General features: G+C 45.1%; 152 protein-coding genes and 1 other RNA gene. 71 read left to right on the top strand and 82 right to left on the bottom strand.

The genetic code is table 11. The features are described 5' to 3' along the window. Positions 1–203 precede the first annotated feature (203 nt). Together gloA and MHM99_RS03865 are read right to left on the bottom strand one after the other, a co-directional pair. The gene (gloA, locus tag MHM99_RS03870) at positions 204–752 is read right to left on the bottom strand and encodes a lactoylglutathione lyase (protein ID WP_239218232.1); all 549 of its coding nucleotides are present in this window, start codon (positions 750–752) and stop codon (positions 204–206) included. 169 nt (positions 753–921) lie between these two features. Further along, positions 922–1,755 (bottom strand): DUF1456 family protein, encoded by an 834-nt coding sequence (locus tag MHM99_RS03865; RefSeq protein ID WP_239218230.1) that lies wholly within the window; start codon positions 1,753–1,755, stop codon positions 922–924. Positions 1,756–1,815: 60 nt separating this feature from the next. Here MHM99_RS03865 and MHM99_RS03860 point away from each other — a divergent pair, with 60 nt between their 5' ends. The 7 genes from MHM99_RS03860 to MHM99_RS21355 all read left to right on the top strand — a co-directional run bounded on the left by MHM99_RS03860 (position 1,816) and on the right by MHM99_RS21355 (position 10,858). After that, positions 1,816–2,325 carry a 2Fe-2S iron-sulfur cluster-binding protein gene (locus tag MHM99_RS03860; RefSeq protein ID WP_239218228.1) on the top strand — a complete coding sequence of 170 codons (510 nt, stop codon included), beginning with the start codon at positions 1,816–1,818 and terminating at the stop codon, positions 2,323–2,325. Beyond that, positions 2,325–3,350, top strand: a complete 1,026-nt coding sequence (locus MHM99_RS03855) for a xanthine dehydrogenase family protein subunit M (RefSeq protein ID WP_275445356.1) — start codon at positions 2,325–2,327, stop codon at positions 3,348–3,350. Before MHM99_RS03860 ends, MHM99_RS03855 begins: the two co-directional genes overlap by 1 nt. Further along, positions 3,337–5,550 (top strand): xanthine dehydrogenase family protein molybdopterin-binding subunit, encoded by a 2,214-nt coding sequence (locus MHM99_RS03850; protein ID WP_049587886.1) that lies wholly within the window; start codon positions 3,337–3,339, stop codon positions 5,548–5,550. Before MHM99_RS03855 ends, MHM99_RS03850 begins: the two co-directional genes overlap by 14 nt. 574 nt (positions 5,551–6,124) lie before the next feature. Next, positions 6,125–7,594, top strand: a complete 1,470-nt coding sequence (locus MHM99_RS03845) for an ABC transporter substrate-binding protein (protein WP_239218224.1) — start codon at positions 6,125–6,127, stop codon at positions 7,592–7,594. 2 nt (positions 7,595–7,596) lie between these two features. Beyond that, the gene (locus MHM99_RS03840) at positions 7,597–8,580 is read left to right on the top strand and encodes an ABC transporter permease (protein ID WP_239218222.1); all 984 of its coding nucleotides are present in this window, start codon (positions 7,597–7,599) and stop codon (positions 8,578–8,580) included. Then, entirely contained in the window at positions 8,577–9,446 is an 870-nt protein-coding gene (locus MHM99_RS03835) for an ABC transporter permease (protein WP_168463269.1), read from the top strand. The genes MHM99_RS03840 and MHM99_RS03835 overlap by 4 nt, the downstream gene beginning before the upstream one ends. Then, positions 9,443–10,858: an ATP-binding cassette domain-containing protein gene (locus tag MHM99_RS21355; protein WP_239218220.1), complete on the top strand. Its 1,416-nt coding sequence runs from the start codon at positions 9,443–9,445 to the stop codon at positions 10,856–10,858. The genes MHM99_RS03835 and MHM99_RS21355 overlap by 4 nt, the downstream gene beginning before the upstream one ends. Before the next feature lie 67 nt (positions 10,859–10,925). On the opposite strand, the gene MHM99_RS03825 is transcribed toward MHM99_RS21355, so the two are convergent. From MHM99_RS03825 to MHM99_RS03815, 3 genes are all read right to left on the bottom strand, one after another. Continuing rightward, positions 10,926–11,813, bottom strand: coding sequence for an SDR family NAD(P)-dependent oxidoreductase (locus MHM99_RS03825; protein ID WP_049587896.1), 888 nt, complete (start codon positions 11,811–11,813; stop codon positions 10,926–10,928). 272 nt (positions 11,814–12,085) lie between these two features. Beyond that, positions 12,086–12,778, bottom strand: a complete 693-nt coding sequence (locus tag MHM99_RS03820) for an SDR family oxidoreductase (RefSeq protein ID WP_239218218.1) — start codon at positions 12,776–12,778, stop codon at positions 12,086–12,088. Between the two features lie 14 nt (positions 12,779–12,792). Beyond that, positions 12,793–13,347, bottom strand: coding sequence for a type 1 glutamine amidotransferase domain-containing protein (locus MHM99_RS03815; RefSeq protein WP_014999172.1), 555 nt, complete (start codon positions 13,345–13,347; stop codon positions 12,793–12,795). Between the two features lie 401 nt (positions 13,348–13,748). Between MHM99_RS03815 and MHM99_RS03810 the strand changes: the two genes are divergently transcribed. The 4 genes from MHM99_RS03810 (at position 13,749) to MHM99_RS03795 (ending at position 18,926) form a co-directional block, all read left to right on the top strand. Beyond that, positions 13,749–14,702 carry a YihY/virulence factor BrkB family protein gene (locus MHM99_RS03810; protein ID WP_049587901.1) on the top strand — a complete coding sequence of 318 codons (954 nt, stop codon included), beginning with the start codon at positions 13,749–13,751 and terminating at the stop codon, positions 14,700–14,702. A gap of 162 nt (positions 14,703–14,864) precedes the next feature. Beyond that, positions 14,865–16,025 carry an MFS transporter gene (locus MHM99_RS03805; protein ID WP_239218216.1) on the top strand — a complete coding sequence of 387 codons (1,161 nt, stop codon included), beginning with the start codon at positions 14,865–14,867 and terminating at the stop codon, positions 16,023–16,025. Between the two features lie 140 nt (positions 16,026–16,165). Beyond that, a complete protein-coding gene (locus MHM99_RS03800; RefSeq protein WP_239218214.1) occupies positions 16,166–18,313 on the top strand; it encodes a marine proteobacterial sortase target protein in 2,148 nt (715 codons plus the stop codon). A 43-nt stretch (positions 18,314–18,356) separates the two neighbouring features. Beyond that, complete coding sequence (locus MHM99_RS03795) at positions 18,357–18,926, top strand: class GN sortase (RefSeq protein ID WP_239218212.1); 570 nt, start codon at positions 18,357–18,359, stop codon at positions 18,924–18,926. Between the two features lie 16 nt (positions 18,927–18,942). Here MHM99_RS03795 and MHM99_RS03790 read toward each other — a convergent pair whose 3' ends face one another. The 4 genes from MHM99_RS03790 to add form a co-directional block, all read right to left on the bottom strand. Then, complete coding sequence (locus MHM99_RS03790) at positions 18,943–22,080, bottom strand: CusA/CzcA family heavy metal efflux RND transporter (RefSeq protein WP_239218210.1); 3,138 nt, start codon at positions 22,078–22,080, stop codon at positions 18,943–18,945. A 10-nt stretch (positions 22,081–22,090) separates the two neighbouring features. Further along, on the bottom strand, positions 22,091–23,341 hold the full coding sequence (locus MHM99_RS03785) for an efflux RND transporter periplasmic adaptor subunit (protein ID WP_239218208.1): 1,251 nt from the start codon (positions 23,339–23,341) through the stop codon (positions 22,091–22,093). Between the two features lie 176 nt (positions 23,342–23,517). After that, positions 23,518–23,766 (bottom strand): hypothetical protein, encoded by a 249-nt coding sequence (locus MHM99_RS03780; protein WP_239218206.1) that lies wholly within the window; start codon positions 23,764–23,766, stop codon positions 23,518–23,520. Between the two features lie 303 nt (positions 23,767–24,069). Beyond that, positions 24,070–25,065, bottom strand: coding sequence for an adenosine deaminase (add, locus tag MHM99_RS03775; protein ID WP_239218204.1), 996 nt, complete (start codon positions 25,063–25,065; stop codon positions 24,070–24,072). A gap of 305 nt (positions 25,066–25,370) precedes the next feature. On the opposite strand from add, the gene MHM99_RS03770 reads away from it, so the two are divergent. After that, complete coding sequence (locus MHM99_RS03770; protein WP_239218202.1) at positions 25,371–26,279, top strand: hypothetical protein; 909 nt, start codon at positions 25,371–25,373, stop codon at positions 26,277–26,279. Positions 26,280–26,463: 184 nt separating this feature from the next. Here MHM99_RS03770 and MHM99_RS03765 read toward each other — a convergent pair whose 3' ends face one another. Continuing rightward, positions 26,464–27,105, bottom strand: coding sequence for a peroxiredoxin-like family protein (locus tag MHM99_RS03765; RefSeq protein ID WP_168534212.1), 642 nt, complete (start codon positions 27,103–27,105; stop codon positions 26,464–26,466). Between the two features lie 256 nt (positions 27,106–27,361). Between MHM99_RS03765 and MHM99_RS03760 the strand changes: the two genes are divergently transcribed. The 3 genes from MHM99_RS03760 to MHM99_RS03750 all read left to right on the top strand — a co-directional run bounded on the left by MHM99_RS03760 (position 27,362) and on the right by MHM99_RS03750 (position 28,896). Continuing rightward, positions 27,362–27,910, top strand: coding sequence for a YaeQ family protein (locus tag MHM99_RS03760; RefSeq protein ID WP_039232321.1), 549 nt, complete (start codon positions 27,362–27,364; stop codon positions 27,908–27,910). Further along, a complete protein-coding gene (locus tag MHM99_RS03755; protein WP_168534214.1) occupies positions 27,910–28,218 on the top strand; it encodes a hypothetical protein in 309 nt (102 codons plus the stop codon). Before MHM99_RS03760 ends, MHM99_RS03755 begins: the two co-directional genes overlap by 1 nt. Positions 28,219–28,485: 267 nt before the next feature. Further along, entirely contained in the window at positions 28,486–28,896 is a 411-nt protein-coding gene (locus MHM99_RS03750; RefSeq protein WP_039228102.1) for a late embryogenesis abundant protein, read from the top strand. 90 nt (positions 28,897–28,986) lie between these two features. Here MHM99_RS03750 and MHM99_RS03745 read toward each other — a convergent pair whose 3' ends face one another. Continuing rightward, positions 28,987–29,445 carry a retropepsin-like aspartic protease gene (locus MHM99_RS03745; protein WP_168534216.1) on the bottom strand — a complete coding sequence of 153 codons (459 nt, stop codon included), beginning with the start codon at positions 29,443–29,445 and terminating at the stop codon, positions 28,987–28,989. 332 nt (positions 29,446–29,777) lie between these two features. Here MHM99_RS03745 and MHM99_RS03740 point away from each other — a divergent pair, with 332 nt between their 5' ends. The 5 genes from MHM99_RS03740 to MHM99_RS03720 all read left to right on the top strand — a co-directional run bounded on the left by MHM99_RS03740 (position 29,778) and on the right by MHM99_RS03720 (position 35,120). After that, on the top strand, positions 29,778–30,146 hold the full coding sequence (locus MHM99_RS03740; protein WP_168534218.1) for a hypothetical protein: 369 nt from the start codon (positions 29,778–29,780) through the stop codon (positions 30,144–30,146). 195 nt (positions 30,147–30,341) lie between these two features. Continuing rightward, positions 30,342–31,016, top strand: coding sequence for a nitroreductase family protein (locus MHM99_RS03735; protein WP_239218200.1), 675 nt, complete (start codon positions 30,342–30,344; stop codon positions 31,014–31,016). A 190-nt stretch (positions 31,017–31,206) separates the two neighbouring features. Then, positions 31,207–32,376: a sugar efflux transporter gene (locus tag MHM99_RS03730; RefSeq protein WP_239218198.1), complete on the top strand. Its 1,170-nt coding sequence runs from the start codon at positions 31,207–31,209 to the stop codon at positions 32,374–32,376. Between the two features lie 160 nt (positions 32,377–32,536). Then, entirely contained in the window at positions 32,537–34,702 is a 2,166-nt protein-coding gene (locus MHM99_RS03725) for a M3 family metallopeptidase (RefSeq protein WP_168534224.1), read from the top strand. Positions 34,703–34,928: 226 nt separating this feature from the next. Beyond that, complete coding sequence (locus MHM99_RS03720; RefSeq protein ID WP_239218196.1) at positions 34,929–35,120, top strand: hypothetical protein; 192 nt, start codon at positions 34,929–34,931, stop codon at positions 35,118–35,120. A 236-nt stretch (positions 35,121–35,356) separates the two neighbouring features. Here MHM99_RS03720 and MHM99_RS03715 read toward each other — a convergent pair whose 3' ends face one another. Beyond that, positions 35,357–36,262 (bottom strand): LysR family transcriptional regulator, encoded by a 906-nt coding sequence (locus MHM99_RS03715; RefSeq protein WP_061095656.1) that lies wholly within the window; start codon positions 36,260–36,262, stop codon positions 35,357–35,359. Positions 36,263–36,407: 145 nt separating this feature from the next. On the opposite strand from MHM99_RS03715, the gene MHM99_RS03710 reads away from it, so the two are divergent. Then, positions 36,408–37,274 (top strand): DMT family transporter, encoded by an 867-nt coding sequence (locus tag MHM99_RS03710; RefSeq protein ID WP_061095657.1) that lies wholly within the window; start codon positions 36,408–36,410, stop codon positions 37,272–37,274. A gap of 277 nt (positions 37,275–37,551) precedes the next feature. Here the strand turns inward: MHM99_RS03710 and MHM99_RS03705 are convergent, their stop codons facing one another. The 3 genes from MHM99_RS03705 to MHM99_RS03695 form a co-directional block, all read right to left on the bottom strand. Next, positions 37,552–38,487, bottom strand: a complete 936-nt coding sequence (locus MHM99_RS03705) for a helix-turn-helix domain-containing GNAT family N-acetyltransferase (RefSeq protein WP_061095659.1) — start codon at positions 38,485–38,487, stop codon at positions 37,552–37,554. Between the two features lie 94 nt (positions 38,488–38,581). Next, on the bottom strand, positions 38,582–39,403 hold the full coding sequence (nei, locus tag MHM99_RS03700) for an endonuclease VIII (protein WP_049587924.1): 822 nt from the start codon (positions 39,401–39,403) through the stop codon (positions 38,582–38,584). A gap of 199 nt (positions 39,404–39,602) precedes the next feature. Continuing rightward, positions 39,603–40,724 (bottom strand): zinc-binding dehydrogenase, encoded by a 1,122-nt coding sequence (locus MHM99_RS03695; RefSeq protein ID WP_239218194.1) that lies wholly within the window; start codon positions 40,722–40,724, stop codon positions 39,603–39,605. Positions 40,725–40,897: 173 nt separating this feature from the next. On the opposite strand from MHM99_RS03695, the gene MHM99_RS03690 reads away from it, so the two are divergent. The 5 genes from MHM99_RS03690 to MHM99_RS03670 all read left to right on the top strand — a co-directional run bounded on the left by MHM99_RS03690 (position 40,898) and on the right by MHM99_RS03670 (position 48,013). Then, positions 40,898–41,494, top strand: coding sequence for a hypothetical protein (locus MHM99_RS03690; protein WP_049587929.1), 597 nt, complete (start codon positions 40,898–40,900; stop codon positions 41,492–41,494). A gap of 146 nt (positions 41,495–41,640) precedes the next feature. Continuing rightward, the gene (locus tag MHM99_RS03685) at positions 41,641–43,632 is read left to right on the top strand and encodes an ATP-dependent DNA helicase RecQ (protein ID WP_049587934.1); all 1,992 of its coding nucleotides are present in this window, start codon (positions 41,641–41,643) and stop codon (positions 43,630–43,632) included. Between the two features lie 70 nt (positions 43,633–43,702). Further along, complete coding sequence (locus tag MHM99_RS03680) at positions 43,703–44,548, top strand: SAM-dependent methyltransferase (protein ID WP_049587937.1); 846 nt, start codon at positions 43,703–43,705, stop codon at positions 44,546–44,548. 13 nt (positions 44,549–44,561) lie between these two features. Further along, complete coding sequence (locus MHM99_RS03675) at positions 44,562–44,768, top strand: hypothetical protein (protein WP_049587939.1); 207 nt, start codon at positions 44,562–44,564, stop codon at positions 44,766–44,768. A 77-nt stretch (positions 44,769–44,845) separates the two neighbouring features. After that, positions 44,846–48,013, top strand: coding sequence for a response regulator (locus tag MHM99_RS03670; RefSeq protein WP_049587941.1), 3,168 nt, complete (start codon positions 44,846–44,848; stop codon positions 48,011–48,013). Between the two features lie 109 nt (positions 48,014–48,122). Here MHM99_RS03670 and MHM99_RS03665 read toward each other — a convergent pair whose 3' ends face one another. The 3 genes from MHM99_RS03665 to MHM99_RS03655 all read right to left on the bottom strand — a co-directional run bounded on the left by MHM99_RS03665 (position 48,123) and on the right by MHM99_RS03655 (position 52,704). Further along, positions 48,123–48,572, bottom strand: coding sequence for a DUF3010 family protein (locus MHM99_RS03665; protein WP_014950351.1), 450 nt, complete (start codon positions 48,570–48,572; stop codon positions 48,123–48,125). 92 nt (positions 48,573–48,664) lie between these two features. After that, positions 48,665–51,319, bottom strand: a complete 2,655-nt coding sequence (locus MHM99_RS03660) for an ATP-binding protein (protein WP_014977185.1) — start codon at positions 51,317–51,319, stop codon at positions 48,665–48,667. Positions 51,320–51,507: 188 nt separating this feature from the next. Further along, the gene (locus tag MHM99_RS03655; RefSeq protein ID WP_014977186.1) at positions 51,508–52,704 is read right to left on the bottom strand and encodes a PQQ-dependent sugar dehydrogenase; all 1,197 of its coding nucleotides are present in this window, start codon (positions 52,702–52,704) and stop codon (positions 51,508–51,510) included. 655 nt (positions 52,705–53,359) lie between these two features. On the opposite strand from MHM99_RS03655, the gene MHM99_RS03650 reads away from it, so the two are divergent. After that, positions 53,360–54,244, top strand: coding sequence for a hypothetical protein (locus MHM99_RS03650; RefSeq protein ID WP_239218192.1), 885 nt, complete (start codon positions 53,360–53,362; stop codon positions 54,242–54,244). An 85-nt stretch (positions 54,245–54,329) separates the two neighbouring features. Here the strand turns inward: MHM99_RS03650 and MHM99_RS03645 are convergent, their stop codons facing one another. Both MHM99_RS03645 and MHM99_RS03640 read right to left on the bottom strand, forming a co-directional pair. Then, entirely contained in the window at positions 54,330–55,262 is a 933-nt protein-coding gene (locus MHM99_RS03645) for a hypothetical protein (protein ID WP_239218190.1), read from the bottom strand. A 14-nt stretch (positions 55,263–55,276) separates the two neighbouring features. Then, a complete protein-coding gene (locus tag MHM99_RS03640; protein WP_239218189.1) occupies positions 55,277–57,133 on the bottom strand; it encodes a hypothetical protein in 1,857 nt (618 codons plus the stop codon). A gap of 319 nt (positions 57,134–57,452) precedes the next feature. On the opposite strand from MHM99_RS03640, the gene MHM99_RS03635 reads away from it, so the two are divergent. The 5 genes from MHM99_RS03635 to MHM99_RS03615 all read left to right on the top strand — a co-directional run bounded on the left by MHM99_RS03635 (position 57,453) and on the right by MHM99_RS03615 (position 61,471). Further along, on the top strand, positions 57,453–58,631 hold the full coding sequence (locus tag MHM99_RS03635) for an alpha/beta hydrolase-fold protein (protein ID WP_239218187.1): 1,179 nt from the start codon (positions 57,453–57,455) through the stop codon (positions 58,629–58,631). Between the two features lie 92 nt (positions 58,632–58,723). Continuing rightward, the gene (locus tag MHM99_RS03630; RefSeq protein ID WP_187446486.1) at positions 58,724–60,235 is read left to right on the top strand and encodes a serine hydrolase domain-containing protein; all 1,512 of its coding nucleotides are present in this window, start codon (positions 58,724–58,726) and stop codon (positions 60,233–60,235) included. Between the two features lie 206 nt (positions 60,236–60,441). After that, a complete protein-coding gene (locus MHM99_RS03625) occupies positions 60,442–60,819 on the top strand; it encodes a MerR family transcriptional regulator (protein ID WP_044557005.1) in 378 nt (125 codons plus the stop codon). Positions 60,820–60,875: 56 nt separating this feature from the next. Further along, complete coding sequence (gene merC, locus MHM99_RS03620; protein WP_044556817.1) at positions 60,876–61,265, top strand: organomercurial transporter MerC; 390 nt, start codon at positions 60,876–60,878, stop codon at positions 61,263–61,265. Further along, the gene (locus MHM99_RS03615; protein WP_080590288.1) at positions 61,253–61,471 is read left to right on the top strand and encodes a GDCCVxC domain-containing (seleno)protein; all 219 of its coding nucleotides are present in this window, start codon (positions 61,253–61,255) and stop codon (positions 61,469–61,471) included. Before merC ends, MHM99_RS03615 begins: the two co-directional genes overlap by 13 nt. A gap of 163 nt (positions 61,472–61,634) precedes the next feature. Here the strand turns inward: MHM99_RS03615 and gcvP are convergent, their stop codons facing one another. From gcvP to gcvT, 3 genes are all read right to left on the bottom strand, one after another. Then, positions 61,635–64,532 carry an aminomethyl-transferring glycine dehydrogenase gene (gcvP, locus tag MHM99_RS03610; RefSeq protein ID WP_239218185.1) on the bottom strand — a complete coding sequence of 966 codons (2,898 nt, stop codon included), beginning with the start codon at positions 64,530–64,532 and terminating at the stop codon, positions 61,635–61,637. A 121-nt stretch (positions 64,533–64,653) separates the two neighbouring features. Continuing rightward, entirely contained in the window at positions 64,654–65,043 is a 390-nt protein-coding gene (gene gcvH / locus MHM99_RS03605) for a glycine cleavage system protein GcvH (RefSeq protein ID WP_014950360.1), read from the bottom strand. 51 nt (positions 65,044–65,094) lie between these two features. Further along, positions 65,095–66,174 (bottom strand): glycine cleavage system aminomethyltransferase GcvT, encoded by a 1,080-nt coding sequence (gene gcvT / locus MHM99_RS03600; RefSeq protein ID WP_239218183.1) that lies wholly within the window; start codon positions 66,172–66,174, stop codon positions 65,095–65,097. A gap of 142 nt (positions 66,175–66,316) precedes the next feature. Here gcvT and MHM99_RS03595 point away from each other — a divergent pair, with 142 nt between their 5' ends. Further along, on the top strand, positions 66,317–67,165 hold the full coding sequence (locus MHM99_RS03595) for a LysR family transcriptional regulator (RefSeq protein ID WP_014950370.1): 849 nt from the start codon (positions 66,317–66,319) through the stop codon (positions 67,163–67,165). Positions 67,166–67,217: 52 nt separating this feature from the next. Here the strand turns inward: MHM99_RS03595 and MHM99_RS03590 are convergent, their stop codons facing one another. From MHM99_RS03590 to MHM99_RS03555, 8 genes are all read right to left on the bottom strand, one after another. Continuing rightward, positions 67,218–68,150, bottom strand: coding sequence for an exopolyphosphatase (locus MHM99_RS03590; RefSeq protein WP_168463706.1), 933 nt, complete (start codon positions 68,148–68,150; stop codon positions 67,218–67,220). Positions 68,151–68,234: 84 nt separating this feature from the next. After that, positions 68,235–69,524, bottom strand: a complete 1,290-nt coding sequence (locus MHM99_RS03585) for a Xaa-Pro peptidase family protein (RefSeq protein WP_239218181.1) — start codon at positions 69,522–69,524, stop codon at positions 68,235–68,237. A 110-nt stretch (positions 69,525–69,634) separates the two neighbouring features. Then, positions 69,635–70,510 carry an EamA family transporter gene (locus MHM99_RS03580; protein WP_049586109.1) on the bottom strand — a complete coding sequence of 292 codons (876 nt, stop codon included), beginning with the start codon at positions 70,508–70,510 and terminating at the stop codon, positions 69,635–69,637. A 47-nt stretch (positions 70,511–70,557) separates the two neighbouring features. Beyond that, on the bottom strand, positions 70,558–72,102 hold the full coding sequence (locus tag MHM99_RS03575) for a M28 family metallopeptidase (protein WP_239218240.1): 1,545 nt from the start codon (positions 72,100–72,102) through the stop codon (positions 70,558–70,560). 248 nt (positions 72,103–72,350) lie between these two features. Then, a complete protein-coding gene (locus tag MHM99_RS03570; RefSeq protein WP_239218179.1) occupies positions 72,351–73,523 on the bottom strand; it encodes an FAD-dependent monooxygenase in 1,173 nt (390 codons plus the stop codon). After that, entirely contained in the window at positions 73,510–74,856 is a 1,347-nt protein-coding gene (locus MHM99_RS03565; protein ID WP_239218177.1) for an FAD-dependent monooxygenase, read from the bottom strand. Before MHM99_RS03565 ends, MHM99_RS03570 begins: the two co-directional genes overlap by 14 nt. Before the next feature lie 219 nt (positions 74,857–75,075). Continuing rightward, positions 75,076–76,395 carry a Xaa-Pro aminopeptidase gene (pepP, locus tag MHM99_RS03560; protein ID WP_168462682.1) on the bottom strand — a complete coding sequence of 440 codons (1,320 nt, stop codon included), beginning with the start codon at positions 76,393–76,395 and terminating at the stop codon, positions 75,076–75,078. A 76-nt stretch (positions 76,396–76,471) separates the two neighbouring features. Then, the gene (locus MHM99_RS03555) at positions 76,472–77,038 is read right to left on the bottom strand and encodes a UPF0149 family protein (RefSeq protein ID WP_039228193.1); all 567 of its coding nucleotides are present in this window, start codon (positions 77,036–77,038) and stop codon (positions 76,472–76,474) included. Between the two features lie 594 nt (positions 77,039–77,632). Here MHM99_RS03555 and ssrS point away from each other — a divergent pair. From ssrS to serA, 7 genes are all read left to right on the top strand, one after another. Continuing rightward, a non-coding RNA gene (gene ssrS, locus MHM99_RS03550) (6S RNA) lies at positions 77,633–77,815 on the top strand. A 21-nt stretch (positions 77,816–77,836) separates the two neighbouring features. Further along, complete coding sequence (locus tag MHM99_RS03545) at positions 77,837–78,733, top strand: ribokinase (protein WP_239218175.1); 897 nt, start codon at positions 77,837–77,839, stop codon at positions 78,731–78,733. Between the two features lie 22 nt (positions 78,734–78,755). Continuing rightward, the gene (locus MHM99_RS03540) at positions 78,756–79,697 is read left to right on the top strand and encodes a nucleoside hydrolase (RefSeq protein WP_014980008.1); all 942 of its coding nucleotides are present in this window, start codon (positions 78,756–78,758) and stop codon (positions 79,695–79,697) included. A 60-nt stretch (positions 79,698–79,757) separates the two neighbouring features. Next, positions 79,758–81,386: an ATP-binding protein gene (locus tag MHM99_RS03530; RefSeq protein ID WP_275445347.1), complete on the top strand. Its 1,629-nt coding sequence runs from the start codon at positions 79,758–79,760 to the stop codon at positions 81,384–81,386. Between the two features lie 148 nt (positions 81,387–81,534). Further along, complete coding sequence (locus MHM99_RS03525) at positions 81,535–82,308, top strand: 5-formyltetrahydrofolate cyclo-ligase (protein WP_239218173.1); 774 nt, start codon at positions 81,535–81,537, stop codon at positions 82,306–82,308. Between the two features lie 90 nt (positions 82,309–82,398). Beyond that, positions 82,399–83,055, top strand: coding sequence for a ribose-5-phosphate isomerase RpiA (rpiA, locus tag MHM99_RS03520; RefSeq protein ID WP_014950385.1), 657 nt, complete (start codon positions 82,399–82,401; stop codon positions 83,053–83,055). A 348-nt stretch (positions 83,056–83,403) separates the two neighbouring features. Next, positions 83,404–84,633, top strand: a complete 1,230-nt coding sequence (gene serA / locus MHM99_RS03515; RefSeq protein ID WP_239218171.1) for a phosphoglycerate dehydrogenase — start codon at positions 83,404–83,406, stop codon at positions 84,631–84,633. Positions 84,634–84,759: 126 nt separating this feature from the next. On the opposite strand, the gene MHM99_RS03510 is transcribed toward serA, so the two are convergent. The 7 genes from MHM99_RS03510 to MHM99_RS03480 all read right to left on the bottom strand — a co-directional run bounded on the left by MHM99_RS03510 (position 84,760) and on the right by MHM99_RS03480 (position 93,369). Then, positions 84,760–85,518 carry a DUF481 domain-containing protein gene (locus MHM99_RS03510; RefSeq protein WP_014950387.1) on the bottom strand — a complete coding sequence of 253 codons (759 nt, stop codon included), beginning with the start codon at positions 85,516–85,518 and terminating at the stop codon, positions 84,760–84,762. A 213-nt stretch (positions 85,519–85,731) separates the two neighbouring features. Beyond that, on the bottom strand, positions 85,732–86,535 hold the full coding sequence (locus MHM99_RS03505; RefSeq protein ID WP_239218169.1) for a DUF481 domain-containing protein: 804 nt from the start codon (positions 86,533–86,535) through the stop codon (positions 85,732–85,734). Between the two features lie 133 nt (positions 86,536–86,668). Continuing rightward, complete coding sequence (locus tag MHM99_RS03500; RefSeq protein ID WP_239218167.1) at positions 86,669–87,493, bottom strand: HDOD domain-containing protein; 825 nt, start codon at positions 87,491–87,493, stop codon at positions 86,669–86,671. A 40-nt stretch (positions 87,494–87,533) separates the two neighbouring features. Beyond that, positions 87,534–87,824 (bottom strand): DUF1289 domain-containing protein, encoded by a 291-nt coding sequence (locus MHM99_RS03495; RefSeq protein ID WP_039228189.1) that lies wholly within the window; start codon positions 87,822–87,824, stop codon positions 87,534–87,536. A 271-nt stretch (positions 87,825–88,095) separates the two neighbouring features. Next, positions 88,096–88,806: an SIMPL domain-containing protein gene (locus MHM99_RS03490; protein WP_014950391.1), complete on the bottom strand. Its 711-nt coding sequence runs from the start codon at positions 88,804–88,806 to the stop codon at positions 88,096–88,098. A gap of 163 nt (positions 88,807–88,969) precedes the next feature. Continuing rightward, entirely contained in the window at positions 88,970–92,092 is a 3,123-nt protein-coding gene (locus MHM99_RS03485; protein ID WP_239218165.1) for a multidrug efflux RND transporter permease subunit, read from the bottom strand. Next, positions 92,092–93,369 carry an efflux RND transporter periplasmic adaptor subunit gene (locus MHM99_RS03480; RefSeq protein WP_014950392.1) on the bottom strand — a complete coding sequence of 426 codons (1,278 nt, stop codon included), beginning with the start codon at positions 93,367–93,369 and terminating at the stop codon, positions 92,092–92,094. Before MHM99_RS03480 ends, MHM99_RS03485 begins: the two co-directional genes overlap by 1 nt. 404 nt (positions 93,370–93,773) lie before the next feature. Here MHM99_RS03480 and MHM99_RS03475 point away from each other — a divergent pair, with 404 nt between their 5' ends. The 6 genes from MHM99_RS03475 to MHM99_RS03450 all read left to right on the top strand — a co-directional run bounded on the left by MHM99_RS03475 (position 93,774) and on the right by MHM99_RS03450 (position 102,506). Beyond that, on the top strand, positions 93,774–94,856 hold the full coding sequence (locus MHM99_RS03475; RefSeq protein ID WP_156086793.1) for a LysR family transcriptional regulator: 1,083 nt from the start codon (positions 93,774–93,776) through the stop codon (positions 94,854–94,856). 247 nt (positions 94,857–95,103) lie between these two features. Then, positions 95,104–96,561 (top strand): gamma-mobile-trio recombinase GmtY, encoded by a 1,458-nt coding sequence (gene gmtY / locus MHM99_RS03470; RefSeq protein WP_239218163.1) that lies wholly within the window; start codon positions 95,104–95,106, stop codon positions 96,559–96,561. After that, the gene (locus MHM99_RS03465) at positions 96,561–99,224 is read left to right on the top strand and encodes an integrase family protein (RefSeq protein WP_239218161.1); all 2,664 of its coding nucleotides are present in this window, start codon (positions 96,561–96,563) and stop codon (positions 99,222–99,224) included. Before gmtY ends, MHM99_RS03465 begins: the two co-directional genes overlap by 1 nt. After that, a complete protein-coding gene (gene gmtX / locus MHM99_RS03460; protein ID WP_239218159.1) occupies positions 99,224–99,901 on the top strand; it encodes a gamma-mobile-trio protein GmtX in 678 nt (225 codons plus the stop codon). Before MHM99_RS03465 ends, gmtX begins: the two co-directional genes overlap by 1 nt. Further along, positions 99,901–100,338 carry a VPA1267 family protein gene (locus MHM99_RS03455; RefSeq protein WP_239218157.1) on the top strand — a complete coding sequence of 146 codons (438 nt, stop codon included), beginning with the start codon at positions 99,901–99,903 and terminating at the stop codon, positions 100,336–100,338. Before gmtX ends, MHM99_RS03455 begins: the two co-directional genes overlap by 1 nt. Further along, positions 100,335–102,506: an AAA family ATPase gene (locus tag MHM99_RS03450; protein ID WP_239218155.1), complete on the top strand. Its 2,172-nt coding sequence runs from the start codon at positions 100,335–100,337 to the stop codon at positions 102,504–102,506. The genes MHM99_RS03455 and MHM99_RS03450 overlap by 4 nt, the downstream gene beginning before the upstream one ends. A gap of 342 nt (positions 102,507–102,848) precedes the next feature. Here the strand turns inward: MHM99_RS03450 and lpdA are convergent, their stop codons facing one another. The 6 genes from lpdA to ampD form a co-directional block, all read right to left on the bottom strand. Then, entirely contained in the window at positions 102,849–104,270 is a 1,422-nt protein-coding gene (gene lpdA / locus MHM99_RS03445; protein WP_014950394.1) for a dihydrolipoyl dehydrogenase, read from the bottom strand. 132 nt (positions 104,271–104,402) lie between these two features. Continuing rightward, positions 104,403–106,454, bottom strand: a complete 2,052-nt coding sequence (gene aceF / locus MHM99_RS03440) for a pyruvate dehydrogenase complex dihydrolipoyllysine-residue acetyltransferase (RefSeq protein ID WP_168462673.1) — start codon at positions 106,452–106,454, stop codon at positions 104,403–104,405. 21 nt (positions 106,455–106,475) lie between these two features. After that, entirely contained in the window at positions 106,476–109,151 is a 2,676-nt protein-coding gene (gene aceE / locus MHM99_RS03435) for a pyruvate dehydrogenase (acetyl-transferring), homodimeric type (protein ID WP_239218153.1), read from the bottom strand. A gap of 211 nt (positions 109,152–109,362) precedes the next feature. Further along, positions 109,363–110,109: a pyruvate dehydrogenase complex transcriptional repressor PdhR gene (gene pdhR, locus MHM99_RS03430; RefSeq protein WP_239218150.1), complete on the bottom strand. Its 747-nt coding sequence runs from the start codon at positions 110,107–110,109 to the stop codon at positions 109,363–109,365. Between the two features lie 365 nt (positions 110,110–110,474). After that, on the bottom strand, positions 110,475–111,377 hold the full coding sequence (gene ampE / locus MHM99_RS03425) for a beta-lactamase regulator AmpE (RefSeq protein ID WP_110288249.1): 903 nt from the start codon (positions 111,375–111,377) through the stop codon (positions 110,475–110,477). A 42-nt stretch (positions 111,378–111,419) separates the two neighbouring features. Beyond that, the gene (ampD, locus tag MHM99_RS03420; protein WP_069944747.1) at positions 111,420–111,959 is read right to left on the bottom strand and encodes a 1,6-anhydro-N-acetylmuramyl-L-alanine amidase AmpD; all 540 of its coding nucleotides are present in this window, start codon (positions 111,957–111,959) and stop codon (positions 111,420–111,422) included. Positions 111,960–112,142: 183 nt separating this feature from the next. On the opposite strand from ampD, the gene MHM99_RS03415 reads away from it, so the two are divergent. The 9 genes from MHM99_RS03415 (at position 112,143) to MHM99_RS03375 (ending at position 119,859) form a co-directional block, all read left to right on the top strand. Beyond that, positions 112,143–112,661 (top strand): TIGR02281 family clan AA aspartic protease, encoded by a 519-nt coding sequence (locus MHM99_RS03415; RefSeq protein ID WP_239218148.1) that lies wholly within the window; start codon positions 112,143–112,145, stop codon positions 112,659–112,661. 32 nt (positions 112,662–112,693) lie between these two features. Then, on the top strand, positions 112,694–113,548 hold the full coding sequence (gene nadC / locus MHM99_RS03410) for a carboxylating nicotinate-nucleotide diphosphorylase (protein ID WP_239218146.1): 855 nt from the start codon (positions 112,694–112,696) through the stop codon (positions 113,546–113,548). A gap of 569 nt (positions 113,549–114,117) precedes the next feature. Continuing rightward, positions 114,118–114,540 (top strand): prepilin-type N-terminal cleavage/methylation domain-containing protein, encoded by a 423-nt coding sequence (locus MHM99_RS03405; protein WP_275445343.1) that lies wholly within the window; start codon positions 114,118–114,120, stop codon positions 114,538–114,540. 85 nt (positions 114,541–114,625) lie between these two features. Continuing rightward, complete coding sequence (locus tag MHM99_RS03400; protein ID WP_239218144.1) at positions 114,626–115,834, top strand: type II secretion system F family protein; 1,209 nt, start codon at positions 114,626–114,628, stop codon at positions 115,832–115,834. Between the two features lie 52 nt (positions 115,835–115,886). Beyond that, on the top strand, positions 115,887–116,780 hold the full coding sequence (locus tag MHM99_RS03395; protein WP_039227988.1) for an A24 family peptidase: 894 nt from the start codon (positions 115,887–115,889) through the stop codon (positions 116,778–116,780). 18 nt (positions 116,781–116,798) lie between these two features. After that, on the top strand, positions 116,799–117,410 hold the full coding sequence (coaE, locus tag MHM99_RS03390) for a dephospho-CoA kinase (protein WP_239218142.1): 612 nt from the start codon (positions 116,799–116,801) through the stop codon (positions 117,408–117,410). Between the two features lie 243 nt (positions 117,411–117,653). Then, positions 117,654–118,406, top strand: coding sequence for a cell division protein ZapD (gene zapD, locus MHM99_RS03385; RefSeq protein WP_039227984.1), 753 nt, complete (start codon positions 117,654–117,656; stop codon positions 118,404–118,406). 133 nt (positions 118,407–118,539) lie between these two features. Then, a complete protein-coding gene (gene yacG / locus MHM99_RS03380) occupies positions 118,540–118,767 on the top strand; it encodes a DNA gyrase inhibitor YacG (protein ID WP_014980027.1) in 228 nt (75 codons plus the stop codon). Between the two features lie 219 nt (positions 118,768–118,986). Beyond that, positions 118,987–119,859 (top strand): aspartoacylase, encoded by an 873-nt coding sequence (locus MHM99_RS03375; RefSeq protein WP_239218140.1) that lies wholly within the window; start codon positions 118,987–118,989, stop codon positions 119,857–119,859. A gap of 119 nt (positions 119,860–119,978) precedes the next feature. Here the strand turns inward: MHM99_RS03375 and mutT are convergent, their stop codons facing one another. The 21 genes from mutT to MHM99_RS03270 all read right to left on the bottom strand — a co-directional run bounded on the left by mutT (position 119,979) and on the right by MHM99_RS03270 (position 145,068). Continuing rightward, positions 119,979–120,362 (bottom strand): 8-oxo-dGTP diphosphatase MutT, encoded by a 384-nt coding sequence (gene mutT / locus MHM99_RS03370; protein WP_239218138.1) that lies wholly within the window; start codon positions 120,360–120,362, stop codon positions 119,979–119,981. Further along, a complete protein-coding gene (gene secA / locus MHM99_RS03365) occupies positions 120,362–123,070 on the bottom strand; it encodes a preprotein translocase subunit SecA (protein WP_239218136.1) in 2,709 nt (902 codons plus the stop codon). Before secA ends, mutT begins: the two co-directional genes overlap by 1 nt. Before the next feature lie 181 nt (positions 123,071–123,251). Beyond that, a complete protein-coding gene (locus MHM99_RS03360; protein ID WP_239218134.1) occupies positions 123,252–124,130 on the bottom strand; it encodes a M23 family metallopeptidase in 879 nt (292 codons plus the stop codon). 207 nt (positions 124,131–124,337) lie between these two features. Then, positions 124,338–125,249 carry a UDP-3-O-acyl-N-acetylglucosamine deacetylase gene (gene lpxC, locus MHM99_RS03355; RefSeq protein WP_239218132.1) on the bottom strand — a complete coding sequence of 304 codons (912 nt, stop codon included), beginning with the start codon at positions 125,247–125,249 and terminating at the stop codon, positions 124,338–124,340. 214 nt (positions 125,250–125,463) lie between these two features. Further along, on the bottom strand, positions 125,464–126,630 hold the full coding sequence (gene ftsZ / locus MHM99_RS03350; RefSeq protein ID WP_014980042.1) for a cell division protein FtsZ: 1,167 nt from the start codon (positions 126,628–126,630) through the stop codon (positions 125,464–125,466). A 108-nt stretch (positions 126,631–126,738) separates the two neighbouring features. After that, on the bottom strand, positions 126,739–127,968 hold the full coding sequence (gene ftsA / locus MHM99_RS03345; RefSeq protein ID WP_014980043.1) for a cell division protein FtsA: 1,230 nt from the start codon (positions 127,966–127,968) through the stop codon (positions 126,739–126,741). Between the two features lie 7 nt (positions 127,969–127,975). Next, complete coding sequence (locus MHM99_RS03340; protein WP_061095707.1) at positions 127,976–128,746, bottom strand: cell division protein FtsQ/DivIB; 771 nt, start codon at positions 128,744–128,746, stop codon at positions 127,976–127,978. A 2-nt stretch (positions 128,747–128,748) separates the two neighbouring features. Next, complete coding sequence (locus MHM99_RS03335; RefSeq protein WP_239218130.1) at positions 128,749–129,732, bottom strand: D-alanine--D-alanine ligase; 984 nt, start codon at positions 129,730–129,732, stop codon at positions 128,749–128,751. Position 129,733: 1 nt separating this feature from the next. After that, positions 129,734–131,179, bottom strand: coding sequence for a UDP-N-acetylmuramate--L-alanine ligase (gene murC / locus MHM99_RS03330; protein ID WP_239218128.1), 1,446 nt, complete (start codon positions 131,177–131,179; stop codon positions 129,734–129,736). Beyond that, positions 131,179–132,321 (bottom strand): undecaprenyldiphospho-muramoylpentapeptide beta-N-acetylglucosaminyltransferase, encoded by a 1,143-nt coding sequence (gene murG / locus MHM99_RS03325; protein ID WP_239218126.1) that lies wholly within the window; start codon positions 132,319–132,321, stop codon positions 131,179–131,181. The genes murC and murG overlap by 1 nt, the downstream gene beginning before the upstream one ends. After that, positions 132,314–133,738: a cell division protein FtsW gene (ftsW, locus tag MHM99_RS03320; protein ID WP_049586055.1), complete on the bottom strand. Its 1,425-nt coding sequence runs from the start codon at positions 133,736–133,738 to the stop codon at positions 132,314–132,316. The genes murG and ftsW overlap by 8 nt, the downstream gene beginning before the upstream one ends. Beyond that, on the bottom strand, positions 133,735–135,252 hold the full coding sequence (gene murD, locus MHM99_RS03315; RefSeq protein ID WP_239218124.1) for a UDP-N-acetylmuramoyl-L-alanine--D-glutamate ligase: 1,518 nt from the start codon (positions 135,250–135,252) through the stop codon (positions 133,735–133,737). The genes ftsW and murD overlap by 4 nt, the downstream gene beginning before the upstream one ends. 21 nt (positions 135,253–135,273) lie before the next feature. Beyond that, the gene (mraY, locus tag MHM99_RS03310) at positions 135,274–136,356 is read right to left on the bottom strand and encodes a phospho-N-acetylmuramoyl-pentapeptide-transferase (RefSeq protein WP_014950432.1); all 1,083 of its coding nucleotides are present in this window, start codon (positions 136,354–136,356) and stop codon (positions 135,274–135,276) included. After that, complete coding sequence (gene murF, locus MHM99_RS03305; protein ID WP_239218122.1) at positions 136,350–137,759, bottom strand: UDP-N-acetylmuramoyl-tripeptide--D-alanyl-D-alanine ligase; 1,410 nt, start codon at positions 137,757–137,759, stop codon at positions 136,350–136,352. Before murF ends, mraY begins: the two co-directional genes overlap by 7 nt. After that, positions 137,756–139,321, bottom strand: coding sequence for a UDP-N-acetylmuramoyl-L-alanyl-D-glutamate--2,6-diaminopimelate ligase (locus MHM99_RS03300; protein ID WP_239218120.1), 1,566 nt, complete (start codon positions 139,319–139,321; stop codon positions 137,756–137,758). Before MHM99_RS03300 ends, murF begins: the two co-directional genes overlap by 4 nt. Then, a complete protein-coding gene (locus MHM99_RS03295) occupies positions 139,311–141,086 on the bottom strand; it encodes a peptidoglycan glycosyltransferase FtsI (protein WP_014977227.1) in 1,776 nt (591 codons plus the stop codon). The genes MHM99_RS03300 and MHM99_RS03295 overlap by 11 nt, the downstream gene beginning before the upstream one ends. Then, positions 141,083–141,418, bottom strand: coding sequence for a cell division protein FtsL (gene ftsL, locus MHM99_RS03290; protein WP_014950436.1), 336 nt, complete (start codon positions 141,416–141,418; stop codon positions 141,083–141,085). The genes MHM99_RS03295 and ftsL overlap by 4 nt, the downstream gene beginning before the upstream one ends. After that, on the bottom strand, positions 141,415–142,356 hold the full coding sequence (gene rsmH, locus MHM99_RS03285; RefSeq protein WP_014950437.1) for a 16S rRNA (cytosine(1402)-N(4))-methyltransferase RsmH: 942 nt from the start codon (positions 142,354–142,356) through the stop codon (positions 141,415–141,417). Before rsmH ends, ftsL begins: the two co-directional genes overlap by 4 nt. Further along, positions 142,353–142,811 (bottom strand): division/cell wall cluster transcriptional repressor MraZ, encoded by a 459-nt coding sequence (gene mraZ / locus MHM99_RS03280; RefSeq protein ID WP_012519465.1) that lies wholly within the window; start codon positions 142,809–142,811, stop codon positions 142,353–142,355. Before mraZ ends, rsmH begins: the two co-directional genes overlap by 4 nt. 491 nt (positions 142,812–143,302) lie before the next feature. Further along, on the bottom strand, positions 143,303–144,127 hold the full coding sequence (locus MHM99_RS03275; RefSeq protein WP_239218118.1) for a hypothetical protein: 825 nt from the start codon (positions 144,125–144,127) through the stop codon (positions 143,303–143,305). Between the two features lie 170 nt (positions 144,128–144,297). Then, positions 144,298–145,068, bottom strand: a complete 771-nt coding sequence (locus MHM99_RS03270) for a SapC family protein (protein WP_239218116.1) — start codon at positions 145,066–145,068, stop codon at positions 144,298–144,300. 392 nt (positions 145,069–145,460) lie between these two features. Here MHM99_RS03270 and MHM99_RS03265 point away from each other — a divergent pair, with 392 nt between their 5' ends. Then, positions 145,461–146,675: a dipeptidase gene (locus MHM99_RS03265; protein ID WP_239218114.1), complete on the top strand. Its 1,215-nt coding sequence runs from the start codon at positions 145,461–145,463 to the stop codon at positions 146,673–146,675. A gap of 85 nt (positions 146,676–146,760) precedes the next feature. On the opposite strand, the gene MHM99_RS03260 is transcribed toward MHM99_RS03265, so the two are convergent. The 6 genes from MHM99_RS03260 to MHM99_RS03235 form a co-directional block, all read right to left on the bottom strand. Next, positions 146,761–150,018 (bottom strand): efflux RND transporter permease subunit, encoded by a 3,258-nt coding sequence (locus tag MHM99_RS03260; RefSeq protein WP_239218112.1) that lies wholly within the window; start codon positions 150,016–150,018, stop codon positions 146,761–146,763. Then, positions 150,011–151,750 carry an efflux RND transporter periplasmic adaptor subunit gene (locus tag MHM99_RS03255; RefSeq protein ID WP_239218110.1) on the bottom strand — a complete coding sequence of 580 codons (1,740 nt, stop codon included), beginning with the start codon at positions 151,748–151,750 and terminating at the stop codon, positions 150,011–150,013. Before MHM99_RS03255 ends, MHM99_RS03260 begins: the two co-directional genes overlap by 8 nt. A 5-nt stretch (positions 151,751–151,755) precedes the next feature. After that, complete coding sequence (locus tag MHM99_RS03250) at positions 151,756–153,156, bottom strand: TolC family protein (protein ID WP_239218108.1); 1,401 nt, start codon at positions 153,154–153,156, stop codon at positions 151,756–151,758. A gap of 188 nt (positions 153,157–153,344) precedes the next feature. Next, entirely contained in the window at positions 153,345–153,815 is a 471-nt protein-coding gene (locus MHM99_RS03245; RefSeq protein ID WP_239218236.1) for a hypothetical protein, read from the bottom strand. Positions 153,816–154,041: 226 nt separating this feature from the next. Continuing rightward, positions 154,042–155,130, bottom strand: a complete 1,089-nt coding sequence (locus tag MHM99_RS03240) for an alpha/beta fold hydrolase (RefSeq protein WP_239218234.1) — start codon at positions 155,128–155,130, stop codon at positions 154,042–154,044. Positions 155,131–155,214: 84 nt separating this feature from the next. Then, on the bottom strand, positions 155,215–155,955 hold the full coding sequence (locus MHM99_RS03235) for a glutathione peroxidase (protein WP_014950446.1): 741 nt from the start codon (positions 155,953–155,955) through the stop codon (positions 155,215–155,217). 225 nt (positions 155,956–156,180) lie between these two features. Between MHM99_RS03235 and MHM99_RS03230 the strand changes: the two genes are divergently transcribed. From MHM99_RS03230 to MHM99_RS03215, 4 genes are all read left to right on the top strand, one after another. Further along, positions 156,181–156,876 carry an AAA family ATPase gene (locus tag MHM99_RS03230; protein ID WP_014950447.1) on the top strand — a complete coding sequence of 232 codons (696 nt, stop codon included), beginning with the start codon at positions 156,181–156,183 and terminating at the stop codon, positions 156,874–156,876. After that, a complete protein-coding gene (locus tag MHM99_RS03225) occupies positions 156,836–157,159 on the top strand; it encodes a replication protein RepA (protein WP_168533939.1) in 324 nt (107 codons plus the stop codon). Before MHM99_RS03230 ends, MHM99_RS03225 begins: the two co-directional genes overlap by 41 nt. 128 nt (positions 157,160–157,287) lie before the next feature. After that, positions 157,288–159,420: a GGDEF domain-containing protein gene (locus MHM99_RS03220; RefSeq protein WP_239218106.1), complete on the top strand. Its 2,133-nt coding sequence runs from the start codon at positions 157,288–157,290 to the stop codon at positions 159,418–159,420. Between the two features lie 18 nt (positions 159,421–159,438). Then, complete coding sequence (locus MHM99_RS03215) at positions 159,439–159,756, top strand: hypothetical protein (protein ID WP_014977236.1); 318 nt, start codon at positions 159,439–159,441, stop codon at positions 159,754–159,756. 93 nt (positions 159,757–159,849) lie between these two features. On the opposite strand, the gene prsR is transcribed toward MHM99_RS03215, so the two are convergent. The 4 genes from prsR to MHM99_RS03195 form a co-directional block, all read right to left on the bottom strand. Next, entirely contained in the window at positions 159,850–161,211 is a 1,362-nt protein-coding gene (gene prsR / locus MHM99_RS03210) for a PEP-CTERM-box response regulator transcription factor (protein WP_014950451.1), read from the bottom strand. A 75-nt stretch (positions 161,212–161,286) separates the two neighbouring features. Next, a complete protein-coding gene (gene prsK, locus MHM99_RS03205) occupies positions 161,287–163,359 on the bottom strand; it encodes an XrtA/PEP-CTERM system histidine kinase PrsK (protein WP_239218104.1) in 2,073 nt (690 codons plus the stop codon). 146 nt (positions 163,360–163,505) lie between these two features. After that, positions 163,506–164,630, bottom strand: coding sequence for a beta-ketoacyl-ACP synthase III (locus MHM99_RS03200; protein ID WP_049586044.1), 1,125 nt, complete (start codon positions 164,628–164,630; stop codon positions 163,506–163,508). 406 nt (positions 164,631–165,036) lie between these two features. Then, positions 165,037–166,839, bottom strand: a complete 1,803-nt coding sequence (locus tag MHM99_RS03195) for a choice-of-anchor I family protein (protein ID WP_049586043.1) — start codon at positions 166,837–166,839, stop codon at positions 165,037–165,039. 501 nt (positions 166,840–167,340) lie between these two features. Here MHM99_RS03195 and MHM99_RS03190 point away from each other — a divergent pair. After that, the gene (locus MHM99_RS03190) at positions 167,341–168,138 is read left to right on the top strand and encodes a M48 family metallopeptidase (RefSeq protein WP_014950456.1); all 798 of its coding nucleotides are present in this window, start codon (positions 167,341–167,343) and stop codon (positions 168,136–168,138) included. 143 nt (positions 168,139–168,281) lie between these two features. On the opposite strand, the gene MHM99_RS03185 is transcribed toward MHM99_RS03190, so the two are convergent. After that, positions 168,282–169,124: a mechanosensitive ion channel domain-containing protein gene (locus MHM99_RS03185; RefSeq protein WP_101565615.1), complete on the bottom strand. Its 843-nt coding sequence runs from the start codon at positions 169,122–169,124 to the stop codon at positions 168,282–168,284. A gap of 908 nt (positions 169,125–170,032) precedes the next feature. On the opposite strand from MHM99_RS03185, the gene MHM99_RS03180 reads away from it, so the two are divergent. The 4 genes from MHM99_RS03180 (at position 170,033) to ruvX (ending at position 172,972) form a co-directional block, all read left to right on the top strand. Beyond that, a complete protein-coding gene (locus MHM99_RS03180) occupies positions 170,033–170,761 on the top strand; it encodes a 16S rRNA (uracil(1498)-N(3))-methyltransferase (RefSeq protein ID WP_014999297.1) in 729 nt (242 codons plus the stop codon). Positions 170,762–170,899: 138 nt separating this feature from the next. Continuing rightward, positions 170,900–171,853, top strand: coding sequence for a glutathione synthase (gene gshB, locus MHM99_RS03175; RefSeq protein WP_014950459.1), 954 nt, complete (start codon positions 170,900–170,902; stop codon positions 171,851–171,853). Between the two features lie 128 nt (positions 171,854–171,981). Further along, on the top strand, positions 171,982–172,548 hold the full coding sequence (locus MHM99_RS03170) for a YqgE/AlgH family protein (RefSeq protein ID WP_014950460.1): 567 nt from the start codon (positions 171,982–171,984) through the stop codon (positions 172,546–172,548). Further along, entirely contained in the window at positions 172,541–172,972 is a 432-nt protein-coding gene (gene ruvX / locus MHM99_RS03165; RefSeq protein ID WP_014980071.1) for a Holliday junction resolvase RuvX, read from the top strand. Before MHM99_RS03170 ends, ruvX begins: the two co-directional genes overlap by 8 nt. A 46-nt stretch (positions 172,973–173,018) precedes the next feature. On the opposite strand, the gene MHM99_RS03160 is transcribed toward ruvX, so the two are convergent. From MHM99_RS03160 to MHM99_RS03150, 3 genes are all read right to left on the bottom strand, one after another. Continuing rightward, complete coding sequence (locus tag MHM99_RS03160) at positions 173,019–173,336, bottom strand: DUF2007 domain-containing protein (protein WP_049586039.1); 318 nt, start codon at positions 173,334–173,336, stop codon at positions 173,019–173,021. A 140-nt stretch (positions 173,337–173,476) separates the two neighbouring features. Then, the gene (locus tag MHM99_RS03155) at positions 173,477–174,589 is read right to left on the bottom strand and encodes a PilT/PilU family type 4a pilus ATPase (protein ID WP_014977241.1); all 1,113 of its coding nucleotides are present in this window, start codon (positions 174,587–174,589) and stop codon (positions 173,477–173,479) included. Between the two features lie 8 nt (positions 174,590–174,597). After that, positions 174,598–175,641: a type IV pilus twitching motility protein PilT gene (locus MHM99_RS03150; protein ID WP_014950464.1), complete on the bottom strand. Its 1,044-nt coding sequence runs from the start codon at positions 175,639–175,641 to the stop codon at positions 174,598–174,600. A gap of 27 nt (positions 175,642–175,668) precedes the next feature. On the opposite strand from MHM99_RS03150, the gene MHM99_RS03145 reads away from it, so the two are divergent. The 5 genes from MHM99_RS03145 to MHM99_RS03125 all read left to right on the top strand — a co-directional run bounded on the left by MHM99_RS03145 (position 175,669) and on the right by MHM99_RS03125 (position 180,784). Continuing rightward, positions 175,669–176,355 carry a YggS family pyridoxal phosphate-dependent enzyme gene (locus tag MHM99_RS03145; protein ID WP_049586038.1) on the top strand — a complete coding sequence of 229 codons (687 nt, stop codon included), beginning with the start codon at positions 175,669–175,671 and terminating at the stop codon, positions 176,353–176,355. A gap of 70 nt (positions 176,356–176,425) precedes the next feature. Next, complete coding sequence (proC, locus tag MHM99_RS03140; RefSeq protein WP_049586037.1) at positions 176,426–177,247, top strand: pyrroline-5-carboxylate reductase; 822 nt, start codon at positions 176,426–176,428, stop codon at positions 177,245–177,247. Positions 177,248–177,267: 20 nt separating this feature from the next. Beyond that, complete coding sequence (locus MHM99_RS03135; protein WP_014950467.1) at positions 177,268–177,804, top strand: YggT family protein; 537 nt, start codon at positions 177,268–177,270, stop codon at positions 177,802–177,804. 96 nt (positions 177,805–177,900) lie between these two features. Continuing rightward, the gene (locus tag MHM99_RS03130; RefSeq protein ID WP_049586036.1) at positions 177,901–178,374 is read left to right on the top strand and encodes a DUF4426 domain-containing protein; all 474 of its coding nucleotides are present in this window, start codon (positions 177,901–177,903) and stop codon (positions 178,372–178,374) included. Positions 178,375–178,705: 331 nt separating this feature from the next. After that, a complete protein-coding gene (locus tag MHM99_RS03125) occupies positions 178,706–180,784 on the top strand; it encodes an NADPH-dependent 2,4-dienoyl-CoA reductase (RefSeq protein WP_239218102.1) in 2,079 nt (692 codons plus the stop codon). Here MHM99_RS03125 and MHM99_RS03120 read toward each other — a convergent pair. From MHM99_RS03120 to MHM99_RS03110, 3 genes are all read right to left on the bottom strand, one after another. Beyond that, positions 180,781–181,116: a VOC family protein gene (locus MHM99_RS03120; RefSeq protein ID WP_168462649.1), complete on the bottom strand. Its 336-nt coding sequence runs from the start codon at positions 181,114–181,116 to the stop codon at positions 180,781–180,783. The genes MHM99_RS03125 and MHM99_RS03120 overlap by 4 nt on opposite strands. A gap of 200 nt (positions 181,117–181,316) precedes the next feature. Further along, positions 181,317–183,161, bottom strand: coding sequence for a DUF885 domain-containing protein (locus tag MHM99_RS03115; RefSeq protein WP_239218101.1), 1,845 nt, complete (start codon positions 183,159–183,161; stop codon positions 181,317–181,319). 229 nt (positions 183,162–183,390) lie between these two features. After that, positions 183,391–184,032 (bottom strand): glutathione S-transferase family protein, encoded by a 642-nt coding sequence (locus MHM99_RS03110; protein WP_014950472.1) that lies wholly within the window; start codon positions 184,030–184,032, stop codon positions 183,391–183,393. Between the two features lie 419 nt (positions 184,033–184,451). Here MHM99_RS03110 and sodC point away from each other — a divergent pair, with 419 nt between their 5' ends. After that, the gene (gene sodC, locus MHM99_RS03105; RefSeq protein ID WP_014950473.1) at positions 184,452–184,997 is read left to right on the top strand and encodes a superoxide dismutase family protein; all 546 of its coding nucleotides are present in this window, start codon (positions 184,452–184,454) and stop codon (positions 184,995–184,997) included. Positions 184,998–185,171: the final 174 nt, after the last annotated feature.

Here is a 185,171-nt window from a genome sequence, read left to right as displayed (position 1 = left end):
CAACGCCCTTGCCATTCGGATTATCTTCCCCTCAGTCAGGGTGATTCAGGTTTCTTTCAACCTGACGGGTTTGCCAGCTTCGCTGGGCAAACAAAAAAGGGTAGCTTATTCAGTTAAGCTACCCTTTTTTGTAAACAGTGACTTCTGATACTACTTGCTACTTAAAACCCAGCTAGCAAATGGTACCGTAGTGCGTGCCTCGCCTACTTCTTCAAATGGGGCGCGCAAGTTGAGGATACGTTAGACGCGTTGAAAATTTCAATCCAATAGCCGTCTGGGTCTTTGATAAATGCGATCCCTTTCATAGAACCATCATTAAGCCCTTTCTGAAAAGGAACGTCTAGTGATGCAAATCGTGAACATGCAGCTTCAGCATCAGGCACATGAAAACCAATATGCCCAAAACCTTTTGGCTCTGTATTTCCGTTATGATAATCAACCGTTTCTGGTGTATCGCCCCAATTGTGGGTTAGCTCCAACATGGCCGGGCGACCAAAAGTTTGCTGAGTACGTTCGTCTACATCGTCAGAAATATCAGAGAAATCATCACCTGCCGCCAAAAAATAAAGGCTGAACTTCATTTCTTCAAAATCTAGACGCTTAATTAGCGTCATTCCCATAACTCGCGTATAGAAATCTAGCGAACGCTTGGGGTCGGCAATGCGCAGCATAGTTTGGTTGAACACAAAACCTTGTGTCGCGGCATCTTTCTCTTCATACAGGCCTTCGGCCTTATCGAAATGTCGGCTCATAATAGTCGTCCTTAGCGATATAGATAATTAAGGCAAGGCAATCTTGCTTTGCCTAAAAACGAGTGCATAGAAGTGAGGGGTAATTTTCTTTTCACAACAGCACTTAGTCTATCCTCTTACGCGCTTTACCTCAGATGCGTTTTATACAACGTCTATTTTTACGGCGCTTTTATTTTTTAGGGAGCTTTCCCCAAACCGAACCTGCATCACTTTTTTTCACTGGCGACACTTTAGAATTGGTGTTTTTGCCAGCCGCTTCTTTTTGTTTACTAGCGCCTTTATTAAATGAGCCTGACTTAGTACCAGAAGTGCTTGGGCTATCTGATTTTTTAGACGAAGTTTGTCGCGTGGACTCCGGTCGATATTTTTTCACCATACCTTGCAACAAATTGCGAACCACTTGATCGCCAGCGGGTTTAAAGTTGCGATGGTCTGGCTTTCTAAAAAACGCCGACAGCTCACCTTTACTCATTCTAAAGTCTGCTAGTTTAAGCACCGCTATCATATCGTCATCTTTATAACTCATTGCAATACGGATTTTGCGCAGTACTTCGTTATTACTTAGTCGCTCTTTTGGCCCCAGCTCTTGAGGCATTTGCCCTTCTTGACGACCACGATTTTTAATAATCAATCCATCTAGAAACAACGCAATAATCTTGTCGCGACACGGTAGATAGCCCTCTTCACCTTCCCGCTTCATCACAGCATGTAAATAATCAATTTCCATGTCGTAGTTAACTAATTTAAAAATACTTATGGCGGCGGTATCGTTGATAGCTAATGCATAACGAAGGCGACGTAAAACATCGTTGTGGATCATGAAAATGGGCCTGAAAAGTGGAGTAGCCAATAATTGGTATGGATTACAGTGTAGCGCTACGTGCGCTTTCGCATATTTTACACTACTTGGCCATTTGCATCTATCGCTGGCTGTCGGGTGCGTAATTTCTACCAACACATAGTGAAACCAAATTAACGTACTTGGCGTAACGACATTGTACATCTGGTTTCGCTCATTTCATCGGCGTACCGAAATTGAGCTCATTGGTAGAAGGATACTTCCATGGCAACATTAAATCTCAACGGGAGAGACGTCAGTCTTCCCTATGATCCACGAACGACTTTGTTAGATTTTCTCCACCAGCATTTATCACTTTTTGGCACCAAAAAAGGTTGTGACCACGGACAATGTGGTGCTTGTACCGTTATCGCTGACGGCAAGCGTATTAATGCATGCTTAGTGTTTGCATTCCAGTTAGAAGGCGCTGAAGTCACAACTATTGAAGGCATCGGTGAAGGTGAGAGTCTTCATCCGCTGCAAAAAGCTTTTATCGAGCGTGACGCGTTTCAGTGTGGCTATTGCACATCTGGTCAAATATGTTCAGGCGTATCCCTACTTAGGGAAATGAAAAATGAAGACCCTAGCGCAGTTACTTATAGTCAAACTCGTCACAGTAAAGCTTCATTGAAAGAAGATATCAGCGAACGCATGAGCGGTAACCTATGCCGCTGCGGCGCCTACCCTAATATTGTGGATGCTATAACCGATGTCATTGCTTTGGAGAGACAATAATGCAGCCATTCACTCTTCATCATTATAACGGCGAAAAGCCGTTGAGTAGCCTGCCCCTGGACACAAGATCACGTTTTTTGGCCGGAGGTACAAACCTAATAGATTTAATGAAACTACAGGTAGAAACGCCTAAAACATTAGTAAGTCTTGCGAAATGGGATAAAGCTAACACTATCAGCGAAGATGACAATTACTATTATATTGGCGCCATGGTGACTAATTCTGACTTAGCGAAGTTCGCTCACACGCAGCCCAATGTGTCTTTACTTGCGCAAGCTTTATTAAGCGGTGCAACAGTTCAACTTAGAAATAGGGCAACCACTGCAGGCAATTTGCTACAACGCACCCGCTGTTATTATTTTTACGACACCACAAAAGCCTGTAATAAACGAGAGCCAGGCACTGGCTGTAGCGCATATAACAGCATGAATAGAATTCATGCCATATTTGGCACTAGCGAGAGCTGTATCGCCACACACCCTTCCGACATGGCCATAGCCATGATTGCGCTTAACGCACAGGTACATACGCAACAACCTGATGGCAACACGCGTCAAATCGCGCTACGAGATTTCTACCGTGAACCTGGCGACACGCCGCACATAGAAACCCAATTAGACGAAGATGAACTCATTACCCATGTCAGCATAAAGAAAAAAGCAAACGGTACTCAGTACTATCACAAAGTACGCGACCGTTCTTCCTATGCGTTTGCACTCGTTTCTGTTGCGGCTGGTTTGAAAATTGAAGATGGTCGTTTTAAAGACCTTTCTCTCGCCTTTGGTGGTGTGGGCACAAAGCCTTGGTATCCGCAAAAAGCAATCAGTTTTCTTGAAGGCGCGGAACCAACCCAAGAAGTCATATTGCAAGCCGCGGAAGCTGAGTTATCCGAAGCAAAAACGTTTGGCAGTAATGACTTTAAACCAGAACTATTGCGCAGGACGTTAACAAAAGTGCTTTTAGAGTTAGCAGAACATCAGGTAAAGCACCCAGGACATGAAGGAGCTTTATATGACAACGCATAATGCCAAAACTGTAGGGACGCCAGTTAATCGAGTTGATGGTTCAGCAAAGGTGTCAGGTCAAGCAAGGTACGCTGCGGAGCATATGAGCGATCGCACTCCTTTGATAGGCTGGGTTGTATCAAGTGATACTGCCGTAGGTAAAATCACATCCCTTAATACAGAGCAAGCGGAACAGGCCGAAGGCGTACATGCAGTTATCACGTATAAAAATGCAGGTACTCTTAAGCCATTTAGCAAGCCTGCAGATGAAAGCAGGTTTACTCAAAGTCGCGCCGTACTTAACGAACCTAACATTCGTCATTTCGGTGCGCCGGTCGCTCTAGTTATTGCTGATACGTTGGAGCAAGCACGCTATGCCGCAAGTCTAGTAACCTTCACCATAGACGGTGAAATACCAGATTTGCTGACAGAATTCGATGATGCAACGCAAAAACCAGCGTCGCTAGATGGTGGGTTTGAGGCAGATGCGTCTAGCGGTGATAAACCGCAGCAAAGTGATATTCAAGCAAGCATTAACGAAACTTATACTACACCAAGCCAAATCTCTGCCGCTATGGAGCCTCATGCCACGGTTGCCGACTTTAAAGATGGAAAGCTTGAGGTCTATTGTAGCGTTCAGATTATAGCGACGGCTGTTGAGGCGCTTGCGATTACGCTTGAAATGGATGAAGCAGACATCGTAGTGCAGAGCCCCTTTGTAGGTGGCGGGTTTGGCTCTAAGCTAGGTCTTCATTACGATGCAACGCTCGCTTGTATAGGGGCCAGGTATTTAGAGCGGGCTGTAAAAGTGGTGTTAAGCAGGCGTCAGGTCTTTTATAACACCCCTCATCGAGGGCACAGCATACAGAAAATTAGCCTTGCTTCTGGTGATGATCATGCACTGTTAAGCGTACAACACAAAAGCGCTATGCCAAAAGCCAAGGGCTATGAGTTTGCCGAAGCAACAGGGGCTGGCGCACGGGTTACCTATAAATCTCAGTTCATTGAAAGTACGCATAGGGTCAAAGACGTAGACCTGCCGCTTATCGACTCTACCCGTTCTCCCGGAGATGCCATTGGTTCCCTTGCTTTTGAATCGGCCATTGATGAACTTGCCCACGAAGCCGGTATCGACCCGCTTACGTTTCGCATAAAAAACCTGCCCGTCGTTCACCCTATGAAAGGCACGCGGTTTACCACCCACAACTTAGGTGAGTGCCTTCGTCAAGGCGCGCAAAACTTCAAGTGGCAGCATAAAACACAGCCCACACCGGGTAAACAAATCGGCCATGGCGTAGCGAGTGCTATGCGTATGAATGTGCTGGTGGAAAGTTCAGCTGAAGTGGAATTGAGTGCTACCGGTGAGGTAACGGTTCGCACTGATATGACGGATATTGGTACAGGCACCTACACAATTCTCACACAAATTGCCGCCGATACTTTAAATACGTCGGTAGACAATGTCACAGTAAAACTCGGTGATAGCCGCTACCCTGCTTCATGTGGTTCAGGTGGCTCATTTGGCGCAGCAAGCTCTGGTTCTGCGGTTAAAAAAGCCTGTGAAGCTCTTATCGATAGCATAAAAAGTGCGTTGCCCCCAGCTCTTAGCCAAGCTGAAGTACAAATTTTAGATGGGCAAATAAAGTTAGTCTCGTTTGCACAAGGTGATGATGATGAAGTAAGTAGTCCGGTATTACTCGCCAACTTTATGTCCGACAGCGAATTCCCCATATCAGCAACCGGTAGCGTATCCGAAGATGACACCAGCGATGATGAGCAGTATTCATGTGGCGCTCATTTCGCGGAAGTAGAGGTAGATGAATACACGGGTGAAGTTAGGCTACTTCGCCAATACGGTATGTTCAGCGCGGGGCAAATCTTGAATATGAAAACAGCTGCATCTCAAATAAAAGGGGGAATGGTATGGGGCGCTGGCTACGCACTTACTGAAGGGCTCCATCACCATAGAGACACGGCAAGCTTTGTAAATCCAGATTTTGGTGAATATCATGTGGCAGTCAATCGGGACATTGCCGAAGTTAGTCTGGATTTCTTACAAGAGGCAGATTATGCCGCATCGCCAGTGGGCGCAAAAGGTATTGGTGAACTAGGCATTACTGGAGCAGGCGCCGCCATCGCTAACGCAATTTATGATGCATGCAAAGTGAGAGTACGAGACTTCCCCATTACCATGGATAAAATAATCGCTGGTAAGAACTAAGCAAAAAAAGCGGCCTGACAAGGCCGCTTCACATTAAGAAGCTTTTTCATTATTGTTATCCAGTGTGTTTGATAGGGCTCAAAACCCTTTTTTAATTTGTAGTACTATCACTCTATAGCATTACTAATAAATGCTTAAAGTTACAATGTAACATACGACTAATTGCTCATCACAAAAGTTGAAAATATTGTGCACCGACTTAACATTACTTAATATCTTGATGATCATTAGCCAGTGCATTTTTTCAAAAAGTAGTTTAGCCCTACCGACTCAATCTGTACATTTATTCAACAAATCGTATATTATCCAATCTGGAAGTTTGTTTTACTATTCAGGGTGGTCAGCCTAAGAATATTAAATACTGATACTGACTCACAGGATTCAAATAGACACGAAAAAGCTTAAAGGCTCGAAGGGAATACATAAAAATAATATGCGGATTAGACATCTAACAATTTTACTCGTCGTTGCCAGCGTTCTACTTAGTGCCTGCACACCTTCGCAACCTACAAACAAAATTCTGATCAGTGGTCCTTTTGAACCAGTCAATAACGATCCGGCAAGTACCGGCTACATGTTTACACGAATGCAAATTCTGGAAACTCTCATAGACGTGGATAACCAAGGTCAGCTTATCCCAGGACTTGCTAGCTCATGGTCAAATGATGAGGACTTTACTGTTTGGACATTTAATTTACGTCCTGATGTGTATTTTCATGACGGCACGTTAATGACCGCCGACGCCGTCTACAAAAGTCTTTCGGTCGCGTTTGGTAAACCAACGCCATTTTCAAAAGATATGATCGCCAACATGGAGGTGGTATCAGAATATTCTATCAAGTTCACCTTGAACCAAAGTTACCGTCCTTTCCCTTCCCTGTTAAGTAATTATGCAACTGCGATCGTGGCACCTGCTACCTTCGGCAAGTTCAATCGAATTAAAACCTTAATAGGTACAGGCCCCTATCAGATTACGCACTTTGAACCTCCCCACAATATTACAACCACGCGCTTTGACAATTATTGGGGCGAGCCCGCTGTTATTGAAAACGTTGAGTACGTAACGGGTCACCGCTCTGAAACGCGGGCGCTTATGGTACGAACGGGGCAAGCAGATATTGTGTACAACCTCGACCCTGCCGCGGTTAGCATGTTGCGCACTGACTCTGACGTAAACGTGTTTAGCGACAGGATCCCTCGCACCACTCTAGTTAAGTTAAATAGCGGCCATCCTATCCTCTCAGATGTAAAAGTAAGGCGAGCATTGAGTTTAGCGATTGACAGAAAAGGCATTGCATCTGGCGTAATGCGTATATCGAATATCTCTGCTGATCAGCTATTTGGCCCAAATATTCGAGACTGGCATATTCGTTCTACTGCCACAGATAATGCTACCAATACTATTTCAATGGGTGACGCTGACAATAATCCAACAATTAAAAATAGCGTTGAAAATGGTGACTTATTATTAAATAGGAAAAAAGCGGCACAGCTGCTAACCGACGCGGGATGGTTAGTAGGTGAGGATGGCGTGCGCTACAAAGATGGCTCGCCTTTAACGCTTGATATGATTACCTATGCCAATCGGCCAGAACTCATTACCATTGCCACAGCAATTCAAGATCAGTGGGCTAGCATTGGAGTGAAGCTCTCTGTCCATATGGAAAATGTAAGTGCCATTCCTTCAGGGCATGCTGATGGTACATTACAAACTGCACTTATGGCGCGTAACTTTGCTAACATCCCAGACCCTCTTGGTATAATGCTGGCTGACTTTTCTTCAAAAGAAGGCGGCGATTGGGGGCCAATGAACTGGCAAAATGAAAAAGTGTTTAGCGATTTAAAGACCTTGAGTCACACCACGGATGAACACGCTTACAAATCGTTGATATCATCAATTATGCAAGAAGTTCAGCAAGACGTTCCTCTTATCCCCGTTATGTACTATGTACAGCAAACGGCGACTTCTAGCCGACTAAGAAACTTCAGCTTCGACCCTTACGAGCGTTCTTTTCGCGTATCTCAAATGAGAATAGCCCCATAATAATGAGAAAAATTCTACTTCAACGGCTGCTTCAAGCTGTACTGATGGCGTGGAGTGTAGGCACACTCACATTTATTATAACCCGTTCACTACCTGGAGATATGGCTTACAAAATAGCGGCTGGCCGCTACGGTGACGATGCGGTAAGTACAAGTGCCGCTAACGCCGTAGCAGAAGAACTTGGTCTGCACAGAAGCGCTTTCGAACAGTACGTAAGCTGGATGACTGATTTAGCCTCTCTGGATTTAGGAACAAGCTTGGTCACGGGTGCCCCCATTGTTGTTGAGCTACAAAATCAGCTTTCTTACACCCTTGTTCTCGCTGGACTCGCTATTCTGGTATCCGCATTAATTGCGTTTCCTCTGGGAATTTATAGCGGCATCAGAAGCGCTCGAAAAAGTGAAAATACTCCTAAGAGCCATGCTTCTCTTTTTGATAAAACAGCATTAGTATTTTCCACGTTCGTGCGCTCTCAACCGGTCTTTTGCTTGGGGCTAATTCTCATCTTTATTTTTGCACTAGAGCTCAAATGGCTACCGGTTGCGGGCTCTTCAGGCTTTGTCTATACCATATTACCTGTAATGACCTTAGGGTTAAGCCTGGCGGCTATATCAAACCGCGTAATTCGCAATAGTACTGTTAATGCGGTTCAATCGGGTTACTTCCATTTCGCCAAGATAAAAGGGTTAAGCGCTCTAGAGGCGTTTAGGTGCCATGCGCTACCTAACATTGTAATACCTGCTCTAGCCTTCATGGGCATACAGCTTATCGGGTTAATTGAAGGCGTAATTATGATTGAAAGCCTTTTTGCTTGGCCCGGCATAGGACACGGACTTTCCCATGCTGTCTTTGCCCGCGACATCACTATGTTGCAAGGCACCGCTTTGCTGATGGGCGTTTTATTCGTATTGGTCAACACACTAGTCGATTTAAGTCAGTATGCACTCGACCCAAGGGTGAGAGAGAATCGAGGGTATAGCCAATGAAGACACCCGCCTTACCTGTTGAAAAAGTGATTGGCTTTTCACTTTTGATGCTGCTCTTATTACTTGCGTTGGGCGAGCCTGTTCTATTGGGAACAAACGGTAATCAACAAAATTTAAAGCAAGTACTCGAAGCCCCAAGTGCGCAACATTGGTTAGGTACAGATCAGTTCGGACGCGACATGTTAGCCAGAATCTCAGAGGGTCTGCGCATATCACTTTCTCTCGCTGCACTGTGTGTACTAAGTTCATCAATCATTGGCGTGCTAACGGGCGTAATTGCAGCGTGGTGTAGAGGTTGGGTAGATACGACGTTGAATTTCATTGCCAATACAATATTGGCGCTCCCCGGACTGGTACTTATTCTTCTTTTCGCGGCGCTAGTACCAGGCTCTTTCATTATGCTGTATTTAGCCATTTCCTTAGTACTGGCCGTCGAGTACTTCAGGCTGGTACGTGCTATCACTCTACCAGTAGTGACAGGCCCTGCACTGGAAAACTCTGCGCTAATGGGTTTTCCAAAACGCTATTTATTTAGTAAGCATATATGGCCCGCCATTCGACAAGACGTGTTATCACTTGCTGCTTTTGGTGCCTCCTCCTCAATTATCGCCATGGCATCGGTGGGCTTCGTTTATGTTGGTTTAAAACCACCCAGCCCTGAGCTCGGGCTGATGATAGTTGAGCTTTTTCCATACTATCACGAAGCACCTTGGCTGCTCGCACAACCTATTTCCACCCTATTCGTTCTCGTACTGGGCTTTCACTTACTTTCTGCGAAGAGTGACAAAACACCTCGTTTAAATAAGTTCATTTTTGACAGCAGCAGTAGACTATCAAAGAGTGATGCATTGGAGCGCAAACTGTGAGCCAGTACATTGCTATTGAACACTTATCAATTTACGCGCAAGACACCATTATTGTAGAGGATCTATCCCTTAACCTTGAACAAGGCGAGACACTGACTATATTGGGTGAAACCGGGGCAGGTAAAAGTCTGCTAGCGCAAGCAATTATGGGCGACTTACCACCTGCACTGAGGGTTACGGGAAATGTTCTGGTAAACGGTGTAGATATGCTTCGTGCGAACCGACGTGAATGTGAACAATTGTGGGGGCGAGACATTGTTATGCTGCCGCAAGAGCCATGGCATTCTCTAAGCCCAATGATGAAAATTCGCCAGCAAGTCGCCGAAGTTTTTCGGTTTACATTGGGTAACGGTGCTCGCGAAGCACAAAAGAGTGCGAAGACACAGCTAGACAACCTGGCTCTTAAAGACGACAGTGATAAGGTCCCTTCTCAACTTTCCGGTGGAATGGCACAGCGTGTCGCTTTTGCCTGTGCATCAGCGACTAATGCACCTTTATTTCTAGCCGACGAACCCACAAAAGGGCTAGATGCCGGACGCAAACATCATATTGTTGAGCAACTAAAGCAAAAAGCTAACGACGGTACGCTACTTACTATTACACACGATGTTTCAGTGGCAGAGGCACTGGGTGGTAAATGTATGGTGCTTAAAAACGGGAAACTGGTTGAAACAGGTGATACCCGCAAGATACTGTCCTCCCCGTCTTCAAACTATACCAAAACCCTTATTGCGTCGGCTCCGCAACACTGGACGGCTACAACAAAAAAAACGCATAGGATTGCATCGCTGGTATCGGTGAATGACCTCACAATTATGAGAGGTAACCGTACACTATTTACTGGCCTTAGTTTTTCTTTAGGGGAAGACGAAATTGTCGGGCTTTGTGGTGATAGCGGCAGTGGAAAAACGTCTCTAGGTGATGCTCTACTTGGGCTCCTACCCTATCAAGGCAATATTGCGTTTCATACGCTTTTACACCGTTATCAAACCCTAAAGCTATATCAAGATCCCCCCAGTTCATTTGCCGATCACACTACGCTTAAATCATTGATTGATGACGTAATAAAGCTTCACAAGGTGTCTAAAAAGCGTGCTGATTTACTTTCATCTCAACTAGGCCTTAACCAGCGATTGTTTGAGCGCAGCGCCTCTGAGGTAAGTGGAGGTGAGCTTCAACGCATTGCATTGCTGCGCGCGCTGCTACTAAGACCCAAGCTACTTATAGCTGACGAGCCAACATCTAGGCTCGACCCCATTACAAGTAAGGCAATTACTCACTTACTTGTCGATCAATGCAGAGAAGAAAATTGTACGGTGCTCTTTATCAGTCACGATAGAACACAGCTAGAAAAAGTCTGTGACCGCGTCATTGACCTTCAGACTCTCACAACACCAAAAGCCGTTATATAACGGCTTTTGGAAGACAAAATTCAGGGCACTTTCGTGTGTTTATACGTAAACCGTAGCCACGAATGAACTAAAAAGTCACGATTTCATCATCAATAAGATGACCAACAGCCTGACTCTGCTCAGCATCGACAAAGGCGCTATCAATCGCGCCAAAGCGCGCCGTAGTAACCTTTCTATAATTCGGGTGTGTATAAATATAAGTTTGCTCTGACTGAAGCGCCTCTATCACGCGCTCAGCTAGCACAGATGCATCGATTCCCGACTCTACTGCTTTAGTGGCCGCTTGAGCTCCTGCTTTAAGCTTTTCTTTATCAATGCGTTTCTCAGCGGCTACTGCGTATTTTTGCTGCCTATTTCTATACGACTCGTGAATGCGGGTTTTCACGAATGCTGGACACAATACAGAAGTATGGATTCCAAAAGGTTTCAGTTCTGGTACCCAGCTTTCCGTCATAGAGACAACCGCAGCCTTTGATGCGCAATAGGCCGCCGCATATGGCATGCCCATCATTCCTGCCATCGACGCCACGTTTAGCACCCAACCTCCTTCGCCGTGCTCTTTAATAGCTGGCACGCATGCTTGTGCGCCATAGAGTACGCCCATAACGTTGACGTCCATTACCCAGCGCCAGGTCTCATGCTCCGAATCTTCGACTTTCCCCGGCGTACCGCCAACACCAGCATTATTGATGACCATATGAACCTTGCCAAACTTCTCTTTGGCGTTAGCTACAATATCTTCCCACTGAGCGTAATCGGTAACATCAAGGGCGCAAGTCAATACATCGAAACCTTTCTCTCGTAAGTCGTTACCCGATTCGGTTAATGCAGCATTATCAATATCGCCCATGACGATATTCATACCCTGCCTTGCCAATGCCTCTGCCAGCGCTAACCCTATGCCGCCAGCGGCGCCAGAAATAATAGCGGTCTTACCCGTAAATTCGTTAGACATCTTACTCTCCTGTTATTGTTATTGCGCCGCGAGCCCTTTGTGAAAGCCATTTCAATGAGGAGTTTGCAATCGCCTATCTCACTCAACTAGCGCTTATCTACACACCTAGATTAGGGGTAACAGGAAGGGGAAAATACTTTATTTGGCTAATTTGAATAGCTTCATGAAATTAATAAGGCAGGTTAAAAGTAAGGGCGGGGCAAACAAAAAAGGGCAGTGACTAACCTTGCCCTTTGCTTGAATAAATTATCTCTTACCCGTGGTTAGTTCGTTTACTTCGCCGGCATAACATAAACCTCGCGAACGCAGGCTGACTCTTCTGCGCTTAGGGCAAACAATACCGATTTTGCGATATCCGCTGGCTGAAGCTTATCTTCCTTAAGTTCATCGAAAAATGGCGTATTCACCATACCAGGGCAGATAGTTGTACAGCGACCGCCCCACTCGCGCATTTCTTCGGCGAGGTTCTGACCGAAACCATAAGCAAACCACTTACTTGCCCCATATACAGAGCCTTTCAGGGCTATTCGACCGGCGACCGAAGACGTAATAATGAAGTGGCCTTGCGTATCACGCAGGTACGGCAATCCAGCTTTTGCAGTATAAAGCAGTCCATTTACGTTTGCGCCCAGCATGCCATCCCAGTCATCTACGTCCCCCTTTTCAATGCCGGCGGCTTTCGCGCCACGCCCGGCATTGGCGAAAATGCCGTCAATGCGACCGAAATGTTCGCTTACCTGTTTAAACGCCTTGTTTACTTCATTAAAGTCGCTTACGTCAGCTTTTACAGCAAATGCATTATCATTGCCAAGCTCTTCAACTAAGGCACGCAGTTTGTCCTCACTTCTCGCTAAGAGGGCAACGTTAAAACCGTTATTTACCAGTTGCTTCGCCGTTTCTTCACCAATGCCGCTGGAGGCACCCGTTATCGCGATAACCTTTTCATTTGTAGCTGAGGTGGACATACACTTCCTCCTTTTTACTGGGCAACCAATTCACTAATTTTGCTTACGAAAGCTGGAATATCATCTGGGTTTCTACTAGTGACTAGTTTTGAGTGGGTCACCACTTCTTCATCAACCCAGGTCGCACCAGCATTTTTGAGATCTGTTTGGATACTAGGAAACGAGGTGAGTGTTGCACCTTTCGCTAACCCAGACTCCACCAGCAACCATGGACCATGACAGATAGCACCTATAGCTTTAATACTTGCCGCGCTGTTTGCACTTTTGATGAAGGCAATAGCATCTTCATTGGTACGCAGCACATCGGGATTGATTTGACCGCCGGGTAGCACAAGGGCATCGTAATCTTCAGGGTTTACAGACGTAACTTGTTTATCAACGTTAATTTCTTTTCCCCAGTTGTCTTCGTCCCATGCTTTGATCGTGGACTGATCATCAATAGATAGCACATCAACTTCAGCACCTTGCTCAATAAACTTGTCTCTTGGTTGAATCAACTCGCTTTGCTCAAAACCATTGGTCGCCAAAATAGCGATTTTTTTGCCTTTAAGGTTTTGGGTGTTGCTCATAGTGTTCTCTCCTTCTGAAAGACGAAATGTAAAGCTAGTAAAAACAGGGGTCGCCACACGACAGGAATAACTGTCCGCCTACCACCATTAGCAAATCACATCAGGTGAACGCGTTAGTTTGTGCATGGCATAACCTAGCTCTTACTATCTAGCTAAGATGCTATTGAAGGTGCAAATTGCAAACCATTCCCAAAGAACAAAGCAAACCATTGATTTTATGAAAATAAATACAAAAAAAAGAAATCTCACCAACACCAATAGTCACGCACATATTCAGATTTTGTGAACGATTTACAGAGCTTCTTTCTCGCTCCTTTTTTTTAAGTTGATGTAAGCCGACAGCGAAGTTTTCATGTATCAAGCTTTAAGAGTTCTATCGATTAGGCAAAACATGAGGACACATGAGCAAGGAACGTTTCAACCACGCTAAATCTGCATTCGAGCTTTCTTTGAAAAGTTGGTGGAGTATTTCAAAGCGTATTTTCACTAGCCTGCAAAAAGATAACATTCCTCTTATCTCCGCTGGGGTTGCCTTTTACTGCTTGCTGGCTATCTTCCCCTTACTAGGGGCAACCATTGCCTTGTATGGGCTTGTTGTATCACCCGACGAACTGCAACGCCACATGGCATTGCTGGTAAATGTGGTGCCAAATGACAGTCGCTACATCATTGAAGAACAGCTTAAAAATTTAACCGAGAAGTCGAATACTGCATTAGGCTGGAGTTTTTTATTTACTCTGCTCTTGTCACTGTGGAGCAGTAGCAAAGGCGCCAACGCACTGATAAAAGCATGCAACATTACCTATAGCGAGGCGGAAGGAAGAGGCTTTTTCAAAGGTATTCTAGCGCGCATTACGTGCACCATATTTATGATCCTTACCGTAATTGTGTCCCTCGCCTGCATCACCATTTTACCCGAAGCAATAAACTGGATGACGTCAAATGCCCTTAGTACCGAGCAAGCCATGTGGGTGACTTGGCCAGTTATGCTGGCCCTATTTAATATTGCGCTTTCAGCCCTATATCGATATGCCCCTCATCGAAGAGAAGCCCAGTGGCGTTGGGTGACGCCGGGGTCAGTTTTTGCCACCTTATTATGGGTGGTAGCCTCGTATGGTTTTTCGATATACCTCAATGAATTTGGAAGCTACAACAAAACCTACGGCTCCGTTGGGGGCATTATTATTTTGCTTATGTGGTTGTATTTAACCGCCTATATCATTCTAATCGGTGCAGAGGTGAACTCGTCGATAGAGCTACAAACCTCCGCGGACAGTACGGTAGGAGAAGATAAACCTATGGGCGAAAGAAACGCATTTGTGGCAGATCATACACCGGATGATTTAAGGCGCTAATGCTTAAACTATCTGAGGCGCATGCACTATCTAGCAGCGCCTTCCTCACCATCAATTTTTAGCATCTTTACGAGCATTTCTTTTCATTTTACCTATATCAGAATTTGCCTCATATTCGCGCCGCGAAATTATCTTCTCTTTCCTTTAATGTAAGGCATTACCTTGGACAACACCCTTATCCCGCCAGCCAAAGCGCGGGTTTCTGTTCCCGTTATTGCGCTGGGTATTTACGCAGTTGCGTCTGGCTATTTGATGAGTCTGATCCCACTAATGCTCAGCCATTACAACCTAGACACGGCTATCGCCAGTTGGCTGGCTAGCAGCTTTTACGCAGGATTACTTGTAGGTGCCCTTAGCATTGAACCGCTGGTCACCCGCATTGGGTACAAGCACGGTTTTGCACTGTGTTTAGGCGTATTATTGCTAACTATTGTAGTAATGCCTTTGTTTGCTCACACCGCAGTTTGGCTTGTGGCTCGGTTAGTGGCTGGCGTTGCTGTAGCGGGTGTATTTGTTATCGTAGAGTCGTGGCTTTTACACGGCGACGAAGCCGATAGAGCCAAACGTTTAGGCTTATACATGGGCGCACTTTACGGGGGAAGTTCTTTAGGTCAGTTAGGTATTGGCGCTATTGGCGTAGGCGGCATGCTTCCTTTTGCTGCCATTTTCACCATGTTGATTTTAGCCATTGGCGTACTTTTGTTTGCAAAGAGCGAACAGCCTGAATCTTCCCACAGTACGCCACTGTCGCTAAAGCAAATATCGAAACTAAATCATGCCGCAATTATTGGTTGCATAGTGTCAGGCTTAACCCTAGGTGCCATCTACGGCTTAATGCCCCTTGAACTATTAAACCGCGGCATTGCTCATGACGATTTGGGTAGCTTAATGGCCTTAATTATTTTAGGCGCTATGGCAGTTCAACCTTTAATTCCTGCGTTATCCAAGTACTTAGGCCGCACGTTACTCATGGCACTATTTTGTTTACTGGGTGTCGCCGCCATAACATTAACCGCAGCGGTTAGTGGTATATACGCTTTGGGAGCGGGTCTGTTTCTATTAGGTATGGCAATATTTGCCCTATACCCAGTGGCAATAAATCTCGCCTGCGACAAACTCGATGCTAGCTTCATTGTATGCGCCACACAGGTCATGCTTTTCAGCTACAGCGTGGGTTCAGTAGTAGGCCCACTCATTGCCGATAACTTTTTAGTAGGCCCTCAAGGGTTGATGGGCTACTTATTTGCGTGCTTACTTGCTACCAGTATTTATATGCTGATAGCCAGTGTTAAAACCAAAGGGCGCGCCATGGCAGGCGAGTAACACACTCGCCACTATTGCCCATTAGATTGCCATAATCTCTGTTCACAATTCGCCCTATTCAGGGCGTTTAATGGTAAGTATCGATACTAAAGCGAGCTTACCTGATGCTATTTTCCAAAACACCCAAGCGGGATTATTTAATGCCTGCCAATACTCACAAACCTTTATTTAGGGAACGGCACCATGCAGCCAAGCCGCGTAATCACAGGTTGCTTATCCTTACTTCCTTCCTGTGCTTTTTGCTTGGTGTAGTAGTTAGCCCGCTAAGTCGCGCTGAGTCTGGCGAATTGACGCTGCAAAGCGCGGACGGTGAGTCTTCCCCCGCTCTATTGCATTCAACTGACGTGGATTTACAGGTGAATGGCATGATTGCGCACGTTACCTATTCTCAAAAATTCACTAACACTAGTAATGAATGGAAGCACGCCGTTTACACCTTTCCGCTTAATGAAAACGCGGCGATTAACAGTATGGAAATGCGTATAGGAGACAGAGTAATCCGGGGGCAAATTAAGCCGAAGGCAGAAGCGAAAGAAGCATTTGAAGCGGCCAAAAAAGCGGGAAAGAAAGCCAGTTTAACAGAGCAACAACGCCCAAATTTATTCACCCAGCAGGTCGCGAATATAGCGCCGAGTGAGGAAGTAACGGTGACACTTCAGTATGTACAACAAGTAGACTACCGCGATGGTAAATTTACTTTTCACTTACCTACTACGCTCACTCCTCGCTATTCGCCCGGCATTCCGCTAAATCAGCTTAACGAGAATATAGAGGCTGAAATATCAGGTACAGGTTGGGGAGAACCCACAGATCAGGTACCCGATGCCAGAGCTATCACGCCTTATATGAGAGAAGGCAATGAAGGCCCGCAACTTACGTTCAACGCAACTCTAAATACTGGTTTAACGCTTAATAGCGTCACTAGCAGAAATCACCGTGTGAATTGGTCAGAATCCACAGGTAATTATCTTGTCACCTTTAATCAAAGCAATATCAAAATGGACCGAGACATTTGGCTAGAGTGGCAGCCCTCGCCCTCTAGTGCACCACAAGCAGCTATTTTCACTGAATCGAAAGGTCAACATGACTACGCCCTTGTTATGCTAATGCCGCCACAAGTGAAGAGCCAAGATTTACAGGATTTTGATCGCGATATCACCTTCGTTATCGACACGTCAGGCTCTATGGGAGGTCGCCCGATTGTCGACGCAAAAGAGAGTTTACAATTAGCGATAGACCGCTTGAGTGAGAAAGACCGATTTAATGTTGTTGCATTCAACAATGACACCACGCGTTTGTTTGAAACCTCCGTAGAGGGAACAACACGAAACAAGCAATATGCGAGGGATTTTGTAAAGCACCTCAATGCAGGGGGCGGCACTGAAATGGCGCCAGCGCTTAATGCCGCACTTAAGCGCACGACAACTAAAGATTTTATAAAACAAGTTGTCTTTATTACCGATGGTGCGGTAGGCAATGAAGCTGCATTGTTCTCGCAAATAAAGAACGAACTGGGTGATGCGCGCCTTTTTACAGTAGGCATAGGCAGCGCGCCTAATAGCTATTTTATGACCCGAGCCGCTCAGTTTGGTCGCGGAAGCTATGTATTTGTTAGCAATACGGCAGATATTAAACAGCAAATGGATAGCTTGCTTTATAAATTAGAAAGCCCTGTGTTGAGTGATTTAAGCCTCACTCTACCAGCTGGCTATGCACAGTCAGCAGAGATTTACCCTTCTAAGATCCCTGATTTATACGCGGGAGTTCCTTTACTTTTGAATGTGAAACTGCCTCATAACGCCGGTACAAGCGGAAAAATAGCCCTTCAAGGCGCACTTGTAGACAAGCAGGGCACTACTCGCGAGTGGACCCGTTCGATAGCAATATCGCCAACGTCGACAGGTTCTACTCAACACCTTGGCGTAGCGACTGCTTGGGCAAGAAAGAAAGTGGCGGCGTTAATGGATGAAAAAGCGTTAGGGCGAAATGTAGATGAAGTAAAACAGGACATTCTTGCTGTAGCCCTGCCCCATAAACTTATAACAGAGTTCACCAGCTTCGTTGCTATTGAAGAAAAAATAGCAAATACACAGCGCATACCGTCTTCCACCGAAAACGTAAGAAACCTAATGCCACAGGGAACGCAATTCAGACAAATCAGTTACCCCCAAACCGCAGCGGGTGTATCTGAACATGTCGTATTAGGCATGATTTCCATACTTTTATTGTCGCTTTTTCACAGCATCGCCTTTTTGCGAAACAAGGGGGGGACGAGGTTAGCACCTTAAACTCATTTCTTTATTTTTTGACTTAATATGGCTTGGACAAACAATGATTAAATACGCTTTTACCATCATCTTAGTCTTGATCGCCACAGCCAGTTTTGGCAAAGCTGGCTGGATATTATTGAAAGCTGAACTGGCGCAATATTTAATTCAATCTTCGTGGGAAGAAACGCTAGCCACTGGCGCTAACCAGAAGCCTTGGCGTTGGTCTGATACCTGGCCAGTGGGCAAGCTGGTTCATGCCAAAAGCGAAACACAGTTGTATGTACTAGAAGGCGCACAGGGAAACGCCCTTGCATTTGGCCCTGGACACCACACCGACTCGCCCCCACTCGGACAGGGTGGTAGTGTGATTGGCGGGCATAGAGATACTCACTTCACGTTCTTAAAGAAGGTGAGAGCCAGAGATATTATGCAATTACAGTTGCCGAACTCACGGTGGGTAACCTATCGGGTTGTATCGAAGACGATAGTCGATGCTGCCTCGGCAATGAAAGTAGATGTAAATGGGCAGCAGCTCTATTTAGTTACCTGCTACCCATTTAATGCGGTATCAACACAAAGTAATTTACGCCTTGTTGTTGAGCTGGTCGAAACTGAAACCCAGCGAACCTAAATAGGTTCGCCCACAATTAATTAGCCGCTTGTTTCGGCGAAAATACGCTGTACAAGGCAGGTAACACAAAGAGCGTTAAAAGCGTTGCAGTAACCAGCCCACCCACGATAACACTTGCGAGCGGCCGCTGAATTTCGGCGCCGACACCGTTAGACATCAACATGGGTACCAACCCTAGTGCAGACGTTACCGCCGTCATCAGAACCGGCCTTAGCCTGGATGTAGCACCAGTGAAAACAGCGCTTTCAACAGTCATCCCCCTTTTCATCCGTTGGTTAATACTTTCCACCATCACTACGCCATTTAAAACGGCAACACCAAATAGTGTTATGAAGCCGACTGAACTTGGTACTGACAGATATTGGCCGGATAAGTACAAAGAGAACACGCCTCCGATGATGGCAAGTGGCACATTAATCAGTATGAGCATCGCTTGACCCAGAGAATTAAACGCGAGGTAAAGCAACACCGCAATCAATACCAAAGAAAGCGGCACGATGAGCGACAATTTTTTCTGAGCACGCTGTTGGCTCTCAAACTGCCCGCCTATTTGCACCGTATACCCTGCGGGCAAATCCACCCTTGAAGATATGGCGCTTTGTATCTCTTGAACCACGCTGCCCATATCTCTTCCTTGGACGTTCGATTGCACCACTACGCGACGCTGAACGTCATCTCGGCGTATTTGCGGAGGTCCGGATTCATAGGACACCGATGCCACATCGCCAATACGAAGCCAGGCACCACTGGGCGATTGAAGTCGAATATCTGCTATGGTGTCGCTGCTTTTTCGTGCGCTTTCTTTTAACCTAACGTAAATATCGTAGCGTTCATTTCCGTTAATGATTTGACCTGCGGCGACACCTCCTACCCCGTCTTGTACCACTTCCATTATGTCACTCACCGATAAGCCATAGCGTGATAATGCTTGTCTGTCAGGAGCAATAACCAACTGAGCTTCCCCCACAATTTGTTCCATCGCCACGTCTCTGGTTCCTTTTACGTTTTGAATAGCGCTCTCTATTTCTCGTCCCTTAGCACTTAGAACAGCCAAGTCTGGCCCAAATAATTTAACGGCTAGCTGTGCTTTCACACCGGAAAGCAGTTCGTCTACACGGGTGGCAATAGGCTGAGAAAAGTTAAGTAGAAGGCCGGGGAACTGCGACAATTCAGCCTGCATTTTTTGCTGTAGCTCATCGCGATTTCTCGCGTTTTCCCACGTTGAAACAGGTTTTAACCCGATGTAAATTTCGATGTTGTTGACCGGTTCTGGGTCGCCGCCTATTTCAGCGCGGCCTATACGACTTAGTGCATAAGTTACTTCGGGAAACGCCAACAGCTTTTCTTCTAACGTTGAGGCTACCGCTAATGAAGTCTCTAGGCTTGAAGACGGTGCCAAGGTAACACGCAAGTTTATTGTTCCTTCTTCTAGTTCAGGAACAAACTCGGTGCCAATTTTTGGCACTAGGGCAACAGCAGAAACCAGAAGCAGACCAACCACTAACACTACCCACTTGGTATGCAGTAACGTAAAAGAAAGTGCCCGTTGATAAGCGCGCTCAACAGGTATCAATATAGCGCTCGGCTTCACATTCCTAGTTCGCTTGAATAGAAATGTGGCTAAGGCAGGGACGAAGAACAGCGCAACGACAGTGGCACAAAGTACAGCAAGCATAATACTGATAGCCATAGGCTGAAAAAGCTTGGCTTCTACTCCCTCAAAACTAAACAAAGGAGCAAAGACCACTAGAATTATCGATGCAGCGAAAAAGATAGGTCTGGCGACTTCCTTCCCTGCTAGTTTTACAGATGATTTGAAAGATTGGGCATCTTCATGCGAGCTCGAAGTGTTGGTATTTAATCGCTTAAAGATATTTTCAATCATCACAACGGAACCGTCTACTAACATACCAATAGCCACCGCAATTCCGCCAAGCGACATCAAATTTGCAGACAGCCCCATGAAAGCCATGATGGCCAACGCCATTACTATGGCGATCGGAATGGTGATGAGCACAAGAAACGTTGCGCCCACGTTCATTAAAAATAGAGCGAGAACGATGGTGATAAAAACGAAGGCGATGGTCAATGCCTTAACTACGGTAGAAATTGCTTTTTCAATCAGGTTTGCCTGATCATAAAAAGGCGTGAAACGTACCCCTTCGGGTAACGCTTGATTAATAAGCGCAACTCTTGAATTTATACCATCAATGGTAGCTTTGGTGTTAGCCCCCATCCGTTTTAATACTATGCCTGTTACCACTTCACCAAACTGTTCTACCTTGCCATCAGATGCCCTTTGAGACAGAGTGACCGCGCCCTGTCGTATTTCAGGCCCTGTTTTAACATTAGCAAGATCAGACACAGTTACCACCACGCCATCTACCGTTTTTACCGGCACCTGCTCAATATCGTGAATTCCCTGCTCACCACTTGCGAACCACCCCGTTCCACGCACAACAAGTTGTTCTTGCCCCCGTTCAAGATACCACCCGCCAACATTAGTGTTATTGCGTTGCAACGCTGTAACAAGGTCCTGTTGAGATAACCCATAAGCAAGTAACTTTGACGGCTCTACGTTCACTTGGTACTGGCGAACTTCCCCACCAAACGACAACACATCCGTTACGCCATCTACGGGCATAAGTAGCAACTTTACTACCCAGTCGTTAAGGCTTCTCAGCGCCATTGCATCATATTTCGCACCGTCATCTGCAATGAGGGAGTATTGATAAATTTGACCTAACCCAGACGTATTTGGCCCCATTTCTGGCGTTCCTACGTTTTCAGGAATGAAGGCTTTTGCTGTTTGCAAGCGCTCGAAAACAAGCTGACGCGCAAAATAAATATCGGTCCCCTCTTTAAACACAACGGTAACCGCTGAAAGCCCGGTTTTAGAGATGGAGCGCACTTCTTCAACATCAGGCAACGCATACATTACAGCTTCAATTGGGTAGGTAATAAGTTGCTCAATTTCTTCTGCGGCAAGCCCCGGAGCTTCGGTATTCACGCTTACCTGAACATTGGTTACATCAGGGAAAGCGTCCAAATTCAGCGACGGCAAAAGCATCGCCGAACCCGCAATTATGCCTAACAGCAGCCCAACCACTAAAATACTATTGTCTACCGACCAATCTATTATTCGATTAAACATAATTAGCCTCCTAATGGTTGTGCGGATCAAATCCGCTTTTCGCTAGTTCAGAGGCGACAAAGAATGCACCGTGGGTAACGATCCGCGTTCCAGTTTCTACGCCCTCTATCCGTCGATATTCGCCTAGCGCTTCCCCTCGCTGTACCTCAACAGGGGTAAATGCCCCCGACGCTTCGTTTTCAACATAGATAACCCAGTCTCCGTCGGTACTTCTCACCATTGCAGTTTCAGGTACTGCCATTACAGGAGATGGAGTGGGCACACTAAACAGTACGTCGACGAACATACCGGCATGAAGGCTATGGGTGGTATTGCGTATAGCTAAGCGGACAGTGCGAGTGCGGGTAAGTGGATCGATAATGTGCGACTGTTGAATAACCTGCGCGGTAAAATGTTCACCGTTAAATATGACTTGCGCCGTATCGCCTACCTGAACAGGAAACGCGCTGGTGGCTGGCAAGCTGGCCTCTATCCAAATATCGCTCTCGTCTGCCAGCAACATGACTGTTTCGCCAGCTAACACCCTTTGCCCTTGCATGAAGTTGTCTTGCAACACCACGCCATCACGCACGGCGACAAGCTCATACTGACCGAAAGCGTCAACGTCTAAAGCAGTGATGCTTGAAATCGCGTTAGGAGTAAGTCCAAATGCAATTAGCTCTCCGTAGCTCGCTTTGTAACGATTCTCAGCTTCAACTAACGCGCTTTCGCTTATGGTGTTTTTGTCTAGCTTTTTTGCCCGACTGTAATTGGATGAAGCAATAAGAAATTCGGCTTGAGACTGGGCAATGGTTTCGCTGAACAAGGTGACAAGCACCTGCCCTTTTGCCACTTCATCCCCAAGCGCCGCGTGTCGACTAATCACTACCGAATCAGTCCGAGGAGACACCAATGAGCTTGAGTATCCATTTACTTTTACTTCACCAGGCGCGTAAACGCGTTGGTTATAAATACGAGGTTCTATTACGGAGGTTTGAACGCCTGCGAGTTGCCTTTGCTGCTCAGTAAGGACTACCTCCTCAGGCTGGTGATTTTCCTCAGGCTGCTGATTCACCTCAGATTGATGACTTACCTCAGGCTTATGATTTTCCTCAGGCTCGTGCGCTTTCTCATGCTGATGCGAGCCACTTTCTTGTTCAAGGAAATATTGAATAGGTGCATCAATGTTTTTGTCGTTTTCTATCGCTGTGGTTGCGCGGCTGACAGGCACGCACAACAATGTCGTCAGGACTGCGCCTACGACCGTTTTAGAGTTCTTCATAATGATCTCAACGTTTGTTTTAACTAAATTTTTTCCACGGCGCCAAAGGGCCAATTAGTTCAAACGTTAAGCAATGGGAGGGCGGTAAATGAAACTACTTATTCGAAAGGGAGAAGCCCCTTCTCTGAGAATTTTTCCCGAGTTAACAAAAGCCATGTTTGGAGAAAAGACCTTTACTAAAACCAAGAGAAATGACTGCCGCTGCAATGTCCACAGTGATGGCAATCGTTTATGTTGTGATCATCACCACCGGCGTCAGTAACTTGATTTTCAGCAACACTTTTCTTGTCAGAGGCATGATCGTGAACCGTCTCAAGATGCTGTGCATCGACTTGGTGAGCGTCTAACAAAGCTGACACTGCATTAAACGATTGCAACACAATCGCTAGTATTAGCAGTATTTTGACAGCAAAGTTTCGGTTCACAATCTATATCTCTTAAGGAAGTCGTCAGTAAATTATCAAAAATACACGATCAATGCGAACAACCTATCGTGTTTAACCTGCTTTTTTTAGAAATGTCACAATAAACGCCACCCATCCCAAAGCTCGGCGGTGTGTGAAACGGCTGGGGTAGCTACTCATAGAACGGTCAACATCAGATATAAAGCGCAGCATAAAAGCTCCATTATTTAAGCCGTAACTGATTACATTTAAGAAACAAAATATTCACATCACAACAATAATGTTACTGCCCGTTTAACCACGGCACGATTTTTATCTTTCGGATTAATTTACTTTGCGCTTAAGTGCGGCTTTTTCGCTTTCACTTAAAAAAGCAATTGCAAGCGCATTCTCTTGTGCTTGTTTAATATGAGAAGGCATAAGGCCAGCTTGCTTAGCTGCAACGGAGAATTCGTGATCTAGCTCTACACCTTGAACTGCCGGGTCGTCGGTATTCAGGCAGGCGAGTATGCCGTGATCCAAAAAGGTTGTTAACGGGTGCTCTGTCAATGATGTGACCGTGTTCGTCAATACGTTGCTGGTTAAACAGCTTTCAATACCAATACGGTTGTCGCGCAAATAGTCCATTAGCTTAGCATCATTAATAGCATTAACGCCGTGCCCTATTCGCACAGCACCTAAGTCGTTAATGGCTTGCCAAATACTCTGCGGGCCTACTGCTTCACCTGCATGAATTGTGATAGGCAGCCCTTCGCGGCGCACTTTTGTAAAGTGCTCTATGAACATGTTGCCAGGAAAGCCTTTTTCATCACCCGCCAAATCAATTGCAGTTATATGCGCTTTACAGGCCAAGATTGAATCTAGCTCATGCTGACATACTTTTGCGCCATAAGAACGCGACAAAATACCGATGAGATTAACTTTAACATCGTGATTTTTAGCTGCGCTTTTTACACCGTCTATCACGGCCTCAACCACACCTTGTGTTGGTAGTCCGTGACTTTCAGCCATAAAATAAGGACTAAAACGCAGCTCTGTGTAGTCAATACCCTGCTTAGCTGCATCTTCTACATTCTCTATCGCCACCCGTTTGCAGGCGTCGAGACTGCCTAACACCTTAACGCCCCAAGTAAGCTTATCTAAAAATGACACCAAATCGGGGGCGATCTCCATTACTTGAACATGCGGTCGCAAGCCCTCTAACGAATAAGCAGGCAAACAAATGTTAAATTGCTGACCAAGCTCCAGAATCGTCTGCAGACGCACATTGCCATCTAAATGACGGTGTAAATCAAGTAATGGAAAGTTTTTATTTATCATGGAAATACGATGAGTTAAGGCGTAAGCCCTACTATACCACTTGGCGCAGCAAACCTCGCACTCTTGCAGAAAATAACTTTTTTATAGCGGGACAAAACAGTGCTTTTTTTGAAACAAAATTTGTTTTAAGTTCGCTCTTGGCATCTAACTTCACTCTATCGATGCTTTTCTTGATTACTTTTCATAACTTTCAGTAGCAACGAGCCAGTTGCTCGTTGGCGTGCGCCTTGTCACACAGGCTAAATACCACCAAAGAGCAACAGGCCTCTTCGTTATCACCAAAAAACACTAATAGGAGCACAGTCATGTGCGGAAAATGTATAGAAGGCTGCTATTTAGCAGGCTGGCGTAATGGCGTGTATTCATTCGAACATATGCAAGAAGAACCCGATTTTATGGGGAATGATGTAAAGGCAGCCCATGGCTTGGTGGAAGCGGTATGCTCATTAGGTTCTTCGCTCAATGAGCTCCACGCACTTGGATTAGCGGACTCGCCAATGATAGCTTGGGCAGGATGGATTTATTCGAGAAACGAATTGCACACCCAAATCGATTTAACACGGCATGACGACGTTCTCAAATATCAGAGGGCCTTACGTCATTCAAAAGAAAGTAAATGGGCTGAGATTAATGCCCTCTACCCGAACATTGCGAAGTTTTTAGATAACCTAACGCTTCAAGACGTTGCTAATACCCTCGATGAAGCGCTTCTCGATGAAATTGAGACATGCCTTCTTGCTCTTCATGGTAACGGGTATTACACCTTTGAATTCGTAGAATCTATGTTCGCTGCTGAAGGGCTATTCCCCATTATTGAGCTAAGTGAAACTGCAAAGCCGTCACTGTTTGTTAACCATGCACTTGAAATATTCTTACTAACCGAACATCTTTTACACTTTCGCCCATTGTCTTGGGCGCTTCGTGTGGCGTTAACTGTTGACTTAACGTGCGATTTCGACAGCTTTCATATGGCGTGGCGTCGATACACCGCTAACCGCGTGTTAAACACGCTTCTAATAAATCGCAATTTGAAAGGTGTGTACGCGTTAGCAAGTACACTTGAACTCAATACCGTTCACGCCATATGTCAGCGGAACGTAGCGAATAAACACTTACTTACTCAGCTATTAAGCGTCGTAAACAACTGTAAAGGCGACACTTATATTGAACCTAAACGTCTAGCCGCGCACATCACTTCATTGATCTCAGTGTAAATGCTTACTCCTTACAGTTTGAGATAAGGTGACTTGGTGAATGGTTAAGTACAGCTCGTTATGACAGTCAAATACGTGCGAATCTAACTTAATCATTAAAAGACCGATGAAATGCAGTGCTCGATATCATAAAGTTCTTTTGGCATGCCTTACCAAAAACAACGCCTTGGTAAGGCTATTCGCATTACATTTCTTTTTTAAGAGTTTTCGCAACCGCTAAAACTAAGTCTGCCGACGGGCGAACTTTGAAGTCTGGGTTAACATAGCTAAACAAAACCTGCCCTTTTTTATTGAGCATGAAGATGCTGGGTGCTGGTAAAACACTATTACCGCTTTTATCTTTTGTTAAGTTAATGCCATAGGTTTTGTACTTTAACTCAGTCACAGTATCTAAATAGAATCCAACGCCGAACTCACGAATAGTGTCTAGTTTGTCGTCGGATAAAAGCGTAACCAAGAATTCTGTTTCAAGCTTTTGCTCTTGCAAGCGCTCTGGTGATTCAGGTGAAATGGCCAAAATCTGATAGCCCATATCCACCAAGTCTTTTTCAATATCTTTAAGCTGGGCGAGCTGCTCATTACAATACGGGCACCACCCGCCGCGATAAAAAAGTACAATGCTGGGCTTTTGCATGGTAAGCGCTTGTAAGCTTACCGGCGAGCCATCTGCCATTTTAAGCGTTGTTTTAGGCGCCACTTGACCATTAAGCAACGGCGTTACTGAATCTGCATCTTCTGCAATAGTGCCGCGCTCCAAAGCATACGCATTTGATGCGCCTGCTATACAGGCGAACATTAACATCGCCATAGCCACTAGTCTCTTCATTAACCCTCTCCGTTTTCATTTTTGTTTGTTTAGTTTTTGGTTATCCGCGCTTTGCGCGATGTCCAATATGACCGAGAAGCTTCACTAGAAATTTCGCGCACCAATAAATAAACCGACAAATACTTGTATTGGGCGCTACTCACCTACAGCGAAATTTGCTTTTTACTGCTACTATAGCGCCAAAACTTGCTATGCCACTTTTTTACATAGCACACGGGGTTAACTTCAAGCCTCCTAAGAACAAAGCAGGAACACCATGGCTCTTAAAGCGACCATTTTTAAAGCTGACATATCCATAACGGATATGGATCGCAATTACTATAACGACCACAACCTTACTATTGCCCGTCACCCTTCTGAAAATGACGAGCGAATGATGCTGCGCGTGGTTGCGTTTATTGTTAATGCTCATGAACGCCTACAGTTTACCAAAGGACTGTCTGACGATGACGTTCCAGATTTATGGCAAAAGAGTTTTAGCGATGAAATAGAGCTGTGGATTGAGTTAGGCCAACCCTCTGAACAGCGCATCAAAAAGGGCTGCAATCAAAGCCAACAAATGATGATTTATTCCTACGCCGACAACAGCTTCGACGCGTGGTGGAAGAAAGAACATAACAAGCTACAAACCAAAAAGAACTTATCAGTTTTCACTTTGCCAGAGTCGCTTGCCGCTACTTTGGCCAATGCTGTTCATCGCTCTATGCAAATACAGGTTACTATTCAAGATGGGCAAATGTGGCTAACCATTGAAGGTGCAGATGTCACCGAGAGCGTTGAAGTGTCTATAGAGAAGCAGTTGTAATGAAAAAACTCTCTGCCGTTCAACTCAAACAGCAAGCACTGGTTTTTAGTGTAGCCGATAGCCTTGAAGCACAAGCGCTTGAAGAGTTAAATGGTATGCAACAGTGTTGGTTTGACGTTCAGTATCACCAATTCCCCGGCTCGTTACTGCTTCGCTTTCAATTCGAAAATGAAGAAGCGGTGTCAAACGCTGAACCTGAGCTAAAGAAGTGGCAGCGAAAATTAAGCGCAGCGCTACTTAAAAAAGGCGTTGTGTTGAAAGATATGCGCAGGCATCTCGTATTTACCACACAAGGCCCAGAAGAGTAACCCACATCACGCTTTGCAGAACAGGATATCCAACTTCTTTGTTCAATCTTAGCTAGGTTTGTTTTTGGTTATAAACCTTTCATTTTTCCTCATAAAGTCTACTTACACTTTATCAGGTAAGTAGGCTAGACTGGTCTCGTCGAATATTCAGCTTGCCGAATATGACAATAAAACGGCAGGCATTTTGAACGTTTACAATGGATATTTGAACACACCATGTTGACCGGCTTTGAAACAAGCCACTATCCCAGCAAAAGGAGCTTCACAATGAAAACTAAAGCAATGGCGTTAGCACTGTTACTGTCTTTAATGGGCTGTACTGAGTCTAGCGAAGAGACGAAAAGCGAAGTAAAAAAAGAGATGGAAAAAGCGGGCGAAGCAACAGCAGACGCCTATGACAGCGCAAAAGAAAGTGCTGCAGATTCATGGGATAAAACCAAAGACGCGAGCTCTGAAGCTTACGAAGAAGGTAAAGAAATGGCTTCTGATGCCTTTGATGACGGCAAAGAGATGGCTTCAGACGCATACGAAGATGGCAAGAAAATGGCCTCTGACGCATACGACGCAACGGCTGAGAAAGCAGGCGAATTTAAAGACGCCGCAGCGAAAAAAGCTTATGAAGCTTGCGTAAAAATGAAAGAGCAAATGGGCGGTGACGTTAGCGAGTGCGACGATTAATTTAATCTTCCAGCGAAAAACAAATTTGAAAGCGAACCTTCGGGTTCGCTTTTTTATTGCCTTTAATTAAACAAAAGCGAGTCATTCACGCTATTCACACCCGGCTAAAATCACAGTGTCTGGTGTAATAGTTAAAGGCGCGACCCGCAGCAACGTATTAATACCTAAAATATTGTTCCCTTTGGGAAGCACGGCCACTTCCACTGGCCCCACTTCGCACGTATTTCCTATACGAACCGAGTTTAATTGATACTGAGATATTTTAACGATCTTTCCGTTTGCCATTCTGGCAGCAGAGGTTCTGGTGGCAAGAAGCTTTTGATTTCTTGTTAGCGCGTCGAACGTAGTTTGATTGAGGGTTAACAAGCTTGAACCCGTATCTAATAGAAACGAAGCCTTTATGTTCGATTCTAGGGTCGCTTCTAGATACAGTGTTCCGCCTTTGCTTTGTGAAAGAGGAATATTTTGCTCTATCGCTGACACGGCAGATGTGCACGCTAACCAAAAAGTTAGCAGAACAAATAAGGGGATTTTAAATTTTACACTCACCGCACATACACCCTTTGTCGACACTTTATATAGGTGTTGATTGACAGCAAGATAAAGACCAAAGGGTAAATGATTGATTTTACCGAAACTCTACAATATCAGACGGTGCCACAGCACCATAATAGTGCACAAAACCATCCATTCCGCACCATCGTTAAACACTCCGTTTTCAACGCAGTAGCTTCTCTTTCAGCTGCTCCCCATTCTCTTGATTACTTAAATTCTCTATATCCAGTTAGGTGATAGTAATTACCTATCACCAATCGTCATTGTTTAGAACTTTTTTGCTCATACAATGTAGAAAGGTATGTATGTCAACGAGAGGACACGACATGAAATTACGCTATGTATTGGGTTCATTAATTACGGCTGTTTCACTTGGTTTTTCTGCAAACGCAGCGCAAGCTATGACATCATCAACTGATGAAACGGTTGATGTACAAGTAGTTGACTATTCAGGAAAGCCGCCATTTAAACGCAAGATCGTAAGCTTATCGGTTAACGATGTAGCGCAATTGGAATCCGTAGGGCAAGAAGCGATTGAGTACGTAGAAGTGAAAGAAGTCATCATGCGCGGTAAGCCACCGTATCGCAGAGTGACAACCATGATGCCTGTGTATGACGTTGCTCAGCTTGAAGTATTGGAAGAACAAACTGAAACTCAGAAACGCGGCACTCGCCCGCCGTTCAAACGCCACTAACAGTATTTCTTACTATCAACATATTGCACCAAAGCGATTCACTTTTGCCTGAGTGAGTCGCTTTTTTATTGTGCATACTCGTTTACGCTATTTTTTATTTCGCGGTGTTCAACAGAGTCGATTTAGCGCGTTTTTATTTTTATTAACGTGCCACAAACGTTAGAGTAATTAAAAGCAATATAAAAGAGATAATAAATGCAACCTCATGACCATTCTCCGCTGACTGATTTTATTGAATACCCTGAAGAGCAAATGCTTACTCGCAGCGAGGAGTTTTTAAAAACCATGCAGCGTCGCCACAGCATTCGCCATTTTAGCGACAGACCCGTTGATAAAGCGGTAATTGAAAACTGTATTTTGACCGCTGGCACTGCACCTAGTGGAGCGAATCATCAGCCTTGGCATTTTGCCGCGATACAGTCGCCTGAAGTAAAACAACAAATACGCGAACAGGCTGAAGCGCATGAGCGCGGTTTTTATAATGGGCGTGCTGGGCAACAATGGCTAGATGATCTTAAGCCGTTAGGCACTGATGCAAGTAAGCCTTATCTGGAAACCGCGCCTTGGCTTATTGCCGTATTCAGTCAAAAATTTGGTGAAACAGAAACGGGCGAAAAAAGCCAAAACTACTATGTGCACGAATCGGTGGGTATCGCGGTGGGTATGCTTATTACTTCGCTTCACAACGCAGGTTTAGCAACCTTGACCCACACACCAAAACCAATGAACTTTTTAACCGAAGTCTGTCAGCGGCCTGATAACGAGCGCGCTTACATGCTTATTATTGCAGGTTATCCGGCGGATAACGCCACAATTCCTGCACACGCCGTGCAGAAAAAGTCGCTTAGCGAAATTGCGAGCTTTCTTTAAATTTAAAAAGCGCTATGGGCCTGGGCGCATGAAGTAAGCTAAGTATGTAAAACGGTATAACTAATAAAAGCTTTGTCATAGACATGAGATGCGCAGAACTTATAATGCGCCCTCGTCATTAAGGGCTGCGACCTTTTCTTTACGAATTTCGGTCAACCACGTCTAACAGTCCCTCGGAGCTCGTATCCTCATGTCATCGCGTCACGCATTCTCTCCACAACTTCCTTTTTTACTGTTAAGTCTATTAACAGGGCTAACATCGTCGTTTGTTACGCCGCTCATGAGCTACTTTCTCATCGACGAGATCAACGTTGAGCCCATTTATATAAGTATTTATATGGTTTCGGTTACGCTATCAGGGTTGGTGATCAGTCAGTATCTAGGGCACTTGGCAGATAAAGGTTTTAACGCAAATCGCCTTTATGGGCTGACCATGGTTTGCGTGGGCATCGCCATGATCGCCTTTATCTTTAGCAAGCAGTTTTGGCACGTATTCCTTGCTGGCGTATTGTTTATGTCAGTAGGCGCTGGGGCCGTGTCTCAAATGCTGACTGTTTCAGGATTATGGGCAAAAAACCAAGACATCGACTTAGCCGCATTTAACTCAAAAGTTCGCGCGGCCATCTCTCTCGCTTGGGTGGTAGGCCCGCCGCTGGCATTTACGCTGGTTGCCAATTTTGGCTTCGCAGCGTCCTTTTCTGTGGCTATAGCGTGCGTGGTTGTTGCGACGCTTTTTGTGGTTAAAGTTGTGCCTGGGCAAAAAGCCAATCAACACTCACTCAACACTACTCTAAAGGGCTCGCTATCACTGCCGTTTTGGCTTGTGGGGTTAGCCATACTTGCCGGAATGGCAGGCAATGTCATGTATTTATCATCCATGCCTTTGTACGTAATGAATGAACTGGGGTTACCTGAAAATTTGCCTGGGTTAATGATGGGGGTTGTGGCCGCCCTTGAAATACCAACCATGCTGCTAGCAGCCAAATTAGCCCGACGGTTCCCACCTGCGGGTATCATGGCTGTGGCATTTATTTTCGGCTGTTGCTTTTACGTTGGCGTATATTTCTCTCAAGCGAGTTGGGAACTGTTAACGCTTCAAATATTAAATGCCCTATTCTACGGTTTATATGCCGGTATTGGATTGACCTTGCTGCAACAACAAGCGCCTGATTTGACAGGTTTTACTTCAGCGTTTTATTCAAACGCCACTCGGGTGGGTATGATGCTAGGCACCATTGGCGCAGGCACCGTGGCTCAATTCTTTAGCTTCAGAGATGCCACTATTGGGTCGTTGTGCATTGCTATATTTGGCTTAAACGTGATGTTAGTGTTCATGTTTGTAAAACGAGAAGCACACTAAGCTTTATGCAAAGAAGACTAGTAGACCGCTAGTTAAGGCTTACCCCAGCAGCACTTCTATCGCTTCCTTTAATTTCTTCGCACTTTCTCACAATTGACAATTGTTACAACATAACATTACACTCACAGACAGTTAATTACCCTAAAAATTTAGGAACCCTATGAAAAAGCTCCTTATTTCAGCCACGATATCTTCTATACTTTTGGCAACAGGCTGCACCGAACAGGTGTCAACAATGAATAAGACTGCTACAACGCAGACTGACTCAGTAAAAGCAGAGCAGACGAACCCTTTATTTATGGCAAGTTCACTGACTTACGGCGCGCCGCAATTTGATTTGATAAAGGACGAGCATTTCATTCCTGCATTTGAAAAAGGAATGGAACAGCACTTACAAGAAGTAGAAAAAATAGCGTCTAACCCTGACGCTCCCACCTTCGACAATACGTTGCTAGCGCTTGAAAAAAGCGGAAGTTTACTCGCCAGAACTAGCCGAGTATTTTTCAACTTAGTAGGAACAGATAGCTCGCCTGAACGCAGAGAAATCCAAAAAATTCTAGCGCCAAAGCTGGCGGCTCACAGCGATACCATTAATTTAAATAGTGCGCTTTTTAAGCGTATTGAAACACTATACAACCAGCGCGACGAGTTGGAGTTAGATACTGAATCAACCCGACTACTCGAAGTGTATTACTCTGATTTTGTTCGCGCTGGCGCTAAACTCAATGAATCAGATAAACAGAAGATACGTGAAATAAACGAAGAACATTCAACCTTAACCACGCAGTTTTCTCAAAACCTACTGGCAGAGTCATCTGAAATTGCGGTGGTAGTGAATGACGTAGAGCAGCTGTCAGGGATGTCAGAGCGCCAAATAAAGGCCGCATCAGATGCTGCTAAAGCTGCTGATAAAGAAGGCAAGTATCTTCTAAGTATCACGAACACTACTCGTCAACCTGTCCTTACTTCACTAGAAAATAGAGCACTTCGCCAGCAAGTGTGGGAAGCATCAGCATACCGAAACCAATCTGGGGAATACGACAACACCAAAATTATTAGCCGATTGGCAGGACTGCGCGCACAAAAAGCAGCATTGCTTGGATTTGATAGCTGGGCGGCCTACAGCCTAGACAAACAAATGGCCGGTTCGCCAAGCGCTGTATACGACATGCTAGGCAGTATGGTGCCCGCTGTACTTAAAAACGTTGAAAAAGAAGCCGCTGACATTAAAGCAATGATTGAAGCGGAAGGTAATAACTTCGAACTAAAACCTTGGGATTGGGCTTTCTACGCAGAAAAGGTAAGACAAGCTAAATACGAGCTAGATGAAAACGAGGTGAAACAATACTTCGAATTTAATCGCGTGCTTGAAGATGGCGTATTTTTCACTATGAATAAATTGTACGGAGTGCGCTTCAAGCCCCGTCCAGATTTGCCGGTTTACCACCCTGATGTAAAGGCTTACGAGCTGTTTGATATAAATGGTGACAGTTTAGCGATTTTTTATGCCGACTACTTTTCTCGCAAAGGTAAACGCGGTGGAGCTTGGATGAGTTCGTTCGTAGGACAGTCGAAATTGCTCTCGCAAAAGCCTGTTGTGGTTAATGTAATGAACATAAACAAAGCGCCTGATGGCGAGCCTACATTAGTCAGTTACGATCATGTGACTACCATGTTCCATGAAATGGGTCACGGACTTCACGGCATGCTGTCAGACGTAAATTACCCAACGTTGGCCGGTACATCTGTCTCGCGAGACTATGTAGAGTTCCCTTCTACCTTCGAAGAAGACTGGGCAGCCCACCCTGAAGTTATTGCAAACTATGCCAAGCACTATGAAACTGGAGAGCCTATTCCAGACGCTCTGCTGGAAAAGGTGATTCGTTCACGTACATTCAATATGGGTTATGACACATTGGAATATATGTCTGCGGCACTGCTTGATATGGAGTGGCATTCTATCTCTGCCGAGCAGGCGCCTGAAGATGTCCAAGCCTTTGAAGCCCAAGCTCTCGATAAACATAATGTTGGCTTGTCTTATGTACCACCTCGTTATAAGTCAGCATTCTTTGCACATTCAATGGGTGGCGGCTATTCCGCTGGCTACTATGCCTATATGTGGAGTGAAATTTTAGCTGCTGATGCCTTTGCTTATATGCAAGAACTCGGCGGATTAAAGTTAGAAAACGGTATGAAATATAGAAAGGAAATCTTATCTACCGGCAATTCTCGTCCCCCGATGGAGTCTTATAAAGCATTCCGAGGAAAAGCGCCAACAACAGATGCTCTGCTTATTCGCAGAGGGCTTAAAACCAAAATTGACTAACAGGAGGCCTCATGAATTCACCGGTAATACCGTCTAACTTCGTTGAATGGCCAAACTGTATTGTCCGCGATTGTGGCATAACGTTAGACAAAGCGTTTTTAGAATAACGGATAGCGGCGCTTTCGAACATGAAGGATCAGCATACAAAACAATTCCTGCGTTTGTATGGCGAGACACACTATAATCAGGTTTTTGGCTGGTTTCATCGAGTCTTAGTGGAGCTGAAATGAGTAAAACGTTGACTAAAGAATCGCTTCTTGCCGCCAGTGAAGACGACTATATGAACGATGAGCAGCTTGAATTTTTTCAGGCATTGCTCAACGATTTAAAACAGCAAACCATGGTTCATATTGAAGAGATGAAGGCAGAGAGCAGCATTATTACTCACAAAGAAAGTAATGATACTTTCTGTGCCTGAGAGTTTTTGAGTGAATATTTAAGTGAAAATTTGAGTGTGCGGTTAACAAGGCGCACACTCGTCTTTTGGCAAGAATGGACTGAATGCGTCTCAGCTTTTTATTATTTTATTGAAAGCCGAGAGTTATCCGTTTTGGCAACAGTATCGAACCTCCAGTTAAACCAAAACAGTGACCGTGGTGTTGTGTGGCAACTTATCTGAATAAGTGTATTCACCTTCAACTCTGATTTAAATAGCTAAGCTGATTCCAGTTCATAACACTGCTGTTTAAGCCAACGACCTAATTTCATAATATCAGGTTGCCTAGCTCGTGTTTCCTTATAGACAAAATAGAAGTTATCTCCGGTAATAAGCTCGTGCATAGGTATGCGCACAAGACTTTGCTGGCGATCCTGATCATCCATCATGTAATTATTAATGAGGGTAATTCCCAAATTATATCGAGCCGCTTCAGCGGCAAGTAAGACATGACTAAATTGATTAATTTTGACATCTTTAGGTAATTCAAATTTACCACTCATACACCAACGTAACCAGTCGTCACCAAGACTTTCATTTGTATCTGAGTATTGTACTGATAATAACGGGTGTTGCCATAATGAATCAGGTAGAGGCTTATTTCTTAACTGCTGCCAAAGCTTTTTTCCACACACTGGATAAAGTTTTTCAGTAAACATGAATTGATTGACAAAGTTACGTTCCGGTGGATTCGTTGTAATAAAACAATCCGCAAATTGGTCATTATAATCCGGTTGATCCCCGACCATATTTAAAGTTATTTCTATTTCTGGGTGCTGATATCTAAAATCTTCTAACTTCGGTATCAACCAGTTCACCGCCACAGAGCTATATAAAGCCAAACGAAGATTGCCTGATTTCCCGTGACGTATCATTTGACTGGCATTTGATAGATTTCCTAATGAGTTAGTCACTTCTTCAAAGTAACGTTCCCCGACCTTAGTCAAGGAAAAAGAACGCCCCTGTCGGTTAAACAGAGTTTCACCCAAATAGTCTTCGAGTAATCGAACTTGGTGACTAACCGCACTTTGAGTCACATTGAGGTGCTCAGCAGCTTTGGAAAAGCTATTAAGTCGCGCAACAGCTTCAAAGCATTGCAGGGCACGTAAAGGAGGCAACTTCATTATAAATTTAGCTCATACTAAAAGCATTTTAAACATTATACATCATATAAGGTATGGAATACGCTAATCATATAACCGTTTTACAAACGTAACTCTATTAATTCAGTTCCATTGACATTTTCTAGAATGTAGCAGGAGTAATGAAATGCCCAAAATAACTGTCGGACTCGCGATGACATTACTTATCATCGGAAATATAATTGGGGTTTTTTCTGACGCTTTGATAAAAACTCTGCCAGCAGATACTGCCACATACCAATTTGTATTATTTCGTCAATTGACCGCAGTGCTGATTTTACTTCCATTTTGTCTACTCAGTAATAAACAAAGCCTCTTCGCTGGCCTCAAATGGCACTTTATACGTGGCCACATTTGGTTATTAGGGGCAATATTTATGGTATTCGCTCTGGGCGCTCTGCCGTTAGCTACCGTAAATGCTATTTTCTATACAGCGCCTTTGCTTATGCTGCCGTTAGCCATGATATTGTTTCAGGAAAAGCTGACTAGCCACTCAATTGCTGCTGCTGTTTTGGGTTTTATCGGCGTACTTATCGTGGTTAAACCAACACAAATTAATTGGGCAGCGATTGCCGCCCTTGTCGTCGCATTGACTATGGCTGTAAATAATTTATTGGTTCGTAAATTACCTCAGCATCATAATGTGTTCCAAACTTTAATGCTCACCAACCTAGTAGGTATCCCAGCCGCACTTGGGTTGGCGTTATGGGAAGGCAAACCTTGGGACTGGACTCCAATGTTAACGGCAACAGGCTCCAACACTTTTATCCTAATTTATGCTGGTATATGTGTATTGGTATATAGAGCAATCGAAGCCAGTAAAATTTCCAGTGCCGAATACACTGGCTTATTAGGTGCTGTAGTTGTAGGGGTGCTGTGGTTCGATGAAATACCGGACCTGAGCTTGGCTATAGGATCTTCTTTAATTATTATTCCGCTGATTTGGTTAGCCAAGGTAGAAGCAAAGATAAAGCAAACAAGTAAAATGATATAAGTGATAAAGTTAATCTAACTTTCCAACGTGACCGCGTTTGGGAACGAGCTTTTACTTGCACTCCCAAGTGGGATAAATAATAACTAGTTAATTTTTGGAATATTATGACTGAAAATAATTTGATATTTTGTGACTATAGTAACTCTTATTTAGAAGACTGTCTTAAGCTGTTCGATCAAAACTGTCCGAAATACTTCGCTACAAACGAACGTCAGGACTATATTGCGTTTTTGCAAAAACAGCTGTTACAACTTATCGCTGCACTTCACGGTAACAATTACTTATTTAAATAAAGCTCCATCTGCACATCACATCTCGCGTAAGGCGATGGCGCCCCCTTAATATGCTTAAACCCTATCTTTTCATACAAACGTATTGCGGGCTTAAGTACCGAATTGCTCTCTAAATAAAGCCGCTTTACTCCCATCAATTTCGCCCTTTCGACAATACTTTTACCTAACAGCAGCCCTACCCCTTTGCCTTGAGCTTTGGGAGACACCGCCATTTTAGCAAGCTCAAACGTATCGTCAGCTTGTTTAATAAGTGCACAGCAGCCTATGGGTTCGCCCTTATCTAACGCGATCAATATCAAACCCGACTGATTCAAAATGTAGCCTTCAGGGTCGTCGAGCGCTTTAAAATCGGGCTCTTCCAATTCCCAATATTTACTTATCCATTCAACATTGAGCGATTTAAATGCCTCGCGATACTTTGGCGCATAATCGACTACCTTAATATCAGACGAGTCAACGTCCACTCTCGCACTTATGGGGCGATATCGAAGATGCCTTTCAACTACGCTCACCGCTTCCCACAAATCTATACCCGTTTCATCTTTTAGCTCGCGCATGGCTGCGTCTATGGCATCGCACTGCTTTTTCATTTGGGGCACCATCGCTTTCGCTTTGCTGTTTAAAGCCACCAGCGTAACCCGTGAGTCGTCGCTCGACTTGTAACTTTCAATTAGGTCGCGTGCTTTCATTTCTTTTACGATTTTACTCACCGACACGTGAGAATGATTTATCTCTTTAGCGATATTCACAACGGAATCAGCACCTTTTGACGCGAGCACATAAAATACGGGGAACCACTTTGGCTCTATCGCAAACCCAAATTTCGCATAAGTATTTTCCGCATCCTTTGACACCTGCGCGGCTAACTGACGTAAGGCAGTACCTAATGCAATATGCCCCAATTCATTAAATGACTTCACTTCACAAAACTCCGTAACCAGTTACGGATACAATTAATCGTAATTGGAAATAAGTCAAACAGATTATTTATTGAACATAAAAAATTGGGGTAGATTACATCGCCTGGCACTGGCTACACCAATAAAGGCGTCGCCCGTTATACGTCTGGCGTTTTATTGGAGTGGCGCAGACTCTACAAGGCAGCTCTTCCCTGTCGAACACCATAAACCGCGTACCTTCAAAGTTAACGCCTTTTGCTTCAAGCACTTCGCGTAGTTCTGTGTACACGGTATAGCCACCGGTTTCATAGCTGCGTTTGCATATTGCTAAGGTGTGATGTGCCAAGCTGCGCAGCTGATCATCACCTATCTGAGAAGGTTTAAGTGATGGGTGAACACCTGCAGCAAATAGAATTTCGCTGCGAAGGTAATTCCCTAGTCCTGCCATAAAGCGCTGATCCAAATATAAGCCGCTTAGCGCGCGATTGTAGAACGCTTTTGAACGTAGTCGTTCTAATACCATTTCTTCTGACACCGAATTGTTGAGTACATCGGGTCCAACTCTTTGTAAAAAAGGGTGTTCATGAATAGTTTGTGTTGGCCAAATGCTAATGTCAGACGCACTATATAAAATAGCACTGTGTGTTTCGGTATGAAGCCCTACCCTTAGCTGGCGGGTAGTACCCGGTATTTCGTTGCGTTTACAGGTATGCCACACGCCATAGAGTTGATTGTGTGAATACATAGAGAGCCCATTGCTAAAATGGGTAATTAGCGCCTTGCCACGGGTTTCCATGCGCAAGACTTTCTCGCCTTCTAGCTGTTTAACATAGGGTTTTAGCTGAGCTAGTCCAAACTCTACTTTTTCTAAGGAAGTATCTTTAATTACTGCTTCGACTTTGTCTGCAGCACGACGAATTTCGGGACCTTCAGGCATGTTGTCTCAAATACCTTTTATCTCGGTTACTGGTTACTTCGCATCATTTTCAGCTTCTTTGCAGCTGAATAATAGCGAATAAAAAAAAGGGCTGTAGCCCTTTGATGTACTTTAAACCGAAGTTTGTACATCAAAGATCAACAGACCCTTTTATTAATCAAAGTTTAGCTGAAATTGCTGTATTTAAACGCTGCGCTGATTAGCCTTTGTTTGGCACAATCAGATATTTTTCACCGGTCTTTTTAGCGTTATAAAGCGCTACATTCTCAGGCTGTAATGCCTCCTCAAGACTCAGTTCTTTGGTGTAAGACGACGCAAAGGTAGTGTTAATTTCCATCGCCACTTTTTGATATAGCTCGCCTACGCGTTTCTTATCAAGCTTGCCTAAGAAGCGCATTAGTAACCAGCCACCAATGCTCCACGTCATACCGTAAGCGCGGTTTAGAATTGTCGGAGAGAAATCTAAGCCGCCGTAGATATACACTTGTTTATTGCTGTCAGAGCCGTAAGTGTTAAATCCTTTTGCATCTTTACTGCCCGACGCTTCCATCATGGTAAGGATATCGCTAACAAGCTCACCGCCGCCAATGGCGTCAAACGCTAGGGTTGCGCCCGTGCTGTCTATGGCTTGATAAAGTTCAGCTTTGAAATTCTCGCTACTTGAGTCAAGCACAACTTTCGCGCCGATCTCTTTAAGCATATCCACCTGTTTTTGGCTGCGAACAATATTTACAAGCTCTACGCCGTGCTCTAAACAAATCTTGTTCAGCATTTGCCCAAGGTTCGATGCCGCTGCGGTATGTACTAGCGCTTTGTGGCCTTCCATACGCATGGTTTCAACCATACCTAGCGCGGTCAGTGGGTTAACGAATGACGACGCTGCTTGTTGTGGCGTTGTGCTATCTATGTGAGGTAAACATGCCTGCACGGGCACGCATGCATACTCTGTATAAGCTGCGCCAGTAAGAATAGATACGGTTTTGCCCATTAAAGCTTGTGCCTCCGGGCTATCACCCGCTTTAACAACCGTACCTGCACCTTCGTTTCCGATAGGCAACGTCTGGTCTAAACGCGACTTAATACGATTTAACAAAGGCTTATGCACCGGCGCAACCAACGCACTTTTATCTGTATCGAAGGTCGCTTTATCTAGGCTTGCTGGACCAAACATAGGCCACATGTCTGACGGGTTAATAGGAGATGCTTCCATACGCACTATCACTTCGTGCGGCTTCGGCTCTGGAACATCTACCTCTTTTAGCGATACCTGAAGCTCACCTTCTGATGTAATTAGCGTAAATAGTTGTTTAGATTTATTCATATTGACTCTCGTGCCCTAAAAATTAAACGCTGTATGTATTGTCAAGCTAACACGCCGCCACTATCAGCAGTATTTATATTTCGAATACATATGCGTTTCGATGGTTGATACACCCGATAATTTAGATGAGTTACACTGCAAAGCGTGTATCGACCTGTAATAGCGAATAAAAAATGAAAAGACATTGTATCTACCTCTTACTAGGACTAATCGGAATAAGCGATGTGGGGTTTGGTAAAGCTGCACCTTTGGTCTCAATTCCTACCCACGACGCGTTTTTTAATTCTATAAAAGCGCTCTGCGGTAAAGCGTTTCAAGGGAAGGTGAGTAAAGATAATGTAGGTAATACCTTCGGTGATGCAGAACTTGTTATGCACGTACGAAAGTGCACAGACTCAGAAATTCAGATACCTTTTCATGTGGGTGACGACGCGTCCCGCACCTGGATATTAACAAAGACTGGCGCTGGCCTTTTGTTAAAACACGACCACAGAAATAAAGACGGCAGTTTCCATTCATCTACCATGTACGGCGGGCACACGGTAGATGAAGGGTACGCCCAAGTTCAGTCATTCCCCGCAGACGCCTACTCAAAAGCATTATTTATAGAATCTGGGATAGCAGCATCCACCGATAACGAGTGGCAAATAATGATTTACTCGAACCGCTTTAGCTATCGATTGATTCGCCCTGCGCGCGAAGTACAGGTTGATTTCGATATCGATAACACAGTCTCTGTTCCCAGTACGCCATGGGGCTACAAAGACTGACTGAGGCTGAAACTGGACTCAGGTATCGTTGCGTTTATTACCACAACGCCATATAACAAGTTTCAAATTGCCTACTATATTTTGTTTCAACGTACGACTAGATAGAAATAGTTAGACTTAAATCATCAACTACATGGATAAAAAGAATGTCTTCTACCCCAAATATTTTACAACAGCTTTTTGGTTTCTCAGCGTTTCGCGAGGGGCAAAAAGAGGCGGTGGATTCTCTACTTAGTGGGCATTCAACGTTAGCAATTTTTCCCACTGGTTCGGGCAAATCTTTGTGTTACCAGTTTGTCGCTACGCAGCTACCACATTTAACTCTGGTGGTTTCTCCATTACTAGCGCTAATGAAAGATCAACTGGAATTTTTGCATAGCAAAGGCATTGCAGCAGCCAGTATCGACTCCACGCTTACGCCCAAGCAGAACAAGCAAATGATGAACGACGTGCGGTCAGGCCAGTGTAAAATTCTGATGGTGTCGGTGGAGCGTTTTAAGAACGAACATTTTCGGCAGTTCATTGAGTCTATTCCGGTAAGTATGCTAGTTGTCGATGAAGCACACTGTATCTCTGAGTGGGGCCACAACTTTCGCCCTGACTACCTAAAACTCCCCGCGTATCAGAAAGAGCTTAATATTCCTTTAGTACTTCTGCTCACAGCTACTGCCACTAAAAAAGTAAAAGAAGATATGGCAGCGCACTTTGATATTGCGCCAGCTAATATTATTCAAACAGGGTTTTATCGACCTAACTTGAACTTGCATGTTCGCCCAGTACATGAACCATATAAAAACCAAGCCTTACTTGAAGAAATTCAAAAACAGCAAGGCGCGGGTATCGTTTATGTCACGCTGCAAAATAGTGCAGAAGAAGTAGCCCGGTTCCTACAGCAACAAGGGTTTGCTGCAAAGGCTTACCACGCTGGTCTCGACAGTGATGTAAGACAAGGTATTCAGCAAGATTTTATGCACAATAAGCTTCAAGTTGTTGTGGCTACCATTGCATTTGGTATGGGCATTGATAAGTCGGATATTCGCTTTGTTGTTCATTACGACTTACCAAAGTCTATTGAAAACTACAGCCAAGAAATTGGCCGGGGTGGACGAGACGGTAAAGCGGCAAACTGCACGGTATTAGCAAACCTTGACGGTTTAGTCACCATAGAGAACTTCGTTTACGGCGACACACCAGATAAGAGCGCCATTCAACGCGTAATTGATGATATTAGCTCACAGGTCCCTGCTCACATAAATTCAGCGGCGCACAATGATTCACCTATTTACGGCGAAAACAGTGTTTACCAGTGGGAAACGCAAATTAATAGCTTATCGAGTGCCAGCAACATACGACAGCTTCCGCTTAAAACCCTGCTGGTACAGCTTGAACTCGCCAACGTTATTCGCCCTTTGTATGCCTATTTTGCTGAATATAAATTTCGCTTTATTTCAGAGAAAACCTCCATACTTGGCCTTTTCTCAGAAGAACGGGCTCGCTTTTTAGAGGCCGTATTCACTCATTCAAATATGAAAAAGGTGTGGGGCATTGTAGATTTCGACAGTATTTATCAGCATTACGGCGCAGAGCGTGCCAGGGTGGTGGCCGCACTAGAGTATTTACATGAACACAATCATATTGAGCTTGCATCACGCTTAATAACTGACGTATACCGCGTGGACTACGAAAAACTACAAAGTGCCGACTTAGCCAATAATCTGGCTCACTATTTCGCTGAAAACGAGTGCAAAGAAATAGAACGAATCGCCGCGCTGGTAGGCTTCTTCGAACTCAATACTTGCTTAAGCTATAACTTATCGGCGTATTTTGACGATTCCCAAGCGCCCAATGAATGCGGGCACTGCAGTGTATGTCAGGGAAATGTGGCTAAGCTCAGCTATTCAAATCCAATTTCCACACCGAACCCAAACCAAATTTCAGAGGCCATAGCAGCACTAAAAGCGCATTTGAGCGGAAAATCTGATGGCCCAATCACATCATCTATTTGCTGTCGTTTTCTAACTGGCATGACCATGCCTTTGTTCACTCGATTTAAAGTGAGACAAGTAAAGGGCTTTGGTTCTTGTGAAAACTGCCGATACGCTGATGTGAAAGCAATGGTAGATGCTATAAATCAGTGAACGTAGCAAATACCCTAAATCTAATTTATAGTGTTGAGTGAATCACAATTAGCAAGTGGTAAAGGAAAATATGACGCTAATTCAGGGACAAGAACATACTCCTAAGGGATCGCTAGTTGTAGTTGGCACTGGAATCAGTGTTGCGGGTCAAATGACGATAGCGACCAAAAGCCACATCGAAAATGCTGACATTGTGTACATGGGGATTATGAACAAAATTGGTGAACACGTGGTCACCAATATAAACCCGAACAGTGTGTCTTTAGACGACCTTTATCAAGAAGGGAAATCTCGCGCTGTCACCTATGACCAAATGGCCGACCGCATCGTGCAGTCAGTTGTTGAAGGTAAAAAAGTGTGCGTGGCTTTTTATGGTCACCCAGGCGTATTTGTTACGCCTTCTCATGAGGCTATTCGCAGAGTGCGGGAACTTGGTCTAGATGCGCAAATGCTCCCCGGCGTGTCTGCAGAAGACTGCTTAATTGCGGATTTGGGAATAGATCCCTCTCGCTTTGGCTGTCAATCTTATGAAGCAACTCAATTTTTGTTTCGCGATTACCGCATTGACCCTCACATGACGCAAATCATCTGGCAAATAGGTTTAGCCGGAGAAGCAACGCTGAGCGTGTTAGATGCTAATCACAGTGAATCTGGGCTTGCCATGCTGGCTGACATTCTGGCCGAGCACTACCCAGAAGATCACGAGCTGATTATTTACGAGGCAGCCACCCTGCCCCTTTGCGAGCCAAAAATACAAAAAGTGTTGCTTCGCGAATTACAGTTCGCCAAGCCAACACTAATTTCGACCCTAGTTGTACCCTCACTTGGCATGCCAGCATACCGTCAGGATCGTTTGGCAAAGCTAGGTTTAACTGAGCAGCAAGTTATTGACTTTAGATCTCCAAAAGTAAACTAAAAGGAAAAACGACATGGCAAAGAAAACAATTGTAGATTTCTTGGTTGAGCTAGACAGCAACAGCAAACTTGTGGATGCGTATAAAAAGGACCCTGTGGGCACAGCAGAAAAGTACGGTTTATCTGGTGAAGATCTTCAGCTAATTAAAGACCAAGACTGGGACGAAGTAGCCAAACGCTTTGATGATACAAGCAAAGCTACCCGCGTAATTAGCTACTAGTCGTTATCTTTTTAAGCTAGCTGAAGTAGAAAGTGAAGCGCCGTTTGAAATGCATCTTCGCTATCGTTTGTTTTACGATGGCGCTTCCTACTTTTGCGCTTTTAAAAGAACCACTTAACACCACATCATCAGTCACTACGCTAGACGAACTGAAGCAGCGAATTCAAAATAATGATGAGTCTGTAGAAACCACATTCACCGAGCTAGGCTATTTCTTCGACGCCCACCCGAACGCTTTTCAGCAAGCCCGTTTATTCAATCTAAGAGCTTATAAGCACATTCTTGAGCAAGACCTTGTCGCCGGATACGAAACTCTGTTGGAAGCCCGCAAGCTTGCAAAAAAAGGCGGCAACACCATGGCGCTGGCAGAATCTTTTCGCTTAGAAGGGCTTATTTTGGACTTGTCTGGTGAGCATGCTCGTGCACTTGAAGCGCTCAACAAATCCCTTGCTGCTTTCATTGAAGTAAATAGCGATAACGCCTTGCTTGTATATAGCGCTATGGGCAATGTGTACATGTCGCTGCAAAACTACGAAATGATGTTGCAGCTAGGTCAAAACTTCCTCGCCGCAGCCCAGCGTTTAAATGATAAAGAAAACAAAGCCATTGCTTACTTTTTCCAAGGTTACGCGCAAACGGAACTGGGGGACTATCAAGACGCTAAAATAAGCCTTCTGCTGGCAGAAGAATTGTTCAAAGAGGTGCACTATCCCTTTATTGGCATTGTTCATACCAAAATGGCTGAGCTACATATCGCCCAAGGCAATTTAACTGAAGCGCTGACCATGTTGAACCGCGCTGCGGAATCAGACCGCAAAGTTGGTTTTAAGTACAACGAAGGGTCTAGACTACTGCGCTTAGTCGACATCTACATTAAACGCAATCAAATAGACTTGGCTATTAGCGAACTTGAAGGTGGATTAAAAAAAGACGCCATAAAGAACGACAAATCAGTGGTGCTAAGCATGTTGGAAAAGCTCATTTCACTCCTTGAATCAACCAACAATTTTGAAGCCGCGTTAGAATATTCAAAGCTATACACGAAAACATATGAAGAAAGTTTTAATGAACAGCAATCAAGATTGTTAGCCCTTAACCGCGTGCGACTTTCTATTTCCGAAAAAGAAGAAACCATCAAGCTTCTAGAGAAAGACAACCAGCTAAAAGAGCAGCGTAACCTTATACAGAAAAAGCAAAACACGTTTCAGCTGTATTTCATCGGTTTTGTGATCCTTTCATTAGGCTTAGTCGTTGGCCTATGGCTTAGAACTCGTCAACAACGTAAGGCGCTCGATGCACTTACTCAAGACCTTCAGAAAGCAACAAAAGCAAAATCTGACTTTCTTGCACGCATGAGTCACGAAATTCGCACGCCGCTTAATGCCATTATCGGCCTGACCAAGCTTTCGCAGCGGGCTGCAGAAGATAAAGATCAACAAACGAACCTTATTCAGATTGAAGGCGCGTCGCAAACCCTACTAAGCATAATTAACGACATACTCGACTTCTCGAAAATAGAAGCGGGCAAGCTTGATATTGAATCGACGCAATTCAATTTAGACGCGCTAGTAAACCAAACCATTAGATTGCATTTAGGGCGCGCTGAGGAAAAGCACATAGAGCTTATTCAGCATATATCACGTGACGTACCATTAAACCTCATCGGCGACCCGTTACGCATACAGCAAATTCTAAGCAATTTAGTCAGTAACGCTCTTAAGTTTACCGAGGACGGACTTATTTCGGTAAGCGTTAGATGCACGCATAATGTAGAAGATATTCAGCTTGAATTTGAAGTTAAAGACACAGGGATTGGGCTAAACAGCACGCAAAAGGCATTGCTATTTCAACCATTTAACCAAGGTGATGAGTCTATATCTCGTCGATACGGCGGCACCGGCCTAGGATTAGCAATATGTAAGCAGTTAGTCACATTAATGGGCGGAGAGATTTGGGTTGAGAGCCAGCTTGGAAAAGGCGCAAGCTTTCATTTTACCGTAACCGTTAAACAGGATGCTTCCCAACAAATTGTATCGCCGTCTAAGCAACTTTCGTTACTTAAGGTGCTTATTGCTGATGACATTGGCGTGTCGCGTGACGCTATTATCGAGTCGCTATCAGTGGCTAACATTAAAGCAGATGTTGCGACCGGCGGTAAAGAAGCCGTAGCCAAAATGCGTGCTGCTGTGGGAAACAGTGCGCCTTACGACGTACTTATTTTAGATTGGAATATGCCTGACATTGATGGATTGGAAGTTGCAGCCATCATGAAACAGGAGTTTTCAATTAAGCCACCGAAGGTGATAATGCTGTATGCATTCGAGTCGCCTCATATGCGAGAGCAGGCTAACCAACTAGGTATTCGAACCTTCATTAAAAAGCCTTTTAGCACCAGTGAGCTTGTAGATAAGCTACAAGAGCTTTGCTTAAACGTGAACACAAGAACCCTACCAGCAGATGCTGCGCCTGTGCCTAATCTGCGCGGAACGAAGATCCTTTTCGCAGAAGACAATACGCTGAATCAAAAAGTAACCCTTGGTCTGTTAAACGACACCCACGCGAATATTGAAGTGGTTAGCAACGGCTTTGAAGCCATAAAAGCCTTACGTGAAGATAACAGCTATGACGTGGTATTGATGGATATCCAAATGCCCGTTATGGACGGGTTAACAGCAGCTAAAAAAATCAGAGATGAGCTGAAGTTAACTTTGCCGATTATTGCCATGACGGCGCACGCCATGCAGCAAGACATCGACAAGAGCCTGGCAGCGGGCATGGACGGCCACATCAACAAACCGGTTGACCCAAACCGCTTCTTTGACGTGCTTGTTGAAGTGCTAAATAAAGGAAAGTCGACGGCGACCACTGAAGTAACCGGCGGGCCATCGGCAAACACAATACCGCTGAGCTTTATAGATAAATCTCAAGCCATGCAAGCAATGTTAAATGACGAGACTTTGTATAAAGAGTTACTTAACGACTTTGCAGCACTTAACAAAGAGCTAGATAACCTTCGAAAAGCCATTGATGAAAAAGACTATGCTTCTATTGTTCGTATAGCGCATATCTACATAACTGCCCTTCGGTACATTGGCGCTTACGCCTTAGCTGAGCTAGCTGCAACGATTGAGCTAACGGTAAAACGTAATGAGCATGGAAGCGTAGCTGGTTTTAGCGATCAGTTAGAAGCACTTTACACAGCATTGGTAGAGATGAATGCGAAAGTTGAGGGAATGGTGAAGTAAAACCTTTCAGGCTGGGATAAGAGAAATTAAGAAAAACAATGCCCGCACAATAAATGCAGGCACAATTAAATAAACTGAAAATAAACATTGAGCCAACCGCTCCCGATTATTACTCGTCTGACTCTTGCGAGGCATACTCATTTTTCATAAGCCACGCATACGCCGTTGTAAAAGCGGTTTCTTGAAACTGTTTTAAACCCGTGTCAGAAAATGGCACTGCAAGCGGATTTCTACGTAGTGATTCTTTAATATCCGTTGGGCTAAATACTACAACTTGAAGCCCTTCAATCAATTCAATGGCAGCCTCTAGCTTGAAGCCAATTGCACTACCTGCAAATTTACCTTTGCTTTGACGCTGACGAATTATCACTGCATCAATTTTGTAGTCTTCTACAAGTTTAGCGAAGGTGCTTTGGAAGCTCTTTAGGCCCTTCGCACTGGTATCGGCAAGCGTTAAACGGCGCGTACGGCAATCTGGCAAATGAAACAAGCCGTCAGCTAGCGACACCAAACTAACAATTGCTTCATTACCTTTTAAATCTACACCACAAACTTTCATATGTATTCCTAATTACGTTTGTCCGGCATTATAACGTGTTTCACAGCATTTGAGTCATTCAGTAGGTAAGCTTCAACCTCTTAACAGATGTTTTAGCTTAGTACCGACTGAATTGTGTCTTTTGACAAGGGCTTTACGAAATGCTGATCGAACCCTGCCGCTTGGGAGTCCTCTACATATTTCTCTGAGCCCCACCCGCTTTGAGAATAAAACTTAACATTTTCTGATTCCGGCAAGGCTTTAAGCATTTTTACTAACTGATAGCCGTCTATGTCTGGCATGCCGATATCAAGAAATACAGAGTGAGGTTTAAAGGTTTTAAATGCATCAACAGCTTCTTTCGGAGAAGTAATGCCTAAGGCAGTCACACCCATAGACTCTGCCAGCAGACAATAAGCGTCAATGAGATCAGCATTGTCGTCAACGAACATGACTTTACTTCTGCTTTGTATAACAGGGTCCAGTTTTTGATTTTCAGATTGCTCGTAGGCTGTTTTAGAAATAGGCAACCTGACTTCAAAGGTACTTCCTCGATCAACACCTTCGCTCATCACAGACACTTCACCATGATGTAACGCAACAAGCTTACTCACTAAAGTTAACCCTATACCAAGACCGCCTTTAGTGTGAGTAGAGTGCGCTTCGATTTGGGTAAACATATTGAAAACATCTTTTAGCCTATCCTCGGGTATTCCCATGCCATTATCTTTAACAGCAACAACAATCATGACCCCGTCTTTTCTGATCTCTACGACTATCTTTCCTGATTCTTTCGTATACTTAGTTGCATTGTGAATGATATTAGAAAAGATTTGGCTTAAACGTGCTTTATCTCCGTATACTGTCACATCTTCTTCAAGACAGTTAACCGTTATATCATGCTTCTTCGCTTTTACTTGTTGCTCAACAATTTCAAGAGAGTCTGAAAGCACGTCTTGAATTTTCAATCTTTCAAATTCAAGTTTAACTTTCCCTCGCGTGATGCGAGACACGTCCATCAAATCATTGATAAGTTTAGACATATATTCAGCTTGACGATTAATGATAGCTGTCACTCTTTTTCGCGTTTTTTCATCATCAACCGTTTCTAGAATACTTGCCCCAGACATAATAGGCCCTAACGGATTTCGAAGTTCATGGGCCAATGTAGCGAGAAATTCATTTCTGTAATTATCTTGTTTTTCAAGCTCTTGAATACTGATATGCATGCGCTCTTGCACATCAAGCGCGTAAACAAGAAACATTCTATTTAACCGGTTTGCGGTGTCGACGTCCGTCTTATCAAACGCTGTTGAGCGCCCTTTAATTGTACGGGTATGAATAGTGAAAGATGAACGGGGCTTAAGACGCTCTGCTTTTGGTGCATCTTCCGATTTCTCATCTTTAGCGCCTATCCACTTTTGATTTCGATGGGTTTCCTTCCTGAACCAAGCAGTAAAATACTGCTTCTTTTCAAACAGTGGGATGATCATAATACCCGCAATACCATGTTCTCTGGCTTCAGGGTAATCGTGATAAAGGGAATCGTTAGTGTAAGGAAAGCCGCCTTCACTACTTGCTTTAGAAAAAATGTCTTTGATGACTTCTACCGGTAAAGTAGAACCGAGGGTAATAGTCTCGTACTGTGAATAATAAACAAACCCTGAGCTATTAAGCGCGTCTAAAAAAGCGCGTTCACCGCTCTTGACTACACGGCTAATAGGATTTGCTGGACCGATTCTATCCAACATCGCATCAACCGCTTTATCAGTAACATGCTTTTTGCGTTTCGCAATTTCTTCTTCTTTCGCTAACAAATGCCAGCTGAACAGTTGACTTAAATTCTCACATTGCAGTCGTACATTTTGTGGAATATAACAAGCCTCGCGATGGTGGCAGGAAATAAGCCCATACAACTCTCCATCCGTTACTAACGAAATGGAAAATGAAGCACGTAAACCTTGATTTCTGATGTATTGAAGATGAATAGGTGAAAATGTGCGCAACAACGAACGAGTGAGGTCTAGTCGCTCTCTTTCCGATTCTTCGACAGACGGAATCAACCGAGATGCAGGTAACTCTGTGTCGGGAGTAAGCCTCACCCAATTCGTCTTATACAGCTCTCTGGCTTGTTTTGGTATATCCGACGCGGGAAAATACAAGTCTTGATAAGATTCCATGTCTTCAGACTTGGCTTCCGCTATTACCTTCCCTGAGTAGTCCTTATTAAATTTATAAAGCACTACCCTGTCCATGTTAGTCAGATACCTGATGGTTGATACCATCTCTTGAGCCATCTCTTTCAACGATGTCATCTCTTTGAAGCGTGGAGCGATAGACATTGAATAGAGCTTAACAAATTGCTCTGCACTGTAGGTGTCTCTAAATTCAGTTGCTGGCTCAAGCTCAACCACATAGTGACAACCTGAATCATAGACTACGGCTAAATAATCTATTGCCGCACCTTCCTTTAAAAGCGAAGCTTTAAGATGCAGTTTAATAGGCAGTCTTATCTTACTCTTAGAAACTCTATCAAACGTTTCCTCTAGGAAGGCGCGCTCGTCTGTATCAGAAGAGAGTATATCTAAAAAACCTTTACCTATGATCTCGTCGGCAAATATCGTGTTGCAGTTCTCACTAACAATCGAAACCTCTAAATCTTCGTAGTTGAACGCGATGAGAAAACCATAACTTTGGACACTTTCGGGAATATGTATAGGTTCATCTTCACAACGTTCAAAGTTAAAGTTCTGAGTCGATTGAGTCATAGAGTTCCTAAGGTTTCTATCAGTTAAGTAGCGCTGGCTATAATCCGCAACGTATCATATCGGCATATAGATTTGTAATGCTCTGTATGCGGTTTGGGTTAATTTAATGTTCGCTTACCGGCAATTTCAAAACACCAAAAAAACCGTGTTCAAGCAACCACTGTTCCTCTTTACGCAGTTTTAAAACTCTACTCATCATTCAAAAAATCGAGCTTTATCAGCCTTCCGCCTTCTTTATCTTCAAGCACATAGATATTGCCCTTATTGTCTTGCTCAACCTCGCGTACTCGCTTACCCCATTCGTAGCGCTCTGCTTCTTCAACCTTCCAGTTGCCTTCATCGTCTTTATTAAATGCAACACGGACCAGCGCTTTTGAAGACAAACCGCCTATAAAACCATTTCCCTTCCAGTCGCTAAACTTATCGCCTTTGTAAATGATAAAACCGGCAGGGCTTATTGCAGGCACCCACGCCAATTCAGGCGACTTAAAGATGGGGTAGTCTTCGTGGTTAGGAATTTTCACGCCTGAGTAATGGTCGCCCTGAGACACCGCTGGGTAACCATAGTTGCGACCTCGTTCAATAATATTAAGTTCGTCGCCATGGCGTGGCCCCATTTCATGAGCCCATAAATTACCTTTCTCATCAAAATCGATGCCTAGCGGATTGCGGTGCCCTAACGTCCAGATTTGTTCTGTTACATTGCCTTGACCATAAAACGGATTATCTTCAGGCACGCTACCGTCGTCGTTTAAGCGCAGCACCTTACCTAAGTTCATCGCCATATTTTGTGCTGGCGTGAATTTCTGGCGCTCGCCCGAGGTGATAAATAAATGGCCATCAGGTGAAAACGCCATGCGGTGAGAGTAATGCCCATTCCCCGTCACCTTCGGCGACTGACGCCAAATTAGCTCTCTATCAGACAGCTTCGCACCACTATCAGATAAGGTAAGCGTGGCTCGCTCTATCACCGCACCGCTGAACGCATCGTCTTTTTCATCTCGTTCAATGTACGAAATATAAATGGTGTTATTCGACGCAAAGTCAGGGTGAATAATGACATCACCTAAACCGCCTTGCCCGCGCGCAGTAACACTTGGCACATTACTAACAGCAAAACGCTTCTGCTGGTTTTCATCAAGTAGCCATAGAGTGCCAGCTTTTTCCGTTACCAAGCTGTGCCCGTCTGGCAAAAATGTCATGGCCCAAGGGTTATCGAAGGACGCCTGAACATTACCCGTTACAGTAGTGCCCTTACTGCCCTTCATTTCAATTTGTTCAGATGTGTTCGACTGAGCAAAGGAAAAAAAAGAGGTGGCAAAAAGCGTAACCAATAGTGCGGCTTTCCGACGCTTGCTGGTTTTGTGCGTGCTTGTTGTTTGCATTAAGTTCTAGCCTTTTTGAGGGTTTGCGTACTGCTGGTTGCACGTTAAGACGTTAATTGCACGTAAACGGGCGGCGCAAAGGGTTTCAGTTAGCATTGGTTACGTAGATTTAATTAAACAAGTTTATATTGTCGACTTGGTTTCGCTATTCGTATTTGTGAGTCGTGCTCGCTTTTCCTAAACTTTCTTTAATGCAGCCACACTTTACTTAAGTACCGCATATGTTATTTTCCAAGAAGTTTTAGTAACGAAGTTAAGGAGGTGATCATATGTCTAGAGTTAAGGTATTTGAACAGGCAGCTATGAGTGAGGGTCGTTCTAGCTAACCCCTTTTACGCAATTGCTCTATAAGGCTGCCTAGTCAGCCCAGCTCGGAAAGCCGCATCACGTTGCTGATTGCGGCTTTTTTACTGCCTTTACAGAATTTAAGTACACAGGGCTAAATTTCTCGTTAGTCGCGCGTCAACACGTGGAAACCTTTCTAATATTCATAAAAGCACATCAAAAAGATGGTAAATTGGTCAAATCGTAGAAGCCGCGCTTAAAAACTACGTAAATTAAACGCTGTTACCTTTCCAAATAGAGTCACAAAATAAAAGTAGGTTTAACGCGAGACTAGGTGACGAGCGTTGAGGTTTTACCAAGGAGTAAAAAGTTGTTCAGGGTTGGACTATTCATTTTAATAACATTAGTGAAATTTGCTCATGCAAATTCGAGTGGCAGCATTGAGCAAAATAATGTTCTAGCGTTTCACGCAGACAATGCATTTCTTACTGAAAGGGTAAATCTGCAAGGCAATCCCTATTCGACCTCTGTCGATACGGTACAAATGCTAGTGAATGAAATAGGGTATACAGATCCCGTGCTTCATGTTCCACTTGTGCGTTCTTTTGCGTATATGCAGCATGGCGAAAACATTTGCGTACTTAATAAAATAAAAGCACCTGAACGCGAAAAAAATCACCTTTACTCACTACCGCTTAGCTTTTTCCAGACACAGCGTTTTTACCAACTGGCTTCACTGCCACCAATAGAAAAGGAATTTTTAGATGAAAAAGGCCGAATACTGAGCATATCTCGCGTATTAGAAGCCTTTCCAGACTCTTTTATTGTGTTACCAGAAGAATACTCATTCGGTGAAAGGATAGACGACGATCTAAAGCAAGTTAATCGAGAGCAAATCCTTCGTATAGCAAATAATATTTATTACTCTCGCTTTATGGAAATGTTTTCAAAAGGAAAGTCTGATTTTGCACTCATTTTTCCAGCAACTTTATACAGAAGTTTTGGAGAGAACATGCCTATTAAAGTGCGCAGTTACTCTATTGCAGATAACCCTGACTATGTATCAGGCCACGTTATCTGCCCCAATACGTCTCAGGGCGCAAAGCACATAGAGCGTATAAACGCTGCAATAAAACGCATCTATTTAACACCTGAGTTTATTAATGCTCATACGCGCTATTTGCCCGCTCAGGACAAACAAAACTTGCGAACTATCATCGAGCAATCTATTGAAAAGTTAATGCTTGCCAATTAATGACTTGGTTATTTTTATCAAGCTTGGGCTCCTAACACAGCTCAGATTTACTCAATGCTAGCGCCCTACCTTATTTATTGGTTATTTAGATTTCTTTAACAGTGACATCGACCGTTGTTAATTCTCCACTGTTACTCAATACAGTAACTTTAGCGTTACCGACGCTTTCTGCCTGCAACGTTATGGAATCTTTATTGGCGCTAGTACAAGTAACTGTTAGTACCGCAGGAGTAGACGAGCTGCATTTTGCTATTTCATCACCTTTATAAAGTATGATCTCACGTGAATAGAGTGTTTTGTTCGCATTAATAGATTTATTAGCCGCCAAATTCGCTTTAGGAACTTCTACTTCTATCTCTGACTCAGCCATAGCGAACTGCGCATATTTTCCCATGGCTTTCTCTAAATCTTCAACTTTAGGAATAGTGCCCAAAAGAGCGTCTCGCATAACTTTAAGAGATGCTACGGTACTGACAAACAGAACGGCGCCCTGAGGTGTTAAAGTTGAGCTAGGTATGAGTGCATTCGAACTACTTGTTGCTTGGGCTCTTGCTTGAATATACGCTGCATCTGCAGATTCTATCATTTCGAGAGTTTGGGCATAAGCTTTTGCTTTTTCACCAGCGCTGATGATGTCTGCAATATCAGGAGATAAAGCACTTAATCCTGCTAACGATGTGACAACATCAGGGTGAACACCTGTCGATGCTGAGAAGGCAGAAGCTAAAGCTGCTGTTACTACTTGAAATGTCGAGAAAGACTCTTCTCCAACTCGTCCCTGTTTTACTTTTTTCCTTAACGTATCCTTTAAATACTGAACATACCTGAACACTTTTTGATCATCGATGGTATATTTGACTTCAAACTTGTTGCTATCTAACTTGTCAATTGTTCCAATGTCAAAAGCCGGCACAGCATTAACCGAAAATATATGGTTTTCAGGCCCTTTATGAATTGTTGAACAACTGAATAAAGCCGTACTCGCCATTATGAAACAACACATTCTTGATAGTTTCATTTTCTCTTCCTTGATTAGTTAATAAATAAAACATCTGAATTTTTTTGAGTTTCACCTTCACTGGGTTTATATGGGCGCTCTATTAACGGCTCACATTTGAAGGTTTGATTAGCTGTGGGCTTTTCATAATTTGCATTTGTGATTGCCCACGTTGAGGGTAGCCAATAATCTAGGTCTCCGAAGTCACCATGCATTACTGGGATATTGAACGATGTTTCAAGTGTTTCGATATCGTTAAATGATTTTAAAACCACGTTCCCCTTAACGCCATTAAAGGACTTAAGAATTGCAGGTAAAGAAGACCGCACATTTATTTCAGAGCCGAATGTTCGCTTCAAGTGATGCTCTGGTTCGTCGTGATACTTGTCTATCGATACCAATAGCGAGCCTGAAGGTGCAAACCCAAAAGCGTAAAACTCTGCAACTTCGGAAACTCTATTTAAAGTTAAGTTGAAGAAGTCAAATGAATTGTCAGATTTCATCAAGTCGGGAACAATAGAGAGAGTCTCTTCGGTACTAGCTGCAGCAGCCATGTAAACAACATTTTTTAAGACTCCTGATTCGGTCCACTCCGATTCATATTTTTCTAATAGATTGTTAATAGCAATCGTTCCCATGCTGTGACCTACCAAATTTAACTGCAGGTTCAGCGTTGGATATCTTTGTTTAAGAGCAAAGAGGCTTTCAAAAAAAGAGCCGAGCGAACTACCTATACCATCTTTAAACAACTCTAATTTTTCTTTTTGCAGGCGGTTATCCGCATCCCCTGTCGGGTCAAACATGTTTCTGGCTCTACGCTTCATTACTTTCCACGCGTTCCCAGCAATGGTTCCATTCCATGCGCTACCTAGGACGTACCTAAAAGGTGTAGCAGCTATGAACACGCCACTTTTCAACTTGTGCTGAAACGAGTTGCGATTGTATTCAGAGCGGTTTATCCGTATCACAGAGTCGCCTTTGAGAAAAATTTCTTTTACTGCAAACTCATTTGGCTGAGTTGTATCATTGCGATCGCATTGTAAGCTCGCAAACTGATTATCAGACTCTTTCCAAACATGTGATAATCCAATGCCACCTCTTGATGCAAGTCGATCTTTATCGTTTGTGAATTGATAGTAGACATTCATAGGGAATTCGCCCACTGAAGTAACAAGATCTTCTATCAAAATTATGGGAGAAGAAAAATATGACAAGCTGGGGGCAACTCTCCTTCCCTCTCTTAGTTCTAGCAAGTGCTCTTTGTAAGTATCCAAAGCTGAAGATGGCCAAGAAACAAAAACAGGGAATTGCCAATGCTGAGTGATAGGTAAGCTATTATCCCCGGCCTTTACATTTTGAAATTTAGTCTTTGGCAGTCCTTTCATAATCGAGCCAATCTGTGACTCCATCCTTTGGTCGGTGTGTTTATACTTGTTCAATCCCCCGTGAAAATACACTAGCAGTTTTATTGGGGTAGATTTCTCGACAAAAAATCTCTCAAAATTAGATGAGTTGATACTGTCACAGCCACCAGAGGGCTGCCCAACTGAGCAACGCGCTACCTCCTTCATAAACTGTCGAGCAGACTTTTTACACTCATTTTTTTGAGCATCAGATAACGAAACTGTGCCATTTTCGCATGCCAGCTCAAAAGCCCCTGTAAAAATATCGCTATATTTGTAAGCTGTTTCTTCAATAGTGAGATGCTTGCTAGCTGTATCTGCTAAACCGTTTTGAAGAGTGATTCCGTCTTCTATGAGGTAACCGTGGTTTGAAACCCGGAGAATGTGTTTTCTAGAATTATTTTTATATTTTTCTAGATCCTCTTTTGGCGTGTATGCACAGCCGCTGACCGCCAAAACCACAATAAAAAATAATAGTTGTCTTTTCATGTCAAAATCCCTTTCTGTACATTTTTTATACATAATAAAAACCAATTTGTACACTTTTTGTTCAATTTTAATTTATCGTGTAATCCCCGCCTTAGGTATAACAGCTAAAGTGGCCGCCACTGCAATGGCAACTAAATGAGTTGCAAAACCTCTATTTCGCGCACTCTACAAATTCATTAAGGTAAAAAACTTGGGCAATCTTTATCACGAATTGATGTAATTTTGACAACCTCTGATTTGTGTGACAGGTTTAATTCCACTTTTTTAGTAACTTACAATTCCGTGATCCGCTCCGATTACAAAGAATAAGGAAATTCAAATGTATCAAAAGCTTGTCTGTGTTTTTATCGGCGCCTTACTTACTTTTAGCCTTAGCTTTCACGTAAACGCCAAAGTGCGTGGCGAGGCCGTGGTTACAACAATAAAGTCAGAAATTTTGAATGAGTCGCGAGAACTGCTTATTCACTTACCTAATAACTATTCCCGCTACAAAGACACCACCTACTCAGTTTTATATTTGCTAGATGGACAGCGTAATTTTGCCCATACCGTAGGCACGCTTGATCTGCTAAATCAGTCTGGAATGGCGCAGGAAATGATTGTTATCGGTATTACCAACACCGAGCGCACGCGAGACTTCACACCTACCTATGATGAAAGCTACAACCAGTGGGGAATATCTGGTGGTGCCGACAACTTTTTAGACTTTCTAGAAAAAGAACTAAAGCCTTACGTAGGGGCAAACTATCGCACCAATAACTACGCGATTGTTTCTGGGCATTCATTAAGCGCACTTTTTACCTTATACGCACTGCGAGAGCGGCCTGAATTGTTTCAAGCTTACTTCGCATTTAGCCCAAGTTTGTGGTGGCACGACGAAGTGATATTTCCAGAGGCAAAAGCGTTCTTTGCGTCAGATAGCGACCTTAACAAATATCTATACATAAATATGGGTAACGAAGGTGGAAACATGCTAAGCGCATACGAACGTTACGTTGAACTGCTAAATAGCAGCGAACGAAAAGGGTTTACCTTTGATACCGAGCTAGATACATCTGAAAGCCACAATACGACTGCACTTGCAGGTATGAGCTTGGCGCTTCAAAAGCAGCTAAATTCGTTACGCCCAACAGGTGCGATAATACAAGAAGGTATTCCTGCGGTAGAGCAATACTATAAAGACCTTTCTGCAAAATACGCTTTTGAAGCAAAGCCAGAATATAAAGCCGTAAACCACGCGGGTTATGCGGCGTTAAACAAACAAGACTTTGACTCTGCCATTGCAATTTTTAAGAAAAATATAGCTCGCTTCCCTAACAAATCTGATGCCTACGACAGCCTGGCAGACGGTTATGAAGCTAACGGCGATTTAGCCATGGCACTTGAAATGCGAGAGAAAGCGCTAGCAATGAGCTATGAAGAAAATGTTGAAAATGGTGCTTTTAAAACGCGGTTGGCGAATTTGCGAAAGAAGATTGCGGAAGGTACAGGCGACTAGCTATCAAGTGCCTGAACTAGAAAATCGTCAGCATTGACCGAATAATAGTAGGAACGTACTCTGGTACGTTCACTCGTAATGGAATACACATAATGACATCAATCAAGCTCTTCTCCTCTTTTACACTTTCGCTTTGTTTAGCGTCGTTATTGGGCTGTACAGAGCCTGAAACCTTTCCCGCCTCCCCTTCTGCTGCCGCAGAATCAAAAGAAGCCAACCTTTTAAAAACAGGCCTTACTGAACGCATTCGAATTGAAGGGCAAGAGGTTGATTACCAATCTTTGGAGCAAAGACAAGCGCATTATGATGTACCTGGTGTGTCTGTCGCGTTTATGAGAAATGGGCAAATAGCTTGGACCATGCAAAGCGGCGTTAAAGATTTGACTTCTGAATTGGCTATTGATGAAAACACGGTGTTCCAAGCAGGCAGTATTTCTAAACCCGCATTTGCGGCAGTATTGATGAAGTACCGCGAAGATAACCCACTAGATTTAGATGCAGATGTTAATACCTTACTCACCAGCTGGCAGTTGCCTGAACATGAATGGACAGGGCAAGACACTGTTTCTTTACGCAGATTATTAAGCCACACGGCAGGCACCACAGTACATGGCTTTCCTGGTTACGCAGCGGGCGAACCAGTACCTACTTTGCAGCAGGTGCTAGAAGGTGTATTTCCCGCCAATACCGATGCCGTTGTTGTTGATATTCAACCTGGCACGCAAATGCGTTATTCCGGTGGCGGCACTACGCTTGCTCAGCTTACCTTGCAAGACGTAGCTAACGAGCCCCTGCCAACTCTGTCACAACGGCTTTTGTTTAAACCTTTAGGCATGACACGTTCTGGCTTCGAGCAACCCATTGCAACAAACCTATCAAACAATATGGCGACGCCGTATGACGGAGACGGTGCGCCAATTAAGGGTGGCGCCCATACCTACGCCACATTAGCAGCTGCAGGCATGTGGAGTACGCCATCAGACATGTTGAAATTGGCAAGCGGCGTGCGCAGTGCGTATTTAGGGCAGAAAACCGACTGGATATCGCAAGCCACCGCGCAAAAAATGTTAACCAACAATACGCCAAGCACTGAGCCGCCTAACGTAGGAATAGGCTTTTTTATCAACATGAGTGACGATGGAGAAATTCTGGGCTTTGGTCACGGTGGCGCAGATGCTGGGTTTATGTCGCAGCTATACCTTGAACTAGATACCGGCAACGGCTACGCCATTATGACGAACGGCAATAACGGCAGGCAGTTAATAACTGAACTAGAAATACGCTTAAAAGAAACGTTAAACGTAGGTTACTCGGAAGCTGAGGTTAGGAAGTTAGTACCCATAAGCCAAAAGGAACTGAGTAAATACATTGGAACCTATGTGGTAACTAACCCAGTTAACGTTGATGTGGTACTAGAAAAAACAGTCAATGGTTTTGTGCTTAACGCCTTACCTTATGTTGAAAATGAAGAGTATTTTCATGAGGGTGGCGGGCGATTTTTTGCGAAGAATGGAAGTAGCGTTCGTTTTGAGATGGATGATGGAAATGGGCTGGTTAAGACGCTTGTTATGGATGGGAATATTCGGGGTGTTAGAAAAGAATAGATCATCGGGAGTGAACTGATACATGCCCCTAATTCTTTTTTTGTACCAGTTGCCGCCGTTAGTATATTCGAAGCCAGGCGGCTGCTATGTACGTATTGCAGACACTTGCAGTATGATAAATCAATTGGTTTAGTGTGCGATTAACGGAAGTTCAGCACTTGTCTAATAATGATAGAATAATGCTAATTGTTTTAGAGAATCCGCTTATGAAAACCATTGGAACGCTGGCTAAAGAACTAGACATTAGCGTAGAAACAATCCGATTTTATGAACGTAAAGGACTTATCGTACAGCCACTAAAACCTGATAGTGGTTATCGCATGTATGACGACACCCATGTGAGTCAACTTAAATTCATATTAAAAGCTAAAGCCTTGGGCTTTACACTTGATGAAGTCGCTTCGCTCATGACGATGAGTGGAAACTGCGCTGATGTCGAATCGATGGGATTACAAAAACTTAAGTTGATTCGAGAGAAAATTGCTATTTTGCAGCGGCTAGAACATGTGATTCAAGATATGACAAATTCTTGTAAAGCCAACCATGACCCTAATTCCTGCCCAATAATCAATTCGCTCAATTAACTATTGACTCCGTACCTATGTACGGAGTTTAGACTACCTCAAAAGTAGAGGTAATTATGATGAATAAAATTCTAGATAAAGTAGGCTCTGGTGGCGTTTGGCTAGCCGCACTTAGCTGCACAGCATGTTTCCCCGCACTTGGTTCACTAGCATCAGCTTTAGGGCTTGGTTTTCTATCACATTTTGAAGGAATAGCGGTGAATACTTTATTACCATTGTTTGCTGCGCTCGCTTTATTGGTCAACTCGTACAACTGGTATCAACATAAGCATGTGGTAAGGGGCATATTAAGTGTAATTGGCCCAATTGCAGTATTGCTGACTCTTTATCCACTGTGGCAATACGACTGGAGCACTTACTTATTTTACTTTGGGATCACATGGATGGTATTTATGTCAGTATTGGATGTCGTTAAGCCAGTTAAGGAACCCGTATGCGAGGTATAGAATTGGAATCTAAGATTACTTGTCCCGAGTGCGGCTTTAGTAAGGTCGAGACCATGCCAACAAACGCTTGCCAGTGGTATTACGAATGTGAGGGATGCAAAGCGCTACTCAAGCCTTTAATAGGTGATTGTTGCGTTTATTGCTCTTTTGGGACTGTTAAGTGCCCACCTATTCAAGAAGGAAGTAGTTGCTGCAATAAATCTTAACGTCTGCTAATGGCACAAATAGTAAGTCCGATATCAACCTTCTGAAGGTCTGCAATTTGTCTAAAACGGACTTCTAAACACTAAAACTTGAAACAAAAAAGGCGAACCAACCGGTTCGCCTTTCAAATCAATCAAGCTCTAACAGCAACGCAGCTAAACCACCCTACTCTTCAACATAGCTCTCAATACTAGGGCAAGAACAAATTAGGTTACGATCGCCGTAAACGTCATCAATACGGTTAACCGTTGGCCAGAACTTGTTTCTGTGTACTTCTGGAGCTGGGTACGCCGCTAGCGTGCGGTCGTAGCTGCGGTTCCAGTCACTGTCACAGATGTCAGCCAATGTGTGCGGTGCATTGTGTAGCGGGTTGTCAGTGGCATCCCACTCACCGCTTTCTACTTTCGCAATTTCTTGGCGAATGCTAACCATGGCGTTAATGAAACGGTCTAGTTCGTACTTCGCTTCCGACTCGGTTGGCTCAATCATAAGCGTACCCGCTACTGGGAAGCTCATGGTTGGCGCGTGGAAACCGTAGTCGTTTAAGCGCTTCGCGATATCTAGCTCGGTTACACCGCTTGCTTCTTTAAGCGGGCGAAGGTCAATAATACATTCGTGCGCTACGCGGCCATTGTTGCCTTTGTAAAGCACTGGGAAGTGCCCTTCTAGCTTCTTAGCCACATAGTTAGCGTTAAGAATAGCGACTTCGGTTGCACGGCGAAGGCCATCGCTACCCATCATTTTGATGTACATGTAGCTAATAGGCAGAATTGATGCACTGCCCCATGGCGCTGCCGATACCGCACCACAGTCTTTGCCTGCCGTTTCTACGTTAACAACCGTGTGGTTTGGTAGGAATGGCGCAAGGTGCGACTTAACACCAATTGGTCCCATACCTGGGCCACCGCCACCATGTGGAATACAGAAAGTTTTGTGTAGGTTAAGGTGCGATACATCTGAACCAATGAAGCCAGGTGACGTAATGCCCACCTGCGCGTTCATGTTCGCGCCGTCCATGTAAACCTGACCGCCGTATTGGTGAACAATGTCACAAATCTCGCGCACGGTTTCTTCATATACACCGTGGGTAGACGGGTATGTGATCATGGCGCACGACAGGTTATCACCCACTTCTTCCGCTTTCTTGCGAAGGTCGTTAAGGTCTACGTTACCTTTGCTATCACACGCAACTACTACCACTTTAAGGCTAACCATTTGCGCAGACGCAGGGTTAGTACCGTGGGCAGAGCTTGGAATTAGACACACGTTTCTGTGACCTTCGCCACGGCTTTCGTGGTAACGCTGAATAGCCAATAGGCCCGCGTATTCACCTTGTGCACCTGAGTTGGGCTGCATTGAAAGCGCATCGTAGCCCGTTACATTAATTAGCCACTCGCTAAGCTCGGCAATCATTTCTTGATAGCCCGCTGCTTGGTCTAGTGGAGCAAACGGGTGAAGCTGACCGAATTCAGCCCATGTTACAGGGATCATTTCAGCCGTTGCGTTTAGCTTCATGGTGCACGAACCCAATGAAATCATTGAGTGGTTAAGCGCCAAGTCTTTGTTTTCAAGGCTCTTGATGTAACGAAGCATCTCTGTTTCAGAGTGATACTTGTTAAACACTTCGTGTGTTAGGAAGTCGCTAGTACGTACTAAACCTTCAGGAATAGATTTTACGTCTTGCGTGGTTACTTCTGCATCCAGACCTTCCACTGTTAAGCCGTGCTCTTCACCAAGCAGTACGTCGAATAGCGCAACAATGTCTTCACGTGTGGTGGTTTCGTCTAGCGACACACCTACCGCACCTTCAAGGTCAGCACGTAGGTTCATGCCTTTTGCGTAGGCTTTTGCTAGTACGTCTTCTTTGTTATCTACCATTACGGTTAGCGTGTCGAAGTACGTGCTGTGCTTTAGAGCTACACCTTTCTGGTTTAAACCAGTAGCAAGAATGTCGGCGAAGCGGTGAATACGCTCAGCTATAGTTTTAAGGCCTTGTGGGCCGTGGTATACCGCGTAGAAGCTTGCCATGTTGGCTAGCAGCACCTGCGCTGTACAAATGTTCGAGTTCGCTTTTTCGCGGCGAATGTGTTGTTCACGAGTTTGTAGCGCCATGCGAAGTGCTGGGTGACCACGGGTGTCTTTACTCACACCAATAATACGGCCAGGTAGTGAACGCTTGTAGCTGTCGCGTGTAGCAAAGAATGCCGCGTGTGGGCCACCGTAACCCATAGGTACACCAAAGCGCTGTGCACTACCAAGTGCAACGTCTGCACCTAGCTCGCCAGGCGACTTAAGCATTACCAAGCTCATAAGGTCTGCGGCTACTGCCACAATGCCTTTTTTCTCTTGTACTGCTGCAATGATGTCGCTGATGTCTTTTACTTCACCGGTAGAGGTTGGATATTGAAGTAGCGCACCGAATACGTCGTGTTCTGCTGCTTCTTCTGCCGCACCTTTGATGATTTCAAAACCGAACATTTCAGCGCGAGTTTCTACCACGTCAACCGTTTGCGGGTGAACGTCGTTTGCAATAAAGAACGCATTCGCTTTTTTGTTCTTAGATACGCGCTTAGCAAGGCCCATGGCTTCTGCTGCCGCTGTACCTTCATCAAGTAATGACGCAGATGCTAGCTCTAGGCCAGTTAGGTCGATGGTCACTTGTTGGAAGTTAAGAATGGCTTCCAAACGACCTTGGGCAATTTCTGGCTGGTAAGGCGTGTACGCTGTGTACCAACCTGGATTTTCTAGCACGTTGCGAAGAATAACGTTTGGTACGTGGGTATCGTAGTAACCCATACCAATGAAAGAACGGTTAATTTTGTTCTTTTGCGCAACGGCTTTAAGTTCACTTAATGCTTCAACTTCTGTCGCCCCTTCACCACATTTTAGTGGCTCTGGTAGCGCAATACCTGCCGGTACAGTTTGCTCAATTAAATCGTCTAGTGAGCTTGCACCAATAGCAGACAGCATTTCTTCAATTTCGCCTTTACCCGGGCCAATGTGACGGCGGATAAAAGTATCTTTTTGCTCTAGTTGAGCCAATGTAGGGGAAGTATTCGACATAACGTTGTTAAGCACTCGTAATGGTTGCCGCAAGGGCGCGTTAAATCTTTAAGTTAAAAAGGGGCTGAATTATCTTCATGCCCCTTTTCAAATTATGGTTCTTTTAAAACTGCGTAACGAATTACTCTTCGTCGATGCTGTTTTCGTAGCCTTCAGCGTCTAGTAGACCTTCTACTTCTGCCGCATCGTCAGCTTTAATTTTGAATAGCCAACCGTCGCCGTATGGGTCAGAGTTAACTAATTCTGGTGAATCTTCTAGGTCTTCGTTAATCGCTACAATTTCACCTGAAATTGGCGCGTAAACGTCAGACGCTGCTTTTACCGATTCAGCAACACATACGTCGTCGCCAGTGCTTACTGCATCGCCAACATCTGGCAAATCAACGAAAACCATGTCGCCAAGTAAGCCTTGTGCGTGCTCAGAAATACCTACAGTGAAAACACCGTCACCTTCAGGGCGAACCCATTCGTGCGTAGCGGCATAGCGTAAATCAGTTGGGATGTTGCTCATAATCGTTCCTGTTATTCTCTGTTAACTTTCGGGGCCTAGAAGCTTTTGGCCTTACAAAACACTTTTTCCATTGCGAACAAAGGAGGGCTTAACCACTTTTACTGTAACCCACTTTTTGCGCATTTCCACTTCTACTGTTTCACCAACATCACTTGGTACTCGTGCCATCGCAATTGAGTGACCTAAAGTTGGAGAGAACGTACCTGAAGTGATAACGCCTTCGCCGCTTTCTGTTTTCACTTTAAGACCGTGACGCAGCACGCCTTTTTCAGTCATCACCAAGCCTACTAGCTTGTCGGTACCCGCTTCGCGCTGCGCTTCTAGTGCTTTACGCCCTACGAAGTCACGATCAGCCGGTTCCCATGTAATTGTCCAGCCCATGTTGGCGGCTAGTGGCGATACGGTTTCATCCATATCTTGGCCGTACAGGTTCATGCCTGCTTCTAGGCGAAGTGTGTCGCGAGCACCTAGGCCGCATGGCTTAACGCCCGCGTCTAGTAGTGCTTGCCAGAAGCTTTCCGCTTGCTCAGCTGGCACCATAATTTCGTAGCCTGCTTCACCGGTATAACCTGTGGTGGCGATAAACAAGTCTTCGGCTTGTACACCAAAGAATGGCTTCATGCCCGCTACCGCTTCTTTTTGCGCTGCGCTGAACAAGGTAGCGGCTTTTTCTTTTGCGTTAGGGCCTTGTACGGCAATCATGGCAAATTCAGGGCGCTCGGTGATGGTTACGTCAAAGCCTTCTGCTCTGCTCATTAACCAGTTCATGTCTTTTTCGCGCGTTGCTGAATTAACCACTAGGCGATAGTTAGTCTCGTCGAAGTGATAAACGATAAGGTCGTCTACAACACCGCCTTCTTCGTTAAGCATGCCGCTGTATAGCGCTTTGCCTTTGTCTTTTAGTTTTGCCACATCGTTGGCTAAAAGGTACTGAAGATACGCTTTTGCTTGTGCGCCTTTTACGTCAACAATGGTCATGTGAGACACATCGAACATACCGGCGTCTTGACGCACAGCGTGATGCTCTTCAATTTGTGAACCATAGTTAATTGGCATATCCCAGCCGAAGAAATCGACCATTTTCGCACCGGCTTCTAGGTGCTTTGCGTGTAGGGCGGTGGTACTAGACATTCCACTTACTCTTTTTAATTTGAAAGGTAGAAAACGAAATTGAGTATAGTGAGCTAACGTTTATGCAACAAATTGGAATTTCTTATCAATACATTTATATTTATAATGTATTGATTAAACTACATTAAGATTGCAAATCAACATGAAGCAGCTTTCCCTTGATACCTTACGCACCTTCGTTAGCGTTATTGAGCTTGGTGGCTACGCTAAAGCGGGCGACTTTTTAGGCCGCTCTCAACCGGCAATAAGCCTACAAATTAAAAAGTTAGAGTCGCAGTTAGACCGCAAGCTATTTACCAAAGTAGGGCAACGGCATGTACCTAGCGCCGACGGCAATTGGCTGTACCCAAAAGCGAAAGAACTGCTAGAGCTTAACGATAACATCTTTCGCAGCTTAACCCCTGCCCCGCTAAGCGGTCGCTTGCGCCTTGGCATTCCCAATGAATTTGCTTCTACATTATTGCCGGGTCTAATTGGCGAATTTTCTAAGCGCTATCCCGATGTATCACTTGAAGTGACCTCTGCCTTAAGCCGTGATTTGCTGCATCCGTCGCAGCGCGATCATTTCGATTTGATTTTGGCGTTGGTGAATCCGGGCGAGCAAACAGAAGGCGAAGTAGTGTTAGAAGATGACGTAGTTTGGGTTGGCGACACGGCTCATCCGTTGGTTGGCAACAATATCCCTTTGGTGCTTGCTCCCGACGGTTGTATGTATCGAAGCCGCGTTATTGAACAGTTAAAGCAGCAAACCTTTGCATGGAAAATTAGCTATACCAATGCAGATTTAGGTGGATTGGTTGCCGCCATTCAGCAAGGTTTAGGCGTGACAGCTCTAGCAAAATCTAGCTTACCGGCAAACCTTGTAGCGCTAAACCACCCGCACCTGCCCAAATTAGGCAAGGTAAATATTTGCCTGTTCAATCAAGATACACAGCACCCCGTGATCAGTAAAACTCTGGCCGAATTCTTTAAAGTGAGACTAACCCAATAAAAAAATGGGGTCAGAGTACTTTTTCTGCCCCACCGTTCTTATTCGATTAGCTTTAGCCATCACTCGTGATGGTTTCGATAAGCTCGCCGAGTACAGTTTCGGCTTTGCTGGTTTCAACCTGACATGTACCTGCGTTCATGTGACCACCGCCGCCATACTTCAAGCACAACTCTCCCACATTGGTTTTTGAGCTACGATTAGTAATGGATTTACCAATAGCAAATACCACGTTTTGCTTTTTCAGCCCCCACATCTTGTGAATAGAGATATTGCAGTCGGGATACATGGCGTAAATAACAAACCGGTTTGTCGCGTAAATGGTTTCTTGGTCGGTTAAATCAAGCACAACTAGGTTATCGTATACGGTAGAACACTTGGCAATTTGCGCCTTCGCCATTTCATTGTGCTCGTGGTACAAACTCACGCGCTCGGCCACGTCTTCCATTTGCAGTATTTCTCCAATGCTGTGGTCTTTGCACGCATCTATTAGCTTCATCATTAGCTGATAGTTAGAGATTTTGAAATCTCTGAAACGACCAAGCCCAGTTCGCGCATCCATGATGAAATTCATTAGCACCCAGTCGGTGGGCTCAAGGATTTCTTCTTCGCTAAACTGTGCAGAGTCTCCTTTATCTACCGCATCCATCATATCTACTGAGATGTTAGGAAATTTATCTGCACCACCGTAATAGTCGTAAACAACGCGCGCTGCCGACGGCGCTTTCGGGTCAATGATGTGATTATCAATATCGCCTGAGTTACGCACTGTTTCACTTAAGTGATGGTCGAAGGCAATATGGCAACCCGCAACGTAAGGCAGGTTAGTAGTGATATCATTCTCGGTAATATCAATTTTACCGTCTTGCATGTCTTTTGGATGAACAAACAAAATATCGTCAATTAAGTCTAAATCTTTCAATAAGACTGCACATACCAGTCCATCGAAATCACTTCGCGTAACCAATCTAAATTTTCTTTCAGGCATAGTTTATCCATCATTCACTTAGGTAATAATTTTAAGTGTAACAGCTAATAAAAATTTTGAGAGACAGGTTTATTAACTTCTTATTTAGCTTTTTAAATTCAGTAATTTACCCAGCGGTTTCGCCAAGCTTTCTGGCGGTTCGGTAAAGTATGCGGGGCCTGTTTCTGTCATGTACAAACAGTCTTCTAAGCGCACACCAAATTCACCCGGAATATAGATACCTGGCTCGTTAGAAAAGCACATGCCTTTTCTAAGTGGCGTATTTTCACCACGCACGAAGTTAACGCTCTCGTGTCCTTCCATGCCGATACCGTGACCTGTTCTGTGACTTAGCCCAGGCAATGCATAGTCTTTGCTGTACCCTTTGCTGGCGTAGAATTGGCGCACTGCGTCGTCCACTTTGCCTGCTGGTTCACCAATTTTTGCTGCGGCAAATGCCACGTTCTGCCCTTCCCTTACTGTGTGCCAGACGTCCTGAACTTTCTGAGACGCTTTGCCAAATACCAAAGTACGGCTTATGTCGCTTTGGTAACCGTGCACGCTGCAACCGCTGTCTAGCAAGATCACCGAGCCTTCTTTGATAGTTTGTGCTGCGTTTGTGCCATGAGGATAAGCACTTGCATCGTTAAACAGCGCCAAACACCATGTACCGCTGCCGCCTAAGTGCTGCTGTGCGGTGTTCATCAAACTTTTTACATCCTGCTGACTCATGCCAAGCTTTAGGTTGCTAAAAACAAACTCGTAAGCACGTAAAGTAACTTCATTGGCCTTATGCATAAGTGCCAGTTCACTCGCAGTTTTATACATGCGACAGCCAAGGGTAATTGGCTCGGCGGGAACAATATTAATGTTTGGTAGCGCTCGGCTGACTCCGGTAACTACAAAGTAGCGTACGCTGCTTTCAAAGCCGATATTGCCGCTTGTTATACGGCGCGATTTTAAAATATTGGCTACGACATCAAACGGGCTTTCATGCTCTTGCCACACTCTTACATCATCGCCTATAGCTAACGACTCAAACACACTTGGCTTTTCGAAAAATGGCGTTACCACCGCCATGTCACCTTTTTGAGGGATAACCAGCGCGGTCAAGCGCTCACTACGCCACCATTTAATCCCTGAAAAATAATCCATTGCAGCGCCAGGCTCGACCAGAATTGCCGCAATGTCTTGGGCTTTCATAAGCGACTGCGCTTTTTCAATACGCGCTTTGCGCTCTTCTACGGTAATCGGCTTCGCATTTGCGGTGATATCACTTAGCCCGCTTAAACCGTTAGTGTCTGTTGCATTGGTTTGATTAATTGCAGCCATAGAAGCCACAGGAGCAAGCGCAAAGCTAGCGCCCGCTAATTTCAAGAAATGTCGCTTATCCATGTTCCCTTCCTGTCGTTTTAATTAAGGTTGTTTAGCACTTTTTTGTTTTATGAAAATAACATTCAATTGATTTTGTACTAAAAACTTCAGTGTTTAATATTGTCAGTACTTTATGCCCACATAACGAAAATGGCGGCAAGCCCAATAAGAAGTAAGCCAGCAATTTCGCGTTTTGTGACTGCATTTTTTAGCCAGTAATGTGAAAGTACCAAGGTAAGCAACACCTCTAACTGACCAAGCGTTTTTACCAGCGCCACATGTTGTAATGCCATGGCCGTGAACCAACAAATTGAGCCCAAACAGCTTACCGTGCTAATCGCGAGCACCTGCTTTTTAGCGTTGGTTAGCTGTCTGAACACGAAGGGTTTAGTTAGCGCAATATAACCACTTAAACTTATCGTTTGTACACATAGCACCCATAACAACACCCAAGCAGCAGCCACTGTATGCTGAACATTAAGCATGTGACTGGCTTCGCGCACCAACAGTGATGTCAGCGCAAAGCAGGTACCGCAAGCAAGACCTATAACCATGGTTTTCACACTAATACCATGAAGCCGATTGCCGCTGCTTAACACAAATACTGCTATTGCGCCTATTACTATGCCCGCCCACCCAAGGGGCGTTAAATAACTTCCGAAAAAGAGCATGCCTACAACGCCGGCCACCAAGGCCTCACTCTTCGCTAGACCTGCGCCAATGGCAAAATTCTTCTGCTTGAACAAAATCACCATTAAAGAAGTGGCCGCTATTTGAAGTAGCGAAGCACACAATATCACTGTAATAAAAGAGCCTGAGAACTCAGGCACTTGACTGGCGCTACTGCTGTAGAGAATGAGTAAATAGACGAGAGCTATTGGCGGAGCCAAAATAAAGCGAGAGAGCGTCACCCCAGAGGTGTTAACTGCACCGCTCAGCTTACTCTGAAGTGCATTGCGCACGGTTTGCATAACAACCGCGCCTAACGTAAACAAAATCCAACTCATTAGCGTCGCTTCACCTTGTTATATCGCTACCTACAGTTAAGCGTGAATTACTTTGCCTCTTTCGCTTCCATTGCCTGTGTGCGCTTGTCTTTAAAATCAGAGTCACGTTTCCAGTATGGCCACACATCGCCTTGGGCGTAATAGTTCAGCATAGAGCCGATAAGTGAGAGGTCTTGTTGCACACCACCTAATGTCCAGCTTGGAAGGTAGTCATCATCTGCTTTATGATAGCGTTTGGCGATGAAGCTAGGGTCGGTATCGCCTAAGCTCATGAACAAAATTGAAGGCACGCCCTGCTTAGCAAGCGCGAAGTGATCTGAGCGGAAGAACAGTCCATTTTGAGGTCGCGGATCCATTTTAACCGTTCGTCCTTGTAGCGCGGCAGCTGTTGCTAAATCATCTTCAATAGATAAATAGCCTTCGCCATACTGCAAGATGTAATCAATGCCATCGTTTATATTCATGCCGTCGATATTTAAAAAAGCCACCATGTTCGATGTTGGTACCGGTGGATTATTTGCAAAATAATCGGCACCGAGTAGCCCTGTTTCCTCAGCGGTAAACGCACTGAACATTAGTGTGCGCACAAAGCCCTCTTCGCGTTTTGAAAGCGCATCTGCTAACGTAAGCACACCTGCTACGCCTGACGCGTTGTCTACCGCACCATTGTAAATAGTGGTTTGGCCGTTTTTCTCAACTTTGCCTAGGTGGTCCCAGTGAGCGTGAAGCATTACCCACTCTTCTGGCTTATCTGTACCTTCTAAAATGCCTGCAACATTTTGCGACTCGGCACGCTCAATAGTATTGGTGAAGCCCAATGATGCTTTTGTGTTTAGCGCGATGGGAATAAATCCTGGCTTTGAAGCTTTGTCTTTAAGCTCGCCATACTCCATACCCACCTTTTCAAATAGCTGTCTGGCGGCATTTAGGTGAAGCCAACCCATTACACCAACTTGTGAAGCATTGTTGTTGTCGTCGACTAAACTGAATTTGGTATTGGAGTTAGAGTTTTCGACTACGCCCCACCCGTAACCCGCTGGCATGGTTTCATGAATAATGAAAACCGCTTCTGCCCCCTGCCTGGCTGCTTCTTCGTACTTATATGTCCAGCGACCGTAATAGGTCATTGCGTTGCCCTGAAAAAGCTCTGGATCTTTAGAAGCGAAACCCGGGTCGTTTACCAGCATGACAACGGTTTTTCCTTTTACATCCAGGCCTGCGTAATCATTCCAATTGTACTCTGGGGCATTAATGCCATAACCCACAAAAATAACGTCACTATTTGTAAGTGAGTAGTCATTAACAATGCGCTGAGTTCGGGCGGTAAACTCGCTACTTGCGCTAAAGTCAAGCCCGCCTATTTTTAACGATGAAATGTTCTTAGGCGTTATTTTGGCTAAAGGCACAGCTTGAGTATAGCTATCGCCAAAGGCTGGCTTTAGCCCTAGCTTTTTGTATTGGGTTACCAAGTAATCGACTGTTTTCTCTTCCCCTTTCGACAATGGCCCTCGCCCTTCAAACTCATCGCTTGCCAGTGTTTTAACGTGCTGACGATATACGTCCAAATCGATAGAGGCATTACTCAGCGTCATCTTTTTGCTTTTTGTTGTCGCCGACGATTCAGCCAAGGCTAAAGTGGAAACCACTGCGTCGGCATTCGCCGAACTAGTCATTAAAGTAGAAGTAAGTACGGAAGCGGCGCATACAAAGGAAAAGGCGCGATAAGGTTTGCAAAGATAGGTAAACATAAGCCATTGGTACAAATAAAAAAGGATACCGAAGAGTATCCTTTACCGCTGACTATCTCAATGCCAAAGCGACTAAACCACAAGAATGGAGTTTATAGACCCATGGCGTGGCTGACGAAGGCGGTTTTAATGGTGCTGAGTTTATCTGTGGCTGAAAGGCCAATTCCTCGGACCAACTTTTTGAGGGGGGCGTCGCCATCGAATAAGAATTTAAAGCCGTCCATTGCGGCAATCATTTTCATGGCTTCTGTTTTACGGCTTCGTTCGTAGCTGCGTAAGTGTTTGTACAAACCTATGTCTTTGCTCGATACTTTTAAGTTGTTTAGGGTTTCCGCCAGTGCGAGCGCATCTTGCATTCCCAAGTTAGCGCCCTGCCCTGCAAGCGGGTGAATGGTATGCGCTGCATCGCCTACCAGCACCACACCGTCTTTCGCCCACTGGCGTGCATAACGCATGGCCAACGGGAAAGCGGCGCGCTTGGTTTCAAGCGAAATAGTGCCAAGAACGCTATTACTAGCCGCAGTTAACGCATTACAGAACGCAGCGTCATCCAATGCCATTAATAAGTTCGCTTGCTCTGGCGTTTGCGACCATACAATAGAACATACATTTGGCTCAGACATAGGCAGTAGCGCGAGCGGTCCCGTGGGTGTGAACGCTTGTCTCGCCACATTACTATGCGGCTCTACCGTTTTGATATTAGCGACAATCGCCGTATGCTCGTAGTCTTTAAAAGTAATAGGCAAGCCAGCCTGCTTTCTCACAAACGAATTTGCGCCATCGGCGCCTACTAACAACCTGCAGCTTAGCACGTCATCATTATCAAGCATCAGCATGGATTGGTTTGGGCCAGCTAATACTCTATCAATACCCGCGGTAATCATCTCCACGTTAGGCTGCGCTTCCACAGATTTAGACAGTGCATTGACTAAAGCTTGATTCTCTACAATCACGCCAAGCGCATCACTGCCCATTTCATCGCATGAAAAGTGAATGTCGCCAAAACTGTCTTTGTCCCACACATGCATGTCGGTGTAAGGGTTGGCGCGGTCTTGCTGCAAATGCGACCACACATCAAACTGTTGAAGCGCTTTAATATTAGCCTGGTTTATGGCACTCACTCTCGCCGTTGGCTTCTCGTCCAGAGTCTGATAACACGCCGCTTTATCGACTATTGCTATGCTCAATTCACTGTGTTTAAGCGCCGCTGCAAGGGTTAGCCCTACAATTCCGCCGCCCACTATCGCTATATCAACATGCTGCATTGTTATCTCTTTTTCTTAGTGGTGTTTCGCCATAGCCCGTCGTGTGTTTAACAAACGCTTTTTTCGCCTGGGGCATCATGCTTAATGCCAATAACGACACATTGCGCCCAATTACCGTTGGAAAATACTGGTTTGAAAAGGTGCGAACTAGCGTATCGGTCAGGGCTATCGTGTTATCCCTGTCATTCTTACGCGAATTGGCGTAATGCTGAGTAATACTAAAAGCGCCTGCATCGAAATTAGCGGATGCGATTGTATCGTTTTTCTCTTCATATGAATTATGCTCGCTGTGCTTTTCCGCTGACACTTGCAGCACAGACACTAAAGTACTTAAGTCGCGTAAGCCTAGATTGAAGCCTTGCCCTGCAATAGGATGTAGCGCCTGTGCCGCATTGCCTACCACCACGGTGCGATGACTAGCAACTTGCTGGGCTTTAGTAAGCGCTAACGGGTAACTTGCCAACTCACTGACTCTCAGTACTTTGCCCTGTCGATAGCCAAATGCTTCCTGTAGGGCCTTGATAAATGCGCGTTGATTTAATGCCATTAACGACTTTGCGGCGTCAGTATCTACAGTCCATACAACTGAAAAGCCGTTTCCACTAGCCTTGATATCATCGATTTCACTGTCGAAAGGCAGGAACGCTAACGGGCCATTTTGGGTGAAACGCTCGTAAGCTCTGTTTTCATGAGGGAGCTGAGTGTGAACGTTAAAGACAATGGCCGTTTGATGATAATCATTGACTGTTTTTGTAATGCCCACCTGGTCAGCTAATCCTGAACGACCGCCATCGGCCAGTACCAGCAACTTTGTGGTAAGCGATTGCCCACTATCTAGCTGCACCTCTACATAATTGCACTGCTGCTTTACGTTCGTTACCTTGGCAGGTGCGATATATTGGTAGCTTGAGGTTGCACCTGCCGCCAATCGCGTTAGTGCGCTTAAGCTCACCACCTGGCCAAACGCGTCAATGTGGTAGTCACTGCTTTGAAGGTTTAATAGCCCCAAGTGCCCTTTGTCACTAACCTCAATATGCTTAATTTGAGGAGGTAACTCACCGTTGTGCTGCTTAGCTACATCATCAAGGTTTAGCCCCATGTGAGACAGTTCTTCAACAGTACGTCTTGCCAAGGCAATCACTCGGGTGTCGGTAAAAGGGTTAAAGTCGACTAAGCTTTTACTGGTTTGCTCTGGGTCAGCCGCATCAATTAGGGTGACAGATAAGCCAGAGCTGTTTGCAGGAAATACTTTCTCTGCGAGTGCTTTGGCTAATACAGTACCGACAATACCACCACCAATAATTACTACATCAACCGCTGCTGCCGATTCCACTGTTTTTATATTCCTGTCGTCCAGAGGCTCTAATTATTAAAAGCGTTAATTCTGAGATTTTTTTCTTTATATTAAAGGCTAGTTTTTAGCGTAATTTAAACTGGTAGTTTACACCGGTAAGTTAAACCGCTAACTTACACTGGTAACTCAAACCAAAATTCCGTATTTCACACTTATGGCAGTTTTTCAAACCTTGATAGTCTTAGCAAATTTTGACAACTAGGCTCTGCTTTCAGCCATAAGTGCTTCAATCTCATCAATGTCTTTTGGCACATCTGCGGTAAGAATATCGACACCCGTCGCAGTAATCACCACATCATCTTCAATTCTTACACCAATGCCTTTGTATTTTTCCGGCACGTTGCTGTCTTGGCTAATGTAAATGCCGGGCTCAACAGTGATCACCATGCCAGGCTTTAACGGACGGTCTTCACCGTCAATTTTGTAGTTGCCTACATCATGCACATCTAGACCTAAATAGTGCCCTAAACCATGCATGTAAAACTGACGCCACGTTTCATTTTCAAGGTTTTGTGCCACACTACCTTCAAGAACGCCAAGGTCAACTAAACCTTGAGTAATAATTTCTACGCTATGTAACATGGCTTGTGACAGAGTAACGCCGGGCGCTAACATATCTAGCACGCTTTTTTGCGCTTTTAATACAACGGTGTAAATTTCGCGCTGAGCATGCGTGAACTTTCCATTTGCAGGAAACGTTCGCGTGATATCCGCAGCATAACCTTGATATTCAGCACCTGCATCGATCAAGATCAAGTCACCGTCATTTACCTGCGCGTTATTTTGCGTGTAATGCAAAATACACGCATTGTCGCCGCTTCCAACAATAGTGCTATAAGCAGGTGAACGGGCTCCCGCCATCGCAAATTCATGGTGAATTTCAGCTTCTAGCTGGTACTCGTAACAACCAGGCGCGGCGAACTGCATAGCTCGCTTGTGCGCACGTGCGCTTATCTCACCCGCCGCTTTCATCATGGCCACTTCACACGCTGATTTGAATAAACGCATTTCGTGTAAAATAGGCTGTAAGTCGTGAATCGCCCTTGGTGCCAGTGATTCTTTAGGCGCATCGCGCAAGGTGTTTAGCGCTTCAGAAAATAACAGGTCATTGTCTTTCTTGTGACCCAACGAAAAGTACACGTTGTCTTGACCTTGAATTGACGCTAACAGCGCTTCTTCAAGTTCTTGCAACTCAAACGCTTCATCTAGACTAAATCGGGCAAGTGCAGCTTCGGCTCCTAAGCGTTTGCCGTGCCAAATCTCTGCACTTTTGTCTTTCTCTTGTACCACCATTGCACGATAACTTTCACCGTAACGAGGGTGGTTAGACAATATCAACCAAGCATTAGGCTCTTCAAATCCTGTCAGATACCAAAAGTCGCTATCTTGCCTGAATGTATATTCGGTATCGCGACTTCGGGTTACCATACCTGCTGCTGGCACAATACACACACTATTTGGCTCGCACTGTGCAAGCAGTCGGTCCTGCCTGGCGATAAACTCTTGCGCACTAATCATAAAAGAGAAAACCCTAAAAAAATCTCGTTAAAACGAGTGGCGACTTACGGCCACTTTTAATATCTTCAGTTAATTACTAGTGTACGGATGGCGTGTCTTGTTGATCATCTAGAAGTGATTGGCCCAGTTCGCTGAAGCATAAAATTGCTGAAATTTTCACGTATTCTTCAACCTCTAACAGCGCCTTCTCAGACTCTTCGTCCGCGTCCATTGGCTCTTCCATACGTGAAATATCTGAAAAGTCTTCAAGTGCTTCTTTTACGTCGTCAGAACATTGCATAAGGTCTTGCTGGTGTAGACCAAACCCAAGCATGAAACCTTGCACCCAGTTTATTAGCGCAGCACCGCGATCGTTGATAGGCGCTTGATCATCAGGAAGTAACAAATTGAGCGCGAATTCAGGCTCAAGAAGCTGCTGACAGGTTTGATTGAAAAGACTATTTAAAAGGTGCTGGGTAGGGTCGCTAAACGCATCACCCTGATTAATGGTTTCACTTAACGCTTCTAGCCATTTTTGGTCGGTAAGCGACATGCCTCCGCAAAGCATACCGCACAGGATGCCATGCACTTCTGCAGCATCAACAATTACGCCTTGCTGAGACAATTTATTACTTACGCTATCGTAATCGAGCTGTTTTTCCACGAATTGTTCTCTTTTGTTTTGAATAGTTTGAGATACAGGCGCCACTTTTATATAGCGATTAATTACCATCTATTTTGGCTGCGACTTACGTCACTGTCATCTCTTGATGGAGTTAATACTAGCAAAAATCAATGTGTAACGCCTCCTTTTGACCTGCCATTGCTCTAACTTTGAACAAACAGCAAAAGTACATTCAAGGTCTACCAACACTGTGTCGTACACACTTTACACAACGGTACTTAAACGTTGTTTACTCACTGTTCAAACAATGTTTAATTTGCGGCTATTTCGCTAAATTCGTTGCCGGACGGCTAGCAACATCGTCAGATTTCATCTAAGATCGCTGGTGTTGGATACGGAATTCCTTTAGCAACAGCATGACAACGTTCATTAGCCTCTAATGCCTGAATAGCTGATTGGTTATTATTGAGCTTCTCTTATATGCGTGTATAATTGCTGACCAATTGGTCAAGAAAAGTAATATTTTTTTACCGCTTTTATAATCACCACGCAAAATAGTTATAAAGCGCTTTAGGTGATCCTCTTCACTGGATCTCGCGTTTGTTATACCCTGTTGCGTTAATACAACAACAATGTTTCCTGGGATGTTTGCTAGTTCATTCATGTCCCTGGCCGATGCTTTAAACCAAGGAAGTTGAAACAGCTGCTATTGTGCAAGCTCGACGCGTATCGAGAAGCCTACGGCAATTGTGATACTTCCGCCCTGAACTTTTCGGTTCACGGGCGAAACATGGACAGCGGCATTCTGGGAAGCGCCCTCTTTCGACGGAAGAAGAAATGGCAATAATAAATTTTGGCTCTATAAATATTGACCACGTTTATCAGGTAGATCACTTTGTACAACCTGGTGAGACGTTGGCCTCTACCCATTATCAAACCTTATTAGGTGGTAAGGGTGCAAACCAGTCTATTGCTTTAGCGCAAGCAGGTGCAGACGTAAGACACGTCGGCAGCATTCACGAAAACGACGCCTCATTTAAACAAGCTCTTATTAAGAAGGGTGTTGATTGCCGCGGTGTTAAGTGTTCAGAAGTTCCTTCTGGTCACGCGATTATCCAAGTCACGCCTAGCGGTGAAAACGCCATTGTATTGTTTGGTGGTGCTAACCAAACCATTACCGCAAAAACCGTAATGCAAGCGTTAGACGATACGCGTCCTTCAGATTGGGTACTAACCCAAAATGAAACAAGCAGCATTGAAGAAGTACTTCGTCAAGCAAAAGAAAAGCAGCTTAAAGTAGCTTTTAACCCAGCGCCTATGAGCGAGTCGGTTAAGCAGCTTCCGTTAGACTGTGTAGATTTACTTATTGTAAATGAAACCGAAGCTGCTGCGATTACCGGTAAAGAAGAATTTGAAGATATTGTGACAGCGTTCAAAGAGCAGTGGTCACACAGCGAAGTTATTATTACACTGGGTAAAGCGGGTGTAATGATGCTGCGCAAAAACGATGTTGTAGAAGTAAAAGCATTCTCTGTAGACGCGGTAGATACCACCGCAGCTGGTGACACCTTTATCGGTTATTTCCTGTCTGCATACAGCAACCACACCGATGCTAAACAAGCATTGCGTCGCGGGTGTGCAGCTTCAGCCATTGCGGTAACACGCGAGGGCGCAGCGCAGAGTATTCCAACACAAAAAGAAGTGGATCGTTTCTTAGCGAAACACGCCAACTAGCAAGACGCACTGAGATAAATTGATGGCACATAAGATCATATTAGATACGGATCCGGGGATTGATGATGCAATGGCGATCTTTTTCGCCTTTCAGTCTCCAGACATTGAAGTACTTGGCTTAACGACCGTTTACGGTAACGTTCCAGTAACAATGGCAGCGCAAAACGCACTGACACTTTGCGAAATTGCAGGTAAAGATATTCCTGTAACTAAAGGTGTTGGCATGCCATGGGTTGGCCCAGAGTCAACGTACGCACACTTCGTACACGGTGAGCACGGCTTCGGTCATATCAAACCTGAAGCGCCTAAAACCGAGCTTGACCCACGCAGCTCTGCGCAGTTTATCGTTGATATGGCACGTAAATACCCTGGTGAAATCACCATTGTTGCTATTGGCCCACTAGGTAACTTGGCCCTTGCACTTCGTCTTGAGCCAGAACTTCCTAAGTTGGTAAAAGGCGTTAGCATAATGGGTGGTGCAGCGTTTGTACCAGGTAACGTTACGCCGGTAGCTGAAGCGAACATTTGGAACGATGCACATGCAGCAGAAATCGTTTTCGCAGCAGACTGGGAGCTGACCATGTTTGGTTTGGACGTGACAAACTTCACGCCGTTCTCGCCAGCCTTTGTTGAAAAGCTTGAAGAGAAAAACAATACCCTTGGTGGTTTTGTGAAAGAAAGCGCCCAGTTCTACATGGATTTCTACTCGCAAAACCGTGAAGATCGCGTGTGTTTCTTCCACGATGCATTCCCGATTGCCCACCTTCGCCACCCTGAGTTATTTGAACTGACTGAAGGTCACGTTCGAGTTGGAACAGGGACACTAGATAGAGGGCAAACCGTGGTTGCGCCTAAAGGTACAACACCGAGCCCACTATGGAATGAAGCAAATACCATAAAGGTAGCGACTAAAGTTGACCACAAAAAGCTGGAACAACTATTCATAGACACCTACGCTCTATGATATGTTTAAGGGATTGTTAATACACAATCCCTTTTTTTATTTCATCGTTAGGTTCAAACAATGCAATCAGCTCCACTCCCCATTAATGAGGAAGAACGTCTTGCCGAACTGCTCAGCTACGACGTACTTGATACTGAAGCTGAACAGCTGTTTGATGACCTAACAGCCCTGGCCTCTCAAATTTGTGAAACCCCTATTGCGCTTATCAGCCTCATTGATCCAAACCGCCAATGGTTTAAATCACGGGTAGGTTTAGACGCAGAAGAAACATCACGAGATATCGCGTTTTGCTCACATGCTATTTTGCAAAGCGATGTGTTTGAAATACCTAACGCTACGTTAGACCCCCGGTTTCACGATAACCCGCTGGTGACTGGCGCGCCTGATATTCGGTTTTACGCCGGCGCACCACTGATTACCCCGTCTGGTCATGCAATTGGCACGCTGTGCGCCATTGATAGCAAACCACGCAAGCTAACCGAAACACAAAAAGCCTCGCTCCAAACCTTAAGTAAATCGGTAGTAGCACATTTAGAGTTAAAGCGGAAAAACCGAGAGCTTGAGCGCACCAGTCAATTCAAGTCTGACTTTCTTTCTTACGTAAGCCACGAAATTAGAACACCGCTTAATGCCATAAATACATTTAGTCAGTTACTTGAAGGCGAAGCCCAAAAATTAAATTTACCCTCGTCATTTACCACCCCGCTTTCTCATGTAAGCCAAAGCGGTGAAAGGCTTTTAGAAATAGTAAATTCTGTTTTAGATATAAAGCAGATAGAAGCGGGGAAAATGCGTGTGATGCCACGCGCGGTGAATACCAAAGACTTTTTCACCCACTTATTTTCGCTTACTAAGATCCGCGCTGAAGACAGCGGTATCGTATTTAGCACCAGTATTGATGACGCTGTGCCCGACTCGTTGTTTTTCGATGACACCAAATTTGGTCAAGTTGCGCTTAATTTGCTGTCGAATGCGATTAAGTTCACTAATCACGGCAAGTCAGTAAAAGCGCAGGTAAAATACAAAAGCGGCAAGGTAATATTTAATGTCATTGATCAAGGCATTGGTATGAGCGATGACGATCAAAAGCGGCTTTTTACACCTTTCGAGCGAATGGAAAACGCCCGTCAGATAAGTGGAACCGGCTTAGGCTTGAATATATCGAAGCGCCTTGTCGAGCTCATGGACGGGTCTATTAAAGTTAGTAGTAAGTTGAATCACGGTACCCGAATAAGTGTGACCTTGCCTGCCGACGCCCTAAGCGCAAACCAGTTCGTTGAGGCACAACCGCGTAGCTTTGTCGCCCAAGTAAACATAGATAACTCAGTAAATGTATTGGTAGTTGAAGACCACTATATAAACCAAGTGGTTATTCAAACCTTGTTTGAAAAACTGGGCGTGTCGCTTTCTGTGGTAAGCACTGGCGAGGAAGGCGTTGAATACGCCAAGTCTAATCCCGTCGACTTAGTTCTTATGGATCTTAATTTGCCAGGTATTCAAGGCGATGAAGCAACAGCGAAAATAAAGGGGTTTAAGCCAAACTTGCCTATTGTTGCATTGACGGCCGATGTCATTACCCAGCCTGAATATTTGCGAGAACAAGGTCTTGATGACGTACTCACTAAACCCATAGATAGTAGTGAATTGGTGCGTGTGCTCAATCACTATTTAGGGCATCCAGACCAATGATTCTATTTGTTTTATTTAAGTAGCTTTATCTAAGTTGTCTTACCACAGTGATTTTGCCTGAGTCATCTTTATCTAGCCCAACAAACCTTTTTTAACAGCCGTGGTAGTATAAGCTAACTCGATTGTAAGACAGGAGAACTCCTCTACCATGTCCCCCTCATCTTCAGGAAGCGGTACTTCTAGATCGTTGACGTCTAACAAGGTTAATTCAACGGAAACGGCTTCAGCACCAGCTTTAGCAATGAAACCAACGCAGATTGCGCCGTCGCAATCCATACAAACAAGCGTTTCTAAAGAAGACATGCAGGCCCGCGCTCAGCTTAGAAAAAAGCTTCGCGAGGCACGCCGAGGGTTAACTAACCAGCAACATACGGACGCCGCTAAGCGCATTGCTTCACGACTACGTACACTGCCCTTTCTTGATAACAGCACGACCATAGCCGGATATTTGGTTAACGATGGCGAGGTCAATTTAACCTATTTTATCGAGTCTATTTGGCAGTCTTCACATGATAAAAAATTCGCTCTACCTGTATTACACCCCGTATGTAAAGGACATTTGTTATTTTTGTCTTATACCCAGCACTCTCAATTGGTGAAGAATAAGTACAACATTGAAGAGCCAGTATTGTCGTGTGAAAACGTAGTTCCCGTTAGGCAGTGCGACGTTATTCTTATGCCGCTTGTAGGGTTTGATGTAAACGGCAATCGCCTGGGTATGGGGGGCGGCTACTACGACCGAACTTTGAGTTTTACCCAACGCGCGCCAGATTCACATTCATTTTCGGTTAGCAAAACGCCCAAGTTAGTGGGTATTGCCCACGACATTCAAGAAGTAGATGCTCTGCCCGTTGCACCATGGGATGTCCCCCTTGATGCCATCGTGACGCCCTCGCGCACACTGCAATTCACTAAGCCGTGATAGTCATTATAACAAATTGAACATACGAACTTGTGGGTTCACGTGCGCTTATAAGTTACACTTGCGAACACAATAAGTCGGAGAATGACCATGGATCAGAACGCAAAAAAACAAGCCGTAGCCAAAGCAGCCATCGAATATGTTGAAGCAGACAGCATTGTCGGTGTGGGTACAGGTTCTACCGTAAATTTCTTTATTGAAGAACTCGGTAAAATTAAGCACAAAATTGAAGGTGCAGTATCAAGTTCAGAAGCCTCTACCGAGCGTTTAAAAGCCTTAGGCATTGAGGTATTCGAGTTAAACGAAGTCAGCAATCTATCGGTTTATATCGACGGTGCCGATGAAGTGACCGAACACAAGCATATGATTAAAGGCGGAGGCGCAGCACTCACTCGCGAGAAAATTGTAGCCGGTGCGGCGACCACGTTTGTGTGTATTGTTGATGAAAGCAAGCGCGTTCCTGTGTTGGGCTCGTTCCCCCTTCCCGTTGAAGTTATTCCCATGGCTCGTTCTTTCGTAGCACGAGAGCTAGTAAAGCTTGGTGGAGATCCTGAATATAGACAAGGTGTTGTCACCGATAACGGCAACGTTATTTTAGATGTTCACAACCTTGAGATTCTGAATCCTCGTGAGCTAGAACAAAAAATAAATAATATTCCTGGCGTGGTAACGAACGGCATTTTCGCACTACGAGGCGCGGACATAGTGCTAAGTGCTACAGATAGTGGTGTTGAAACCTTTAAGTGATAACTGAGTAAGACGTATAGTGCGGTGAAAAGCTATACAAAATACTACTTTCAACTTAACGCGTTTTCTGTTAGTTTCCGTTTAGACGTCTAGATGTCCTTAAAAGAAGTTCACTAAGCGTCTCAACTTTTACGTTAGTTAAGGCCAATTCCTTAATAACGAAAGCAATCAACGTGATTATAAAAGCTTGGTAGCAATAACGCCCAAGCAAGGCTTTCAGAGCTGCAAAGCGATGTCGTTGCAGCGCAGGTTAAACACAGCTTTGTGTTTCATACTGGCAGGTTTCTGAGAGTCTTGGATTGGCGGTGCAAGCAAACCAAAATTACATCAGTGAGAGATAGCGAGTTCATGAGCAAAGTTTCATTAGAGAAGGATAAGATCCGAATTTTGTTGTTGGAAGGTGTTCACCAAAGTGCTTTGGAGACACTAAAAAGCAATGGGTATAGCAACATTGAATTTCTCAAGACCTCTCTTCCTGAAGACGAGTTAATTGAGAAAATTAAAGACGCCCACTTTGTTGGTATTCGCTCGCGCACTCAAATTACAGAGAAGGTAGTTGAAGCAGCACAAAAGCTTGTGGCTATCGGTTGTTTCTGTATTGGCACCAACCAAGTTGATCTTAAAGCCACCCAACGCCGCGGCATTCCCGTGTTTAACGCGCCATTTTCCAACACTCGTTCGGTTGCAGAACTTGTACTTGGCCAAATTATCCTTTTGCTTCGCCAGGTGCCGAGTAAAAATGCCAAGGCTCACCGCGGTGAGTGGGAAAAAACGGCAGTCGGCTCATATGAAGCCCGTGGTAAGACACTTGGTATCATTGGGTATGGTCATATAGGCACACAACTGAGTATTCTTGCTGAACACCTAGGTATGCGCGTTCAGTTTTTCGATATCGAAGACAAGCTTGTGCTAGGTAATTCTGCCCAAGTAAAATCGCTTGAAAAGCTGCTTAATACCTCTGACGTTGTTTCACTTCACGTTCCTGAAACACCACAAACTCAAGATATGATTGGTGAAAAAGAACTGTCTCAAATGAAGAAAGGCAGCATTTTGATTAACGCGTCTCGCGGTACTGTGGTAGATATCGATGCGCTTGCGAAGGCATTGGAAAGCGGCCAACTAAACGGCGCTGCTATTGATGTATTCCCGGTTGAGCCTAAATCTAATACTGAAGAATTCGAGTCGCCGCTTCGCGCGTTCGATAATGTCATTCTGACCCCGCATGTGGGCGGCAGCACGCAAGAAGCGCAAGAAAATATTGGTATTGAAGTGGCGGGTAAACTCGCGAAGTACAGCGATAACGGTTCAACGCTGTCAGCCGTTAACTTCCCTGAAGTGTCACTGCCAGAACATACTGGTCGTTCACGCCTACTTCACGTACACAAAAACCAGCCAGGTATTCTTACTCAGATTAACCAAGCGTTTGCAGAAAAAGGCATCAACATCGAAGCCCAGTACCTACAAACTAACGCAGAAATTGGTTATGTAGTAGTTGATGTTAAAGAAGACCGTGGTTATGAAGCACTTGCGGAGCTTCAGCAAATTGATGGCACAATTAAGACACGTATTCTCCACTAAGAAGAGTTGTTTTAAGACTAAATAAAAACGCTGCACAATGTGCAGCGTTTTTTTATGCCTGTGATTTTACTTCAATGCGTTGGAGTGCCCAGCCCTACTTCAGTGCGCTGAGCATATAAGGTAGGCTTAGAAGAAGTTGTAGACTAAGCTAACTGCAGTTTCTGTGTCTAGTTTTTCAACGTCGTCGTCAACATTGGTGTTGTGATCAAGTTTGAAAGAAAGACGCATTGAAAGGTTACCGCTGATTGTAGCTGTAAGTGCAGACTCAGCACGAGATTTCGTGTTGTCAGAACCCACTTCGGTACTTACTGTTTGCGTAAATTTAGCCGTATCAGAAATTTTCCAAGAATAAGCTGATGACGCACGAACGATTACGCTGTCAAGATCTTCGCCATCCTGAGTTTCGATGAATGAGTAACCAGGACCGATTGAATATTCAAGGGTGTGGCGCTTGTTCTCAAGTACTTTTTGGTTCCAACCCGCCGCAATAGTTGATTGGTAATTAAAGTTACTAAAGCGGTCGTCTTCATATGAAGCGAAGCCGAATAAACGGTTATCAGGATTTTCTAGTTTGTAGTTACCCTGGGCTGAACCAAAGAACTTCTGTGCAGAAGTAAACTCGATATCTTCTTGCTCGCCTGCATCATTTTCTTGTTGAACAGTTTCCTGTTTGTACAGACCTTTTAAAACGTAGTCGTTACTCCATTTTTCAAGCTCTTGGTGAGCCTGTATACCCGCACTGATTGACGTGGTTTCAGTGTTACCTGAAGTCGAAATAAAACCTAGTTCGCCTTCCATTGTAAAAGGCTTAACTTCATCGTCTTGAGCGAAAGCGGCTGGAGAAAGAGAAATTGCAACTAAAGATGCAAGCACTTGCTTTTTCATTGAACAATCCTATTGATTATCGGTCCATTCGTTGTACTCGATACCTTTTGAACTGCAAGGCGGTACAACACGAGTTTTTAAAGAGATCTGCTAGACAGTGCCGCGAGGCGGCAAGCACTGCAAACAACGGTGCGCAGTGTACATTTTCAAAGCTCTCAGTCAATGCGAACACGGTAAAATGCCAAAGATAACCCGTTAATTTACACTAATTGACTAAAAAAACTGATAGACCAGCGCCACGGAGGTCTCTGTGCTTAAGGCTGCGACATCTTCGGCGGTGTCTGTTTCATGGTTTAGTATGAAGGATAACTTCATCGCCAGTGAACCGAATACGTTGGCTGAAAGCGAAGTTTCTGAGCGCGATTTCATATTTTCTTCACCCGCCTCAGTGCTAACAAACTGCCTTAACTTGGCGCCCGAACTCCAGTGGTATTTATATTCGGCGGACGCTCTTACAATGATGCCATCGTTGACTACGCTTTCATTATCTTCTTCAGCTTCAATAAAACTGTAGCCAGGACCAATGCTATAGCGAAACTCACTGTCTTCACTGCGCCAGAGGCGCTGAGACCAGCCCGCTGCCAGCGAAGCACGGTGATCGTAACCGGTAAATTGATCGTCTTCGTAATCACCGTACATAAAAAGACGGCGACCAGGCGTCATTAGTTTATAGTCGAACTGCGCGCTAGTGAAAAAGCGCTGGGCGCTGATGTCCCGCTCTGTTGTTGGCGTACCGCTTTCTTTATAGAGCAACTCTGCGAAGTAGATACTGCTCCAATTTTCTGTTTCATGGTCCGCATTGACCGCGGCTTTCACGCTGGCAGCTGAGGTGTTTCCGGTGTTTACAAGTACACCTAGTTCACCGTCTAGCGTAAAACGAGGAATTTCGTCATCGGTGTCGGGCGTGAAGTCTGCGTGATAGAGGGTTTGTATAAGATCCCTCGCACTTGCGTGCACACACGCGCAGCAACAAACAATGCCAACAACAATGCTTGGCCGGAAGATTTTTTTGAACATAATCTGATTTACGTTGAGCTTTATAGTTTTTAGATTACGTCTTAGTACGACGCTTGTTATACCAATCCTCTGGATGAGCTTTACTACATTTTGCTAATTATCAGTAAAGTAACGAAGTTGTTGCACCGAAAGCTCAGTGAATAAGCGACACAATTTTTGCCGTTTCTTGTTCGGCGTATTCAATTGAATTACTTATCACTTCCATGTTGAGACTTACTGTATTGGCTATCTCAGGGGTAAAAAGTTCAATGTCAGCGTAACTTTCTTTATTTAACTGACTTACCGTAATTCGATTTGCTAAACACAGGACGCAGATATCTACATCAGATTTATGTTTAGCTTCATCATTCATGAACGTTACCGGATAGTACAACCCAATAGGTAAGTGCCAATTTTCTAGTATGATACCGCTGCATTGAGCAAACGTAAAACCGAAATGCTCCAACTGATTAACGTGCGGCAACACGTTCGTCTCAGCATTCAGGTATGACTGATAGCGTTTAGTTTCTTTCTTGGCCACGACCAGCTCACTTAAGTTTTGCAATATACCCATTACAAAGAAGCGTTCTGCTCCGCGCACGTTAAGTCTCATCGCAAGACTTTTGGCCACCATGCCGCAATACACTGATGCATACCAATGTTTGTCTAAATTTATTAACTTAGTATCAAAACGTTTAAATGCTGTGCTCGCAGTTTCTGCAATTACCAAGTTATACAGAGCTTCGCCTCCAATCACACTGATTGCTTTGGCAACAGATTCTACTTGAGAAGGAAACCGAAACAGCGAGCTATTCGCCAGCCTTAGCACCTTCGCGGTAAGAGAGGGATCAGCACTAATAAGCTTGCCAATATCCTCGGCACTGGAACGGGGATCGTCTAATGTTGAACGCAGGCGCACGCAAATATCCGGTAACGCAAATGATTTCGCGGCATACGAAACATACTTATCTAACGACATCTAGAAACTCTCAGTCTACTTTTTACAAACTCAAGGCCGCTTATTCTGAACTTGGCGGATCATCAAACAGCGTGAACTGCCCAATTGATTCCCCCAGCTCTTTTTGCTGTTGCTTGCGGGCGCGCGTCAGCACCGCTTTTTTGCGCCGAGCACAGGCGCTGATTATTTTACGTTTAGTTGCATCATCAACCTTAAGCCAGTACAGGCGCTCGTCGCGACTTCGATAGCACCCTTTACAGAAACCCCTTGGACCTGACTCACACACACCAATGCATGGGCTTGGAATTTCAAAAAACTCCAGCTGTTGGGATTGTGATTTTTGTTCCGTCATGTCAGTGGCATAACCTTCAAAAGGTGAAACGAATACCACTAGGGCTGCATTTTCAAGCAAGCAACAGTGGCCACGCTTTAGCTTTATCAATATAAATTAAAACGCATACTCCAACATCTAGCCACTAGACATTAGCAGTAAGGCATTCCAATCATCTAAGCCACGCTGCTTTAAAACTAAGCAATTCGACTCGCAGGCCTTTTCGATATGACAAAGCATAGCACGAAATACGGCCTGTTGACTGCTATACCATGTTCGAAAGCCTGATGCGCTAGTCGATAAGTGTGTATTCGATAGTAGAAACCACGCGCACTTTCTTTATATGTGGATGATGACTGTCGCGACTAGAAATACTGAACTGCCCTTGGTTAGCGCGCTTAATTTTGCCCAAAGTACTTTTTGAATCTTTGGCAAATTTTTCCGCAACCTCTCTCGCATTGAGCGTAGCTTCTTCAATCATTTCCGGCTTTACTTCGTTTAAGCGGGTAAATACATAGTCGGGCTGAGCGCGGTAGCTTTGGTCTGATAATACAATACCAGTTTTAATTAACTCCCCAATTTGCTGCATAAGCGCTCGCACCTTTTCAACATCATTTGAAAAGACAGTAACGGTTTGAATGGCACTGTAGCGAAATGGCGCTTTTTCACTACTTCCGTATTGTTGCGCCAATTTGTCATTTATTTCAGGCTTTCCAATAGTAATGCTTTCTGCTGAAATGCCCTTCTCTTCTAAAAAGTTAGCCACCTGAAGGCTATTCTTTTCAATATGTTCATACAGTTGAGGTAAGTCATTGCCCGCGTCGACAAATTGAATAGGCCAAATAACCTGATCAGCGATGTATTCTCGCTCTGACAACCCTTTTACGGTTACTACTCTATCCCACGTTTGCATATCGTTCATGGCAGAAGACACCTGAACACCAAGCAAAGACACAGCAACCACCATGCCCATCGCCATTACTATCGCCGCACCTATTTTCATTCGAATCTCCATTCTTTCTGTTTTCACCAGTATACAAGCGAATATAAGCTTTTCGGTTTCAAAAAACGAGATAAAAGCTGACCAAAGGTGGCAAAAAAAAGGCCACTCAAATGAGTGGCCTAAAGAGCCCTTTAAGAGGGCAACGCTTGGGTAGACGGGAGAGTTAATCTTTACGCTGTATCAGGTAATAAAATACCGGAGTCAAGATAAGTCCAAATACGGTAACACCAATCATGCCTGAGAATACTGCTACACCCATGGCTTGACGCATTTCAGAGCCGGCACCGGTTGATACCGCCATTGGCAGCACACCCATAATAAAAGCAATGGATGTCATTAGTATTGGACGAAGACGTAAGCGACTGGCTTCTTTAATGGCTGAAAGCGCGTCCATCCCCTTGTCTTGTAACTCTTTTGCAAACTCGACAATAAGAATAGCGTTCTTCGTTGCAAGGCCAACCAGTACAATCAAACCTATTTGGGTAAAAACATTGTTGTCGCCGCCATAAACTTGCACACCAATAAGCGCGCTCAGCAAGGTCATGGGAACGATCAATATGATTGCCAGTGGCAAACGCAGGCTTTCGTATTGCGCAGCCAGAACTAAGAACACTAAAAGCACAACTAATGGGAATACAAACGTTGATGCATTACCCGCTAATATTTGCTGATAGGTGATCTCAGTCCACTCGTAAGTCATGCCAAGTGGTAACGTTTCAGCCAGTATTTCTTCAATAGCGGCCTTCGCTTGGTCAGAAGAATAGCCTGGCGCTGCTGCACCGTTTATTTCAGCGGTGACGTATCCGTTATAGTGCATAACACGGTCAGGGCCTGCACTGTGCTCAATGTTCAAGAATGAGCCAAGCGGGATCATCTCACCTTGTGCATTACGCACTTTAAACTGTGTAATGTTCTCAATATCCTGACGATATTGAGCATCGGCTTGTACATTTACTTGGTAAGTTCTACCGAACAAGTTGAAGTCGTTCACGTATAACGAACCTAAGTAGCCCTGCATGGTGGTAAACAAGGTATCGATGTTTACACCTTGGCTTACCGCTTTTTCACGGTCTACATCTACATCGAGCTGTGGTACAGCAACAGTGAAGCTAGTGAAAGCATCGGTAAGCGCTGGGTGTGCCCACGCTTTTCCAATCACTTCTTGCGTTACGCGCTCAAGTTCTTCAAAGCCTAGGTTTCTTCTGTCTTCAACCTGTAAACGGAAACCACCAATCGTGCCTAACCCCATTACTGGTGGCGGCGGGAATATTGCCACAAAGGCACCTTTTATAGACCCAAAGTTCTGGTTAAGCTGAGCAGCAATGGCGCCACCAGATAGATCAGGCGTCGTTCTTTTATCAAAGTCAGTCAGGGTTGCAAACAACACACCTGAGCTTGGACTATTGGTAAACCCGTTAATATTCAAGCCAGGGAATGCAATTGCATCTTCAACACCAGGGTGTTCCATAGCAATACGAGACATTTCACGGATCACTTCTTCAGTTCTGTCTAAGCTTGCTGCATTAGGCAGTTGAGCAAAGGCGACCAAATACTGCTTATCTTGCGGCGGAACGTAGCCTGTTGGTGTATTGGCAAACTGGAAGTACGTGAGTCCTAGCAGACCCGCGTAAAGCACCATGATGATACTGCTCTTACGGATAAGCCCACCCACAGCACCAGTGTAGCGCTTTGAGTTGCGGTCAAAGAAACGGTTAAACGGTGAAAATACAAAGCGGCCAAACACTTTATCCATTAAACGGGTTAACCAGTCATTCGCTTTACCGTGAGGTTTCAACAGTAATGCAGATAATGCAGGGCTAAGCGTTAACGAGTTAATTGCAGAAATTACCGTAGAGATAGTAATTGTTAGGGCAAACTGCTTATAGAACTGCCCGGTAAGACCGCTCATGAAAGCGGTAGGTACGAATACCGCAGCAAGTACCAGTGTTGTGGCAATGATAGGACCGGTTACTTCTTTCATTGCTTGTACGGTGGCTTCAAACGGCGCTTTGCCTTCAGAGATATTACGCTCTACGTTTTCGACAACAACGATAGCATCGTCCACAACAATACCGATTGCCAACACAAGACCAAACAGCGACAGTGCATTCAGCGAGAAGCCCATTAGCTGCATAAAGGCGAACGTTCCCACAAGTGAAATAGGTACTGCAACGAGTGGAATAATAGACGCACGCCATGTTTGTAAGAACAGTACAACAACAAGTACAACTAACAATACGGCTTCAAGAAGTGTATTAATTACCGCTTCAATCGAACCGCGAACAAATACGGTAGGGTCATAGGCAATTTCGTATTCAAGGCCTTCAGGGAACGCCTTAGACAGTTCCGCCATACGAGCGCGAACGTCATCTGAAATTTGGATTGCATTAGAGCCTGGTGCTTGGAAAACCGGCACCGCTGCCGCAGGGTTATTATTAATAAGTGAACGTAGTGCATAAAACTCTGAACCTAGTTCGATACGCGCAACGTCTTTAAGACGGGTTATTTCACCATTCTCACCCGACTTAACAATAATATTTTCAAATTCGGCTTCATCTTTTAAACGGCCGCGCACATTGATAAGCAGCTGAAATTCGCTGGTACCCGTAGGCTGTGCACCTAGGCTACCTGCCGCCGCTTGCTGGTTTTGGTCGGCAATAGCGGCTGCCACATCGCCAGGGTTTAACTGGAGCGCAGCCAGTTTGTTAGGGTCTAACCATACTCGCATGCTGAATTCACCAGCACCGAACAGGCGCACTTGCCCAACGCCATTGATTCGCGCTAGCTCGTCTTTAACAAACTGATCAGCATAGTTTGAAAGATAAAGCATGTCATAACGATTATCAGGCGACGTCAGGTGCACTACCATGGTTAAATCTGGTGACGATTTTTCAGTTACCACACCTAAGCGCTGCACTTCTTGAGGTAAACGCGGTGTCGCGCGATTTACACGGTTTTGTACCAGCGTTGTGGCTTCATCTGGATCCGTACCAATGGCAAACGTAATTGTTAGGGTCATACGGCCATCACTGGTTGCCTGTGATGACATATACAGCATGTTTTCAACACCGTTAATTTCTTGTTCTAGCGGCGTTGCAACTGTTTCGGCGATAACTTCTGGGTTTGCACCGGGATAATTCGCAGTTACCACCACGGTAGGCGGCACTACTTCTGGGTATTCAGTGATAGGCAGTTGCCAGACAGCAATTGCACCACCTACAAAAATAAGTAGGGAAAGCACGCCCGCAAAAATCGGGCGGCTAATGAAAAACTGCGAAATGTTCATTACTTAAGACCTGCTGTTGCTGTACCTGTGGCAAATGAACCACCAGATAAAACATCCTCATACTGCGCCATGTTTTGGGTTACTTGTGTTGCATTATCAACACGTGACTGCCAGCTAGATAAGTTTGCCAAAGCATCTTCATCACCCATAGGCACTTCGTTAGCGGCAACTTGGGCACCAGGGCGAACGCGCTGTAAGCCATCAACCACAATGGTGTCGTTTACATTCAAGCCGCTTGTTATGATGCGCATGCTGCCCACTTTATCGCCTAGCTTAACCGCACGGTATTCAACTTTACTTTCGTCGTTTACAACCAGTACAAACTTATTATTAAGATCTGTGCCGATAGCTTTTTCTTTAATAAGAATGCCCTGTTCATCGGTGTCGCCTGCCAATTTTAAGTGTGCAAATAATCCCGGAATTAAACGACCTTCTTCGTTATTAAATACGGCACGAACGCGAAGTGTACCGGTGCTACCGTTAACCTGGTTGTCGATGAAATCAATTTGACCCCAGTGGTTATAATCAGACTCGTTAGCAAGGCGCATCGCTACCGGCTGCTCGCTCACTGCTGTTGAAGCCGCTGATTTATCGGTTAGATAGTTTAGGTAGGTCTGCTCATCAATATCGAAATACGCATATAAACGGTCGGTCGATACGATGCGAGTCAACTCTGTTTGTCCTGCGGTAACAAAGTTACCTTCAGTAATGTTTGCGCGAGAAATACGTCCAGAAATAGGTGCTTCAACACGAGCAAAGCCTCGATTTAGGCGCGCTACTTCAAGTGCGGCTTGCGTTTGGTTTAAGCTTGCAAGCGCTTGGTTTTTCTCAGCTAAACGGGCATCAAGAACTTCTTCAGAAACCGCCTGGGTTTTACGAAGTTTAAAAGCACGGCTATAGTTTTGCTCAGCCAACTGAACGCGACTTTTGGCTTCTTCAAGCTGTGCAGTCAATCGATCAACTTCTGCTTTAAACGTGCGGTTATCAATTAAGAATAGGGTTTGCCCTTGTTCGACATATTCGCCTTCATCAAATGCAACAAAATCAATATAGCCCGACACGCGAGGGCGAAGCGCAACAATTTGCGGAGACTCTAAACGACCTGTAAAATTATCCCACTCGGTTAAACGCTGAGACACAACCGTTGCCACATCAACAGGAACACCAGCATTTGCGCCAGCGCTCATTGATTGACTTGGATCCTGCTCGTCACCACCGCATGCAGCGACAAGCGCAGTTAGGCTTACTATTGCCAATAAACGGGTAAAAGTTTTCATTGCAAGATTCTCTTAAAAATTAAACTAAAGTTTGATGCCGTGCATTATGCATCGCCACCAACAATAAAAATAATTATCTTTTTATATGCAACACATCACATGATGTTATATATTGGAGATCGGGCTGACAGAGACAACTGCTTTTAAAAATTTAGAAGAATGGTTTCGCAGAGAAAATGAGAATAACCGTATAAAAAGCGAGAGCTTAGAGAAATCAACGGTTACAGCGATATAGTGTACCAGTGTCGCTCGTCGCATTCATTTGGAAAATAAATGCTTTTAGCTATAACCTATAACTAAACTATGTCAGTTAAATTACATAGTCAAAAAAGAAGTAAACGGCAGCTTTTTTCATCGTTCGGTAGATGAAAGTAGATTGTCCGCAATAGACACCGGAGACAACCATGCGTCCACATGATTTAAATTTATTGATGATTTTTGATGCCATCATGACCGAAGGTGCAATTACCCGCGCAGCTGACAGGCTGTCGATGACGCAACCTGCGGTATCTAACGCACTCTCTCGTATGCGCACAGCCTGGAAAGATGAACTGTTCGTTAAAGACGGCCGTGGTATTCAACCTACCTCATTTGCTAAAAACTTATGGAGTCAGATTCAGGGCCCTTTAGGCGAACTCGAAGTCGCCGTTAACCCAACTGACTTTAACCCTGCAACAGCTAAGCGTACCTTTCGTATAGCTGCAACTGACAGCATCGTTTCTATGGTGTGGGGGCCGCTACGCAAAGTGATTGAGAATGAAGCGCCAGGTATTAACATCCATGCCATTCCTAATTACGACATGGAAACCGACAAAATACTCAAGGACGCTGAAGCAGAGCTCACTTTCTCTAAATATCAGAAGCCTGGCTCTGTTATTCATGCCGAACATGTTCTCGACCCAAGCTGGGTTGTGGTAATGCGCCCCGATCATCCATTAGCAAAATCTCAATTGACTTTAGAAGACTTTGTCGCGGCTGATCATCTTCTGGTTTCTGTTACAGGCGATGTGACTGGCCCTACAGATCAGGTGCTGGCGAATTTAGGCCTTAAGCGCCGCGTGGCAATGTCAGTAAACCAGTTTTATAACGCTACACCGTTATTAAAAGAGAGCAACCTTATTTGTGTAGCACCATCTTTGGTAATGGAAAAAGAAATTTTCTCAGGGGAATTGGCGGTATTTGAAACGCCAATAGAAATTGTCAGCTCTCCGCTGTCTGTAATGTGGCACAAACGTCAGGATCAAGACGCGGGTTTACAGTGGCTTAGAGGTCTCGTGGTTAGATTTATTCGCGAGCGTGTACAGCGTCATGAAATGCTGCTCTCTCAATGCTGTAGAAAAGCCTATTGCGCCGAAACGGTTAAACGCTTTATGGACCAGCGCAATATGGACTGTGAAGAATTCACGCCAGCGCATTTGAAAACGCCCAGCAATGATGAAATGGACGAAGAACGCGACACTGTAGCGGTTGGAAAAGAAACGGCTTAATACCAGTCTGCTTAGATAACTACCCACTCGGCGAGACTTAGCATGTTCGTCATCGCGTTGTGTTATCGCAGGTAAAGTGGTTCTAAAACATTCAAAGCCCTAATAAAAAAACCGCTCAATGATTATATATAGTAACTTAAACTATGTACAATATGTATTTAGGCAGAGAAATCTGCCTTTTTATTTGACAAAGATTGTATTGGGTATATAGTGTATTATATGTTTAATGTGTATAAAGTAATTAAATTTGTCATCGGTTAAGGTCAGCGCAACTATCGTAGAAGATAATACTGGAATTAAAAGCCAACTCCCAATTTTGATAACCGAGCAAGGTGAGATTGGCTCAGTTACCGATTACTTGCTAAAGATGGAGGCGGAGGGTGTAAGTAACTCTTTAATGAATGGCTTTATACAGGCCACCTCTTTGCTTTTGGAATACATGGAAGCTAACAAGGGATTGTTTGAAGATCCTAAAATACTGTTCCAAACCTTTGCTAAACGTCTGTACACAGGAACCATAGGCGAAGATGGTCTAGATCCTTCTGGTTTATATTGGGTGCCTAGCTCAACCGAAAACGTCAATAAGCATATTCATCGATTAACGGCATTTACTGACTGGCTCGCTAACAAGCAAGGTTCAGAGCCAATGAACCCTTTGCGAGATGCTACGCCCCATGAACAACGCCTTAGTTACGCTGCTTGGTATCGCAAAAACCAAAATGACTTCCTTGGTCATATTGAAGATAAAACCGTTAATAAAACCATCCGTAAAGCTCGCACAATAAAGGGACGCATCCCATTAACGAAAACTGAGGACGATGCCATAGCATTCCCAGATAAGTATTGGGAGTCATTCTATAAAGATGGTATTGGCGGAGCAAAAGATCCACGAGTGGCACTGAGAGACAAGCTCATACTGCTTTTGATGCACGGTGGTGGGTTACGTGAAAGTGAAGCGGCATTACTTTGGGTGACTGACGTATTTGAAGATCCGTATGATCCAGAAAAGGCTGTGGTTCGAATTTACAACGAAGTAGATGGAAAAGCACCTGACGGTTGGCGCAGTCGCTCAGGTAGAAAGACTAGAGAAGCCTATCTAAAGGAAGAATACGCTCGTATACCACGCAAACGAATGAATGGCACGGCACGCGTTGGCTGGAAAACAAGAGTCGTTGATCATCGAGATAACTACATTCAAGTTCAGTGGTTTCCAACGGATTATGGAAAGGTGTTCATGTCACTGTGGAAAAACTACCAGAAATATCGGGCGAGCATAGACTGTTATCACCCGTATGCGTTCATTTCATTCCACCACAGCGCCCTTGGGAATCCATACACACTCAACGCGTTTCATCAAAGCTATGCGGCAGGACTAAGGCGCATTGGCTTAGAGCCAAACAAAGCTGAAGGATTGGACCCTCACGGTCATCGACATAGTTACGGTAGACGATTAGAGCGTGCAGGGCTGAATTCGTTGGTGATACGTCGCTGCATGCACCACAAATCGCTGGAGTCTCAGGTTCCCTACACAGGCAAAGGTCAGCAAGAAATCTCTGATGAGCTGACTCAAGCGACACTGCAACTGGCAAACCCTGAATCCAAAGTCAAAGCACTCGATTGGAAAGAACTGGTCGAGCATGGGTTTGATGACATTGACCCACAGGGTTACTTTACTGGCATGCATCCAAAATTGAGAGGTAAATAATGGCGCGAGGAAAAGGAAAAAAAAATGACGGACGCTCATCGGATTTAACCTTCTCATGGATGCTCACCACGCTTGGCCCTGAATGGCAGCAATGGCAGGGATTGGCAGCAGATTGGTTTTCAACGCAAACGACAGGCGTAGGTAATAAACGTGAGGCTATAAGTCGCTTCTTTGAATCTTACCTTGCTGAATATGCACCCTATGCCATCGGCAATATATATTTGTTTTTTACGGGTTGTAATGGTCATCGATGCTCTAGTGAAGAATTGGAGGCCATGGTAAAGAAGACGCAGAATGGAGCTGGTTACATTCAAAAAGGCGTAAATTATCCCTGTGACTTCATCGACTTTGTTATCGAAAAAGTATTCTCCGAAGAAGATGATCATGGCAAGCTAGTACCACTGGTTAAAAACCCGCTCAGCAAAATCAAACGTCAAGATTCCGCTACTGAAACCGTGCGAAGTCCTTTGCCCTATCGCTATATTCAAGATTTACGTCAAATCCTATGCCCGTTGCCTGATAAAGCTGAACTGGCCGTCATTGATCAAAACCTCAATGACGGTGAAACCTTGTTGCCTTCTTATCACTACCGCCATTTCAAACACTGGACTTGGGCGCAGCAGCAGACTGGGCAAGGCAATCAAGGTGGTGACTGGTTTGAAGTCGAACCTGAGCTGATTGATAAATCCGACCCTGATTGCGTGTGGCGAACCAAAGAAGTGAGCCGGAACAACAAGAAAGTCACCCTTCATCAAATCTGGTCGCCCGTCAAAGCAATGGTGATTTTTATGAAACTTCATCTGCCACTGCGCACCTATCAGGTGCGTATGTTAGATAGCGGTGAAGCCGACACATGGCGCTATGAGCAAGGGCAATGGGTACTTAACACCAAGCATGATTTCACCCTTGGCAGTGAAAAGCGCCCGTTCGGTAAAGGTATCTTCCGCCGCATCCACGACACCATGACAGGGCAATATTCTACAGGTCTTTACATCAATACCAACAAGACTGCCGACCAGAACAAAGATGAACTGGAGCGTGGCTACATCATCCCATGGCAAAACGAGGAAGTACTGTATTGGTTGGAAAAACTGCGCAACTGGCAAGAAAAGTATAATTCGATAACAAAGTCCACTGACTGCACTACATTATTGAAAAAGCACACTAACGCTAAGAAATCGTACAAACAGCTTAAAAGCATGGGCGAGATTGCTTTTTTGTTTCGTGATGCTTCGGCACAGGGCGAAGACAAATCTAAACCGATTCCGTTCTTCGGTCTGGATACTTTATGGTATCAACTCTTATTAGCGCTCGAAAACCAGCTCGCAGAGCAAGGCGATACACTTGATAATGGCGAGCGTTTAAAACTGGTTGTCGATTATCCTGAAGATACGTCAGAAGGTGCAAAGGTCAAAACAAAACACCCATTGCACAGCTTGCGAGTCTCACTCATCACTGCGTATACGATGGACACGCAGTTGCCACTTCCCGTCATCTCGAAGTTGTTGGCAGGCCATACTCGCCTGTTGATGACCATCTACTACAACAAAATCACCCCATCAGCGATGGCTGAAAAAATGGATGAAGCCGAGACTCAACTTGAAGATAAATCCAAGCAATCAGTACGCAATTTCCTGAAAGATGCCTCAATGGAGCAAATCCAATGTAAGATGGTGTATCACAAGGAAGAGAGTGTTCAGGCTGCGTTAGTTAACCGCAACCCCATTGGCTGGGAAGAGCGTGCCACGGGTATTTGCTTGGTCGGTGGTAATACCGTCAAATCCGATGAAATTAGCACACTAGGCGGCTGCTGGAACGGCGGTGAGCTGATTAAAGATGCACAAACAGCAGGAAACCGCATTTATGGTAGTGTGCCGCATGGCCCTGAAAACTGTATCCGTTGTCGTTGGTTTATTACCGAAGCGTACTATCTTGATCCGCTAATCGCACAATTAAATCAACTCAGTTACAAGGCACATCAAGCTGCCAACCTTTCAGTGGAGATAGAGGGTGAACTGGAAGCGCTTAAGGACGAGGAATTCTTTTGTGAAGAGCAAGGCAAGCCGTTCACTAAGTATAGTGAGCTACAAGCATTACAACGCCGTTATGAAAAACAGCAAGTTGAAGCGAACGAATACACCGAGGACTATATCGCTTGTTTCAATCTCATTGGCAAAATTAAGCAGGTCGAGGAATCAAGGGCTGATGATGACAACAAAGACAAGCTGATTGCTGTAGGCTCTGAGGCAGATATCAGCTTCGCTCTAAAGTTCTTGGAAACCGATTCTGAATTACTGCACCTATCATTGCTGTGTGATGAAGCTGAGTTCTACCCTGACTTGCGGGATGACCTACGTAAAACGTCAGCCATTCAAAAACGCTCCATGCAACTGAGCCGGGTACTGATGAAAAAAGGCTTTGAACCCATATTCTTAGAGATGGACGAGAACCAGCAACTTATTGCTGCGAATGCCATGTTGCGCAGAATGGCGAAAATAGCCGACCCCAATGATAAATTAGAAGGCTTCCGCAAAGTTGCCAGCTACATTGAGGCAGAAGAATATCTTACAGAACACAAACTGTTTAATGCTGGTATGAGTGCGCTCACTGATAATGCACTGCACCTTGAAAACCTCACTCAACCTGCGCTATTGGAGAGCTAATGGACATTAATATCGATATGATCTTGGCTGACTTAAAAGACGGTAAAGTACCGAGAACCCAAAAGAATCTGGATAAGCTGAACGATATTCTGAAAGAATACGCAGAATCAGGACAACGTGATTTTTCTATCACACAAATGGGGCGAGTATCAGCAGCAGAAGGTGGCCCCGGATACGAGGCATTACGAGCAACCAAAAACAAGCACTACCGTACTTTGATAGAAGCATGGGCAGCAAAGTGTAAAACAACCACTAAAAAGCCATTATCGACAACCTCTCGCTCTAATTCTGTTCCACAGGATAATAAACTACTAGAGCGCATCCCTGACCCTGCTGTACGGGCTTTGTTTGGTCAGATTATTGCTGAGCGAAACCGTTATCGCAAAGATGTCAACCTACTTAAACAACATGCGAATATCACCATTGATAAGCGCCCTGTTCGTCAGTTCGATGCAAGCGCAGAGCCGAGCGTTGAAGTCTTGCCTTCACTATCTGGCATCTTGACTGAATCTGAAAAGAAAGCATTAGCCTACGCTATCTCGGATGAGTGCATGGAAAACCATAACTGGCAAACCACACAAGCAGGCCAAGTGAAGGACATGGAGTACAACACAGAAATCTTCCCTAGAGGCTTTGCAACTGGTCTACGCAAGTTGTTAGGCGAGGTTGATGAATAATGGCAAACGGGCAGCAAAGAGCGCAGCAGAACCTCGAAGCATTCGAAGTATGGCAAGCAACTCAAACTGATGATGACTTTAAGCAAATCGCCTTTAAAGGCAAGCTCAACCGCATCGAAGTAGCAAAAGGTGTGGGTTGCGGCAAGTCTGCCCTTAACCAAAATCCTGCTCTTAGAAAAGCGCTCAAGGCATTAGAAGACAAACTGCGTAATAAAGGTGTGCTCCCGCCACTGACCGAATCAGCAAAAAAAGATGCAGACAAACCAAAGCAATACGACAACACAGCTAATCGCAAGCTGCTCGACTCTAAAAGAGTATCTACCTTGGAAGCTGAAAACATTGAGCTAAAAGCCAAAGTTAAAGAGCTGGAAGGTAAACTAGAGCGGTTTGGCGAACTGAATGAAACCTTGTCAGAAATGGGATTCATGCCACGATGAATGTTGCACTCCATGAAGACCAAATGCGAGTCACCAGCATCCCTTACAACTCAACCAACATGGTGATATTCAGTGGTGTGCCACTGGCAAAAAACTCATACAAGACCAACAGCGGCAAGTATTACGTCACCATCAAAGCTGATCCAGATGCCATCCCCGTTCAACCAGCCCTCGGTCAGCACTGGTCGGTTAAAGGCTATCGTTTAATAGAAGAAATGGAAACGGGTGATTACGTAATGCAGCAGCATACCTATGAATCGCCAGAGCACATCGAATGCAGCCTGCCAGAAACGGGGGAGCAGCTTATTCGCTTTATTGCCAGAGAAAGTGACTTCAAAGGCATTGGTGAAAGCAAAGCAAGAGCACTCTGGGAGCTGTTAGGTAAGGACTTCCACTCTACGGTTCGAAAAGATACTCCAGAATCAAGAGAACGGCTTAGAAGCGTCCTGAGTGAAGATTCAATCAATGCGTTACTTAAAGGTTACGCCAAATATAAGAATCTGGCCTACTGCAACTGGATGACCGTTCATAAGATACCAGCAAGTATACAGCAGCGTTTATTGAAGCATCATGGAGAAGAGTCCATTGAGGCTATTAAACAAAACCCGTATGTACTGATTGGTTTTGGGATGTCATTTGAACAAGTCGATCTTGTGGTCGCAAATTGCGACTTCAAACTTGAGATCACAAATTGTGATAGCAAGAGACTTAGTGCTGCACTTGAAACTGCCATTCGAAAAGAGATTGAGAAAGGCCATACCTATACAACACAGACAAGTTTGCGACCCTATTTGACCAAGTTACTCAAGGACAAAGAGTTGGTGAAAAAAGCGTTCAAAGCAGGTCACGACAAAGCACAATACATCCTAAACCCTGACACTGGAAGCTATCATCCAACGGCACAGTTGTTGATGGAAAATGTCGTTGCCAAAAGACTTAAAGCACTAGTCAGCCAAAACAACCTTTATGACGAATATGCAAATTCTGCATATCGCTCTGCGGTTGATGAATTACCATACGAGCTAACCAAGAAGCAGGTTGAAGCAGTAACAACGTGTTTAGATAACGCTGTGAGTTGTATCACTGGCGGAGCTGGCACAGGCAAAACAACGGTACTTAGAACCGCACTTCGATCCTACCATCAAATGGGTTTTGAAATATATGCGGTAGCGCTGAGTGGCAGAGCCGCTATGCGCTTGCATGAGTCAATAGGTTTTATCACCTCAACTATCGCGAAGTTATTGCGTGAAGAGCCTATAGAGCCAACCTCAGACCAACAAAAACATCTTCTGGTAATAGATGAAGCCAGTATGATTGACTTACCAACCATGTATCGCTTGGTCAACCATATTCATCCATCGGTTCGTATTATATTTACTGGCGACCCAGATCAGTTACCGCCTATAGGTTGCGGCAAGGTACTTGCTGACATCGTTCTGTCTAAAGCCATTGCTAACACCATGCTAGATATCGTTAAGCGTCAGGAAGGCTCAACGGGCATTCCCGAATACTCCAAGCTCATTAATCAAGGCATCGTGCCTGAGAAGCTAAGTACGGGCGCTATTCACTTCCACGAAACGACAAAGAGCGACATTGCTAAAGTCTGTTGTGACCTGTATCAGCAATCACCTGAAAACAGTCGCGTTATGGCCCCAACCAAAGCGCTAGTTAAAAGCATTAACGAACTCATTCAAGAAGCTGTCAACCCAGATGGAAAAAGACTTGAATTTGAAATGCATGGCGAACAATTCTTTCAAAACCTTAGATGGAATGATGCGATTCTATTTACTCAGAATCACTATGATAAAGGTATTCAAAATGGTTCTCTTGGAACGCTAACCAGCGTACAAAAATCCGGAGATAATTACGGTGAGGTAAAACTTGATACAGGGGATAGAGTTGAAATCACGCAATCCGTGCTCGATTGCATGGAGCTGGGTTATGCAATAACCCTACACAAAGCACAAGGCTCCCAATTCCCTAGAGTTATTATCGCACTAAAGAAAGGTAAAATTGTCGACAGGGCATGGCTTTATACTGCAATCACAAGAGCCGAGACAGAGATTCATATAGTTGGTAGTTCGGATGATTTAAGGGTTATCGCAGAAGCTCACAGCAATTCATATAAACGCAATAGCTATTTGACTGAACTTCTTCGCCAAAAGTAGCAAAGCCGCATGGATGCGGCGATAACTCGACACTTACCGCAAACATTATCCCTTCCTGCTAAACCAATTATATAAACACCGATCTCTCTCGACTTGTTGGAACAAGTCGCACTCAAAGGTATAATTTAACGCAGAACAAAAATTCATGGATGAATGGTTACCGCCGATGGACTCGGCGCAGATAAAAAACGTACACATCAATATACATAGTGTGTACGTTTAAATAAAAAGTTAAAGCCCTTATATATAAAGACTTGTCACTCACTCACGCGCAAATAGACATTGTTTTTACTATATACTCCTTTAAGGCGGTTTTTTCGTAGTTCGAACAAAGAAGCTAATTTACTTCTTTTTCTTCGCTTTCGGGTTTGGCAGGTCAGTAATACTTCCTTCGAAGATTTCAGACGCAAGACCAATTGATTCGTTAAGCGTTGGGTGAGCATGGATAGTCAATGCTACGTCTTCAGCGTCAGCACCCATCTCAATAGCTAGGCCGATTTCGCCAAGCATTTCGCCCGCGTTGGTACCTACCATAGCACCACCGATTACGCGGCCCGTTTCTTTTTCGAAAATCATCTTGGTCATACCGTTAGTTGCATCAGATGCAATTGCACGGCCTGAAGCAGCCCATGGGAACGTTGCTGTTTCATAGCTTACGCCCTGCTCTTTCGCTTCTTTTTCAGTTAGACCAACCCAAGCAACTTCTGGCTCAGTGTACGCTACTGAAGGAATAGCGCGTGGGTCGAAGTAATGCTTCTGTCCAGCAATAACTTCTGCTGCAACGTGACCTTCGTGAACCGCTTTGTGCGCAAGCATTGGCTGACCTACAAGGTCACCGATTGCGAAGATGTGGTCAACGTTAGTACGCATTTGCTTATCAACGTTGATGAAGCCACGCTCGTCAACGTTTACGCCAGCTGCATCTGCGCCAACTAGCTTACCGTTTGGCTTACGACCAACAGCAACAAGTACTTTGTCGTAGCGCACCGGCTCAGCAGGTGCGTTCTTACCTTCAAATGTTACGTACAAGCCATCGTCTTTTGCTTCAACCGCAGTCACTTTGGTTTCAAGCATGATGTTAAACTTGTCTTTGTAGTCTTTCATGAACACTTTCATGATGTCTTTGTCAGCTGCTGGAATTAGCTGATCTAAGAATTCAACTACATCAATGTTCGAGCCAAGTGCTTCGTACACAGTACCCATTTCTAGACCGATGATACCACCGCCTAGTACTAGCATTTTCTCTGGAATGTCTTTCATTTCCAGTGCGCCAGTTGAGTCGATTACACGATCATCTTCTGGGATGAACGGTAGGCTTACTGGCTCAGAACCCGCAGCGATAATCGCTTTTTCAAAAGTAATAGTAGTAACGTCGTCACCATTTTTTACTTCTAGGGTGTTTGCGCCTGTGAATTTACCGAAGCCTTGTACATGCTTGGTTTTACGCATTTTAGACATACCGCTAAGGCCGTTTGTTAATTGCTTAACAACGCCGTCTTTGTATTCGCGGATTTTATCTAGATCGATGGTAGGCTCGCCAAACGATACACCGTGGCTAGCAAGGTGCTTCGCTTCTTTCATCACTTTAGCAACGTGAAGAAGGGCTTTTGAAGGGATACAGCCTACGTTAAGACAAACACCACCAAGCGTGTCGCGTGAGTCTACGATAACTGTTTCAATACCTAAGTCAGCCGCACGGAATGCTGCTGAATAACCGCCAGGGCCGCCGCCCAGTACCACCAATTGCGTTTTAATTTCGCTCATTGTGAACCTCAATCCTGTTCTTGTAGGGTCATGCTATTACTTTTGTGTAATAGCATAACCTAAATGCCACCAAATGGGCTTATAAAATCGTCGAAAATGTTACTGATATTGTAAACTTTTTCGACCTTTTATTTAAAGTATGATTCTGCGTAAGTCAGTTAGGTTTGCAGCAACCTCAGTAGAGAATCTTGCACCTACCGCACCATCGATTACTCGGTGGTCGTATGACAGGCTTAGCGGCACCATTAAGCGCGGCTCAAACTCTTTACCATTCCACTTAGGCTTCATCTCAGACTTAGACACACCTAATATGGCGACTTCTGGTGCATTTACAATAGGCGTAAACGCCGTGCCACCAATACCACCTAGACTAGAGATAGTGAACGTTCCACCCTGCATGTCAGCCGCTTTAAGCTTGCCTTCACGGGCTTTCTTAGATGTTTCAATAAGCTCTTGAGACAGCTGCTCAATACCTTTCTTATTCACGTCACGAATAACAGGTACAACAAGGCCTCCCGGTGTTTCAACCGCAATACCAATGTTGATAAACTTCTTAATGATTAAGCTCTCGCCGTCGTCAGACAGTGATGAGTTGAATACTTCGTATTTCTCAAGCGCTTTCGCTACCGCTTTCATAACGAATACTAGTGGTGTGATCTTAAGACCAGACTTAATTTTCGCGTGGTAAGCGTTTTGCTCTTTACGGAATTCTTCAACTTCAGTGATATCTGCTTCGTCGAACTGCGTAACGTGCGGGATAGTCGCCCAGTTACGGTGTAAGAACGGTCCAGAGATCTTTTGAATTCGAGAAAGCTTTTGTTCTTCAATCTCGCCAAACTTGCTGTGATCAACAGGCTTAACCGGAACGATTTGAAGTACGTTGTCGCCCACAGGAGCACTGCCTGAAGCTGCTGCTGTGCGAGGTTTCGCAAGCTCAGCTTTCACATAGGCTTGAACGTCTTCTTTCAAGATACGGTTTTTAGGACCAGAGCCGTTAACTTGAGTAAGGTCTACACCAAACTCACGAGCAATACGGCGAACCGAAGGAGAAGCATGTGCTTTACCTGTATTCTTGGCTTCTGGCGCTGGAGGCACAGGAGAGCGACCTTGCGAGGCTTCCTGCTGTGACGCTTGTTGAGTCTCGTCTTGCTGTGAGTCTTGTTTAGTCTCTTCTTGCTTAGGCGCTTCAGCAGGCTTTTCAGCTGCACTTGAAGACGAGCCACCGCTGGTCTCAAGCTTAACAACCAAGGTGCCTTGCTTAACTTTGTCACCCGCTTTGATAAAGACTTCTTTAATCGTACCTGCATGTGTTGACGGCACATCCATGGTCGCTTTATCAGTTTCTAGCGTAATTAGGCCGTCTTCTTTTTCAACGGTATCGCCAGCTGATACAAGTACGTCGATAACGTCAACTTCACCGTCTTCACCAATATCTGGTACAGCAACTTCGATAGTCTCGCTACCTGCAGACGCCGCTGGCGCTGATTCTTGCTTTGCACTTTCTGGCGCAGCCGGTGCAGATGCTTCAGAAGAAGCATCGCTAGACGCCGATTCACTTGAAGACGAGCCTGAGCCCGCTACTTCCAGCTTGATCACTACCGTACCTTCTTTCACTTTATCGCCAGTACTGATGAATACTTCTTTCACCGTACCTGCGTGTGTTGAAGGAACGTCCATGGTTGCTTTATCGGTTTCAAGGGTAATTAGCCCATCTTCTTTTTCAATGGTGTCGCCCACTGAAACCAATACGTCGATTACGTCTACTTCGTCGTCAGAACCGATATCCGGTACTGCAACTTCAATTACTTCGCTGCTGCCAGACGCAGCTGGCGCTGCTTTTGACTTGCTTTCGTCTTTTGGTGCTTCTTCTTGCTTAGGTGCATCTTCTTTAGAAGATTCATCTGAAGCGTTTTCTTCAGACGCGCCTTTATCGGCACTGTCACCATTGGCAACTTTCATTTCACCAATCACATCGCCTTCTTTGATTTTATCGCCTACTGATACAGTCAGGCTTACAATCTCACCTTCAAACGGTGCTGGGATGTCCATTGACGCCTTGTCACTTTCAACAGTAACAACGCCTTCATCAGCCTCAATGTTGTCGCCTACGGCAACACATAGCTCGATAACTTCAACTTCGTCACCGCCTACGTCGGGTACGATAATCTTTTGAATATCTGACATATGTAAAATACCTTATCTGGCTTACGCGTAAAGTGGGTTAAGTTTTTCAGCGTTAATTTCAAAACGCTTAATGGCTTCTGCTACCACTTTCTTCTCAACGTCACCGCGCTGAGCCAATTCGTAAAGTGATGCCACCACAATGTATGACGCATTAACTTCAAAGTGAGTACGCAAGTTTTCACGGCTATCGCTTCGACCGAAACCGTCTGTACCTAGGCAGCGGTATTCAGTTTCGATGAACGCACGTACTTGGTCTGAGTAGTTCTTCACATAGTCAGTGGCAGAAATCGCAGGACCTGCGTCTTTCGTAATTACCTGACCAATGTAAGGTACTTTTTGCTCAGCTTCCGGGTTTAGCATGTTCCAGCGTGCTACGTCTTGGCCTTCACGCGCTAGCTCGTTGAACGAGGTCACTGAGTAAACGTCAGAAGATACGTTGTAGTCTTCGCATAGTATCTGGGCCGCTTTACGCACTTCGTTCAAGATAGTACCTGAGCCCATCAGCTGTACGTTAAGCTTAGACTTGTCGTTTTCAACACGCTCAAGCTTGTAGATACCTTTAATGATCTGCTCAGCAACATCATCACCTTCTGGCATTGCAGGGTGCTGATAGTTCTCGTTCATCAACGTTAGGTAATAGAAGATATTTTCATTGTTACCGTACATGCGACGTAGACCGTCTTGAACGATAACTGCTACTTCGTAACCATACGTTGGGTCGTAAGTAATACAGTTAGGAATTAGGTTCGCTTGAACATGTGAGTGGCCGTCTTGGTGCTGTAGACCTTCACCGTTAAGTGTGGTTCTACCCGCAGTTGCGCCTAAAAGGAAACCACGTGCTTGGCTATCGCCTGCCGCCCATGCAAGGTCACCAACACGTTGGAAACCAAACATTGAGTAGTAAATGTAGAACGGAATAGTGGTAGCGTTACACGTTGAGTAAGATGTACCCGACGCAACCCACGATGCCATTGCACCTAGCTCGTTAATACCTTCTTGTAATACCTGACCTTTCTTATCTTCGCGATAGTAAGCTACTTGGTCGGCATCTTGCGGTACGTATTTCTGGCCTTCATTGGCGTAAATACCTACCTGACGGAACAAGCCTTCCATACCAAATGTACGGGCTTCATCAGGAATAATTGGCACAATACGCTTACCAATTTTCTTATCTTTCAATAGCGCGTTAAGTACACGTACGAACGTCATGGTTGACGATACTTGACGGTCACCTGAACCTTTTAAGATGGCGTCGAATGCACTTAGCTCAGGAATTTCAAGCTGCTCTTCAGCCTGTTCACGGCGAGAAGGCAAGTAACCGCCTAGTGCTTCACGACGCTCACGAAGGTACTTCATTTCTTCGCTGTCTTCGTCGAACTTGAAGTATGGCAGGTCAGCAATTTTCTCGTCTGCTACAGGAATATTGAAACGATCGCGGAACGCTTTGATTGAATCAACGTCCATTTTCTTAACGTTGTGCGCTACGTTTTGTGCTTCGCCTGATGCACCTAGACCAAAACCTTTAACCGTTTTAGCAAGGATTACCGTTGGACGACCTTTCGTATCAATGGCTTTTTGGTAAGCCGCGAATACTTTAACTGGATCGTGACCACCACGGTTCAAGCGCCAGATGTCGTCGTCAGACATGTTCGCAACAAGTGCCGCTGTTTCAGGATACTTGTTGAAGAAGTTTTCACGGGTGTACTTGCCGCCTTTGGCTTTACAGTTCTGGTATTCACCGTCTACCGTTTCACCCATAAGCTGAATTAGCTTGCCAGATTTATCACGAGCTAATAGCTCATCCCAGTAGCTACCCCAAATAACTTTCACTACTTCCCAGCCAGCGCCGCGGAACGTACCTTCAAGTTCTTGGATAATTTTGCCGTTACCACGTACCGGGCCGTCTAGACGCTGAAGGTTACAGTTGATAACAAACGTTAGGTTGTCTAGGCCTTCACGAGAAGCAAGACCAATTGCACCCAAGCTCTCTGGCTCATCACACTCACCGTCACCCATGTAGCAGTAAACACGCTGACCTGAACAGTCTTTGATACCACGGTTAGTTAGGTACTTAAGGAAGCGCGCTGTGTAGATAGCTTGAAGTGGACCAAGACCCATAGATACGGTTGGGAATTGCCAGTAGTCTTTCATCAAGTGAGGGTGTGGGTAAGACGACAGACCATCGCCAGCACACTCTTGACGGAAGTTGTTTAACTGTTCTTCAGTTAAGTTGCCTTCCATATATGAGCGCGCATAAATACCTGGAGAAATATGGCCCTGAGCGAAAATAAAGTCGCCGCCTTGATTTTCGTTAGGCGCTTTGAAGAAGTGGTTAAAGCCAACATCGTAAAGCATAGCCGATGATGCGAAGCTACCAATGTGACCACCAAGCTCTAGGTCTTTCTTAGATGCACGCAATACAATCATCAATGCGTTCCAACGAATTGCCGCACGGATGCGCGCTTCGATGGTCAAGTCACCAGGCATTTTTGGCTCTTGCGCTGCTGGGATAGTATTGATGTAGGCAGTAGTTGCGTCATACGGTAGATGCGCTCCGCTGCGACGTGCTTTATCAATAAGTTTTTCGAGTAAATAATGGGCGCGTTCTACGCCTTCCTCTTCTAAAACCGACTCAAGCGCATCAATCCACTCTTTAGTTTCTTGAGGATCTACATCTTGGTGCATCATATCAGACATGGTGCCATCCTATTTTTTGCTTATATAGAAAATCCTCCCTTAGCATTGCCTCTACTCTTAAAGGCGCTAAAAGAAGGAAAACTAAATTACGTTGTACTCACAGTGACCCAATCTGGCTCACCTGCTTTTGCAGTGGCACAGGAAAAACCTGACCGGCCTCTGCGAATGAATAGCTATCTAGCCCTTATCTTATAAAAGGTCAGACTAGTAACTAAATCTCTAATCGTCGCAATGCGCGCTGTACGCGGGTATCGCGTTGATTAATGGTTAATAGCGTTTTTTCAATAAACGCCAAATGCGTATTACATGCCTGACGCGCAGCTTCAGGGTCGCGAGAAGCAATGGCTTCTACAATTTCACGACGCTGCTTAGCAATGTCTTCCACCGCTTCAGGGTGCGCCGCCAGCATGTCAAAGTTTCGTTCAATATTGTCCACCAGCATGCTTTGCATGGTGCTCATTACGTGCAACAACACCATATTGTGTGATGCTCTTGCCATAATGGTATAAAACTGTCCTAGCGCCTCAGCTTGGGCACGCTTGCTTTCGTGCGCTTTAGGCGTAGGTACGTCGTTCAGTGCTTGCTTCAATGCGTTGTAATCTTCAGGTTGACCACGAAGTGCCGCATAGTACGCCGCCATCCCTTCAAGCGCATGACGAAATTCAAGCAAATCAAATTGAGTTTCAGGACGCTGGCTGACTAAGTCCATTAGGGGGTCTGTCATGGCTGAGTTAAGGTTGCGATTAACAAACGTACCGCCGCCTTGCTTGCGTTCTACCAACCCACGTGCCTGTAAATTACCAATGGCTTCCCTAAGCGAAGGTCGCGATACATCAAATTCAAGCGCAAGCTCTCTCTCTGGCGGTAATTTCTGACCAGCCAATAACGTACCGTCGAGTATCATTGACTCGAGTTGCTCGGTAATCACATCAGAGAGTTTTTTTCGCTGCTGCCGCATGCGCGCTACGTATCCTTCTATTTAAACCGTGCTCTATAACAATTGCGACGTTATAAGAGCGGTGAATGTAAAAAATAATCGTGGAATATTTAATCACAAACACAATTGGTAATACCATTTTACCTATCTAGTTTAAGGCAGATCGATTTCGAGGTAAATACTCACAAGCATAGCAAAGCATTTACCTTTTGCTGGGTGTTAAGCTTTATTGTTGAATTTGTTAAGAAAAATCAGTAACCGCAAACTGGTCTGATGAGGAAGGGAGAATGCAGTAATAGGGGCAAAGCGCCTGATCTACATACAATTAATAAATAGACCAAACGCCCTTCTAAGCCAAGCAGGCTAGTAAATGTTAAAAATAATGACTATGCAAGACTGCCTACAAGCGTGAGCGCTGATGTTATTACAAGAAGAAAAATAACATTACGTTTTGCTAACTTTACAAGCACCTTCGGTTCTATTGCTGCATTTTCAGCCTGCAACTGCTGTTCATCAGGCGTTAGAATCTCAGCTTTCGAAGAAATTTGTGTAAGCACATCGTATGCAGGTACATCGAACTGAAGTGCATACTTAATCCACTCAGGCAACGCTCGTGAGAAATGTCCCATCATCAACATGCCAAAAGCGGTAACGCGAACAGGAATATAATCGAGCGCAAACATTAATCTTCCCGCAGCGGCTTTTAAAGGGTGATTTGCATCACACAATGCCTCGGTTGTGCTTCGACTCAAGCTATAAAACAGCGCGCCAGGTGCACCAAAAGCAATAAACCACAGCATCACAGCGGCATAGTGTTGATAGTTAAGCCAGGTAAGGTGTTGGCCAAAAGTTTTGCCTTCTGTACCCGCACTTCCGTCACTGTCTGATTGACTTGCACAATGCCCTAATTGGTCGGTGTACATACTGCACGCCTGAAGGTCACCTCGGTCAGCAGCATTCAAAAAACTCTTGTAGACGGCTCGCAATGCAGGGCAGCCAATACAGATGAACAAAATTATGCTTTGCTCTATAAACGTAAGAAATGCGCCAAGTACCCAGTATTCAATTGCTCCCAGCACTACAGCGGGAAGTAAAAGAAAGAAATAAAGTGCTGTGGATGAGACCTTTTTAGTCCCCTCCTCATCTTCATTTCCTTCTTGAAACTTAATCAACCCTTTATCTTGAAGAAAAGCACGATATTGAGCGGCATACTTTTCAATATGCCAATTAGGTGTTTTTGTTATCAACCGCTCGAGGCTGAGTACTAATAGCAAGCTCATTAACATCATAGGTATTGAGTTTCCTTTTTTCTGCAGTGCGGATTAGTTAAATTATTTAAACCCAGCAACGCGCATTCTATATCTTGCCCAATCGAAAGCTGCACCAGGGTCAGTTTTTCGCCCTGGTGCTATATCATTATGGCCTACGATACGCCCTAAAGTGATCCGAGGATAGTATCTCGTAATAAAATCAGTGAGTTCGCCAAGGGCTTGGTACTGTGCATCGGTGTAAGGCAACGTATCAGTACCTTCAAGTTCAATACCTATAGCATAGTCGTTACAGCGGCTGCGGCCTTGAAATGAAGACAGGCCCGCGTGCCATGCCCGCTGTTCAAAGGGCACAAATTGCTCTATTTCACCCGTTCGATAAATTACACAATGAGCAGAGACCCGTAACCCAGCAATTTCTCTATAAAAAGGATGTTCATCAGGATTGAGGGTTCCGGTAAACAATTGGCGAATGCCCGGCGTACCAAACTGTGAAGGAGGTAGTGAAATATTGTGTATCACTAACAGGCTAACGTCTGCGCTGTCAGGACGGGCATCATAATGCGGACTTGCTGTGTACTTTGCTTCGTTGTAAAGCACCATAGTATTTGCTTCGATAATTGATTTTCTGCGTTATAGCCTACATTGTATATGGATATAAGTGTATAGGGCTATACATTGCATTCTAATAAGCTAATCAGCACGTTAGTCCTTTGCTTAAGAGATTACGCCGAGTATTTAGCAATACGAAAAGCGGTGCACCACTATTATAAGAAAGGTAGAAGCATGAATGAACAACAAGACCCGACAGCGTCAACGGGTAAATGGATGGTTGCGCTTGCTTGGATTTGCGGTTTTGGTCTACTGGTTTTTGTTTTCTCAGATCTTTTAGAAAAACAAATTAACCCAAATAGCGAACCAACATCAGAGCGTATTGGTTCACAAACCGAAGTCCGACTTAAGCAAAATCGCCAAGGTCACTATGTGACAACAGGTTATATTAATGGTGAGGAAGTCGTATTTCTTGTTGATACGGGTGCCACTGACGTGGCCGTTCCCGCTCATTTGACCAACAAGCTTCAACTCAAAGCGGGTCGAGAAGGGTTGGCCAGCACAGCTAACGGCGTTGTAAGAGTCGCCGAATCGACCATTGAAACTTTGCGCATTGGTGAAATTGTGGTGCGCGATGTAAAAGCAAACTTAAACCCCGGTATGCAAGATGACCATATATTGCTGGGAATGAGTGTTCTTCGCCAATTAGAGTTTACTCAGCGCGGAGAATGGTTAATATTGCGTACCCTTTAAATACACAGATAGCATAGATCATAGCGATGAAGATGACATCACCAGACATGCAAGCGATTCGAGAGCAAGTATCGAACGCGCTTATTGAAGATCTTGGCGGCGAATTAAATGCTGCAAACGACATTACGGCGAACCTGATAGATGAAAGCGTTAATGCAAAAGCCACTATTATTACGCGAGAGCCTTGCGTGGTTTGTGGAATCGCATGGGCAAACCAAGCATTTGCACTAATCGACGAGTCGGTATCGCTAACGTGGCATGTAAAAGATGGTGACAAGGTTGATGCCAACACCGTACTGGTTAGTTTGGAAGGCTCTGCTCGCGCGATATTGACGGCAGAACGTACGGCGCTTAATTTCCTGCAAACCCTGTCGGCAACCGCCACTGTTACTGCCTTTTACGCTAAGTATTTAGATGGCTCCAACACCAAAATTCTCGATACCCGCAAAACGTTGCCAGGTTTGCGGCACGCACAGAAATACGCGGTGCGTTGTGGTGGTGGTCAAAACCATCGTGTGGGTTTGTTCGATGCATTCTTAATTAAGGAAAACCACATATTTTCTTGCGGAAACATCGAAAAAGCCGTAAGCCGAGCGAAAACAATGATGCCGGGCAAGCCCGTTGAAGTAGAGGTAGAGAGTTTAACCGAGCTTGAACAAGCCCTTGGTGCAGGTGCCGACATTGTCATGCTGGATAATTTTTCTAACGAACAGATCCAACAGGCAGTAGCGCTCAACAAAGGTCAATGTAAACTGGAAGTATCAGGAAACATTACTGATGAACGACTGGCGTCTCTCGCTAAGCTAGGCGTAGATTACATTTCATCTGGTGCCTTAACTAAACACGTTCAGGCTATTGATTTGTCTTTGCGCATTAATTTGTCATAGCAGAGCAAGAAAGATAAAGAGCCAATTTAAAAGCTGTAAAGGTGGATTTAACATTAGGTAAGCCAATGTGTTGCTTATCCCCTTGTACTTCCACCTTTATAATGCGGCTTCTTTGTTGCACGTGTTTTATTATAAAGCTACAGTGTTTCAGTGAAATTTACGTTATCGCAATTATCACTTTCCTATACTGTGGCTTTAATTACTGAGACCTTAATGGTTTAGGTTACACAGTGATTTTAAATCACCGAGTAGATGTATAATTTACAATACGGTTACTCGTCATTCTGTTCAGTCATTTCTCGATAATGCTTTTTGTGTATAGATAGACATACGCACTTAAGTCATTAACTTTTATACGAAAGTTCAAGTGATAAAGCCTGCGAAGGCGCGGCGAACCGTGTCATACTGAAAAAGCTAGACATAGGTATATTTGCCTATACTTGTCAGTAACAAATAAAATTCTATACTGAGTATCAAGTACCAGGGGCGTTAAATGGACGACTCGGGTATAAACGTCAATTTGAATTAGATTTAAACTTTACGTGTTATACACGTCCCGGAGAAAAACCATGATGAACATGAATACTAAAAACCAAAAAGGTTTCACCCTAATCGAACTAATGATTGTTGTTGCAATCATCGGTATCCTTGCAGCAATCGCACTTCCTGCTTACCAAAACTACACGCAAAAAGCGAAGTTCACAGAAGTAACTAACGCAACTGCAGCAGCAAAAACTGCTGTAGAGATCTGTTATGCCTCTACTGGTAACATTGCTGATTGTGATGAAGGCGATAATGGCGTTCCTGGTCCTATTACAGCTGATGCTGATACTGTTGGCCTAACAGTTACTGACGGTGTTATTAAAGCGACTGCTTCTGGAGACTCAGGCCTTACAGACGGTACTGATGCAGCTACATACACTTTAACTCCTGACGTTACTGATGGTAACGTTAAGTGGTCGAAAGGCTGTACTCCAGCAGACCTTTGCTAATCGCCGAGTTGTTTGGAAAGCGCCCAGATAAGTCTGGGCGTTTTTGTGTTTGAGATACATAACTTCTAAAGTAAAGAGAAAAACCATGGCAAAAGCAGCAACGGTGTTCATTTGGCAAGGAAAAGACCGCCATGGTCAATCACGTAAGGGAGAAATTTCTGCCACTTCCTTATCCGAAGCAAAAAACCTTCTTCGTCGACAAGGGATCTCTGCCAACAAAGTAAAAAAACTAGCTAAACCACTTTTCGGTGGTGGCCAAAAAATAACCCCAGCAGACATTTCTGTCATATCGCGTCAAATCGCCACCATGCTTGCCGCGGGTGTTACACTTATCCAATCGTTAGAAATGATTGCACAAGGTCACTCAAAGCAATCCATGCGGAAACTCTTAGCCGAAATTACCGATGAGGTTAAATCAGGTAACCCGCTCTCATCGGCGCTCAGAAAACACCCTCTTTATTTTGACGATTTATATTGCGACTTGGTTTATACCGGTGAGCAGTCGGGCGCACTTGAAACCATTTATGACCGCATTGCGACCTATAAAGAAAAGGCCGAAGCACTAAAATCAAAAATCAAAAAAGCGATGTTTTACCCTATCGCAGTTTTGGTTGTTGCTTTTATTGTTACGACTATCCTTCTTATATTTGTTGTGCCGCAGTTTGAAGAGATTTTCAGCAGCTTTGGCGCAGAACTCCCTGCCTTCACCCAGTTCGTATTGGCTATTTCTCGGTTCGTCCAAGACTACGGTATTTTTATCGCCATAGGTATTGGTGGTGCTGGGTTTATGTTTATGCGCACCTATAAGCGAAGCCAGAAGCTACGTGACACGGTAGACCGCAACATTTTAAAAATTCCCGTTATCGGAGAAATTCTAAAAAAAGCCAGTATTGCGCGCTTTACCCGAACCCTAGCCACGACCTTCGCAGCAGGTGTGCCGCTTATTGGTGCACTAGAATCCGCCGCCGGAGCTTCGGGCAACGCGGTATACCGCGATGCCATTTTATACATGCGTAAAGAAGTGGCAGGCGGTATGCCTATGCACGTTGCAATGCGCGCTACACAAGTATTCCCTGACATGGTGACGCAGATGATTGCCATTGGTGAGGAGTCGGGCGCGGTTGATGAAATGCTCAGCAAAATTGCCACCATATATGAAGCTGAAGTCGATGATATGGTAGACGGTTTAACTAGCCTACTTGAACCTATGATCATGGCCGTACTTGGCGTGGTAATCGGCGGCTTGATTGTGGCTATGTACCTCCCTATATTCCAGATGGGTAACGTGGTATAACGTGGCTCAGCATTAAAAGAACGAAAATCAACAATTATAAGAACCACATACCATGGACGCGATAATTACGCTTAGTCAGCTTTACCCTGCTGTATTCTATTCCCTAGTCTTTTTCGTAAGCTTAATGGTTGGCAGTTTCTTGAATGTGGTGATTTACCGCTTGCCTATTATGATGGAACGCAGCTGGCAGCAAGAGTACCAAAGCTATTTTAGCGAGGGTGAGCCGACACCTAACGATAAAAACTCATCAGCGAAAGAAGAAGTATTTAACCTTGTAAAACCAGACAGCACATGCCCTAGCTGCGGCCACAAAATTCGCGCATGGGAAAATGTTCCTGTTATTAGCTACCTGTTCCTTAAAGGTAAGTGCGCTAAATGCAAAGTTGGAATATCAGTTCGTTACCCGCTGGTTGAATTGTTTACTGCTTTAGCCTGTACGTTTGCGGCCTATCAATTTGGTGTCACATCGCAAGCACTATGGGCCGTATTGTTTACCTACATACTCGTTGCTCTGCTTTTTATTGACTTAGATAAGATGCTATTACCTGACCAGTTGACACTGCCTCTACTGTGGTTGGGGTTACTGTTGAGCACGCAACACATTTTTGTAGGCACCACCGACGCTATTATTGGCGCAGCGGCGGGTTATTTAAGTTTATGGTCTGTTTATTGGCTATTTAAACTTGCCACTGGCAAAGAAGGTATGGGCTATGGCGATTTCAAGCTGCTCGCCGCACTTGGCGCTTATACGGGCTGGCAAGGCTTGCCCATTATTATTTTGCTCTCTTCGTTTGTTGGTGCAATTGCAGGCATACTCATAATGGTGATTCAAAACAAAGGTAAGTCGCTGGCAATTCCTTTTGGTCCCTATCTCGCAGTGGCGGGTTGGCTGACACTGCTTTTTAAAGATGCCATTATTACCACCTATCTTGATTACGTACTTTAGTTTGAAGGTGCCGGCATTATGAATAAGCAGACTCCCTTTGTAGTAGGCCTTACTGGCGGGATAGGTAGCGGTAAATCTGCTGCCACTGATATTTTTGCGTCGTTAGGCATAGGCATCGTGGATGCCGACGAGGTCGCAAGAGATGTGGTTGCCGAGGGCTCACAAGGGTTGCTTCAAATAGCTGAGCATTTTGGCGAGCGTATTTTGCTTGAAGACGGTAGCCTTGATCGCGCCGCACTTCGAGAGAAGGTTTTTGCTAACCCAGATGAAAAAACCTGGCTGAACGGCCTTCTCCACCCGCTTATTCGTTCTCGCATGCAACAGCTAATCATGGAATCGGCTTCCCCCTATTGCATCTTGTCTGTTCCACTATTGGTTGAAAACAAGCTTACTGAAATGTGTAACTACGTAGTAGTGGTTGACTGTCCTGAAGCGCTTCAGCTTGAACGCGCCTTAAAGCGAGATGGTAGCTCTGAAGCAACGATAAAAAGTATTATGGCGTCACAAGCTAGCCGTAAAGAACGGCTGAGCGCTGCAGACCATGTATTAGACAATAGCACCAGCCTAAACGCCCTCTCTTCGCAAGTTTCGACCTTGCATGGACACTTACTTTTGCTATCTAAAGCGTGAAGTTGATAGACGAAGTTAACGCAAAAACACATCCCTAATAACTAAATTCACTATCTAAAAGCAGGGCGTTACAGCCTTACGGATTGATTTTTGAAACTTTTTTGACCAATTAACGTCAAAGTAAAGATTTGGCGAACAAGTATACTTGGCTTAAACGCTTTGATGCTTTAGGCTTGTTGCCTTTCACTGTTCAGCTAAATTTTTAGCGACATTTCTCTAAGTCTATGTGTTTTAAGGGGTTCCATGGGTCACGCTGTTTTCGAATTTCCACTAAAGGAAAAAGTACGTAACTATTTACGTGTTGAGCAGCTGCTTGGACAACTTAAAATTACGGCTAAATCAGAACATACTCATCTGCAGCTGGTGTTTTTTGAACAGCTTTTCGAATTACTTGATCTCATTGAAAGACTGGATCTTCGCTCCGATCTTACCAAAGACCTCGAAGCCCATGAAAAGAACTTGGTTTATTGGTCTAAACACCCGAAAATTGACAGCACCGCCTTAGAGCAAGCGCTAAAAACCGTGCTTACCCTAAAACAAAAGCTAAAAACAGACCGCCGTTTTGGTAGTGCTTTGAAAGAAGATAAACTGCTAAGCGCAATCAGGCAGCGCTTTGCCATTCCAGGTGGCGCGTGTAGCTTCGATTTGCCCAATCTTCATTTTTGGTTACAACAACCCCTTGAACAACGCCTCGCTGAAATAGCGCAATGGCTTGAAACGTTAGCCTTACTCGATGATGCTATTGCTGTTAGCCTGTCGTTCATTCGCGAACGAGGTCAATTTGTCAATGTGGTTGCTGACAACGGTTTTTACCAAGGCGCTGCAGAAGATAAAAACGAGTTAATTCGCGTTAAATGTAGCGTTGATGAAGGGTATTACCCTACGCTTAGCGGCAACAAATACCGTTACGCACTCCGCTTCATGCTATTTTCTCCTCAAGAGGGCCAATCTGGCGCAGTGGAAAGCAGTATTCAGTTTCGTTTAGCTGCCTGTTAAACTTAAGACCTGCTGACGTGTGATGTACCGCAAAGATCAGCAGGCCAGAGTCTTTAATTTATTATTTCCCGTCTGCGGTAGTATAAGCAAATCGCAAACTTCGCCGTTTAGACGTATTTCACTGGAGTAAATAATGGAAGTGAAATGTCCTATTTGTGCCAAGCAGGTTGTTTGGGCACCAACAAGCGAATATCGCCCCTTTTGCAGTAAAAAATGCCAACTTATCGATTTAGGTGAATGGGCCGCTGAAGACAGAAAAATAGCCGGTAAGCCTGCAGAAGACGCAACGCCCAAGCATATCGATGTTGAAGAGATAGAGGCGATGCTAGCACAGCAAACAGATGACTTCTTTAAGCACTAATACGCGCTGTCTTTCCCCACAATTTGGCAAACACCAGTATTTAGGTAAATTCCACTAAGACGTATTCTCGTACAAAGCGCAGTGGTGTAGTATCGGTTTACTTGATCTCCAAGTCGTGGGTAGATGCGCAAACAGCGAACGTATTAATTCATCACAATATTACTCAATAGATCGCTGCGCAGCCTTCCTCCTCCTCAACCTATACAAAAAGGAACATGAATGTTTAATTCTATCGCGCTTGTTGGTGGTACTCATGGAAATGAAACCAGTGGTATTCAGCTTATTCGAAACTGGCAACAGTTTGGGCTACCTTCGCGATTTAATGAGCTAAATGTTTCGTTAAGCATCGCCAATGAAGCGGCCATTGCGGCAAACGTTCGTTTCGTAGACGAAGACTTAAACCGTCAGTTTACCTTTGAAGGCTTATCGAATAACAATTCTGCGAAAGAAGCTGAGCTTGCTAAGGCTCTTAACCAACAGTTAGGGCCTAAGGGTGATTCGAACACAGATTTTGTGATTGATATTCACAACACCACCAGCGAAATGGGTGCTACGCTTATCATTTTGGAAGCGGATGAATTTCATATTCAGCTGGCGCGATACGTAAAGCAACAAATGCCAGAAGCCAACATTTTGGTAGAAGACGAAAAGCCCTACCTTGAACATGGTTACCTGTGCACCACTGGTAAGAAAGGTGTAATGATAGAAGTGGGTGGGCAGCCACAGGGCGTGTTAAGAGAAGATGTTTACCTTCTAACACAAACCATGGCTGAAGCAATATTGGATTTTTGTGCCGCGTATAATAAAGGGCAAATTAATACTGACGCTTTGCCTGCTTGTGAAGCTTTTCGTTTAGGCGATAATGTGTCTTTTCCGTTAGATGCTAATGGAAAACGTACCGCCATGATCCATCATTCACTGCAAGATAACGATTTCAAACCTCTCATACCTGGGGCACCTGTATTTCGGACGTTTGACGGCAAGGATATCCTGTGGGAAAACGAAACTGAAACCTACCCGCACTTTATTAATGAAGCCGCTTATTTCAAACTGGATGTGGCATTTGCCACCGCTGAACGAATAACCTTGTAGGTGTAACTCCGAAAGGGTATATCTTGAGCGTTCTTAATTTTCCAATCTAACGCAAAGAAATTGCTAAAAATAGAACTGCTCTAAAAGAAAACGGCCACTTTAAGATGTGGCCGTTTTTATTATTTTTGCAATGCGCTGATAATGGGTATATTCGCTTCAGGAAAGTCAGAGGCGTTTAGTGACGTTACCTTGACCCACCGCGACTGTTGGCCTTCTTTGCCGTGCGGCTCGCCGGTAAAATCACAAACGCGATGAACATCTAGTTTAACTTGCTTGTCGCCGTAATCATGGGTGATCACAATCACAGGCTCGCTGCGGTTCACAATAATCCCAACTTCTTCAGCAAGCTCTCGCTTCAGCGCCTGTAGAACGGTCTCACCGTCTTCTACTTTGCCGCCGGGAAATTCCCATTTTCCGCCCTGATGAACATTGTCGGGGCGAAGCGTAATGAATATTTCATCGCCGCGGGCGATAACGCCCACAGCAACATTTACTACTTTCATTACTTAAGCTTGCCGTGACACTGCTTATACTTTTTACCAGAACCACAAGGACATGGGTCATTACGGCCCACTTTCGCACCTTCGCGAACTTGCGTACGTACTTTGTCACTTGCCTCTTCTGGCGTTGCGTTCGCTTCTTCGTGCTCGAAGTTCTTAGGCACATCGTCAGCTTGACGACGTTGTTCTTCTACTTTTTGCACGTCTTCTTCAGCTTGTACTTTTACACGCGCAAGAATAGTGATCACTTCAACTTTAAGCGCTTCTAACATTTGTGAGAACAAAGCAAACGACTCACGCTTGTATTCTTGTTTAGGATTTTTCTGCGCATAGCCGCGTAAATGAATACCTTGGCGCAGGTGATCCATTGCCGCCAAATGCTCTTTCCAATGGCTGTCTAGGTTTTGAAGCATTACCGCTTTTTCAAACTGGCGCAGTACCTGCTCGCCCACTACCGCTTCTTTCTGCTTATAAGCATCAACGACTTCGGCAAGAATGCGCTCGCGAAGCTTCTCTTCGTAAAGTTTGTCGTCATTTTCAAGCCAGGTCTTGATTGGCAAGTCTACGGCGAAATCGGCACGCATGCGCTCTTCAAGTCCGCTTACATCCCACATTTCTTCTAGAGACTGTGGCGGAATGTACTCATCGACAACACTTGAAATAACGTCTTCACGAATAGCCGCGATAGTCTCGCTAATATCGCCTTCATCAAGAAGCTCATTGCGCTGCTCGTAGATGACTTTACGCTGGTCGTTGGCCACATCATCGTATTCAAGCAACTGCTTACGAATGTCGAAGTTACGACCTTCTACTTTGCGCTGTGCATTCTCGATGGCGCGAGTTACCCACGGATGCTCAATGGCTTCACCACGCTCCATACCTAAACGCTTCATCATGTTGCCCATTTTTTCAGAGGCAAAGATACGCATAAGTGCGTCGTCTAATGAAAGGTAGAAACGGCTTGAACCCGGGTCACCCTGACGGCCCGAACGACCGCGAAGCTGGTTATCAATACGGCGAGACTCGTGACGCTCTGTACCAATAATATGTAAGCCACCTGATGCAAGCACGGCATCGTGTCTTTCTTTCCACTCAGCCTTAATCTTTTTAATTTGCTCTTCAGTTGGATTTTCGAGCTTCTCAACTTCTGCCTGCCAGTTACCGCCTAGCACGATATCAGTACCACGACCCGCCATGTTAGTTGCAATCGTTACGGCGCCTGGCTTACCAGCCTGAGCAACGATATCAGCCTCGTGTTCGTGGAACTTAGCGTTAAGCACTTTATGAGGAATTTTCGACTTCTTAAGAATGCGAGAAATGAGCTCTGAGTTCTCGATAGAAACCGTACCTACAAGGGTAGGTTGACCGCGTTTAACGCACTCTTTAATGTCTTCAACAATGGCTTCGTATTTTTCTTCTGCCGTTAGGTAGATGAGGTCAGCCATATCTTTACGCTGCATAGGACGGTTTGTTGGGATAACTACCGTTTCTAAGCCGTAAATATGGTTAAATTCGAAGGCTTCTGTATCTGCTGTACCTGTCATACCCGCAAGCTTGTTATACAAGCGGAAATAATTCTGGAAGGTAATTGACGCAAGGGTTTGGTTTTCGTTTTGAATACGAACCCCTTCTTTCGCTTCTACAGCTTGGTGTAAACCTTCAGACCAGCGACGGCCTTCCATCGTACGACCCGTATGCTCGTCAACAATAACGATTTGGTCTTCTTTAACGATGTAGTCTACGTCTTTAGCAAACAACTTGTGTGCACGAAGCGCAGCGTTAATATGATGAAGCAGTGAAATATTACCTGCAGCAAACAGCGACTCGCCTTCAGGTAGCATGCCCTCTTGCTGAAGAATTTCCTCAACGTGAATTTGACCGCGCTCGGTAAGATGAATTTGTTTTGCCTTAAGGTCAATCGTGTAGTCACCATCGCCCTCTTGGCCTTCTTCGTCTTCTTTTTCTTGCTGAACAAGTTTAGGAATAATAGTGTTGATACGGCGATACAGCTCTGAGCTATCTTCAGCCTGACCAGAAATAATAAGTGGTGTACGGGCTTCGTCGATAAGAATTGAGTCAACTTCATCCACTACCGCATAGTTAAGCGGGCGCTGTACGCGGTCTTGTGGGCTAAATGCCATATTGTCACGAAGGTAGTCAAAACCAAATTCGTTGTTCGTACCATAGGTTACGTCAGCTTGATAAGCTTCACGCTTTTGCTGCGGCGACATACCAGGCACGTTACAGCCCACACGCATACCTAGGTAAGTAAATAACTGGTTACTCCACTCAGCATCACGACGAGCAAGGTAATCATTCACAGTAACAACGTGAACCCCTTTGCCAGACAAAGCATTAAGGTAAGTTGGCAAGGTAGCAGTAAGCGTCTTACCTTCACCCGTGCGCATTTCTGAAATTTTACCTTGGTGAAGTACTTGACCACCTAGCATCTGAACGTCGAAGTGACGCATGCCGTATACGCGTTTACTTGCTTCACGCACAGTAGCGAAGGCTTCTACAAGAATATCGTCAAGGGTTTCACCCTTTTCAATACGCGCTTTAAATTCGTCTGTCTTAGCCTTTAGCGCCTCATCGGAAAGCTTTTCAAATTCTGCTTCCAGTGCATTGATGGCATCTACGTTTTTGCGTAATTTTTTTAATAGTCGGTCGTTTCTACTACCGAATACTTTTCGAAGGATGCTTGAAAACATTAGCTTTATTATTCCACTACTTGTCGAGGCGCCGCACAATGTGCACAGCTAAATTAAACGTATAAAACACAACGGTAACCACGTTATGTTTTGCGATGTTCTAAAATTATGCTTCTTCGTTTTAGATGACTTTTAATTAATAAAGGCACCGTCTACGAGAATTACCTGGCTGCTACCTATGCTACTTTTTGTAGACAAAAGGCAGAGGATCGACTTGTTTTCCGTTTCTTATTACTTCGTAGTGAACATGAACGCCAGTTGAGCGCCCCGTATTGCCCATTTTAGCGATAGGTTCCCCTTTGGTTACCACGTCGCCTATTGAGACAGTGAGGGTGTCGTTATGCCCATAGCGGGTAACAAAACCATCACCGTGATCAATTTCTACAAGTTGGCCATAGCCGTAGCGATCACCCGCCCAGGTCACAATACCTGCAGCAGTTGCCACTACGTTTTCCCCTGCCTTACCAGCGAAATCTAGCCCTTTGTGCATAGTTGGTTCGCCGGTAAACGGGTCGGCCCGCATACCATAATAAGAAGACAACCACCCTGACTCTATCGGACGACCAGATAATTGGCTCTGTTCGTGGATATGGTGACCCCTGACCAAACTTTCAAGCATAGACAACTGTTGAGACTTCAAATCGAGTGATTGCTCTAGTTTGGCTATTTCGTGAAGGATGGGATCGTCTTGAAGGTTATCCGGTATCGATACCGGTACGAAAGCGTCCAGGTCAGCCGCTGACATACCTAATTCTGTTGCGATTTGCTTACCTTTCTCGTCCAGCAATGTAGCCTGCGCAGATAACTCTGCGACGTGAGAAAGCAAAGCTTGTAATTTGACCGTTGTTTGGTGTTTTAACGCTTCAACGTCTTTTTGTCGTTCGTTGACTTCAGTCTGTGCCAAACGAACTCGTGCAATATCTTCTGATACCGATTCTGTTGAACGGCTCGACACTAGCATAAAAATAGATGAGAGCACGGTTGCGCTCACAAGCGTACGGACACTAATACTCTGCCTATAGCGTTTATTTTTACCAGCGAGTGTAATTGTTAGTTTCATACCACGAAGAAAATTGCTGTTTCACGCCACTCTTTTCATACCACTTCATACCACGATGAATGTGTTTTTAGCCAAAGGCGAGAGCCTTTAAGCGATAATTTTTTGTCACATGGGTGAAATTTATATTAATTATTCGGCTACTGTATCATTTATTTCAGTAATTGCCATACGAAAAAAAGCCGCCCGTAAGGCGGCTTTTTAAAATTCTTACGCTAGCACGGGTTGAGCATAACGAATTGGTGCTGTTTCCTGCGAGTCGTAGGTCACGAACTCCCAACACTCTTTTTGCGCAAGTACTGCATTTAATAGCTTGTTATTCAGACCATGGCCTGTTTTGTACGCACGCAATTCACCAATTAGACTATGGCCACCAAGGTATAAGTCACCGATAGCATCCAAAATCTTATGCTTTAAGAACTCATCGTCGTAGCGCAACCCTTCAGGGTTGAGTACGCGGAATTCGTCCAACGCCACTGCGTTTTCCATGCTGCCACCCAACGCTAGGTTGTTAGCATTCATGTACTCTAAGTCGCGCATAAAACCAAAAGTTCGTGCACGGCTAACTTCGCTTACATATGAGCATGAATCAAAATCCATCACCATATGCTGACGAGTTTGACTGATCACAGGATGATCAAAGTCAATTTGGAAATCAACGCGGAAACCGTCGTAAGGCACTAATTCGGCCCACTTATCGCCATCTTCTACACGAACTGGCTTTTTAATACGAATAAATTGCTTAGGCGCGTTTAGCTCTTCGATACCGGCAGATTGAAGCAAGAATACGAACGGGCTAGCACTTCCGTCCATAATTGGCAGCTCGTTACTGTCTACTTCAACAATAATATTGTCGATACCTAAACCTGCAAGCGCAGACGCTAAGTGTTCTACCGTTTGGATAGTCACACCGTCTTCGTTATTCAGGCACGTACACAGCATGGTATTACCTACCGCGTTTGCACGCGAAGGTATGTCAACATGTGGTTCAAGGTCAACACGCCTAAACACGATACCCGTGTTTGCTGGCGCAGGTCGGAGAGTCATTGTGACCTTTTCCCCTTTATGAAGCCCAATTCCGGTCTCTTGTACCGATTGCTTGATTGTACGTTGTCTAATCATCTGCTTAAGCTTTTACCTATTAAAAAAAGCGGGCGCGAATTATAGTGAGTTATTACTCACATGTCAAAAAACACCCGTTCTGACGGATTTAACTCTGTCAGATTACGTATTTAATCAACCTATCCACGCGAAATTTTTCACGTTGTATAAATACACCTTACTAGGTGAGACATCACAAACGCGAAATAATTCCCTTCCGTTTCAGGCAGCTAAATTAGTCTGCCTGCTTACGAAGAAATGCAGGAATATCTAAATATTCCAAATCATTTTCTGGCTGTGCACTGTCGTCGGCCTTCAGCGCCTGATTGCCCTCTGTACCGCCTACTGCAGAACGTGGTTCACTTGATTGCGTGTTACCGTATTCTTTTGCAGGCTGTGTTAGACGAGAGCCTTCAGAGCTTACTAGCGAAATGTCAGGCTTGCGCTCTGCGCCAATACCGGTTGCAACAACCGTTACGCGAAGCTCGTCTGTCATTTCCATATCGATCACTGTACCCACAACCACTGTGGCGTTCTCTGAGGCAAACGCTTTAACGGCGTTACCAACAGTCTCAAACTCGTCGATGGCGAAATCTGGACCCGCAGTGATATTCACAAGAATACCGCGCGCGCCTGACAAATCGATATCTTCAAGAAGCGGGCTGGCAATCGCGGCTTCCGCAGCTTCTTCAGCACGGTCTGGACCGCTTGCAGCGCCACTACCCATCATCGCTTTACCCATCTCAGACATAACGGTACGTACGTCTGCGAAGTCAACGTTGATTAGACCAGGACGGGTAATCAGTTCAGCAATACCTTGAACTGCACCGCGTAATACGTCATTTGCTGCGCTAAACGCTTGAAGAAGCGGCGTGCCTGGACCCATTACTTTTAACAGCTTTTCATTAGGAATGGTAATTAGCGAGTCAACGTTGTTAGACAACTCAACAATGCCCTGTTCCGCAAACGAGGTGCGTTTTTTACCTTCAAATGGGAATGGCTTGGTAACTACCGCTACCGTAAGGATGCCCATTTCACGAGCAATCTTTGCCACTTCTGGCGCTGCGCCCGTTCCTGTACCACCGCCCATACCGGCAGTGATGAAAACCATATCTGCACCGTCTAGCGCCTGACGAATGGTTTCTCTGTCTTCTTGTGCAGCTTCACGACCAATATTCGGATCAGCACCCGCACCTAACCCTTTTGTTACACTTGAGCCAATTTGAAGTGTAACGTCTGCACTTGAGCTGCGAAGCACCTGTGCATCGGTGTTAACTGCAATAAATTCTACGCCTTCAATGCTTTGAGACACCATGTGCTCAACGGCATTGCCGCCGCCACCACCGACACCGATGACTTTGATTACAGCTTCTTCGCCGTGACTATCCATTAATTCGAACATACTTACTCTCCGGTTGTACGTCTTCCAAACACTACGCCAGGTCATTCCCTTAGGCTAATTGCTTCCTGCTAGCCTTGATGCCGTAGCTATAGCGCCCCCAAAATAAAATTAAAATTCACCTTTAAACCAGCTTTGCACTCGATGAAATAAGCTTTCACCGGTCTTCTGCGTACTGGACTTCTTATTGTCAGATTGTACTTTGCCATATTGCAGCAGTCCTACGACTGTCGCAAATCCAGCGTCATCAACATATTCGGACAAGCCTTTTACGTTGATGGGTTTGCCCACGCGCACGGGCATCTGGAAAAGTTCTTCGGCAAATTCCACGGCACCTTCCATTTTAGCGGTACCGCCTGTAAGCACAAGGCCTGCAGCGATTTGCTCTTCCAGACCGCTGGCACGAATTTCATCATGTACCAGCTCAAAAAGCTCTTGATAGCGAGGTTCAATCACCTCAGCTAACGTATGACGAGACATCACTCTAGCTGGGCGTCCGCCCACGCTAGGCACTTCAATGCTGTCTTCCATACTCACCATATCTTTCAATGCACAGGCGTAATTCACCTTAATTTCTTCTGCATTGCTAATAGGCGTTCTAAATATTTTAGCGATGTCGCTGGTAATTTGATTACCCGCAACCGGTATTACCGCCGTGTGACGAATAGCGCCATCGGTGTAGATAACCATATCCATGGTACCACCACCGATATCAACCACACATACGCCAAGCTCGCGCTCGTCGTCAGTCAGTACCGCATAACTTGATGCCAATGCTGAAAAGATCAGCTGATCGGCATTAAGTTCACAACGCTCAACACATTTCACCATATTTTTCGCCATATCGTCGGCACAGGTAATAATGTGAGCATCCGCTTCCATTCTTACTCCCGACATGCCAATAGGGTTCTTTATCCCTTCCTGCACATCAATAGTAAATTCTTGTGGTAACACGTGTAGTAGACGACGTTCCGCTGCAATTGGCACACTGCGCGCTGCATGAATAACGTTATCTACGTCTTCTTGTGTTACTTCCTGATTGTTAATCGGTACCATGCCATTTTCATTTTGGCACTTAACGTGTCGTCCCGAGATAGACATAAAAACTGAAGACACACGGCAATCTGCCATTAACTCCATCTCGTTTACTGCACGCTGGACCGATTTCACCACCAGGTTCAAATCGTTAACGCCGCCCTTATCCATACCTTTCGATGCATGGGTGCCCACGCCAACAATACTGATTTGATCATCTTCTAGTAATTCACCCACAACAGCTTTTACTTGGCTGGTGCCGATATCTAGTCCTACAATCAAATTGCGTTCAGCAGGTTTCGACATGGTTTCCTTAACTCTCTTCATCTGTGGCGCTGTCGTCTTTCCATCCGACTGCTACGCCCGTGTCATAGCGAAGGTCGACGTATTTCACCGCCTTCTCTTGTTGCGCCAGAAGTGGATAAACATCAATAAAGCGTTGTAGCCTATCGATAAACTCCTGACGTCCTAAATTCAATTTAATGCCGTTTTTCAACTGCACTTGCCATGCAAATCGCTCGCTTAATGACAGCTCGTCTAACGTCATATCCGTCGTCGCAATCAACGCGTGCATGGCGTTGTAGCCTTCAAGGGCGGTTTTTTCGCTGCCACCTGGGCCGTAAAGGCGCGGTAAGTCTAACTTCACGCCTTCGTCGTTAAACGTATCGCCATAAGGGTTTAACAACAAATCTTCATTCCATTGCGCAACTGGCTGCTGCTCAACCAAATAAATTTTTAACGTATTTGGCCACTTCTTTCTTACTGACGCGCGATAAACCCAGGGCTGCGCTTCAACAAGCTCAAATACTTCGTTGACGTCAAGCGCGAAAAAGCTTCCAGGCTGCGCCTTGCGTATTAAACGCTCTAGCTTGGTAATATCGATGTGCTGATAATCACCAGAAAAATCGATAACCTGTACCGGCATTTGCTGTTCATCCTGCAAATACTGGTTTGCTTTAAGCCCACCAAACACTAATCCTGCAATAACAAACAGTAAGAAAGCGACGCCGCCCCACACTGCCGTTTTACTTTTGCCGCTCTTTACAGAAGCAGGCTTATTTTGATTAGTATTGGTATCTGCCACGTTTACGCCTTGTTTGCAACGTCATCGAAACTAGTAGAAAGAATACTTAGTACCAGTTCGTCAAATGTTAATCCTGCAACTTTGGCTGCTTTCGGCACCAAACTCTTTTCTGTCATGCCAGGCACTGTGTTCGCCTCTAGCAAATAAAATTGCCTTTGGTTGTCCTGCATAACATCAATTCTACCCCAGCCGCTGCCAGAAATAGCGTCAAAAGCACGAGATGCTAGTTTTGCTAGCTGTGCTTCTTGCTCTTCAGACAAGCCGCTTGGGCAATAGTATTCTGTCGTATTATCCTGATATTTCGCAGCATAATCATAGAATGTATGTGGAGTAGACATGCGAATAGACGGCAACGCCTGTCCCTGCAATACAGAAACAGTGAACTCGGGGCCATCTATGTACTGCTCTAACAGGACTTGATTATCGTATTTAAAGGCGTCCTGAATGGCAGTTTCGAGCTGTTTAGCGCTTGTCACTCTTGCCATGCCAATACTCGACCCTTCTCTGGCCGGTTTTACCATGACTTCATTCCCCAATTTATCCATTATAGCGCTGCACTTACCAGCTTCAAAGTGCCTTTTATCAGCAATTTCATATTTTGCAGTGGGTAAGCCTAAACTTTGCCACACTTGCTTAGTATGAATTTTGTCCATTGCCAGTGCAGAACCTAAAACTCGACTTCCGGTATAGGGGATTTTCAGTAGCTGAAGAGCTCCTTGCATAGAGCCATCTTCACCACCACGACCGTGCAGCATAATGAGTGCTCTATCAACGTTAAGGTCGAGAAGATCGGTAAGCGGTCGCTCTGCTGGGTCAAACGCAAACGCATCCACGCCTTGTCTTAACAGCGCGTTTAGCACCGCATTGCCCGAATTAAGCGATACTTCCCGTTCAGCAGAGTCACCGCCGAGCAGCACAGCTACTTTGCCATACTCGTTCGGCGAGTGGGTTTTCTGTGAGTGAATACTTACTGAAGGTGTAAACATCTTATTCCCCTTCCTTTGCAAGTGTGATCGGCTCTAGCGCGTGACGAGCTAAGAGCTTAGCAATTTGTCCGATATTTCCCGCGCCTTGTGTCATGACAATGTCGCCATCTTGCATGATATTCGCCAGAATAGCTGGTAAGGCGTCTTTGTCACCTACGTATACGGGCTCTATTTGACCACGCTGACGAATTGAACGACATAGCGCTTTACTGTCAGCGCCTTCAATAGGCTGTTCACTGGCGGCATATACATCTAGAAGCAACAGTGCATCGACACTGGATAACACTTCAACGAAATTTTCATAGAGATCGCGGGTTCGCGTGAAACGGTGAGGCTGATAAACCATAACTAAGCGCTTATCAGGCCAGTTGGCCCGAGCAGCAGCTATAGTTGCTTTAACTTCCGTTGGGTGGTGACCATAGTCATCCACCAAACACACTTCACCTTTACTGGTAGTAAACGTGCCTAGCTGCTCAAATCGACGACCTATTCCGCCAAAGCTAGCTAATGCACGAATAATAGCGTCGTCATCTACACCTTCGTCGGTTGCTACCGCGATAGCGGCAAGCGCATTAAGCACATTGTGGTTGCCGGTAAGATTCAACGTAATATCTAGCGGTTCACGCTCTGGTCGAATAACGGTAAAACTCGCTTTACCGAATGACAGTGAAATATTCTCTGCACGATAGTCGTTGTGAGACTCAAAACCGTAGGTGAGAATGCTTCGGCCTATGCGAGGGCGAATCTCTTGAATATTTGCATCGTCACCGCACACAATGGCTTGGCCGTAAAACGGTAGGTTCGACAAGAAATCAACAAAGGTATCTTTCACCTTTGAGAAGTCGCCACCATAGGTATCCATGTGATCCGCTTCAATATTGGTCACAACCGATACCATTGGCTGCAAGTGAAGAAACGATGCATCGCTCTCATCAGCCTCTGCTATAAGGTAGCGGCTTTTACCTAAGCGTGCATTCGTACCAGCACTGTTAAGCAAGCCACCAATAACAAAGGTAGGGTCATACTCGGCTTCTGCGAAAATCGTCGAAATCAAACTGGTTGTGGTCGTTTTTCCATGGGTACCCGCTACTGCAATACCGTGGCGGAATCGCATTAGCTCTGCCAGCATTTCAGCACGGCGAATGATGGGAATACGCTTTTCACGAGCAACGATAATTTCTGGGTTCTGCTCATTGATGGCACTAGAAACCACAATAACGTCCATGCCTTCAACGTTTTCAGCGCGATGACCTATTTTCACATCAGCGCCCAATTCGCTTAAGCGCTGTGTCATTGGCCCTTCTTGAATGTCAGAGCCAGCAATTGCATAACCTTCGTTCAGCAGTACTTCTGCAATACCACCCATACCGGCACCACCGATGCCAATAAAGAATATACTTTTAACCCTGCGCATTTGCGGGCTTTCAAATGGGGTTTTAAAAACCATTAGTCCCCTACTCCTACCACGCTTTTAACGTGGCTTACTACATTTTCCGTGGCATGGGTGCTCGCACATGTTTTTGCGACGCGCCCCATATTCAAGCAGTCTTCAGGGTGTTGTAACCACTGACGCACCACCTGCCCTAAATTTTCTTTTAATACTGATTGAGCAATCATCAGTGCCGCATTTTGCTTCACTAACGACTGCGCATTTTTCGTTTGATGATCGTCCACTGCAAAAGGTAGCGGAACAAAGATAGCCGCACGTCCTGCCGCTGCTACTTCACTGACAGTGAGCGCCCCGGCTCTACACACAATGAAATCAGCCCATTCATAGGCTGCGGCCATGTCATCGATAAAATCACTGACATCAACTTTCGACATATCAGCGCCTGCGGATTTATAAGCTTGGGTAACACTTTCACTGTTGCCTTTACCGCACTGGTGCTTTATCGATAAGCCTTCTAATACACCGCATGTCCCGGGCACAGTTTCATTCAGTATTTGAGCGCCTAAACTTCCGCCAACCACAAGCATATTTAAACCTTGCTTGTCCCCACTGTTGTTTCCTAAAGGGTTTTCAAGGTTGTTAGCATGAGCGCCTGCGTTATTATCTTCAGCTTTAGGCATCACCTGCCAAATTTCATCGCGAACAGGGTTACCAACAGTATGCACTTTATCCGCAACCCCTGAAAATTGTTCTTTAGCATCGTTAAAGCCAAGAAGCACACAGCTTGCAAATTTACTGAGAAGCTTATTAGTCATGCCAGCCGCTGCATTTTGCTCATGCACTATCACAGGAATACCTAAGCTTTTTGCTGCAACGCCACCAGGTCCGCTGGCATAGCCACCAAACCCGACAACAATATCCGGCTGTAGACGTTTTATAATTCGTCTTGCAGAAAATAAGCTTTTTACTAAAGCGACAGCACCTTGAATACGTGCGGAAATACCTTTGCCACGAAGCCCTTTTACCGGAATAAAGTGAATGGGAATGTCGTGCTTAGGCACAACTTGCGCTTCCATTCGCTCAGCGGTGCCCAGCCAATGAATATCCCAGCCTTCATTTCGAAGCGCATTAGCTACTGCAAGACCAGGAAAAACATGCCCGCCTGTACCACCAGCCATAATTAAACAACGCTTAGCCATTATCCGCCTCCTGCGCCACGCGAGCGAGTATAGCTTTAATGCCAGCTTTTCCTTCATCTTCTGCGCTTGATGTTTTGGCGCTAGGTTTAGCTTCAACCGTCGCTGTAGAAAAATCCGCTTCATCGGCCCCGCTCTCTACACTTGCCTCACCTTCAGCTTGTGACGCTTTAGTTTGCGACGCGCTTGTAGGAATAGGCTTTTTACGGCGGGCCTTGCTCTTACCGGATTTGCTGTCGCCCCGGCCAATCGCCTGTACGCCATCAACCCGTAATTCAAAATCGATACGAAGTAATATGGCTACTGCTACTGACATGATGATAAGTGACGAGCCGCCGTAGCTAACTAACGGCAGTGTTAACCCTTTTGTTGGCAGAATCCCTGCGCTTGCACCAATATTTACCGCCGTTTGGAAACTGAACCAGATGCCTATGCTGTAAGCCATGTAACCATCAAACGCTCGCCCTTTTTCAAGTGCCTTGTTTCCAATGCTTAGCGCACGTAAAACCATCCACAAAATAAGACCAAGCACGGCAAGCACACCAACGAAGCCCAGCTCTTCCGCCAAGATGGCCATAACAAAGTCAGTGTGTGCTTCGGGTAAGAATTCCAGTTTTTGCAAGCTATTGCCTAGGCCTTGCCCAAACCAGTTACCCCGGCCATAGGCCATTAAAGACTGGGTTAGCTGATAACCAGCGCCAAACGGATCAGCCCAAGGGTCTAAAAAGGAAGTAACCCGTTTCATTCGGTATTCTTCAAACACGATAAGCGCTACAACCGCCAATATGCCTGCAAATACCAGTGCGAAGAACTGCCAAAGTCTTGCACCCGCTAAAAACAGCAAGCCAATCGTGGTTGCAAACATCACAACGACGGTACCTAAGTCTGGCTGTAGCAGTAATAGCATCGCTAACGCAAAGAACACGACAAGGGGTTTAATAAATCCTTTTAGATTTTCGGTCACCTCTTCGTAGCGGCGAACCAGATAACCAGCCAAATAGGCAAAGAAAAAGAGCTTAGCAGGCTCGGCAGCTTGAATGGTTATAGGCCCAATCGCCAACCAACGGGTACTCCCGTTTACAGTTCTTCCCACTACCAGAACTGCTAGTAATAGCGCGATGGCCGCGAGCAGAAGATAGGGATTGGTCATGCGCCAAAACTGCATGGGCAAATTCAGCACTACCATAGCGGCAACGATCGCCCCAACAATGTAAATACCGTGGCGAATAGCAAAATAGAAGGGGTTGTCGTGCAGCCTATCGGCCACCGGCATCGACGCCGAGGTGACGATAATAATGCCAATACTCATTAGCGCGAGCGCAATTAAGATAAGCGTCACGTCATAGGGATGCGTTGCCGAAGGTTGTCCGTCGTGCTTCGCGGCAAACAACGCGCTAAGTTTGGTAGAGGCAGCAATCATGATGTGGCCTCCACAGCGTCGTCGCTCTGACTGTGTAGATTAAGTAGGTCGTGTACATCTTGTTTAAACACGTCACCGCGATGCATATAGTTCTTAAACATATCTAAACTTGCACACGCAGGCGAAAGCAGCACAACATCACCAGGGGCTGCAAGTCTTGTTGCTGCTTTTACGGCGTCTTTCATCGTTGCCACACGAGTTGTATGCGCAAAACTCTTTTCAAACAGGTGTGCATCTTTGCCCAAAGCAAACACGTGCGATACATATTTAGTTAGATAAGGCGAGAGGCTGGCTATATCAGCGCCTTTAGCGTCACCACCTGCAATAAGAATGAGCTTCCCTTGTATAGTCGGAGCTAACCCTTCAAGGGCAGCTACCGTGGCGCCAATGTTGGTTGCTTTGGAATCGTCGATATAGCGGATGTCGTTTACGCGGGCTATTTCCACACATCGATGTGGTGCAGCTTTAAAACTGTGTAGATGTTTAACCGCGAGCGCTGGCGAAACACCTAGCTGAAGGCAGATACCCAATGCAGCCATGATGTTTAGTACGTTGTGCATGCCCGCCAAATGAATATCGCTAAGGGCAATAAGCTTTTCGCCTTTAAACGTTATATATAGACTTTGTTCATCGTCACCGTCAAAAGACGCAATCGCAAGCCCTGTGGTCGACTCTCCCAGTCCATATTCAACGATATTTTTTGACGCTAGCGACTCTTCATTAGACGCGGCATTAGATTCGCCATCAGATACTGCATTTGATGCAGCAATCCCCTTAGCATCGGTAATAAGCTGCTCGTAAGGTGCTACAAACTCACCGTCTCGCCACACAACCGCAGATTTCGCGTTATCAAAAATGCGATGCTTGGCATCGATATAGGCTTCAAGGGTACCGTGACGGTCTAGGTGATCATCGGAAATATTAAGGACAGTTGCAGCTTCGAGCACCAAGCTAGACGTTGTTTCAAGTTGAAAACTTGATAACTCCATCACCACTACATCTGCATCACTTTGAAGCGCTTCAAGCACAGGGCGACCTACGTTACCCGCTTCAATACTTTTTACGCCGCAGCTTTTGAGCAGATGGTTCACTAATAAAGTAACCGTGGTTTTACCGTTAGAGCCGGTTATACCTACTACGCGCTTAGCTGGCGTAGCATCACTCGTGGAGGCATTTAATCGGGCAAACAATTCCACGTCGCCGATCACCTCAACACCACACTTTTGCGCTAAAGCCACTTGTTCAATATTCAGAGCAAGCCCCGGGCTTAACACCAAGGTGTCTACACCATCAAAGTAATCTTCGCTTAGAGCAGTGCAAGTGACCTTCTCTGCCATAAACGCTTGCATGTCGGTATCAAGATCAGAATCAGGGTCGGTAACTAGAGTAAAATTAGCACGGGTATCAAATGCTTTAACCGTTGCCTGCTTTTGCAACAAAAAGCGCACGCAAGCCTGACCTGTAACACCTAGGCCACCGACTACATAACTATGCTCACGTACGTTATACGACATTAATACTTATCTCTTTACCGCTTATCTAAGTTTGAGGGTAGCAAGACCCACCAACACCAAAATGATTGAAATGATCCAAAAACGCACTATTACGCGCGGCTCTGGCCAGCCCTTCAATTCATAGTGATGGTGAATAGGCGCCATACGAAAAATACGCTGGCCACGCAATTTGTAAGAACCTACCTGAAGGATGACCGACAGGGTTTCCATAACAAAAACACCACCCATGATGATTAACACGAGTTCTTGGCGCACTAATACAGCTAACACACCTAGTGTGCCGCCTAGCGCTAGTGAGCCAACGTCACCCATAAATACTTGTGCCGGATACGTGTTAAACCATAAAAAGCCTAAGCCTGCACCGACCATGGCGGTACACACAATCACCAGTTCGCTGGTGAGCGGAATATGAGGAATATTCAGGTATTCGGCAAAGTTCGCATTACCTGTTACATAAGCAAATATGGCAAATGCGCCCGCCACTAAAATAGTAGGCACGATGGCAAGTCCATCCAAGCCATCGGTAAGGTTTACCGCATTACTGGTGCCTACAATGGCAAAGTAAGTAATGATGATGAAGAACGCCCCCAGCTGCGGAAACACTTCTTTGAAGAAAGGCACCAGTAGTGAGGTTTCAGCGCTTATTGTTGCACTGCTGTATAGGTAGAATGCGACGCCTAACGCAACTACAGATTGCCAGAAATATTTCCAACGGGCGATAAGCCCCTTCGAATCTTTGCGGATCACTTTTCTGTAGTCGTCAACAAACCCAATAATACCGTAAGCCACAACCACGGTAAGGGTTACCAACACATAACGGTTAGTCAGGTCAGCCCAAAGCAGGCCGCTTACTACAATTGCTGCGAGTATAAGTAACCCGCCCATAGTGGGTGTGCCTGATTTTGACAAATGGCTTTGCGGGCCATCGTCTCGTACAGTTTGACCAATTTGCATACGCTGCAAATAACGAATCATCTTAGGGCCAATAAGAATGGCAATAAGTAATGCGGTCAGCGTGCTTAAAATTGCACGAAGGGTAAGGTATGAAAATACGTTAAACCCTGAATCGAATTGTGTCAGCCAGTCGGCTAGCCAAATTAACATGCTATTCGCTCCCGACGGCTATCGTGCTTTCCCAGCGTAGAGGCCTCGACCGCCTCTACCACACGTTCCATTTTGGAACTGCGTGAACCTTTAACTAAAATTGAAATATCGCGCTGCTGCACTAACAAATCACTCTTCATTGCGGCCAACAAACTTTCAACATCGCTGAAATGGCCACCGTTTTCATTAAACACAGCACTGGCTGATTGACTCAAAACACCCATGGTATACAGGTAATTAATTCCTTTTTGTTTAGCGTATTCCCCCACCTGCTCGTGGTAAAAACGCGCTTTTTCACCCAACTCTTTCATGTCGCCTAGAACAAGAACGCGGATACCTGAAAAGCTACTTAGCGTATCAATTGCCGCATTTACAGACGCCACGTTGGCGTTGTAGGTGTCATCTAACAGGCGAACCTGTTCGGTAAGCTGCTTTACATTCAAGCGGCCGCTAACTTGCTTCATGGCAAGTAAGCCGTCGCGCACGTTTTCTAGTGTGGCGCCAACTTGCAGCGTTAATGCCGCAGCGACAAGGGCATTCCCCACGTTGTGAACGCCAGGAATAGTAAGCTGAATAGACATATCTCCTTGCGGGCAAACCAAGTGGAATGCGGCGCACCCATCTAGCCCAATAGTGATATCTTCTGCTCTAAAATCAGCATCGTTTTTCTGCTGGGGCGAAAACGTTAGCGTTTTGATCTGTTTAAGTTTGCCTTGCCAAAATTCAGAAAACTGGCTATCAACATTGACTACCGCCACGCCGTCACTGCCTAAGCCTTTAAAAATTTCACTTTTGGCGCGCGCTACACCTAGCAAACTTCCAAAGCCTTCTAGATGAGAAGCGGCGGCGTTTACGATAGTCGCGACGTCCGGCTTAACAAGGTTCGTGGTATAGGCGATTTCACCAATGTGATTTGCGCCTAACTCCATCACTGCATATTCATGCTGAGGTTCAAGGCGTAGAAGGGTTAGCGGCACACCGATATCATTATTGAAGTTACCGTTTGTGGCTAATACATTGCCTCTTCGCTCCAAAATAGCGGCACACATTTCCTTTACGGTGGTTTTGCCACTGCTTCCGGTAATCGCAATCGTTTTGGGCGCCACATAAGCTTTTACTGCCGAACCTAATAGACCAAGTGCTTCTTTGGTATCTTCAACCATGATGACAGGTAACGAGGTTGCTACGTCTTCACTGGCAATAACCGCACTTGCTCCCGCTTTCTCCGCCGTTGAAATAAAATCATGGCCGTTAAAATTCGGACCTTTCAAAGCCAAGTAAACTGCGCCATCTTCTAGGGTGCGGGTATCGGTACTTACTGCAGACACTTCAACGTCAGCAGCGCCTTTCAATAATTTTCCATTAACCTTTTCGGCTATCCATGACAGCGTTGTTGTTATCATTTGCTGTACTCCTGTTGCAGTCGCGCCACAACTGCACGTTCGTTATAGTTAGTCTTTTTGTCACCGATAATTTGGTAATCTTCATGGCCTTTTCCGGCCACGATGATGATGTCGCTTTCATGCGCATGCTCAAGGCAATGACGAATAGCTTGCTCGCGATCGGGAATAGACACTGCCAGCTCACGGTTTTTCAAACCCGCAATGATATCCTCGGCGATAGATTCAGGGCTTTCACTGCGACTGTTATCTGTGGTGATCACAATAGCGTCAGCACCAACCTCGGCAGCCTGCCCCATTAACGGTCGCTTGCCTTTGTCTCTGTCTCCGCCACAGCCAAACACACACCACACTTTGCCCGTTGTATGGAATTTGGCGCTTAACAGCACTTTCTCCAGAGCGTCTGGCGTATGCGCGTAGTCCACCACTAAGTTAGCCGCACCCGTTACAGGGAAAACTTCCATTCGCCCGGGTACAGGCGTGATTGCATTTACCGCGTTAACCACGTCATCAAAACGCTCACCTTCAGCGAGTAACGTACCTATAGCACTCAATACATTACTGATATTGAACTTTCCGAATAGTGGCAGCGAAATAGCAGCGCTTCCCCACGAACTCACCAGTTCAAAGCTACATCCATCTGCATGATAAGAAGCATTTGTGGCGAAACAATGGCGACTTTGAGGATTGTTATGCTCTCGCAAGTATTCACTTTCACCGCTTCCATCCAGACCACTTTCGTCTATACCTGTCCAGATGCGTGTAATCGACTTATCTGCTGCACCATCCCACTTCTTACTTTCATCATCATTAGCGTTTAATACCACAGCCTTTAAACCTGGCTGCTGAAGCAGCAAGCGCTTGGCTTTGCCGTACTCTTCCATGGTGCCGTGGTAATCGAGATGATCTCGAGTAAGGTTAGTGAAAACAGCGATATCGGTTTTTACTGTACCAAGCCGACCTTGAACCAATGCGTGAGAACTTGCTTCGAAGGCCGTATGGCGCACTTCACTTTGCACAAAGTCTGCCAACAAATACTGCATACGTATGGCATCGGGCGTAGTGTTTGCTGCCGGCGTGTTCGACCACTGGGTTTCATCGCCTTCAAACACACTGCTCCCTAGAGTTCCGATGCTTGCACTACGTGTACCTAACGCATCCTTAAGCTGGGTAAGCAATTGAACTGTAGAGGTTTTTCCGTTTGTCCCTGTCACTGCTACCGTCGTCATTTTCTGAGCAGGGTAGTCGTAAAATGCAGCAGCTAATGCAGAGAGCATTTGTGGTAATTCATACAGCGAGATAATGACGCTGTGGTCACGCATTTCCATCTGACCATGGGCACTACTGTCTTCAGTTTGCGCCAGAATTACACGAGCCCCTAAACTTATTGCCTGGGGTATAAAATCTCGACCATCACGTTCGTGGCCCTTAATTGCTAAGAAAGCTAAGCGTGTATTCACTTCTCGGCTGTCTAGCGTTAAACCTTCAATGCGGATATCTGGGGCGTCTACACCAAATTTCGCCAATAAAGCTTTTATACTTTGAATAAAGGCACTAACTACCACTTTGACCTCCTTTCAATAAGCGGCTAGATGTAACCTGCTTGTCATCGGGCGTAACGTTTAACATATGCAGTGCGCCACCCATAATTGATGAAAAGACAGGTGCAGCGGTATCCCCCGCGTGATACAAATCACCGCCAGGTTCGTTGATCAATACAATAGTTACTAGCCTGGGGTCAGACACAGGTGCGATACCGGCGAAAATGTTGACGTACTCTTCGCCGTACCCGCCGGCCACCGCTTTTCGGCTTGTTCCTGTTTTCCCAGCAACGCGATAACCTGGTACCGACGCTTTTGTTGCTGTGCCGCCACGCTGGGTTACGCTTTCCATCATTTGAACAATAGCGTTAGCGTTTTCTTCGCTGATCACCCGCTCAGATTGAGCCTGCCATGAAGGTTGCTCTGGCGACTTGATTACATTAAGCGGTGTTTTAATACCGCCGTTCGCCAACGTTGCGTAAAGACGCCCCAACTGTGCAGTGGTAACCGAAATGCCGTATCCAAATGACAGCGTGGCTAGCTCAAATTCAGACCAGCGGCTGCGCTCATGAAAGATACCGCTACTCTCACCCGCCATATTAAGCCCGGTATCGCTCATTAAGCCCATATTGTAATAGGTATCCAGCAGGAACTGTTTAGGCACAGAAAGCGCCAGCTTCGACGTCCCCATATTTGAGGAATGCTGAATAATTTCTTCTAGCGTTAGTTCGCCGTAGTTGCGCGAATCTTTTACTAGGCTGCCGCCTAATCGCATCCATCCTGGATGAGTGTTTACTGAGTCTTCAGGCTCCACTTCACCGAACTCTAATGCAGTAAGGACGGCCAGCGGTTTTAGCGCCGAGCCTGGTTCGAACGCATCGGTAATAACCCTGTTACGCATTCTGTGCGCAGAAATATCGCTTCTGTCATTCGGATTGAACGACGGTGCATTCACCATGGCTAACACATCACCGCTTTTTACATCGATGACAATGGCGGAAGCCGAGCTTGATTGGTAATAAATCATGGCTTCTTTAATTTCTTTATAAGCAAGTGCCTGAATACGCTGATCAATAGTCAGCTGCAGGTCGCCGGCTTTTTCGCCTGATTTTGTTTCTAAGATCTCTACCTGACGGCCTTTCGCATCGCGGCGTATTTTACGAGAACCCGGCGTGCCCGTTAGCCACTCGTTATACATGCGTTCCAAGCCTTCAACGCCCGTGTCGTCAACATCGGTTACGCCGATTAACTGCGCTGAAACTTCACCTGTAGGATAGTAGCGGCGGCTTTCACGGCGAAGATAAATGCCTGGAATGTCCAGTTTATCAACGTACTCTGCCATGGCAGGCGACACCTGACGCTGCAAGTAAACAAAGCGGCGTTTGGGGTTTGCCACTTTTTCTTTGAGTTCATTGACGTCTTGGCGCAGTACATCTGCCAGCGCTTCCCAACGGCGCTCTTCCTCGAAGCCGTTGTTTTCATGGATAACCTTAGGGTCTGCGTAGATGGCCCGAACAGGCACACTCACCGCCAGCTCAACACCATTTCTATCGGTAATGAGCCCGCGATAGGTTGGCATATCACGGGTTCTTAGTGTGCGGTTGTCGCCCTGTTGAATTAGCTCGTCTGGCTCAATAACTTGAATATAGGCTGCACGGGCGGCGAGCACGCTGAAAACTAGCATAATAACAACAAGCACAACGACAAAGCGCCAGTGCACTAAGCTTGGCGTGACATTTTGTTTTGCACCGGTTTTTTTACGTTGGCGAGAAAGTGCTGTTGTACTCATTTTAACTTCACCACTACTTCATCGTCTGCGGTTGGACGGTACATTTCTAACTGTTTTTCAACCAGGTTTTCTATGCGGTTATGCTCGGTCAACGCGCGTTGCTCAAGCACCAGGTTACGCCACTCGACATCAAGCTCATCTTTCTCTTGCATAAGGTCTTCAAGGGCAATGACCTGCTGTCTGTTGTGATGACTGCTTAGTGTCACTGCCATGGCACTTGTGATAACCATTAAATACAACAAAACCCGCAACTTGTTGCGGGTCAAATCTGAAACAATTATTAGCAGTAATTTAAAATTAGTGCTGGCCTTGTCTGGCGCGGCTTTGGTCATAACTTTTCTGCCACACGTAATACCGAACTGCGAGAGCGAACGTTGTTCGCAATCTCCTGTTCTGAAGGTTTTATCGCTTTGCCCAAGGCTTTTAACACTTTATCTGCATCTATTTCAGCCTGAGTAATCGGTAAGTTGTGCGGTACTGATTTCCCTTTACTTTGATCCTTAATGAAGCGTTTTACTAAACGGTCTTCAAGAGAGTGAAACGAAATAACGGCAAGACGTCCTTCTTTCGCCAACACCTGTGTGGCGGCTTTAAGGCCAACACGAAGTTGCTCAAGTTCCGCATTGATATAAATGCGAATGCCTTGGAATGCACGGGTTGCCGGATGTTTAAACTTATCCTTTACAGGAACCGCTTCGTCGATAATTTTGGCTAGCTGAGCTGTGCGCGTAATGGGTGTTTCTTTTCGCGTGTTTACAATGGCATGGGCTATGCGTTTGCCGAACTTCTCTTCGCCAAACTCTTTAATAACCTGCGTAATGTCTTGTTCTTCGGCGTTAGCCAACCAGTCTGCAGCACTTTGTCCACGTGAGGTGTCCATGCGCATATCCAGCGGGCCGTCACGAAGGAAGCTAAAACCACGCTCAGCATCATCTAGCTGAGGTGAAGACACCCCCAAATCCATAAGCACACCGTCAATCTTACCGGTTAGTCCCAGCGCTTCGATTTCTTCTGCCATATCACCAAATGGTGAGTGGATAATGCTAAAACGCTTATCATCGGCGAAACGTTCTGCCGCTTTGATTGCTTGCGGATCACGGTCAAAGGCGATGAGACGCCCGTGTTCACCCAATGCATCCAAAATATGTGCTGAGTGCCCCCCACGGCCGAAAGTGGCGTCAATGTAGATACCGTTCGGTTTAATCGCTAGGGCTTCAATGCATTCATCAAGCAATACTGAAATATGTTTAAATTCGCTAGGCTGCGTCATAGAGAAAAGTCCTGTAATCGTTCGGTAAGTTCAAATTCGCCTTTGCGTTCGGTGTCTATATCAGCTTCAACTTGTTGTGCCCAAATATCGGCATCCCAAATTTCGAATTTGTTTAACTGACCAACTAACATGACTTCTTTTGAGAGTTTTGCGAAACTTCGCAGTGGAGTAGGAACAAGAATGCGCCCGCTTTTATCCATCTCACCTTCAGAAGCATAACCTAGTAGCAATCGCTGCAAGCGACGCTCGGCTGGGATCATGCTTGAAAGTTTAGAGAGTTTAAGCTCAATCTCTTCCCATTCGGGAAGTGGGTAAAGTAGCAAACAACTTTGTTGTGTATCGACTGTGCAGACCAGTTGTCCCTGACAATCATCCAGCAGCGACTGACGATACTTCGTCGGTATAGCCAGTCTGCCTTTTGTATCCAGATTGATTGCGTTAGCGCCGCGGAACATTCCCCTAGCCTTTTATTATTTGCTCTTGGTTTTCTTGTTTTTTGAGTACTAATCTGCAAAGTGATGATGATTTGATCCACAATTCGCCACATTTACCCACTGAGATACAGTTTAGGTATCAATGATCCCCACTGTCAAGTAGAAAAAAGGCGTGAAGGCCGCATAAACACTGGGTTTAAACTGGTTGGATATACAGTGTTTTTAGGAAGTGTATGATTAGGCGTGTAAAAAAGATTAAAAAATATTCAGGTGAGAAAAAATAAAGGTGTAATTAATCGATGAACTGCTGTTTTTGACTGTAAATGAGCGGCGAGATCTCACGATTATGTTTAACGCTGTTTTCAGCGGTATTGCGCGTAAGCTGAGTCGAAATTCAACCAGCTGCGCCTCATCTGTATGTTGAAAAACGAGTGAGTTAACACGACTAGTGCTAACTCACTGCATTTACACCAACGCGTGCTGACGCATAGCAATAATCAAGGTGTCCTAACTTAGAAACGATAGGATGCTGAGAGTGAAGCAACGTCACTGCTTTCTTCCCCATCAATATCCGTTTCATAGCTTGCTGATATTGAAAACTGTTCATTAACCCAATAATCGAGTGCTACTCCAACAGCCTTCTCATTTACAAAGCCGTCTGGCGCATCTGAATAGGTGAACAAGCCAGCAACACTAAAACCTTTATTGAAAAAGTAACGAGCTGAGCCATAAAAAACGTCATTACTTTCAGCTATATACTCGGCCATAAAGTCCCAGCCTTTACCCTCCTTTCCAACAGTTGTGTAACGAGTAAAAATTAATGCAGAAGATTCGTTACCGCTAGCTTCAAACACGTCATCTTCGAAGACATATTCAGTGCTGAAGTGCTGATAAGTCAAACCTGCGCCAACTTGCCACTCACGTGATAAGTTGTAACCCAGCTTAGCATTTATGTCGGTGCTATCAGATTCGCCATAGCCATTGTTCCATTTCCTATGAACCCCTTCGATTGCTAACATTAAGTTTTCATCGATGTAAAACGTCGCTCCAAGATTAAAAAAGTCGGCACCATCTAAATTGGCGTAACCACCAGATAAACTCGATACACGCTGAAGATAAGGGTTTATAAGGTAAGCGCCGCTGTTTCCGCTAACTTCTTCCAGGTAGCGCACATACCTTGCACCGTAGAGGTTGTCATCGAATCCTTCAGGATCGACAGCGGTAACCTGTACTTCGTTTTGTGTAGCTGCATGTGCTGCTGAGACTGTAAATACTGAAGCCGTGATAAATGATAGTGCAGTTAGCGTAGTTTTTAGCTTATTAGTGTTAGTGTTCATGTCTTTTGTCCTTAAAAAATGTGTTGGGAACTGTAATAACCAGCCCGCATAAGATAAGACATTAAAACTTAACGGTTTCTGAACGAAACGTGACGAAGTCTGAACGTGAATTTTAGGTACAAAAAAACCCGCAACTTTGCGGGCTTTTAAACTTCAAAATGAGGGAGCGATTACGCGTTTGGCGCCGCTTCAGGTGTTGCTTCTTCTGCTTTAACCGCAGAAAGCTGCATGCTGCGAATTGGGTTTTCTGTGTCGTTAGAAAGCTCAACAAGGCGGTTTAGCTGACCAACAGACATCATTACTGCGTAGATAGCACCTAGGAAGCCTTGCTTGTGTAGCTCAAGCACCTGCTCTTCTGGCAGCTCAAGAAGCTTCTTCTCGTTGATGCTCATCATGCCGGTAACATTGCGCTGTTTACCATCTTGGTAAGTAAGGCGAATTTGAATTGGATCAAGAAGGTCCAGTTCAACGACTTTCGCAACAAAACGCTGAGTTAGCATTTCGCTATTCGCAAGGTCTGCTAGGAATTTCTGACGGTTATCTAGGAACTCGCTTGCTTCACCAGCTTCGGTGAATAGCGCTTGGCCTTCGTCAGAAATAAGGTCAGAGTTTTCATCAATGTAAACGCCAAGCTTGTCGCCGTCTGGACGCACGTCGAATGGATAGCGAAGGATGTTCATTGGAACGTGAGGGCCTTTCCAGCTGTCGCCAGTTAGAAAAAGGTTTTGACCTTGTTCCATACCAAGCATAGTCACAACGTGGTGACGCTTTGATGTAGTGTCTTCAATGAACACTAGCGGCATTGTCGCAGCTAGTTGTGCAAATTCACGGATCGTTGCTGCTGCAAGGTGTGTATTTTTCGCAAAGCTGAAAGATGTATTTACCGCAACCTTTAGGTCTTTATGCTTTTCTTTATCTAGCGGTACAAAATTAATAGCCATATTTATTTCTCATACTTGTTAGCTGTGGCCCCGGCTTGATTATGTGAGAAGAGCGGGTGCCACTAAAAAATTACGTCGGCCGCGCTGATGCATAGTAGTCATCGATAATTGGCGGAGCGCTTGGGAGTATCCCGTATTCGCGCAATGAAGTCACGCAGTCTTCACCATAACAAGTTTTAAATTTTTATTGCAATGTAAACTTGAAGTAAACAAGCACAAGCGCTCTAAAAATGAGCAATATCGACTAATTTAGGGCTTAGCGAGAGCAATCTGGGTAAATGCTTAGCAAGTAAAAGCCTATTGTCGCGGTGTTCATTATCCTTTAGTCTCGTATTGCTATTAAGTTAGCGGTTGTTGACCTAAGCGATAAAAAAACAAAATAAGGATTTTCTATGAAGGGGCGCTTCCCACTCTCATCTTGCGCATTACTTATCTCTGCGCTTTTTGCTTCACACTATGTACTTGCTGAGACCTCTACTTATTCAGCATCTGAAAAAGCTATCAAGATCGCACAAGAAACTATTATTGTTGATGGACACATTGATGTTCCTTATCGCGTCAAGGAAAAGTGGGTTGATGTCACTAAAGCCACGCAGGACGGCGACTTCGACTACCCTCGTGCAGTATCTGGTGGTTTGAACGCCCCTTTTATGAGTATTTACGTGCCTGCTAGTTTAGACAACTCTCCAGAATCTACGCAGCTTGCCCATGAGCTCATCGATTCAGTAGAAGCCATTGTTGCCCGTGCACCTGATAAATTTGCCATTGCTAAAAGCCCTTCTGACGTAAAAGCCCAATTTGAAAAAGGGTTAATTTCACTGCCAATGGGCATGGAAAATGGTTCTCCTATTCAAGGTGACTTGGCGAATCTAACGGCTTTTTACGAGCGCGGGATTCGCTACATCACCCTTGCTCATAGTCAAGCTAACCACATTTCTGACTCTTCGTATGACCTGCGCAGAAAATGGAAAGGCCTTAGCCCGTTTGGCAAAACCTTAGTGGGCGAAATGAACAACATTGGTATTATGCTGGATATTTCCCATGTGTCTGACGACGCCTTTTACCAAGTTATTGAGTTAACAAAGGTGCCAGTTATAGCGTCACATTCTTCACTGCGCCGCTTTACCCCCGGTTTTGAGCGCAACATGGACGACGAGATGATCAAAAAACTCGGCGAAAATGGCGGTGTTATTATGATTAACTTTGGTTCTAGTTTTGTATCTAAAGAAGCTGGAAAGTGGCGTAATGGCCTTACTGCAGCGCGCAAAGCCTTGGTTGAAAAAGAAGGCGAAGACAGCCCTAAGCTAGAGAACTTTGAAGAGAATTATCGCAAAGAAGTGCCATACCCTTATTCAACTCTTGATGAAGTGCTTGACCATATCGATCACGTGGTAAAACTGATTGGTGTTGATCACGTGGGTATTGGTTCAGACTATGACGGTGTAGGTGACTCACTCCCCATTGGGCTTAAAGACGTGGCGAGTTTTCCAAACCTAGTACAAGGATTGCTGGATAGAGGTTATAGCCGTACCGACATTGAAAAGATATTGAGCGGAAACCTTTTGCGCGTTTGGCAACAAGTGGAAGACTATGCGGCAGCGCACTAGTCGCGCAATGCTTTAAAAATGAAGCGTAGGGAAGCGTGTTATCGCTTCCCCATGCTTTATCTACTCTACTGCACTTTCAACTCTATTATTTTTTGCGTGACACAATTAAGTAAAACGCGCTTGGCAATACCAACAGTGTTAATACCAGTGCACTCGCCATACCGCCTACCATAGGCGCCGCAATGCGCTGCATCACTTCACTACCAGTTCCAGTGGCATAAAGCACAGGCAACAAGCCAACAATAATAGAAAGCGATGTCATCATAACTGGGCGAAGTCTTGCCGAGGCGGCATGGACAATAGCCGTTTTCACAAGCGCATCTTTTTTAGTGTTGCCATTTTCTGTTTCGTGGCTAGTGAGTGCATCTGATACATATTGGTTTAGATAGACCAGCATGATAACGCCTATTTCTACCGCTACACCTGCTAAGGCAATAAACCCAACACCTACCGCCACCGACAGATTGAAGTTAAGAAGGTAAAGCAACCATACACTGCCCACCAGCGCCAACGGTAAGGTCGCGAGTATGAGTGCCACATCGCGAAGGCGTTTAAATGCCAGATAAAGCAAAAGGCAGATAATGGCTAACGTTAGCGGTATAACCACCGACAGTTTTGCTTTCGCGCGCTCAAGGTAAGCAAACTGCCCCGCCCACCTAATGGAGTATCCAGTGGGTAAATCAAGTTGCTCTGACAAATGACGTTTTGCGCTATCTACATAACCCCCTAAGTCAATACCCGTGGCTGAGTCTGACGAGATATCAATGTATACCCATCCGTTTAATCGGGCATTTTCACTTTTAATCCCAGCCGGCCCGTCGTCAATACGCACGGTCGCCACATCGCCAAGGGTAATGTGAACACCGCTTGGTGTGAGGAAAGGCATGGATGCTAAAGATTCAGGCGTATCGCGGTAGTGCTGTAAAAAGCGCATGGCAATAGGAAAACGCTCACGCCCTTCCACTGATTGTGTAACCACTTTGCCGCCCACTGCCGAGCCTACAATACTGTGAACATCGTCTATCGTCATGCCGTAGCGCGCCGCCAACTGCCTGTCGATATCGATATAAACGTAACGGCCACCCACCACACGCTCAGCGTATACTGATGCTGTATTGGGCAGGTCTTTAAGCAGTGTCTCTATATCCTTTCCAATGGCTTCAATGCCCGCAAGGTCAGGCCCCGCAATCTTGATCCCAACAGGGGTTTTTATCCCGGTTGCCAACATGTCGATACGGGTTTTAATTGGCATTACCCACGCATTGGTCAGCCCTGGAAATTGCACCAGAGCGTTAAGCTCTTCTTTGAGCTTTTCAGTGGTCATGCCCGCCCTCCACTGGGCTTTCGGTTTAAGCTGAATGAAGGTTTCAATCATCGTCAATGGTGCAGGGTCTGTGGCCGTATCTGCGCGTCCAATTTTCCCGAATACCGTTTCAACCTCGGGCAAGGTTGCAATAAGCTTGTCCGTCTGCTGTAAAAGCTCTCTGGCTTTACCCACTGAAATACCCGGATAGGTAGTAGGCATATACATCAAATCGCCTTCGTCCAGTTCGGGCATAAATTCGCTACCTAGTTGGTTTAACGGCCAGTACATGGAAAGCAATAAGCAAAATGCCCCCGCCAAGGTGAGCAGTGGGTAGTTAAGCAGCCGCGTTAGCAATGGCTGATACACACGTTCTAAAGCTCGATTTACCGGGTTCTGGGCTTCAGATCGTATTTTTCCGCGTACGAAATAACCCGCCAGCACAGGAACTAAAGTAATTGCCAGCGCCGCAGCTGCTGCCATGGCATAGGTTTTGGTAAAGGCAAGAGGCGCAAAAAGACGCCCTTCTTGTGCTTCTAACGCAAAAACAGGAATAAAGGATACGGTTATAATTAGGAGCGCAAAGAATAAAGCTGGGCCAACTTCAGTGGTCGACTTAATCACCAGTTCCCAACGTTTGACTGCCGAAAGCTTTGCAGATGTTGGCGCAAAGGTTGGTATAGATGTTCGCGACTGGGCACTCCCTGACCCAACCTGACTTGCTGAATCCCTTTGACTCGCTGAGGCTCCCTGACTTGATGAAACAGCATGCTGATGAATGTGCTTGTGTAAATTTTCAACCACAACAATAGCGCCATCCACCATTGCACCAATAGCGATAGCAATGCCACCTAAAGACATGATGTTGGCATTAAGTCCCTGCAGCTTCATTACGATAAACGCGGCGAGAATACCAATAGGCAAACTGATTAGCGCAACCATAGATGAACGTATGTGAAACAAGAAGATAGCGCATACCAAACCAACGACCAGCAATTCCTCCACCAACTTATTGGTGAGGGTATCGACGGACTTATCAATAAGGGTGGAGCGATCGTACACGGGAACGATATTCACCCCTTCCGGCAAGCTCGCTTTTAATGAATCCAGCTTAGCTTTAACCGCATCGATAGTGGCTTTTGCGTTTTCGCCATAGCGCATCACTATAATGCCACCCACGGTTTCGCCATTCCCGTTTAGTTCAGCAATACCGCGGCGCATCAACGGGCTTTCTACCACTTGTGCTACATCATTAATCGTTATGCTAACGCCGTCCTTGATAACGCCTGTAGGCAACGACAGTATGTCGTCAATGCCCTGAATGTAGCTTTGCGCACTAACCATGTACTCTGCCTCGGCCATTTCAATAACCGAAGCGCCTGACGCGCGGTTACCCCGTTTAAGGGCAATTTCTATCATGGATGGCTGAATGTTGTAGGCACGTAATTTTTCAGGGTCGACAATAACTTGGTATTGTTTAACCATCCCTCCAACAGACGCAACTTCAGAAACGCCTTCAACTGACTGAAGCTCAAACTTTAAGAACCAGTCTTGCAACGCCCTTAACTCACCAGCATCTAGCGCATTTGGCTGACTAGCATCGTTCTCCAACGCATAAATGTAAACCCAACCTACCCCTGTCGCATCTGGACCTAACTGAGGTGTCACGCCTTCTGGAAGTTGCGAAGACGCTTGGCTTAAGTATTCCAGAACACGGCTTCGAGCCCAGTACATGTCTGTATCATCATCAAAGATTATATATACGTAGGCATCGCCGAAGAATGAATACCCTCGCACCGTCTGTGCGCCAGGCACTGACATTAGCGCAGAGGTGAGAGGAAACGTCACCTGATCTTCCACCACTTGCGGCGACTGACCGGGATAGCTTACTTTCACTATGACTTGGACATCAGATAAATCAGGGATAGCATCAACGGGGGTATCTTTCACCGCCCAGACACCAGCAATACTGAGCATAATAGCGCTCAGCAATACCAGTATTCTATTGTTTACCGACCAGCGAATTACCGATTCAATCATGGTGCATATGCTCCTTATGATTTATCGATTTTTGTTCTGCCGACTTGTGAACCATCGACTTGTGAGCATCGCTTTGCTCTCCATTACTCTTCAGGTTGCCTGCATCATGTTTATGATTGCTGTGACCTGAGTCATGCACCATGCCCTTGTCCACCGCATTTTCACTACGCTTTCGCATATCAATAACCGTGAATTCTTCGCCAGTCACAAAGGTGAACATGATGTTGTCACCTTCACTAAACTGAGATAAGTCAATATGCTTTGATACCGCAAATGACATTGTCGCAGGTCCCCGCCCCCATTTTTCAATCGGCCCGCGAGCGATTACTAACGTTGCGTTATTCGAAGCGCCATTCGTTTCGGTGTCAGCTGGCAATTCAATTGCCTCAATTGTACCTGTTGTCGTGGCCTGGTGATCGGGCGCTTTCATTCGCTCAAAGTCACTGCTTTTCGACGACTCTGAATCAATCAAAAATTGTGCTGATACCACCACATCATCCTCTGGGAGCAAGCCTTCAACGACTTCAAAATGTGTACTATCGCTTTGCCCCAGCGTTACGCGTACCGACTTAAAATTGCCATCGCCATCACTGAGTACCACTTTTGCGCCCTCAGCCGTGCGAATAACGGCGCTGCGAGGAACCAGTAACGCTGCCTTGCGTTGAGTAGGCTTTATTCCAACGTGGGCAAACATATTGGGCTTTAACGTGTGGTTGTTATTGTTTAGCGGTATGCGCACTTTCAGGGTTCGCGTTGTTTCCGACAAAGACGGATAAATATACTCTACGTGACTTTCCCATTTAGCATCGGACCCATGGTCCATTTCGTCGAGGGTAACCACAGCGCTATTATGAGGCGCTATGATTTGCGCGTATTTTTCAGGTACCTCAGCAATCACCCACACCGTATCTAGCTGTGCGATGCTCATCAAGGTTGTCCCGGGCTGAACGTAAAACCCCTCCCGAATATTCAGCGCTTCTACTACACCGCTTTGCGGCGCGTTAAATGTGACGGTTTGTGCTACCCGTCTACTTTTCTGCAATTCTTCGATAGCGCCCTTTGATAGCCCTAGAGTTTTTAGGCGCTCGGCTGCACCCTCAATTAAACGTGAATCTCCTCGCTTAAGAGCTAAAACGTATTCTTCTTGTGCGCTAACTAATTCTGGCGAATACAGGGTATAAAGTGCCTGTCCTTTTTCTACTTGCTCACCTTGAGATTTAATGAAAAGCCTGTCGACCCAACCTGATACTCTAGGGTGGATGTGCACAATGCTATCTTCATCGTAAGCAACGTTGCCCACCGCCGTTACGGTCTGTTGAAGTGCTCCAATGGTAACGGGCGCGACTTTAACACCTATATTGTGCTGTACATTTGGCGGAATCATTACGGTACCAGGCGTACGCTCATTACTTTTCGCAGATGTTGCGTCGTCATTGGCGTATACCGGCACCAAGTCCATTCCCATCGGTGACTTTCCCGGTTTGTCACGGCGATAGCTGTCATCCATAGGCGCTACCCAATATAAAGGGGCTTTATTATCGCTGTGGGCACTTTTATCGCTGTGGGTGTTTACTCCGCTGTGGGCACTTTCACCATTTCCGTGTTTTGATGAATCAGACAACAATAGTGAGGCCAAGCCGAACGCTATCAGGCCGCCAAATAGCAGACCTACTAGCAAACCTTTTATTAGCGTGCTCTTTGTATCTGGCGCAGGGTGAGTTGAAGATGTCATATTAACTACTCTTTATTCGAATAATGGACGTGAGTGGGCAGGTACAAATAAGCAAGTGACGCCAGTGTTCTGGCGCGCTCGATGTCGATTTTGAGTAAATCATCCTGCACTTGTACTTGCTTGAGGTTGGCATTGACAACATCACCGATATCACCGGTGTCTGTGGTGTAAGCTGTTAGCTCAGCTTCAGAAAGTTGCTGTGTTTCATCAATTAACGCCGTTTCATAAAGCGCTTTGCGCTCACTTAGCGCTGACAAGCGTGATTTAAGCACCTCTGCGTTCGCGGCAAGCTCGTTCACTTTCAAGCGGAAGTCCGTTTCAGACGCACTCATTTTGGAAGCCGCTGCGGCTATTGAAGCGTCTTGACGAGACTTATTGAAAAACGGGAGGTCTACTTGAACACCCAATGACACAAAGTCAGCCCGGCTCGCGCCATTTTGCGCATCTTGTCTGTATCCATAACTTGCTTCAAATGCCCACTGAGACTTAGTTTGCTCTCGCGCTATGTTCACATTTTGCGCTTCTATCTGGGTCTGAATTTGAAGCAGCATAGCCTCAGGATGATGCTGTAGTATTGAAAAAGGCTCACTGCTATCAATAACCGTTAAGAACGAAGAAAGGCTTAGGTTGCTGTCGTTTAAAATGGCATCGACTTCAATGGCGTCTCGTGTTGATTGAGTCAGGGGCGCGCTTACAGATTCATCTAGCGGCGCACCAAACCATTTTGAAAGTGCCGATCTCGCTTCATTTTTTTGCTGGTAGGCCTGCACATATTTGTCGTCTAGTGACAACAATGCCAAGCGCACTTGCAGTATGTCTTGTTGCGCCGCTGCACCAACGCCTTGGCTGTATCTGGAGTCAGTAAAATCGAGTAGCTGTGTAAGCAATGATTTCTCTTTGTCCAATAATCCAATGCGACGTGTTGCATAGACCCAATCTAACCAGGTAAGGGTAACCTCACGTTTAAGCCACGCCTTTCTCGCTTGGCTCTCTACCGACATTTGATCAGCCATAACCTGATACTTTTGCTGGCTGTAGAGGTTTTCATCGCCTCGCGGTAACTGCTGCTTCAAACCAACTTTAAATTGCGTCATAGGCTCTTGGTCAAATGCGAAGCCGTCGGTAGGCAAGTTTTGTACAGACGCTGAAACCTGAGGATTTGCCCAATATGATGACGCTTCAGCTTCTGCATTAAAGCGATCCTTTCGATGCGCATTCCCTTTAAGCAAAGGGTCGTATTGAATAGCTAACTGCAGCGCTTGTTCCAGGCTTAGGGTCTGCGCGACAACGGGCTTATTAGCCATCAAAAAAGAAGAAAGCACAAAAATTAAGGCGAACAAAGCGCTTACTTTACAAGGTCTGTTAGCGCTTTCGTTCACTTTTTTGGGTACCGAATAGTTGCTCATGTATAACATCACTTTTCAGGTGTAAGGCGTGTTGACGTTGTCCCGCTCTTCGCTAAATTCGACAAAGGGGATTAGCAAAAAGGCTTACCACGCGTTACATAGATAAAAGATTAGAGACATCTCAAAACGACAAGACGACGTCGTGACATAAAAACGTCTCTGCTGCGAAATAAATCCGCGAGATAGATCTATGCTGTGAAAAGTGACTTAGGTGGGCGAAACTGCCCGAAGTGAGGAGATGAGCGCTGCCCCAGTATAGGTGCAGTGGCAGCCATTCTGGCTACCGATATTTCGGTTTCAACGGTAGGCTGAATAAGCGCACTAGCGCTAAGATTAAAACAGAGATCGGCTGGGCAATTACATTCATCCTTGCAGCAAGGCATGTCGCTCATCTGCGATGCTTTCACGCTTTTCACGCCTGCATCGCTAACTTGGACGCCCTCGAGCTGAGCGGGTTTGCTCTTGCTGTTTTTAGCACTTAAATCCGCATGTTGTGATGACAATTCTTGGTGCTGACAATGTGTATTAGCAGACTCAGGCATTCGAACCTGATGGTTAGCATGAGCAGCATCCGACTGCGGTGTCACCACCGACATTGAATGGGCATGTTCGTATGAATGTTCGATAGATACAGCGCTACCTGACGACACAAGGGCCATCAATAAGAACAGTGTAAGGATAAACGAACTTGCATTCGCCGACCTATACCGTTTGCGCGTTAAACTAATCCGGAACTTTCTCAAATACTGTACTCAAAATATTGCTGTCTATAGTGCAACGAAATAATAGCGTGATGTAACCAAGCAGTAAAGCCAGCCGTTAATTTCGCTAAGCTAGGGCATGTTGACCTTTGTTGTACACCAAAGGTCAACAGACCCCAGTAACTTATTCAAACTGAGACAGGTAATCTCGCAACATAAGGCCCATGGTTGAAAATAGCGGGTTTGCTTTAGGTACCGCACACTCTTCTTGCTGATTAACCATGCTTGCGTTGAAATTCATTTTATTGAGCAAGCTTGTATTCACAACTAAATCTGCATGGCACAACCCGTACGATTCATCGATAACGAAAAAGCTATTCGGACCTTTACTTGCGTCCATTAACTGCTCTATTCCGAGAATTGGCGTGGTTACATCAGCTTGAGAATGAGCGGCAAATAGCGGCACTTCAATTTGCTGTCCTTCCTCGACTTTGTCCCGAATGATGTTTATTAAATCCATCAATTCCAACCCTGCTAAACCTGCCACATTTGGATACTTGTAAGGGTTGGGGCCATGAGTTTGATAGGTTCCATCAATAATTCTGGCTAAGAGTTTAATGCCCCAAATTCGAGACATACTTTCAGCATTATCAGACAGCGCCAGCGCGCCAGAAAATAGCATAAGACCATCAATATTATTTACTCCGCTTCCTGTACTATCCAGATAATGTTCAACCGCCAGTGCGCCACCTGTAGAGAAGCCGCCTACAAGCAAAGTATCACCCATGCTTTCAGCCAATTTAATGACTTCATCAACATGCTCCTGCCAGCGCTCAGCTAAATCCCAGTCAGACATGTCATCATCGGCATCTCGTTTACCATGCCCAGGCAAAAGCGGCACGAGCACAGTAAAACCCTGTTCAAATAAGATGTTGGCGATTTCACGCATGAAGAAAGGTGAGTCGCTTAAGCCGTGGATAAGCACTGCCACCTTGCTGCTTGATTTGTTGGTCAGCATGAAAGGCGAATTGCCTTCATTGCGCAATACGTTGCTGCATACCGAAAAACGATTGAGTGCCGTTTCTCTACACGGCTGGGTTTGGCCCCACTCTTTTTCGTAAAATGCTTTGAACTGATTTTGAAGGTCTGAAAAACTTCTGCTTTTCATTTCGCTCGTATCGGGTATAGATAAATTTGCGGCTATAGCCATATTTACACCTAAAAGCGCAACAATACCTATGAGCATTTTTACAAAAAACTTCGATGACACTATTATTCTCCGCTACGGATAATTAATAAAAAACGGGAGCAGTTTACCATGCTCCCGTTTCTTATGACGATTAATACGTATATTACGTTAGCTAAAGTAAACCTCTAGATCGTCAGAACCACCGATATGTTTACCACCGATAAAGACCTGCGGCACAGTTTCTCGACCGCTAATCGCCGTTAAGCTGGTTAGTGATGCATCTTTGCCCAACACTATTTCTTCGTACTCGTAGCCTTTTTCATCAAGCAGTTTTTTCGCTTTAGCACAGAAAGGACAACCCGGTTTTGTGATAATAGAAACAGGTGCGTTAGTTTGCTCCTCTGGCGCAATGTAAGCCAGCATGGTATCTGCATCCGACACCTCAAACGGGTCGCCAGCTACATCAGGTTCAATAAACATTTTGTCTACCACGCCATCTTTCACTAGCATCGAGTAACGCCAACTTCTTTTGCCGAAACCCAAATCCGCTTTATCGACTAGCATACCCATGCCATCGGTAAATTCTCCGTTACCGTCGGGAATAACGGTTATGTTAGCGGCTTCTTGATCTGCGGCCCATGCATTCATAACGAAAGTATCGTTTACCGATACACAAACAATCTCATCAATGCCGTGTTTCGCAAACTTTTTCGCTAAAGCGTTATAGCGAGGCAAGTGGGTAGAAGAACAGGTTGGTGTAAAAGCACCTGGAAGTGAGAAGACCACAACATTTTTGCCAGAAAATAATTCATCTGTCGTTTTCGTTACCCACGTCTCACCTTCTCTGCACGGAAATGAAACGCTAGGTACTTTTTGGCCTTCTTTGGAAGTGAAGCGACTTTCTGACATAACAACCTCTTATCGGTAATCTCAATTATAAAGTAAGAAGACTAGAATGAGTTTTTGCACAAATCAATAGGTATTGTCTTACATTCGTTAATATCGATTTTGATGCTGAACCTAGCTGATAGCCTGCCTATGCTTTGAGTGGAGGTTAGGTACGGTCGTGACACCATTCACGACCCACCGTAACGCTCAGTATTTTAACATAAGCGATATTCGAGGGTTATCACCATGATTATTTTGGTTGGTGGAGAAAAAGGCGGTAGCGGAAAGAGCTGCCTGGCACAAAACATTGCAGTGTATCTTCGCACTGAAAAAGGTGCCAAGGTGTTAATGGTCGACTGTGACCCGCAGCGAACGACCTCAGACTGGATCCAAGAGCGTAAAGCTAACCCTCGTCTCGCTGAAATTAACTGTGTTCAGTTATATGGTAAAATACGTAACGAATTACTTAGCCTGCGTCAGTATTACGATTACGTTGTAATAGACTGTGGTGGACAAGATAACCTAGCGCTTCGCTCGTCAATGGCGGTTGCTGACCATATACTGATTCCACTTAGACCCAAACGTCGCGATCTCAAAACGGTACCTCACATGGAAGATATTTTATCTACCTGTAAAATGGTTAACCCGAAAATGAACGCCGCATTCGTTATCACACAGTGCCCTTCTCTACCTAGCCTGGCAAACCGTATTCTAGAGGCAAAAGAAGTGTGTCGCTCATTTGGTATTCCCGTCCTAAACTCTGTTACTTTTAGTAGAAACATGTATGACGATTCAGAAGAGTCAGGGCAGTCAGTTATTGAGAGTGAACCAGAAGGTAAAGCGGCCACAGAAATAAGAACCTTGTTTGAAGAGCTACTAGCTGGCAAAGTGGAGGATGCTTATGAGTTTACTCAACCTCAAAAAGTCGAAGCCGTTAGCTAAGCCCAATCTACGAACTGTAGAAGATTTTATCGACGATGCGCTGCTTTATGCCCAAGGTAAAGTGGATAAAAAGCAACCATCGGCGGCAAAAAACGATTTAAAAGACGTTCGTACAGACCGCGTTGTGCCGATAAGAAAGCCTGCAAAATCAGAAGGTATGCGACATGCTACCTTTACGTTGACGCCGCAATGTATTGAAAAACTTGCAAACATTGCCCAAAAGACAGGTAAAGCCAAATCTGCACTGATTCGAGAGTGGATTGAAAATAACACCATAAATTAGACTAAAGTATAAATCCAAATACGCATTTCATTCGTTTTATCCTTCACAATAATGATGTTGCCTTGGCGTTAGCCTACTGAGATACTCACCGACAGCATGTTCTGACAGTGTATAGGAGATACAATCGAATGGGCCGTGAAGGATTTAGCATCGTGCGCGTGCTGGTGTGTGCCCTGCTAATTGCTGTGCATGGCGCACAGGTAAAAACGGTAGAAGCGTTCGAGCTTTTCAAGACCGAGATTGCTGATGTCGAGAACCTTTTAAATGCCAAGCAATATGCTGACGCCGATAGCAAGGCACTGTTGCTTTTAGAGCAAGCGCTACAACAGCAACAAATGTCTGCTGATACATTTTCTGCTCTCGGACTCTTACTTCAAAACGCATCGCGTTTTGAGGTGTCAAAAGCCATTTTTAATGCCGCCTTAGAACGCTACACCACAGATGGTGAATTAAACAAAATGGCGTCAACGCTATTACAACTAGCCACCTCAGAAAGACACCTCTCAAATTATGCCATTGCACTGACTTATGTGCGTCGCGCTATGTCTATTGCTCAAATTGAGCGTAATGAATTACTTAAGGCTCAATTGAACCTTGAGCTAGGCATAATTCAACAAGAACAAGGCGAAATTGAAACCGCTTTGGAGCCGTTAAAGCAAGCGCTACGTTACTTTCGTGAAAATAACATGGCCAGTGAAATGAGTGTTACGTTGCTGCGCATCGGAGAGATATACAGTTTGCTCAACCAAGCTACGTTGGCTCATACCTACTACCAAGACGCTTTCGACAGTATCGAGGAAACACAGGAGACCCGATTACTTGGTGTGATCAAAACTCGTATTGGTGCCTTATCTCTCAAAACAGGCTCTGTAGACCAAGCAATAAGAGCAATTAACGAAGGTCTTGAACTCCTGCTATCCACCTCTGATGTAGGGGCCATAGCCGAAGCAAAAATGCTATTGGGAAGAGCATTGGTTGAAAACGGCGATACAGCTAAAGGGCGAGAGTTATTGCAGGAAGCCATGCAATTTGCCGATTCATCGGGCCAGGCAAAATTGGTCAAAGAAGGCAGACTCGCTTTAGCGCAAGCCTATATGAAAGAGCAGAGTTTCGAATTAGCCTTGGAAGAGGCTCGCACGGGTACCATTGACGCTAGAAAAAATAGAGACCTTAGAGGACAGCTTAGTTTTCTTTCGTTACAGCTAAGCGCCTTTGTATCACTAGGCGAATTCAAAAAAGCCCTAGATATTCAATCTGTTATGCAGCAGCTGCGCGAGGTACTACTTGATTCGGAAAACAAGTCTGCCATTGAAGGTCTGCAGGCTGAAATTGAGCTTGTGAGGCAATCTAGGACGTTGGAAAAACTGGAAGAATCCAAGCAGCTGGCGTTAGCGCAAGCTGAGCGAGAAAACCTGCAGACGACTCTTTTTTGGAGCATATCATTAGCAGCGTTACTCTTGACGTTTTTAGTGTGGAGCCGCTACAAACAACGTCAGCAAACGATTATTTTGCGCCGAGAAGTACGCCAGCAAACACTCAATCTTCAAGAAAAAAATCAAGAACTGGAAAGAGCCTATAAAACGCTAGAAGAGGTAAGCCTGCGCGATCCGTTAACGGGTTTGTACAATAGGCACTACCTCGAATCGCAGCTTCCCGGTGAAATAAGGCGCAGCCAGTTCTCGGCGAAACAAAGCCCCAGCACAGGAAAGACGAAACAAGACTTACTTTGCTTACTTATTGATATCGACCACTTTAAGCGCATCAACGACGACTATGGGCATATTGCCGGCGATAAAGTGCTATCAGCGTTTGCCAATGTCCTCAAAGAGGTGTTCAGACAAACGGATTTAATTATTCGATGGGGAGGCGAGGAGTTTCTTGTGGTTTGTCGCCAATCCACTCGTGAAGAGCTCCCTGAGGTTGCCGAGCGCTGCCGAGAAATGGTCGCAAGCACCCCTTTTGATATCGGCTTAGAAAAACCAATCAATATTACTTGTAGCATTGGCTTTTCGCTGCTTCCTCCAGATAGAGAGGAAGACTTTGATACCGCGTGGAAACGTACATTCGCTGTTATCGATTACGCGCTGTATGCCACTAAGTTATCAGGGAGAAATGGATGGGTTGGCGTAATCGAAACGCTTAAAATTCCAAGGGAATACCCCACTCCACTAGATACGAAATTTAATTTTCCTGGTTCGAGAATTGCCACATCGTTCAACAACGTGGCAAGTATCAAATGGCCGGAGACCCTCGAGAAATAGCAGTAGAGGAATAGAGATATGTACAGAGGAAGCTGCAGCTGCCAAGCAATTCAATATGAAATTGATCATATCGGAGAGCTTGACGCCGATGACGAAACGCTAAGCCATTCAGATACCAGTGAACTGCGCGTTACAGTTGAAAAAGAGCAGCTGGTTATTGACTGTGCACCGTCAGCGCTAGCGGAACTACACGAGGCTAATGACGAAACCCACCACGTGTGTAACATTTGTGGGAGCGTTATCTTTGTTGAGCGTGGCTCTAACCAAGTGTCGGTTGAGGTGACCTTCAGCGGTCATGACGTCTTAGCAGAGTCTCACTGCCAGTTTGTATTTTAGGTGGGTACACAAGGATAAAGGCGAACTGCGAGTTCGCCCAGATATCAACAGGTGAGAAGTACATTTCTCTCTTGTTTGGTAGTCATGCCTACCCTAGTCGCTATTTTTGATGTCTTCCATATGGTATTTATCAATGAGCGAATACAACGTGGGACGAGTGACGCCAAGTAATTCTGCCGTTTTCGACATATTCTTATCTGCTTTTTGATAGGCCCTGCGAATAGCTCGACTTTCAGCAATTTCTCGCACTTCACGCAGATTCAACGTTTCAGGCTCATCATGGGCATCTACAGGCATCAAGCCTAAATCGTCAGGTTGAATTACCGTACCTTCAGCCATAATAACCGCAGACTTTAGCTTGTTTTGCATTTCTCGAATGTTGCCCGGCCACTTATGGGCTAGCATGGCGTTAACTGCAGTTTCTGAAAAGCTCTTCGCTTTAGCTTTGAATTCTTCGCGATAAATATTCAAGAACGTACGTGCAAGTAAAATAATGTCTTGGTCTCGTTCACGTAAAGGAGGGATCATGATCGGCATTTCCCCCACACGGTAATATAAATCTTCCCTGAATGTTTCTTGTGCCACCATAGCCTGTAAATCGCGGTGCGTTGCACAAATTACGCGTATATCAACGGGAATTTCATTGCGTCCACCAACGCGCTCGATCACGCGCTCCTGCAAAAACCGAAGCATCTTAGCTTGCAGACCAATGGGCATATCACCAATCTCATCTAAAAACAGTGTTCCGCCTTGTGCTGTTTCTATCTTGCCGACGGTGGTTTTGTTCGCGCCAGTAAACGCCCCTTTTTCGTAACCGAACAACTCACTTTCTAGTAAGTTCTCTGGGATAGACGCACAGTTAATAGCAACAAAAGGTTTGTCTTTTCTAGGGCTGTGTTCATGAATACTGCGCGCGAAAACTTCTTTACCTGTGCCACTTTCACCAAGTAACAGAGTGCTTATGTCGGTATTAGCAATTTTCTCAGCGCGACGTACCACTTTTTGAATGGCTTCGCTGTTACCCACTATTCTGGACATGCCAGAACGGGTGCGGGCAAGAATGCTATTCTCATGCTCTAACTTAGACAGGTTAAGCGCACGGTGCACCAATAATTTGATGGTATCTGAATCGATAGGCTTCTGATAAAAATCGTATGCCCCAAAATCGATTGCTTTTAATGCGTGTTGTTTATCGTTATTACCTGTAACAACGATAACTTTGGTTCTAGGCGCTAGCGCAATGATGTCGTGAAGAATACGCAAACCTTCCGACGCATTCGCTGGATCTGGCGGAAGCCCTAAATCTAGGGTAACAACCTTAGGTTCAAAACGACGGAGCTGGGCTATGGCAGATGTGTGATCGTCCGCAAAAACAACGTTGTAATCGGTAAGACTCCATTTAAGTTGCTTTTGGATACCTAAATCATCATCTACTACCAAAATGGTATCGGTCATTTCATCATCCTATTATTCTACTTCATCCATCGAAAGGGAGTGGATTTGATAATATCCACTTTTTAGTTATACACCCTATCCTATCGGAAAATACAGCGTAAAACAGCTACCGCGTCCAGGTTCACTTTGAACAGTTAGTTTGCCACCGATAGACTCGATATATGTTTTTGCATCATATGCACCAATACCCATACCAGCATTGCCTTTCGTGGTATCAAATGGCTTGAATAGTCGCTCTTCAATAAACGCTTTATCCATACCTGACCCTGTATCTTCTATCAAAACTAGCTGCGTTTTGTTGTCAGAATTTCCAGTAATCACCACGTCGACTTCTCCGTCATCTGGGGTTGCCTGCTGAGCGTTGCTGATTAGGTGATAAAGCACGTTTGCCACCTTATCCTTATCAACCGTCACGGCCGTTTCTTTTAGCACATGAACTGTTGGTAGCGGACGTAAACCTGAACAGCGGTTGTTGACCACATCTTTGGCCAGCTCCGAAATCAAAAATTCTGAGTTTACACCTTCTTCAACGGCCTTCTTATCAGTCAGCTGCTTGAGCATTTTTTCCATTCTTGCCTTAGTATGCTCCAAGGTTTCGAAGGTGTCTTCGATAAATTCAGGGTTATGTTTATGCTGTTGAGCATTGGCAAGAATAAGGTCGACTTGAGCTAGTACATTTTTTAAGTCATGTAAAACGAACGCAGACATTCGATTGAATGCCGCAAATTGGGCGTTTTCTGCTACCACTTGAGCGGCCTCGTGGTGCTGCATGTACGTGCCTACTTGCTCAGATACGGCGGTTAGATAGTCTTTCACTTCCCAATTTAAAGTGATTTTTTCATTGTCTCCTGACGCGAGAACAGCAAATCCCCACAGTTTTCCCTCTTTTAAGAAAGGTACGAAGAGTTGGTAGCCCCATGCTTTTAGTGCATCTCTATCTAGCTTTAACCCCTCGTAATCGAATGGTTTGACGAGGTAGGCGTCCGTATCAATGATCCAGCCATTTTTGTCGCTGTAACTTGCAAGCGTTTCCAACGTTGTACAGGTAGCGTTGTTTTCTCTCGAATCAGTTGACGATTCATTGTTATCTGTTGACGCAGTGTTTGTAATAGGTGATGCCTTAGCCACGCATTCATAGCCATTCTGCGTTACTTTAAACAGCAGACCTGACTCATATTGAATGGCGTTAAGCATTCCTGTTAGGCCAGCGTTGTAAACATCTGATGAGGTATCCCCTGCACGTGTTAACCACTGCGTTAATTTCACCCATTCAACGCGGTAGTCGAACTGATTCGCAAAGAAATGTTTAGTGATAAATACTTTTATCTTAGTGCGAAAGCCGTTGGACAAGAATACAGTGGCGAGCAATGCGAATGACATCACAACCAATATGATTTGAACCGTCGCTCCCCAGTTGCCTCCCATATAATTTATGGCGTAGCCGACAACAGCCATCACAAAAAGATAACCGCCCGCCACTAAGAGTAGAGAGCTGTGCAATACCACGTCCCGCGAGATAAAGATATCAATGCCCCAGTGATGAATTCGTCGTATCGATATGACGAGTAAGGGCATTAACAAGAAGTAAATATAGCCTCGTGCCGCTATGTAGCCAATTTCAACCTGGTTTACCATGGTAGCGTTTGCATAAGTAACGAACTCAAACAGGTTGGTTGCTCCCAGATAAATAATGATTGGTTTAAACGCCCACTGCTCACGCCCCGCCTGTCGATATACAACTTCCAGAAGAACAAGCACTTCTAATGACAGCACGATCAGTACAAGAAAGCTCCACGCGGGATTTACTACCAATAGATAAGGGGCTAGCAATGCTGCTAGTGCGGGGGCAATAATAATTAACGTTACAGGTCGTTTTAGAACGTCGAAGATATTACTAAAGCTGGTCTGTATACAGCCAGCCAAAAAGAGTAACCATGCGAGCTGCTTAAGCACGTCAGCGCTGAGTAACCAGCTTAGCGAGATAGGTCCAAATAGCGAAGTGATTAAGGTTGTAGACCATAAAAAGGTAGCTGCGGTCGCCAATACCAATAAATGCTTGGCTACGCCGGGTTTACGTACCGTTAACAACAGCAATAAAAGGGCTAAGTGCGCCAGACTATTTAACCCATAGCCTACATCTGAAATCATCCTTTTATCTCACCTTTATTATCATTATTTAGGAGATGAAATACAGGGAGGCGCATTGATGCAACGTCCCTGAAACCTTCGATATACAGCACATAACGTTTTCAGCTAGGTACGGTGCGCAGGCATCGCCCGCGCTATGATAAAAACTATCGTTTACGGATCACTAGTGAGCCAATTGAATACCCTGCACCGAAAGAGCAAAGTACTCCCACGTCACCGGCAACCAGGTCTTCATGGTTTAAACCAAACGCAATCACAGAACCCGCAGAAGCAGTGTTGGCAAACTCGTCCAACACAATTGGCGCTTCGGTACGGTCAGCATCGCGACCTAACAGGCGTTTGCAAATCAAGGTGTTCATATTGATATTAGCTTGGTGAAGCCACCAACGCTTGACGCCTTCTGGCGTAATGTCGTGACTCGCTAAATGCGCTTCAATATGCGCTGCTGCCAATGGACACACTTCCTTGAAAACTTTGCGACCCGCTTGATGGAACAGCTTATCAGGTCCATACGGATCAACGTCTTCGGCACGTGTCATGTAACCAAAATTAGAACGAATATTGTTTGAGAATTTCGTCAATGCTTTGGTGCTTAGCACGTCGTACACGTGCTCACTTTTGGCGGTTTCAGCAAGCTCAAGCACCGTCGCCGTAGCCACATCGCCAAAAATAAAGTGACTGTCGCGATCAGCGTAGTTAATTTGCGGTGAGACCAACTCAGGGTTAATAACCAACACGCGAGTCGCATTTTTCGCGCTCAGCATTTCATAGGCGCGATGCATACCGAACGTTGCTGCAGAACAAGCAACTAGCATATCGAAACCAAACCCTTCAATATTAAGAGCTTCTTGTACTTCAATTGCAATCGCAGGATAAGCACGCTGGGTGTATGCACACGACACAATCACAGCATCAATTTCATCGGCCGTAACATTGGCGGATGCCAGAGCTAACTTGGCTGCTTCGACGGCAATTTCAGCTTGGTGAGAAAGTTCGTCATCTGCTCGAGGGGCAATCTTAGGCTTCATTCGAGTGATGTCTAGCGCACCCTCTTTTTGATAGATGTAGCGACTTTTAATTCCTGATGCTTTTTCGATAAACTCTGCACTTGAATAAGGCATTGCTGCTACATCACCTGATTCGATTTGCGCTTTATTTTCTTCGTTAAACGCATCTACGTAAGCATTGTAGCTATCTACTAGCTCTTCGTTAGTTATACTGTCTTTAGGGTGCCATACACCCACACCACTAATCACAACTTGCTGAGACATAGGCATTCTCTATTATTTGATAGCACTACGGTGGTATTGAGCATTGCGTTACTCTGTGTCCTAAACGCATCTATACCAGTGCAATTGAGCCTAATCGTATTTACCTTTAAAAACACGACTGCGTTTTATGGGTTATAGCTTACCCTAATCCTTAAACGGTGTAACTATAGTGAACGCAAGGAAAGCTCTATTCCTCCGTTTATTACCAGCCCGCATAGATATTACCCACTCAGCGAGACTTAAAATGTTCGTAACCGTGGCGTGTTTTCGCAGGTATAGTGGCTCTACATCAAGGTGACACAACAAAGAGTAAGGACACGTTAAACTCGGCCTTCGGGAAGGTCTGGCAAGCTACCAATAAAAAACCCCGCTTCAAAGCGGGGTTTCATGTAATCAACGCGGGAGCTTACAGCTGGTTGATTTGCCACACCGTTACTGTGCCGCTAACTTCGTTGCCTACAACAAGAAGAGGCACACCGCTTGGGCTGTCTTCAGCGCTAACAAAAACCAGGCTTTCTGGCGCTAAGTCACCAATGACATCGTCGCTTGTCAAACCTTCGGTTAGGTCACGGTTAATTACATATTCTGCAAATTGAACGTCATAAGGGTTAGTAACGTCGTATACGAAAATACCGCCCATGCGCTCTGTGCCGATAAACGCGTAAGTGCGATCGCCAACTTGACCCACGGTTAACGCTTCTGGCTCTGGACCTTTATTCTCTGAGCGCGAGTCGCTTGCATTTTCATCGTCACCATTGTTGAACTGCGCCCCATGAACCGACGCTGTAATACGTTCAAAATCATCACCCGAGTCATAAACCACTAAACCGTTTTGATCCCAGATTGTGAATGAACGTGCACCGTAAGCGTACGCTGCATCGTACTCGCCGTTTCCGTCAGCATCACCCATAGCTGAAGTTACACGTAAGTCGTCCGCTTCGCCTGTCGCCTGTAGCATAGCTAATTCAGAGTTGGCGGCAGCGGTAAGATCTTCTACTTTAACTTCGTCTGTATAAGCTAGACAGCCATCATCTTCGTCAAAATCAACACCACCTGCAGCAGTACATGCCGCCTCATCAGCAGCGTCAAAGAAGTACTCACGGGCATCGCCTTCGTTAGCGGTAAGAATGAAAGTCGCATCCTTCCACGTAAAGTTAGCAATGGTATCAGGCTGGTATACACCATAAATACCTGTGTACTGACCAAAACTCACCGCATCATTTTCTTGGATATCAATATTAAGTCCAGCCCAAGACTTAGTTCCTAGGCCGACGACATCTACCGTTAACTCTTCCAAGTCAATAATCGCAAGGCCATTGTTTTCCTGAAGACTAACGTATGCAACGTCGTTAGTAGCGGTGATGTATTCTGGTTCCAGATCTTTCGCTACCGTTGAGGTAATAGCTGTGCCGTTAATCGTGAGTCCTGCTGGGTTAGGAAACATCATTCCCTGCGCCATCAAGTCTGCTTCAGTACCGTTTAGAGCAGTAAAGCCAACGGTCGTCCCCGTTTCTTCTGGCTCACCACTTGCAAGAATATTAATGACGCTAACAGAACCTTCAGGGTCAATGGTGTAGTCATCAGAAGGCTCACCCTCGTTCGCTACCAACACTTTGCCACCATCTGGCGTAAAAGTGACCATATCCGGTAGTGCACCAACCTCGACAGAATCCAAAAAGGCTGGAGCAGAACTGTCTAGCCCGTTGTAGAACAACACATAACCGTTATCAGTTTTAACGTCTGCAGGTACAGCAACAGCCATAAGGTCACCGCTAACCGCAATGCTTGTTAAGCTACCTAAAGTCACACCATTTATATCGGCAGGCAGTGCGATAGTGGTAAGCGTTAGCGTAGTGGTGTTTATCGGATCAGCCATAGTGGCCGTGTTTACGCTAGAGGCATCAATAACTGCTATTGTATTCGTCTCGCCGTTTGTCGCGTAAATCGTATTGGTCTCAGCGTGGTACTGAACAATTTCTGCGGCCGTTTGATTGCCTAAGAAAGCACGACCAACGATACCCATTGCAATGCCGATTGACGCATCGGTACCATCACTTCCGTCTGTCCCTGGGTCACCTTGTTCACCCTGAGGTCCTTGAGCTCCTGTTTCGCCCTGCGCACCGTCGTCACCATCAAGGCCACATCCCGTGAGCGCCGCTGATACTAAAAATGCAAGTAACCCGTATTTAAACTTATTACGCACTGCCATTTGATTTCCTTTTTATTTGTATTTTTGTCGTACGTTATGAGGCTCGAGAAACCCAAGGATTTTTCCACCTTGTTCTCGCAAAGCGAAGGAAGAAAACAGGGATCCCTAACCTTAGTACACCAGAAATTTTATGTAACTTCTATGTATAAATTAGAATCAGTTTATGACACAAATATTAAATAGGCAAAAGCGCGTAACTTTTCTATAACAATGATGGCACACACGCCGCTTTAAATATGGACAGCACGGAGCAGTAGGCTCAAAGTAATCACACTTCGTTCATGCAATTGTAAGCATATATTTCAAATATCCTAATGCGTGTAAGGAAAAACGGTTTAGCTTAACAGCGGAACACGCTTCGCTTTTTCAAAGGTATAGTTTTATTTATAAGCACTATCTGATACTAATATTGCCAAATAGACGTATAAACTGAATGGGATAGTGCTTTAGCGCGCAAAAGTGAGCGAAGCGAGAACATTCAGTGATAAAAAAGGATTAACCATGAAATTGAAATTCACAGCTTCGGCAGTTATTGCCGCAGCGCTTACTTTAACAGCCTGTGCAACATCTCCTACGGGTAGAAATCAAGTGTTGCTCTATTCTGAAACTCAGCTCGCGCAAATGGGTGATCAGGCATTCACGGGCATGAAAGAAGAATTAAAAATTTCGAATAAAGCGGTTCAAAATTCTTACGTAGAATGCGTTGCAAATGCCATCACTGCTCAAGTACCAGCCACGGTGTTCAATGGTCAATGGGAAGTCGTTGTATTCGACGATGAACAAGTTAACGCATTTGCGCTACCCGGTGGAAAAATTGGTGTCTATACAGGCTTGCTCAACGTTGCAGAAAACCAGCATCAACTTGCTGCTGTCATTGGCCATGAAGTAGGTCATGTTATTGCAGAGCATGGCAATGAGAGAATGTCGCAGTCAACATTGATAAATATGGGCAGTCAGGCGGTAGGCCAAGTTTTAGCCGCGAATGAAGTGCCCCAGTCAGGTCCCATCATGGCTGCGATCGGATTAGGTGTTCAAGTCGGTGTCCAACTTCCTTTTAGCCGAACTCATGAATCTGAAGCCGATGTCATTGGTCTTCAGCTAATGGCGAAGTCTGGGTTTGACCCAAGACAATCTGTAAACTTGTGGCAAAACATGGACGCAGCAAGCGGCGGCAACCGCCCAATGGAACTTTTGTCGACTCACCCAGCACCTCAAACCAGAATTGATAATTTACAAGCGAACATGCCTAACGCCTATGCAGACTATCAAGCTACTGCTTACCGCCCGAACTGTCGCTAAAAGTAAGTAATACCATTTCGTATAGGTCATTACCCGCTCAGCGAGAGTTAAAACGTTCGTAATCGCGGCGTGTTACGTCGTACTTAATCTTAGAATAAAAAAACGCTGCGAAATGCAGCGTTTTTTGTTTGAAACCAACGAAATTATTCGCTGTCTGCTTTGTGAAGATGTACATCCATTTGTGGGAATGGAATTGAAATACCCTCTTCATCAAAACGCAGTTTAACGTTTTCAGTGAAGTCGAATTTAACACCCCAGAAATCCGCAGAATTCACCCATGGACGAACAATAAAGTTCACGCTGCTGTCGGCCAGTTCAGATACTGCAATTTTAGGCTCTGGCTCTGCAAGAATACGCTCATCAGCCGCCACCATTTCTTCAAGAATTCTTTTCGCTTTAAGAAGGTCAGCGTCGTAACCAATACCAACAACCATGTCTACGCGACGCGTGTCTCTTGCTGAATAGTTAGTGATGTTGCCACCGTAAATATTGCCATTGGGAACAATAATTTCTTTGTTGTCTGGTGTGTTCATTGTTGTAGTGAAAATACCAATCTTAACAATAGAACCAGCAGTACCTGCAGCTTCGACAAAATCACCCGCTTTAAATGGTTTGAAAACTAGAAGCATTACGCCAGCTGCAAAGTTCTTAAGCGAGTCTTGCAATGACAAACCAATAGCTAAACCAGCAGCACCTAATATAGCAACTAATGACGTTGTATCTACGCCTAGCTGATCAAGCGAAGCGACAATAACAAACAGCATTAGAATGGCGCTAAGGATAGCTTCCAGGAAGTCCACTAGCATGTTGTCATATTTAGACTTGGCCATTAGGCGTCTAAATACAGATAAAATGAATCCAACTACGATCCTACCTATTACATAAATCGCGATTGCCATCAGAATGTTAATCCCCCACGGGATGGCGTAATCGTTTATGTACCTTTCAACATCGCTTGCAGAGAAAAGCGAAAGTTTTTCTTCCATAATATGGTCCTTGTCATGGTTAGTTGATAATTGCTCAAATACGGTAGCAGCTATTTGATTTAAGACCAATATAATATGGGCTCAAACACAGTAAATTTGCTCTAAAGTCTAAGCTACATGGGTGTTTAAAAGCGTTAGCCTTATACAAAAGTAGAGGAAATTCATTTGTTTTACTTTAGGATCTACTGTCCTTTTCTGTACATTTTTGCCGCGGTTTGTTGGCCATCTAGGCAAGGCGGATGTTTGACGGTCTAGTAGCTCTAAATCGACAAGTTTCTATGCCTTATAGGTGGCACATAGGCGCTAGAATGAAAAAACAAAAAATGAACACTTTTTATTCGCTTGTCACACGCTTGTCACTCAACAAGCGCATCCTTCATCACGAAGCTTAAATGCGCTTTGTGTTTCTTTTCCATTTTTTGGAAGTTACCGAGTTATAAGACATTTTTTTTGATGATTTTTTAGCCTCAAAGTTTTAGACTAAAGTCTCATGAAAGTTGACTGTTCACTACGCCTCATCAGTGTGTGTTGAGCAACTTCATGAAGGAGCTTTAGCAAACTATGTCACGTAAAGGATTAACGCATGTTGCTTCTCATAACCCTGTTTTCGGTTGTTCTGTGTCTATTTTTATATTCACTTCGCACCGACAAAGGAAAACATACTAAGTATGCAAGAGCGGACTACCGCCCAGCACCTCAATCGAAGCCTTCATCCACTGTGTTGAAATCAACTTCGAGAAACTCTTCGCCAACAGCGGCGTAGAAAACGAGTCATGTGATTCTTAAATAGGCAGCATGCTGTCGTTTGTGTAAGTTTTTGCATTTTTACTTACGCGATGTCGTCGACAGCATTGCAACCTGTATCTACACACGTATTATACGCGTTAAAACTACACATCTGATTTGTTATGCGTATACCAAGAGTTTATTACCCCAATCCTATTCCGTTAGAACAAGAGTTTGAGTTAACCGAAGATGCTGGACATCACATCGCGACGGTATTGCGCATAAAGCCCAATCGACCAATCGTACTCTTCAACGGCGACGGCAATGAATACAGTGCACAAATCATTAGCGTGCAGCGAAAAAAAGTAACGGTAGAAGCTGATGCTTGCTTATCATTAGCAAAAGAATCCCCTCTCCATCTGCATTTGGGTCAAGGTGTCTCTAAGGGCGATAGGATGGATACCGTATTACAAAAAAGCGTAGAGCTAGGCGTGACAGAAATAACGCCGGTCATCACTGAACGCTGTACGGTAAAGCTCGACGAGTCTCGTTGGGAGAAAAAAATTCAGCAGTGGCAAAAGATTATTATCGGCGCCTGCGAACAAAGTGGCCGCAACATCATTCCCGTACTTAATGCGCCGGTAAGTCTTAACCAATGGTTGTCTTCATCCACCAATACCACAAGATTAGTGCTTGCACCTGGCGCAGAGCAAAGCTTGGCAAGGCAACCTTATAATGCTCAAGGTTTTCGTTTGCTTATTGGCCCTGAAGGTGGGTTATCTGAAACAGAAATTCATCAGGCAAACGAAAACGGCTATCAGTCGGTAAGTTTGGGCCCACGTATTTTGCGCACCGAGACAGCAGCGATTACAAGCCTAAGTATTCTTCAAGCTCAGCACGGCGACTTCTAAGTCAGTATTTTAGGCAGCTATATAGCAAGCATAGTGCTAGCTCAGTAACTTGAAGAATTCAGGTGTGCCCCCATATATGTTTACAATCAGCTGGGCCATCTGAGCCGGCATTTTATCAACATTCAAGGTGAAAACATTATGCAATATACCGTTGGCGTAATTATGGACCCCATCGCGAGCATTAAGCCACATAAAGATACAAGCTTTGCGATGATGCTTGAAGCTCAGCGCCGCGGTGCAAAGGTCGTATATTTTGAATTAAAAGACCTGTATTTAGACAATGGTAAGCCTATGGGTTTAGGTAAAACCGTATCGGTCAAGGATCAAGCTACAGATTTCTACACCATTGAAGACGAGTCGACCTTGCATTTAGGCGACATTGATGTGTTACTCATGCGCAAAGATCCACCCTTTGACAGCGAGTTTTTGTATGCGACTCAGGTGCTGTCGCTTGCGCAGGACGCGGGAGCGCTAGTTGTAAATAACCCTCAAGCGCTTCGCGACTACAACGAGAAGCTGTTTACGTCGTACTTCCCAGAACACATTCCCAATACCTTAGTCACGAACAACCAAGCGCTTATCCGTGAGTTTCACGCCAAGCACCAAGACATTATTTGCAAACCCTTAGACGGTATGGGTGGCGCGTCTATCTTTAGAGTGAAGCCTGATGGCAATAACTTAGGCGTTATTATTGAAACCCTAACCAAGTTAGGCACGCGCTACATGATGGTACAAGAGTACCTTCCAGAGATTAAAGACGGCGATAAGCGCGTACTCATCGTTGATGGTGAAGTCATGCCGTATTGCTTAGCGCGACTGCCTACAAAAGGGGAAACCAGAGGTAACCTAGCCGCTGGCGGTACAGGACGCCCTCAGCCAATCTCAGATTCTGACCGCGCCCTAGCCGAAGCCATCGCGCCAACGCTCAAAGAAAATAACATTTTATTTGTAGGACTTGATGTTATTGGCAGCAAAATTACTGAAATAAACATTACTAGCCCAACTTGCGTAAGAGAAATAGAAGCAGCTTACGATGTTAATATAATGGGTGCGCTGTTTGACGCCATTGAAAAGCGCTTAGCCAGTAAATAAAGTAAGGTTGTATTGGTAACACAGTGCAGTTCGTATCGTAAAAAGCAAATATGAGTGGATAGAGCGCCTTTAGCTTCAATAGTGTAAAGGCCCTCACAGAGCAAAAGATAGTAGATAAAAGACAAACTATGACGGAATTAAAAAGCCTACAAAATCATTTTCTGGTCGCGATGCCTAGTTTGGACGATCCGTATTTCTCTCGCTCACTCATTTATATTTGTGAACACAACGCTGAAGGTGCTATGGGTATTGTAGTAAATCAACCCTCTACCATGAACGTGAAGCAGCTTCTTGAACAGACTGACAAAGAACTCACTGTGTCTGACGACAAAGCAGAGCAAATCGTGCTGGCTGGCGGTCCTGTAAGCCAAGAGCGAGGATTTGTGCTGCACTCGTCGCAAAGAGAGTGGGCATCTAGCTTAAAGCTTGCACCAGGGGTTATGGTGACCACCTCCAAGGACATTTTGACTGCTATTGCCAATGATGAAGGCCCTGAAGACGTTTTGATTGCTTTGGGGTACGCGGGCTGGACAGCCGGTCAGCTTGAGAAGGAAATGCAGGAAAACGCATGGCTCACCATCGAAGCTGACGAAGAAATTCTGTTTAACACGCCTATGCACAAGAAATGGCAAGCAACAGTAAATAAACTCGGTGTGGATGTATGGCAGCTAGCACCGGGAGCGGGACATGCCTGATATAGGAAATCGTACGGTACTTGCGTTTGATTTTGGTACCAAAAGCATTGGCGTGGCGGTAGGTCAGGAAATTACCGGTACGGCTTCCCCTCTTGCAGCGCTGAAGGCACGAGACGGTATTCCTGACTGGACGTTAATAGAAAAGCTTTACGAAGAATGGCAACCGCATATCGTGGTGGTGGGTTTACCGCTTAATATGGATGGTACTGAGCAGGAGATGACTCAACGCGCCCGCAAATTTGCAAACCGTCTACATGGGCGTTTTAAAGTGGCCGTTGACACCTGTGATGAGCGACTGACTACCACAGACGCTAAAGCCATGCTGTTTGAGTTAGGTGGCTATAAGAAACTGACTAAAGATAAGGTTGATAGTGTGTCGGCCTGTGTAATATTCGCTAGCTGGAGCGAGAGTCAGTACGAATAATTGTTAAGGCCTGTTGACCTTTGTATGCTGCTGGCTCTTGCTGTTATTATTTTTCTGCCCCACACTGCCAGCAGACATCAAAAGCAGCGCCGTTTTGTTCACTGCACTCACCGCAAATCCAGTCTTCACTAGATAATGCCTTATCGTTTGATTTCTGAATGAAGAGCTCAATAACTTTCGACGCTCTTGCATACCAGCTATCGTCAACAAGCCACACTTCCTGCTGAGAATCTTGCCAAGGCAGCTCTCCGATTGCGCCACTGGCAAACTCATTTTTTACCATATAAGGAATAGATAAAGCGTCAAGCTCGCTGCGAACCGCTTGAAGTTCAAAAGCGTCTTGTGAAGTGAAGAGTTTTTTCAATGGCTACCCTCTTGTTAAACACAAAAGCAGCCCGTGGGCTGCTCATCATGCGAGAAAAACGTGTCTCTCTACTGCTTTATTTCAGTAAGCGTTTCAAATGCAGCTCCCCCTAAAGGGATTTCAGCATAAAGCGAAAGCAATTAGTCATCCATATCAATAGATACATTTGACAGTGTACCTAAGCTAGAACCGTCGCTGGTATCAAGCTTGATCATTAAGCGCAGGTCATTAGGCGAGTCGGCGTGGTGCAGCGCTTGGTCCATATCAATCTTACCCGCTTTGTACAAATCATACAGGGCCATATCAAAGCTCTGCATGCCCTGCTCTTTGCCTTTTTTCATTGCTTCTTTTAACGCGCCTATTTCATTGCGCTGTATTAGGTCGCGCACTAGCGGCGAATTAAGCAATATTTCTATTGCCGCAACCCTACCCTTGCCGTCTGGCGTAGGTACTAGTTGCTGCGCAACAATGGCGCGGATGTTTAAGCTTAAGTCAAAGCGCAACTTATCGTGCTGATCTTTCGGCGCTAAATGCATAATACGTTCAATAGCTTGGTTCGCGTTGTTAGCGTGCAGCGTAGCCACACACAAATGCCCGGTATCAGCAAACGACATGGCATATTCCATGGTTTCCATTGAACGAATTTCACCAATAAGAATGACATCAGGTGCCTGACGTAGCGAACTTTTAAGGGCGTCGTCGAAAGACTGAGTATCTATGCCCACCTCGCGCTGGGTAATAACACAGTTTTTATGCTCGTGCACAAATTCAATGGGGTCTTCAATAGTCAGTATATGCCCGTGCGAATTTTCATTTCTATGCCCAATAAGCGCAGCCAGTGACGTGGACTTACCCGTGCCTGTTCCACCTACAAATAGAACAAGACCGCGTTTAGCCATAATAATTTCTTTTAATACTCGCGGCAGACCCAAATCATCAGCTTTCGGAATTTGAGTAACGATGCGGCGAATCACCATGCCCGCTTGGTCACGCTGCCAAAATGCAGAGCAGCGGAAACGACCAATGCCCTCTCGTACTATGGCGAAATTACATTCTTTGGTCGTGTGAAACTCATTCTGCTGTTTTTCAGTCATCGCTTCGTGAACCAGCGCCAGCGATGCCTCTTCCGAGGTCGCGCTTTCCGTCACTGGCGTAAGTTTGCCGTTAATTTTGGCACTTACCGGAAACCCCGCAGTGACGAATAAATCCGATGCGTTGGTATCGACCATTTTTTGTAGTAGTGAATCTAACATATTGGCCTCTAGAAACTGTTCATCGACTGTTTATCAACTGACTTTGCTGCGGCGTCTTGTTTGGTAATAACCCCCATTGCCACTAAGCGCTGAAGACACTGATCCATGGTTTGCATACCGTGAGCCTGACCCGTTTGAATAACCGAGTACATTTGCGGCACTTTATCTTCTCGAATAAGGTTACGAATAGCGGGGATCCCCACCATGATTTCATGAGCCGCAACTCGGCCCCCGCCTACTTTCTTAAGCAGTGTCTGTGAAATAACCGCACGCAATGATTCCGACAACATAGAACGCACCATGGCTTTTTCTTCTGCCGGGAAAACATCGATAATACGGTCAATGGTTTTTGGTGCAGAGTTGGTGTGAAGAGTGCCAAATACTAAATGGCCGGTTTCGGCAGCTGAAATGGCAAGGCGTATGGTTTCTAAGTCACGTAGCTCACCGACTAGAATTACGTCTGGGTCTTCACGAAGCGCCGAGCGCAGTGCGTTATTAAACGAGTGCGTATCGCGGTGTACTTCCCGCTGGTTTACCAAGCTAAGCTTGTTGTCGTGCACGAATTCGATAGGGTCTTCAATGGTAAGAATGTGCTCGCGCTTATGGGTGTTGATATGGTCGACCATGGCCGCAAGCGTGGTACTTTTACCCGAGCCGGTGGCACCTGTCACAAGTACAATGCCGGTAGGCTGATTTATAATTTCCTTGAAAATTTCAGGCGCGCCAAGGTCGTCTAAGGTTAATACTTTACTGGGGATAGTACGTAATACTGCGGCGGCGCCTCGGTTTTGCACAAACGCGTTAACACGAAAGCGCGACAAGCCATTAACTTCGAAAGAAAAATCGGTTTCCAGGTTTTCTTCGTATTCTTTGCGCTGCATGTCATTCATAATCTCATAAACGAGACCATGTACTTGCTTGTGATCGAGGGCTGGCACATTCAGTTTACGCATTTCGCCATCTACACGAATTATTGGTGGTAGGCCCGCTGATAAGTGTAAATCTGAGGCGTTATTCTTAACACTGAAAGCCAAAAGTTCGGTAATATCCACAACCACTTCTCCAAAACAAGGTGAATAATGCAAACAATAGCAGAAAGACTAGATTCCGCACGAAAAGGAATAGACCAAGCCGCTACCAGTGCACATCGTCCACCAAATTCCGTTAAATTGCTAGCGGTTAGCAAAACAAAACCCGTATCAGATATCATGGAAGCGTATGAAGCCGGACAACGTATGTTCGGCGAAAATTACGTGCTGGAAGGTGTTGAAAAGGTTCAGGAACTTTCTCACTTAAGCGATATAGAGTGGCACATGATTGGTCCAATCCAATCGAATAAAACCAAAGTGGTAGCCGAACACTTTGATTGGGTTCAGTCTGTAGATAGAGAAAAAATTGCTCGTCGCTTAAACGAACAGCGGCCTGACTCAATGCCGCCGTTAAACGTGTGCATTCAGGTTAATATTGATGACGAAGAGAGTAAGTCAGGGGTAGCCCTAAGTGAATTAGATGCGCTAGTGGAGTTTATTAACTCTCAAAAGCACCTGACCTTGCGTGGACTAATGGCCATTCCCAAAGCTGATCCTAGTGAAGAACAACAGCGCGCCACACTGTCTAAGCTAAAAGAATTATTCGACCACTACCATACATCATTGAGCAATTTTGATACCCTATCCGTAGGAATGAGTAGTGATATGACAGAAGCGATTCAACACGGGTCGACTATGGTGCGCATCGGTACCGCTATTTTCGGTAAGCGAAACTAGCGCGCTAACCCAACGGATAGCGCTTCGCCTCGCTACACAGACTTAAACGCAACCAACAAATAGGATTTACATGCAACAGAAAAAATTAGCATTTATTGGCGCGGGTAACATGAGCCGCAGCATCATCAGTGGTCTTATCAAATCTGGGTACGCGAAAGAAAACATCCTTGCGGCAAACCCTTCCACACCAAAGTTAGACGGCCTGAAGGCCGAGTTTGGTATTCACACCACACAATCTAATGATGAAGCCTGCCAATTCGCTGATGCCATAGTCCTTGCGGTAAAACCACAAATAATGGGCGATATGTGCGGCGAGCTTCAGAAAAACAATGACCTTTCGGGCAAGTTGTTTATGAGCATTGCAGCTGGGCTGCCGGTAGCCAGATTGCAAGAAATGCTAGGTGGTGAATACCCTGTTGTTCGTATTATGCCAAACACCCCGAGCTTGTTAGGCAAAGGCATGTCTGGGATGTATGCCGACGACACGGTTTCTGAGTCAGACAGGCAATACGTTGACGATGTAATGAACAGCGTTGGCAAAACCGTTTGGGTAGATAAAGAAGAGGGTATTAACGGTGTTATCGCCGCAGCGGGCAGCAGCCCAGCTTATTTCTTCTTGTTCTTACAAAATATGCAGGAAGAAGCCATGAACATGGGCTTTGACAAAGCGCAATCTCGCTTAATGGTCCAACAAGCCATGTTAGGCGCAGCCGAAATGGTTTGTAACAACCCAGACCTTGAATTAAGCGAGCTTCGTGCCCAAGTTACGTCTAAGGGCGGCACTACCGCAGAAGCCGTTAACACTTTCATTAATGAAGGTTTAAAAGATATTGTCAGCAAGTCGATGCGCGCCGCCGTAGCACGTGCTGAAGAAATGGCAAAACAGCTATAACGTTTTAGGAAAAACACAACATGAACGCAACGGTATTTTTGGTTGATACCTTATTTAGCCTTTATTTGATGGTGGTTATTCTGCGCCTTTGGTTACAAATGGTTCAGGCAGATTTTTATAATCCACTCAGTCAATTTGTAGTAAAAGCAACCCACCCTATCGTGGGGCCGTTGCGCCGTATTATTCCGTCAATCGGCAGGTTCGACACCGCTACTTTTGTGTTAGCGGTAGCGGTATGCGCGCTCAAGCTAATAACCCTAGGGTTAATGTTTGGCGGTAGTCTAAACCCAGTCGGCATTGCGATTTTATCAGTGATTGGCGTGATAAAAGAAACCCTGTCGTTAATGTTCTGGGTGTTGCTACTACGCGCTATTTTGAGCTGGGTGTCACAAGGTCAGTCTCCGGTTGACTATGTTCTGTATCAGCTAACCGAGCCGTTTTTAGCGCCAATACGCAAAGTCATTCCACCATTGGGCGGTTTGGACTTGTCAGTGCTTATTGCCATCATCGCATTACAGTTTTTACAGCTTCTGATCCAAGACACTTTCCCTATGTAGCTAATGTCAGTTCAAGACACTGTTAGGGAAAGTATTGGTCTTGCAGTTTGGTTCATAGAGCAAAACAAGCTGTAATGGGTAAGAATTGAAAATAAGATGAAGGCAGAGGTAGTTTCTATCATGGGTAGAATGAATCAAATCAAAAAAGCTTACGTCGCACTTCTTGTGATGGCTATGTCATGCTTAAGCGTTTCCGCATTTGCCGAGCAGAAGCAAACGCTTGGTGAATGGGATGTTCACTATATGGTGGTGAGTACGCCATTTCTCACACCTGAAGTGGCGGCTAGCTACGGCATTGTGAGAAGTAAGTTTAATGCGTTGGTTAACATTTCGGTGTTAGACAAAGTTTCCGGTGAAGCGCAACGGGCAGATGTCACAGGTACAGCTAAGAATCTGTTAGGTAACTCGCGTAAGCTGACTTTCAAAAAGGTGGAAGAAGGTGATGCTATCTATTACCTTGCCGTGCTGCCATTTCGCGATCAGGAAACCTTTAGGTTTGAGATTGACGTTCAAAAAGGTAGCAGCAAACAAACGCTGAAGTTTCAGCAAAAAATGTACGTTGACGAGTAATTTATAAGGCGAGCACTGCTTTAATAATACCAATATCATAAGTAAGCGCTCACCTGTAACGCACTCATGCTTGTGATGAAAAGCACTGATTAACGAAGCGAGATATCCGTTAGCCCGGTATCTCGCTTTTTTATTATGTTAAAAATAGGGTAACTGCACTTTACCAATTGAATGTGGTGGTAAATAATCAAAGCAACTGGTCGGGCAAGTTAGTGTAGTCGGATTATGTGTAACCATTAGCACTTAAGTCATGAAAGACAGATGAGCACTGCGCCGCAGCAAAGAGCGACATGCACTAACTGCCTTCATAGCAAATAAAAAGAGAACAATTATGAATACGCCCTCGTCTCAGACAGCTACACCACAGTCTGCCCACAATTCAGAACAACTCTCACCTTACTTCCCTAACTTATTATCTCCGTTGGATTTGGGGTTTACTCAACTTCGCAACCGTACCCTAATGGGTTCAATGCATTTAGGTTTGGAAGAAGAGAAAGGCGGATTTGACAAACTTGCTGCGTTTTACGCTGAGCGAGCAAAAGGTGGTGCGGGGCTAATCGTAACAGGTGGTATTAGCCCTAATATTTCAGGTTGGGTAGCGCCCTTTGCTGGCAGAATGACCCGCTCTCGCCACGCGAAAAAGCACCGTGTTATTACCGACGCTGTGCATAAGGAAGACGGCAAAATTTGCATGCAAATTTTGCATTCAGGCCGTTACGGTTATCACCCACTTGCTGTTTCGGCTTCACCTATGAAGTCGCCTATTACCCCTTTTAAGCCTCGCGAATTGTCCTCACGTGGCGTAAGAAGCACAATTAAAGACTACGTAAAATGTGCAGCCCTTGCCCAGCAAGCAGGCTATGACGGCGTGGAAATTATGGGTTCTGAAGGCTACCTCATTAATCAGTTTTTCTGTGAACGCACCAATCATAGAAATGATGAATGGGGTGGCAGCTTAGAAAATAGGGCTCGTCTGGCAATAGAAATAGTAAAAGGTGTACGCGAGAAAGTGGGCACTAACTTCATTATTATTTATCGCCTGTCTATGCTGGACTTAGTCGAAGGCGGCGCTAAGTGGGACGAGGTTGTATATTTAGCCAAAGAAATCGAAAAAGCAGGCGCTACGCTAATTAATACCGGCATTGGATGGCACGAAGCGCGGGTACCTACTATTTCCACATCGGTGCCTCGCGCGGCGTTTACCTGGATAACCGAACGCATGAAAAAAGAGGTGTCTATCCCTCTTATTACCACTAACCGTATCAATACGCCTGAAGTTGCAGAATCGGTACTCGCACAAGGCCATGCTGATATGGTATCGATGGCGCGACCTTTCTTGGCTGACGCTCACTTTGTAGCGAAGGCTATGCGCAATGAGTCTAAGCTAATCAACACGTGTATTGCCTGTAACCAGGCTTGCCTAGACCATGCATTCGAACAAAAGCGTGCAAGTTGCTTGGTAAACCCACAAGCGTGCTACGAGACCGAACTTACCTTTCCCCCTACTCACAATAAGAAAAAACTAGCGGTAGTAGGTGCAGGGCCTGCGGGTTTGGCGTTTTCCATGTATGCCGCAGAGCGCGGTCACGAGGTACATCTATTTGATAAAGCCAGTGAAATTGGCGGTCAATTTAATTACGCCAAGCAAGTGCCGGGTAAAGAAGAGTTTTACGAAACCCTACGCTATTTTGACAATCAGCTAGCTCGCCTGGGCGTTACGGTTCACCTTAACACCGAGATTAACGCAGAAAGCCTTGCCGATGAGAAGTTTGATGAAGTGGTGCTAGCCACCGGTATTAATCCTCGTACGCTTACAATTGAAGGGCACGACCACCCTAAAGTGATGAGTTATTTAGACGTATTGCGCGACCACAAGCCAGTAGGCAAGAAAGTGGCTATTGTTGGCGCCGGCGGCATTGGTTTTGATGTAGCAGAGTTCTTGGTTGAACACGAACATTTAGCCAAAGATAAAGAAAAATGGCTGGCGCATTGGGGTATAGATAAAGACTATGCGGCACCGGGTGCACTAAAGGAAAAAGCCATAGAGCCTTCAGATCGCGAAGTGTATCTATTGCAACGTAAAACGTCTAAAGTGGGCAAAGGACTGGGCAAAACTACGGGCTGGATCCACAGGCAATCATTGAAACACCACAATGTTCAAATGATAAATGGTGTGAGCTACGAGAAAGTAGATGATGAAGGCCTGCACGTGCTGATTAACGACACGCCCAAAGTATTGCCGGTCGATAACGTCATTGTATGTGCTGGTCAGGAGCCGTTTAAGCCTCTGCAACAACCTCTAGAAGAGGCAGGATTTACCGTGCACATTATCGGCGGTGCTGACGTAGCGGCTGAACTTGATGCTAAACGCGCTATCCGTCAAGGCGCTGAACTGGCAGCGCGAATTTAAAACTGATCGAACATGATAGCGTTGCCGTCCGGGTCTTTAACAATTAGATGCCCGGGGCCGCTATCGCCTTTCACAGGCACGTCTAAAGCGATGTCTTGTTCAACTAGATTTGCCTGAAGTGCCCTAACATCACTTGGGTTGAAGGTCATAATGTTATCTTCAAACATCCCTTCGAATAACCCAATCATGGTGGTGCCATTTTTCATCATTAACCATTTATCTTCCACCGAGCCGCATGAAGGCATGGCTTCAAAGCCCAAGGCCTCATAAAACGTCTTCGACTTGCTGATGTCCTTAACCGTTAAACTTAACGAAAATAGTCCTAACTCCACTGCATGCTCCCTGATAATTTTTGAATATTGTTCACTAACTACTCTAGTGAAGCTTTTCAACAATATCACTGCCATTAGTCGCAAAAAGAAAAAAGCCAGTAATACTGAATATTACTGGCTTTACGTCAAATATCGGCGTCGTACTGCTCTTAACCTAACGCTGATTGCGCTGTAAAAAGTTTAAATAAAAATATTATTCCTTAACTTTTTTGACTAGCGATCCAGCGATCAATTTTCTGCTCAAGAATAGCAAGTGGAATGCCGCCCGTGTTTAACACTTGTGCGTGGAACTCACGGATATCGAAATCATCACCTAATGCCTTCTCCGCGCGCGCGCGCAATTCTTGAATTTTAAGCGCGCCCACTTTGTAAGATAGCGCTTGCGACGGGATCGCAATATAACGCTCTACCTCGGCAACAACTTCTGTGCGGGTCATGCCTGAGTTATCAAGCATAAAGTCGATGGCTTGTTCGCGGGTCCAACCTTTCGCGTGAATACCTGTGTCTACCACCAAACGCATGGCGCGCAACTGCTCATCTTGAAGCGTGCCATAACGATTCCATGGATCGTCAAAGAACCCCATTTCATATCCTAGCGTTTCAGAATACAGCGCCCAACCTTCACCGAAGGCTGGTAGGAAGCTAAAGCGCATGAATGAAGGTAGCGCTTCATTTTCTTGCGCTAGACTCACTTGGAAATGGTGACCTGGAGCGCCTTCGTGTAGATACAAGGTAACGTTGCCGGTGGTTAAGCGGCTAGGCAAATCGTAGGCATTAAAGTAGAAAGTACCTGGACGAGAGCCGTCTGGCGTGCCCGGCTGATATGATCCACCCGCACTGAATTGCTCGATAGCAGGGTCGTAGGGTTTGATTTCTAGCTCAGACTTCGGCAACAGTGAAAAATACTGATCAATTTTCTCATCAACTTCACGGCCAATATCGTAATAGCTCTGTGTTAGCGCTTCACGGCTTTCAGGCTTGAACTTAGGATCGGTACGTACATAGTCGAAGAATTCGTTTAATGTCCCTTCAAACTTCACTTCGTCCTTAATTTCAAGCATGTCATTTTTGATACGCTTAACTTCTTTTAAACCAAGGTTATGCAGTTCATCAGGCGTCATTGGTAGTGTCGTTGAACCTTCCACCATCAATTGATAAAGCTTTGCACCACCTTTCATATCGCTAAGGCCAATGCTTTCACGTGCAATAGGCAAATACTCATCGCGAAGGAAGTCGCGCATACGCGTGGTTGCATCGTAAATCTCTTGCGTCGCTTTCTCGTAGTCAGCGGTTAAACGGGCTTTTTCTTCGTCAGAGAAACTTTCTGGGAACATAGTAATTGGCCCCCAAAACTGTGACTCTTTAATTGGGATAGCCAGCTGAGTATCGAACTGCTTGATCACGCGATCGATAGTAAGTTTAGTTTCAAGAACACCGCTTTCCATGCCCTCGCGGAACTTTCCGATAGCGCGGTCAGAAATAGCAATGTAATCCTTATGGCGAGATAAGTTATTTTCGTAATCTTCTACTGTTTTAAATGGCGCTGCGCCCTTTCCGCTCGCAAAAGTCGGGTAGAAGGTGTGGAACCCACTGAAGTGATTAACAGGACGCACTTCCGTTAGCGCTTCAATCTCGTCGGTAGACATTTTTAGCGAGCGCTCTTCGTTGTATTTAAATACGTCGTAGGCGAGTTTATCGGTGTCGCTTAACTTACTGCGGTCAATTTGTTTAAGCTCTGACAAGTTTAGCAATGTCGCTGTTTTTCCCGCTAAAGCGTGAGAGTCTGTTAAGAAGTCGCCCATTCTGTCCGCGTAACGCATGTCGCCGCGAAAAATGGCCATGATTGGGTTTAGCTCAATATCACGCTGGTCAGCGGCTGCAAATAACGCAAAAAGTTTTTCGTGCTCAGACGCTTCTTTTGACACTGAAGTACTATTTGATGAACTCTGCACATTAGCGCTGCCGTGTTCATGTGCCACAGCTGAGCTAAGGCCCAGTGCCATAGTTACTGCACTACTTACAAGTAGTGTTTTGAATGCTTTCATTTTTTATTTCCTTGTTGTTTCGCCCTTGTTCTGCATGCTATTTCGCAAAAAAAGCGCTGTCGTTATGTGTTTTCTTGATTCTTTATATCGCGTGATAAGCGCATTTAAACCTAATAATGCGTACCTGACGCCAGAAATCAGGCATACCGCCGATACAATTCAGCGTTTACTTGATAAGTCACAGGTTCACACGGTATCTATTCATGTAAGGTTTTTCGGGCTGCACCATTTATTCAGGCAAATGAGCCATCTCTTTTCGCCACGCCCTCTCATACGCATCACGGCCTAATACACGTTGTGCGTACGCGGCTACATTGTCTGTTTTACCGTCTAGCGTGATATCTAGCTTGCTGCCTTTTGCCCACGCCAAAATATGACCGGCTATTATGTCGGCCATGGTAAACATGGTGCCGCATACAAATTCTTTATCGCCCAGCATAGAAGAAAATACGGGCAACACGCGCTTGAACTCCCACACCGCTACATCACGCATTTGTTCAAGTCTTTGCTCTCTAGGCAACGCAAAGGTGTGCTTTGCTAAATTCCAAATCGGTTGCTCTAACTCATTGGTAAGGAACAGCATCATTTCTTCATATTTGGCTCGCTCGAAGCTACCAGGCTCTGGAATGAATTCATGCAAGCCGTGACGTTCAGCTAAAAAAGTGACGATAGCCGCCGATTCCGTCAAGGTACCTTCTGGCGTCGAAAGCGCTGGGATTTTAGAGGCAGGACTGATGGCTTTATATTCTTCTGACAGGTGTTGCCCTTGTTTTAAGTCAACTAAGCTGTACTCAAAAGGTAAACCTAGCTCTTCCAGTGCCCATGCCACGCGAACCGAGCGAGTTTTCGGATATCCGTAAAGTGTATACATACCTATGCCCTTGCTTATGTAATGTGAGCTAACTGTAAGTCGAATAGGAAAAAAGTGCTACTGCCATATTGTTACTGAGTTTTAACACTGTAACTTCTGTATGACAGTACCGCCTACTTATGGAGAGGCTCCATATCCAAAGACTATATAAAGAGGCTACCTTCAAAAAGAGTGAAAATAATAAGGAAAAGCCAAAAAGATAAGGTAATGGTCGGTAACTTTTTCACGTAACCAATATAATGATTTCCGTAAATGCCAGTAGCTATGCGCTAACACACAACTCGGTTGTCGCTTCAACGCCCTAGTATTCCTAGTCTTGCGTAGTATCCCTGAGTTATGCGCCACAATGGTTCACTTTATGCTCATCTCACTTCAATGCTTTTAACAAATTCGTTAATAATTGAGTGAAGGAGAACACGATGAAGAAACGTTTACTATCTACCTTAGCAGGTTCACTGACATTAATGTTAAGTGCGAGCAGTTTCGCAGGTCATCATGATAGTGATGGAAAAGAAGTGATAATGAATAACCTGGAAACAGGGATGAGCATGGGCTCAGTAGTGGTGAGCAGTTATGATGATGACGGTGTAGTATTTACGCCAAATCTGTCAGGGTTAACCCCGGGCATTCATGGTTTTCATGTTCATCAAAATGGTGATTGTTCACCAGCAATGAAAGATGGAAAAAAAGTGTTGGGCGGCGCAGCGGGCGGCCATTTCGATCCAGAAGATACCGGTAAACACCGTGCTCCTTGGTCTGAAAAGGGTCACGAGGGTGATCTACCCGTGCTTTATGTTGATGAAAATGGAAACGCAACCCAGCCTATCTTTGCACCAGAGCTTGAGTTAGATGATATTGAAGGCCGCGCCTTAATGATTCACGCAGGTGGCGACAATTACTCTGATTCACCTAAAAAGTTAGGTGGCGGTGGTGACCGCGTAGCATGTGGCGTAATTGGGAAATAAACTAACGCCACCTCATGTTATGCAATCAATCTTATACAAAAAAGCGGCTTCTAAAGCCGCTTTTTATACTTCACTTGTCCCGTCCTAAAATACGTTGACATAAAGAGGATTTCTTTATGACAACTTCAAGTAATCAAAGGCCTAAGCGCACACAGCGTGATTACACCTTAGCTT

This window comes from Alteromonas sp. MmMcT2-2 (genome assembly GCF_022348305.1).
Lineage (GTDB): Bacteria > Pseudomonadota > Gammaproteobacteria > Enterobacterales > Alteromonadaceae > Alteromonas > Alteromonas macleodii.
The sequence above is the reverse complement of the archived record's forward strand: the minus strand, read 5'-3'. Positions and strand labels throughout refer to the sequence as shown.

Excerpts from the sequence above, each read along its gene's own strand:
- MHM99_RS03480 (WP_014950392.1), bottom strand. The coding sequence starts at position 93,369 with ATGAAAACTTTTACCCGTTTATTGGCAATAGTAAGCCTAACTGCGCTT.
- MHM99_RS03825 (WP_049587896.1), bottom strand. The coding sequence starts at position 11,813 with ATGTCTAACGAATTTACGGGTAAGACCGCTATTATTTCTGGCGCCGCT.
- gmtX (WP_239218159.1), top strand. The coding sequence starts at position 99,224 with ATGGACATTAATATCGATATGATCTTGGCTGACTTAAAAGACGGTAAA.
- MHM99_RS03500 (WP_239218167.1), bottom strand. The coding sequence starts at position 87,493 with ATGTCGTTAGATAAGTATGTTTCGTATGCCGCGAAATCATTTGCGTTA.
- MHM99_RS03850 (WP_049587886.1), top strand. The coding sequence starts at position 3,337 with ATGACAACGCATAATGCCAAAACTGTAGGGACGCCAGTTAATCGAGTT.
- MHM99_RS03335 (WP_239218130.1), bottom strand. The coding sequence starts at position 129,732 with ATGTTTACACCTTCAGTAAGTATTCACTCACAGAAAACCCACTCGCCG.
- MHM99_RS03710 (WP_061095657.1), top strand. The coding sequence starts at position 36,408 with ATGCCCAAAATAACTGTCGGACTCGCGATGACATTACTTATCATCGGA.
- aceE (WP_239218153.1), bottom strand. The coding sequence starts at position 109,151 with ATGTCTGATATGATGCACCAAGATGTAGATCCTCAAGAAACTAAAGAG.
- MHM99_RS03865 (WP_239218230.1), bottom strand. The coding sequence starts at position 1,755 with ATGTACAATGTCGTTACGCCAAGTACGTTAATTTGGTTTCACTATGTG.
- MHM99_RS03785 (WP_239218208.1), bottom strand. The coding sequence starts at position 23,341 with ATGAAGAACTCTAAAACGGTCGTAGGCGCAGTCCTGACGACATTGTTG.
- MHM99_RS03690 (WP_049587929.1), top strand. The coding sequence starts at position 40,898 with ATGAAAAGACATTGTATCTACCTCTTACTAGGACTAATCGGAATAAGC.
- MHM99_RS03570 (WP_239218179.1), bottom strand. The coding sequence starts at position 73,523 with ATGCAGCATGTTGATATAGCGATAGTGGGCGGCGGAATTGTAGGGCTA.
- murD (WP_239218124.1), bottom strand. The coding sequence starts at position 135,252 with ATGTCGTATAACGTACGTGAGCATAGTTATGTAGTCGGTGGCCTAGGT.
- MHM99_RS03755 (WP_168534214.1), top strand. The coding sequence starts at position 27,910 with ATGAAAAAACTCTCTGCCGTTCAACTCAAACAGCAAGCACTGGTTTTT.
- lpdA (WP_014950394.1), bottom strand. The coding sequence starts at position 104,270 with ATGAGCGAAATTAAAACGCAATTGGTGGTACTGGGCGGCGGCCCTGGC.
- lpxC (WP_239218132.1), bottom strand. The coding sequence starts at position 125,249 with ATGATTAGACAACGTACAATCAAGCAATCGGTACAAGAGACCGGAATT.
- MHM99_RS03640 (WP_239218189.1), bottom strand. The coding sequence starts at position 57,133 with ATGAAAAGACAACTATTATTTTTTATTGTGGTTTTGGCGGTCAGCGGC.
- MHM99_RS03675 (WP_049587939.1), top strand. The coding sequence starts at position 44,562 with ATGGCAAAGAAAACAATTGTAGATTTCTTGGTTGAGCTAGACAGCAAC.
- mutT (WP_239218138.1), bottom strand. The coding sequence starts at position 120,362 with ATGAAAGTAGTAAATGTTGCTGTGGGCGTTATCGCCCGCGGCGATGAA.
- MHM99_RS03395 (WP_039227988.1), top strand. The coding sequence starts at position 115,887 with ATGGACGCGATAATTACGCTTAGTCAGCTTTACCCTGCTGTATTCTAT.
- MHM99_RS03155 (WP_014977241.1), bottom strand. The coding sequence starts at position 174,589 with ATGTTAGATTCACTACTACAAAAAATGGTCGATACCAACGCATCGGAT.
- MHM99_RS03530 (WP_275445347.1), top strand. The coding sequence starts at position 79,758 with ATGCAATCAGCTCCACTCCCCATTAATGAGGAAGAACGTCTTGCCGAA.
- MHM99_RS03635 (WP_239218187.1), top strand. The coding sequence starts at position 57,453 with ATGTATCAAAAGCTTGTCTGTGTTTTTATCGGCGCCTTACTTACTTTT.
- MHM99_RS03545 (WP_239218175.1), top strand. The coding sequence starts at position 77,837 with ATGGCAATAATAAATTTTGGCTCTATAAATATTGACCACGTTTATCAG.
- MHM99_RS03765 (WP_168534212.1), bottom strand. The coding sequence starts at position 27,105 with ATGAAGAGACTAGTGGCTATGGCGATGTTAATGTTCGCCTGTATAGCA.
- MHM99_RS03525 (WP_239218173.1), top strand. The coding sequence starts at position 81,535 with ATGTCCCCCTCATCTTCAGGAAGCGGTACTTCTAGATCGTTGACGTCT.
- MHM99_RS03740 (WP_168534218.1), top strand. The coding sequence starts at position 29,778 with ATGAAATTACGCTATGTATTGGGTTCATTAATTACGGCTGTTTCACTT.
- MHM99_RS03190 (WP_014950456.1), top strand. The coding sequence starts at position 167,341 with ATGAAATTGAAATTCACAGCTTCGGCAGTTATTGCCGCAGCGCTTACT.
- nei (WP_049587924.1), bottom strand. The coding sequence starts at position 39,403 with ATGCCTGAAGGTCCCGAAATTCGTCGTGCTGCAGACAAAGTCGAAGCA.
- MHM99_RS03540 (WP_014980008.1), top strand. The coding sequence starts at position 78,756 with ATGGCACATAAGATCATATTAGATACGGATCCGGGGATTGATGATGCA.
- ampE (WP_110288249.1), bottom strand. The coding sequence starts at position 111,377 with ATGATGTTAATGAGCTTGCTATTAGTACTCAGCCTCGAGCGGTTGATA.
- merC (WP_044556817.1), top strand. The coding sequence starts at position 60,876 with ATGATGAATAAAATTCTAGATAAAGTAGGCTCTGGTGGCGTTTGGCTA.
- MHM99_RS03585 (WP_239218181.1), bottom strand. The coding sequence starts at position 69,524 with ATGGATAAGCGACATTTCTTGAAATTAGCGGGCGCTAGCTTTGCGCTT.
- MHM99_RS03810 (WP_049587901.1), top strand. The coding sequence starts at position 13,749 with ATGAGCAAGGAACGTTTCAACCACGCTAAATCTGCATTCGAGCTTTCT.
- MHM99_RS03185 (WP_101565615.1), bottom strand. The coding sequence starts at position 169,124 with ATGGAAGAAAAACTTTCGCTTTTCTCTGCAAGCGATGTTGAAAGGTAC.
- gcvT (WP_239218183.1), bottom strand. The coding sequence starts at position 66,174 with ATGTCTAGTACCACCGCCCTACACGCAAAGCACCTAGAAGCCGGTGCG.
- MHM99_RS03820 (WP_239218218.1), bottom strand. The coding sequence starts at position 12,778 with ATGTCCACCTCAGCTACAAATGAAAAGGTTATCGCGATAACGGGTGCC.
- MHM99_RS03815 (WP_014999172.1), bottom strand. The coding sequence starts at position 13,347 with ATGAGCAACACCCAAAACCTTAAAGGCAAAAAAATCGCTATTTTGGCG.
- prsK (WP_239218104.1), bottom strand. The coding sequence starts at position 163,359 with ATGATTTCAGATGTAGGCTATGGGTTAAATAGTCTGGCGCACTTAGCC.
- MHM99_RS03495 (WP_039228189.1), bottom strand. The coding sequence starts at position 87,824 with ATGACGGAACAAAAATCACAATCCCAACAGCTGGAGTTTTTTGAAATT.
- MHM99_RS03660 (WP_014977185.1), bottom strand. The coding sequence starts at position 51,319 with ATGACTCAATCGACTCAGAACTTTAACTTTGAACGTTGTGAAGATGAA.
- MHM99_RS03735 (WP_239218200.1), top strand. The coding sequence starts at position 30,342 with ATGCAACCTCATGACCATTCTCCGCTGACTGATTTTATTGAATACCCT.
- MHM99_RS03265 (WP_239218114.1), top strand. The coding sequence starts at position 145,461 with ATGAAGGGGCGCTTCCCACTCTCATCTTGCGCATTACTTATCTCTGCG.
- MHM99_RS03135 (WP_014950467.1), top strand. The coding sequence starts at position 177,268 with ATGAACGCAACGGTATTTTTGGTTGATACCTTATTTAGCCTTTATTTG.
- murC (WP_239218128.1), bottom strand. The coding sequence starts at position 131,179 with ATGGTTTTTAAAACCCCATTTGAAAGCCCGCAAATGCGCAGGGTTAAA.
- pepP (WP_168462682.1), bottom strand. The coding sequence starts at position 76,395 with ATGATTAGTGCGCAAGAGTTTATCGCCAGGCAGGACCGACTGCTTGCA.
- MHM99_RS03595 (WP_014950370.1), top strand. The coding sequence starts at position 66,317 with ATGAAGCAGCTTTCCCTTGATACCTTACGCACCTTCGTTAGCGTTATT.
- MHM99_RS03800 (WP_239218214.1), top strand. The coding sequence starts at position 16,166 with ATGCCTGCCAATACTCACAAACCTTTATTTAGGGAACGGCACCATGCA.
- MHM99_RS03580 (WP_049586109.1), bottom strand. The coding sequence starts at position 70,510 with ATGAGTTGGATTTTGTTTACGTTAGGCGCGGTTGTTATGCAAACCGTG.
- ftsL (WP_014950436.1), bottom strand. The coding sequence starts at position 141,418 with ATGACCAAAGCCGCGCCAGACAAGGCCAGCACTAATTTTAAATTACTG.
- aceF (WP_168462673.1), bottom strand. The coding sequence starts at position 106,454 with ATGTCAGATATTCAAAAGATTATCGTACCCGACGTAGGCGGTGACGAA.
- proC (WP_049586037.1), top strand. The coding sequence starts at position 176,426 with ATGCAACAGAAAAAATTAGCATTTATTGGCGCGGGTAACATGAGCCGC.
- ftsZ (WP_014980042.1), bottom strand. The coding sequence starts at position 126,630 with ATGTTCGAATTAATGGATAGTCACGGCGAAGAAGCTGTAATCAAAGTC.
- rpiA (WP_014950385.1), top strand. The coding sequence starts at position 82,399 with ATGGATCAGAACGCAAAAAAACAAGCCGTAGCCAAAGCAGCCATCGAA.
- MHM99_RS03115 (WP_239218101.1), bottom strand. The coding sequence starts at position 183,161 with ATGAAAGCATTCAAAACACTACTTGTAAGTAGTGCAGTAACTATGGCA.
- MHM99_RS03375 (WP_239218140.1), top strand. The coding sequence starts at position 118,987 with ATGTTTAATTCTATCGCGCTTGTTGGTGGTACTCATGGAAATGAAACC.
- MHM99_RS03855 (WP_275445356.1), top strand. The coding sequence starts at position 2,325 with ATGCAGCCATTCACTCTTCATCATTATAACGGCGAAAAGCCGTTGAGT.
- MHM99_RS03670 (WP_049587941.1), top strand. The coding sequence starts at position 44,846 with ATGGCGCTTCCTACTTTTGCGCTTTTAAAAGAACCACTTAACACCACA.
- MHM99_RS03130 (WP_049586036.1), top strand. The coding sequence starts at position 177,901 with ATGAAGGCAGAGGTAGTTTCTATCATGGGTAGAATGAATCAAATCAAA.
- MHM99_RS03260 (WP_239218112.1), bottom strand. The coding sequence starts at position 150,018 with ATGATTGAATCGGTAATTCGCTGGTCGGTAAACAATAGAATACTGGTA.
- MHM99_RS03245 (WP_239218236.1), bottom strand. The coding sequence starts at position 153,815 with ATGGCCCTTGTGTCGTCAGGTAGCGCTGTATCTATCGAACATTCATAC.
- MHM99_RS03490 (WP_014950391.1), bottom strand. The coding sequence starts at position 88,806 with ATGAAAATAGGTGCGGCGATAGTAATGGCGATGGGCATGGTGGTTGCT.
- MHM99_RS03750 (WP_039228102.1), top strand. The coding sequence starts at position 28,486 with ATGAAAACTAAAGCAATGGCGTTAGCACTGTTACTGTCTTTAATGGGC.
- MHM99_RS03225 (WP_168533939.1), top strand. The coding sequence starts at position 156,836 with ATGAGTTTACTCAACCTCAAAAAGTCGAAGCCGTTAGCTAAGCCCAAT.
- MHM99_RS03275 (WP_239218118.1), bottom strand. The coding sequence starts at position 144,127 with ATGAACACTAACACTAATAAGCTAAAAACTACGCTAACTGCACTATCA.
- gshB (WP_014950459.1), top strand. The coding sequence starts at position 170,900 with ATGCAATATACCGTTGGCGTAATTATGGACCCCATCGCGAGCATTAAG.
- MHM99_RS03200 (WP_049586044.1), bottom strand. The coding sequence starts at position 164,630 with ATGTCTCAGCAAGTTGTGATTAGTGGTGTGGGTGTATGGCACCCTAAA.
- MHM99_RS03360 (WP_239218134.1), bottom strand. The coding sequence starts at position 124,130 with ATGAAACTAACAATTACACTCGCTGGTAAAAATAAACGCTATAGGCAG.
- MHM99_RS03295 (WP_014977227.1), bottom strand. The coding sequence starts at position 141,086 with ATGAGTACAACAGCACTTTCTCGCCAACGTAAAAAAACCGGTGCAAAA.
- MHM99_RS03695 (WP_239218194.1), bottom strand. The coding sequence starts at position 40,724 with ATGAATAAATCTAAACAACTATTTACGCTAATTACATCAGAAGGTGAG.
- rsmH (WP_014950437.1), bottom strand. The coding sequence starts at position 142,356 with ATGACGCAGCCTAGCGAATTTAAACATATTTCAGTATTGCTTGATGAA.
- MHM99_RS03485 (WP_239218165.1), bottom strand. The coding sequence starts at position 92,092 with ATGAACATTTCGCAGTTTTTCATTAGCCGCCCGATTTTTGCGGGCGTG.
- MHM99_RS03575 (WP_239218240.1), bottom strand. The coding sequence starts at position 72,102 with ATGACGCTGAGTAATGCCTCTATCGATTTGGACGTATATCGTCAGCAC.
- murG (WP_239218126.1), bottom strand. The coding sequence starts at position 132,321 with ATGGCTAAGCGTTGTTTAATTATGGCTGGTGGTACAGGCGGGCATGTT.
- mraZ (WP_012519465.1), bottom strand. The coding sequence starts at position 142,811 with ATGTTCCGCGGCGCTAACGCAATCAATCTGGATACAAAAGGCAGACTG.
- MHM99_RS03170 (WP_014950460.1), top strand. The coding sequence starts at position 171,982 with ATGACGGAATTAAAAAGCCTACAAAATCATTTTCTGGTCGCGATGCCT.
- secA (WP_239218136.1), bottom strand. The coding sequence starts at position 123,070 with ATGTTTTCAAGCATCCTTCGAAAAGTATTCGGTAGTAGAAACGACCGA.
- MHM99_RS03645 (WP_239218190.1), bottom strand. The coding sequence starts at position 55,262 with ATGAAACTATCAAGAATGTGTTGTTTCATAATGGCGAGTACGGCTTTA.
- ftsA (WP_014980043.1), bottom strand. The coding sequence starts at position 127,968 with ATGTCGAAACCTGCTGAACGCAATTTGATTGTAGGACTAGATATCGGC.
- MHM99_RS03835 (WP_168463269.1), top strand. The coding sequence starts at position 8,577 with ATGAAGACACCCGCCTTACCTGTTGAAAAAGTGATTGGCTTTTCACTT.
- MHM99_RS03125 (WP_239218102.1), top strand. The coding sequence starts at position 178,706 with ATGAATACGCCCTCGTCTCAGACAGCTACACCACAGTCTGCCCACAAT.
- MHM99_RS03235 (WP_014950446.1), bottom strand. The coding sequence starts at position 155,955 with ATGTCAGAAAGTCGCTTCACTTCCAAAGAAGGCCAAAAAGTACCTAGC.
- MHM99_RS03405 (WP_275445343.1), top strand. The coding sequence starts at position 114,118 with ATGATGAACATGAATACTAAAAACCAAAAAGGTTTCACCCTAATCGAA.
- MHM99_RS03680 (WP_049587937.1), top strand. The coding sequence starts at position 43,703 with ATGACGCTAATTCAGGGACAAGAACATACTCCTAAGGGATCGCTAGTT.
- mraY (WP_014950432.1), bottom strand. The coding sequence starts at position 136,356 with ATGTTAATTTGGCTAGCCGACTGGCTGACACAATTCGATTCAGGGTTT.
- MHM99_RS03590 (WP_168463706.1), bottom strand. The coding sequence starts at position 68,150 with ATGCCTGAAAGAAAATTTAGATTGGTTACGCGAAGTGATTTCGATGGA.
- MHM99_RS03845 (WP_239218224.1), top strand. The coding sequence starts at position 6,125 with ATGTTTACACGAATGCAAATTCTGGAAACTCTCATAGACGTGGATAAC.
- MHM99_RS03450 (WP_239218155.1), top strand. The coding sequence starts at position 100,335 with ATGAATGTTGCACTCCATGAAGACCAAATGCGAGTCACCAGCATCCCT.
- gcvP (WP_239218185.1), bottom strand. The coding sequence starts at position 64,532 with ATGTCGAATACTTCCCCTACATTGGCTCAACTAGAGCAAAAAGATACT.
- MHM99_RS03415 (WP_239218148.1), top strand. The coding sequence starts at position 112,143 with ATGAATGAACAACAAGACCCGACAGCGTCAACGGGTAAATGGATGGTT.
- gcvH (WP_014950360.1), bottom strand. The coding sequence starts at position 65,043 with ATGAGCAACATCCCAACTGATTTACGCTATGCCGCTACGCACGAATGG.
- MHM99_RS03230 (WP_014950447.1), top strand. The coding sequence starts at position 156,181 with ATGATTATTTTGGTTGGTGGAGAAAAAGGCGGTAGCGGAAAGAGCTGC.
- MHM99_RS03270 (WP_239218116.1), bottom strand. The coding sequence starts at position 145,068 with ATGGCTATTAATTTTGTACCGCTAGATAAAGAAAAGCATAAAGACCTA.
- serA (WP_239218171.1), top strand. The coding sequence starts at position 83,404 with ATGAGCAAAGTTTCATTAGAGAAGGATAAGATCCGAATTTTGTTGTTG.
- MHM99_RS03215 (WP_014977236.1), top strand. The coding sequence starts at position 159,439 with ATGTACAGAGGAAGCTGCAGCTGCCAAGCAATTCAATATGAAATTGAT.
- murF (WP_239218122.1), bottom strand. The coding sequence starts at position 137,759 with ATGATAACAACAACGCTGTCATGGATAGCCGAAAAGGTTAATGGAAAA.
- MHM99_RS03790 (WP_239218210.1), bottom strand. The coding sequence starts at position 22,080 with ATGTTTAATCGAATAATAGATTGGTCGGTAGACAATAGTATTTTAGTG.
- MHM99_RS03795 (WP_239218212.1), top strand. The coding sequence starts at position 18,357 with ATGATTAAATACGCTTTTACCATCATCTTAGTCTTGATCGCCACAGCC.
- MHM99_RS03770 (WP_239218202.1), top strand. The coding sequence starts at position 25,371 with ATGTGCGGAAAATGTATAGAAGGCTGCTATTTAGCAGGCTGGCGTAAT.
- MHM99_RS03760 (WP_039232321.1), top strand. The coding sequence starts at position 27,362 with ATGGCTCTTAAAGCGACCATTTTTAAAGCTGACATATCCATAACGGAT.
- MHM99_RS03195 (WP_049586043.1), bottom strand. The coding sequence starts at position 166,839 with ATGGCAGTGCGTAATAAGTTTAAATACGGGTTACTTGCATTTTTAGTA.
- MHM99_RS03655 (WP_014977186.1), bottom strand. The coding sequence starts at position 52,704 with ATGCAAACAACAAGCACGCACAAAACCAGCAAGCGTCGGAAAGCCGCA.
- MHM99_RS03180 (WP_014999297.1), top strand. The coding sequence starts at position 170,033 with ATGCGTATACCAAGAGTTTATTACCCCAATCCTATTCCGTTAGAACAA.
- zapD (WP_039227984.1), top strand. The coding sequence starts at position 117,654 with ATGGGTCACGCTGTTTTCGAATTTCCACTAAAGGAAAAAGTACGTAAC.
- MHM99_RS03510 (WP_014950387.1), bottom strand. The coding sequence starts at position 85,518 with ATGAAAAAGCAAGTGCTTGCATCTTTAGTTGCAATTTCTCTTTCTCCA.
- MHM99_RS03110 (WP_014950472.1), bottom strand. The coding sequence starts at position 184,032 with ATGTATACACTTTACGGATATCCGAAAACTCGCTCGGTTCGCGTGGCA.
- MHM99_RS03685 (WP_049587934.1), top strand. The coding sequence starts at position 41,641 with ATGTCTTCTACCCCAAATATTTTACAACAGCTTTTTGGTTTCTCAGCG.
- MHM99_RS03250 (WP_239218108.1), bottom strand. The coding sequence starts at position 153,156 with ATGAGCAACTATTCGGTACCCAAAAAAGTGAACGAAAGCGCTAACAGA.
- MHM99_RS03630 (WP_187446486.1), top strand. The coding sequence starts at position 58,724 with ATGACATCAATCAAGCTCTTCTCCTCTTTTACACTTTCGCTTTGTTTA.
- MHM99_RS03400 (WP_239218144.1), top strand. The coding sequence starts at position 114,626 with ATGGCAAAAGCAGCAACGGTGTTCATTTGGCAAGGAAAAGACCGCCAT.
- MHM99_RS03725 (WP_168534224.1), top strand. The coding sequence starts at position 32,537 with ATGAAAAAGCTCCTTATTTCAGCCACGATATCTTCTATACTTTTGGCA.
- MHM99_RS03860 (WP_239218228.1), top strand. The coding sequence starts at position 1,816 with ATGGCAACATTAAATCTCAACGGGAGAGACGTCAGTCTTCCCTATGAT.
- gloA (WP_239218232.1), bottom strand. The coding sequence starts at position 752 with ATGAGCCGACATTTCGATAAGGCCGAAGGCCTGTATGAAGAGAAAGAT.
- ruvX (WP_014980071.1), top strand. The coding sequence starts at position 172,541 with ATGCCTGATATAGGAAATCGTACGGTACTTGCGTTTGATTTTGGTACC.
- MHM99_RS03665 (WP_014950351.1), bottom strand. The coding sequence starts at position 48,572 with ATGAAAGTTTGTGGTGTAGATTTAAAAGGTAATGAAGCAATTGTTAGT.
- MHM99_RS03730 (WP_239218198.1), top strand. The coding sequence starts at position 31,207 with ATGTCATCGCGTCACGCATTCTCTCCACAACTTCCTTTTTTACTGTTA.
- MHM99_RS03145 (WP_049586038.1), top strand. The coding sequence starts at position 175,669 with ATGCAAACAATAGCAGAAAGACTAGATTCCGCACGAAAAGGAATAGAC.
- MHM99_RS03615 (WP_080590288.1), top strand. The coding sequence starts at position 61,253 with ATGCGAGGTATAGAATTGGAATCTAAGATTACTTGTCCCGAGTGCGGC.
- nadC (WP_239218146.1), top strand. The coding sequence starts at position 112,694 with ATGACATCACCAGACATGCAAGCGATTCGAGAGCAAGTATCGAACGCG.
- ampD (WP_069944747.1), bottom strand. The coding sequence starts at position 111,959 with ATGGTGCTTTACAACGAAGCAAAGTACACAGCAAGTCCGCATTATGAT.
- MHM99_RS03715 (WP_061095656.1), bottom strand. The coding sequence starts at position 36,262 with ATGAAGTTGCCTCCTTTACGTGCCCTGCAATGCTTTGAAGCTGTTGCG.
- MHM99_RS03455 (WP_239218157.1), top strand. The coding sequence starts at position 99,901 with ATGGCAAACGGGCAGCAAAGAGCGCAGCAGAACCTCGAAGCATTCGAA.
- MHM99_RS03840 (WP_239218222.1), top strand. The coding sequence starts at position 7,597 with ATGAGAAAAATTCTACTTCAACGGCTGCTTCAAGCTGTACTGATGGCG.
- MHM99_RS03465 (WP_239218161.1), top strand. The coding sequence starts at position 96,561 with ATGGCGCGAGGAAAAGGAAAAAAAAATGACGGACGCTCATCGGATTTA.
- yacG (WP_014980027.1), top strand. The coding sequence starts at position 118,540 with ATGGAAGTGAAATGTCCTATTTGTGCCAAGCAGGTTGTTTGGGCACCA.
- MHM99_RS03220 (WP_239218106.1), top strand. The coding sequence starts at position 157,288 with ATGGGCCGTGAAGGATTTAGCATCGTGCGCGTGCTGGTGTGTGCCCTG.
- MHM99_RS03505 (WP_239218169.1), bottom strand. The coding sequence starts at position 86,535 with ATGTTCAAAAAAATCTTCCGGCCAAGCATTGTTGTTGGCATTGTTTGT.
- sodC (WP_014950473.1), top strand. The coding sequence starts at position 184,452 with ATGAAGAAACGTTTACTATCTACCTTAGCAGGTTCACTGACATTAATG.
- MHM99_RS03475 (WP_156086793.1), top strand. The coding sequence starts at position 93,774 with ATGCGTCCACATGATTTAAATTTATTGATGATTTTTGATGCCATCATG.
- pdhR (WP_239218150.1), bottom strand. The coding sequence starts at position 110,109 with ATGCGGCAGCAGCGAAAAAAACTCTCTGATGTGATTACCGAGCAACTC.
- MHM99_RS03720 (WP_239218196.1), top strand. The coding sequence starts at position 34,929 with ATGAGTAAAACGTTGACTAAAGAATCGCTTCTTGCCGCCAGTGAAGAC.
- MHM99_RS03255 (WP_239218110.1), bottom strand. The coding sequence starts at position 151,750 with ATGACATCTTCAACTCACCCTGCGCCAGATACAAAGAGCACGCTAATA.
- prsR (WP_014950451.1), bottom strand. The coding sequence starts at position 161,211 with ATGACCGATACCATTTTGGTAGTAGATGATGATTTAGGTATCCAAAAG.
- add (WP_239218204.1), bottom strand. The coding sequence starts at position 25,065 with ATGATAAATAAAAACTTTCCATTACTTGATTTACACCGTCATTTAGAT.
- coaE (WP_239218142.1), top strand. The coding sequence starts at position 116,799 with ATGAATAAGCAGACTCCCTTTGTAGTAGGCCTTACTGGCGGGATAGGT.
- MHM99_RS03625 (WP_044557005.1), top strand. The coding sequence starts at position 60,442 with ATGAAAACCATTGGAACGCTGGCTAAAGAACTAGACATTAGCGTAGAA.
- ftsW (WP_049586055.1), bottom strand. The coding sequence starts at position 133,738 with ATGATTGCTGCCTCTACCAAACTTAGCGCGTTGTTTGCCGCGAAGCAC.